Genomic DNA, 196,058 nt, shown 5'->3' with positions numbered 1-196,058 from the left:
GGTATCGGCCGTCCCGTCGGCTGGGGTGGCGTAGGCTGGCGCGGCAACTACTGGCGCGGTGGCGCATTCGGTATCGGCCGTCCCGTCGGCTGGGGCGGCGTAGGCTGGCGCGGCAGCTACTGGCCGGGCGGCTTCCGCGGCTTTGGTGGCAGCGGTGCCATCCACAGCTTTGGTGGCGGCGGTGGTTTCTATGGCATGGGCGGCGGCAACTACTCCGGGTTCGGAAACGGATGGTAACAACTGGGGCGGCGGCTTCTTTGGCTTTGGCCGGCCGCGCGTCGGTTGGGGGTCGGCCTGGTGAGGCAGCTTTACAACTGACGCCCGAGCGAAAAATTATGGCCGGCAGTTGAGCCGGCCATAAGGGCACTGGCCGAATCCCGGCGCGAGGCCAGAGATTGGATCGCAGCGGAAGGCGGCGAGTAACCTCGGCGCAATTGGCCACGTGCGCCTATCAGAATTGGCCGAAAAAAGCCCGCCTCGGTCTCCGGGGCGGGCGCTTTTCTTTCGCCGTTTCTACCGACGGTCAGGCGGGAACGATAGTTCTGACGCTGCGGTGGATGCTGTACGCTTTGCCTCCCAAGCGTTGCGCATCGGACCTGCGGTCGTCTCACTCAGGACGACGGACTTTCTTTCCTGACCAATGGAACATCAAAGGTCATTACGAGTTTGATGTGATTCCTGCTACGGTTCTGGCGTCCTACTCCTTCTCCTTCGACGCCAGGGAGCGCCCGTCACCTGTTCGAGGCGGCGGGCTCTTTTTTGCATTTCGAGTTGCGCCTCGGCATTCCTGATCGGAACCTGCGCGATGTGGATCGAGGACACCGCGTTCGAAATGGTCGCGCGCCGGCTCAGGACACAACCGCCCACATGATCTCAACAATGGAAACGCCCGCAGCAATCCTGCGAAGCGGGCGTTTCAGTGCCGAAAGGGGCCTAGTGTGCGGATGGATGATGATGATGGTGATGATGGTGATGATGGGGGTGCTTATGATGCCCGGGTTCCCCAGCGTTGCCGGCGCCAGTGGCGCCGCCGGTGCCCGAAGGACTGCCGATATCAGCGCCGCCGCCTGCAGTGCCACCGCTGCTGGTGCCCATCTCGTCGGTCGTGCCGCCTGCGGCACCGCCACCGACCCCGGCAGCCAGCGCCGAGGTCATCAGAGCTATCGTCAGGGCGAACGCGGTCATAACTCTCATAATCATCTGGAAGATCCTTCTTCGCTGTGATCCGTCGCGTGGATGCGACCCCAAGCAAACCCGCGGTCAGCACCGTAGTTCCCGGGCTGCGGATCAATTCGCGAGGGTGCGGTGACCTGATCGGCGTCCTGGGCAAATGAGAACGCGCTTAATCTTCTCGAGGTCTGGCGTGGACAAGTATTGCTCACCGGTGGGCATGGTTTCCTCTCGGGATTGGTTCTTTGGCGGAGCGAGAGAGGCCAGCGCGACAAGTGTCATTGCTGAGGGACATCGAGCTTCTCCTTTGCCGCTACCGGGGGCAAGCCATGTCGTTGTGGCACTGGCCACATCGGTCAGAACGCGCTTTTCACAACGCCGCCGTCGGCCCGCAGCGCTGCCCCATTGGTGGCTGAGGACAAAGGGCTTGCGACATAGGCAACCATAGCTGCGACCTCCTCGGGCCGCATGAAGCGTCTGATCAGTGATGTTGGCCGGACTTGCTCGAAGAACTCGGTCTCGAGTTGCGGGAAGGATTTCCCTTCCGATTCTGCCAGCGCCTCGACAAAATCGACGACGCCACGCGACCTCGTCGGACCCGGCAATACGCTGTTGACGGTGATCGCAGTGCCGGCAACGGATTCGGCGATGCCGCGCGCCACGGCGATCTGCGCTGCCTTGGTCATGCCGTAATGCACCATCTCGGGCGGGATTTGCAGCCCGCTTTCGCTTGAGATGAAGATGATGCGGCCCCAGTTGCGCTGCCGCATCGACGGGAGGTACAGGCGCGCGAGACGAACGCCGGAGAGGACGTTGACGTCGAAGAAGTACTGCCAGTCTGCATCCGAGATCTCTTCGAACGGCTTGGGCTCGAAGATGCCGAGATTGTTGACTAAGATCTCGACGTTCGGGAAGCGTTTCGCGACCGTTTCGGCAGCATCGGCGGTTCCGAGATCTCCGGCAAATCCTTCAGCGCTGCCGCTGCCAATCGTAGCAAGTTCGGCGACCGCACGGTCGACCGCGTCCTTGGTCCGGCCGTTGACGACGACGTGGGCGCCTTCGCGAACGAGAGTCGCCGCGATTGCGTGGCCGATGCCGGCGGTGCTGCCGGTGACGAGAGCCAGTTTGCCATTGAGCTCGAGGTTCATGATGGAACTCCTGATCTTTGCGAGTTGGCCGCTTTCAAGGCTTGCTCATGCCTTCGTCGGCGATGGCTTCCGTGCAGACGATGAACGCCGATTCAGGCGAGGCGAGATGCAGCACGGTGGCGGCATTCTCGGCTTGCCGAAGCGGCCTTGTTGTTGAAAGCGCCGGTAGGTAATCGGAACTTGCCTAAGTTCGGCGTTTCGACCGGGCGCGGGCTCACCACATTGACACGCAAGACTTGGCACACCAGTTCGCCAGAAGGCGTCCAGGCGAGCGAGATGGACACCCCCCTTGGCCAGGCCTTGTGGGTCGGAGCGCAATGCTGGCCGACAAGCTTTGCCGCGGCCATAACCTTCTGCCCGGCGGGCGCATCCACGACCTTGTCGCATGAGACCTGGTTGCATGAACGGCTTCCGTAGATCTATTGCCCCCACTCAAAATGCTTAACCGCGTCTCATAGGCAGGTGTCGCCCCGCTACGATTACCGACACCGCCGTCTTGCCAACGATTTTGCTGCAACGCCGGATTAACTAGCCAGTTCCAAAGGACCTCGATGACGCGGCGAATGCCCCAAGAACGTCCAGGTCTAGGGAACTTTCCTATTCGTGAGACGTTCGCTCGCAACGTCCGATTGAATAGGAGGATGACCATGTCATCTGTCAAAAATCCAACTCGGCGAGAAGTTCTGGCCACTGCCGCGGCGATTGGCGCAGCCAGCGTGATGCCAGGGCAAGCGGCCGCCGCCGCGGATAACAATGTCATTCGGCCTTTCCAGATCTCCTTCTCAGACGAAGACCTGGCCGACCTTCGCCGCCGCGTGCAGGCGACCAAATGGCCCGACAGGGAGCAGGTGGCGGACACGACGCAAGGTGTCCAGCTCGCGACCATGCAGCAGCTCGCACAGTACTGGGCGACGGAGCACGACTGGCGCAAGTGCGAAGCCAGATTGAATGCCGTGCCCAATTTCACCACCGAGATTGACGGTCTCGACATCCACTTCATTCACGTGCGTTCCAAGCACGAAAACGCGCTGCCAATGATCGTCACGCATGGCTGGCCGGGCTCGATCATCGAGCAGATGAAGATCATCGCGCCGCTCACCGATCCCACGGCACATGGCGGAAGTGAAACGGATGCCTTCCATCTCGTGATCCCGTCGCTGCCCGGCTACGGCTTCTCCGGCAAGCCAACCGAGCCCGGGTGGAATCCGCCCCGCATCGCGAAAGCCTGGGCCGAACTGATGCAGCGCCTCGGCTACTCGAAATACGTGGCCCAGGGCGGCGACTGGGGGAACGCCGTTACTGAGGACATGGCCTTGCAGCAGCCGCCCGGGCTGCTCGGCATCCACACCAACATGCCGGCCACGGTTTCGGCCGAGATCAATCAGTCGCTCGCCGCGGGCAAGCCGCCGGCCGGCCTCGCGCCGGACGAGCGCAACGCCTGGGACCAGATCGACTTCTTCAACAAGAATGGCCTGGGCTATGCGATCGAGATGAACAACCGCCCGCAGACGCTCTACGGGATCGTCGATTCCCCCGTTGGCCTGGCGGCATGGATGATCGATCACGACGACCGAAGCCAGAAGATGATCGCCCGCGTCTTCGCCGGCCAGAACGAGGGCTTGTCGAAGGACGACGTGCTCGACAATGTCACGCTCTACTGGCTGACGAACACCGCGATTTCCTCGGCGCGGCTCTACTGGGACAACGCGCACCATCCGACGGGCGGTTTCTTTGACATCAGGGGCATTACAATCCCGGTGGCCGTGACCGCCTTCCCGGACGAGATCTACACCGCGCCGCGGAGCTGGGCCGAGAAGGCGTATCCGAAGCTGATTCACTACAACAAGGCACCGAAGGGCGGCCACTTCGCGGCCTGGGAGCAGCCCGAGTTCTTCGTGGCGGAGATGCGCGAATCGTTCAGGCCGCTGCGCAATTCGAAGTGAAAGAAGACGGTGTGCGCCCTAAGGGGCGCGCCGTGCTCGTTCCCCGAGACCGCAAGGCTCGGATGCCGCCGATGAATACGCTGCGTTCGTTAGCGAGTGTCGGATTCTCAGTGATCGAAAGGAGGAAGTTGCCATGAAAATACTTACGGCTGTCCTAGCATTGGCTGGCTTACTGCTGACAGGTTCTGTCGCAATGGCACAGTCGGCCAAGCCGACCATCGTGCTTGTGCACGGCGCCTTCGCCGACTCTTCCAGTTGGTACGGTGTCATAGGCCTACTGGAGAAGGCCGGCTACCCCGTCGTCGCCGTCGCAAATCCGCTGCGCAGCGTGAAGGGCGACGCCGACGCGGCCCGTAATTTGCTTGCCACCATCAAGACTCCTATCGTGCTCGTCGGACATTCCTACGGCGGCATGGTGATCAGCGCAGCGGCGAATGGTGAGGCGAACGTCAAAGCGCTCGTCTATGTCGCGGCCTTTGCGCCGGAGGCGGGAGAGAGCGCCGGCGGCCTCAATGCCAAGTTTCCTGGTAGCCTGATCGGCCCCGACACGCTGGAGAAGCCGGTGGCCCTGGCAGGTGGCGGCAACGATCTCTATGTCCGACAAGACAAGTTCCACGAAGCCTTTGCGCCCGACCTGCCCGTGGCGGCCGCGAAATTGGCCGCGGCGGCGCAACGGCCGGTCACCGACACTGCCTTCGGCGAAGCGGCAGGCGAGCCCGCCTGGAAGACCATCCCGTCTTGGTTCGTCTACGGTGACCACGACACCGCGATACCGCCGAAACTGCATGCGTGGATGGCCGACCGTGCCCATCCGCGCGAAACGGTGGTCGTCAAGGGCGCCTCGCATGTCGTGATGATTTCGCACCCCGAGGCTGTGGCGAAAGTCATCGAAGACGCGGCAAGCGCACCGTAGACAAGCCGCCAATGCAAAATGCCGGGCTTTTCCCTTTTGATGGCCGCCGTTTTCCCCGGCCTGACCCGCGATACAGTCGGAGCTAAATTGGATTCACCGCCTGGGAGAGCCGGACCATTTTCGCCAAGGGGGAACTGCCCGCTTGATCTCCGGGGCGGGCATCAACGCGTGAAGTGTCTGGCGAAATGAGCGGCTTCCACCGGACGCCAGACGCGCCCGTCGTCTCACCAGAGGCGGCGGGCTCGCTGTATTCATGGTCGCAATGAGGTGTGAAGCGAAAGCTCGGACCCAATGCCTACGGGCATGGCGTTTGTAATCCTCCCTGGGAAAAGGAGTATCTGGGATGTCAGGGAAGAATTGGGACAGAGTGCCAATCGACGTGCAGAGCATCGACGCGCCGCTGTCGCGAGCAGCCGTCTTTCTTGTGGTCACCGTCGCGAATGAACAGACTGCTCTCGCAAAGGTCTTCTCGACGCTCGATGGGCTTGACGATCTCGTCAAAACTGTTGGGTTCCGCGATCTTTCAGCCCGGCTGTCGTGCATCGCCGGAATCGGTGTCGATCTCTGGGATCATCTTCACTTCGACAAGCGACCGCGGGAACTGAGACCGTTTGCGCAGATTGAGGGAGCGGTCCATGTGGCGCCATCAACACCAGGCGATCTTCTCTTCCATATCCGATCTGAACGCCCCGATCTGTGCTTTGAATTTGAACGCATTCTGCTCGACAGTCTTGGTACTAGCGTGACTGTCGTCGATGAGGTTTCCGGCTTTCGCTATTTCGACGCGCGTGACCTTCTGGGCTTTGTCGACGGCACAGCTAACCCGACCGGCCTTGATTTGCCCGCCTCGGCAATTGTCGGTGATGAAGATGCTGACTTCGTTGGAGGCAGCTACGTCATCGTTCAGAAGTATCTACACGATCTCAGAGCCTGGGCAGAGGTTCCAACGCCTCTCCAGGAGGGGATCATCGGTCGCACAAAATTAGACAATATTGAAATCGATGATGACGATGCGCCGCGCAAATCACACAAGTCACTGGCCACGATCGTAGATGCCGGCGGCATCGAATACGATATACTGCGCGACAACATGCCGTTTGGTCGTCCGGGGCAGGGGGAGTTCGGCACCTATTTTATCGGCTATTCTCGATATCTTTGGGTAATCGAGAAAATGCTTCAGCGAATGTATATCGGCGATCCGCGCGGAGCTTACGACCGGATATTGGATTTCTCAACGCCGCACACTGGCACAACGTTCTTCGCCCCTGCTCGCCCGATCCTGCAAGCACTTGCTCGGGCGGCGGCCGCTTAATGTTGCTAGCCCATATGCAAGATGGCGGGCCTTTCCCGTTTCAGGCCGCCGTTTTCCCTGACCTGACCTGCAATTCAGTCATGCAGGGGCGGCCTCGGCTGTGACGCCTTAAGATTTAGGCTTTCTACGCCAAGGGCGACTGTCGGCTTCCGGCCGATTTCGTTGAAAAACTCGACGGTGAGTTCGTTCACAGCGCTGAGGCCGCCGAGGCGTCCTGGAATCTTACCGAACTGGCGATCGCTCGCGGCGGCGGCGGGAGTTCGACGCGCTCCTCACAGGGCTGCTGCCGCGGCCAAGCGGCACGGCGGCCTGAGCTTTGCCAGTCTCCTGAGGTTTTGGGCGGTTGCGGCCCATAGCCGCCATTCAGGCAGTTCAGCATTTGAGAACAAGACTGGGCTCATTCCTTGGTGAGAAGAAACCGCGGCCCGCCGATATTGACACGACAGACACGCGCGATTCAGGCATTGAGCTTCGAAATGGGAGACGGCCCGGGCGATGCCGCTGGTCGGACAGATTGGCTCCGTCGATGGCTGGCCCCAGCCAGCCATGAATGCCTTGTATCCGGTCAGGGCAAACTTGATCCCCATCGCTATCACGATCAAGCCGGGGAGCTCGAGTTCGTCCCCATCCGAAAGCAATCAGTCGGGGCTGCACAAGGTTTCTTCAATCGCACGTTTTCCTTCCGGGATGGTTGCCAGGAGGAGAAATACGATGGGCTCACAGTATGATCCCGCGGAGCGGGCCTGACGGGCTTGGAATGAGCGCAAGATTGGACGTCATCTCCCGAAGCCGGCTGAAATGAATGGACGGAAATACCTTGCGTTGGAATTCTGTTCACGTCGACAAAGGACGGGTGGAGGCATTCAGCTCCCTTGGTGCGACAGGCATTGCCTGAGGGCCATGGATTTATGCAAATCCATCATAAATCGCATGTTCATATCTCGTTTGCGGCAACTGCGCTCACGTGGTTACGCTTCAACGTCAAAAATAAGAACGAGGCCCGTGGAGCTTCGGGGGAACCATCACCATGCGCAATGTCGCAAGCGCCAGTTCGACACCTTTCATCATCGTGCCGCGACGCAAAACCGGTACGAAAATTCTGGGCGTTGTCGTCATCGTGCTGCTTGCTCTGCTCGTCAGGGCTTTCTGGGTCGGTGACATCGCCTGGAGCTATGTTGGCGACAATTTCTTTGCGCCGAGCGTCGTCAAAGGCGTCGTCAACTCGATCATCATGACCTTTTGCGCCATGGTGCTGGGCATCGTGCTGGGTGTTATCGCTGCTATCATGCGCATGTCGGATAACACGGTGCTGAGGAATGTCTCGGTCGGCTATGTCTGGCTTTTCCGTGGTACGCCGGCGCTTCTGCAGCTGCTGCTCTGGTTCAATCTGGCGCTGATCTTTCCCACGATCGGAATTCCGGGCCTTTTTTCGTTCAGAACCGTAGATGTCATGACACCCTTCGTCGCAGCTCTCCTCGGGCTGGGCATCCAGCAAGGCGCCTATACCGCCGAGGTCGTGCGCGCCGGTATCCTCTCAATTGACAAGGGTCAGACCGAGGCCGGGCTTTCAATCGGCATGACACCATTGCGCGCGACGCTGAAGATCGTCCTGCCGCAGGCCATGCGCGTGATCGTTCCGCCGATCGGCAACGAAACCATCGGCATGGTCAAGCTCACCTCGCTGGCCAGTGTGATCCAATATTCCGAACTGCTGAGAAGCGTTGAGGATGTCTATTACGTCAACTCACGCGTCATCGAACTGCTGATCGTAGCCGCGATCTGGTACATGGTCGTCGTCACCGTGCTTTCCGTCGGCCAGATTTTCGTCGAGCGCCACTTCTCGAAGGGCTGGGGTGGCCATCGCCCGGACCAGCCCGCCCAACAAACTCTCGTCGAGGAGGCGGCGTGATGGACGCGCTGATCACAGCTGTCGGGCTGCAGAAATATTTCGGCTCCTTCCACGTCCTGCAAGATATCAACTTTGCGATCGCTAAGGGTGAAGTCGTCTGCATCATAGGCCCGTCCGGTTCGGGCAAGAGCACTTTTCTGCGCTGCATCAATCAGCTTGAAAAGATCAACTCGGGATATGTCACGATCGGCGGCGAAATAGTGGGTTACCGCCGCGACGGGGACAAGCTCTATCCGCTGAGCGATCGCGAAATAGCCCGCCAACGCCAGGCGGTCGGCATGGTGTTCCAGCGTTTCCATCTCTTCCCCCACAAGACGGTGCTGCAAAACATCATCGAAGGGCCCATGGGAGTGCAGAAGCGCGCGAGGACTGACTGCGTCGAGGAGGCGAGGGCTCTGCTCAAGCGCGTGGGGCTTGCCCATAAGGCGGAAGCCTACCCCGGCGAACTGTCGGGCGGTCAGCAGCAGCGCGTCGCGATCGCCCGCGCACTGGCGATGAAGCCCAAGGCGATGCTGTTTGACGAGCCCACCTCCGCGCTCGATCCGGAACTGGTCGGCGAGGTCTTGAGCGTGATGAAGGAGCTTGCAGCCTCCGGAACCACCATGATCGTCGTCACGCACGAACTCGGCTTCTGTCGCGAAGTGGCCGACAGGGTGGTGTTTATGGACGCGGGCCGCATCGTCGAAAGCGGAACACCCGCCGAGCTTCTCGAAAACCCACGAAATCCCAGAGTGAAGAACTTCATTTCTGCGGTGCTTTGAAAAACAACTATCAGGAGGAGAATGCCATGAAATTCCTACGCATTGCCGTATCGGCAATCGCCCTTGTCGCGGCGGGCGCGGCATCCGCGGAGACAAAGCTCAACCTCGTCAACCAGGGCGAACTGCGCGTTCTGACCAACCCGATCTACCCGCCCATGGAATTCGTGAATCCCGATGAGGGCACGCTCGATGGTTTCGACGTCGATCTGATCAATGCCATCGCCAAGAAGCTCAATCTCAATGTGCTCTTCGTCACGTCGGCGTTTCAGGAGCTGCAGAGCGGACTTCAGACCGGGCGCGGCGACATGATCATCTCCGGCATGAGCGACAACGTGAAGCGTCAGGCCAGCATGGACTTCGTCGACTATCTGACGAGCGGCCCGATCCTGTTCACGACGAAGGCCAATGCCGCCCAGTACAAGCAGACGACGGATTTTTGCGGCAAAACCGTTGCCGGCAGCCGCTCGACCTCGTTCGGCGAAAACGTCACCAACTGGAGCGAGGCCAACTGCGTGGGCAAGGGCAAGCCGGCGATCAAGTTCGAGGGAACCGCCGATTCCAACGCCGCCCGTCTTGGCATGAAGCAAGGTCGTTACGACGCTGTAGTGCAGGGTATCGAAACGATTGCCTACCAGATCCGCCTCGAGCCTGACACCTATCAGCTCGTCGGCGAACCGCTGCTCAGCGACGATACATTCGGCATGGGTTTCAAGAAGGACAATACCGGCCTTCGCGATGCCGTCGCCGGCGCGCTCGAAGAACTGATCAAGGACGGTTCGTACGATGGCATGCTGAAGAAGTGGGGCTTGGTGCACAATGCCGTGCCAAAAGCCGTCATCAACGGCGTGAAATAGCGTCAGGACACCTACGCCTCTCCGAAATTCACGATTTTCGACCGGCCATCCGGCCGGAACGGAGAGTTTTTGTCTCTGAGAGCCCGCGCCCGGTTCCGCCTGGCGCGGGGAATCCCGAAACAGAATGACCAAACCTATGTCACAGCCCGCTCTTTCCATCGGTTCGGTCTGGCCGGCCGGAAAACAATCCGCGGTCGGCCTTGCTTTCGATCTCGACGGGCCGACGGGCGATGCAATGCTCGACGGGTCGCTGCTCCACAATCCGCGCTACTTCTCCCAGGGTGCCTACGGTCCGTGGCGCGCGCTGCCGAGATTGCTCGATCTGCTGGCGGCCTACGATCTCAAAGCCACCTTTTTTATTCCAACTTGGGTGGTGCAGCACTGGACCGAACGTTGCGAGCGTATTGTCACCGAAGGCCATGAGATTGGTTATCACGGTCATCGCCATGAGGTTTTCATCGACCTCAGCGCGGAGCAGCAATTGGACGTCATGGAGCGATCGCGCCGGATTTTTCGCGAACTGCTCGGCGTCACGCCCATCGGCTTCAGGACGCCGTCCGGTGACTGGAGCCATGAGACGGCAGCGCTGCTCAGGCAGTTCGGCGTTATTTATTCCAGTTCCATGCGCGGCGACGACCGCCCTTATTTCCACCCGACCGATAAAGGTGTCGGGCTCGTTGAAATCCCCGCGCGCTGGGACATCGACGACTACACGGCCCTTGCTTACACCGAGGCGCCGGATTTTCCGATCGGGCTTGACCGCATCTCGGACTATCGCGCCGTCGAGCGCAACTGGCGCGCGGAATTTGAAGGCTATCACCGCGAAAGGCTCTGCTGGACGACGATCCTGCATCCGAAGGTCTGCGTGAAACCAGGGCGCCTTTCCATCCTCGAGGGCTTGTTCAAGGCCATCGTGAGCAAGGGCGATGCCGTCTGGAAAGCACGCCTCGGCGACATCGCCCACTGGTGGATCGAACGCCATTCCCAAACTGATGAACGAAAGCCGACGGCATGACAGCGCAGCCGACAATCTGGCCTCAGGGTAAAAGCTGCGCCGTGATGGTGGCGGTACTGTTCGACGATGGGGCGGATGCGATTGCCGCAGCTCCGGATCTTGCGAACAGATCGAAGAGCCTTTCAGTCTGGCAATTCGGCGCGAACCGCGGCGTTGAGCGCCTTTGCCGGACATTTGGAACATCCAACGTCAAGACAAGCTGGTTTCTGAGCGCAGAAACGGCCAACCGCCACCGTGACTTGCTGCGCGGGATAATCGGCGCTGGCCATGAACTGGCAAGTTCTGGCTTTTCCTTCGAACGGCATGACACGCTCACGTCGGACCAGTCGCTTGAAGTGCTCAGACGCTCCAGAGACGCGCTGAACTCGCTGACAGGGAAGGAGACAAGCGGTTTCCGTTTGCCGCAGGGCAACTGGCCCGTAGGCTTCGACCGGCTTCTGCTGGAAGCGGGCTATGGCTGGTCGGCCAGCCTCAATGGCGACGACATTCCCTACACTCATCCCTCCGGCCTTGTCGAAATTCCGGTTCACGTCGAGTTGGAGGACCGGCCCTATTTCCAGTTCAACTTCACGCCGGCCTTTCCGAAGGGGCAAAGCCGGATACCCGACTATGAGGGGGTCTTGCACAACTGGATCGCCGAGTTCGATGCCTATCGCCGCTTCGGACTATGTTACGTCATCCAGCTTCGGCCGGAATGGACTGGGACACCAGGGCGCATCTCGCTTATCGAGGATTTGCTGGGTCACATCCTGAGCTTCGACGACGTGTGGGTTGCGACCGGCGCCGAGATCGCCGAACGCCAAAGAGCGCTCGGACCTGCAATTCCGAATAATCACCCGATCCGGGTCTTCGAGACCTATCGCATGGAGCAGCGCTCCGATGGCTGAGACCGTGCTGACTGCGCTTGCGGCCAACATCGCGGCGACGGACTTTTCCCATTTTCCCGAAAGCACGATCCGAAAGGCGAAGCTCCACATTCTGGATACGCTTGGCGTTTCGCTGGCGGGCGCGACATCCGTCGAGACGAAGCTCGTGATCACTGCTCTTGGGACAACCGGGGCGAGGGGAGAGGCGAGCGCCTGGGGGCTGCCACTCAAAACAGACGCTCGTACCGCCGCCTTCATCAACGGCGTGTCCGCACACGCCTTCGAGCTGGACGATTCCGGCGGCTGCGATCACTCCGGCGCTGTTGTCTTGCCTGCAGTGGTTGCGGCACTCGAAGCGATGGGGGAGCCCATCGACGGTCGCCTGTTCCTCAAATCCGTGCTGCTCGGCTATGAAGTGGGACGCCGCATTCTGGAGGCTTCCGGCGGCTATGAAATTCACAACGGCAACGGCTGGCATTCCACCGGCACCTGCGGAACCTTCGGCGCGGCAGCGGCCGTGGCCACGCTGATGGGGCTGGACAGGGAAGGCATCGCCTCAGCGCTCGGCTGCGCGCTCTCCTACTCGGGGGGCACCTGGGCGTTCATCCATGACGGCGGTCCAGCAAAAAAACTTCATGCGGGCCGGGCGGCGGAGGGCGGCTACCTTGCGGCGCGGCTTGCCGGCGCCGGCTTCCAGGGGCCGCTTTCGGCTTTCGACGACAAGGTATGGGGTGGCTTCTTCCAGACGTTTGGCGACGAGCGGGCGGTTCCAGAGGAACTCTGCCGCGATTTCGGCCAAAGCTGGCGGCTCAACCGCTGCTCGATCAAGCCACACGCAACATGCCGCGGCACGCATTCAGCCATCGACGCCATTGATCTCATGCTGGAGGACAACGAGCTGAAGAGCACGGACATCGCCGGGGTCGCCGTCGGCATGAGTGGCTTCCAGTTCGGTATGTGTGGCCACAAGACCGTGACCTCGCGTGCGCAGGCGCAGATGAGCCTGCCTTATGCCGTCGCGGCTCGCCTTCACTATGGCAAAGTCTCCCTCGCCGAACTTGAGGAGCGCGCCTGGCGCGACCCTGCGATCGGCAAATGGCTCGACCGGCTGACGGTTCGGATCGACGACAGGATGCGCGACGAGGACGAGCCGTCCGTGGAGATCCAGACCCGTGATGGCCGGATATTCGAGGCGACGATCGAACATCCGCTGGGGGGACCTTTCAACCCGCTGAGCGACGAACGCATCATCGCCAAGTACAGCGACCTTGCTCGGATCGTTCTGCCTGAAACCCGCGCAGCCGCGCTCCGAGACGTGGTCCTCGACATCGACGCCATCGCCGACATGCGCCCGCTTATCGATCTGCTCAAACCGTGAGATGACAATGTCCGCACCCTCGAACACAACATGGTCGCCCCTCTTCAAGGAGGCCGTTTCGACGGACTTTCGCGACTTCCATGAATGCCTCGACCAGGACAAGCGCATCGCAATTTATGACGTTGCAGCCTCCAAGGTTCACGCTCGGATGCTCGCCCAGGCCGGCGTGCTGACGTCCCAAGACAATAGTGCCATCCAAACCGGCCTCGACACGATCGCTGAGGAAATCCGTACAGGCATCTTCGAGTGGAAGAAGGAGCTCGAAGACGTCCATATGAATGTCGAAAGCCGTTTGACCGCACTGATCGGCGAGGCCGGCAAGAGGCTGCACACTGCCCGTTCGCGCAATGATCAGGTTGCAACCGATATCCGCCTTTACGCCCGTGCGGAGCTCGATGCACTCAGTCTCGAGCTCAAGACCCTGATCCTCGCCTTCATCGATCTTGCGGAGGGCCATGCGGATACGATCATGCCGGGCTTCACCCATCTTCAGGTTGCGCAGCCCGTGACGTTCGGCCATCACATGATGGCATATGCCGAGATGTTTTTCCGCGATCTCGAGCGCGTCAGCCAGGCGCGCGAGCGCCTCAACGTCTCTCCACTCGGCGCGGCAGCGCTTGCCGGAACGAGCTATCCGATCGATCCCGACTTCAGTGCTCGGGAGCTTGGCTTTTCCCGCGCTTTCCGCAATTCGCTCGATGCCGTCTCGGATCGCGACTACGTGGTTGATATCTGCGCGGCCGGTTCCGTCGTCATGGGGCACCTGTCGCGCCTAGCGGAAGAAATAATCCTATGGTGCACTCCCATGGTCGACTTCATCGAGATTGGCGACCAATTTTGCACGGGCTCGTCGATCATGCCGCAGAAGCGCAATCCGGATCTCGCTGAGCTTGTGCGGGGCAAGGCTGCGCGGGTGATTGGCAACCTGACGACGTCAGCGGCACTGATGAAGGCTCAACCCTTAGCCTTCAACAAGGACCAGCAGGAATCGAAGCCACCACTGACCGACACGCTGGAGAATGTGCGAGGCGCGGTAGCGGTCACCGCGCAGATGCTGCCCACGATCAGGGTCAAGGCGGAAAACATGCGCGCCGCGGCCGAACAAGGCTATTCGACCGCGACGGACCTTGCCGACTACCTGGTGCGCGCCGGCCTACCTTTCCGGGATGCCCACCATGCGGTCGCTGCGATCGTGGGCGCGGCGCGAGACCAGGGCTATGCCACACTTGCCGAAATCCCGCTCGCGACCATGCAAGCTTTCGCGCCAGTTGTCGCGGCGGATGTTGCGGAAGTCTTGACGACGGAAGGCTCCGTTGCCTGTCGCAATCATCGCGGTGGCACAGCGCCGGAGCAGGTTCGCCGTGCAGCAGCCGAGCTACGAGCTCTGCTGGGTTAACATTGAAACGCTATTTACCTCCGCAGCGGTGCCTGTTTAGTGCATGACCCCGAAAAGCGGAATCGCTTTTCGAAAAGGATCATGCACAAATTCAAAGTGTTGCAGCGTCCTTTGCGCGTCCAAAGGATGCGCGGCGCTGCAATGACAGGCCTTCGCGGAGAGAGACCTTGAGACCGGCAATTCAGCAGAATCGGCTTCCGCCCCTGCAGACACTGCAAACCTTTTCCGTTGTCGCAGAAACCGGAAGCTTCACCCGGGCAGCCTCCGAACTCAATCTCAGCCAGAGCGCCATCAGCCGTCAAATACAGCAATTGGAACATTATTTCGGCTGTAGCCTCTTTCAGCGCCACACTCGCAAGGTGGTTCTGACTGAGCAAGGAGACGCGATCGTTCCGATCGTCAACGGATTGCTCATCTCGCTTCGCAACTCCTTCGAGGCGACCAGGACCAAAGGGCGCTCCCTGACCGTGCGCATGCCGCCCACCTTTGCCCGACGCTGGCTTCTCCCTCGACTAACGGATCTGCATGGCTGCCACCCGGACCTGAACATCACGATCGACACCGCCTGGTTCGCTCGGCCGACATTTGGCCCCGGCGACATCGATCTGCTGATCCTCTATGGCAACGGCCATTGGCCCGGCATGCATGTCGAATTGCTTCTGCCTGAAAAACTCACACCAATGTGCTCGCCCTCATTTGCCGGTTCGCTTGGCGACCCGGCGCGAGTAGAAAGTCTGGCCAATTGCGTACTGCTGCACTCCAACGCGCGCCAAAGCGATTGGACGCTCTGGCTTCAGGCCGAGGGCGCTTATGACCTGACAGCGGCGCGCAACCAGATATTCGATACCCAGGATTTTGCAATGACCGCCGCAGCGAGCGGTTATGGTGTGACGATGGGCGACATGCACCTTGCACGACAGGACCTGGAAAGTGGCCTGCTTGTCACTCCCTTCCCGCGCGTCATTGAAAGCGGCTACGGCTATTATGCCATCTGCCCGGCTCGAGAAGATGCCAAGGCGCTGGTGTCCGATCTTCTCGATTGGTTGGGAAAGGAGCGCCCGGTTTAGATGTCTCAACGGGAATTAGCACAACCCAGCGATTGCCTGTGAATGAGCACCGAAGAGTGCGTCTGCCACTGCTGCCTAAAACCTCGAATTGCATCGGCAACGCGCCCATGTCGGTCGTTGGGATCAGCTTCGCTGCTTCCTGAAACCGGACATCATGGGGAGCCACGCTCTGCCTGCTGCGGTTTCCGGAGCGGACCATTTTCTTCATGCAATACACTGGCGAGGCACCGTGACCCCTCCCGACCACCGAGCCTCTGGATGCCCCCCAGTTCACTCGCCGAACAGCACTCGAACCCGTGCCCCTGCACGACCTCGGCCGAGCGCAGCATTGGCGTCGGTCATTCCACCGACCATCGTGGATCATTTGTTTCGCGCTGACGCTGCTGCCTTGTCACCAGGACGAGACCGAACGAATACCGTCTATCCAGGTCCCTCAATCATGGAGCCATCTAGCTTCAATATACGTTCCAGCCAGGTTTCTCGGGCAGCCAAGCAGGCCCGGGAGACCGCGGCCTCGGGGACGATGTCATAGAAGCCGTGAAATGCGCCGCCCCAAACGTGTAGTTCGCAATCGCCGCCGGAGGCCATAATGCCCCTTGCGTAAGCGATGGCCTCATCCCGGAACACCTCGGCCGCGCCGACATCTATGAAGGTGGGCGGGAGGCCATCGAAGCTGGGTGTACGGGCGGGAGCGGAGTAGTGGCAGACATTGGCCGAGCCGCAGCGATCGCCCAGTACCGCGCGCCAAGCGGTCTTGTTGCTCGTAGTGTCCCAAACACCGAAACCATCGAATTCGAGCGCCGAGGGCGTACTATTGCGGTCATCGATCATCGGACACTGCAATAACTGTCCGATCAGGGTGAATTCCTTGCGGTCACGGACGATAAGAGTTGTGCCCGCGGCTAGGCCACCGCCGCCGCTTCCGCCGAAGATGACGACTCGCGCGGGATCAAACTTGAGTTCCTTGGCGTGAGCCATCATCCACTTCAGCGCAGCGTAGCAGTCCTCGACTGGCGTGGGTGCGGGGTGCTCAGGGGCGAGCCGGTACTCCGGCGTCACGCAGACGGCGTCGTATTTGAGAGCCCATTCGATGAGAGGCCGGGCGCCTGAGAAACGACTACCCATCACCATGCCGCCGCCGTGCAGAAAAAAGATGCCGGGGCCTGGGGTGTGGTGGTCATGCCGCGTGACGACGGACACTTCGATGTTCGTGCCATCGGCGGTCGGCGCAGTGTGTTCGACGCAGCTAACGACGCTGTCTTGCAGAAACTCCTCACGCGTCACACTGCTGATGGCGCGAAAGTGAGGAAGTTGCTCAAGAGTCATCTTCACCGGCACATTTCCGACGAGCCAGGGCAATATGGCTGCCAGTTGAGGATCATACGGGTTATTCTTCGTCATAGGCAGAATCTCTATTCAGGCGTCATCCGCGGGCAGTATTCGTCGTCGAATGGCGATCAGCCTAAACTCCACCAGAAACTGCACGGAACAGTGTCGTTATCGAATTCAAGGACAAAACGCAACCGGCTCGTGCCGTTAGCGCGCTGGTTCGATCGTTGATCGTGGGGCAGGCTGAATGGCTCCGTCGTAACCTCGAAGTTGAGATGCGTGGAAGGTCCGGTCCTGATGTCACTGTGCGAGAATGTCGAACTGCGGTGCTGGTGACGGCGTTGGATTGTAGGCGCACCTCGCCTGTCCGTGGCGCATCATGTGCACCATCGCTGCCTGAAAGTCGTCGAAGCCGGCGTCGTCACGCGGTCACCTGCCCTCCGCCGGATACTCAACAACATGATCGGCCAACTTCGCGCGCACCATGGAGGTCTACGTTCAACATGCACCCGGCGATGGAATCCGCATCAGTGTGCTCGATCGAGGCCCTGGAGCTCCCGAAGACCAGCTCGACACTGTGCTTCAGCCCTTCTTGCGGCTGGGGCATTCGCAGAGTCGTTATGCAGGTGGTACGGGCCTTGGCCTGGCCATTGCCCAACAACTCGTTGGTGTGTTGAGTGAGTGCTCCGACTTCACAATAGATCTGGAGGGAGATTGTGCGCGAAAACCACTTTAGCGGCGAACGGCGCCGCTTCTTCTCCGGTTCGTATCCCTTAGACAAGGTAGCGCCACCCATCGACGCATCCCGCGGACGGCGCAAATGTCGACTTTGATTACCTGTCTGGCAGGTTACTGCCGGCTTGCGGTATGTGAACTCCCACCACCACGAAGCTGATGATTACGTGCTCGGTCTTCGGGTTGGTATTGCGCAAAACCTGACCGCAGGCCGCGTCGATATCGTTTCCGAATGATGCACGATTTGACGTCGTCTGGAATGGCTTTCGCCTGCCTTGGGCGAAAGAGGCTTGGAATAATGCACTCTGATGACCCGCTCAAATGCATATACATTTGACGGCGACTTGCCATCCAGAATCTGTCCAAGGTTTACTATCAGCAGATAGCCGCAACAACTGCTTATGCGTCGGCACACGCACGATTACTTCCTGCGCTCTGCCTCAGCCCGAGTTTCGCTCACTCGTTCCGATCGAACTGCATCTGGTGCCTCCTCCAAGGCGTCCTTGCACATTGCCGAAACGAAGACGGACCACCTGTCGGCAAAGAGTTCTTCTGGATGCAGGGGGGCACCGCTGGTGTCGTCGTGTAACCGGACACGGTTGTTGGCTCCCTCCAGCAAGTCCACGAGGATCTCACAGATGACTGAGGGATCTCCATTGCGAACAAGACCCGCGGCCTGCGCGGCTCGGATCGTCTGCTTCAGCGGCTCCAGGGAGGCCTTGGACCAGATGGCGAGTTGGCGGCGCAACGCGCCGGAAAGGGCAGCCTCTGCGCTGACCGAGAGATAGAAGGCGGCATAGTCGCGCGACGACCCGATCTCGAAATAACGCCGGGCGGTCATCTTGACGGCTTCAAGAGGAGCCATCTCGCCGCCGGACGCCGATAGCAGCGCGTCCTTGAACTGGCTGATATCACGTTCGACCACGGCCTCTAGCAAAGCCCCTTTGTTGGGATAGCGGCGATAGATCGTGTGCTTGGAAACACCGAGTTGGAGGGCGATCTCGTCCACCGATGTGTTGGCGACCCCTTTTCGGCAGAAGGCGGCACGCGCACCGTCGAGGACCCGATCATCCATTGCGGCCGCCTGCTCCCTGGTCGGTCGGCCACCCGGTTTGCGCCCACTCAATGCCATTCGCCTGCGTGATCCGTTACGCGCCATAACGGCACGAGAAGGTTGCGTTATCTTCCCTTATTTGATAACAGCACCATATCGTGCAGTTAAGCAAAGTTCAAGAGAGGTCCTACGTGCATGTCGTCGATCACCTTATCCCAACTCGCCTGGTCGACACAGGACGCCGGCTCTGTATTCTCGGATCTCAAGCTGTGCTTCAGTTCCGCACGAGGCGGCCTGGTCGCACGCTTAGGCCAATATTGATCGAGCTACCTCTGTAGATGGAGAACAACATGAAGATCGGCGAAAACAGTAACCTCTTCCGGGGCAGTGACCTTACAGGGTCAAGAGTCGGCCACGCCGATCCGCAGGCGTCGACGTTCAAACTTGGAGCGATGCCGTCAATCCAATCAGACCGAGGTGCAGTGGAACCCAGCAGATCGCTCAACGCGCTTTCGCGAACTCTGTCGGCAGTCCCGTTCGACTCGGTTGAAAAAGACTTCATGAAATGGGCCAATATGAATCCGATCGAGAGGCTACGGGCAGCTATTCTCGAATCGAAGGGTCTGGACGAAAACAGCCTCAACGTACTGCCGGCCGAGGAACGTGAGGCGATCGAAAAGGAGATCCGCGAGGCCATCAAGGAAAAGTTCGGCGTCAACGACAAAGATGCGAAGGTTGCAGTCTCCGAAAATGCCGGTTCGACTGACGCTGCTTAGAATCACTTTGTTTGACCCGCCAATCCAGAGCCAACTACCGATCCGTAGAAAGTCAGCTATCTCGTTTGCCACGCCGAAAGCCGACTGTCTGCTAGCGGCCCAACGCTGCCGGTCAGCATTGCGCACATATCGGCCGTTGAGAGAAGCTCTACCGTTTCCTGAAAGCTGACATTGCGCGCGAGAGGGCGCGCTTGCGCCGCAAGCAGATATCGCCGCCCAGCCAACGTTCAATTGTGGCGGGCTTCAGGGAATGGAACGTCGATAATTCCCGCCCATTCCGAAAACCATGGCTCCCCCGACCATTCCAGCTCCTGCGGCGGCGAGAAGCAGACGTTCGCCAGGGGCAAAAGGACGCTCCCTGTTGGCTAACGAGAGAGAAAGAGGGATCGTCGCCGCCGAGGAATTCCCGAACTCATCGATCGTCCGGACCGCCTTGTGGCGGGGAACACCAAGCTGATCGCAGACCGCGTCTATGATGCGCGAATTGGCCTGATGCGGGACGAACCGATGTATGTCCTGCACCGCAAGCCCTGCCTGTTCCATGGCCCGTACCGCGGACTGGCCCATCATCCGGACGGCCTGCGCGAACACGGCCTTGCCGTCCCGCATGGTCATTTGCAGTTCGCTAGGGTCCATGCCTCCAAGAAACGGGCATGCGCTGCCGCCGGCGGGAATCGAGATCAGGCCGTAGTCCTTGCCATCGGACACCAGGTCGACGCCGAGAGTACCGCAATCGGGATCAGCGGATGGGACGAGCACGACCGCTCCCGCGGCATCGGCGAAAACAACCGCGCTGCCCCGCTCGTCCATATTGATGCGCCGGCTCAATATGTTGGCGGCAACGACAAGCACCGGCTTGCCCTGCGCCTTTACGAAACTGTCGGCAAGCACAAGGGCATAGAGGAAGCCCGAGCAGGCTCCGGCGAGATCGACCGCTCCCGACGCCGGAAGACCAAGCTTGTGAGCTAGCAGCGGAGCCGATGGCGGCAGAAGATGGTCGGGCGTCGATGTCGCAAGAAGCGTCAGCGCGACCGCGCCGCGGTCGATACCTGCACCGTCGAGTGCCATTGCCGCAGCGTTCGTCGCCAGATCCGTCAGTGTCTCGTCCGGTGCGGCCCAGCGCCGCTCCCTGATGCCCGTTCTACGCTCGATCCATCCGGCATCCAGCCCTAGGCGCGCTTCGATCTCCGCGTTTTCGACGCGCCGGGCGGGAACATAGTGCCCGAAACCGGCAATATGGCTCGAGCAGGTCATAACGCGCCTGTCTCGATCAGATCGGCGGCCTCGAGAATGGCTTCATAGGCGCGATCGAGATCGCTGGCCGTCACGCAATAGGGGGGCATCAGATAGATTACGTTCCCTAGCGGACGGAGAAGGATGTCTCTCTGGCGAAAGAAGGTCCTCAATTTCGGGCCGACCTCCGAGAGATAGCCCTTCGTCCCGGCCATAATATCGAGCGCCGCAATGGTGCCCTGTTGCCGGACATTGACGAAGCGCGGATCGGATCGGAACGGGGCCAGCCTCTCGCGGTGCATCTCCGCCAATGCCTGGATGCGCCCGACCACCGGCTCGTCCCGCCAGACATCCAGATTGGCCAGCGCCGCTGCGCAGGCGATTGGGTTGGCTGTGTAGGAGCTGGAATGGAAGAACGTCCGGCTGCGATCTTCGGACAGGTGGGCGTCGAAGATTTCCGGCGTGCATAGCGTCGCCGCCAGCGGCAGCGCGCCGCCGGTGATCCCCTTGGACGTGCACAGGATATCTGCCGTCACGCCGGATTGCTCGCACGCGAAAAGTGTTCCCGTCCGCCCCCAGCCGGTCATCACCTCGTCGGCGATCAGCAGGGTTCCATAGCGTTCGGTGATCCGCTGGAATTCCGCCAGCAGATGCGGCGCATACATCTTCATGCCACCGGCACCGAGAACCAGCGGCTCGATCAGAAGGGCCGCCACCTTGCCTTCGCGGCAGAAACGCTCCAGCGCGTCGAGCGTGTCCTGCTCCCGGCCGGGGGCGGGAAATGGAAGGGTATCGACGTCGAACAGCAGTGGCTCATAGGCCGCGTTGAAGATGCCGCGCGCGCCGGCCGACATGGTGCCGATGGTATCGCCATGATAGCTGTGCTCCATGACGACGATGCGTGAGCGCGGGGCTCCGCCATTGTGAAAGAAGCCCAGCGCCATCTTCAGGGCGACCTCGACCGAAGTCGATCCGCTGTCGGAGAAAAAGACATGGGCCAGACCGGGTGGGGCCAACAGGATCAGGCCTTTTGCCAACTCCTCCGCCGGTTCATGGCTGTATTCGGCGAAGATGATCTGATCGAAGCGCTCAAGCGCCGTTCCGATCGCTTCGATGATGGTCGGATGACGATGCTGGTGGGTGATCACCCACCAGGAAGAGATCGCGTCGAGAACTGGTCGTTCGTCCTCATCGATCAGATAGGCACCCTCCGTCCGGATGATCTTCTTCAACACCGGATCGAGACGGTGCTGAGTGAAGGGATGCCATACAGGTGACGTCCTGTAAGAGCCGATCATGCCGAGGCTTCCTGAAATACTCGGAGATCGAAGTGATCATGGAAAGCACGGAGCAGTTCGTCCGGCGTCAACGGATCGAGGCGCGGCAGGCGACCGAGGCTTGGAACCCCGCCCATCTCTATGATGATTTGCGTCGTATCGGGATGGTCGTCGCCAATGAAGGCGATGCCGAGGATGGGGATCTGCCGCCGCCGCATGACCTCCAGCGACAGCAGCGTGTGGTTGATGGTTCCAAGTTCGGTCCGCGCGCAAAGGACGACAGGGTGGCGCCAGCGCGCGAAGACGTCGGCAAATGTGCGCTGCGGGGTCAACGGCACGAGCAAGCCACCCGCGCCCTCGATCACCAGAGGCAAGGATGTGCGGGGTGGCGCAAGCGTTTCGGGATCGATCGCAACGCCGTCGATCCGGGCCGACAGATGCGGTGAAGCAGGTGTTTTAAGACGCCATGCTTCGGGCCAGATCCGCTCTGGCGTTAGCCGGCCAAGCCGCGCTACCGTTTCGCTATCGGTCTCCCCGTCCAGGCCCGACTGAACCGGCTTCCAGTAGCAGGCGCCCAGGGCATCGGTGAGCGCGGCCGAAAACACCGTCTTGCCGACCCCGGTGTCCGTTCCGGTGACAATAAGGCACTTGCTCATGGTGTCTCCTCCGCCATCGCCACCGCGAGCTGGTCGATCATTCGGGTGATGGTCGGCGCGTCGACGTTCAGCGTGATTGTGATGCGCAGTCGGGCGGTTCCGGCAGGGACCGTGGGGGGACGAATGGCTCGAATGTCGAACCCCTCCGACTGCATACGCTCGGCCATGCGGATGGTCCGGCCGTTGTCGCCGATGATGACGGGCAGGATTTGCGTACCGCTTCCGGCCCTGCCGAAACGCTCGGCAAATCGCTCGTTTGCGAAATCGACAAGCGCGTGAAGTCTGGCTCGCCGTTCGGGTTCTTCCGAGAGAATGGCCAACGCCTGACGGACGCTGGCCGCCTGTAACGGCGAGGGCGCGGTGGCGTAAATGAAAGGTCGGGCCCGGTTGACGAGAAAGTCGCAGATCACTCTGCTTGCCCCAACAAGCGCTCCTGAGGAGCCGAGGGCTTTACCGCAGGTGTGGAGCACGATGACGTTGTCCCGGCCTTCGAGGTTGGCCGCATAGCCGCGTCCATCGATGCCATGCACACCTGTTGCATGCGCCTCGTCGATGTAGAGGAAGCCGTTGTGGCGATCCGCGATCTCGATCAGATCGAACATCGGCGCCCGGTTGCCATCCATCGAATAGAGGCTTTCGACGACGATCCAGGGGCATCCGGTGCCGCCGGCAGCGCGCCAGGAGCGAATGGCGTCCTCCACCGCGCCGGCGTCGTTGTGCGGCACCGGCACGACCTCGGCGCGTCCCGCTCGCATGCCTTCATACGCGCTTGCATGGACAAGCGCGTCATGGACCACGAGGTCACCACGTTGGGGGAGCGTCGAAAGAACGGCCACATTCGCCGCATAGCCGCTGCCGAAATAGAGCATGCGCTCGGAGCGAAAGAAGATTGCCGCTGCTTCCTCAAGCGCCTCATGCTCGGCGTGATTGCCGCGCAGCAAGCGCGATCCGCCCGCACCGGCTGGAACACCGCGTTCGAGCGCGGCGACTAGGGCAGCCCGCATACGGGGCGATGCAGCAAGGCCGAGATAGTCGTTCGAGGTGAAATCGGCGCCAGCATCCGTGCCGAGCACGCGCAGGCGGCCTTTCTGGTGGAACTGCTTCAGCTTTGTATCGTAGCGGGCAAGTGGGCCGGAGATCATTCAGCCTGCTCCAGTGTTTCCGGAATGAGGCCGAGCCGGTTGAGGAGGCTTGCATCGCGGTCGTCGCCGGGATTTGCCGCTGTCAGCAACGTGTCGCCTATGAAGATCGAGTTGGCACCGGCGAAGAAGCATAGCGCCTGCATCTCATCGCTCATTGCCGTCCGCCCGGCAGTAAGGCGCACATGGGACAGCGGCATCATCAAGCGGGCAAGGGCGATGATGCGGACGAAGGCGATCGGATCGGGCGGCGAAGCTTTTTCCAGCCGGGAGCCCGGCATCGGGATCAGCATGTTGATCGGCACGCTTTCGGGTGGGGTCGGCAAGTTCGCGAGCGTGACGAGCATATCGATACGGTCGTCGACGGTCTCGCCCAGTCCCAATATCCCACCGCTGCAAACCTTGATGCCGGCCTCGCGGACATGGGCCAGCGTTTCCAGGCGCTCGTCGAAGGTCCGCGTGGTCGCGACCTCGGGGTAAAAGCGCTCCGAGGTGTCGATGTTGTGGTTGTAGTAGTCGAGGCCTGCATCGGCGAACGTCTGGGCCTGTTCCTGCGACAGCATTCCGAGCGTTATGCAGGTTTCCAGACCGAGGGATTTCACCCCTTTCACCATCGCGACGATTGCCGCCTCGTCGCGCGGTTTAGGGCTGCGCCAGGCAGCGCCAAGGCAATAGCGGGTCGCTCCGCCTTCCTTGGCCTTGCGCGCCTCTTCAATCACCGCTTGCGGTTCCATGAGCTTCGAGGCCTTTACGCCGGACGCATGGTGGGCAGACTGGCTGCAATAGCCGCAATCCTCCGGACAGCCGCCTGTCTTGATATTGAGCAGCTTGCTGAGCTGGACCTGGTTGGGATTGAAATGCGTTCGATGGGCGGTGTGCGCCTTGAACAGCAGGTCATTGAACGGCAGGTCGTAAAGCTGACGCGCCGAACTCGGCGTCCAGCGCGCGGGCATGCGGCTCCCTTTGACCTGTACGGCCGCCTCTCTTTCCAACATGAGCATTCTCCTGGCGCGAGGCCCCGCGGTGCAGCATCAGGCCGCGCTTGTAGAATAGATAATCTATGATTATGCTGACTGGGTCTCAGGCTATGGCCCCAACGAGGGTCAGGCAATCGAAAATATCATAGATAATCTATGGAGTGGGGATGGCAGAAACAGTCGCCGAGCGAATTGCACAAGTGATCGGAGAGAGAATTGTTTCGGGAGAACTCGCTCCCGGGACGCCGCTTCGGCAGGATCGGATCGCAGAGGAGTTCGGTGCAAGCCACGTACCGGCTCGCGAAGCCTTTCAGCTGCTCCGGGCTCAAGGCCTGGTCATCAACGAACCGCGTCGAGGCATGCGCGTTTCACCCCTGGACCCTGCGTCGATCCAGGAAATCGTCGAAATCCGCGCTGCCCTGGAGACGCTCGCTCTAAAGCTGGCCGCACCCAGAATGAACGCTGCCTCATTCGAAAAAATAGAGCAGGCACTCGCGGCAGGAGATCAGGCAAAGTCCATAGCGGAATGGGAGGGGGCCAATCGCTCCTTTCACCGAGCGCTTGTGGCTCCCTGCAAGATGCCAAGACTACTGACCATGCTGGACGATCTCCAGCTTGCAAACTCGCGCGTCATCTTTGCCGCAACACGCTCCGCAGGCTGGCGGCCCGGTTCAAATCACGCTCATCGGCAGATCGTGAATGCCCTGAAAAACCGCGACACCGGAAAAGCTGCGGCGCTGCTTGATGCTCACATTCGAGGGCTTGAGCGCACGGCGGGCGATGGCGCGCACGATGTGCGGCGCACCGATGGCCGAGGCAATCTCGATATCAGTATCGACCGGGAATCGTCTCACAATCTGGGCAAAGGCAGATACTGAACGGCCTTCAACCGCTGCCGGGAAACCTTGGGCAACGTCACCGAATGTCCGCTTCAGTTAAATGCCGCCGTAAAGCAGACAGTCCGCCTCCGGCCCGAAGCAGCCTCTCACAGGCAGGGGGCTGTACGTGTCGGCTTTGGGCCCCATCCAATTAGGTCGCCGCAGCGGTTCACCAAAGGCTGACGTTGCCAGAGGACACCTTGCACGTTGCGTTTGCGCCGCCAGAAGCGATCACGACCAATAAATAGTTAAAGGGTGGTCGACAAGATCAGGTCGTACGACTGCCGAATTGGATTGACGCACATGGAAGTTGCCGCAATAGCGTTACAGCCTGCTAGAACATTAGCCGTGATTGCCTTGTTCTCCGCCATGGTCATCGCGCTCCTTGTCGTTCCGTCCGTATTTTGAGGGCCCAAGTTCCGCCAGTGAAAGTCTCTCACCGTCGAAGACGCCATTGATAGCGAAACCCATCTTGCCTCGCCGGTCACTCCCAACGAAGCCTGTTACGTTCGAAGCCTTATTCCTTCCGGATCGAATGGCGGCCGCTCCAGAATTATGGCTTCGTGTGGGCGGCCAAGGATAGCGACGCTGACTTTGTCTCCGGGCTTTGCCATGTCTGTCTTGATATAACATAGGGCGAGCGACAGGCCCACATTGTAACCGTAAGCGCCGGACGAAACCTGGCCGATCGGGGTGCCGTCGGCTAGGAAGATCGGCTCGCCCCCCGTGGCGTCGGCATCCATGGCGTCGATCGACACCATCGCAAGTTTTTGCCTTGGACGTTCCTCGGCAATCTTCTGATAGGCCTCCCTATTGAGGAAGAGACGCTTGTCGCTCTTGATCAGATGATCGAGCCCGCATTCCTGCGGCCAATATTCCGGCGAGTATTCCCGGCTCCAACTGCCGTAGCCCTTTTCGATGCGTAGAGAGGTGAGCGCGCGTGAGCCGACAGGGCCTGCATCGAGTTCCTTGCCCGCTTCTAGCAGGGCTTCGTAAAGCGTCACCTGCTGATCCGCGTCGCAATAGAGCTCCCAGCCGAGATCGCCGGTAAAGGATACACGCAGCGCGATAACATCGACGCCGGCGACGCTCATTTTGCGCGATCGCATGAATGGGAAACTCTCGTTGGAAAGGTCCTCGTTCGTCAGGCGCGTCAACAATTCGCGTGATTGCGGCCCTGCGACATTGAAGGCACTGAGGCGCTCGGTCATCGAAGTGAAGGTGGTGCCTTCTGGAAGCGGGATAGCCTTGAAGAAGCGCTGATGGTAACGCTCCGCCATGCCGGAGCCAAAGATCATGAACTCGTCCTCGCCGAGCTTCGTGACGGTGAAATCGCCCGCGATACCGCCCCGCTTGCCGATGAGCGGCGTCAGACAAGAGCGGCCAAGCTGCGTCGGCATGCGATTGGCGAAGATTGTGTTTAACCAGGCGGTGGCACCAAGGCCTTTCACCGAATATTTGGCGAAGTTCGAAATGTCGATGATGCCGGCCTTCTCGCGCAGCATGCGCGCCTCACGACCGACGGGCGCCCACCAGTTCTGGCGGGTGAAGCCGATCGTCTCCTCCTTCGGCTCTCCATCGGCGGAGAACCAGAGCGGGTGTTCCCAACCGAAGTTGAGGCCGAAGACGGCGCCCATTGCCTTCTGCATTTCATAAGCTGGACGAGTTCGAACGGGACGACCCGCCGTGCGCTCCTCGTTGGGAAAGTGGATCTTGAAGCGGTGGCTGTACTGGTCCTGTACGCGCGCCTTGGTGAAGGCCTTGCCTGCCCAGTGGCCGAAGCGGGCCATGTCCCAGCCGAACATGTCGAGTGAGGGTTCGCCCTCGATCATCCATTCCGCGGCTAGCTTGCCCATGCCACCGGACTGTGAGAAGCCGGGGATGATGCCGTTGCAGCAGAAATAGTTGCTGAGCTCCGGGACCGGGCCGAACAGCGCCGCGCTGTCCGGCGACCAGATCATCGGCCCGTTGATCACGCGCTTGATGCCTGCCGCGCCAACGACCGGGACGCGATCGATCGCGCGCATCATGTTCTCCTCGATACGTTCGAGGTCGTCCGGGAAGAGTTCGTGGCCGAAACCGAGCGGGGTGCCGTCCTCCGCCCAGAACCGCATATCCCTTTCATAGGCACCGATCAGAAGACCGAGGCCTTCCTGCCGGAGGTAATACTCGCCGTCTCGGTCGGCGACAGAAGGAAGCCGGCGGTCGAGTGCGGCGATCTCCGGTAGGGTCTCCGTCACGAAATACTGGTGCTCGGTTGGGATCAGCGGAAGTTCCAGTCCTGCCATTGCCGCCACCTCGCGCCCCCACAGTCCAGCGGCGTTTACGACCCATTGAGTGCGGATATCGCCCTTCGGCGTGCGCACGATCCAACTGCCGTCCGGCTGCGCCTCGGTGCCCGTGACGGGCGTAAAACGATGAATCTCGGCGCCGCGCTGCCGGGCACCCGCAGCATAGGCCATGGTCACGCCTGACGGGTCGACATTGCCACCGTCGGGCTCATACATGATGCAGCGGATGCCATCGAAGTTGACGAGAGGATGGAGGCGTTCGGCCTCGTCGCGGCCGATTTCGTGGAAGCTCATCTTGTAGCGCCGGGCCTTGGCCTCTTGGAGGCGGAGTTGGTGCTCACGCGCCTCGGTCTGCGCGAGATACAGGGAACCTGGCTGGAAGATGCCGCAGCCCTGGCCGGTTTCCACCTCCAGTTCCTTGTAAAGCGCCATCGTGTAGTGTTGCAGCAGGCTGATGTTGGTGGAGTCGTGTAGGCCGTGGATGTTGGCCGCCGCATGCCAGGTTGAACCCGACGTTAGTTCGCTGCGCTCAAGAAGCACCACATCGGACCAGCCGAGCTTGGTGAGGTGGTAGAGAATAGAACATCCGATGAGACCGCCGCCAATGACGACCGCTTGAGCGTGGGAGCGCATGAATTTCCAGCCTTGAACCTATGACTTCTGCGGCCGACGAGCCTGTGCCGGTAGGTCCAAGTCTAGGGATGGCCGGCTTCTTCCAAAAGCCGGCGAGATAGGGAAATCAGCTCTTTTCGACGTCAGATGAGCAAATAAAACAGGGTCATTGAGCCCGCAATTTTCGTTTGTTGCCAAGGGGGCTTTCGCTAGCCTGGAATTGGCCCTTACTGGCCTCGTAGGTTAGTCGGCGACCTTTTGCGCTTCCGCAATAATCCAGTCGCGTACCTTCGCGACTGTCGCTCCTTTGGAAGCCTGCGCTTCAGAGAGATAGTAGTTCCATGCGCTTTTGGTCCGGGTCTTGAACGGCTCGACGAGCAGGCCACGGTCCACATAGATTCGCGCGAGCGACTGTGGGGTCACGATGCAACCGGCGCCGTTTGCCGCCATTTCGAGAGCGATGTTGGTAGAGTTGGTGGAGAGCCGCTTGTCGTTTGCGGATGCGTCGATGCCGAGCGCGTCCGCCATGTCCTGCCAGAATTCCTGCCGGCCGTGTACGGCAATCCAGTTTGAATTCAGGACGTCCCCCGGCGTCTTGATCGCATTCTGGCCATGCATGAGTTGCGGCGCGCACAGCAGCGCGAGCCGGTCGTTCCACAATTGCATCCCATTTGCCGGCACGTTGTCGAAGCGACGGATAGAAATAAGGATATCGGCGATCTGTTCCGTCGAATCCTCCCATATGGTGCCGTGCAGGAGAATCTCCACGTCGGGATGTTTCCGGCTAAAGCCGGCGACGCATCGCGCCAGCCAGTTTTCGGCAAGGCTCGTCGGGCAGGAGATGACGACAGTCTTATTGCGCGCCGATGCCAGTACGGTTTCCGTGGCGAAATCGATCTGGTTTAGCGCTTGTCGCAAAGTGGGCAGGAAGGCCTCGCCCATCTCCGTCAGCTTGAGGCTGCGCGGATAGCGGATGAAGAGCTGGCGGCCGAGATACTGTTCAAGCGCGCGCACGTGACTGCTGATGGCGGCCTGGGTGTAACCGAGCTCGTTGGCCGCCTCGGTGAAGCTGAGATGCCGGGCGGAACATTCGAAGGATCGGATGTAGTTCAATGGCGGGGATGGTTTCACTACAGGTTTTCCTCTTTGCCGGAGGCTAGTCTGGCTCGGGCGCGACGTGCAAGATGCAAGCGCGCCATGACCCCGTTTTTCTTGGTCATTGCCTCCGAACTTATCGTGTGAAGACCAGCGCGCTATTGGACATAGTTTCAGCGAGGCGGAACACGAAAAGTCGCATGCATTTCCCGTTGGGCTGGTTAATGCCCCGGACGGGATGCAATCGCTCGAAAGGCAGTTTTCGATGAGTGACAGACGCGGCGGCGGACGGCGATCGCGGGCAGGTCGGGGAGGCGGCGGCATATCGCAGTTGCCGTGGCGGGAGGTCGTCAACATCTATTCGCCGATGCAATTGCTTGACGAGGAGCGGCTGGACGCCCTGCACCGCAATTCGATGCGCATCCTGTCCGAAATCGGCATTCGCGTCATGAGCGAAAAGGCCATGGCTCTTTTTGAAAAGGCTGGTGCCATAGTTGACCGCGAACACCTGACGATCCGCATCGATGAATCCATAGTAAACGCCGCGCTCGCCACCACGCCTTCCTCCTTCACGCTCACCAGCCGCAACCTGGCGAAACGCCTGACAATCGGAGGCAACACGATGGCCTTCGGCCTCGTCGCCGGCCCACCGAACGTCCACGACAGGATCAACGGTCGACGGCAGGGCAATCTTGCCGACTATCAGAACTTTACCAGGCTTGCCCATTACTTCAACGCCATCCATATTCTCGGGAACCAGGTCTGCGCACCTATCGAGCGGCCAGCCAATTCACGCCACCTCGACACCTACAACGCAAACCTCGCGCTCAGCGATCTCTGCTTCCACTGCAGTGCGATCGGCCGCGGTCGTGCAGTCGACGGCATCAAGATGATGGCGATTGCACGCGGTATCGGCGTTGAAGAGATGCGCCAGTCCCCAGGTGTAATCACGATCATTTCGGTCAACTCCCCGCGGCTCTTAGATGACGCTATGGCTGACGGGCTTATCGCCATGGCCGAGCACGGGCAGCCGGTGACCATCACGCCGTTTACGCTTATGGGTGCCATGACTCCAGTGACGCTTGCCGCGGCGCTCTGCCAGCAGAATGCCGAGGCCCTGTTCGGCGTTGTGCTGGCCCAACTCGTCAATCCAGGCACGCCGGTCATGTACGGTGCATTCACATCCAACGTGGACATGCGCTCGGGAGCACCGGCCTTCGGCACACCGGAAAACGCCAAGGCGAACATTGTCGCGGGCCAGCTCGCGCGGCGCTACAAGCTTCCCTATCGGACCTCGAACGCCAACGCGTCGAATGTGGTCGATCTTCAGGCGGCATACGAAACGGAGATGGCGACTTGGGGGGCGGTGCTTGGCGGGGCCAACCTTGTTTATCACGCGGCCGGGTGGCTTGAAGGCGGGTTGACCGCCTCCTACGAGAAGCTCGTGCTCGACGTCGAGATCCTGCAGAACATGATGGGCTTCTTGGAGCCCGTGCCCTTCTCCGAGGACGATCTCGGCTTCGAGGCCATCAAATCGGTACCGGCTGGCGGACATTTTTTCGGTTCCGAGCACACAATGGCGCGCTATGAGACCGCCTTTTACCAGCCGATCCTCTCCAATTGGCAAAACTACGGCAGTTGGCAGGAAGCGGGCGGGCGCGATGCGCTGGAGCGCGCGACCGATATTTGGCAGCAGGCGCTTCGCGAATACGAGGAGCCGGCGCTCGATCCAGCCATCCGTGAGGAGCTGGACGCCTACGTCGCTAAACGGCGCGCGGAGATCGGAGCAGGCGAACCTTGAGAGGAAACGCAGGCGAGGGATAGTTACGAAATCCGCTTTGCGATCTTGATGTTTGGCCTTCAGCTCCATCATTGAGCCCCTTCGAGCAGCCAACACGCCTTCCGGAAAACTCTGCTATTCGTGGATAACCGTAGCCGCCGGCGACATAGTTCGCGCATCGAACGGGTGTTGTCACGGTAACAGCTTGTTCGGCCCCGCTGCGATAGACGCACGCGCATGAACACCTCGCCCAAAAGCGTCCACCCGCGAAGGCGCGCCTGATGTCAGGACTACCGCTCGCGCGGTTGCAGCGGCGTCCGGGCTGGTCTGCGCGGCCAGTTCGTGGCGATACGCTATTGCCGATCGGCCCGGCGCATGTGTGCTCAGCAGAACGCTGAAGGCAATGCCTCCCAAGCTTGGGATCGCGCAAAGGAACTCCGCTAAGGCCAAAAGCAAGCACCGTTTGATCGATGCGGGCTTTGGTCAAACGGTGGTGGATCATCGGTTGAGACGATCAAGTGCATCGTCTCAACCGCAGTCTCGCGCTACGAATGATTGCGTCAGCAATGGGCCGATCCGGTTCATGTGCTGAAGCGCTGGCGGAGCGTGCCCCCGCAAGCGCTTCTTGCGTACCTCGGACGTCGATCGATCACTTGACCGCGGCGTTGCCACCATCGGCGAACAGGGCCGCTCCCGTGACGAAACTGGCCATCGAACTGGCGAGGAAAAGAGCGCTAGAGGCAATCTCCTCGGGTCGAGCGATCCGCTTCATCGCATGCAGGCCTGCGGCCCAGTCCTTCTGGCTCTGATCGCCTGCCATTGCGGTATCCACACCGCCGGGCAAAAGCGCGTTGGCCCTGATGCCCAGTGCGGCGTAGTCGGCGGCTATCCCCTTCACCAAGCCCATCAATCCAGCCTTGGAAGCGCCATAAGCCGCCATGCCGGGAATGCCAACGCTGGTGCCAACAAAGCTGGACGTGAAGACGATCGAGCCTCCGCCGCGCGAAAGCATCGCCGGAATCTGACTGCGCGCTCCGAGAAATGCTGCCGTAAGATTTGTCGTCAGGGTGTGCTGCCACTCCTCCGGCGAAATCTCCGCCAGCGGCCTTGCCGGACCAACCGTGCCAGCATTGTTGATGGCGATGTCGAGGCCTCCGAATTCACTCGTTGCGGCAGCGACGGCCATTTCGTGGGTTTCGGGCAGGCCGACATCGCCGCCGACGGTGATTGCACGCCCTCCCTTGCTTCGGATTGTCTGGGCAACCTCGTCAAGTGGAGTTGTGCGCCGCGCGGTTAGGACCATCGCCGCGCCTTGCTTGGCAAACATCAGCGCAACAGCCCGACCGATTCCGGAAGACGCGCCCGTGACGATGGCGACCTTATGTTTAAGTAGATCCATGTCTCGAACATCTTTCTGCTGTCGTTACGGGCAGCAAGGTATTCAAGCCTCCGTTGGGAACCACCCGATTCCCGCGTTCGAAACAAGACGTGTCGATCGGCGCGTGGTGCGAAATTGGCAGGGGCGAGAAACGGGTGGCTGACGAGCGCCGTCCACCATGTCCCCCCCCTTGACTTGTGTGTTCTTATTTTGTTCTGTTCTGGGGTCACGTTAAGGAGGCCGAAATGGCGACCAGCCACGTACCGCACGAATCTCCGGATGCTGCTGTGTTCTGCCAGGACGACAGCGCTTGGGATTGGCAATTTCATATGGACTATCTCGATGTCCTCCGGGACTTGATCGATGAGGGATTTTTCAACGAGCGGCGGCCAGAGGATCACCTTGCGCAGAGCCTCATGGTTCGTTCTATGAATGACCTCAGCGCAGCAGAGCGGTGTCTCTTCGAGGCACATTTGCAGCCGATCCTTGAGGCTCGGTGCGTTGATCCCGACAAGTTCGCCTCCGAATATGAGCGTCGGCGGTTGGGCCTCTCCCGGGATCGTCACCCCATCAGCCACCAGGCGGGACGACTTGCTGCATGACGCCGGCAACATCCACGATCGAGACGCAAGGCGACGTCTTGGAAGAGGCGGCTGAGGAGGCCATTAAACGCTCATCGCGGCAAATTGTGATCACGGCAGCAGTGCAAGCCGCCGCGGCAGCGCTATCTTCCGACGAACGAAATTCGCGGAGATATCGAGGGGCGGGCAGGGGGCAACGACGAAAGGGCCTGGTGGCTACGGCATTGGCCATCCGTCGACCAGCAACATAGGGAGAGCTGGCATGTATCAGCACATTCTAATAGCAACGGACGGATCGGTGCTTGCACACAAGGGCTTGGAGCACGGCTTGGCACTTGCGCGTGCGCTGGGCAGCAGAGTCACGATCATACACGTGACAGAACAATATCCCCTTGCGATGCCGGGTTTCGGGTGGCCGAGCACTACTGAGGAAATTGAAGCCTACCTGGAGCGCAGCGAGCAGTATGGAGCTTCCGTTCTCTCCGCGGCCAAGGCCATGGCGGAGCAGATGGGCCTGGCTGCGGAAACGGTCTATGTCGATGAGGCCAAACCAGCCGAAGCAATCATTGAAGCGGCACAAGACTTACGGTGTGATGCAATCGTGATGGCATCTAATGGCCGGCGCGGTCTTAGCAAGTTGTTGCTCGGGAGCCAGACCCTTGAGGTATTGACGAAGACGAAGATTCCAGTCGTCGTGATACGATGATAGACGATCATGAAACGTGTTTGCCAAGGCAGTGACAAGACGGTCGGCCGCCTCGGGCAGCCGGCGGCTTTCAGGCCGCACAAGCAAGCACTGGACTTTGCCGACGCCTGGAGCATGGCAGACCAGCATCGAGTGCGGATCTTCTGCATCAAGCTGATCGAATCCTTCGTGGGCGCCCGCAAGACCATCGCGTCTGCACCGTGTGAAGAATCCCGATGGCACCCCGTTCGTGGCCGGCCGGACCGTGACCGCCTTCACCAATGGCGAAGAGGAAGCAGTCGGCCTGACCAAGATCGTCCCATTCCTCGTTGAGTACGAGATGCTGAAGCTCGGCGCCACCTTCTCCGAGGTCAAAATGGGGTGTCTACACCGTGGTCGATGGTCGACTGATCACCGGGCAGAACCCCGCTTCGTCGGGGCCGGCAGCCGTTCTTCTGATCGAGGCGTTGCGCAAGCAAGGCAAGTAGTGTGCCGGAGCCAGCTTCGAACGTTGCCATGAGCGGCGCTTGATCGGCGCAGCGCAAATTGACAGCCATTCGAAGATCAGATCGGAAAGCGTCGGCTCCACAACGCGCCCCTTTGCCGTGCGATCGCGGATGAATTTGCGGCGAAGCTTCAGCCAACGCCGACGGACCGCCCGACGTCGAGATCGGATCAAATCGCAACCTGGCGACCGATCTCAACGACACTCTCGACAGGTATCCGACAGAAGTCCGTGATATGGGCGCTGTTGCGCTCCATCAAGGCAAACAGCCGGCTGCGAATCCTTAACGGCCAACGAGCGCGTTCGCGGCCGACAACCGTCTCGCGGCCGATATAGTAGGTGACATCGTCGAGGTCGATGCCACATCCTCCGGCATGGGCGTGACGCAGGAGGACCGGAATGTCTGGCCGCTCCATGAAACCGTAGCGCGCCGTGACCCGCCAGAAATTCGGGGCTTCCTCCGCCATCGACAGCCGATCCTCGTCCGCCACCCAGGGGATCGATTGCATCTGCACCGTGAGAGCCAGCAGGCGCTTGTGCAACGCCCTGTTGCGCTTGACGTGCCAGGCCATGATCGGCGGCGTGCCGTGGGTGCTCCGGGTCAGGAACACCGCCGTGCCGGGAACGCGTGGCACGCCTGCCGCCACGATTTGCTTCATGAACTGGTCCACGGGCACCAGCGTTGCGTGCAGTTTTCTGGCAACCGCTGCCGCGCCGCTGTGCCATATGAGCATCACCCCGTACACGCAGGCGGCAAGCAGCAGCGGGACATAGCCGCCATCGAGGACCTTCACGACATTCGCCAGGAAGAACGCCGCGTCGATGGTGAAGAAGCAACCCGCGACCGCGCCGCTGGCCAGGAGGCTCCAGCCCCAGACCTCGCGCATGGCGATGAACAACAGCGCCGAGGTCATGAGCATGGTGAGCGAAACGGCGATACCATAGGCGGCGGCCAGGTTGTCCGACTTGCCGAACCCGATCGTCAGACCGACAGTCGCAATCATCAGCATCCAGTTGATGGCGCCCACATAAATCTGGCCATAGCCTTCCGCCGAGGTCTGGACGATCTTGAGGCGGGGCAGCCAGCCGAGCAGGATTGCCTGCCGGGACATCGAGAAGGCCCCGGTGATGATCGACTGGCTCGCGATGATCGTCGCGAGCGTCGCAAGGACCACGAGCGGAATCAGCAAGGGTTCGGGACAGAGGCGATAGAAGATATTGCCTTGAGTCGATCCCCCGTCGAGGATGATCGCCGCCTGTCCGGCGTAGTTCAGAACAAGGCTCGGAAAGACGACCGTCGACCAGGCAAGCCGGATCGGCCAGGCGCCGAAATGTCCCATGTCGGCGTAGAGCGCCTCCGCCCCCGTCACGCACAGGAACACGCCGCCGAGGACAAGGAAGCTGCCTAAACCGTCGGACAGCAGATAGTGGATCCCGTAGCGTGGATCGATGGCGGCGAACACGGCCGGATGCTTTAGCACGCCCCAGATGCCAAGCAGGGCGATCGAACAGAACCACAGCGCCATGATTGGACCGAAAATCCGGCCGATCCACGCGGTGCCGAACGGCTGTATGGCGAAAAGCCCAATCAGGATCGCAACGGCGGCCGGAACGACGAAAGGCTCCATTGCCGGCACGGCAATGTTCAAGCCTTCGAGCGCGGACAGCACCGAGATGGCCGGAGTGATGGCGCCGTCGCCATAGATCAGCGCGGCGCCGAACAAGCCCAGGGCAACAATTGCAGGTCGCTGTTGCCGCTTGATGCCGAGAAGCGCCATCAGCGCGAGAATTCCGCCTTCCCCGTCATTGTCAACGCGCATGGCGAAGGAAACATACTTGACCGACACGATGATGACCAACGTCCAGAGCACCAGCGAAAGGACCCCGAGCGTCACATCGGCAGTAGGGTGCTCGCCGGCGAGTGCGAGCACGGTTTTCAGCGTGTAGAGCGGACTTGTTCCGATATCACCGAACACGACACCGAGCGCCGATAGTCCAAGCATGGCCGACGGGGTCGACGGGACCTGCAATCTGGCGCTTGCGGGCGGCGTTTCCGGCACAGCTTTGCTCCGTGGCGAGACAGCCCAGCCTGCTGAGCTCTAGGGCGGGGATGACGGCGTTGTCTAGGTAGCAGAAGCCGCCGGCCGCGTAGTGTGCTGCGGCGATCATCGAGAGGTTTAAGGCGGATGTCAAACGACTTGCGAATGCAGTGAATGAATGAAGTTTGTATTTGGACGCGTGGTTGCGGAATTCATCGCGCCGCTCAGGAGGGCGGGGTAGAAAGGAGGGCATCGATGCCCTTCTTCAGCGGATCCGCGGCGACGCGCTTCAGCTTTCCTTCTAAGAGCAGATCCAGAGCCTCCTTGAACCTGCAGTTCGCGCGGCGGGCGGCGTCCAAAAGCGATACCAGAGCACCCTTCGGGTATTGGCGCGCCAGTGCGCGGTTTCAGGCTGAGGTTTTCCCCGACATGACTAGCAGAGCAAGCGCGCCATATCACCACTGGATGCCGGCGGCTAACATGCGGACGAGCCGTCAGCGCCTTGCGCGTCGTCTGCGGATGGCGAGCTTTCTTGATTGGGGCGCCCTTCAGCAGGCGCACTTTGCGGAACAACGGCTAAGGAGGTGACGACTATGCGTACGTTGCTTTTCTCGCTCTCCATGGGCCTCTTGGCTCTAACGTCGATGACGGGAGTTGGCAGTGCAACCGGGATGACGGCTCCCACCCACCAGAATGGTCGCACGACACCCAACAAAACCCACCGCCCCCGCCACGCTCACCGGCACGTGCATGCCGCAGATCGTCCCCACGCTCACGGTCGCAATCTCCATTGAGGCTCGGCGGCACCTGCTGGTGGTGCCGCAACTGAATTCGCTTCCCGCCTCAGGATGCCAGCGACACGTCGTCTCATCCGAGGCGGCGGGTCCGCTTGTCGCGTTTCACGTTCCACTTGCCGACCAATGACGCCGGTCGTCTGAACAACTGGAAGCCTGTCGTCTCACCCGAGGCGGCGGGCTTGTTCATGCGCCCCAGCTTTCGCCGGGGTCAAAGGCATCAAGGGAGATGCAGATCAGAACTTGTAGGCGATGCCGATGCGGAAATCGTTGGTTCTGAGGTTAACCTTGTGCTCGAAGGTGCGGGGCGTAGCGTCGAAACTTGCGCTTCCGAAGTCCGAATAGCGGTATTCTCCCCGAAGGAGCAGGTTGCCAGTTACTGCGTATTCGACGCCACCGCCAATGGTCCATCCCGTATAGATGTCTCTGAAGTCATCCTCGTGAGTGGCGCCAAAAAATAGATCATGATGGTAGTCGGCAATCGCGATGCCGCCTGCGATGTACGGCAGGAAGCGATCATATCGATAACCTATGCGGGCGCGGACCGCCGCATTCCAATTGACATCTCCATTCGAAACGAAAATGGGGGATAGCGGGAAAACTCCAGCTCCATCGATTTGCGAGAATGCGAAATCCGCGTCGACGCCTAAGACCAGGCCACTGTCGAGCTGCTTATTATAGCCAATGTAAGCGCCGCCTATGAAACCGTCGGGGTCAGGATCGGCGAATGCACCATTCGCCACTCTATATCCAGATTTACCCCAGCCGTAACCGGCCTGCACACCGAGATATGGGCCTGACCAGTCATAAGCGGCATCCGGCTCCTGAACGACCACGTCAGCAGCCTTCGCGGCAGTGACGCTCGCGGCAAGAAGCGCCGATGCGATGAAGTACTTTCTCAAAGTGATTGCCCCCTCCGTCCTGAGTGGGGGTAATAACATTGGTTCAGCTGCACGCAATTGGCAGTGCGTAACGCCACCACAATGGCAGACTGCTGTTGCATTTGAGGTACATCTTAAACAGCCGCAGCATCACCGCTGCCAAGCCGTGACCCCGTTGTCTGACCCGAGGCCGCGGGTTTTCCCCGTTTCAGGGCGCCGTTTTCCCCGACCTGACCGGCAACTCTGTCGGAGCTACATTCAATCTATGGTCTGGGAGAGACGGACCATCTTCGCCAATGGAATTCTTGCCCGCCCTGGTCCCAGGGCGGGCTATCTTTTTGTCGAGCGAGGCCCGGTGATCGCTAAGAAATCACCGAGCCTCTGGCCGCCCAAAGCGCAGAGGGCCGGGCGCTTATCTCTCGGGCGCGCACGGCGGGCGCTTGTCCTGCTTGCCGCCCTGCATGAGCCGCCAGTCACTCTGGAGTTCGATGAAACGATCGAGCGCCTCGGCCAAGTGGGCACCTTTTGGTCCCTCGATGGCGGGGGCGGGCGCGGCACTTCCATGAGGTGCCCTTAGAAATGACCAATCTCCGGGAATTTTCTCGTTGGCGATGCGTTTGTCTAGGAGGTCCGGTAGAGGCCCAACCCCGACGATCATCGCACCAAGGTCAATCCTCCCCCTGCGATCAGCGGGCATTGGGATCCACGGACGATTTCCCTTGGAGAAGACAATGAAACGCTATCTATCAACTCTCGCGTGCTCGGGATTGCTGAGCATTGGAGCGCTCATAGGCACTCCAGCCTTTGCCGGCAGCATCGCCAGTTCAGCTTCCGCAAAGCCCGCAACAGACGGCCAGACGTGGAATAAGTCCTGCGCCAGGGCTGCCTGCCAGGGCAAATTTGAGGCGGCCATTCTATTACGCAAGTCCTCCGACAGCATGAGCGGCGGCCTGCAGCTTGTCCATGGTGGTGGCGGCGGTCACGGCGGCGGCGCCGGCTTTGGTGGCGGTGGACACGGCTTTGGTGGCATGGGCGGCGGTCACAGCCTCGGTGGCATGGGTGGATTTCATGGCATGGGAGGCTTCCACGACGAAGGCTCCCGTGGCTTCCACGGCTTCCGCGGTGAACGCCATGATGACCGCTTCCACCATAATCGGCACTTCTTCAATCAGGGAGGTGGCGACGTCTACTACTGCAACCCCTATAACTACGGCTCCTATGGCGCCTGCTATCAGGGATATTAGTCGGACGCGCCAGATCAGCCCGGGGGCGTAGGCATGTGCACCTATGACTAAGCCCGCCCCGGAGACCGGGGCGGGCTTCTCTTTTGGGGCGTAACAGGTATGCATCGCTGTCGCTCTAGCTGGTCAAGACTGATGACGGCGCTCGTACGATACCGGATACGTCTTGTTGCGGAACTGAATCATCTCGTCCGCAGGTTCGATGCCGGCAGGCAAGAGCGCCGGCAAGAACATGAGCGCGCGTTCGGTCGCCTCGCTGTCCGCTACCACCGAAGCGACGGTCAGCGTCCCGAGCGCAGTGATCTTATTGGTGCTCGCCCACGCCACCGATGGATCATCAATCTTGTCGCCCGGCGCTGCCAGCTGTAGCACCACCTGGAAGCGGACCGCCCCATGAGCAACGCGCTGGCGAATCTCGTCTTCGAGATAGTTGGCCGCCGCCGTGGCGATCTCGTCCTTCGACAAGAAATGGCGGCCGGCGTCGGGAATGAGCTGATAGCGCCCGATCGTCACGGCGCCCTTTTCGTTGACGAATTTGAAGCTGTTCACGCCGAAGTAGGTGGTCGTCGCGTAGCTCACTGGCGGCGGATCCCGCGTGGTCATGAACGCCTTCGCGGCCGGGTGCGTCTCCTGGAAGGCCTCAACTGGCGTCGGCGACGGGACGCCTGGCTTGCTCCCGGCAAGCGCCAGGAAGAATTGCTGAAACTCCTCGGGGTTCTTCGCCGGAAAGCCGTCGTACGAATGGGTAACGAGATCGGTGTCACTGCCGTCGGGAAGACGAAATCTGATGGCTAGGCCGCGCGGAGCGGCCTGCGGATCCACATCGGCGATCTTGGCCATGCCCGTGTTGGCCGAGAAGCGCACCGTGACCGGCACCTCGTGCTTGAAATGCAACGCCTTGCTCACGCTCGCCGCCTCCGCGCTCGGAACGAACTTGCCGAGCAGGACGACGCCCTTGGCGTGGGCAGACCGCTGCGTCGTTTGCTTGCCGAACGCCGCGTTGAGCGCATCGACGAACGATTCTGGGGTCGTGGCCATCGCTGGCTCCTTCCGTGCGTTCATCGCCGTCCTCTGTTGGAACGATCACTTCCCCGAGCTTCGCGCCCTCGTGCGGCGAACTGGCAATGGCACGCATTACGCCGTCTTGGCCTTCGGCTTCTCTCCCTTTGGCGGCGCGATGCCTTCCGCCTCCATGCTCTTGCGCAGGATGCCTGCCAGATCCTTGACGTTCTCCTTCGGCCGCGGCGCCGGCTTCGGCATCGGTAAGCCGGTGCGTTTGGATTCGATCAGTTGCTTCAACGCTTCCTCGTAATGATCCTCGAACTTGCTCGGATCGAAATGCGTGGTCTTCTTGTCCATGATCAGTGACATGATCTCGGTCATCTCTGGGTCGATCTTGGGAACCTCAATGTCACCGAACGGCTTCGACGCCGGAACGATTTCCTTGGCGTTGTGCAGGATCGCACAGGATTGGAAAACGGGTAGGGGCGTCTATCGTTCCGGCTGGTGCATGCTTGAAGGCGGGATGAGTTCGTTCCGGCCGATCTCCCCAAGACCCAGCCGCGGCCCAAAGGCGCTACCGAGGGACTGGGCGCAGGCGAGCCGATCCCCAGCCTCGTGCTCCTAGCACCTGCTCGATCTCCGGGGCGGTCATCACTCGCGCGAAATGTCTGATGCAACTAGCGGCCTCCATCGGACGCCCGGCGCCTCTTCACCGAGGCGACATTGCCAGGTCCGCTACCGGCCCATAGCCAACCGTTCGACCACGTATCAAAGTCACGGCACTTGCGGCGGCAGCAGATATAGCGTGACGGCAAAGACCGCATAGACGAATATCAGAAGAACGCCAACAAACCAGGCCGAACGCCCGCCACTTGTGATGAACGCCGCAAGAAGCGTGGCAACAAAGACCATTACCACTGCGCCGGGCCAGAATTGCAGATCCATCGGCGTCGGCCCGATGGCATAACTCAGCAGCACAAGCACGGGACCGACGAAGAGCGCGATCTGGGTCGCGCTCCCCAGCGCAATCCCCACACTCAGATCGAGCCGGTTCCTGCGGGCTGCGGAAAACGCCACCGCCATTTCCGCGGTAGCGCCGACGAGTGCCACGACAATAAAACCGACAAACGCCTGGCTCATGCCGTATGTCTCTGCCGCCTTCTGTACCGACTCGACGAAAATCTCGCTCACCAGCGCCACGAAAACCGTTGCTACGGCAAGCGTGACCAGGGCTAGCCCTATCGGCCAGGCAGGTTCGCCAGATTCCACGTGCTCGGCGCCGGAAAAAATTTCGCGATGTGTCTTCAGCGAGAACAGCAAGCCCAATCCATACCCGGCAATCAGCAGGACGGCCAAGGCGAGGCTGAGCTTCTGAGTCACAGCGGCGCCGGGCAGCAAGTCAGCTCGGGCGATCGCCGAAGGACTGATGAGCGCAATCGTAGCTAAAAAGAGCAAACCCGCGTCCAGCCGGGCGGTGGCTCGGTTGAACTCTTGGAGATGGTGCCTAAGGCCTCCGAGAAGAAAGGATGCGCCGAGCATGAAAAGCGTGTTGGTCACGATAGCGCCGGCAATGGAGCCTTTAACCAGCGCATACTCCCCCGCGCGCAGTGCCGCCCCTGCAATGACCAGTTCCGTCAGGTTTCCAAGTGTGGCGTTGAGCAGCCCGCCGGCAGCGTCGCCAGTCTTTTCTGCAACAGATTCGGTAGCATGACTAAGCAAGGCGGCAAGCGGCAAGATCGCGAGCACTGAGAGGACGAACAGCAGCGTGTGCGCGTCGGGCAGCAGTTGCGCAGCGACCAATGCTATCGGCACAAGTACCAGCAGCCACAGCATGGGGTTATGGCGGAGCTCCTGGAGCAGCGGGTCCACGTTTCGCCACCCTCCTCGAATTTTTGATACTGTCGTGCCAATGCTCCCCGCAGAACTTCAAAATTGACCGCAGTCGACCACTGCAGCACATCTTTTGTCGTGGTCATCGGGCCTAGCAGCCGCCAACTCTCCACAGGAACAATGTCGCCGTACCCGTGTATGTGGCTGACGAACGCAAAATAAACGAGATCAGCATCAGCCAGCGCTGTATGAATATTGAGACATAAAAGACCAAACGAAAACTTCAAGCGCGCGCGTGGCCATCAAAACTGAACCGTCAGAACCATGACATGGCGTCGAGGGAGAGGGACGCCAGTACTGTAGCAGGAACGCAAATCAAACTCGTCATACCCGTTGATGTCCCATCGCCCAAAAAAACGTCCGTCGTACCGGGTGAGACGACGGGCGGATGCGATGTCGCGGCAATGCCACTGTTACCGGCAGGCTGTTGCTAGAAACGGCAAAAGAAAACGCTCACCCCCGAAGAACGAGGCGCTTGCTTTCGGCCAGTTCTGATAGGCGCACGCGGATAGGGTCGCGGTTGAGTACGCCGAGTTGCGTTTCCTCTGCGATCCAATCTCTAGCCTCGTGCACGGTAGCCATCGTCACGAAGCGCAGCCGCGCCTTTTGCTTGTCGTCGAGGGTCTTATAGAGCGGCTCCCAGGCATAGGCGTATTGCTTCAGACTGGCGGCCCGCTGCGCCATGTTGGTGGCGCGGTTACGTAGGACATCGAAGAAGTCGGGCTGATCGCTGGTTCAGGTGCGAAGCCTGGTCCAGTCCACTGTCAGTTACAGCGTCATCGTTTCCCGCGTCAGATTATCTCCGCGAGTGCCTCAAAGAGCGCGAGGTTGAAATCCTTGGCATCCTCGACGATGGCCTCTGGCTGCGACGAGAACTTGGCGATGACCATCTCGGCCCGCGGATCGATATAGAGCCATTGGCCGTGGATGCCGAGCGCGAAGAAGGCGCCGGTGCCAGTCTGGTACCATTTGTTGTGATAGCGCCCGTGCGGCAGCCATGACACGGGGGCGCTTTCGGCCCAGGCTTGGCGCGATCCGCCGGTGATGGTGTCGTCCACCCATTCCTGCGAGACGATCCTCCGACCGTTGGCCACGCCGCCCTGCCGCATCATTTCACCGATGCGGGCAAGGTCGCGGGCCGTCATGTTGATGCCGCCGCCCGTGCGTGGCGTGCCGGCCCGGTCGACCGTGATACACGCATCCTGCATGGCGCCGAGCGGCTGGAACAGTCGCTCCGACGCCAGGTCGGGAAAGCGCCGCCCCGATGCGCCCTGGATGACCAGACCCAGGACATCGGAATTGGGCGAGGCATAGTGATACGGCCCACCGTGCCCGCCCTTGCCCTTTTTCAGGCCGGCAATGAACTCGATGACGGTTTCTATCTCGTCTCCGGGCTTGGAAGGGTCAAGCAGCCCGGCGCGCCGGTAGCAGGCATAGGGGCCGTTCGGATCGTGGTAGACCTCCTCGAAGTTCAGGCTCACTCTCATGTCGAGGACATCGCGCACCCGCGCATCGCCATAGGCCGAGGTTTTGAGTTCCGGAACATAGCGCGGCACCAGCTCGTCGAAATCGAGCAGGCCGTCGTCTTGCAAGATGCCGGCGACGATCGAGGTGACCGATTTGCTCACCGAAAACAGGATGTGCCGGCTCTGTAAGGTGAAGTTCGGCGCGTGGAAGTCGGCAACTATGCGGCCGGACTTCATCACGACCATGGCATCCGCGGAGGTTTCGCGGAGAACCTCGGCGACGGTGACACGGTGACCGTTGAGCAGAAACGTCTGACGAAGCAGATCTTCCGCATCGACAACCGGTTCCTCCAGCAGCCCGGGCGTCGCCGCGATGCGAGCCGTCGGAATGAATTCGCTGACGTTGCAAAACGCCCAGACATTCCACGGTGCGGCGCGCCAGTTGCCGAGCCGCACTTCGTCGCGGCTGAAACCATGGGTCGCCTTGAAGGCTGATGCTTTCATCATGAGCGGTACTCCGTCGGTCGCCAGGCCGACAGGGGTGCTGATCCCTGTCATGACCCGACTGGTTGACGATCAAGGCTTTACGGTCGCGTACTCTTCGAGCCGCACGGCGCCACCCAGCCAGCATCCGTTCGGACGTCCGTTCTCAAGACGGAAGCGAACCAGGATTTCCGAGGGGCGTTGCATGGCGCGTCCCTGGCGGACGGTTATCCGGCGTTCCGATGCCACCACCATCCTGTCCGCAAGCAGGCCGAACGCAAGCGCCGATGCCGCGATGCCGGTGGCCGCATCTTCGGGATAGCCGGACGATTTCGGAAACTGACGCGCATCGACGATCTGCGCGTCCTTGTCGAACATGGCATAAGGATAGAGGCCGGTGGAGCCGATGCGGTCGCACAGGTCCTCTATCCTCGTGAAGTCCGGGTTCAGACTGTCGAGGATCGCCACGCTCTTCAGCGGAACGAGTGTCTTGACCCGGCTGGTCGACGCGTTCCTGATCGGCTGCGGGGCAAGGTCGTTAGGCCGGATGCCGAGGATTTCGATGATGTCTGCCCGGTCCCTGTCAGCGTCAGGCAGCGCCTCGACGCGGCCGGCGGGCTGCGAAATCTCTACGGCCGCGCCATTCTTCGTCCGTTCGCGGATCCTGGCTTCGACGCGGCCGCTCTTCGTCCAGATTGCCAGATCGTCGCCAGGCAGTTTGCCCAGCCGATCGAGCAGCCACAGCGCGCCGACCGTTGCATGCCCGCACATCGACATCTCGTGATTGGGCACCCAGAAGCGGAATTCGAAGTCGCAATCCGAAGCCGGCGGCGGCGGAAGAACAAAACCGCTCTCGAGGCCGAAGGAACGCGTGATCTGCTGCATGTCGGCATCGGACATGCCGGCTGCGTCGACCACGATCGGCGCCGGATTGCCTCCATGAGGCCCGGAGGGAAACACACTGACAAGTTGGACGTCCGGACCCATTCTTACCTCGCGCGGAATTCACGGCGCGCAACCTATCGCCGCGGCTGTCCGGCCGCGCGTCCGAACGGGCCTTAGATCTTGATCTGCCGGGCCAGCAGCTTTCGTATATCGGAAGGCGAGCGGCCGTCGGATCGCCGCATCGCATGGGCGAGCGCTGCGCCGCTCTCGAAACCGACCCGGAAAGCGATCTCGCCGACCGGCAGATCGGTTCCGCCCAAAAGTTCGCGGGCCGTCTGGAGGCGGATCCGCATCTGAAACTCGCCCACCGAAAAACCGGTGCCTTCGCGGAACAGGCGTGTGATGTGGCGTCTGGAGATGCCGAAGCGCTCCGCCAAGGCGTCGAGCGGGATTTGTTCGTCGGCGTGCTGCGTCAGATACTCCTTGAGATCCTCGACCAGCGCCATGCCGTGCTCGCCGTGCGTGGCGCTGCCCATGACCTCACCGGCCATCACCTCGGCGATGCACTGGACGAGCAGGGCGGATGTCAGCGAGTGCTTGACCCCGGAATTGCCGTAGGCGCTGCGGCCGTTGCGAAGCGATAACGCCTGCAGCGCCCGCACGGTGGCGGTGCGCCTGACCACGGTCGTGGTGCGCGTGCGTCGGTAAAACTCACTCAACGAGCCGGCTTCTCGGTCGAGCCGGCGAAGGATTGCGCCGGTGACGTAGAGGGCGACGTGACGATGGGCGCCGATCGCCGCCCGCGTCTCATGCGCCCGGTTCGACGGAACCACGGCGAACCGATCCTGCGACAGCCATGTGCCTTCACGCTGGTCTTCGTGCTTGAGTTCGACCGTCCCCTGGCTCGGCAGTATGAACATCAGGCAATCGTGCCAGTGCCACGGCGTGGCGTAGTGGCCGCTGCCAGCCAAGGCCGCATGTTCGTCATCGGCCGCGATGAGCAAGTCGGCCCTCGCTGTGGCGCGCAGTTGCTCGAATGACCGCAGCATTTGGGCCTCCACGTTCGTACAGAGCCCAAAATTACCAGAAGTAGCTGGGCGCGCAATTGAGCTTCCGACGACGAAGTTCAATTCCAAGGCGTTCAGCGTCTTGTCAATTGGCACCTGGGTGCTCGGGGCAGTCGCACCTAATACGGACAGCGGCGCGGCGGCTTTCTAACCGCTTCCGGCATGAAACTGCGTAAGTCTGCTCAGACGCTATGATCGATGAATGTGATGCCGGACAAAGGAGAACACCTCTCTTGCAGGTGTCGTCCGGCCGGCGATTCCGGTTCTAAGGACGCGCTCTAGTGATAAATGCTTGGATCGACGACCGTGACGGACGCCATCATGCCTTTGTCCTCGTGTTCGAGAATATGGCAGTGATAAGAGAAGCGGGCATTTTCCATCTTGCGGCCGCCGGCGTCGAAAGCAGCCAGTTGCGCACCGCCAAAGTCGAGCCTGATGCGGATCATACCGCTGAGATCACCGTTCTCGCCCATGCCCGTGCACTCGTTCGTTTCGGCCGCCGGCTTTAGCTGGAGGTCATTTTCATCGATCCGGTTAATCGCATGCCCGCAAGCGAGATGGTCAGGGCCGCCAGATGGAACGGAGGAGCCGCGTGGAACGATGATCGTGTCATGCAACAGATCGGCCTGTCCGTTCTTGAATAGCAGTGTGTTTGGAATGCCCACGGCGTCGATGGGCGAGGGAGCGCGCATGATCGGCTTTCCATCGTCCGGCCCGCCGATCTGTCGTTCGATGGCGAATTTCAACTGATGAATGTGGAAGTTGTGCACCTCGTTGGAGACATTCACCAGTTCCCAGGTTTCGGGCTCAGGATCCTTGCGGACGCAGAGGTCCGACTTGCCGCCCATGGAGAAGGCTGACAGCCGCACCTTGTGATCGGCAATCGGCCGCCCGAAGACATCCGTCTCGTTGCCATTGTTGTCGATCAGCGTGCTGCCGAGGGCGAATGTATCTTCGACGACCCCGAAATAGATCCGGCGCTTCCAGTCCGCTGGAATGTGGAGATGGTCGTGGAAGAACTGCTTCTGTGGGGCGGTCAGGGTGGGGTCGTCAAAACCGACGCAGAGGTTCGGCAGGTCGGCCGCCAGCCTGGTTTCATCGACCTTCGCAGGTGTGATAGCGGCGAACGCCTGGATCGGCGCCGGCAGCGTCTGCACTGCCGCCACATAGGCTCGCGAGGCCTTGAACCTCACGGTCGCCAACGTGACATGCGGCCATACATCGGCATCACCGATGCTGTAGCCCGCCTGAAAACGATCGTTAACGAGAGCATAAGTTACGTCGCTGGAATTTTCGCGCGGCGACTGGACAAGGAGATCGGCGCGGTTACCTGGCATCAGCAAGATTTCCTGGGTGGTTGGTGCGTCTACGGTTGCCGGCGCGGATGACGGCGCGAGACCGGCGCCGTCCATGTCGAGCACCTGGAACGACGCCTTGCGGGCGATGTTTTGGCCATAGGCCAAGGCCTGCAAGCTCAGCCGATAGGTGATGTTGGCGGAGCCGTTCTGAATGCGCCAGATTTCATAGTGGTCAGGCGCAATCTCCCAATGTGGCGTTTGCTGGCCGTTGATCGTGAAGACCCAGCGTCCGGACTTGACCTTGGGGTCGCCGAGGCTCGTCAGGTCGGCGTCGCATTCGCCGAAATTCCCCGAGTTCAGCTTGTTGACGCCGCAGAAATCCGGATTTTGATCTGTGTAATTGTGATAGACGTCCGGCGCGGGTGGGTCGGACACGTACTTCATCAGCTGCGCGTCTTTCAGGATCATGTGCTTGACGGCCTTGCTCGAGATTTGCACGCAGTGGTTCAGCTGCGTTTTGCCGTCCGGGGACGGTTTGGCGCAAAGCTGTGCGTTCACATCGCCGACGACGATCATGCTGGCCATGCCGCTGGCAAGCTGTTGTTTGGCGATGCCATGGACGTGCGGGTGGATCCAGTCGATGCCCAGCGGGTGCGGCCCGTTCACGCCGATATCGTCCAGCGTCATCTCATAGTGCATGGTTTTGCCGACGACCGCGCCATTTGTCCCTTGGGCGGACGTGCAGCTGAAGCTGTTGTCCCCGAACACGTGACCACTGTTTGACTTGCGCTGGTAAGGCGAGACGAGCAACCCGTGCGTATGCAGGTTGAGCAGGCTGTCGTCGGTTCCGTCCATGACCATGCAATGGTCGGGCGTAGAGCCGCCCTTGCTCTCAAGTGCATTGGTCAGATCGATCGAAAGCTTGTTGCGCGGCGAAAGCTGCAGGACCGCCCCGACATAGGGATCCGCGCAGCGTGGACCCTTCTTGTCGCAGACGACGAGCGACGGATTGTCGACAACCTTGTAGGGACCGATGGTCACCTCTTGCGCAGCGGCGCGCATGTTGACTTCCAACGTACCGTCAGCATCGGGCTGAAATACCGTAACTGTTCCCACTTCGGCCGCGCGGGAAAAGGTTCCTAGCGCACCGGCTGGCAGGGCGCTTGCCAGCAACACAAACACCCTGAAGATCTCTGGCTTCATTGCCGGCATCCCTTGCGACGATACCTATAAGGTCGTGGCGTGGAAGCCTATCGCGCAAGTCAGGGAAACCCCGCGCGCAGCCGCGGGCAGGGAAAGCGAGCCCCGGGCGGCCCAGCTCTGGATGAAATGCCCTCGGGCTGCAGGCCATGCCGTATGTCGGCATCGGGTCACGTCACTAGGATACTCATACCTACCTGAAGGTCCACTATTGAATATCTGCGGTCCGATGCTGCCAATCCGCTAACCGCCCCGAGCTGCAGTTAGCGCCCCATCCCGGTCGTCGGGCGACGCTGCGACTGCCCAAAGGCAGACTTGATCCGCGCTCGGGAATTTGACCTTTGGTCGAGGACGCAACATCTTCGGACATTCCCGCCTCTTCGCGTCCAACCAGAATGCGTCATAGTGGTGCGCATCGCCCGCCACCGGGGCCGCGCGTTCCGCACCCGCGCCCTTCGCCACGAGGAACATCTGATTGCGGTCGGTGCAACGGACCATGTGGCTCAGTCGGCCGGAATTACGAAACGGCTCCCGAAGATCGGGTCGTCGCCGCCGAAGGCATTGAAGGCGGCGAGTTCGGCTTCCGAAGGCGCTTCGCATGAACCCTTGCGGCTTGGAACCCAGCCGCACTGGCGCTTGAGGAGCGCGGCATACTCGGCACGTTTAAGCGCTGCGATTGACGGATCGATGACCGGCACGCCAAGCTCGCGCTCTATCTCCTTGTAAAAGCCGATCTCCATGGTGCAGCCGAGGAGAGAGCGGAGGCGCTCCCAATGCACGGCCATACGCGTATCCGCACGCTCAAGGCCTACACGCGGCACACCTGAGCGAACGCCCTTCACCATTGGCATCGCCGATGCCGACACAACCTACAGCGGTGCGGTTGCGCAGGCGTCAGAGTAGGCATTGAGGTTGCAAGAAGCCTGGCGCCATCGACCAAGCTCCCGAAACCAGACCTCCCGCTACCGAACCTATGCAGTCGAGCAGCAACGCACCAAGACCATTCATTCAAATCTGGCGATTGAACCGTCGCTTTCCAAGCTGCAGATGTACTTTGCGCTCGTCGCCGGGCTTGACCTAATGATGCTGCGAGTTAGTTCAATTGAAATATTTCTGTTCCGGGGGGAGGCATATTCGAGGACGAAGTCGTGTAAGAACGGTGACTTACCGTATGCGCGCCTTGTTCCCGTATAGTTTATTCAATTCATAAGGGGATTCTCGCCATGTCGGATGATCCAAGAGACGTCGGTCGCCGCGATTTCATAATCGCATCCCTCGCCGCAGCCGGCGCGTCGGCTGCCTTTGCGGTTAGCGCTGGGGCAGCGAATGCCCAGGACACCCAGGACGCATTGACACCTTCTGCCGATGCGGGATTGGGAACGGCCTATACCGGCGATGTTGTCCGGGGGAAAAAGGTCGTTAGCGCTCTTAACGTCAACGATCTTGCGCCGGGGCAGAAGCACTTTCTCTATTTTCAGGGTGTGCAGATGCCGACTGGACAACACTGGTACGTGTCCGTGGCGGTCGCCAGGGGGGCAAAGCCAGGCAAGCGCGTCGTTCTGGTAAGCGGTGTGCATGGCGACGAAATGAGTTCGGTGCATACCGTGCAGACCGTGATGAACCAACTCGAGCCGGCAGAGATGTCCGGCACGGTGATGGCGGTCACGGACGTCTCCAGCCCGGCCCTCGAAAGCATGCAGCGGCGATGGCCAAATTCGGGCAGAGGTATCGACCTCATAGATATGAATCGGGAGTGGCCTGGGAACGAGAACGGCGTCACTGCGCCCAGCAGACACGCCGGGCTCCTGTTCAACCGATTGCTGCGGCCTAACGCCGACGTCGCGATCGACTTCCATACCGGGACGACCGGCTTCCATGTCTCGGCATTCAATATTGCCAGCATGGATGTGCCCGAGATCAAGGCGATGGTGGAACTCTACCCCGTTGGCCAGACGTTCGCCAATCATGCCTATCCCGGTGTCTTGCATAACGCGTTTGTCGACGCCGGCATTCCGGCTTTTGCGCCGGAGGTCGGCGCCGCGCGCGTACTGGATCTCGAAATGATCCCACTGTTCGTGGAAGGCACAATGAACGTCCTTAAGCTTCACGGCATTATCGCCGGACCAATGGGACGCACAAGCAAGGACTCGGGTGTCTTTATTGGCAACAGCGCATTGCCGATTCTGGCAATCCAGGGCGGGCTCGTCGAGCACCTCGTCAAGCTCAATGAGAAGGTTGAAGCCGGACAGAAGATCGCCATCCAGCGCAACGGCTTCGGCGAGGTGGTTGCGGAGTATACCAGCAGCGTGGCTGGAGAGGTGGCTGGCCAGCGCAGCGACGCAATGTCCGAACCCGGCAATCCCTTGGCATTCATCCTATTCAACAAAACGACGGCGGGGGACGCTGAGATCTATCCCGAGTAATTCGCCGCGCGAGCAGAGGGCGCTGCTGGCTCGGTTGTTGCATGAGTGAACGAATGTCCGCTTCCTACTGAGTTCGCCCTGAACGCGGCCGACATGGTTAGCTTGAGCAAGTGGCAGGGTCTCACTATATTTTTGAAATGGTCTGCGCAGCGGAACGACGATGCGTGGAGGCAGGCTATGGTGGCCATCAATCTTGGCGCCGAGACGCTGTCCGAACAGGAACATGGCAGGCAGCTTAGGCGTGCCGTGATAGCGAGCACGGTCGGCACCGCAATCGAATGGTATGATTTCTTCCTTTACAGCACGGTGACCGGCCTCGTCTTCGCGCGGCTGTTTTTCCCACACTCTGACCCGCTCGTCGGTACGCTTGAGGCGTTTGCCATCTATGCGGTCGGCTTTCTCGCTCGACCTATCGGCGCAGCGATCTTCGGCCACTATGGCGACCGCATCGGCCGAAAATCGACGCTCATCGCGACGCTTATGACGATGGGTATTGCGACGTTCCTCGTTGGGCTCGTTCCGGCTTACGAAAGCATTGGCATTTGGGGTGCAATCATCTTGACGGTGCTGCGCTTCATTCAGGGCATCGGGGTGGGCGGCGAGTGGGGCGGTTCCGTGCTACTGTCGATGGAGTGGGCGCGGACTTTCAGCCATCGCGGTTTCGTCGCATCCTGGCCACAGCTTGGCGTGCCATGCGGCCTCTTCCTCGCCAATCTCGCGGTCCTCGTGTTAAGTTGGCTATCGGGCGATCAGTTCCTGGCATGGGGCTGGCGTGTTCCGTTTCTCCTGAGCCTCCTGCTCGTCGCCCTCGGCCTCTGGATCAGGCTTGGCATCATGGAGACGCCCGTCTTCAGCAAGCTCGTCGCTGATAACAAAGTCGAACGTGCACCGATGCTGCAGGTCGTGCGTCGCCAACCAAAAGAGATTCTGCTCTGCGCGCTTGTGCGGATGGCGGAGCAAGCGCCTTTCTACATCTTCACGGCTTTTATCTTCGCGTATGGCGTCGGGACGCTGAAGGTATCGCGCGACTTTCTTCTTATTGCCGTGCTGGCGGCGTCGATCGTTTCCTTCGTTTCGATTCCGTTGTTCGGTCACATCTCCGATTTGATCGGACGCAAGCGCATGTACATGATTGGCGCGGCGGCTACCGGCATCTACGGCTTCATCTATTTCGGGCTGCTGAACACGGGCTCCGCTGCGCTGATTTTCGTCGCCATCGTGATCTCGCTGATACCTCACGACATGATGTACGGACCGCAAGCGGCGTTGATCGCGGAATCCTTCACCGGTCGGCTGCGCTACAGCGGCGCATCGCTCGGCTATCAGCTCTCATCTGTGATTGCCGGCGGCCCGGCCCCTCTCATCGCGGCCTGGCTGTTCAGCGCCTATGGAACGGCGTACGCAGTCGCGTTCTACGTGCTAACCTGCTCGGTGCTCAGCTTGATCGCAGCAGCGCTGATGACGGACTACACTGGGAGGGATATCGAGGGCAAATACGAATAGAGCAAGGTCTCTAGTCACGGCGACTAGCCTGACACGTTGAGGTTGCGCCTCATCCCAGCCTTTCCAGAACGGCTGCGGCTTTCCCAAAAGCGGCCACGGCCTGCGCACAAACGGTAGGGAGACGCTCACTTCCCTGTCCTGTGACTTGCGGGCAGTTCGATATTCTCGCAGCCTGAAAACAGGGCTGGAGCCTATCCGCATCTCAACTACGAGGTTGCGAAGGAGCCCGAATTCTCCCGGCCTATGGTTTCGGTACCGAAAAGGCATAAAGCTTGTGGCTATCGCCGGCATAAGGCAGCCCGAGGATCGTGGTGTGATAGCCACTCCCCCAGTACACCGTACCGTCGACGATCGCGGCGCCCGACACGACCGCGCCGCCGCTCTCGAATTGCCACTTGATTTCACCGGTGGCCGCATCAAGCGCGAACATGTTCGAGCCACTGCCGGCGAGCGAGCCGGCATAGACCACGCCATTGCCCTCTGACATCGCAACGGTGACCAGCATCTGCTGCGGATCGGCCGTGCGCCAAAGCACCTTGCCCGTCGCCGCGTCGACCGCTGCCCAAATCCCACCCGTGGTCGTAGTCTGCCCCTTGGGGGAATCGACGGTGATGGGCTCACGCTTGAGGTTGCCGATCGACACGTAAATGCGGTTGCCGTCGGCGGCGGTACCCCACATCATCCCGCCCAGCAGACTGCCGGGGCCGACCTGGGTATGCCAGACGACTTTACCCGTCTTGGGTTCGAGTGCCCAATAGATGCCGCTCTTCTGGCCAGCGCCGAGGAGGGTCTGTTCATGGCCTTCTATCGTCGTTGTGAACAGGTTGGGACCCGCGCCGAAATCGTAATCCGGACCATCCTCGTGGTTGTAGTTTGTCGACATGTCGGCGGGCAACGTGGGGGTGGCCCAGGCGATCTTTCCGTTCTTCAGGTCGAGTGCGAGAATGCTGTCGATATGATTGTCAGCCGCCGCCGGCTCGCAGTTCTTTTGCGTCGGGGACCGGCAGACACCATTGGGGACCGTGAAATTGTTGCCGGTGGTGACATACAGCAGGCCAGTCTGGCGATCGACAACCGGCGTGTTACCCCAGACCGAGCCGCCCGTATAACCTTCGGGCACGATGTACGTTTTCCAACGCAGCTTGCCGGTCGTCGCGTCGAGGGCCACGACGCTGCCGCGGTACTTGGGAACTTCATTGAGCGCCTCGGCGCGCGACGATACGCCGACGTAAACGACACCATCGTCGATGACTGGCGAACTGGTGATGATGGCGGTCGGGTCGGACTCGACCTGGGTGCTCCACAACCGTGCGCCGTCGTCGGCCTTGATGCCAACCACGTAAGCACCGGTCGCGTTGTTGACGAGCTGCGTTCCCTGGCCGATCACCAGCGTACCTTTCCAATAGGCAGGGCTGGTACGCGAAGCGTCATTGGGAATCCCGGTGTAGTCGCTGACCTTTTTGCGCCACTTCACTTGTCCACTTGCGGCATCGACGGCCCACAATGTGCCACCGAAGTCCGGAACATAGACGGCGCCGTCGGCCACAGTCGGTGTGGCCGATACGTTGCCATCCGTATCGAGCGTCCAGCGAGGCGACAGCTTGGCCACGTTGTCCAACCCGATCGCGCGCTCGCCCTGCGCGCTACGGGTGTTATGGAGATTCTGCCCCGCCATCGGCCAATCCCCTGCGCTTTGCGCTGCAGCGGAACCGGCGGCCATGACACCACCCGTCAGCGCGACCGCGGCCACCACTGCGGAATTCCACCCGTGCAGTGACGAAGGCCGACGAGCGCTTTTCCCGTTGAGCTCGTTGTGCATTTACCACCTCTATGAGACGGTCAATCGCATGACCGGCGGCAAACCGGTCGTCTGAAGGAAAAGCTCTGACTGACCGAGCTCTCGATGGATGGCGGATGCCAGACATTCGCCATCCCTGGTTTACGTCGTGATTTCAACGCCTGGACGAATTTCGGCAAAAGCAAACTAGGGCGCAATCGTCGAACTACAAGGATAGCCGATCAATCAGCCACGAGCCCAATCCCAGTGAGAAAATCGCAACTGCTCAGAGCTCGATAAAGATGCTCGGTCGGAGGCTGCCAATGGTTCATACCGGTGGATGCGGGATCGGATTGCCGAAAGCGGCCCCGCGTCCGCTTGGGTTTCGTACTCTGATGGGAGAGGGCTCTGGCAGAATCTGGTTTCGATGGGCGCATCCTGGCGTAATTGGGATGAGACCGACGACAAAAAGGCGACCGCGGAAGTTTTCGCCACCCCCACGCACTGCCGTTGATCGTCTCGCACGGCTGGCCTGGATCGGTCATCGAGCAGCTCAAGATCAACCGCGCGGCAGAACGATACAGGCGAACAGGAGAGCGGCGTAGCGCAAGCGAGCGAGATTGGGCTTACTAGCGAAGAGTTTGCGTTCTCGACCAAACGCCCCGCAAAAGAAGAAGCCCCAGCTTTCGCCGGGGCCAGAGGTCACTGCGGGAGTGCAGATTAGAACTTGTAGGCGATGCCGAGGCGGATGTCGTTGGTTCTCAAATTCATCGAATGGTCCGCACGCGGGGACATTCGCTCAGCAATGCGCAATCGGTCAGGCGTGAATCTATTACATTACTGGCATCTTGTGGCATTTCTGATGCGCTGTTCAACGTTCAGAATTATCAAAATTACAAAGTGACTTTCATGTCGAACAGAGTTAAATCTTTTTTCGCCTGAACAGCAACATATCCAGTACAGCCCGTCTCGTCCCTCCACGAGGCGGGCTATTTTATTGACGCGACAGAAGTTCTCTTTGACTTGGATGCTGTTGTATTACGCAGTCATTTACCTAGACAAATTACGTGGTGGGCTTTCTCGCATCTCCAGCTGGGCTTGATCGTTTCCGCTACCGTCCGTGCGAGATTGGCACTTTTTTTGCCCCAAAGGCCTAAGAACATCGTACTCAAGACCGGATAGGCGTATCATGCCCGATCCGGAGGAGTGCAGCCGTGCGCAAATATCTCTCCCTCCACCCTGATCAAAGCGGCCCTCATTACCCTGAAGAGCTGGAGAAACTCGACGAGTTGGTTCAGCGCGCGATGGAAGCGCTGCGGATAGTCGACCCTGATGAGCGGAATGAGGTCGCTGCAAGGATCTTGTCGCTTTACTCGACCGGTATTCGCGCCGACGAAGAAATTCTGGAGATCACGATCCGCCGGCACAGGCAAGGTGGCGATCTCGGGAGTAGGAAAGCCTAGATCGATCTAAGGACGGTCGTGCCCGCCGAGGCAGCAGGCTCGATTTTGCGTTCAACGCTCCACATGCCGACCAATGACGCCGATCGTGCGGAACTCAAAGGATGCTGGTCGCAATGCGGTCGAGCTTCGACCCCTCTCGATAGGCAATGCGGACGATTGCGGCAAAGATGCCTGTGAGCGCACCGCCGCCGACAATGTCGGAGGCGTAATGCGTGCCAACATAGACGCGCGACCAGCAGACAAGGATCGCCAGGCCACACAAGACGAGCGACCGGAATGGCAATCTCTGCATGGCGAAAGCCGCCGCGATGGCAGCCGTGAGCGCATCGGGCACGAGAATTCCTCTCGCCCGCGCAAAGGCCACAAGTGCAATGCGCGCGGCTGCTATGTCGCCATCTTTGGTAAAAACTTGTAGTTGACGCCTATGCGAAGGATTTGGCCCGTATTCTTGGCAGTTCCTGTCAGCGTTGAGGGCCGGCTACTATAGCCGTACCTGGCCGTCGATGATCTCTTCCCGAGATCGTAGTAAAGATACTCGCTTTTCACACCGGCCCAGGCCCAGGAGTCCGGTAACGCATGATCTCATACATTCGGCGACCGTACAGACTGCCCGCCTGCCCATAAGCCTCCTCGATGAAGTGGCGGAGCGCCAGCATGATGCCTCATACGATGCTGGGTCGCCACGGCTCGTGCGCGTGGGCGAGCCAGACCCACTCGGGGTCGAGCGCGCGCACCCGCAGTTGGCCTTCGGTGTGCGGCTTGTCGAGCTCGCCAAACCAAACCGCCACGTCGCCGCCAACGACGACTGGGCGCCCGCCGGTCTCGACGACGACGACCTGCATGCCGGCTGTGTGGCCACGCGCCGGGACGAGCCGGAGCCCGGGAAGCAGTTCGAGTTCGCCGTCGACCGGCACATACCGCACGCCGGGCGCGTCGACCCACTCGCGAATGTAGTCGTCCTCGCTGCGCGCTTCGTCGAGCTCCCGACGCTGGACGTAGATCGGCTTGTCGGCGAAGAGGTGATTGCCGCCGCAATGGTCGGCGTGCAGGTGTGTGTTGACGACGATGTCGATGCCGGCGAGGTCGAAGTCCTGCTTGCTCAGTGGATAGAGGCGGGGATTGAGGTCGGCCAGCGCCGGGTGCAACTCCGTCATGCCGGTGTCGACCAGTATGCGCGCATCGGGATGGTCGATGACGTGCACATAGACTGGCATCCGCTCGCCCTCTACATGCAGGTCGGCAACGAGGATTGGCGTGATGGTGATCGAGGCGGGGGCATTCATCTTTTCAGCTCCAACATTTTTGCACGCTGCCGGCCAGGCCACGCATGTCCCCGATGAAGTGGCGGAAGAGCGTGAGGCTTGGCTCAAACGCCATATGATCGAAGTAGCCGTCCAGGGATTGGTTCATTCCGAACCTGAGCTTGGCCAGGCCACTTCTTGTCCTCACGCGGCGCATCCGCAATTCTGATTGCGTTATGCAACCAGTTCAAGTTAGGCCGACTGATCTTATCTTGCAACCGGTTTTTCTTGCGAACGCTCCTCCAGTGAGCAAGATGAGGTCGGTTGCGGAACGACAGCGATTCAAGGCTTTTCACTGGAACCGGACCGACCGCTTTCGGCCCTTGTCAGACATGCTGACGGCTTCAGTGAAGATCTGAGGCAATCTCGTAAATCTTGGGCACCAATCGCCCGTGGATGATCTGGACCATTGCCAAGGTGATGGGCAACCTGAACCTGCGCGGGCCTGCACTGCCGGGGTTGAGATAAATAACGTCATCGCGACTCTCGATACTGGCACGATGAGAATGACCAGAAATCACGAGATTGATGCCCATCATGGCTGGAGCAAACGTCATATCCTTTCGGTCGTGGATCACGAATAACTTCTGCCCGAACAGCGTCACTTGAAGGGTATCTGGAAACATAGACGCCCACGGCTCGACATCGACATTGCCGCGAATTGCCGAGACTGGGGCAATACGTTCCAATCCCTCGATGATGGCGGGGTTTCCAATGTCGCCCGCATGGACGATGTGGTCGACGCCCTGGAGAAGCGCAACAGCGTCCTCACGCAGAAGGCCGTGAGTGTCTGAGATCACACCGATAATGTTCATAGAGCTCAGAATCATCAGTCCTCGCTTGCACTGGCGAGAATGCTGACTTCGGAGTCGTTGGTCTGCGCCTGGAGATCCAGAACGAGGCTACGTCAAGAGTACGCCAATTAGAATCAGACCCTCGGCCGCTCGCTTCCTTCTAGATATGGAATGGCGCTACGGCGTTTCGACCCAACAGCCCCTCTCAAATTGTTGGCCCGCGTCCCGCGGCATCCCTATTTAGCTGGTAACCTGAACAAGCCCCGAGATGTCATGCGCAGTCCCCGGTTCCAACACACTTATGCCGCCGACCTCCCCGAACGGCTTTACGCCCGTCCGGATCCATCCTCGGTTTCGACACCGCGACTGCTTGAACTGAATGAAACACTGGCGACGGAACTAGGCCTCGACATCGGCTGGTTGCGTAGTCCTGACGGTATCGAAATGCTGGCCGGAAACCGCTTCCCCGCTGACGTGCGCCCCATCGCCCAGGCCTATGCGGGTCACCAGTTCGGCAACTTCGTGCCGCAGCTTGGCGACGGTCGTGCCGTCCTCGTCGGAGAGTTGCTCGATACCAGCGGCCAATTGCGCGACGTTCAGTTGAAGGGCTCCGGTCCGACCCGGTTTTCCCGCAATGGCGATGGGCGCGCAGCGCTCGGACCGATGATGCGCGAGTACATCGTCAGCGAGGCGATGCACGCACTCGGGATCCCAACCACGCGAACCCTATCGCTGGTTGCCACTGGCGAGCACGTCTACCGCGAGACCAGGCTTCCCGGAGCGCTGATAGCGCGCGTTGCCGCCAGCCACATCCGCGTCGGCACGTTCCAGTACCTTGCCGTACGGGACGACATCGACGGCCTGAGGGCGTTGGCGGACTACGCAATTGGGCGGCACTATCCGCATCTCGCCGAAGTTCCCCGTCGCTACCTTGGGTTCCTCAACGCCGTTGTCGCGGCGCAGGCGAAGCTGGTGGCACAATGGATGCTGGTCGGCTTTATCCATGGCGTCCTCAATACCGACAACGTCGCAGTTTCTGGCGAAACGATCGATTATGGTCCATGTGCGTTCATGGACGCCTATCATCCGGCGACTGTGTTCAGTTCCATCGACCATCAAGGCCGCTATGCGTTTGCAAACCAGCCCCGCATCACCGTCTGGAACCTGGCGCGATTGGCCGAAGCGCTGCTGCCCATTCTGGGAAACGAAGCAGGCGGAGACGATGAAGGCTTTGAGCAGGCGAAAGCGGCGATCGGATCGTTCCAGGCACGCTACGAGGCTGCGTTTCATGAAGGCATCCGCCACAAGATCGGGCTGTTTACCGAACAGCCGGGCGACCTTGATCTTGCCGCCGAACTGCTTGACCTGATGGCGCGCAACGGGGCGGATTTCACCCTTACATTTCGCGATCTCGCTCATGAGGTCGACGGCTCCGGCCGAGTACGCAACCACTTCATCGACCCTACTGCTTTCGATGGCTGGGCTTCGCGCTGGCGTGAACGGCTGGCTCGCGAGCCGGAGAATGCAGCCGACCGGACTGCTCGGATGCGCACGGTGAACCCGAAGTACATAGCACGCAATCACCGTGTCGAAGCTGCCATCGCCGCCACCACCGATGAAGGCGACTTTGGCCCTTTCCAGAGCTTGCTCGCTGTCCTGGCGCGTCCGTTCGACGAGCAGCCCGAGATGGAGGAATACGCGCAGCCGCCAGCAGACGAAGAGCGCGTCCTGCAGACATTCTGCGGTACGTAATTGCGAACGCTCCTCCAGTGAGCAAGATGAGGTCGGTTGCGGAACGACAGCTACTCAACGCTTTTCACTGGAACCGGACCGACCGCTTTCGGCCCCAAGCTGCCCGGCGGCCTTGCAATATCCACTACGGCACTCATCGGGGGCGGTAATGTGCGGCAGAAGCACGTCTGGCGCGCCGAGATCATTTTTCGGAGCGGCGACGGCGTCGGCACTGTCGACATCAAGCGGGAAACCGGCAAATCCAGGACCTGCGTGTGGCGCTGATTAGTGCGATTTGCCGAGGAGGGCTTTGAGGGGCTGCTGCGCGATAAGACGCGGCCCTCGCGCATTCCCTCATTCCTGTACTTGGCAGGGGCCAGCGAATGTTTCCAAAGTTGGAATGGCTGCCGTCGAGGCACCGGCGCTCACACACTGCTCAACATCAGGCTGGTTTCGCTGTTCGACACGCCGTCGATCATGCGGACCTCACGCAGCACGCGATCGAAGTCGGACAGGCTGCCGGCACGGATATTGGCTATCAGGTCCCAGTTTCCATTGGTTGTGTGCAGCGTCGCAATCTCCGGAATGCCGCGCAGCTTGCGGATAACCTGCTTGCGCGGAGCCGAAGCGCTTCCTTCTCGACGGCTTCCAGCATCATGTCACGGCCAGCCTCGTCGCCAGGCGTATTGTGTGCGACTGAGGAATGGATCATAGTTTGGATCGCTGAGCCTCGGTCTGATGGCCAGGGAGCGAAACGATGATGGGGAAATTCGTGGCCATCGTTGTTGGTGTCGTCTGCGCGACAGGCAGCGCCATGGCCGCGTCCACGTCGGCTCTCAAGCCTATTGACCTGGTTGCGCTCCAGGCCACCGTCGAGGGTTTGGCCAAGGAACTCATGCTGCCCGGCGCCATGGTTCTGCTCACGACCCCACGAGGCAACGTCGTCTTCGGCTACGGCACGACTGAACTGGGCGCCACGAACCCGCCGCGCGCCGATACCCACTTCCGCGCGGCCTCGAACACCAAGACGATGACCGCCGCCGTCATCGTGCAACTGGTCCAGGAAGCGAAACTGAGCTTCGACGATCCGATCTCGGAATACGTCCAGGGCGTTCCCAACGGCGACGAGATCACCATTCGGCAGCTCATGACAATGCGGAGCGGCCTCTATAACTTCACCAATGCGCCGGAACTTGCCGAAAGCCTCGACAAGGATCCTGACAGGGTGTGGATCGCTGACGAAGTGCTCGGCATGGCGTTCAGACGGCCGCCGGACTTCGCGCCGGGCGCCGAATTCGAGTACAACAACACTAACTACTACCTGCTCGGCCTTGTCGCCGAGAAGATCGACGGCAAACCGCTCTCGACCATCTTCCGGGACCGCCTGTTCGGGCCGCTCGGCATGAAGAATACGGCGTTGCCGCCGAGCACGTCGAACGCCATCCCCGAGCCATACTCACACGGCTATCTCTACGGCAGCACCTCCCATGCGCTGGTCGATGCGCCCTATCCAGCCGATCTCCAGGCTGCAGCCAGGGCGGGAACGCTCAAGCCCAGTGACGACACGTGGCAGAACCCGTCCGCCTACTTCGCGGCCGGCGGCGTCATCTCGACTGCGGATGACCTCGCGACCTGGATGCGTGCGCTGGTCGGGGGTAAGCTCTTCAATGCCGACTTCCAGCAGCAGTGGCTCGCGAGCCCTGAAGCGCCGGAGCCGGGCGAGCCTGCGATGCAAAAATACGGCTATGGCATCCTGACACTTACCTTCGGGCCCAACGAAATCTATTATCACGAAGGCGAAATGCCCGGTTACCAGTCCTTCATGGGCTACGATCCGGCTAACGACGTCACCCTGGTCATCTGGACTAACCTGACTCTCGCGCTCGACGGCCAGGCGACGGCCAACACCTTGATGGTGAAGATACTGGACGAGATCTACACGGTGTCGCCGGGACGAAACGGCCCTCATGGATGAAGCCGACGATGGAAAGCCCTGCTGATATGACTATGCAGAGGGGGCGAAGATTGACCTGAACTTTTCTAAACCCTCGCAGGTGAAGGTCACCACACGTCCGGCGTCGCGCCGGGCCTATCCCTTCTCGGGCAGTCGTCACAGGATCGCGAGCGCCTCAGGAAAGATCCCCTGGGGCGGTCCAATTACCAATTCGCCAAACGGGACCAGTTCATCCGCCGCGAAACTCGTCGAACCCGAAATCAGAGAGTAAAACGCCCGCGGATTTAGTCGAGAGGCTACGATCCATGATCGCGGGCCAAATTCCCAAAGCCGCATGCCCGCATCCGCGATTTCACGACAGGAAAATCCCCTCATGAACAGTAGGAAAATTGAATCTGATGTCAGGCTGTCGGAAAGCGACCTTATGGCGCTGACGACAGACTTTCTGCTTTCACACGGTCTAAATATTCCGCAGGCTCATTCCTTAGCGCGAATCCTGGTAGTTGCACAGCGCGATGGAAGCTGGTCTCACGGTCTGCAACGATTGCCGGGAACGCTGGACACGATGAGCCATCCCCGGTTCAACAAGGCGGCAGATCCGGCTCCCGAAAGCGTTTCTGCCGCTGCTGTGCGGATCGATGCACAATACGGCTTTTCGTGTCTGGCGGCCGAGCGAGGCATCGACGCAATGGTTGAAAAAACCAAGCAGATCGGCATAGGTCTACTTGCCGTCAAAAATGGTTTTCATTCGACCGCCTTGTGGCCGCTGATCGAGCGCATTGCCGAGGCCGGACTTGTCGGCCTCTCAATGAATCCCACCCATGCCTGGGTCGCGCCCGCAGGCGGGACAAAAGGATTGCTGGGCACCAATCCACTCGCCTTCGCCTGGCCACGAAAAGACAAGCCGCCCTATGTTTTCGACTTTGCGACCTCTGCCGCCTCCCGTGCCGATATCGCCATGCATCGCAACTCCGGCGAGGAAATTCCAGATAACTGGGGCGTGAATGCGCAAGGCGAGCGCACGACGGATCCGGCCGAAGTTCTGGCAGGTGCGATGCTTCCGTTCGGCGGTCACAAAGGCTCAGCCATCGCGACCTTGATTGAACTGATGGCCGGTCCTCTGATCGGAGATCGTACAAGCCGGCTATCGCAGGACTTCGATCAGGGTGCCAATGCCGCTCCGTGTCATGGTGAACTGCTGCTAGCCTTTTCGCCCGACATCATCGGCGGTGCGCATGCCAGCGATGACGCCGAATCCGTATTCGCCGGATTCTCCGATCAGGGTGTGCGCCTACCGGGTGACCGGCGCTACCGGATGCGGGAGGTGAGCGCCCGGGAGGGTATTGCGGTTTCGAGCGCGTTATTAGATCGTATTCGTTCATTGGTCCGATAAGAAGGTGTTCCGGCGTTAAGTCTTGTGGTGCGTGGATAACCTTTTCTCTGGCAGGTGCCTTGTCATCCAGATGATCTGCAAGTAGGTGCGCCTCATATGCGGTCCGATGCATGCGATAGTCCGCCGGTATCGCTGCAAAGTCGCACTTAACCCGCCCGTCAATATGGACTGCGGACCGGCGATGTAGAAATGTCGCTGGCTCTGTAAAATGGAGCTGTCGCGCAATGCTTCTCAAAGGGCAGGACGCGGCAGTATAGAAATGCGACAGTCTCGCTCGAGCCGCTAGTCGGGTTGTTCTTGGCTTTCCAAGACGGTGACGCCCGCTCAGAGCGCAAAGCGGCCAACCCGGTGCCGCAGTCGCGCGGTTGCTTCGGGACACCGGTTGCAGGGGCGGAAGCCGAATGGCCGCTTTATCCGCCTTCAATGCCAGGACCGGACGGTCCGCTGTCGGCCCTAAACTGCCTGTCCCCAACGCGCCCATGTCGGCCGTAGAGACCGGCTTTGCCATCTTCTGAAAGCAGTCATTGCCGGCGATCAAGCTTGAGGTCGCAGTGACGCCACTTGCTGACCTGGCCGCCTCTTCCTGCGGATTGCGACCCGAACCCGACCTTCGCTCTACTACCCAAAGCGTGCGCGCTAACACGCCTATCTCACGCTGCCGACCGTCCCCTATTTCAAGGCGGTCGGTTGGCCACTGCCTGGTGACTGGCGATGCTCGCTTCCGCATTTCTGATCGGCGCCTGCGCCATGTGGATCTCGGACATCATATTCGAACTGGTCGCGCATCGCCTTTGGCCGCAGCCGCCGCAGCAATCGCAAAATTGATGCGAGACGCCGCACAACACCAATGTTTGATGGGCTCGGTTCATGGAGTCGGCGGCGAACAACGCTTACTTAACAGCGGTCAGTTGATGCCACTTCGAAAGGCATGCAGACATGTCTTCTATCCGAAAGACCAAATACATTGTGTCGATCGCGCTGCTGGCGTTGGTGGCGCTCGGCGGATCGCAGGCTCTTGCTCGCGGAGGCCACTCGATGGGTAGCCCCACGCTTCCCGCTACCCACCCGATGGGTCGCCACACGTACCCAGGTGCCCATACGACTACGCATCCACAGTCCAATTCCCGCATGATCCAACAGGACGAACCGAACTTTCGGCCAGACGAGCAGATGCGTCAGAATTACCAGCGGCAGCAACAGTTGTATCGGGACCAGGATCGCCAGAATATGACGCCCAAGTACTGAGACGCCCAACGTAGAAACGCTGTTCCTTACCCCTGACACGGCCATTTGGTCGGCCAGATCGGGTTTCTCGGCTTCGTTGTCCCTCCGCTGAGGCTGCTCGGCCTTGCTGAACCTCAGACTATCGCAGGAATTCGCGCATGTGGAAGCAGGCGCGCGAAGCCAGCTATCGTTGTTGAGGGGCGGGACATCGCGTGTGACCGTCGGATCCAATTTGGAAGTCAACCTCCGCTTCGCGCCCCATGTCGGCCGTTCATGGTGCCTTTGCCACTGTCCAAAAGCAGTCGTCATCTACGGCAAGGTATTGTCAGATCTGACGCTCGAGAGGTTGATCATGAGAGAGACCTCGCGAAACTAACAAGCTCCCCGCGATCGCTGTCGCGCCGATCATGAGAAGGCGAAGTTCTCGGTCTCGGAGCGCTTTGTCTGCAAAGTTCTCGGGCCACCGTCGCCCAAAGGTAAGGAGAATTTCCGGAAACAGATACTAAAGTAGTAACGTACGGCGATGCGCGCTCAAAAAGGACAACTTTCAATATCCGGTGCCAAGGTGCAGAACCAGCATCTTTAGTATTGGAGAATTACCCTTCAACGTAGCAGTGCGATGGGGTTGAGATGCGGATAGCCTTCGTACATGAGTGGCTGGTGACCTATGCCGGCTCCGAGAAAGTGCTATCCGAGATGCTCAAGGATTTCCCGGACGCGGATTTGTTCTGCCTGGTCGATTTCAGCGACGGACGATTCAAGCCCCACTTCATAGGAAAGACCTTTCAGACTAGCTTCCTACAAAGGTTCAAAGCATTCTCCGGCATATACAGATACTTCTTTCCATTGATGTCCATTGCGGTCGAGCAATTCGACTTGTCCGGCTACGACATTATAGTCTCGAACAGCCATGCTGTTGCCAAAGGAGTAATCACCGGCCCGGATCAACTGCATATATGCTACTGCTATACCCCGATGCGTTATGCTTGGGATCTGCAACATCAATACCTCAGGGAACAGCGTTTCGACGGCAGGCCTCGAGGTGTTGTAGCCAGGGCGGTATTGCATAGAGCCCGCATCTGGGACACCCGGACGGCAAATGGCGTTGATCATTTCATTGCCTGTTCGGAATACATCGGACGCCGTATCTGGAAGGCCTACCGGCGGAACTCGGACGTTATTTATCCCGGCGTGGATACGAACTATTTCCAGATCGGCGGAGCGAAGGGCGATTACTATTTCACCTCATCGCGCATGGTCCCCTACAAGAAGATTCCGTTGATCATCGAGGCCTTCCGGCGGATGCCGGACAAGAAGCTGGTCGTGATCGGCGACGGCCCGCAATACAGGGACGCCTTGAGTAAGGCCGGCCCCAATGTCTCCGTCCTCGGCTACCAGCCGGACGATGTTCTTCTGAAGCATATGCAGGAGGCCAAGGCCTTCATTTTCATGGCGGAAGAAGATTTCGGCATCACCCCGCTGGAAGCGCAAGCCTGTGGCACACCTGTACTCGCCTTCGGGCGCGGGGGGGCTTCGGAGACGGTCATCGATGGCGTTACGGGCTTTCATTTCTGGGAGCAAAGCACACAGGCCGTCTGCGACGTGGTCGCGAAGTTTGAAAATTCCACCATCACATTCGATCCGGCGACCATTCGTCAGCACGCCGAGCGATTTTCCATTGCTCGCTTCCGGACCGAATTCAAGGATCTGGTCATGGCCAAGTGGCAGGCACATAGCCGAGCCAACGCGGGCGTGAAGGAAAGGGGGAAGAATGAAGCGGGCCTTCGTGACAGGGATAACGGGACAGGACGGTGCCTACCTCACCAGGCACCTGCTTGATAAGGGCTACCGGGTCTTCGGCGGACACCGCAGAACGAGCACGCAGAATTTTTGGCGTCTTTTCGAACTCAAGGTAGTCGAAGACGAAAATTTCTCGCTCGTCGAACACGATCTGACCGATCCCGGCTCGAACATCCGCGCGCTGACGACCACCGAACCTGACGAAGTCTACAATCTGGCAGGCCAGAGCCACGTCGGCGTATCCTTCAAGGAACCAACGCTGACGTCGCAGATATCCGGTGTCGGGGCCTTGCAGCTCCTGGAGGCGGTGCGCGCCGTCAATCCGAAGATCCGGGTCTACCAGGCCTCGTCGGCCGAAATGTTCGGCAAGGTCCAGGCGATCCCTCAAACCGAGGAGACCCCCTTCTACCCCAGGAGTCCCTACGCCGTGTCCAAGCTGTTCGGGCACTGGTCGGCGGTGAATTACCGGGAGTCCTACGGGATTTTTGCAAGCTCCGGCATCCTGTTCAATCACGAGTCGCCCTTGCGTGGGCCGGAATTCGTGACGCGAAAGATCAGCATCGGCGCAGCCCGCATTCGCCTTGGCCTGCAGTCCAGCCTGACGCTGGGCAATCTCGACGCCAAGCGCGATTGGGGATTTGCGGGCGAGTTCGTCGACGGCATGTGGCGCATGCTCCAGGTCGACGAGCCCAACACTTTTGTCCTTGCAACCGGTGTTGCCACCACCGTCCGGGATTTCGCCACGCAATCCTTCGCGGCAGCAGGGATCGATCTTGAGTGGATCGGCACCGGGGACAACGAAGTTGGCCGCTGTTCCGAGACCAGGCGCCATCTCGTCCATATCGATCCGGCATTCCGCCGGCCTTCCGAGGTCGATCTCTTGCTTGGCAGCCCTGCAAAGGCAGGGCGGATCCTGGACTGGAAGCCCGCCACCACGGTAGCGCAACTGTCGCAGATGATGGTGGCGGCCGACCTAGCTCGTGAAAAGGCGCGGGCCTAGTTTGTCCATTGAGGAATGGAACCACGTTCGCTTGCTCCGGCTGTAAGATGCGGCAGCTTATTCAGATATCTTCCTGAAAACGGACGGACGGCTTCCGGCCCTAAACTGCCAGTCAGCAACGCGCCCAACTCGGTCATTCGGGCTGAATATCTGCCGTCCTGAAAGCAGCCATCAAATCTGTTGAGATGACGAACGGTCGATCCGCAGTGCTGGCCGATCGATTTCCATCCTCTATTGAAAGAGGTCGCGCCATCCGATGCTGGCCTCCTCTCCAGCCAGCATCTTGAATCACAATTCGAGCCTCAACGATCCCGACAGCGATTCAGCCAGGGACTGAACCGCTCTAGAACCGGCTGTTGACCCCGGCTCTTGCGCCAATGGATTTTTGCCCGTCGCCTTCGATGTTGAACAAAAGCGCGCCTTCGACGGACCAGTTTTGCACGGTTTGCAACCTCAGGCCGGCCGAGACCGAGCCGAAGGCACCGGAACCGTCGAGGCCGGAGAATCCGCCGGTCACGCCGAGCCTGGGCGTCAGCGCCATGCCGTTCTCCATCGTGAAGGATCGAGATATCTCGGCCCCGAGGCTGACACGGAACTGCTCTTCGTCGAAGCCGTCGATCGATATCGTGTTGCCGCCACCATTCTCGACGGCATAGTCATCGATCGTCTCCGAGAAGTACACCGCCCTGAGCTTCGGTGTCAGCGTCGTCACTTCATCCAGATTCCACTGACCCGTGATCGACGTGTCGAGCATCCAGCGTGTTGTGTCGAAGGTTCCGTTCCAGAACGTCGTACCGATATCGTTCACCGAACCGCCATAGAGCAGGCTCGTATCCCAGAACACGCCCTTGCCTATCTCCAGAGAAGCATAGGGACCAGCAAGCCAGCCATTGCCTGTCAGCTTGGCATCCTCCTTGGTCGGATCGGTCGTCCGGTCATAATGGAGGGACATGCCGATCAACGCCTTCTCCGACACCAGGTAGTCGGCACCGGCCGAGATCATGCCGAAGCTGCCCCATTTGTTGCCGTTGTCTTCGCGATTGTGCGCCATAAGCGTGCCGTCGACCCAGGCATTGAACGGCGACAGTTCCGCATCGACCACGTCAACGGCATCGTTCCGTGTCGCTGCCAGTTGTGCCAGGCTCGTGGCGAAACCAAGTGTAATCCCGTCTTGCGCGGGCATTATTCGGGCGGTGACAGGGTCAGCGGAAGTTGCCATTCGGCGGCGGTCCAGCAGGCCCGGCAGCTTGATCGTGGACGCGATCAGGCTCTGGCGAGTCTGCACGAAGCCGCGCACGAGCTTGTCGATGTCCTCCTCCACCTTCGCGGCGCTATAGCCGAGCGTATAGGAGACGACGCCGGTATTGGACACGCCGAGCGTGCTTGTCAGCCTGAAGCCGACTTTCGCCGTGCCGGAATAGGCCGGATTGGGGATGAACTTCAGATACCAGCCAAGCGGTGTCGGGCCGACGGCGGCGAATTCGCCGCGCACGATGCTGGCCGTGCCGGCATTGGACGGCTCGACAAAGGTGATGTCGGCCCTGCTGAACGGACCGCCGGTCGCGTCCTCTTCCAGATTGACATTGGTGGACGTTGTGCCGGTCTGGTTGATAACGCTGACGACACGCTCCTTGACCTCGAGCGTATAGCTTGCCGTTGCGGTCGCCCCCGAGCCATCGCGCACTTCGATGCTGAAGGAATAGACTTTCACTTGCGCTGTCGCATCAAGCGGACCGGTGAGTTCGCCGGTGGAAACATTGAGGATCACGCCATCCGGCAGTGAGCCGGAAGCAAGCCCGTAGGTCTTCGTCCCCGTTCCGCCGGTCGCGGCAATCGGTTGGCGATAATCCTCCCCGGCCATGGCTTGCTTCAACACCGAGCCATCGGCCGGCGCAAAAACGAAGGTCACTGCCGGCCTGACGGTAACAGTAACGGCGGCAGAGGTCGCGGTCGCGTTGTTGGTGTCGCCCGCGTAGACGGCGGTGATGGAATGCGCGCCGAGGCCCAGCGCCGAGGTGGTGAAGGTGGCCGTCGTGCCGGAGACAGTGGCGGTTCCAAGCGCGGTGGCGCCGTCGTTGAAGGTAACGGTGCCCGTGGGCGACGAGCCGCCGACCAGCGTTGCGGTGAAGGTCACCGAGGAGCCAAGGGAAGGATTGCCGTCGGAGGCCGAGAAGGTGATCGTCGGAGCGGCCTGGCCGACCGTCACGGTAACGGCGGTATAGGTTGCGGTCGCGTTGTTGGTGTCGCCCGCGTAGATGGCGGAAATGGAATGCACGCCGGGGCCCAGCGCCGAGGTGGTGAAGGTGGCCGTCGTGCCGGAGACAATGGCGGTTCCAAGCACGGTGGCGCCGTCGTTGAAGGTAACGGTGCCCGTGGGCGACGAGCCGCCGGACAGCGTTGCGGTGAAGGTAACCGATGTACCAGGAGAAGGATTGCTGTCGGAGGCGGAGAGAATGATCGCCGGGACAGCCTTGCCAACGGCGACGGAAACCGCGGCGGAAGCGGCAGCGGCGTTATTCGTATCGCCGGTATATACGGCGGTGATGGAGTGAGCGCCGACCGCCAGGGCCGAGGTGGTGAAGGTCACCGTCGTGCCGGAGACAGTGGCGGTTCCAAGCGTGGTTGTGCCGTCCTTGAAGGTGACGGAGCCTGTTGGCGACGAGCCGCCGGCCAGCGTTGCGGTAAAAGTCACCGATGCACCAAAGGAAGGATTGCTGTTGGAGGCGGAAACGGAGACGGTCGGCGAGGCCGGGCTTACGGCGTGCGTCGTGCCGCTGGTGAAAGCTGCCTGCATCGCATTGCCTGCCGCATCTACGATGTTGTTGTTGCTTCGAATGTCGAGCCGGATTGTGCCTGTCCCGGAGATGCCGCTTACCGTCACATTGATCGACGAGCCGCTGGATGCCGAAACGGCTGACGTCGTTCCGCTGGCACTTCCAGTGGCGGTGAGGATGAAGTCATTCGTGCTTACATTGGAAACGGCCTTGGAAAAGGCCACGGTAAACATGACGCTTGCATCCGTGGACTGGGCTCCGGCGTCGGCGATGATGGAGCTTACGACCGGCCGGACGCCATCGACCAGAACGCCTGCCGTCGATTCCACACCGTTCAGGATGAGATTGGCATCGGTGCCCGAGGCCTGGATTGTCCCGCCATTGAGCGTCACCGCCGACGCAAGGGAAATCCCGTCAGCATCCAGGTCGCCTTCGGCAATCGTGTAGCAGAAGGTGAGCATCGTGCTCCCGCTGCCGGAAACATAGTTGGCGTTTCGAGACGATGACGACATCGTCAGGCCGAGTTGGGGCGTCCCCGTGACCGTAACGGCGCTGCTGAAGGTCACGCTGAAATTCAGGGTTCCACCGATTGAATATGTGGCATTGGCCGGAACGGCGACGCTGGTGACAGTCGGGGCGGCCTGTCCGACGGTGACTGTGATGGCGGACGAGGTTGCCGCGGCATTGTTGGTGTCGCCGTCATATTCGGCGGTGATGGAGTGCGCGCCGACGGCCAAGGTCGAGACAGCGTAGCTGGCCGTCGCATCTGCGGAAACCACGCCGGCTCCGAGCGTGGTGGTGCCGGCCTTGAAAGTCACGGTGCCCGTCGGCGACGAGCCGCCCGATAGGGTGGCGGTCAAGACGATGGATTCGCCGAGCGCCGGGTTGGCGTTCGAGGTGAAGACCGTGACGGTGGGTGACGGCGACGAGGCAGCATGGACTTGGCCTGTACCGAGCAAGAGAGACACCGAGGTGAGGAGCGGGAGAAGCAAATAGAGAGCAAGTGCTGCCCTGCAATTCGTCAGGGCCTTGAAACCAGATAAAAAAATCATCGACTGCCCATATATTCCCGGGTCGAGCGCACTGCCGAATATATTGGCAGCTCAACCTATGCACTGCTATCTGCTTGCCGATCGCGTCGCCACCCCACCAAGCGAACAAGCCGGACGGATTGTGGAAGCAATTTGACTTCACAAACCTATCGCGAGGCTGGACGCCAAGTCCATGAAATTTGATATCTGAAGTTAGAGTGTTTGCCGCATGTTTGCGTGCGCGATGGACGAGGATGGCGCAGCGGCCCAATCCGCATGTGATTGCAGCCGGAGATTGAGTTCTTCGTTGCGGCTTGCGGCGCCATCTTGCCTGCACCAGTCACCCCCGCGGCGCCCTTCCGCAACGGCACGCCATGAATGATTCGGCTTGCGCCGACGAGGGCTGTCCAGATGGGGGCGCAGTTTTGAACGGAAATGGCACGCCTCACGAGATTCGAACGATTGATGAGACTGCTGCACAGCATCTGCAATGACTGCTTCCTCGTGCTTGCATTTTACTAGCCGACGGTCCGGTTTCGGCCATCATCCTGCCGGAACGAACCGTTTCCGACCAAGCCGACGGTAGGGCTGTTTTGGGGCGCTTCTCCGCTGGCCTTCACCGCTGGATCTCTGCTAGATCGGCCTTCTAATTTTCAACGTTGATCCGAAAGAACCAGCACGGCAGCGACCGTGACAGGCTTTCATTCTTGCGACCAAGGTAGCGAAGATGAACAAGCCTTTTGTTTCGTTGCGTCCAGAAATCACTCGGACACACGCACTGATCCTGATGGACTGGTTAGAAGATGAACGCGTCACTCGCTACCTGAGCGATTCCTGCAGTGTGTCTCGATTCATCTCACAGGCCGTCGACCGAGCTCAGATGCCGATCCTGACACATCTGTTCAATCAGGGCGGCCGCTTCTTTATGGCTTACGACCGAAACGATATCCCGGTCGGCTTCGTGCGTCTGGTCAAGACAGGCGCTGAGTGTGAAATAGTCTTGGTCGTCGGAGACCATGACAATTGGGGGCGCGGACTTGGCGCCAGCACCATCCGCGAAGGTTTGAAGCTCGCCTTCCTCGACATGCGAGCCGAGAGCGTCATCGCCAAAATTCACCCGAACAATACGCGCTCGCTGAAGGGTTTTGAACGCTGCGGTTTTTTTCTCAAACTCGAAACATCAAAGCTCAATTCCCTGTCCATGACCTCTGGCCGGTATCTCCAACTCCTGCGCGAAGGCGTCATGGCGCAATCTGCCGACATCTACGTCACGGAGATCGACAAAGCACGCCTCCAGAGCCTGATTGAGTTCGAGCAAGGGGCGGCAATTGTCGAGCTTGAACACGAGATTGAGAGAGCCATTGTCGTCGATTCTCAGCACGTCGCGCGCGACGTCGTGACAATGAATTCCAGGGTCGTGCTGCAGCTTGACGATGAACAAAGGGAAGTGGCTCTTGTCTATCCGCAAGACGCCGACGAACGCTCTGGTAAACTATCGGTCCTCTCCGACGTCGGCGCCGCGATCCTGGGCTATCAGGAAGGCGATGCCATTGACTGGAGGGTTACTGATCGTACACGACGTATCCTGATCGAAAGGGTGATCTACCAACCGGAATCGTTCGGTGATTTTCATCTCTAGTTGCACTGTGGCAAACCTGCTTGTCGAGTTCGTCAGCAGCCTGACAAGCCGGAGAGACGGGCGGGGCTCCCGGTTGCGCTGCCTTTTTTCTGCCCGCTAGACGGAAGACCCAGTATCGTCAGGCCGACGATGTTGTTTCTGCCAGCCAAAATCAGACAGGACTGCGGCTCGAGTCTTGCGTTGGTAGCCTTAGCGGTCTTGCAGAAAACGTTACCAATTTTGCAGATGTGGCAACTTTTGATAGTTGCGCCGCAGAAGCGCGTGAACATCGAATCTCATATTGATATCGAGAGGGAGGCATGCGGCGGCGCCTTGGTCACCGGTAATTCCAGTATGTTGAGGGAAAATTGATGCGCAGTGCATGGGCTGTATCCGCCACGGTATTGGGGATCTGCACGGTCTCATCCGCCCATGCGGATGACATCTTCGCCAAGCGATGGGGAGCATGGTTCGAAGGCGGCGCGCAGGTCAGTAAGAACCGTTCGCTCGGCCAAGCGGACCTGTTCGCCCCGCTCTACCAAAACAGCGATACGCTGCTTTTCGCCGATCTGCGCGGCATGTTCGACGACAGGGACGCTGTCGAGGGCAATTTCGGCCTTGGCCTGCGCCAAATGCTGCCGTCCGGCTGGAACCTCGGCGCCTACGGCTACTACGACGTCCGCCGCTCATCGCTCGACAATACGTTCCATCAGAACACGCTCGGTGTCGAGGCGCTGAGCGAATATCTGGACTTCCGCGCCAATGCCTATCTACCGCTCGGCAACCACGAGAAGCGCATGCGCGCCGGTTCGTGGTCGAGCGTCACGTCAACCGGCCCGGAAGCTGTCTTGATGGGAACTTCGCTCGGCATACAAACACAGACGATCACCACGCTTGGCACGAGCTTTCTGATCGAAAGGGCGATGGCCGGCTTTGACGCAGAAGTTGGCGTTCGGCTTCCAGTGTTCCCGGACGATTTGAAGCTCGATTTGCGTGCCTTCGGCGGCGGCTATCACTTCCAAGCCGCGGGCATGGAAAGCATTTCGGGTCCTCGTGCACGCTTGGAATTGATGGCCAGGGATTTCGCCGGTTTGCCGGGCGTGAAGCTGACGGGTGACTTGACCTGGCAGAACGACATGGTGCGCGGCGACCAGTTGATTGCCGCGGTGCGCCTGCGCGTTCCCTTCAACGCGTCGGTCACGCGGGATAGACCGCTCACCTATATGGAAGAACGGATGTTGGACAGGGTGGTGCGCGACGTCGATGTCGTGTCGAACACCGGCAATGAGACAACCTCGAAGAGCGTTACGGTCACGACTACCGAAGATGCGATCAACACTTGGAACGGCGAGACCGTCACCTCGCTCGTCCAGGTGGATGCGACGACGCAGGATCACGCCGCCCTCCAGGCTGCCCTCGATAGCGTCGGCGCAGACGGGATCGTGCTGCTGAACGGCAACATTGGTGCGCCAGGCGGAATTACCCTCAATGACAAGCAGACGCTTCTTGGCGGCGGGACCGTGCTGAAGCTCAAGGGGGCGACCAGCGGCGCCGAGGTCGATTTCACGGCGCCCGGTGCTTCGGGCGGAATTTCCGGGGCCGCTGGCACCGCGGTCACGATGGCCACGGACAGCAGCCTGCGCGGCCTTTCGGTGGAGAACATCTCGTCGAACGCCAACTCCTTCGCCGTCGTCGGAGCCAGCGGCGCCGGCCTGCACGACGTCACCATCGTTTCAGCGGCAAACGGGGTGAAGGTGAACAACATCACGAACTTCACCCTGCAAGGCGGCAGCATCACCGCCGCGCAGGGCAGCGCCGTCAACATTGCTGGCAGCACGGGGCTCAGCATCAGCGGCGCCACCATCGTGCAGAACGGCGCCAGCGGCATGGGGATCGTGGCCGACAACGCGTCGGGCACCATCTACGGCAACACCATCACCACCAATGGCAATGGCAACGGCTTTGATGATACCGACCCTGACGCGCGGCCGTCACACGGCCTGTCGGTCAGCAACAGCGGCGGCCTGACCATTGCCAACAACACCATTACCACCAACGGCACCCAGGCCAACGGCATCCATGTCACGAACAGCGCCGGCATTCAGATTTCCGGCAACACGGTGACCACCAACAACTACATGAGCCGCGGCATCCATCTGCTCGACAGCAACGGTGCCACCATTTCCGGCAACACCATCGTCACCAACACACAGAACGACTCGAATTGGTCGTCCCTGACGATTGCGTTCGGCATCATCACCGAAAGAAGCAGCAACCTGACCATCCGCGACAACACGATCTCAACCAGCATGCGGGGTGGTCACGGCGTCTACATGCGCTATGGCGCGAACAACACCATTTCTGGCAACACCGTGACCACCAGCGGCGAGGCCGCCTCGGCCATCTCCATGGTACGCTCGACCTCCAATACCGTCAGCGGCAACATCCTGACCACCACGGGTCCTGGCAGTTCCATTGGCGTGCTTTTCGGCCTTCTCAGCGACAACGGGGTGGCGGAGAACAACACGGTGACCACTTGGAGCGCCCCCGGCGTCGTCGTCAATTACGCCTCCGGCGTGACCGTGCGCAACAACCGCCTGGCGCGGGGGGATGATGGCGTCTTTACGACGGAAGATGACACCGTCATTACGGGAAATACACCATAAGGGGCGCCTTGCCGCCGCCCTCCGCGATCTGCATCACCCTATGACTTTAGGCCCCGGCGAAAGCTGGGGCTCTTTCTTTGGGAGGCAAGGACAGGAAACAGGCCAGAAAGACGAACAGCAAAAGAACTGGTTGGCGGCTTAGATCTACCTTGGGCGAGGTACCAGCCATTCTCGGAATGGCTTTTCCCCTTACTGCCGATCGAAGGGCCGTGCCGCTTCCAAGCGGCTGTTCCAGTTATCCAGGAAGGCTTTGGATACGTTCGGGGACTCGGTGAAGGTGACGTTCTCGGCATTCCGCTTCGCAGCGTTGGCCGTGTAATTGTAAGAGCCGCCGATCGTCAGATGACCATCGATGATGACCTTGTTGTGCGCGATAGCTGGCCGATAGTCGATCCAGACCGGGACAACGTAAGCCTGCAGCAAGGTCTATGCCGAGAATTTCTTGTCGTTGCTCTTGTCCAGGATGGCCTTGATCTCGACGCCGCGCTTAGATGCCCGCTGTAACAGGCTTCCCTTTTTGCTTCGCGGGCGTCGGATTAGGTCGTAGGACAAGGCCTAAAACACGTTTTAGGTCGCGGATGGATGATCATAAGATCATGATCGCCTCATCCGACTCACACCGTTTTCGTATTCGGCCCTATGCCCTTCATCCCGCTTTCCTTTGTTGTAGCGCTTCTGCTCCTTATCCTGTTCGTCGCGGTCATAAAGACCGCTGACGATCCTGACCCGACTGGGAACCCACGGAACGCCCCCTTCCTTGCGCTGATCCTGCTAAGTGCTTTCCAGGCCTTCCTCTCGGGGCTGCGCTGGGGGTATGGAATAGAGGACGTGATGTATGTCGCGCCGATAGGCGCAGCGCTCGTACCGCCGCTGGTCTACTGCGGTGTCGCCAAGCTGGTCCGGAAAAGCAGATTATCCCGACATTTGCGCCTCGGCCTGCATGCAATTCCCGCCGTCGTTATCATCTTGCTGATGGCAGTATGGCGAAGCGCGATTGATGTTGTGCTGCCGGCGATCTTCATAGGCTATGCTGGGGCGATCCTGCATCTCATGCGGTCGGGGCCCGACGCCCTGCGAAGAACGCCGTTCGAAAGCGCAGCCCCGGTCTATCGTGCGCTCGTCTTTGCTGCGTTGGCGTTGTTGCTGTCGGCGGCGCTTGATCTGTTTGTGTTCCTCGACTTTTCATGGACGCAGGGCAGGCATGCGCCGGGCATGGTGGCGATCGGCAACCTCATTGCGTTGATCGTCCTGTCAATCGCGGCTGCTGTGGCGGTCGAGGGTAGAGGGCCTTCCGAGGCCGACACTGCTGCACAGCACCTCGACGACTTAGGGGATAAGGAGACACTCGCCGCTATCCGGTTGCTCATGGAGACAAAGCGCTCCTACCGCGACCCGGACCTCAACCTTGATCGTCTGGCGCGCAGGGCCGTAATTCCAGCGCGACAGATTTCCGCAGCAATCAACCGGGCAACCGGCAAAAACGTCTCGCAATACGTAAATGAGTTCCGTGTCGCGGAAGCATGCCGGTTGCTGACGGATACAAAAAAATCAGTGACCGAAATCATGCTCGAAGTGGGTTTCCAGACCAAATCCAATTTCAATCGCGAGTTCCGTCGCGTCACGGACATAACGCCTGTTCAGTGGCGACAGAGCCGGGAAAATTCAGCCTGAGCCGGTCTTTCTGACGTACAAGATCGCGATTCAGCACGATCAGAACGTGTTCGAGGTCGAGTTCAGGACATGAGCCTGTCCATGTTGTCGGCATGAACACACTCACCGAACAAGATCGCAAACTCGCCGAAACGCTCAAGTCTCTTTCTCTGGAGCCGCTGGCAGACGCGTCAGGACCAAACTGGAAGATCATCCGCTGGATTGCCGGCCTTGTACTTGTCGCCACTCCTATCAGTGCTGTTCTGATCTGGCCGAGCTCGTTGAATGACATAAAGACAGCACTTTTAGGTCAGTCGGAACCGGCCAAACCGGAATCCCAGGCAAACCCGGCAACGGCGCTTCGCGCGATCACAGGGCGTGACAATCCATCGCCGAATCCCAACACGCCTGAAGCAGTCACCCGCGAGATTACCGGCTCGGGCTACGTCATCGCGCCACGCTCGACGACAGTCTTTTCGAAGTATGAAGGCAGGATCGCCGGAATCGCCGTCGAAGTGGGTGATCAGGTTCAAGCTGGTCAGATACTCGTCACCCTGGAAGACGCCAGCGCCAGTTTGGCACTTGAGCAAGCAAGGGCGGCGAAGGTTTCAACCGATCTGGTGCTCGCCTCCAGGGAAATCGCTTTAACGCAGGCTACCGCCTCGTTTCGACGTACCCAAGCGCTGGTGCAACGTGATGCAACATCCAAAAAAGACCTAGAAAACGCTGAAACCGCCTGGAAAAGTGCCCTGAACAGTGTCGAGCAAGCCCGCCAGGATGTCATCCGGGCTGATCTGACAATCGGTGTCGCTAGGGAGCAGGTGGACGAACTGGTCGTTCGCGCGCCCTTTGCTGGGACTGTGGCGCAGCTCAACGCTCATATTGGCGACACCGTTCTGGCTCGCGCAGACAGCGTTCGGGAAAGCCAAAGCCTTTTGGCGCTCACTGATACCACCAGCATGGTGATCGACGCAGACATAGCCGAAACAAATGTCTCCCTGCTCCGATCCGGCTTACGTGGCGAGGCGGCACTCGACGGCTTTCCCGATCGGCCTTTTGGCATCGAACTCCGACGTGTAGCGCCGATTGCGTCGGCCGAGAAAGGCACGATTGGGCTTCGGCTCTCTCTTATCAACCCGCCTGCCGGCATACGGCCCAACATGGCGGCGCGCATCCGCATCACCGCCCCCGAAATTCAAAGTCAAATCGGAGAAGTCCAACCATGACCGACCGTCACGCGAAAGAGCCATACATCATTTTGAGAGACGTGCGTAAGGGATACAGGATCGGAGGCGAAGCCATCCCGATCTTCGCCAATCTCGATCTGGAAATTCCTCGTGGTGATTTCGTCGCCATCATGGGGCCATCCGGATCAGGCAAATCGACACTGCTCAACATGCTGGCTGGCGTTGAAAGCCCCGATGCGGGCGAGATCAAGATTGGCAGCGCGAGGCTCGATCGGATGGGGGAGACGGCACGATCGGCATGGCGAGCGCATAACATGGGCATCGTCTTCCAATTCTACAATCTGTTGCCGATGCTCAGCGCAGCGGAGAATGTCGAGCTACCGCTCCTGCTCAAGCCGATTCCCGCTAAAGAGCGGCGGATTCGCGTTGGCAAGGTTCTCGATCTGGTGGGTCTGGCCGGGCGTGAGAAACAATATCCGACACTGATGTCCGGCGGTCAGCAGCAGCGTGTCGGCATAGCGCGCGCAATTGTGGCCGACCCCGATCTCTTGCTCTGCGACGAGCCGACCGGCGATCTCGACCGGAATTCTGCAGACGATGTTCTCGATATGCTGCGTCTTCTCAATCGGGAACTGGGCAAGTCGATCGTGATGGTGACTCACGATCCGCAGGCGGCACTTTATGCCCGCCGGACGCTGCATCTCGACAAGGGACGATTCGTTGAAAAGAAGAGGGCCGCCTGATGCGCTTCCTCCATCTTGTCAGAAGAAACGCTTGGCGAAAACCGCTGCGCACCGTCCTGCTGATTTCCTGTGTGACGGTCGCCTTTTTGATCTTCGGACTGACCGCGAGCTTCATCAATGGAGCACAAGGTTCAGCCGGCGCTAGCAATGACCTCCTCGCGGTGATGAACGCGGCAGGGCGCACGCAACCCCTGCCGATGGCTTATATGACGCGCATTGCGTCGGAGCCGGGTGTGGCCTCGGTTGCCTACATGACGCGGCTGCGGGGTTACGTGAATGTTGAGAAAAACGTGGTGGCCGTGAGCGCGGCTGAGCCCAAGCTCATAGCCGGGGTCAATGGCAAGGAGCTTGGGCTCACGCCGGAACTGGTTTCCGCCCTCGGCGAGACGCGAGACCGGGTGCTGGTCGGCCAAGCGCTGGCGGAAGCGCAAGGGTGGTCGGTCGGACAGCGCATCACGGTAACGGCGTTCCAGACAGCGCGGAAAGATGGGAGCCGCGATTGGCGATTCGAGATCGCTGGTATTTTCGACGGCGAAAACGCCAATACCGACACCTATTTCATGCTCGCCAGCTATGATTATATCAACACCGCCCGGGCGCGGGGCGCAGATACGGTAGATGCTTTTATCGTGCGTCCGGCAGCCGGTGTGTCTCCCGGCATCCTTGCGGCGCGCATCGATGCCCTGTTTGCCAACTCGGCAACCCCGACACGCACACAATCAGAAAAGCAATTTCTTGAAGCTTTTCTGCGCCAATACGCCGATGTCGGTCTGATCATCAACCTTGTTGTCGGCGCGGCCTTCGTCACTTTGCTGATGATCGTCGTCAACACCATGGTCTTTGCCGTGCGCGAACGCACCTTCGAGATCGGCGTCCTCAAAACGCTGGGGTTCTCGTCAGGGCGAATCCTGATGCTCGTTCTAGGTGAGACACTGCTCATTTTCGCTGTGGGCGGCACTCTCGGTCTTATCCTGGCAAAGGTTGCCACCGTTCTTGCCGGGCCGGCACTCGGCCTGGTTCTCTCCACGGTCGTGCTTGCCAAAGCGGTTTCCATCATTGTGGTGCTAGGTCTCAGCACAGGCCTAATACCGGCAGTCAACGCCATGCGGACCCCCATCACCGCAGCCTTCAGAGCGAGGTAAACAGATGTCGTCCACACTCAAACAAACGCTCGTGATGACTAGAGCGAACCTCCTGAGCCTGCCGCGACGCTTTGCGATCGCGGCCTCCATGGCCCTTTCCGTGGCTCTTGTCGTCTGTGTGCTCGCAGGCTTCCTGTCTATGGCTGCCGGATTTGAGAAGGCGTTGAAGAGCGCGGGCTCTTCAACCGTCGCAGTGATCCTGGGTGGCGGCACGAACCAGGAGAACGGCTCCGATGTACCGGCCGATGTCATCCGCACTATCGAGGCCAGGCGAGGCGATATCGGCGCGGTGCGCGATACGGCGGGCAACCTCGTCTCGTCACGGGAAATCGTCGTTCCTGTCGAGATGGCGGACGATCAGGCCGGCGTCGAAAAAATTCTGGCTCTGCGAGGCATGGACCCAATCGGTCCTTCTCTGCGGGATGGAGTCACCTTGACAGCCGGACGCTTTACCAAGCCGGGCGCGCGTGAAGTCGTGGTTGGCGAACGCATTGCAACGGAATTTCCTTCCCTTGCGGTCGGAAAGCAGGTGCGGCTTGGCTCGGTGAATTGGAGAGTGGTCGGGCATTTTTCCTCGGCCGGCAGTGCGTTCGAGTCGGAACTGTGGGCCGATCTTGACGCTGTTCATTCCGCCTTCGATCAATTGGGCGAAGTCCAGAGTGTTCGGCTAAGGCTTGATGGGACCGGGGCGATCGAACGGCTGAAGACAGCGCTTGGCGGCATCACGACCACCCCTCTGATCGTCGTAACCGAAGCCGATCTTTACGCCGCCCAATCATCCGGCACGGCAAATCTCATTCGCATGTTTGGATGGCCGGTCGCGTTGCTTATGGCACTTGGCGCGACTGCAGGCGCTCTCAACACGATGATGAGTTCGGTTTCCGATCGGACGATCGAGATCGCCACGGTGCGCGCATTGGGTTTCAGCCGCCTGTCTGCCTTCGTTGCAACATGGGCCGAGGCGATGGTGCTCGCCGTGGTCGGCGTGTCGATCGGGCTTGTCGCATCACGGTTTCTGTTCAGCGGATGGCAAGCCAGCACCATTGGTACAAATAACACCAGCATAGCCTTCGAACTCACTCTGAGCGAAGACGTCATGCTGACCGCCGGACTTTTAGGTCTTGCAATTGGCGCGATAGGGGGTGCTCTACCTGCTTTTTCTGCTACGCGCCTGCCTTTGACGGCGGCTCTCCGCGCACGCGGATGACAGGGATTTCACAACGGCTGCAAAGACCGCGGCACACTTCCTTTCGCATAGCCTAATCGATTATGCCGATTGCCTGATCGCCGATGGCAGGTATGACCTAGCCCCAGCCTTCGGCGGAGTCTTAGCTGGGCCGGAAATTGATGGCACACGGGATGACGTGCCCGGTTTGGTCAAGACTGTTCCAACACTGGCAACGCCCAACATCGAAGTTCGCTCTTGGAGCGACTGTGTTGCTGAACCATTCGTTCTTCCGTGCAGCCAACTCAAGCCGTTGTGCGAGCCATGGAAGCGGTCGTTGACGGCATGATCCGAAGGGCATAGATGCCACATATCTGCAGAAGGAGATTTATGCGCAGAGGCTTCGATTGAACCGCGTGTAGCGGCATCGCTCGGCACCATGAAGGTGCTGATCCTCTTTGCATGACTTATTCTGCGGAGTTCTCATGAAGAACCAGAATGTGGTGATCCGGCCCTTTGAAGCGGCGACGGACACCGAAAAGCTGTCGGGCATCTGGCTCGACGCTTCCCTTATGGCTCATCCTTTCATCGGCGAGCGGCGGCTCATCGAGCAGCGGCAGTTGATTGAGGAGAAATACCTGCCCAATGCCGAGACCTGGGTGGCCTGCCGCATGGATGAACCTGTTGGCTTCATCAGCTTACTGGACACGTTCATCGGGGCGATTTTTGTCGCCCCGGGCCAGCAAGGGCAGGGAATCGGACGCAAGCTGATTGCCCACGCAATGGTCCGGAAGGGTGAGCTTTCACTGGAGGTCTACACCCGGAACCAACAAGCCGTCCGGTTCTACACGGCGCTTGGTTTCCGCGAGGTGTCGCGAAGATCGGCCGACGATGAAGGCTTGCCGTTCGAGAATGCGCATTTGCGGTTGAATGGCTGAAGAAGCGGCCGGGCAACGTCATTCGCTGTCCGGCCATACCACGCCACAATGTCCGCTTTGCCTCGGTTAGCTTCCCTTGCGCAAACGAACAGGCAATGGCGGCTTTCGGCTCCGGCACGCCATTGCACAAGAAAACCCGGGTGACTGGAAAGGGCCGATCGCAGCGTCGCTGTCATGCGCGTCCTTCCATGGAAGTCGCCGACTGCTGTCCAATCCTGGATGTCGCCATCGCTACAAGCAACGCAACGGCACTGAAAGCCGCTCCCAACCAACACACGTACGGCCAGCCCCCGCACGCATATGCCAGCGTCGCACCAATCGCGCCTATGGCGCTTCCGATGGAATAGAAGACCATATAGCCTCCCACGAGACGGCTGCGCGCTGCAGGATACAAAGCGAAGATGATGCTTTGATTGGTGACATGGATCGCCTGAACTGCGAGGTCCAGCAGAATGACGCCGGTAACAAGCGCGGGAACGGAAATCGGCAGCAGTGCGATCAGTCCCCACGATGCCAGCAGAAGCAGAAGCGCCAGTCCAGTTGTCCAACGGGCAAAGCCGCGGTCGGCCAATTTGCCGGCGGCCGTTGCGGCAATCGCTCCAGCCGCGCCGACAAGACCGAACAACCCGATCTGCGTATGGGAATACGAATAGGGCGGTGCGCTTAACGGCAAGACCAGCGCCGTCCAAAAGGTGCTGAACGCGGCGAAGACAAGAAGGGCAAGAGCGCCTCGAACCAGCAGTATCCGTTCACGCAGGAAGAGAGCCGGGATGGATCGAAGCGTTGAGAGATAACTGTCCTTACTTCGAGCGGAGTGTTGCGGCGGCAGGACACGCATGAGCAATCCGACCATTGCCAGTGTCAGCGTCGCTGAAATCAAGTAAACCGATCGCCAGCCACCTAGATCGGCAAGCACTCCGGCGACAAAACGGGCGGCCAGAATACCAATCACCACGCCGCTCGTTACCATCCCCACCGCCTTGCCGCGCTCGGTCGCGGCGGCCAGCGTCGCTGCGAAGGCCACCAGCACCTGCACCACGACCGCCAGCAGGCCCATCGCCGCCATTGCGATAAATAGAACGGTTTCGGATTTGGCTGTAGCGACAGCAACAAGCGCCACCACCGACAACAAACCCTGGCCGATGATAAGGCGACGGCGATCGACAAGATCGCCAAGCGGCACGATGAAGACGAGCCCCAAGCCATAGCCAACCTGCGTCAAGGTCACGACCAATCCGATGACGGAGGGCGATATCCCAAAATCCTGCGCAATCGAGCCGAGCAAGGGTTGAGCGTAATAGACGCTGGCGACACTGAGGCCGGCAGCGACGGCAAAGATGAGGATCGTAAGCCTCGACAAACCGCCGGTCGCATCCTGCGGTCGTTGGGCCTCTTTCTCGTGCTGCATCGCGATTCTCCGCTCGAAACGTTTCTGGTCTCATATTGAGATCTCTTGCTCTGCTGTAATTCCAGTTCTATTTTAGAACCAGAATGCGTAGAATGGGGTTTACAAGATGGCCAAGCGGGTCAGTTTATGGAATGCCGGATGCCCGGTGGCGCGGGCGTTGGATGTAATCGGCGACTGGTGGTCGTTGCTGATTATTCGCGACGCTTTCGATGGAGTTCGGCGCTTCAACGAGTTCCAGAGCGGTCTCGGCATCGCCAAAGGTATGTTAGCGACCCGTCTGCGCGACCTTACTGAGAGAGGCATTCTGGAAACGGCACCGGCCTCGGACGGCTCCGCATATCGCGAGTATGTTTTGACAGAGAAAGGACGCGGCCTCTTTCTCGTCATTGTGGCCCTCAGACAATGGGCGGAAGAGCACCTTTATCGCCCAGACGAACATCGCTCATTGCTGGTTGACGGCAAGTCAGGCGCTCCGATCGCACGACTGGAACTACGTTCCGGCGAGGGTCGCACCCTCGAGTGGAGCGATACGCGCGTAAATAAGGGTGTCTTTGATGCAATGTGAAATTCTCTGGAGGCGTATGGCCGCTCGTTCGGCGGGCCGCTTTCACGGCGATTTTCTTTTGGCCTCGCAATGACACTATTTGGTTTTTGACTCACGGCCAACGTCTTTGGCCCTGGCAAAAGCTTGGCCCTGGCTTTGGATCGCGACAAGGCCGGAAATCCAAAGCGTTTCCAGCTAGAAATAAATCCATCCGGAATTCGATCCCTGGCTGTCGTCCGGCTCGGTTGAACGTGTGCACCGTGAGCTTCAGGCTTCCATCCGCCTGGCGCTTGGCGCGTTGCTGACCGGTAGTTAAGGGTGGAAGCCGGACCAATCGTTCGATAGGAAGGGGCGATGGTCCAGGATGAACAAAACCGTGCCGTGTCGATCACCAATGAATTGGTTGGTCGACTGATCGCCAAACAATTTCCGGAATGGTCCGGCTGGCCGATCGCGGCTGTGGTGCCAGGCGGATGGGACAATCGCACCTTTCGGCTTGGGGATGAGATGTCCAGCGCCGCTGCCTATGTCGCGCAGGTGGAGAAGGAACAATACTGGCTACCGAAACTTGCCCCAAATCTGCCATTACCGATATCCGTTCCGGTGGCAAAGGGCGCACCGGGCGAGGGCTATCCGTGGCAGTGGTCGGTCTATCGTTGGCTGGAAGGCGAACCGGCGACGGCGGGCGGGATTGCTGACCTGACCGCATTTGCCCGCGCTCTCGCCGGCTTTCTGGCGGCATTGCACCGTATCGATGCGACTGGCGGGCCGCCTGCAGGCGAGGACAATTTCCATCGTGGTGGCAGGCTTGCCGTTTACGATGCGCAGATCCGCACGGCACTGTCGGCACTTGCTGATCGCATCGATACGGCTGCTGCGGCGGAGATTTGGGCTGCGGCTCTGGCGTCCGAGTGGCTTGATACGCCGCTATGGGTTCATGGCGATATCGCCGCCGGCAACTTGCTGGTGCGGGACGGCGCGCTATGTGCGGTGATCGATTTCGGCTGTCTGGCCGTGGGCGATCCAGCCTGCGATCTTGTGATCGCCTGGGCCCTGTTTTCCGGCGACAGCCGTCAGGCATTTCGCCAAGCACTTGCTTTTGACGAAGACACTTGGCGGCGCGCTCGTGGCTGGGCCTTGTGGAAGGCGGCAATCACCGCCGCGGGTCACGACAAGAATCAACGAGAAGCAGAGCAGTCATTGCGGATCTTGGCCGATGTAGTAGCTGAATATCGCAGTAGGTCTCTGGTGTAGCACCCGCATGGGGGGAAGGAAACACGAGCTGTCCAGTCTCCGATGTCGCATGTGCGGACCAGGGTTAGTGGTGCAGCGCCGCGAATTCCGCTCGATCGTCTACAGAGTCAGCTACGTCGCCGCTCGTCGGCCTGGTGAAGTTCCTGATGGAGGACTGCTGCCTCGGCCATCCAGCGGTGCGCGCGCCCTTGGGTGCAGCCGACCCATGCTGTCCGTCTTCGACTGCTTCGGCGCAGGGCGGAAACGCCTGAAATGAAGCATGGCATCCCTGTGGGGGTCGTCGCCGCGCTCGGCCTCACCCAGATCATCGGCTACGGCACGCTCTACTACAGCTTCAGCATCCTCGCCCCGGCAATGGCCGGCGATTTCGACCTGACCGTAGAGCAGGTGTTCGGCGTCTTCTCCGCCTCGCTGTTCGTCGGCGGACTGTCGGCCCCATTTGTCGGCAAGTGGATGGACCGTTTCGGCGCGGCGATGGTCATGACCTTCGGCTCCGCCATCTCCGCCCTGACCCTGTTGCTTTGTGCCTGGTCACCATCCACCGTCGTATTTGCGCTGGCCATAGCCCTGCTGGAGGTCGCATCCGGCATGGTGCTGTATCAGGCCGCATTCGCGGCACTCGTGGAGAGTCGTCCGCAGGCCGCTTCACGCAGCATCACCTATCTCACACTGATCGCCGGCTTTGCCTCGACGATCTTCTGGCCGATCACTGCCAGCCTCCACGAGCATTTTTCCTGGCGCGAGATCTACGTCGCCTTCGCGGGGCTGAACCTACTTGCCTGTCTGCCGCTGCACTATCGGATCGCCCGCTCCAGGAAGTCCGAGGCGGCCTTATCCGTCCATCACGCCCGGGAGGCGGTTGTTGGTGCGCTTCCAGGCGATCTCCGACGGCGGGGCATGATCATGGTCTCGCTGGCGTTCGCCCTCCAGGGCTTTGCGCTGTCGGCCATCCTGACGCACATGGTGCCGATGCTGGGAACGATGGGCTTCGGGGCGGCAGCCGTAGTGATCGGCTCGCTGTTCGGGCCGTCCCAGGTTCTGAGCCGATTGATCAACATGGCGTTCGGCAAGAACATGTCGCCGCCCATGCTTGCGACATTGTCCGGCGTCCTCATCGTTGCGGGCGTCGTCATCCTCGGTGTGTCGGGGACCTGGCTGCCGGGGGCTGTCGCCTTCGCCGTGTGCGTTGGCCTCGGTTCGGGCATCAACAGCATCGCTCAGGGCTCGCTGCCGCTTTGGCTGTTCGGCTCGGCTGGCTACGGCGCAATAACGGGCCGCATGGCCGCCACGCGGCTTGCCGCGGCGGCTTTGGCCCCGTTCGTTTTCTCGGTGCTGATGGAGAGATTCGGTGTCAACGTTGCGCTGATGGTCAACGCGTTGCTCGGGGCCGTGGGCATCGCGGCGTTCGTCGCAGTGGTTTCGGCAACGCGACGCACGGCCACCGCAACGCCATGAGCACCGGTGGTAGATGGACCTCAATGACACCCGCGCCTCCAGTTTGGTGGCCTCTTCCTTTCGCTCGCTGTAGCGATCCGTCAGATATGCGGAGGCGTCGCAGGTGAGCAGCGTGAACTTGACCAGCTCCCCGTTCGCTTCGCGCGGCAGCCGTCTTGCCAACGATTTCACCGCAACGCCGGGCGAGCTAGCCAGTTCCACCGGAAATCGATCAATGCTCTCGTCCAGCCCTGAGGACCACCTCAGAGAACCGTCATCAATGGTGGCAAATTGGGTAAATCAGACGTCAATCAGACCGAGGCAGAGTGAATTTGCGCGCAGGCCGGTTATGGCTCGACTTTATGGGCTGAGTACGCGTCCATCACGCGTGCCGAATAAATAAGCGCCGCACCGGCATTCACTGCTACAGCCACCCCGAGCGCTTCGGCGATCTCTTCGCGCGTGGCGCCATGCTTAATGGCCGCGTCTGTGTGGACAGCAATGCACCCGTCGCACTGCCGCGTGACTGCGACCGCGAGCGAGATCAATTCACGTATCTTCGGGTCGAGTAAGCCGGTCTTGGAGCCTGCATCACCGAGTGCTCGATAGCCACGGATTGTTTCGGGGCTAATTCGTCCAATCTCGGCGATCCTGACCCCAACCTGTTTGCGATAGTCATTCCAGTCGAACATCATTTGCTTGATCCTCCTGGTGGTAGATCAGGATGACATGCATGCCGGCTGCGGAAAAGCGCCCTTCTTTGGTTGAACGTTCTCAACCTGGCGTTACGGTAGGTGTTCACGGTCTAATTGATTTTGGCGCAATGACTATCTCCGAAAACCATCAATTAGGTTTTAGCGAGAATCTCGTCGATGAAGCATCTCTTAAGTTTACTGAGGACATGATTGCTTTGCCGGATGAGCAAACGCAGTGGCGGCGGTTAGATGCGTTGACTGTTTGAGGACACGATGGCCGGCCGGACGGGAAAAGCTCTGCTTGAACCTCCGACTCGCTGGTCGGTCTTGGCAAATTAGCCTCCAACTTTCTCCGCCCAGTTTCGGATGGTCGTGGGTAAAGCGCTACCATGAGCTGTGGCAGTAGCACGAGGGTGAGCTACGAAGCCATTGGCGATGGGTCGTGCCTTCAAGTCGATTGTCCAACGCCCGAGACCCCGGCTTGGGTCGCGAGGGAGTTAGTCGCGTCGCTGCATCAATACCCAGTGCTGTGATTTGCCGACCGTCATGAAATGGCTTTTCAGGTAGTCGCCGTAAATTTCAAGCAAGACAGCGACCGTTTCTTCACAACATCCTCCCCGCGAGAAGTTCACCGGATATATTGCGAAGTTTGCGTTGGCGAATACGACATCTGGCTTGGGATAGACTGAGCGACTGAACGAAATCCCCAGATCCCACCAAAGCGGCGCTCCCTTCGACGGTTCGAGGTTCAGAGCAAATGAAAATGGATCGGTCAATGCCAAGACCAAGAGGTGGCTGTCAGGAGTGATGTGCTGGCGCAACAGCCCAAGTCCCTCATTGATTTGCGCTGGCACGTCTCCGGCTCTTGAATAGGCTGTAGCCCAGTTAGAGTTGCGCGGGATTGTGAAGTTGCTCAGGCGAGTTGCTTCAAATGTGTCGGCAAACTCAGCCTCACCACGCATCGGGCCGGTAACATAGGCATTGATGACGCTCAGGGCATCTCTTCCTGTCACATTGGCTATCAGCAGAAGGATTGTGCCGAAAGCAGCCACCGAGGACACGGAGGCCATCCGGCTTTTGCTGAACGGTGTGAACGTCGACGGGGAACTGCGCTGCGCCTGCACCAGAAGGATAATCACGGCAATCGGTAGAAGGGGGACATTACTTCCCTCCGTGGCATTTCCAACCGTCAAGATCATGGCGGATGCCACGAGACCCCAAAAGATGATGCTGCATTGAACAGCCGGCCCAAACGGGATCTCACCGCGCCGATATCGCACGACAATCAGAGCAAGCCAACAGCCGACGAGAAGGAGAGCGGGCAGTATATTCGCCTTGAGCGACTGCTTGAGCCAAAGAAAACGCAGACTGACCGACTGTGACTTTCCGGCGGCAGAAAGATCTCGCAGGTAGGCCATGGGATCAAGGCCGCTCACAGCCGAGGTGACCAGGCAGAAGACAAGAAAGCTAGCAACGGTCATCCAGAGGCCACGGCGCAAGTCTTGCCTTCCCAGAGAGGCAAGGACGACGGTAGCTCCTCCCATAACGAAGAAGCTGATCTTGCACAGGAAAAGGAGCCCTAAGAGAAGTCCGGCGGAGATGGCGTCAAAAGTTGCACGATTGGACTTGGCCGACTGATCGTGCAGGAAGAGCTGCACGATAAGGATGGAAATCAAAACCCATCCATAGCGATTATAGATCATCGCATATGTGGTGATTGACGGCGAATATCCCAGCGGGCGGACTGCCAGGATGAGCAGCAGAATGAACAGCGTCGACAGGAAAGCCAAAGGGGCAGGCAGCTTGCGAAACAGGACAAGCATTGCCCAAGGCATGACAACGGCAAAGAAAAGCAAAATCCCGACCGATATGCCTTTCAGCGACGTGCCCGCGGCATAGATGCCCAGACCGCTCAGCCAGTAAACCAATGGTCCGATCGGCGTGTAGAAGTCGCTATGCGGCACTTGGCCGTTGATGATCCGCCATCCACCGTCAAGCAGGATGAAGACGTCCCAGGGGGCCATGATGACGGGCGGTGATATGGTGAACGAGACTATCCCGAGGGTCAGAACCAATAGTGCGGCGAGCGTCGGCCAAGCGATGTTGGAGAGACCGACGATCGCGTGTCGCTCTCCGCCTGTTTCGACCGCCGCAAGACGATCATCTGTCATGGTTGTCTTCCTCCTCAAGGAGCAGCACCCAGTCGTGGTCACCACCGGCATTGCTCCTGTTGGGCCGGAATCGCTCCGTGTCGCCGGCAATGAACGGCGACAGTTGGGCTTGGAAACTTTCGCCGCCGACCGGATCCCACCAGACCGCGCGAACTCGCCTTCCAGCAAGAGGGCCCATTTTCAATGTGATCTGGCGATCGTCCGATAGGTAGATCACAGCCATGGAGCCGTCCGCGTTTCGCGCAGCGACGTTGCGCAACTGGTCGTCGGATTGGCCTCTTACGAGAAAGCGGTTGTTTACGTCCGGAACGAGATCTTGCCAGCGCAAACGCCGGAAGAGATCCGTTAGCCTGGCCATGCTGCGGCTGCCTTCGCCGTCGAGTGCTTTTCTCCAGCCCGGCGGCGCATGGAAGAAATCCACGCCGTCGAAGTACCAGATGGGCGAGTTCCCGAAGACTTGGCCGGAAGCGCCGGTGAGAAGCGCCTGGTAGGCCTGCCCCCGCAGTCGCCGCGTCGTGATATCTGGCCCGTTTTCATATTGGCTCTCGATCAGGATGAACGGCATTGTCGGAGCGCGCAGATACTGCTTTCGCGCCTCCGTAAAGACTGGCCCCCATGTATAGACGTTGTTCAGAGTCAACCACGCTGCTTTCGGCCACAAATCCGCCCCTGCCGTTCCGGTGCCGTTGTGCGATGTTTGCAGGGCGTTCGGGTCAGCCTCGTGCAGTCCCTGTGCGATGGCCTGCACGAGATCGCGTTCCGGCGGATTGAGATCACCGTTATCGACCCAGACGATGTTCTGGTAGCGACCAAAGCGCGTTCCAAGGAACCGGCCATATTCTCTGAGCTTCTCGACCCCGTTGGCCTGCATCTCACGATACCAGCCCTCAGCACCGTCGTCAGCGCCGGAGTAGCAGGGGGCCAGAAGCACGAGCATGCCATGCTCGGCGGCTCGCTGGATGACCCATTCCGCATGCTTGAAGTATGCCTCATTCGGGGTTCCAAAATCTCCCTTCCTCAGGAAAGGTTGATCCCCATAGGCATTGGCCGGAGCGTTCTCGGCGAACTTGTTTTCGATGAGATTTACAAGGATAGCGTTGAAACCGCGCGCCTGTCGGTCGTTGAGGTAGAGATCCACATCCTCGCGGGTCAACTGGGCGATCAATGACCAGGCGGCATCGCCTGCAAGGAGAATGGGGTTGTCGGCCGAGTCAATCAAATACCTGTTGTTGGCTGACACTTTGAGGGGAAACTGTACCGGTCTCGTCTGATAGGCTGCACGCAGAGACACTGGTCGGCTTTCAACGACGGAGTGCTCGCTTACTCCGACGGCGAGCGGATTTCCGGCGGCCCTCAACAACGCCAAGCCAGCGACACAGAGAACGCAGGCCAAGACCGCCGCGCCACTTAAAACTCTGCTCTGCAGAAACCAGGATGCCATTTCAGCGAGTTCGCCACGTGAACAACGCGGTAGCGCTATAATTCCAGCCCAAGCCGACAATGATTCCGGCGAGCGCAGACAGCCACCAGGAATAGTTCGACGCGAAGAAGGTGTTTGCGACGCCGACATTGGCGAGCGCGCCGACGCTGCAGACCGCGTAGAACGAGAGAAGCGCGCGCGTCATCGCCCCAAGGCCGCGCACGCGTTTGTCCCTGTAGGTGAATATGTTGTTGAGGAAGAAGTTCGCGGTCATCGCCGTCAAGGTTGCCGCTGCCTGAGCCAATGTGAACGGGAATTGGCCGATACTCAGAAGCATGCCGAGAGTGCCCATATGCACAACTACGCCCAGGGCGCCCACCGCGGCAAACATGAACAGCCTCACCGGCACCCGGCGGCCGATGAACTTGTCGAGGACCAGCGTGAAGAATTCCAGCGACACGAGCGTGTCAAGCTTGCTTTCGCCATGCTCCCTCTGCCGGAAGACATAAGGCAACTCGACGACTTGGAGTTTGCCGGGGGAGGAGGCGACGATATCGAGCAGGATCTTGTATCCTTGGTTCGAGAGATGGCGGACTGTCTCGTCGAACTTCGAGCGCCGAAGCATGAAGAAACCGCTCATCGGATCGGCAAGTTCCGTCTTCGTGACCAACCGCGACAGCATTGTCGCAAAGCGACTGATTCTGTGCCGCGTCTTGTTCCAGGAACCGACACCACCATCGGCGGTGTAGCGAGAGCCAACCACGAGATCGACGTTGTTGCGGGTCAGTATCGCGTACATCTTTGAGAGAAGACGCTCGTCGTGCTGCATGTCAGCGTCAATGACCGCGACATATGGGGTCGACGTGCTCAGTATTCCTTCGATGACTGCCGACGACAGACCCCGCCGGCCAAGTCGCTGAAGAAACCGAACACGCGCATCAGTACGCGCCACCTCCGCTAGAACGTCGATCGTCCGGTCTGGAGAATCGTCATCGACGAAGATGACCTCCCAGGCAATTCCGTCGAGTGCCTGGCGAAGCTTCTCAATTAGCGGGACGACGTTGTCGGCTTCCTTGAAGGTCGGAACGATAATCGCAACGTCCGGTACGTGGGTTTGCCATGGCTGCGGACTTGGAATCGCGATGTTCAGGGCGTCCGACATTGCAGCCTCCCAAGTTTCCGCAACAGGCCGATTTGGATAAGTTCGATTTTGCTGCGGGGCCGACTGCGAACAACTTGGTCAAAACGAGCACTTCTATCGTCCGAATTCGCTGTCTGCAGTGCTTGCGTCGTCGAAAGGCTTAGGCTGGTGCGACTAAGGAGCGGCTACCGAACCGATTGATGAAAATTTGATGCCCGGCAGGCCTACTGCTCGAGGCTGTCGGCGAGGGCGCCAGTCGCCATTCGCGGATCAAAACCTTGCGTTGGCTTTCGATCTCATCCGCTGGGCTCGCATAGATAATGTTGGCATAGTCGCAGCCTACGTGACTGCGACTATGCCGACCTCAATGGCCGCGGCTTGAGATGGCTGAGCAACGCATCGATGAAAACCCGTGTCTTGCGCGGCATAAGCTGCCTGCTCGGAAAGACGGCGCGCACCATCGCGGGAGGTAGACGCCATTCAGGCAGGATGCGGACAAGTTCGCCGCTGGCGAGATAGGGCCGTGCGAAGAGGTCCGGCATCGCGGTGATGCCCGCGCCCGACCGGGCCAGGCGAAAGAGCAGTTCGTAGGAATTCGCCGAAACCCGCCGTCCCGACATGTCGACCGGGACCGACAGGGCATCCCTGTTTAGCACCCAACTCACCGGAAGGCCGTCGGCGAGCAGCACAAGGACGTCATGCTGTCCTAGCGTCTCGGGACTGTCGGGCTCGCCTGCCTGCTCGGTGTAAAGCGGCGACGCGTACAGACCGATGCCGAGGTCGACCAGATGCCGGGTGGTCAAGTGAAGATCCTGGGTTTCGCCACCAATTCGGATGGCCAGATCGAAGCCGTCGCCGATCACGTCGACATAGCGAGGTGACAGGTCGAGTTCCAGCTGGATTTCGCTGTAAGCTTTGCTGAAATCCGCCAGCATGGGAGCGAGCGAGATCGCAGCGAGGTCCCCCGGGACTGACACCCGCAGCCGTCCCGAAGGAGTCACCTGCCGGTGTTCGGCGACCGCCATGACGGCATCGACCTCGTGGATGATCTGTTCGGCCGGGATGAGAATGCGCTGGCCCATCTCAGTCAGGAAGTTGCGACGCGTGGTACGCTGGAGCAAGCGCTCACCAAGCTGACTTTCGAGAACGGAGATGCGTCGGGACACGGTCGACTTTGGCAGGCCAAGTCGTTCGGCGGCGGCGCTGAAGCTTCCCGTCTCGGCAACACGCGCAAAAATCATCAGATCGAATGGGTCGGGAGTGGTCGGCATCACAGGCCTTGAACTGTTTCAAGTATGAAACAATCAAAACCATTCCAGACAATAGCGCAACAACGAGAATGCCGATTAGCTAGTCTCGTGAACTCCATTGATCATCGGGTGCAGACGACATGACCGTTTCAGCCAGAAGCCTTCTAGACAAGGCAGTCGTCTGGGAAAGTGCAGTAGGCTGGACCCCCGAATGCCTTGATGAAGGTCCGGACATGCTTGTCCGCTACCGCGACGCGGGGTTCTCCTTCCTTTCTTTGACAATTGGCGCAGATTGGGACCGGCCGGAGCCCACGCTCCGTCATCTCGCCCAGCAACGGCGATGGTTCGAGCAGCGCGCCCACGACTACCAACTGGTCGAGACCATTGCTGACATTCGCACCGCCAAGCGGTCGGGCAAGATGGCGATCGGCTTCCACCTGCAGGGTGCCGGCCCAGCCGCCCATGAGCCCGCCATGATCGACAGCTGGTACCGGCTCGGCATACGCTGGATGATCGTGGCCTACAACACTCGCAATCCGCTTGGCGACGGCTGCCACGAGCCCTCGGACGCGGGTCTCTCGATGTTGGGCCGTGCCTTCGTGGCCGAAGCTAACCGCGTTGGCATGATGCTCGATGCGAGCCACGCAGGCATCAACACGTCGCTCGACATCATCGAACTGTCGGAAAAGCCGGTGGTGTTCTCCCACTCGAGCGTCCGCGCGCTGAAGAACCACGAGCGCAATATCGACGACGTTCAGATTAAGGCGCTTGCTCGGCGTGGCGGAGTGGTCGGTATCAACTCCATCGGTGCCTTCCTGACCGACGACAACCGTTCGGACGTTTCAGCATTGATGCGCCATATCGATTACGTCGCCCAACTCGTCGGGCCCGAACATGTCGGCCTCGGTCTCGACACCGTCTTCTATCAGCCCTTCATGACCAAGCTGTACGACTCCGGCCCGATGATGGCGTTGCGTGGCTATCCGCGCCCGCCTTGGGCCGATGTCAAGCCGGAGGTTCTGCCCGAACTGGTCGAAGCCCTTGAACGGCACGGCTATCCGGAAGCCGCCATCCTTGGCGTGCTGGGCGAGAATTTTTTGCGGGTCGCCGAACAGAACTGGCGTCCGTCTACCGTGTAAACCCAACCTAAGGAGCGCGTCGTGAAATTGATGAAATGGCTGCTCGCGGCAGTCTTGGTCACCGCAGGGCATGGCCTTGCCCATGCCGACCCCAAACTGGTCGAAATCGCCAGCTTCGGCGAACACCCCGCGCTCAATCAGGTCGCCGAGGGCTTCAAGGCTCGGATGACCGAACTGGGCTACGTCGAAGGTAAGGACGTCACCTACGGCTTCCAGCACGCCAATTTTGATCGCAGCCTCGTTCCGCAGATCCTGCAGCAAGTGGAGGCCAAGCATCCGGCGCTGATCCTCGCCATCACCACTGGGCTCAACCAGGCGGCGGTGCGCGGCATCACCGACAAGTCGATCCCAGTCGTGTTCGGTGCGGTCGTTGACCCTGTTGTGGCGGGTATCGTGCCGGATTGGCAGCATGGTTCGGCATGGAGTTCGGGCGCGTCCATGTTGCCCGATTTCGACGCCTCCTTCGATTACCTCAAGAAGGTTATACCGGGCGTCAAGAAGGTTGGAACCCTGTTCAATCCTGGCGAAGACAACGACACCTCCAATATGGAGCTGATCCGGAAGGCGGCCGCCAAGGCCGGGATCGAGGTCGTCGGCGTGCCGGTTGACAATCCCAACGACCTGCCCCAGCGCGTCCAGACCTTCGCCGGACAGGTGGACGCCATCTTCCTCATCCAGTCTAACGTCGTGCAGACCTCGGTGCCGGTCGTCGCGCAGGTGGCGCAGCGGATCAAGCTACCGCTGTTCAACTCGGTCTACGCCCCCGACCTCAAGGATCAGCTCGCCGGCTTCCACGCCATCTCCTATCGCAAGAACGGCGAGCATGCGGCCGATATCGCCGACCGGATACTCAAGGGCGAGAAGCCGGCCAACATCGCGCCCTATGTCCCTAAGGGTGCAGACTTCGATGCCTATGTCAGCCCCAAGGGCCTCGCAGCAGTCGGCCTGGCGGTTCCGGAAGCGCTCAAGGATAGCTCATGGCTCCTCAAGTAACAGCGGTGGGTATGCCTCTGCTTGTCTGCGCGGGCTTACGCAAAACCTTCAATGCGGGTCTCGCCGGCGCGCGACCCGCGCTCGACGGGGTGGACCTTGCGCTCAATCGCGGCGACTTCGTCGTGATCATAGGCTCCAATGGCGCCGGTAAATCGACGCTGCTCAACACCATCGCGGGCGCGATCGAGCCGGACAGCGGCTCGATCACTCTGGGGGGCCGCGACATCACCCGTCTTCCCGCGCACGGAAGGGCAGGCATGATTTCCCGTGTGTTCCAGGACCCAATGGTGGGTACGGCTGCGGCGATGACGATCGAGGAGAACCTGGCTCTGGCAGAGCAGCGCGGGCAGCGCAGGGGTTTTGCGCGCCATCTCGACGGCGCCAGGCGTGACCGCTACAAGGCGTTGCTCGCCGGCCTGTCCCTCGGTATGGAGGCTCGCCTATCGACGCCCGTGGCCCAGCTCTCGGGTGGCCAACGCCAGGCTCTGTCGCTTATTATGGCGTCGCTTTCGCGCCCCTCGCTGCTCTTGCTCGACGAACACACAGCAGCACTGGATCCCCGTACCGCCGATCTGGTTATGGAGATGACCCTGCGGATCGTCGCCGAACAGTCGCTCACCACATTGATGGTGACTCACAACATGCGCCAGGCGATAGAGACGGGCAACCGGCTGGTGATGATGGACGCCGGCCGCGTCCGCGACGACATTGGCGGCACCGAAAAGGCGGCGCTCACGCCCGCCGATCTAGTCGAAAAGTTCAGAATAGATAACGACCGCATGCTGCTGGGAACCTGACTAATGGAAGTGATCCAGGCCTATCTCAATCTCGTGCCGGTGACGCTGTCGCAAAGCCTCATCTATTCGTTTCTCGTGCTCGGCATCATGGTTCCGTTCCGGCTGCTGAGCTTTCCTGACTTGACCAGCGAAGGTGCCTTCCCGCTCGGGGGCTGCGTGTGTGCGACGCTGTTGATGGCAGGGTATCCACCGCTGCTTGCAACGGTTGTGGCCATGCTGGCTGGCGTTGGAGCCGGCGCGGCAACCGCACTTGTCCACCTGCGTTTCCGGATTAATTCGCTCTTGGCCGGCATCCTGGTTTTCACGGCGCTCTACAGCCTCAATATGCGTATCCTCGGCCGCTCCAACGTCGCATTGTTCGGCGCCGACAACATCTTTATGCACATCAACCCGGCCATCCTGACGGACGTCCGGTTGCAAGTCGGCACATTCGCCGTACTGATCGTCACGGTCCTGATCGCGTTGCGCTGGTTCCTGGCCACGCAGGCTGGGGCGGCAATGCGTGTCATCGGCATCAACCCCGATCTCGCGCCGTCGCTTGGCATCAGCATCTGGACCTACACGGTTGTTGGACTGGGCATTGCTTCGGGCCTCACCGCCCTCGGAGGCGCGTTGATCGTACAATTGCAAGGTTATGCCGATGTCGGCATGGGCGCGGGCATCCTGATCAACGGTCTTGCTTCGCTGGTCATTGGCGAAACGATCACCGGGCGGCAGACCGTGACCCGGCAATTGCTGGCGCCAGTGGTCGGCGCGGCGGTCTACTACCAGCTCGTGTCGCTGGCGCTGTCGCTTGGGCTGCAACCGAGCGACTTGAAGGTCGTGACGGCCGCCTTCGTACTGGTGACGTTGGGACTTCCCATGCTACGCGGTCGCAGCACTCTGCGGGAAACCATGCGCGCCTAGTTTGATGACGATCACCTGCTTCGGCAGCATCTGAATGCTAGTAGGCGCCGACTGATGGGTTTGTGGCATGTACAACTAAGAAATGGACAGGATCTCGAGTTCGCGCTGCCCTAGCTGGACAATGTCGCCAACGGTTTTCCCAATCAGTGCGATGGCAACCGGTGAACCATGCGATATGGAAGCTTGAGACGGGTTGGCTTCGTCCTCACCGACGATGCGGAAGGTCTGAGTGCGGCCATCATCGCGTTCAAAGGTAACGGTGTGACCGAAGGCGATCACTTCATTGGACGTGGGCGCCGGCATAAGCTGGGCCGTACGGACTCGCTCGGCATAATAGCGCATATCTCGAAGCGGAACTGCCGACTGCCGTCGCCTCTCGTTGACATCTTCCAGCACGTTAGCGGCCTCGAGAGCCTGCTGAGCGCGGGCCATTTCATCTTGCAGCAGCTTGAGACCCACCTCCGTGACGAGGTTGACCCGATCGGAGATAGGGCGAGCCGGCAGAATGGTTTCCGATGCTGCCTCTGCGCTTTCCTCCTTTGCAAATGCTACGCTCAATGGTCGGGACTCCGTGTTGAACACTGCTAGTAGTCGGATAGCCTCCATCCGACAATAAAGCAGCAGCTGTTTTGCTGCTGGCTTCTGCCACACAAAGCAGGTGCGGACGAATGATCACAATCTGCTTTCCAGCATCGGAGTCTCGTCGCGGCGCAGGGTCAAGACATCGACGCCAGTTCTTGTGACCGCTACCGTATGCTCGAACTGGGCAGAGAGCTTTCGATCGTGGGTGACAACCGTCCATCCGTCGCTCTCGGTCGAGACCTTGCGGGTACCCTGGTTGACCATCGGCTCAATGGTGAACACCATGCCCTCGCGCAGCTTCAGGCCCATTCCCGGCCGTCCGAAATTGAGCACCTGCGGGTCCTCGTGCATCTCGCGGCCGATGCCATGCCCGCAATATTCGCGCACAATCGAATAGCCGTGCCTTTTTACATGCCGTTCGATCGCAAAGCCGATGTCTCCCAGATAGGCTCCGGGCCGGACCTGTTTGATACCTTTCCACATCGCCTCCTGGGCGACCCGCACGAGCCTTCTTGCGGCAGGCGGGGCATTGCCGACCAGGTAGGTCTTGCTCGAATCTGCGATGAATCCGTTCTTTTCCAGCGTGATGTCGAGATTGATGATATCGCCGTCACGGATGATCTCGTCCGGATCGGGCACGCCATGGCAGACGACATGATTGATCGAGCAGTTCAGGACATATTTGAAGCCATATTGCCCCTTGCTCGCCGGACGAGCGGCCAGATCCACGGTGATGAAGCGCTCGACCAGATCGTTGACCTGCAATGTCGACATGCCGGCGAGTTCCTGCCCGTCCAGCATCTCGAACACGGACGCCAGCATCCTGCCCGATATGCGCATCAGCGCCAGTTCGTCCGGGGTCTTCACCATGTCAAGCGACCGCTAGATCGGCGAGACGCACATTTGCCGCCGCGAACTGCATCTTCACGATGTCGTTGAAGGACAGGGTCGGATTGGCTTCAGCCAGCATGCCGATCTTCATCCAAAACTCGGCCTGCGCATTGATGGATCGGCACATCACCGTGCTGGCCCGACGGGCTTCCTCATGCAAATCCTCGTCGATTTTCACGATGCCCATGGACAACTCCTAAAGAAAACGAACATACGAACCGTATATGATTCATATATCACCTCGTCAATTGGATGCTGGAAAGACGTGGCGGACCTGCTGAAGCGACCTCCAGATTGGGCCAAGGCCGGAAGCTGAATAAACGGCTGACTTTGAGTGGGGCATCTTGCGATCTAGGGGCCTAATAGGGGGAACGCAGCATGGGATGACGCTGGGCCAGATCCAGGAGGCGCTGGGCGTCCAATGGCAGGATGCAATCGGAGGAGAAGATGAGATCGTTATGGTAGCGCCTCAACTCCCTGTCCTAGCCCGATCGAGGGCCAGTTCCGCGCCATCCAGTCATTGTTGCCGTCATGACTCGATCCGAAGACGTAGGCGACAATCTGCATTTCGAGCTTGAGTTTGCGGATCACGCGGGCTTGTCGGTGAGCGCGTTGCAGGAAATTCGGGCTCAGGCCAGCGTCGCCGGCGACGCGGGGAATGGATGAAGCCAGGCTTCCAGTTCGAGCAGGCCGTCATGCCAGCGTCGGATGTTGGGATAGGCCTCGAGCGGGATGCGGCTGGCTTGCGCATCCGGAAGAGCCGAAGCCAGGGCAAAATCAGCGATGCTCAAGCGATCGCCGACGACATGGCTGCGTCCATCGAGATGGCGATCGAGCAGGGCGGCGGCGGCGTGAAATTCGGTGGTGGCGGCGGCCACCAGTGCCGGATCAGGAGGGCCCATGCCGATGGCCGATTTCACCGTGTGTTCGAACCATAGCGTGCCCGCCGGGCGGGTGAAGTGATGGGTATCCCAGCTCAGCCAGCGCATTACCTCAACCTGGCTTTCATCATGCGGCCACAGATCCGAGTGCGCCAGGTCGGAGAGATGGCACATGATGGCGTTGGCTTCCCAAAGCGCCCAGTCACCGTCCTGCAGCACTGGAACGCGGCCGTTGGGATTGATGGCGAGGAACTCTGGGCGGCGATGCTCGCCCTGGGCGAGGTTCACCCGCACGAATTCGACGGGGGAGGCGAGATAGCGGGCGACAGCGCAGGCTTTGCGCGGGTTCAGGGTCTCGCAATAGAAGAGTTTCATGGCGCAACCTCCGCAAGATAGGATTCGAGCCGGTCGAAGCTCTGGTTCCAACCTTCTCCATGGCCGTCCCGCGAGGCGAGGGACGTGAAGATGGCCTGGTGAAAGCGCATCGATGTCTGGCCGTGCTGTTCCTTGAAGGTGATGGTGACGACGGTCTGCGGTCCCGGATTGCCGTTTTCGTCCTCCCAGGCGTGGGTGAAGACCAGGCGGGTGGGCGGCTCGACCTCGAGATAGGTGCCGCGAACCCAATGATCCGTGCCGTCGGGGGCGTGCAGGCAGGTGCGGTAGAAGCCGCCGGGGCTGCAGTCGAACTTGTCGGAGGTAGCGGTGAAACCTTTCGGGCCGGGCCAGCGGACAAGATGCTGCGGTTCCGTCCAGGCGTTGAACACCAGCTCGCGCGGAGCCTTGAACAGGCGGGTGATGACAAGTTCGTGCTCGGCGGCTGCCGGGGCGGCGTTGGTGGCGCTAGTCATGCTTGTCTTCCTTGGCTTGAAGTTCTGCGAGGTAGTCGTCGAGGCGGTCGAAGCTGTCGTCCCAGAAGCAGCGATAGTGCTGGACCCAGTCGAAGGCCTCTCGCAGCCGGCCGGGTTCCAGCCGGCAGGGGCGCCATTGCGCCGTGCGGCTGCGCGTGATGAGGCCGGCTTTCTCCAAAACCTTGAGATGCTTTGAAATGGCCGGCTGCGTCAGCGTGAAGGGTTCCGACAGCTGCATGACGGTCGCTTCACCCTGGGACAGCCGGGCAAGGATAGCCCGGCGGGTCGGATCGGCTAGGGCCGAGAAGGTTTCGCTGAGACGATCGGGCATCGTATATAGCCATACAGTTAATTAACTGATTGGCTATATATGGTGCTCAAGAATGCGCGTCAAGGCGATTCCCGCCCCTCCCTCTCTAGGCAGTTGCACTGCTTTTCCGGATAAGATCACCGTGCCGCTGGGGTCGGGTGGTGGCCGCCTGGCGTAGGCGCCGAACAGGCCTTGGAGGATCGGGAAATAGGCAAGGAGGCCGGCTGTGATCGCCCTCTCTGCGCTTCATCCCCCGCATGCCAGGCCAATGGCACGGCAGAAAGCTCTTGCCACCTGCCACGTAGCGGCGGCGGGCGCGTACCGCGGAGTCTGGTTAGAAATGCCGCGGGCCTGTCGAGTACGCGTCGGCGCTGTCGAGCCGGAAACGCCGCCACGGCCATGTCGGTTGCTTGTGTGATGGGCATCTCGAGCACCCTCACGGAAAGAGCAATGATGAGCATGTAATAGATGTCAGCGGGCGTCGCTTCGTCTCACGACCTGAATTGGAACCGTAACGGGTCAGACGAATTACTTATAGTTCCACCGCGGGAGCCGTCAGCAGTCAACCGTTTCAGAACGTGGCTCTAAAGCTCCTGCAAGGAACTGCGTGAAGGAGGCAAAAATGCCTGACAACTCATCAAACTGCGCAAGCTGCCGCTTCTACGACGACCACAAGTTGAATGGTGCCGCAACTCAGAACGACCGTGGTCTTTGCCGCTTCAATCCACCTGTCTCCCAGCCTGATCCGCAAGGCCATGGCCTCTGGCCGGTAGTCGCCGCGGACGACTGGTGCGGGCATTTCTCGCCTCAGTATCTGCATGCCGAGTCGAGGCCGTCTCAGACAATGCGGCCAGTGTGAGTTGAACCTGATCCAAATCCGGACAATGCGCCGTTCGCCCAAATGGGCTTGAGGTGAATATCGCGGCCGGCAATTGCGCCCTTGGCGAAACGCGCAGCCCGCCTCGGTCCACCTGGGCGGGCTTTTCGGATGAGCTACTGCGGCGGAAGGGTGCCGAAAAGGCTGACGACGGCGACCACGCAAACACCCAGGGCCAGTTCGAGGAGTGTGGAACGTCGCAGGCTTCGCAAGGCGTTTTCGCTGTTTTTCAGGCTCGGGACCAGCACGTAACGGTTGACGATAGCGAGCCCGACCATCACGGCGACCAGCCCCATCTTCAAAAGCAGGAGTAACTGGTAAGGCGATGACACGTTGGTGGGCCAGCGTCCGAGCACAAGCGCCACATTGATGATGCCGGATGCAATGACCGCCGCGACCGCAAAGTGCCCCAGCCCTGAAAACCGCTGAAGGGCGCGTGAGACGTCGGATCGCAGACCAGTGTCAGCGAACTTTCCAAGACATAACGCCAGCGGGATCAGCGCGCCCAGCCAGAACCCGCCGGCAAGAAGATGAACGACGTGGCTTGCGCGGCTGACCCGGCCCGCCGCGCCTTGCAACATAACCGCGTGACCAACAAAGCCCAGACTACCGAGATAGACGGCGCTCAGAACCGCGACGAACCGCCAATAGCGCCCCCAGCCACTCATCAGAAAACTGACCAGCGCGGCTGCCAACAGCAGATGGATCTGCCACACGCGGCCGAACTCCGTGTCGGTGAGAACTGCATACCAGGTGGATGGGTTCCAGACGTCGCTCCACCCATCTCCCATCTCGCCCGACGCGAGAAGCAGCCACGCAACGGCGCTCAGAAGGCCAATGAATGCCGCAACGGAGACGATGCGCGCCAGTGCGGCATCGAGCGAACACGCCAGATGCTGCGGCGCCAGCCAGCCTTGAAACGCGCTGATCCCGAACAGGAGCAGACCAGAGCCATAGTGCAGCAGGCGGCAAAGGACGAGTGTGTCGTCCATCCAGCCTTACTTCATCGACTCGAACCAATAGGTGCCCTTGGTCTTATGGCCATCCGTCGACAGCGCATGCCAGTCGACAGTGTATTTGCCGTCGGGAAGCGCCGATTTGATCGGCACGATCAGCATCGTGTTGTCGTTCGGATCCAGCGTTGCAGGCCCGGTTTCAATCACATTTTGCTTTGGTCCCACGATCTTGACGCCGGTGAACTTCAGCTCAAGGCCCTCGGAGAATTTGAGCTTGAGCTCGGTCGGCGCAGGCATCGCCATGGATTTGGCAGCCGGAGTTGCCGAGACAAGCTCAGCATGGGCGAAAGCGTCGCTTGCCCAGAGGGCGGATACAAACGAGGACAATACGACAAGCGGCAATGCGGATCTTGAGTGAACCATAGAAAACTCCTTCGCTGCGTCATGCTTGCGGGCGGATGCGGTATCACCAGGCGCGGTTGAAATAGTATCACCACTCAGTGACGCGTGGAGCAAGTCATTGCCGATGCGCAAACGGCAGGGGGACGTCCATTTTCCGCCCTGTCACTTGCAGGGCAGTTCGATATTCTCGCAGAGTGAAAACAGGTCTGGAGCCAACTACGAGTTTGTGAAGGGGCCTGATTTCTTCCGGCTTATGGTTTCGCTACCGAAAAGGCATAAAGCTTGTGGCTATCGCCGGCATAGGGCAGCCCGAGGATCTTGGTGTGATAGCCGCTCCCCCAGTACACCGTACCGTCGACAATCGCAGCGCCCGACAAAACCGCGCCGCCGCTAAAAAGCCCTGACGGGCCGAACCTTTCGATGAATGGCGGATGCCAGACATTCGCCATCCCTGGCTTACGTCGTGATTTCAACGCCTGGACGAATTTCGGCAAAACCAACGTAGGGCGCAATCATCGAACTACAAGGATCGCCAATAAACCAGCCACGAGCCCGTCGCGGCGGCAATGGATTGGAGCCTGGTGTTGCGTCGCGCTGCGCAATGACGCGGGCGCCAGCACAATCTTCCTGCCTTCCCAATGACTTCTCGGCTGGAGACAGTCTAGTGGTTGAGCAGTCGTTGACGCTCTTCATCAGTCATCAGGTGACCGGCCCACCATATTTCACCGGCGGCACAGGCTTCCGGTATCGGCTCTGTCACATTCGTCGGTGTTTTGTCTCGGGCCCCGGTCGCGGGCGGAACCCGGTTCCCTTGCCCGCCGCCCATGGCGATCTCATCACCGACATAGGCGGTATTCCCGCTGTAGCCGTCCGTAATCTTGATGCGGCCGTCGCCGGTTCGTTCGATGCGGCTATCGTGATGCCAGATCACGAAAGGCCCTTGCTCGCCGCCGATACGCAGACATCCGTTCTGGTCGATTGCCAAGCGTCCTTGGGCCAGCGCCTCAAGCTCAACATCGTTTCGCACGCTGTTTCGGACGAAAACCGGCAAGTTCTCCCGTGTGGACCCGGCAGCCACCGATGTGCTCGTATCTACGGTGCAGGCCGGAAGTGTCATAAGCGATACGACTGCGGCAGAAAGCTTCGCGTTCTTCATCTCTTCAACGCCAAATTATTACGCAGTTCAAGCCGACAGGTTTGATCTAGCCTGGTCACATCATGCGCGGCTGGAAATCACCCAGAGCTTGCGCACGAAGGCATCGCTGCGCCAGCCGAGCTTGGCACCGGCGAGGATGATGAAAACGTCGCCAGCTTCGAACCGCTGGCGTTCGCCGGCCTCGGTGTAAATATTCACTGCTCCTTCGAGCAGATACATCAGTTCACTATAGCCGTAGTTGGTCGGCGCGCGTTCGTAGGGGGTGGCCGACCAAAGGCCAAAGGTAAATTCCCCTTCGACCCGAAAGCCGTGACTGGCACATTCAGGGGCGGGGGAGCGCAACAGGGTGGTCGCGGGCCCGGAGGAGGGGGAGAGAGGATGCGAGAGGTTGAGCTCCGCGAGCTCGGGCTTCACCTCGGTACGATAGTCGCAGACCACCACTATCTCAGCTGCCTCGGCCTCCCAGCGCAGTGCCGTTCCCTTGCCTACGGCTGCGGTCTGACCAGCTGCCAGGACAAGCGTGCGGTCTTCACCGTTCAGGGTTAGCGAGCCAGAACGAACCAGCACGACCATTGCAGCCGGCAGTTGGCCTTTTCCAAGCCCATTTGCATTCAGGCAACCGAAACGCAAATCGGCGTCCGCACCTGGGCGCAAGGCAAAAAGCGCAGAGCCGAAAATCTCGTTTCCTGCTGCGACGACGGGCGTCAGGTCCTTGAAATCAATAATATCTTTCATTGCATCCTCGATATTTTGCTGCCGCTGGCGGGATTATTTGGAGGCCAAGCCAAGGCTGTCCTTTAGCCAATACCAGCGAATGCCGAGCCCCATGACAGGGCGGCGTATTGGATGCCAGGGAATGGGTTTGATTGAACTGCGTGGATAGATGGCAGGAATCGAGCGGGCAATCTCTTCGGCCATCATGCGACCGAAGGTCGTGGCAAGAGCTATCCCCCGACCATTGTAGGCAAGCATGCAGTAGAGGTTTGGTTCGGGCTCGTGCAGGTGGGGCAGTCCGTCCATCGAAAGGGCCACGTGACCAGACCAGCGGTGAACGATCTTGACACGTTCAAGGTCGGGAAAAAGGCGCAGCATGCCTCTTTCAAGGGCAGCCATGAGACTTGGGTCCTCGCCATTGCCAACTGCCCCGCGACCACCGATCATGAAGCCGCCCTCAGGCGTCTGGCGCATGTAGAAGGCCAGTTTGCGCGTCTCCGAAAGCACCACGCCGCCGGGCATGACCCTGCGGGCGAGATCAGCCGGCAACGGCTCCGTTGCCAATTGCATGCTCTGGACCGGAAGCACGGTCTGGGCGAGTTTCGGCACCAGGTCGCCTGTATAGCCGTTCGTCGCTACGATGACTTTGCGCGCACGCAGTTTGCCGGCTGCGGTCCCGAGCTGCCATCCGCTGTCTCGCTTGGTAAGCGAGGTGACGCGGCTTTTCTCAAAGACCCGTGCGCCGGCCTTGATTGCGGCACGCGTCAGCCCGCGTAGATAGTCGAGTGGCTGGATAGCTCCAGCGCGCGGATCGCGCCAGCCGCCGAAATAACGGGTCGTGCCGGTGCTGGTGGCGATGCCGTCGCGGTCGAGCACCTCGACTTCCACGCCTTGCTTCCGCCATTCGCCGGCGCGTCTCAATACTGCCTCAAGTGCAATGGGGGAGTGGGCTGCCTGTATCCAGCCCGCTCGCACCGGATTGCAGCGGATGCCGTGTCGCTCGATCAACTCAAAGACGTAGTCCGCCGCCCCGCCCGCCAGTTCGATAAGCCTCTGTCCTTTCTCAGGGCCGTATTTGGCCACGAGGTCGGACGGATCGTACTTGAGACCGGGAATGACCTGGCCGCCATTGCGTCCGGACGCGCCGAAGCCGATGTGGCGCGCTTCAAGGACGGCGACGCTGAGACCGGCCTCGGCCAGGTGCAGCGCCGAGGAGATGCCGGTGATCCCGCCACCAACGATAGCGACGTCGACGTCCAGATCGCCTTCAACGGGCGGCAAATTGCATGCAGGCTCCTTGCTTTCCCCCCACCAGAGCGACCGGGGGAAGCTTTCCAAGCTACTGTTCACGCAGAACTCTCCTGTTGAGTTTTCGACGACGCCTGCGGCCATCAGCTCATACTGTTGACCCAGAACACCACGGCCTCGGCGTCACCGTTATTGAAGAAGCGGTGCCGCAAGGAACTGGGAAATGCGAAGCAATCCCCCTGGTTGAGCAGGAAGGTGCGGCCTTCGATCTGCAGCGAGAAACTGCCTTGCAGAACGAAACCCATCTCTTCGCCATTGTGGGCGTAGCTCTCGTCACCCGAGGAACCGCCAGCCTTGATGGTGACGCGGTAGCCCTTGTAGCGATCCTGTCCGCTTGGTGTCGAAAGAAGCTTGATGACACCGTTGGCATTGAGGACTTCGCGGTGCAGGCTGGCACGGGAAATGTAAGGGCTTTCGGCGCCGGCGGCTTGCGTGCCTTCGGGGTCAATGATCCCCGCAGGCGAGATTTCCAGCACGCTGGCAATTGAATAGACAGTGCGGATCGTCGGCGAGACGATGCCACGCTCGACCTGCGAAAGCGAACCGATGGAAATGCCGGTCTGCTGGGATACCTGGCCAAGGGTCATCCCGCGCGCAACCCGTGCCTCGCGCAAGCGCGTACCGATGGAATCGGCTTGTGCGAGATTGATGGTCTTGGCGCCTTTCCTGCGACGGGAGGCGGTGTCAGTGTCATTCACTGGCATATGCTACTCCGGTAGGCAAAAGAATGCGGGGCGGTCAATACGTCTCATGCCATTACTATCCCAGCCTCGATGATCGGTCCGGTCGTTTCAAACCTGTTCAGAGCGAACGGTTTTAACCGGTGATCTATTTGGCCAGTCTTGATGGCTTGTGCCAAGAGCTTTCCGGCTGCCGGAGCGCCGGCAAAGCCATATGACCAGCCTGCCGAGAACCAGAAGTCTTGCAGTTCGGGGTGCTCGCCCATCAGCGGCGCGAAATCAGAAGAGGCATGAAGCTGACCTGCCCAGTGGCGTAGAATACGCACTTCGCCGAGTTGCGGGAACATCTCCAGATAGATCTTGGCCATGCTTGCCATCACCGGCACATCGGCCTTGAGCGACATACGCGGCCGCTCGGGCACCTCGGTGCCGCCCATGATTTCGCCGCGAGAGGTCTGGTGGAAATAGGCAAGGCTGTCGATGAGCGCGATGGCGGGTTTTATCAACGGGCGCGTCGGCTCCAAGGCCATGGCCTCGATGCGCATGCCGAAACCGTTCAGTTCTACTCCGGCCAGGGCGGCGATATCGGGGTTGTTGGGGCCGGCACAGGCGAGAACGCAATCGGCGTCGATGCGATGGTCGCCGACCATGACTGCGGAAATACGATCGCCCGTGCGCTCGAGCCCGGTCACCTTGGTGCGATAGCGAACGTCGACACCGTTGCGCTTGCAGAAGGCAAGAAGTCCCTTCATCACGGCATGGTGCGGAGCGACGCCGCCGTCGGGCTGGTGCTGTACGGCGTGTACCCGCGACTTGTTGATCGCTGGCAGCAGGTCGTTGATCTCAGCGCGGGTCAGCATGCGGCTGTTGACGCCGAGGCTCCTCTGTACGCGCAGGCCTTCTTCCAGCATCGCCGCGCTCTTTTCCTTCTCGGCTACGACCGAATAGCCGCGCTGGGTGAACATGATGTTCTCGCCCAGGCGTTTCGACCAGGTGCCCCATTCAGCGACGGTGAGCTTGAACAATTCGGTCCAGGCGACAGAGGCGAAGCCGGGGCGGATTAGGGTGCCATTGCGACCAGAGGCGCCGCCTTGCCAGTAGCCCACGTCGAGGACGAGGATATTGCGCTGGCCCAGTTCGGCCAGGTTGAAGGCGCAGGACAGGCCCTGCACCCCGCCGCCGATGATCACTACGGAGGCACGCTTGGGAAGTGGCGCGTTCATGTGTCTGGCTCCACGATGGCGACCAACCCGGCGGCTTGGGCTACGGTGATGGCGCGCCGGGGCGGGCGATGGGTCGGGCGGGCAAATTCGTCGGGCAAGCCATCGACGCGGGCAGCCAGAACAGCCAGCATGCTTTCCCAGCAGGGGAAGCCCTGGCAGGTGCCCATGCCGCAGGAGGTGAGGCGCTTCAAAACCTCGGGGTCGGTCTCGCCGGCATCGACATGGCAATAGAGTTCGCCCGCCGTGACGTCCATGCAAGGGCAGATCAGGGTGTCGTGATGCAGATGTTTCGCGGCCGGAATGGGCTCGCTGCCTTCGGCTGCGATACCGGCAAGCGTTACGGTCTGCGGCAATGGCTCGGCCAAGACCTGATAATGGCCCTCGGCCGAAACCTGGAAGGCAAGGCTCGGATCGGTGCGCCAGGGGCCGGCGTGAACCAGCGCGTCGCAAGCGATATTCTGTTCGGCCAGGATGCCGATTACGCGCTTTCGGCCTCTGATCTCTTTCAGATGTGCAGCCTTGCCCGTGTAGACGACGTTGGCGCCGAGCGCCTTGAGGCGGGCTGCGAGCGCGGTTTCGGCTCCGGTGCCGATCACCGCGATGCGCGCGCCCGGCAACACGCCGTGCGTGTCAACCAGTTCCAGTGCTGCATGGGCGTCGAGGACGCCCGGCAACTGGTTGCCCTTGACCAGCGGCGGCATCGAACGGCGACCGGTGGCCAGCACAGCCGATTTTGGCCAAAAGGCCACCGCACCTGCCCGGTGATCGTGGGGAGCACCCACCATGATGGCGCCGCCTCGGTAGCAGCCAAACAGTTCCGTGCCGGCAAAGAGCTGCACGCGCGGGTCGAGCGCGGGCACAGCAACGCCCATCGACCGTGCGAACCGCGCCAGCTCGTTTCCGCGCGTGACAAGTGCCGCGCTCTGCCCGCCTTGGACACGGGCATTGGCCTCCGCGATCCCAGCCGGTCCGCCTCCGACGACGAGACAATCGACCTCGGCACCGCGACCGGGAATTTCCTGCGGGTTGAGGTCGGCATCGGCCGGGCGAGCGACCCCTGCGAGATTGGCCATGATGCGCTCGGCCACCCGATAGCCAAGACCGGAGGCAGGCATCATCGCACCATGTTCAAAGCCACCATAGACCGCCTTCGCCGGAAGAAGCTGAGCGAGCTTCAGCAAGTCGAACCGAGGCGACGGCCAGGTGTTCTGCATCTCGACCTCGAGCCCGGCACGTGCAGGCGTGAGATCGAGCCTGACATTCGGCCGTCCATCGACACGTGCCAGCACTCCGGTAAGATAGGCGCCACTGTAACCCAGCCTCCGGTGCAGCTTGCGCGAGCGGGCAATTGTAGTGATGCCGGCGCGCCAGAGCGCGGCGGCAACGCTCTCGCCGTCACGGGCAGGAATGTCCCGCCCGTTCCAACGGATGGTGATGTCGGGTGCCTGCGTCATAGGATCAGTCCTTCCAAGGCCGAGGTCGCTCAGGAAAGGGCGAACCAGGTGGTTTTCAGGTCGCTGTACTTGTCGAAGGCGTGGATCGACTTATCGCGCCCAAAGCCCGACTGCTTGAAGCCGCCGAATGGGGTCGTGATGTCGCCCGCCTCATAGGCATTGATCCAGACCACGCCGGCCTTGAGCGCTGCGGAAGCCTTGAAGGCCTTGTTCAGGTCCGAGGTCCAGACGGCGGCGGCAAGGCCGTAGACCGTATCGTTGCCGATCGCGATGGCTTCGTCGAGGTCCTTCACCGTGATGGCTGAGACGACCGGCCCGAAGATCTCCTCGCGGGCTATGGTCATCTGGTTGGTGACGTTCTCGAACATAGTGGGTTCGACAAAGCAGCCCTCCTTGCCTGCGATGCGCTTGCCGCCGAAGCGCAGGGTGGCTCCATCCTGCTTGCCGGTCTCTACATAGGAAAGGACGCGATCCATCTGCTTTGTGTCGACCACCGGACCCATCTGGGTTTCAGGGTCGAGCGGGTCACCGACGCGAATGGTCTTCACGAAACACTCGAACTTTTCGAAGAAGGCATCCTTGATGCTCTCTTCGACCAGGAGCCGCGAGCCAGCCGAGCAGATCTCGCCGGCATTGTAGAAGATGCCCCAGGCCGAAGCCTCGACTGCGCGATCGAGATCCGGACAGTCGGCCAGAACGATGTTGGGCGATTTGCCGCCGCATTCGAGGCTAATGCGCTTGAGGTTCGAGCGCCCGGAATAGGTCATGAAATATTTGCCGACTTCGGTCGAGCCGGTGAAGGCAACAGCATCGACGTCCATGTGCAGGCCGAGGGCCTGACCGGCGGTCTCGCCATAGCCGGGGAGCACGTTCAGGACGCCCTCGGGGATGCCGGCCTCGATGGCAAGCTCCGCGATGCGAATGCCGGTGAGCGGCGACTGCTCAGCAGGCTTCAGGATCACCGAGTTGCCGGCGGCCATGATCGGCGCGATCTTCCAGCAGGTCATCAGCAGCGGGAAGTTCCACGGCACGACGGCGGCGACCACGCCGATCGGTTCACGGCGGATCATGGCTACTGTGCTCGACGCAGTGGGCGCGACCTCGTCATAGACCTTGTCGATCAGTTCGCCGAACCAGCGCAGGCAATTTGCAGAGGCCGGTACATCGTCGTGGTAAGTGTTGGCGATGGGCTTGCCGGCATCGAGGGTCTCCAGAAGGGCCAGCTCATCACGATGCTGAAGGATCAGCTCAGCAAACCGGACAAGGCGCAGCTTGCGTTCCTTGGGTGCCATGCGCGACCAGTGGCCGGCCTCGAAGACGGCACGGGAATTTGCCACGGCGCGGTTGACGTCCTCCAAGTCGCAGGAGGCGATCTCGCCAAGCGAAAGCATGGTGGCCGGATTGATCTTGGCGAAGGTCTTGCCGGAGGCTGCCGGGACATATTTGCCGGCAATGAAGGCGCGACCTTCCGGGCGGATAAGTGCGGCCTTCTCGGTCCATTGCGCTTTGCTTAGGGTCATTTCAGGTCTCTCAATCGATAGGGCGGCCGAAGTTTCGCAGCGTGCAGAAACGTCAGTTCTGCCGCGGGAGGATCACTTTGCGATGATGACGATGTCTTCGGCGTCCCAGCCGACTGTCACGCGGTCACCGGGACGGAGGTCCTCGATCACGGCCACGTCTCGGCTACGCAGGTTTACCTTGGTGCCGTCGGTGAACCTGACCACAAGGCGGTATTCGACGCCGAGGTAGATCTTGTCCTCAACGATGCCTTGGGCCCCATTCGAACGCTCGGCACTGGACTGGGCGAGGGAGATGCGTTCCGGGCGCAGGACAAGGCAGAGACCTTGTCCTGCTGCCAGATGCGCCACGCGCGGATCGGATTTGGGCAGGGCAGCGCGCCAGGCCGCGCCTTCCAAGAGGCAGGTTTCGTGCTCGATACGGGCGCGGCCATGCAACAGGTTCGCTTCACCGATGAAATCGGCGACGAATTCCGAATTCGGGCGTGTGTAGAGTTCCTGAGGCGTACCGATCTGCGCCAGCCTACCGTCCTTGAAGATGGCGATGCGATCGCTCATCACCAGAGCTTCTTCCTGATCATGTGTCACTGAGACGACGGTTGCGCCGACCTGCTTGGCGATGTGCATGATTTCGATCTGCATCTGGCTGCGCAACTTCTTGTCGAGTGCTGCCATGGGCTCGTCGAGCAGAACGATGTCGGGCTTGAAGACCAGTGCACGCGCCAACGCTACGCGTTGTTGCTGGCCGCCTGACATCTGGCGCGGATATCGGCGGGCGCAATGGGCAAGGCCTACGGTCTCGAGCATCTCCATGCTTCGCTTCACGCGTTCGGCGCGCTTGATGCCGCGCGTCTCAAGCGGATAGCCGACATTTTCGAGCACGGTCATGTGCGGGAAAAGCGCGTAATCCTGAAACATCATGCCGATGTTGCGCCTTTGGGGCGGAACACCCGTCATGTCGCGCCCATCGATGAAGAGGCGGCCCTCGCTCGGCTGAATAAAGCCGGCGATCGCCCTGAGCGAAGTGGTCTTCCCCGAGCCCGAAGGCCCGAGCATCGTCAGGAACTCACCCTTCTGCAGTTCGAAGGAGACGTCATCGAGCGCGCGTACCTCTCCGTAGAATTTGGAGACGCGCTCAAGTTTCATTGCCGCCCCGGCGACGTGAGAAGAAGCGGAGGACATTATTTCGACTCCTTGAACTTGTAAGACAGAAGCACCCCGATAGTCGAAAGCAGGATGAGAACTGTCCCGACCGCAGCCGTTGCGGGGTCAAGATTGGCGCGAACCTGATTCCAGATCATGATTGGAACAGTTCGCGTGGACGAATCGGCCAGGAAGATTGCGATTACGACTTCATCCCACGACGTGATGAAGGAGAACACCGCTCCGGAAATTACTCCAGGCAGGATGAGCGGGAGAGTTACTCGACGGAAGGTGAGCCAGTGCCCGGCACCAAGACCCGCGCTGGCCAGGGCGAGCGAAGGGTTAACCATCCTGACGCTCGCCAACACGGAAACGATGACGAACGGGATGGCCAATACGGTGTGCGCAATGATCATCCCGACATGGGTCGCGGCCAAGCCCCAGCGGGCGAAAACCATGTACATGCCGACCGCAAGAACGATGACGGGAGTGACCATTGGGCTCAGAAGGAGGCCGATCACTACGGTCTTGCCCGGAAAATCGTGCGCATGCAGTGTAAGTGCGGCGGCGGTGCCAAGAATTGTGGCCAAGATTGCCGTGGCAACGGCAACGACGAGACTGTTGACCAAGGCAATCTGCCAGTCGGCTGCAGCCAGAATCTTTCCATACCAGTCGAAGGTGAAGCCGACAGGAGGAAATTCGAGGGTCGAGGTGGTGGTGAAAGACATCGGCACGATCACCAATGTCGGCGCCAGCAGGAAGAAGGCCGTCAGGGATACGAAGATCCAAAGAAAAGCCTTGCGCAGCAGATCCGAGCTCATGCCGCCTCCTTCCTGATTTGGCGGCGACGCACCCATTCCCGGATGCCGCCAAAGAGGCCGAAGGCGATGGCAGTGAGGACCATGAGCACGACGGCGAGGGCGGCGCCGAGACCAAAGTTCAGCTGTTCGCTAAACTGCCCGGCAATCATCTGGGCAATCATCATACCGCGGGGACTGCCGAGAAGGGCAGGCGTAATGTAGAAGCCGAGAGAAAGCGTAAAGGTTAGAATGCACGCAGCCAGAACGCCCGGCAGCGAAAGCGGGAAATAGACCCGGGCAAATCCGCGCAACCACGACGCGCCGCAGATGGCCGAGGCTTCCATCAGGCGCAGATCGATTTTCTTCATGACGGTGTATAGGGGCAAGACGGCATAGGGCAGCAGGATATGCACCATGCCGATGACCACGCCTGAGGGCGTGCGGATCAGGCGCAAAGGTTTGTCGATCAGGCCCAAGGACAGCAGGAGACTGTTCACTAGGCCGCTGTTCTGCAGGAGCACGATCCAGGAGAAACTGCGCAGAAGCAGGCTCACCCAGAATGGGATGAGCAGGGCGACCGTCAACACCAGAAGAACACCCTTGCCAGCCTGTGCCATTGCGTAAGCGTAGGGATAGGCCACCAAGACCGTGATGAGCATCACAATGCCCGAGACGCGAAACGTTTCACCGATGACGCGCAGGAATACGGGCGTGGTGAAGATTTGCTCGTAGAATTGAAAGCTGCCGTCCGGCAGGGAGATCGCCACCAGCTTCATCAAAGGAAAGACGAAGAAAAGCGCGAGAAAAAGAACGGCGGGCGCAAGCAGCCAGATGCCGACAGGCACACGCGACAAGAGTGCGGCCTTTCCCCGGCCCGCTGAGGCGGGAGGATCGAAAGTTGCTACGTTCATTCCCGGAATCTTTCGCCATGTCTTACCCGCCCGGGAACCGGGCGGGTAACGGTCAATGAGAAGAGAGAGCCGGCGCTTACTGCAGCAGCCATTCCTGGAAGCGCAGGTCCACCTTGGAGCCATTCTGGGCCCACCAGTTTGCATCCATCAGAACACGGTTTCCGAGGTGATCGGTGGGCAGATTGCCCTTGAACGTGTCGAGCACACCGTCCACTGCATGCTTGTTCGAGGGGCCGTAAGGCATATAGGCGGTGAACGCGATTTGCTGAGCCGGCTCAGTGAAGAAATTGATCGCCTTCATCGCCGCTTCCTTGTTCTTGGTGCCCTTGGGAACGATCCAATATCCGGTCTGCGACGTCCAATTGGTCCAATCGATCTTGATACCCTTTTCCGCACCGCTCAGTGCACGGCTCACCCAGACCAGCCCCATGCTGGCCTCGCCGCTCGAAAGCAGCTGCTCGGATTGTGCGCCGGTTTCCCACCAGACGATCTCGTCCTTGATCGTGTCGAGCTTTTTGAGCGCCCGTTCGACGTCGATCGGATAGAGGTCTTCGGGCTTCACGCCATCGGCAAGCAGAGCTGCCTCGAAGATTCCGGAGGCAGCGTATTTCCAGACGGCGCGCATGCCGGGGAACTTCTTGGTGTCGAAGAAGTCCGCGAAGCCGTTTGGCGCCTGATCGCCATACTCCTTGGCGTTGTAGGCCAGCACGGTGCCCTCGATGTCGGCGGCGACACGGTAGGTGCCGGCCGCGCCCTCGATGAATTTGGAGCGGTCGATGATGCTGTAGTCGATCGGCTCAAGCCATTCGGCATCGCTGTCGAGGCCGAAGCTGTCATCGCTCACCATGACATCCAGCGTGACGGTGCCGGTTTCGACCATGGCCTTGAGCTTGGCATTGCTGGTGGAGCTGTCCTGCACGATCTTGATGTCGGGGTGGGCAGCCATGAACGGATCGAAATAGGCTTTCGTCTGCGCCTCTTGATAGCCGCCGCCATAGCTCGACACGGTGATCGACGAATCTGCGGCCGCAACGCCCCCACTGATAATCGTCAGGCCCACAGCCGCGGACAATAGAGTTCTACGCATTCCAAACCTCCTCCAAATCGGAAAAATCTGGAAGCTGAAGATCATTATCCTCGCAGCGAGTCAATCAGAATTTCATAATTACGAAATTCGAGTGGATGTTGTGCATAATCGTGAAATATTCAGCCCACCCATAACGTCAGGCTTTCAGCACGACAGAATTGGCGCCTGGGCGCTGCCGCACATGCACGATGTCGCCGATGTCGAAGGCGGTCTCCGCGGCCTGGCGTGAGGCGTCGATGATTACAGGCGCGCCGGAGATCAGCTGCGCATGCATTCTCAAAGTCCGGCCATGGAACACGACGCTCTCGATCTTTGCCGGGACGGTGGCGAGGCCGGCCGAAGGGGTTGCAACAAGATCCTCCGGGCGGACTCCGATGGTATGTGCCCGGCCATCGGCCGAAACCTCGTTCTGATCGGCGGAAAGTTCCAGCGGCAGGTCGCCGGACATGTAGCGCAAGGTCGCACCGTCGCGTCCGACAAGGCGGGCTTCGAGAAGGTTCATCGTGCCGATGAAGCCGGCGACGAACTTGGTGGCTGGGCGGTCGTACAACAGCGCCGGTGACGCGACCTGTTCGATGCGCCCCTTGTTCATGACGACGATGCGGTTTGAAATCGATAGCGCCTCTGTCTGGTCATGTGTGACCATGACGAACGTCATGCCGAGGCTCGACTGGAGGCGCTTCAACTCCATCTGCATGTGCTCGCGCAGATGCGCGTCGAGCGCCGATAGCGGTTCGTCGAGCAGCAGGATGCGGGGCTTGCAGACGATGGCGCGGGCCAGTGCCACGCGCTGGCGCTGGCCACCTGAAAGCTCCGCCACGCGTGCCGAGATCTTCTCGCCAAGACCGACCATGTCGAGTGCGGTTGCCACCTGCTTTCTTTGAGCCGCCGCGGGAACTTTTCGCAACGACAGACCAAAGCCGACATTTTCGGCGACATTCATGTGCGGAAACAGCGCGTAGTCCTGGAAAACGGTGTTCACCGGCCGATCGAACGGTCGCAGTGCGGTGATGTCGCGGCCGTCCAGAAAGATTCGCCCAGACGTGGGCGTTTCGAATCCGGCTGTCACCCTCAGGCTCGTCGTCTTGCCGCAACCGGAAGGCCCGAGCAGGCTGAGAAATTCGCCCGGCGCAACCTCGAGGTCCATGGCGTCCAGCCCAACAACCCCGCCCGGAAAACGTTTTGAAACCGCTTCCAACCGAAGCAGCACCTCATTCGGCATTCTCGATCTCCGAAGTTCCTGGACCTCGGCCGCGCCAGCTGCAGCGGCGATGTCCGAAGACGAGCCCTGCCACCCAAATGGCAGCGTCAGTCTGTTGCATCGTCAATTTGGATCTAGGTGGCTTGAAGGGATGCATTGCGCGGCCGGGCGCCGCGCAATGCGCTGAGTGTCAGCCGCCTGCCTTGACGCGCTCGAACATCTTGGCCAGATCGTCGTTCTGCTTCATCGGCGCTGTGAAGACGGTCGTCTTCAGCATTGCGTCGGGGTCGGCCGGCAGCTGGAGCTTGTCCAGTTCCTCTTTCGGCACTGTGGCGAAGGCCGTGCTGGTGGAACTGCCATAGCCGTAGTTCTCTATCAGATATTTGCCGGACTCAGCCTCCAGGCGGCTGTTGATGAAGTCGTAGGCGAGATCGACATTCTTGGCATCCTTCAGGAGCACATAGCCGCAGGACCAGGTGAGCATGCCTTCCTTCGGCTTCATGAACTCGACCGGAACGCCTTGCTTCTTCAGCGTCGTCGCCGACGCATTCCAGGTCATGGCTGCGACGAGCGCACCGCTGGCCAGCGACTGCTCAATCGATGTCATGTCCGTGGTGTAGGCGGAAAGCAGCGGCCGTTGCTCGCGCAGCTTTTCGGCAACCTTGTCCATCTCTTCAGGCGTCATGTCGAACGGATTCACGCCCGCAAGGAGTGCGGCAACCACGGGGGTATCATGAACCGCGTCGATGGTTGCGAGGCGCCCGGCGTAATGCTTGTCCCACAGCAGGTTCCAGCTGGGTTCGGGATTGGATACGAGATCGGTGCGATAGAGGATCGACGTGTTGCCCCAGTCCCACGGAACCATCCAGACCTTGCCGTCTCCGGCCTGAAGATCCGGCAGGTTCTTGAGCACCGGGAAGATCGAGTCCCAGTTCTTGATGCGCTTTGTATCGATCGGCTGCAGCAGCCCTTCCTTGTTCCAGCGGGCGACCTTGTCGTAGCAGGGATGTGCGATATCCGGACGGAAGCCCGCCTTGACCTTGGTGAATGCGTCATCGTCGTCGCCGAACATCGTGAACTCGACGCTGTCAGGATGCTGGGCCAGGAAGCTCTGATTGAATTCCGGTAGTTCGTAGCCGGACCACGTGAAATACTGCAGCTTGTCTCCCGCCGATGCCGGCACGGCAAAGGAGGCAGCAAGCAGTGCCAGGCCGGCAATGCGCGAGGCCCTACCCAAGCGATATCTGGGTGCTCTTTCGGATGTCATGGTGTTCCCCTTCATGTTGCTTGTTATGTGAATGATCCGGCCGACAGCGGCCGTGAGGTTGTCTGGGACAGGCCTCTCCGGCGCAGGAGCTCGGCCAATCCCGCAATTACGATCGATACCGTCAGGATCACTGTGCCCAGCGCCATGACGGTGGGCAGTGATTTCGGAAAGCGAAGCTGGCTCCAGATGTAGAGTGGCAGCGTGGGCTCCGTGCCTGCCAGGAAGAACGCGACGATGAATTCGTCAAAGGATGTCAGGAATGCCAGCATGAAGGCAGAACCGATGGCCGGCAGGCTGAGCGGCAGCATCACGCGCCGGAATGTCAACCAGTCCGAGGCCCCAAGGTCCAGAGCAGCTTCGGCCATGCTCCTGGGGATGGACGCAAAGCGACCGCGCATTACAAGGACCGTGGTGGGAAGCGCCACCAGGACATGACCGAGCACGATCGCCAGCCGAGAGGGCCCTAGTCCCGACAGATTGACCAGGATCAGCAACGATATGCCGACGATCACGCCTGGTATCAAAAACGGCAGCCGAGAAATGGCCGATATGGCCCACGCAAGCGGTGAGCGGCCGTAAATCTCCATATAGGCAATGGTTATGCCGCAGAGGGTCGCGCCCGCTGCTGCCGCTAAGCCGACCATGAGGCTGCTGAGCAGAGCACCCGAAAGCGCTGAGTTGCCGGTGAGCGTTCCGTACCAGCCCAGCGTAAATCCCTGCAGCGGAAAGGCTGCCTGAATGGAGTCGTTGAAGGAAAACAGCGGGATCAGTGCGACCGGCAAATACAGGAAAACGAGATAGGCGACGACATAGGCGCCCAGCCAGCTTCCTCCCGTGTCGGGTCTGTTTGCCACTGTGCTCATGCGCGCCTCCCGAGACGGGTGTCGGAAGTGCGCACGATCAGGACCAGCGTCAGGATGACCAGCATGACCGCCACCGACAAAGCAGCACCAAAGGGCCAGTCATTGGCCTTGCCGAACTGCGCCTGGATCATCGACCCGATCATCGTGCTCGAGGGTCCGCCGACCAGTGCCGGCGTGACATAGTCTCCGACCGTCGGCACGAAGACCACAAGAGCGGCGGCCATCACGCCTGGCATGGCGTTTGGCAGTATGACGCGCCGGAACGTCGTCCATGACTTAGCGCCGAGATCGGCGGCCGCCTCAATCAGCGATTTGGGGATCGTCTCGAGCGCCACATAGATCGGCAGGATGGCGAAGGGCGCGTAGGCATGGGCCAATGTCACCACCACCGCTGCCGGAGTGTTCAGGAACGCCAGCGTCGGCTCCGAAAGAAGCCCGCTGCCGACCAGCGCCGAGTTCAGGACACCGTTGTAGGCGAGCACTACCTTCCAGGCAAAAACGCGCAGCAGATAGCTGGTCCAAAACGGCAGCGTCACCAAGAACAGGATCAGACCGCGACGGCGACCGGCATGAAAGGCGAGATAGTAGGCCACCGGAAACGCGGTAACGACCGTTGCCATCGTAACGAGACCTGCGATGACAAGAGAGCGCAGCATCACGGACCAGTTGAGCTGGTCGAAGATCACGGCCTCGAAATTCCGCAGGGTGAAACCTGCGCCAAGCAGCGATCCATCGTTTGCCCTGAACGCCAGAAAGACAACTAGGGCCAGCGCAAAAAGGATCAGTAGAAAGGTGACGATCACTCCTGGTGCAAGCATCCCGGCTCGAAATGCCAGCGGCGCACGCGTGGGAGGCTTGGCGCCGACTTCAATCATGTGCTCGCCCCTCCACTAAAAAAGAATTTAAGTGATCATTTTTCAATTACATGAAAACGTCAAGGGATCTATTTCAGATTAATGAAGGTAAGACGTCGCGCCGAATTGCCAAGACGAGAACGGCCAGATCGCCGTTGACTAGTACGACGCGCACCTGCGCATGACACTTGTCGCAGGTGCGTAGCAAGTCTGCGAGGTAGCCCGTCTTCGGAGCTCTCAATTGCCGTCACATCTTTCGCACCCCCCCATCGATTGGTCGAAGCGCTATTCGCGCGTGATGCACGAACTACTGCTCAGCTTCGTGAAGGCATCCATTCCTTTCAGGTCATGCGAGTTGGGATCGAGCGCCATCAGGGACATAAACCCCGGCTCTGACTTGCTATCGACGCAAACGGCTATACTCTCGCGGCCCGCTCCCCCGCAGTTTCCATTTGCGGGTTTGCGCAGGAGGTTGGCTTTTTGGATATCCGCAACTTCAACGGTTTTATTGCCGCAGCTGAGTTGATGAACTTCACGCTGGCGGCGCAACGGCTGAATATCACCCAATCGGCACTGTCGCGCCAGATCAAAGGCCTCGAAGACTATCTAGGTGTGGAACTGTTTGAGAAGAGCGGTCGGAATGTGCGCTTGACGGCCCATGGCGACGCTCTCTTGGACAAGATAAATGACGTGGTCGTTGCGGACAAAAGCTTGCGGGTTCTAGCCGACAATTTGGGGAGTGGCGAGAGCGGCGTGCTCAAACTGGGGGCCTGTTCGCAGCTCATTGAGCGCTACTTGCCAACATTTCTGAAGAAATGGACAGGGGAAAATCCCGGCGTCAGCATCCGCATAGAAGATGGCGGCGGCCCCGAACTCGCTGGAAAGTTGCGCGCCGGCTCTGTGCATTTGACGATCAGCGCCCGCCCCATGTCCCCCATAGACCCTTTCGAAACGGTCTCGCTAGGCCGGCTAGGCTTCCTCGCGGTGGCGACCGAGGAATTTCTCTCAAATGAAACGTCTCCCGTGGAGATGGCTGACCTGCTGCATCTGCCAATCCTGACGCTCAATCAGCGTCATGCGTCGCGCGAAGTATTCGACGCCGCCTGCAAGCTGGCGGGAACGGCACCGACCATTGTACTTGAAAGCTATTCGCCGCATACGCTCTTCGCTATGGCTGAAGGCGGGATCGGCGTGGCGGTCGTGCCTTCTTCGGCAGTGAAATTCGGGCCGCCGCTTGTCGGCCGATCTATCACGTTGAAGGGGCAGACGGTTCATTTCGACATCTGTGCCATGTGGAGTTATGCAGCCCCTCTGCCAGATTACGGCGTGCGTTTCGTACAGGCGTTGAAAGACCACATCGTTGCCGAGAACTTGCAAGATGCATTGTGGTGATGCGAGAGGCAGATTCAGGTTCATTCTTGAAACTGCCGCCAGGCCTCGGTCTGTCGCTTCACCGTTAGCGACCACGATACCTATTGCCTCCGTCGTACGGCGTTCATTCTAGCCCCAATGATCCGTTGGAGCATTGTGACGGATATCTATTCCAATATCGCATCGATAATTGGCAAAACTATTCATTGGACGAATTGATTTTGCTGCTGTTACCTTCGACTTTCGAACCGCAAGCGCGAAGATACGCGTAAGGTCGAAGGGGGAGCGAACATGCAGAAATCCGGCTGGGGCTTTCTAAATCAAGAACGGATCATTTTGGCGCTCGCCGCCGCCCTGTTCGTCGCTGCCGCCATTGGCCTGCCGGGGTTCCTGGGGCCGGACAATTTGATCGCCATCGTGCGCTCCGTCTCCGTTCTGGGCATCCTTGCATTGGGCATGGCCATCGTCATCATCGGGCGCGGCATCGATCTGTCGACCGTCGCCGTCATGGCCATGTCGGTCGCCTGGTACTTGCAACTGCTTGGCGAGGGATCTCCGGACGGCACCGCGCTCGCCTTCGTCCTGGCAGGCGTCGTGGGCATCGGCCTTCTCAACGGGTTCCTGGTTGCCTATGCGGACGTCCCCGCGATCTTCGTGACGCTGGCGAGCGGGTCGTTCGTGTTCGGCTATGTCCGCTCGCAACTGATCACGCAGGACGCGGTACCTGTTCCTTCAGATCACTGGCTGGAGGTCTTCGGTGGGCTGCGCTATTTCGACATTCCCGTCGAGGTCTTCATCTTTGCGGCCCTGAGCCTCGGGATCTTCGCTTTCCTGCGTTTCACCAAATGGGGCCGTTACGTCTATTACGCTGGCGACAACCCTATTGCGGCGCGCAATTCGGGCATTCCGGTGCGTCCGATGCTGGTCCTGCGCTATGTATTGTCGGCGCTCATTGCCTTTGTCGCGGGACTTCTGACAGCCGCTAGTCTCCATTCCATCAACACGCGCGTCGTCAACTCGACACTTCTATACGACATCGTTCTGGTGGCGGTCATCGGCGGCATCGGCCTGTCCGGCGGCAAGGGGGGAGTGCGCAATGTGTTGGTGGGTGCTGCGCTGATCGGCATCCTGCTTAACGCGATGACCATTCTGGACATCCCGCTACTTTATCAAAACCTCATCAAGTCCAGCATCTTGCTGGCGGCGATCGTCATCGACGGCGTCATCAACCCACGCGACGAACAGACGGCGCAACAGGGCGACATTTAGCCAAATTTCAGAACCGGCCTGCAAAGCGCCGGACGAGAGGAGAAGGGAAATCATGAATTTCTTCAGGAAAATTCTGGCCGCAACGGCCATTCTGTCCACAGCGCTGGTGGCGCAGGTGGCGCACGCCGCCGAGGATCCGGGACCGGCGGCCTACGAAAACGCCCTCAAGGGCAAGCGCGTTCTGCTTGTTCCGATGACAATGGGCTTCGATCTGGCGCAGGGCTGGGCCGCCTATCTCAAGCGCGAGGTCGAAGGTTTCGGCGGCGTTTTCGAGACGCGGGACCCAAATTGGAGCGCCGAAGCCGGGGCACAGGCGATCACCGAAGCGATCTCTTCCGACACCAAGCCGGACGTGCTGGTCGTGCAGTCGCCGGACATGAATTCCTACGCCAAACTGTTCAAGAAGGCGCAGGCGGCGGGTATCTACGTGATCACCATCGACAATCCGGTTAACTACGCGACTGACGCCTTTATCGGTTCGGACTGGGATCGTCTCGGACAGCTTGAGGCCGAGGCGGTGATCAAGGGCTGCGGTCCGAATTCGTCGAAAAAGATCGCGCTCATTCAAGGTGATCAAGTCAACGCGTCGAGCCTCTATCAATATGCGGGCGTGATGAAGGTTCTGGAAAAGAACCCGGATTTCCAGGTCGTGGCCAAGCCCGATTCCAACTGGGACGCCACCACGGCGCGCAACGCCGCCACGACGATCCTGCAGCAGCATCCTGACATTTGCGGCATCGTCGATTTCTGGGACGGAGATGCGACCGGGACGGCGGCGGCGATCCGCGACGCCAAGCTCCAGGACAAGGTGCATCTGGTCACCACCGGGGGTGGCGAAAAGACTGCGGATTGCGACCGACTCGAAGACGGAACCTATGGCGCGGTGGTAATGACGGATCTCGCCCGGCAGTCTGGCGACATCAACGCGATCATCAAGTTCCTGCTGCAGAGCGGCCAGCCGGCTGGAACCTCGCACACCTATATCTACACGCTCGAAAAGGCGACCACCAAGGCAGACCTGACGCCGGCGAGCTGCTGGGACGTGAAGGCCCTACAGGCGCAGGCCCAGTAAGCCACGCTCCCGCCCCTGAGCAAGTGACCGCGCGGCTCGCGGTCACTTGTCGCATTTGTTTTCGGAAAGCTTCATGTCGTTACGCGAACGTATCCATGCCTGGCGTTACAATGCGGTCCCCGATCACCTGATCGGCGAAGTCCTGACCAAGCGATGGACGGACAACGCCATTCCCTTCGCCGTGCTAATGGCGACGATCGCGATTTTCGGCTCCGCCGTCTCGGGCTTCTTCAAGGTGTCGTCCCTTCAGGAATCCACGCGGCAACTGGGCGAGTTCTCGCTGGTGGTCACGGGGCTGACAGTGGTGATGCTGGGCGGCGGCATTGACCTTTCGGTCGGGTCGATCTTTGCGCTCTCCGCCTTTTCCGCCGTGGCGACGTTCTTCATCTTTGAACAGCCGGTCTGGTTGGCCTTACTCGCATCCATCGCCACGGGCATGTTCTGTGGCGCGATCAACGGCTATCTGATCGGCTATCTGCGTCTGCGTGCCTTCATCACCACGCTGGTGACCTTCATCATCGGGCGGGCGATCTATGACATTCTGGTGGTGAATTTCGCCGCTCAGGTACAGACGTCGGCCGCATCCTCCGATGTTTGGGATTTCATTGGAGACGAGACGGTTTTCGGCCTTTCCGTTTCCGTCCTGGCGGCGATCTTGGTCGCGATCGTCACGCATGTCGCCCTGACACGCTCCCGTCCTGGCTGGCACGTTCTTGCCGTGGGCGGTTCGCGGCGCTCCGCCCACAACGCCGGCATAAGGGTGCGCCGGACGGTCTTTTTCACCTATGTTTTCTCCGGCCTCTGTTCGTCCATCGCGGGCTTCCTGATCGCCTGCCGTCTGAGCGGCGTCGGTCCCGGTACGGGCCTCAACCTTGAAATTCTGGCGCTTACTGCAGCGGTCGTTGGCGGCAACAGCCTCGGCGGCGGTCGTGGCTCGGTGGTCAAGGGTGTGATGGGGGCCATCATCGTTCTCGTCATGACCAACGGATTGATCCGGCTCGGCTACGGCACGGGCACCACGCAGCTTGTTCTGGGCGTCATGCTTGCGGTGGCCGTCACCGTTGACATTCGCTGGCTAAAGAACCGGCATAAGGTTCTCAACGAAGTCTATGTCGCGCCGGTCTATCTCAAGATGGGCGAGACGCAGTCCGCTGCGCCGGGGTCCGGCACACCCTACGAACTCGACGATCGCCTGTCCGAAACCGATCATATCGGGCTCGGCGAGTTGGAAGGGCCGGAGGACGTCATCCTCGATCGCGACGACAACCTCTATTGCGGAACGCGCCACGGTGAAATCGTTCGCTTCTTCGCGCCCGACTACAAACGTTCAGAGGTTTTCGCGCATGTCGGCGGCTTCCCCCTGGGGCTTGCCTTCGACCGCGACGGCAATCTGATCTCCTGCGTGGGCGCGATGGGGCTCTATTCCATTTCGCCGCAGCGCGAGGTCAAAAAGCTCTCTGCCGAAACGGCGCGCTCGTGGACTTCCATTGTCGACGACGCGCGTCTGCGTGACCCCAATGACTGCGACATCGCGCCAGACGGGCGCATCTATTTCACGGATTCCACCAAGCGTTACGACGCTCACGACTGGGCGCTGGATTCCATCGAAAACCGTCCGACCGGACGCCTGCTTGTCTACGATCCGAAGGACGGATCAACCAAAACGCTGCTTGACGGCTATCGCTATACCAACGGCGTCTGCATGGCGCATGACGGCAAGTCGCTGTTTTTCGCCGAAAGCTGGGCTTGCCGAGTGCATCGCTATTGGCTGGAGGGCCCGAAGGCGGGAACAGCCGAATGCGTCATAAAGGACATGCCCGGCTACCCAGACAATATCAACCGCGCCTCCGACGGCACGTATTGGATGGCGTGGCTTGGCATGCGTACGCCGAGCTTCGACCTTTCGCTGCGTCACCCGGACATGCGCAAGCGCATGACGCGCCGTCTGCCGCAGGACGAATGGCTGTTCCCCAACATCAATACGGGGGGCGTAGTGAAGTTCGATGAGAACGGCAGGATCATCGACACGCTGGGCGATCTTTGCGGCGTGTCGCATCCCATGGTGACCTCGATGCGAGAGCACAAGGGCCATCTCTTCGTGGGCGGGATCCTCAATAACCGCATCGGCCGCTACAAGATCGCGGGAGCGGATCCGGACTGGACTAGCCCTGTCTCCTATTGGGGGGAAAAGCGATGATCTTCGATCCAATCCTCGATCTCTTCCGCAGCAAGGCCGTCACCATACCGCCGCTCGACGGCGCGTTCCGGCCAAACACGCTGCTGGACGACGCCGGCGTCTTTGCCGATCTGGGCGAAGCCGACAATCTGGTGGCTTTCGGCGGAAAGCTTATCGCCAGCAGCGGCAATGCGATTTACAGCTTCGCGGCGGGGCGCGAGCAGGAGATGGTTGCGCGTTTTCCCGCGCCCGTGACGGCACTGGCGCTGGATCCGGCGGGCAAACTGGCCGTGGCGCTCGAAACGGGAAAGCTATTCGTTGACGGCGTGGAGCAAACCTTGCCTGTCGGGGTGGGCTGCATCAGCGCGCTGGCCTTCGCGGCCGACGGGACACTGTGGCTCGCTAACGGGTCCGCCGATTATTCCATGGCGAACTGGTCCTCCGACCTGATGCGGCATGGCGCGTCGGGCTCGATCTGGAAGCGCCCCCCCGGCGGAGCGCAGTTCTCGCAGGCCGCTTCCGGACTGGCCTTTCCCTATGGATTGCTGCCGGTGGATGGCGGCGTCATCTTCAGCGAAAGCTGGAAGCATCGTTTGGTCCGTCTCGACGGCGCAAACGGCGCGCGACGGATCGTTGCTGACAAGCTTCCGGGCTATCCAGCGCGGCTTTCGCCCGCTCCTGGCGGCGGCGCATGGCTGGCGTTCTTTGCGCCGCGCAATCGCCTGATCGAGCTTGTTTTGCAGGAAACCCATTATCGTATTGATATGATCGAGCAGGTGCCGCGTGAATTCTGGATCGCGCCTGCTCTTTCCTCGAGCCGCAGTTTTCTGGAGCCGTTGCAATGCGGCGGCATCAAGACGATGGGTGTGCACAAGCCCTGGTCGCCCAGCCGCTCCTATGGGCTGGCGGTGCGGTTGGACGAGAATCTCCAGCCCCTTTTCAGCTATCACAGTCGGGCGAATGGCCATCGGCACGGCACCTGCAGCGCCGTCGAGCTGAACGGCCGGCTGCTGGTCGCCAGCAGGGGCGGCGATTGCATCGTCGACGCAGGGTCCGCCGACATCGCGCAGCAAAAGGTGCATTGATGGTTCAAGCTGACGACGTCATTGTCGAAATGAGTGGCGTCACAAAGGAATATCGTGGCGTGCCGGCGGTCAGGAACGTGGATTTCCGTCTTGGGCGCGGAGAAATCCATTCCCTGCTCGGCGAGAACGGGGCTGGCAAGTCGACGCTGACGAAAATGATCGCGGGCGTGGTCGAGCCCACCGCCGGATCCATCACCCATAAGGGAAAAAGCGTCCGTTTTTCCTCGCCGAACGAGGCGCTGGAAGCTGGCATCGCGATGGTTTTTCAGGAAACCAGCCTCGTGCCGTCCATGACGGTCGCGCAGAACCTCTATCTTGGGTCGGAGAAATTTCTCAACCGGTTGCGGGGAACCTATATTTCCGCGCAGCAATTCTTGCAGTCGTTGAACTTTTCCGTCGATCCGACGGCGATGGTGGAGACGCTGGGTGCTGCGAAGAAGCAGATGGTCGAGATCGCGCGCGCCGTGCATCACAACGCCGAAGTTATCATCTTCGACGAGCCCACGGCGACGCTCACGCCCGAAGAAAAGCGCCATTTCTTTGCGCTGGTCCGGCGTTTGAAGGCGAGGGGCGTCTCTATCGTGTTCATCAGCCACGCGCTTGAGGAAGCGCTGACGATATCAGACAGGATCACGATCCTGCGGGACGGCGAGTTGGTAGCCAGCGGCCCTGTAGCGGATTTCGACCGCGAAAAAATCGTCGCGGCGATGGTCGGGCGCTCCCTTTCGGCGGAGCTTTATCGTGAGCGCGATCCGTCGCGCCTGCGCAAGCCCGGCAAGAAGATCTTGTCCGTGCAGGACATTTCCATGGGGAATATGGTCCGCAACAATTCCTTCTCTATCTTTGAAGGACAGATCACGGGCGTGTTCGGGTTGATCGGCTCGGGCCGCACCGAGACGTTCAAGGTTGTTTCCGGCATCTACAAACGGGATTTCCTGCGCGGCGGAACGATTGAACTCGACGACAAGCCGGTGCGCTACTACGTGCCGCGCGAGGCGGTGAAATCCGGCATCATCTACATCACCGAAGACCGGAAGAGCGAAGGGTTCTTCGAAACCATGTCGATTGCTGAAAATCTGTTTTCAGGGCTTCTGGCTGCGGACAGGGAGAAATCCAGCATCGTCAGCATGAAGGAGATGCACGATCTTTCAGCCGAGTGGATCAAGCGGCTGAACATCCGCGCCATCAACAACAACGCCCGCGTTGTGGAGCTTTCGGGCGGCAATCAACAGAAGGTGGTCATCGGCAAGGGGCTGGTGCAGAAACCGCGCATTGTCATTTTCGACGAACCGACGCGAGGCGTCGACGTCGGCGCCATTGCAGAAATCCACCAGCTTATCAATCAGCTGGCGGACGCCGGTCTGGCGGTGGTGGTGATCTCCTCCTACCTGCCGGAGATCATGAACCTCTCCGACCGGATCCTGGTGAGCCGGCAGGGACGCATAGTCGAGGAGTTCTCGCCCGCCGAGGCGACGGAAGAAAAAATCATGTATGCGGCGGTGCACTGAAAACGTGCATGGCCGGAAGTAAAGAAAGGTAGAGAAGTGGCCGACAAGGGACAGATCTGGACATACTACAAGGGCGAATGGCGCGAGGGTGACGTGCGCATTCTGGGCGCGGCCTCGCATGCGACCTGGCTTGGGTCCCTGGTCTTCGACGGTGCGCGCCTGTTCGAAGGCGTCACCCCCGATCTCGACCTGCATTCGGCGCGTGCAAACGCATCCGCCCGCGCCCTTGGTCTGGAGCCAATCCTGTCCGCCGGCGACATCGAGGCGCTGGCGCGCGAGGGCTTGAAGAAATTCGCTCCCGGAACCGACGTCTATATCCGCCCGATGTACTGGGCCGAGGACGGCGATACCAGCACCGTTGCGCCGCTAGCGTCTTCCACCGACTTCGCGCTGTGCCTCGAAGCCATCCCCATGGTCGAGCCCAAGGGCTTTACCATCACCACAACCTCCTTCCGTCGGCCTTACCTCGAGGTGATGCCCGTCAACGCCAAGGCAGCCTGCCTTTATCCGAATAATGCCCGCATGCTGCGCGAGGCCAAGGCCAAGGGCTTTCACAACGCGCTCGTCACCGACGTGCTCGGCAATGTGGCCGAAACCGCGACCTCGAATATCTTCATGGTTCGCGGTGGTGAGGTGCTGACGCCCGTTCCAAATGGCAGTTTCCTCAACGGGATCACGCGCCAGCGTGTCATCAAGCTTCTGCGCGCAGCTGGCGTCACGGTCCACGAAACGACGCTGACGGTGGAGGATTTCCGTGAGGCTGACGAAATCTTCTCAACGGGGAATATGAGCAAGGTCGTTCCGGTGATCGGCTTTGACGATGGGGCGCTCGAATACGGTCCGTTCACGCGCCGTGCCCGCGCGCTCTACTGGGAATGGGCGCACGCCTAAAGGAGGGAATGCCATGGCTACTGTGAAACTCTGGAGCGACGCTGACGTCGAGACCAACCCGGCGGTGAAGGCGGTGTTCGACGACATCCGCGCGACCCGGAAGTCGGATTTCGTCAATAATTTCTGGCGCGGTCTGGCCAATGATCCCGTCAATCTGAAGCGCGTCTGGGAACAGCTCAAGGCGGTGATGGTCGCCCCCGGAGCGCTTGATCCGCTGGTGCGGGAGATGATCTACATCGCCGTTTCGACGGCCAATGGCTGCCAGTATTGCGTTCACTCGCATACGGCCGCTGCTCGCGCCAAGGGCATGAGCGATGCGCAACATGCTGAGCTTCTGGCGGTAATCGGACTGGCGGCGCAGACGAACCATATCGTCACCGCCTTGCAGATTCCGGTCGATCCGGAATTCGATGTCAATAGCTGAGTAAACGTCATGAGCAAAGCGTTCGTTGCCAGCCAACCGGGCGGGCCGGAGACACTCGTCTGGACGGACATCGACACGCCGCCTCCAGCGCCGGGCGAGGTGCGGGTGAGGCACACGGCCATAGGCGTCAATTTCATCGACGTGTATTTCCGCAGCGGGCTCTATCCCTGGCCTGAATCGACGATGATCCCGGGGGCGGAAGCCGCCGGCGTCGTCGAGGCGCTCGGCGAGGGGGTAAGTAATTTCGCCTCGGGCGACCGCGTGGCCTACGTCATGCGACACGGTGCCTACCGGGATGAGCGCAATGTTCCCGCATCGCAGCTCGTCCGCATTCCGGAGGCCCTCAGTGACGCGGTGGCGGCAAGCGTCATGCTGAAAGGCCTCACCACCCAATATCTCGTGACGTCGTCCTATGCGGTGAAGCCCGGCGATACGGTGCTGGTTCATGCGGCGGCGGGCGGGGTCGGGCTGCTGCTGGGCCAGTGGCTGAAGGCTTTGGGCGCGGTCGCGATCGGAACCGCCGGTTCGGCCGAAAAAGTCGCTCTCGCGCTGCAACACGGCTACAGTCAGGTCATCAACTATCGCGAACAGGATTTCGTGGCCGAGGTGCGGGCACTGACGCAAGGCGAGGGCTGCGCCGTCGTCTACGACAGCGTCGGAAACGACACCTGGCGCGGTTCGCTTCAATGTCTCCAGCGCTTTGGCATGTTCGTGAATTTCGGCCAATCGTCCGGCCCGATACAGGGTTTTGCGCTGTCCGATCTTGCGAAGGGTTCCCTATCGGCGAACAGACCGATGCTGTTCGACTACATCGCTACGCGCGGCGATCTTGAGAGGCGTTCGGCGGAGCTGTTCCAGCGTATACTGGCTGGGGACGTTCGCACGGACCGCATCACCCAGCGTCCTCTTGCCGATGTTGCTGACGTTCACCGCGATCTGGAAGCGCGCAAGACGACCGGCTCGATCGTCTTGGTTCCCTGAACAGTCCTCATGGCCTAATGCCCAAGCATCGAACATGCGGGGAACCCCGCATGTTCGGTGCTTGCTTCAGGGCCGACGCGTGGGCCCGGTTTTGCGTAGAATGTTACCAATTTTGCAGATGGAGCAACTTTTGACAGGGTCGATTTAGGAAAGCGTGATTTTCAACGCGCACGTTGATATTGCGGAACTTGGATGCCTTGCACCGAGCAAGAACCGGGAGGCTATGGTGACGGCATGAAGGGAAAAGCGGCGTATCGTGAGGGTGATTGCGCCGCAGCAGTTCCGGCCAGAGCGGGTCTAAAGCGAAGGCAGTAGATGGTCAGGCTCAGTATGGGCGCGGGCCCCAAGCAAGCCATTCGGTCGTCTCGACGCTGCTCTTCTCTACGGCTCTGACCTCGGGTCTCACCGCTCCGTCCCGAGGCGGGGACGCTGACTATGAATGAATATTGATACGTGACGTCATTGGAATTGGGCGGAGACGGCTCGTTGGAGCCAGCCGCCATGCGGGCACAGGGGCACGTTCACATTGTTGTTGTTTGTGGCGGGGATTTTTCGCCGGATCTCGGGTCAGCATTCCAGGTATCTTGTGGTCGAGACCGCTAGCGCCGGTTCGAGGTGGCTCGAGGCGGCGTGTGGTCTCATGCGGCTTGGCCTTTTCGTCGCCGGTTTGCTGCTCGGCATGGCCGCCACGGCGAATGCCTGTGACGTCACCACCGGGTCAAACAGCGCAACGGTTACATTATCGGGCGTCCACGATACGGTCAGGCTTTGCGTCAGCAACCCTTTTGTTAAGTGGGGGCTTTACGGCGTAAACGGGGCTAACGCCCTGAACCTTCCAATGTCCGGTTATTATTCGACCCGGACCGAGCCCTATTTCGCGCAGACGTCGGCGGCCTCCTATAAGATCACGCCGATAGAGACTGACGATTGGAGCATCGACGGGTTCCCGGAATACGAGATCGAGCTCACCTCGATGTATATGTCGCCGGGCACTGACACGATCCCGCTCTGGTACGCGAATTGTGCGGTTCTTGGCGACTGTAGTCCCGGAACAACCGCCAACAAGCCCTTCACCATCACCGTCAATCTGCCTGTCCCGACGGTGACGTCGATCTCACCGACTTCCGGGCCGGCGGCGGGCGGAACCTCCGTGACGATCACCGGCACGAACCTGCTGGGCGCCACGGCCGTGAAATTCGGTGCGACGAATGCGACCAGCTATACCGTCAGTTCGGCCACTTCGATCACGGCGACCGCGCCGGCTGGCGTAGGCACGGTGGACGTTACCGTGGCCAACGGCTCCCAGATCTCGGCAACTTCCGCGGCCGATCAATTCACCTATATTCCGGCTCCGACCGTAGCATCGATTTCGCCGACATCGGGCCCAACCGCAGGCGGGACCTCGGTAACGATCGCCGGCACGAATTTCACCGGCGCCACCTCAGTGAAGTTCGGAGCGACGAATGCGACCAGCTTTACCGTCGACTCGGCAACATCGATCACGGCGACCGCGCCGGCGAGCGCGGCAGGCACGGTGGATGTGATGGTCACCACCGCAGGCGGCACGTCGTCGACGGTGACTGCGGACCAGTTCACCTATATAGCCACGCCGACCGCGACGACGGCGATCGCGTCCACATCGCTCACGCTGGGGCGCGCCGCCACATCCTTCAAGCCTGTCACGGGATTGGGTGGCACGGCGCCTTTGAGCTATAGCGTCTCGCCGGCCTTGCCGAATGGCCTGAGCATGGACGCCAACGGCTTCATCACGGGAACGCCGACCGTTGTCCGGACGGCGTCCAGTTTCACCGTGACAGTGACCGACGCCAACTCCTTCACCGCGAGTGCATCTTCCAACTTGACGGTCAATCCGGCGGTCACGGCGGGACAAGCAATCGCTTCGATCACGCTGACACAGAACAAGGCGATGACGCCGCTTACGCCGGTTACCGGTGGCGGGGGCACGGGGGCGTTGACCTATTCCATCTCGCCGTCGCTGCCGACTGGCATGAGCTTCAATACGGCCAACGGAACGGTTTCCGGCACGCCGGCCGCAGCCAACGTCGCGGCGGTCTACACCGTCACGGTGACCGATACGAACGGCGCCAGCGCGAGCAACAGTTTCACGCTTGCGGTCAACCCAGCCGTGACGGCGACCCAATCTGTCGCCTCGGTCGCGCTGACGCAGAACAAGGAAGCGACGCCGTTTACGCCGGCCACTGGCAGCGGCGGCACGGGGGCGCTGGCCTATTCCATCTCGCCGTCGCTGCCGACCGGCATGAGCTTCGATACGGCCAACGGCACCGTCACAGGTACGCCGAGTATTGCCTCCGTCGCGGCGATTTACACGGTTAGGGTGACTGACGCCAACAGCGCGACGGCGGCGGCCACATTCAGCCTGACTGTGAACGCTGCCGTCACAGCGACCCAATCCGTGTCGTCGGCTACCCTGACAGCCAACCACACGGCGCAGGCCTTCACGCCGGTAACGGGGGCGGGCGGTACGAGCGCGCTGTCCTATGCGGTGTCGCCGTCACTACCGGCTGGCCTGAATTTCAACACGGTGAACGGAACGGTATCGGGCACGCCGAACGCAAGTACCGGCGCGAGTGTCTTCACCGTGACCATTTCCGACGTCAACGGCGCCAGCGCGAGCAACGGTTTCACGCTCGCGGTCAATCCCGCTGTGACAGCGGCTCAAACTGTCGCCGCGGTTACGCTAACGCAGAACAAGGCGGCAACCTCGTTTACACCGGTCACCGGCGGCGGTGGAACTGCGCCGCTTTCATACAGCGTGTCGCCGTCGCTGCCGACCGGCATGAGCTTCGATACGGCCAACGGAACGGTTTCGGGCACGCCGACCGCTACATTGTCGGCGACGTCGTTCACGGTCACAGTGACTGACGCCAACAGCGCGACGGCGGCGGCCACATTCAGCCTGACTGTGAGCGGCGCCGTCACGGCGACCCAATCCGTGGCGTCGGCTACCCTGACAGCCAACCACACGGCGCAGGCCTTCACGCCGGTAACGGGGGCGGGCGGCACAGGCGCGCTGTCCTATGCCGTTTCGCCGTCACTACCGGCTGGTCTGAATTTCAACACGGTGAACGGAACGGTATCGGGCACGCCGATTGCGAGCATTGGCGCGAGTGTCTTCACCGTGACCATTTCCGACGCCAACGGTGCCAGCGCCACGGCGACCTTCAATCTTGCGGTCAACGGGTCTCTCGCCGCGACCCAGGCCGTGACTTCGACAGCGTTGACAGTCGACCACGCGGCGACGCCGTTTATACCGGTCACCGGCGGCGGCGGAACTGCGCCGCTTTCACACAGCGTGTCGCCGTCGCTGCCGGCCGGTATGAGCTTCGATAGTGCCAACGGGAGGGTTTCGGGCACGCCGACCGCTACGCTGCCGGCGACGCCTTTCACGGTCACAGTGACCGACGCCAACGGCGCGACTGCGACAGCCACTTTCAGCCTGACGGTGAATGGCGCCGTCACCGCGACCACGGCGATTCCGTCCACGATATTGACGGCCAACCATGCGGTAACTGCTTTCGCGCCGGTCGCGGGCTCCGGCGGCACAGGAGCGCTGTCATACAGCGTTTCGCCGTCGCTTCCTGCCGGGCTGTCGTTCAATACGGCGACCGGCCAGATCACTGGTACGCCGACCGCCACACTGGCGGCAACGACCTTCACCGTGACGGTAACCGACGTCAACGGCGCCTCCGCCAGCACAAGTTTCGCCCTGGCCGTGAACGGAGCGCTGACCGCGACCCAGAGCGTGGCCTCCACGACGTTGACGGCCGACCATGTCCCCGTGGCTTTCACGCCGGTTACAGGCGGAGGTGGGACGGGAACGCTCTCCTACGGCATAGCACCGGCGCTGCCTGCGGGACTATCATTCAGCGTGGCCACGGGCGAAGTCTCCGGCTTGCCGACAGCGCAGCTGCCAGCCACTACCTTCACGGTTACGGTAACGGACATCAACGACGCCACAGCTAGCGCAACCTTCAGCCTGACGGTCAATGGAGCCGTAAGCGCCGCGCAGACCGCCTCCTCGGCCACGCTGACGCTCGGCCATGCTGCCCCCGCCTTCACGCCGGTTACAGGCGGGGGCGGGACGGGTTCGCTCTCCTACGGTATCGCACCGGCGCTGCCCGCGGGACTGTCATTCAATGCGGCCACGGGCGAAGTATCCGGCTTGCCGACAGCGCAGCTTCCAGCCACCAGCTTCACGGTTACGGTAACGGACATCAACGGCGCCACAGCGAGCGCAACCTTCAGCCTGACGGTCAATGGAGCGGTAGGCGCTACACAGACCGCCTCCTCGACCACGCTGACGCTCGGCCATGCCGCCACCGCTTTCGCGCCGGTCGCCGGTTCTGGTGGCACGGGACCCTTGACCTATAGTATCTCGCCGTCGCTTCCCGCCGGGCTATCGTTCGATACCTCGACCGGCCAGGTCACGGGGACCCCGACCGCCACACTGGCGGCAACGCCCTTCACCGTGACGGTAACCGACGTCAATAATGCCAGCGCCAGCAACGGCTTCATGCTGACGGTTGTTCTGCCGACACTGAGCTTCATGCCGGCTAGCCTTCCCAACGCCACTGCGGGCGTTGCCTACAGCCAGATGGTTGTCGCAGCAGAGGGAACGGCGCCATACAGCTATGCCCTTACCGGCGCGCTTCCGGATGGACTGTCCTTCGATGCATTGACTGGCAAGCTCAGTGGTACGCCCAAGGCTGTGGAATCGAGCAACTTTACGATTACAGCCACGGACGTTAATTCCGCGACGGGTTCGATCACCTACAGTCTGACGGTTTCCGGTCCGGTCATCACCGTCGTTTCCACCAGCGACACCGTCGTTACGGGTACCTCGGCGACAGTCGATCTGACGCAAGGCGCCACAGGTGGTCCGTTCACCCGGGCTCAGCTGATTTCGCTGTCTCCATCTTCAGCGGGCGTCGCCTCCATTACGCTGGGCGAAACGGCCGCGGCGTCGGAAATGGTCGTCGCCGAAATCGTTGAGGCAGGCCACTACAAGCTGAAATTCACAGCTGCTCCCGACTTTGCGGGAACTGCGGTAGCGACTTTTACGCTCAGCAGTGCTTATGGCACCTCACCAGCCGGGACGGTGACATTCATCGTGACGCCCCGCAAGGACCCCTCCCAGGATCCGGACGTGATCGGGCTGGTGAACGCCCAGACCGAAGCAGCCAAGCGATTTGCAACGACGCAGATTTCCAACTTCAACGATCATCTGGAGCAGCTTCACGGAGGAGACTGCCTGCAAAACCAGTGGGGATTGACGATCAGCGACAGCCGAGGCGCGTCCCAGAGCCGGCAGGACGACACCGCGCAGCAGAATTCCGGCCTTGCAAGCAGGAATTCGGAACCGCACATGGGGGGAGCCAAGTCGGACCCGACAGCCAAAGCCGATGACAACAGCACTGACCGGTGCTCACCTCTCGGGGGCGGTGCCGTTGCGGTCTGGACCGGAGGCTTTGTCAATTTCGGATCGATGGATCTCGGGGCATCGGGTCAAAAGTTCAACTACACCACGGTGGGTGTCAGCGCAGGCATCGACTACCGCTTCAGTCAGTCCTTCACCGCCGGCGTAGGCTTCGGCTATGGCAGCGATCGAAGCCGGATTGGCGATAGCGGAACGCAGAGCGATGGCAGCGCATACAGCGTCGCGCTCTATGGCAGCTATCACCCGACGCCACAGATTTTCATCGATGGCCTGGCTGGATACGGTAAACTGAACTTCGATTCCCGACGTTTTGCGACCGACACCGAGAGCTTCGCCCTTGGATCACGTGACGGTCATCAGTATTTCAGCTCGCTGACAGCTGGTTACGAATACACCAAGGATGGCTTGCTGATATCGCCTTACGGGCGTCTCACCGTCTCGCGATCAGTGCTGGATCCTTTTACCGAAAATGGTGCGGATTGGGCTGATCTGCACTACGGCTCACAATCGATCGATACGTTCACGGGCTTCCTCGGTCTGCGACTTGCCTACAAGATCGATACGGGCTGGGGGAGCTTGGAACCTCGCGCCCGCGTTGAATACGGTCACGACTTTGCTGGGAATAGCGCGGCCACGCTGGGCTATGCGGACATTCCTGCGACTAGCTACGAACTGAAGGCACTTGGTACTGGAAATGACTTTGCAACCTTCAGTCTGGGGACGGACATCAAAGTCGGCCAAGATCTTACGGTAGGGACTGAATACGGGACATCAGTCGGCCAAAACGGGACACAGCCGCATCAAATTCGTCTCAGGATCAGCGAACGCTTTTAGGTGCCCAGGGCAATCGCGCCCGACCACTTTCTTCACGTCTCGGGACGAACCGGCAAGGCGTCACTGCACCAGACCGGCGCGGCGATCTGCGCGGCCAGACGCACTAGCTCCACCTGTCGCGACACTCCTGTCTTGGCGAAGATGTTGCCAAGATGCGTCTTTGCCGTGGCGAACGCGATGCCCAGTTCGGCCGCGCTTTGGACTAACGTGCGGCCAGCCAACAACGAGGTCAGCACGCGCGTTTCCATTCGGGTGAGGTCGAAGGCGATCGACATGGCCTCGGCGCCATTCGCATCGTTGCCGACCGGATTGACAAACACGGCCGCCACCGCCAGCGGCTCCAGCCGCTGCCGCACGACACCCGGCCGTATCGGCAGAACACTGGCCAGTACCGGCGCATGCCCCGGATTGGTCAGTCGCACTGCAAGCCCCGTCTTGCCGAACTCGGCCTCATTGCGTGTGGCAAGTTCGATGGCGGCGTGAAGCTCAGCCGTGGCGGAGGTCAGGTTGGTCAGTATGGTACCGGCAGCACTGCGGATCGGCTTGCCTGCCCGCAGCATAGCTTCGGCCGCGGCATTGACATGCAGGATGCGCGCCTTGCTGTCGGTTAGCACCACGCCCACCCGCAGTGTATCGAACACCGCCTTGGCTGCCTCCGCCTCAATCGAACGGACGTCCAAAATGTTGCTGATCGTCACCGCACGACGAACATGGGGGGCGAGAAGCCGCCCAAGTTCCACCTCCCGGTCAGAAATGCAACCGGCCGACACATGCCGCCCCATGCCCATGTGAGCGTGCCGGGAAGGGTTGCGCATGAGGACAAGCCCGATACTGTCGACTAAACCTTGCGGCGCCACCCATTCGGACAGATAGCGCGAGCTTTGCCGCAGTTCCGGTGGCAGGTGCCGCGACATAACCTGCGGCTCGTCGAGCGGCAGGATCATGGCCAGCGGCAGGCGCTCCCAGTCGGCAACTTCCGAGGCATACTCCAACTGCCTCTCCAGCCAGTAAGGAGCTACCCCCACGCTTTTCATCAGTTTTACGCCCCGCTGTTCGAGGTCGTACATCAGCAACTGAGCGTTTTGGGATCGAAACAGCGCCCTGATCCCTTCGAGCGCGAGATCCCATTGCTTGGGGTTGATCGCGCAGTCGTAGATGAGGCCAATGATTTCCGAGATTGTTCTAGTAGAGGGAAGATCATCCATCGTTTTTACCAGCTAGGCTGAGTGTAGTGGTCGCTCGGACGATAGTGTAGAACTCAGATATTGTCTCTCTGCATCTGATTGCGTTCTTGGTTCGGCGTAGATCGCCTGATCGTGTCGCAAGTTTTTAGTGGGGCAAGGAGGCTGCTGAGCGCGCAGGGTTCTCATCCACGTGTCATTTCTGGCTGACGCGTCGTTTGCAAGGCGCGAAGCACTTAAGCAGTTCGAGCCAGTAACGGATACCCCATCTGTAGAGAGCCTGCGACGGATCCGGCCGGGGGTGGCCGTTTATTGAGGCGCCGACAGTTCAACCCTCCGCTCAGCGCCGATGTTTGTGAGGAACGTTTCGTCATGGCTGACGACGAGCAGCGCTCCGTCATAGCCGGCGAGGCCAGCTTCGATCGACTGTATGGAGTCGATATCAAGATGATTGGTCGGCTCATCAAGAATAAGTAGCGGTGGCGGATTGCGACCACCCAAAACGCAGGCAAGACCGGCGCGAAGCACCTGGCCACCGCTGAGCGTGCCGACGCGTTGAAGCGCGGCATCCGCGCGGAACAGAAAGCCGGCAAGCGCGGACCGGCAGGCATTTTCGGTTGCGCCCGGATTGAGGCGCAGGAAATTCTCGGCGATCGATGCCCCAGGGTCGAGGACGCTCACGCGCTGATCGAGCAACGCAAAGTCGACAGCGACCGAGACCTTTCCCTCAAGCGGCTGCATCTGGCCAGTAATCGCCCTGACTAAAGTAGTCTTGCCAGAACCATTCGGACCCACAATCGCCACTCGTTCCGGACCAACCACGGAAAGCGAAAGGTTGCTGACAAGCGGATGGGCCGGATCGTAGCCGGCCGTCACCTTCTCCAGCGTCAGGACCGTCCGGGTTGGGGCCAGTCCCGTTGGCGGAAGGACGATTGCCATTTGCTGGAGCGTCTCGATCCTGGCGCGCGCTGCGGCCGCTGCCTCCTGCGCTTGTTGCTTCTGGCGCTCGGCCAGCCGCGCGCTTTCGCCTCCGCTAGCCTCAGCGTTGTCCTTCCGGGCACCCAGTAGAATACGCGGGAGATCGCCCCGGGCGCTCTTGCGCGCACCAGCTGCGTCACGACGATCCTTCCGCTCGGCGGCGAGTTGGGTTTTCCGATTGACCTGCGCGATCCTTTTTTCTGCGTGGGCGAGATCGTGTTCCGCCGCCTGCAGCTCAACAGCCTTTCGTTCGCGATATTGGCTCCAGTTGCCGCCATGGCGAGCAGCGCCAAGCGATGTTAGCTCGACAATTGCATCCATATGCTCGAGAAGCTCGCGGTCGTGGCTGACAATGATGGCGCCCGCCCGCCAACTGGCGAGCAGGCCGATGACAGCATCCCTCCCGGCGCGGTCAAGATTGTTGGTGGGCTCGTCCAGCAGCAGGAAGTCAGGCTCTGCGAAGATTGCGGCGGCCAGGCTGGCTCTGGTTCTCTGGCCACCGGACATGTCCGAAAGAGGCGTGCTCGTGTCTCCGTCGAGCCCCACTTTTGCAAGCGCCGCCGCGATGCGTTCCTCCACAGTCCAGTCGGCTTCGGCCAGCTCCTCGATGCTGGCTTCGCCGGCTTCGGCTCGCCGGAGCACGGCGATGGAATCGGCGACGCCGAACAGGCTCGCGATCGTTTCGTGTGGGCCAACCTGTACCGTCTGCTTCAGCAGGCCTAGGGTTCCGTTGACGGAAACGCTACCCGAGAGCGGTTGCAATCCGCCGGCTATGATTTTGAGGAGAGTGGTCTTGCCGACGCCATTGCGCCCGACGAGCCCGACCCGTTCGGAACCGAAGTTCAGGTCAAGACCCGAGAATACAGGGCGGGCGTCCGGCGTCGCCCAGGCGAGCTGGGATAAGGTGATCGACGACATGTACGCAGGACCTCGCTTGAACTGTGCTTAACGGCACGATATGGTGCTGTTACCAAGCGACGGAAGATAACGCAACCTTCTCGTGCCGTTTTGGCGCGCAACGGATAACGCAGGCGAATGGCATTGAGTGAGCGCAAACCGGGTGGCCGACCGACCAGGGAGCAGGCGGCCGCAATGGATGATCGGGTCCTCGACGGTGCGCGTACTGCCTTCTGCCGAAAAGGGGTCGCCAACACATCGGTGGACGAGATCGCCCTCCAACTCGGTGTTTCCAAGCACACGATCTATCGCCGCTATCCCAACAAAGGGGCTTTGCTAGAGGCCGTGGTCGAACGTGATATCAGCCAGTTCAAGGACGCGCTGCTATCGGCGTCCGGCGGCGAGATGGCTCCTCTTGAAGCCGTCAAGATGACCGCCCGGCGCTATTTCGAGATCGGGTCGTCGCGCGACTATGCCGCCTTCTATCTCTCGGTCAGCGCAGAGGCTGCCCTTTCCGGCGCGTTGCGCCGCCAACTCGCCATCTGGTCCAAGGCCTCCCTGGAGCCGCTGAAGCAGACGATCCGCGCCGCGCAGGCTGCGGGTCTTGTTCGCAATGGAGATCCCTCAGTCATCTGTGAGATCCTCGTGGACTTGCTGGAGGGAGCCAACAACCGTGTCCGGTTACACGACGACACCAGCGGTGCCCCCCTGCATCCAGAAGAACTCTTTGCCGACAGGTGGTCCGTCTTCGTTTCGGCAATGTGCAAGGACGCCTTGGAGGAGGCACCAGATGCAGTTCGATCGGGACGAGCGAGCGAAACGAGGGCAGAGGCAAAACGGAGGAAGTAACATGGTGCATGTGCCGACGCATGAGGGTGCGGCAACAACCGCGTAATTGTTGCCGGTAGCCGCCTTGGTCAAGGCGCGGTCTAGGGCGAGGTAACTGCTGGACGTCTGTCTCATACTCGATAACGAGGCCGCGGCGGGGCCGCGGTCCTATTGACGCTCGGGTGCCGTAAACGTGCGGTCTTTTTTCGACGTATTCGAGTTCGTTGGGGTGAAGGCCACATTACGGGCCTCATTCGGAAACGGCATCGACAAGGCGTGTGTTAGTTGATTGCCCAACATCAGCTTGGCGACCGAAATCGCTAATCATCGGCCTACGGAGATCAACAAGGCCGTCGATCATATCTGGTTCAGAGGCTCCATGTGCAGGCACTGTCGCGGCGCTATTTTTGGCCATCCGAACAATCACAATGCCTCGGCCTTGCTCGACGTTTCACCGTGAAATGCAGAGCGGCGGGACAAGCCCGCCGCTTTGAAGGTTAGGCATCGGACCGATCAACGGCCGAACAAGTTGCGGTCGCTGCCGCGGGCCTCAAGCTTCTGGACAGCCACGTCGGACTTTTTTATCGAGGCGGTGACGGTGCTGTCGACGTTGGCGGCAGCCGACTGGCTTACATTGGCCGGAGCGGGGTCGTGATCGGCGAAAGCGGTGCCCATGCTGATGAGGACGGCGGCTGCGGTGAGAGTGATCTTGGTCATTTCAAATACTCCTGCTTTCGAGGGTTGGTTGTTTCGGAGGTCGACGTTTGCGGCTGTCTCCGTGTTTGCAACCCATATATGACGCCGATTGATGCATCGGCATAGGCTATATTGTTAGATGATATCTATCTGACAAATCGATACACATAGGCTGTCATTCCCGTGGAAGCAGCGATGGACGCGGGCAGCGTCGCAACAGTGGGCCAAGATATCTGGGACCACCGTGTTCCGATCGCGTCAGGCGCGGTACCGGCAAATTGAGCAGGAGGAGGCGGTGTTGAGTGCAACGGGTCTCAAGCCGCGAGCGTCACAGCCTTCCAGTCAGCCATTGCAGTGGGGCGATGAGATCGGATTTGGTGGGAGAGCGAACTGTGCCGAAGGGGACAAAGAGATTTCGTAAGGTCGCGTAGATCGACACAAACCGTTACAGGCTCCCGGCGAGCGGAAGCCTTGCGTCGATCGCACGTGATTTCGTAGCGGCTCGTGCGCATTCTCTGGCCGGTTGTTCAGGCCCTTTTGCCGGCGATTGCCGCACCAATCAATGCGGCCAGCGGAATGAGCCACGGCGCGTGGTTGAGAATGCCGAGGTCGCCGGTCAGCGTATCGTAGTTGGCGAGCACAAGTACAGCCGCAGAGGTCAGGCCCGCAGTTGCAAGAACAGCGATGACGAGATTGATAAGCCTGGCGCCCGTGTGGCCTTTGCTTCGCGACATGAAGAAGATGACCGAAAGCGAAGTGACGGCCTGAAGCAGGATAATGCCGAGAGCCGCCAGGCCGAACGTGCTGGACAGGACGGTCAGCAGCGGATCTGCACCGCAGGCGGCGAAGAGGGCCGTGGCAACGAGCGTTATGCAGCTGACAGCGAGGCTCGCGACATGGGGAGATTGGAACCGCGCATGCAGCCTGCCAAGCCCTGCCGGTAGCATGCCTTCGCGCCCAAGCGCAAAGAGGTAGCGCGAGCCGGCGTTGTGCAGGGCGACCGTTGCAGCCAAGGCGCTGGTTGCCATCAGAAATTCGGCTGCGACAAGCAAAGCGGGATGCGTGTACTGCGCGAACGCCCGGAACACCAGCGTTCCCGGATTTTCGGCTGCGGCAGCCACCACCTTGTCGGCGCCGAAGGCGCAGACCACACACCACATTGCCAGCGCGTAAAAGACGCTGATGAAGACGACTGCGGCAACCAGTGCCCGCCCTACGGTGACATGTCCATCACGCGCTTCGTCACTGTAGATTGCCGCCGATTCAAACCCCAGGAAGGAGACGAACGCAAACATCAGACCGATGCCGAGCGAGCCGCTGAAAATGTTCGGAGCCACGAAAGAATCCAAACTGACAGGCGCCGAAGATGAGGGCGAAAACACCGCTATCATCAGCGCGACCAGTATCATCACCTCCAGGACGAGGAGGACCGACAGGAGCCGCGCTCCAAGGGCAACCTCCCGATAGCCGAGAACGGCGACGATCAGGATCACCACACCTGCCCACAGCCACCAAGGCAAATCGATGCCGAGATTCTCCGTCGCGAAGAGCCCGGCGAAGAAGCCGAATCCGGCAGCACTTCCGATAACCATCGCAAGATAGACGACAATCGCCACGAACGCGGCAGCGGCACCAAGATATCGTCCCAGGCCATGACGGATGTAGGCGTAGAATGCGCCTCCACCCTGGACGTGGGGGCTCATCCGTACGAAGCCTACGGCAAAGAGGATAAGCACGAGCCCGGCGATAAGGTAGGAACTCGGCATGCCGGCTCCGTTGCCGAGCAGCACCCCGAGAGCGCCGTTACCGACGACTGCGGCAAGCGGTGCGGCGGCCGCAACAACCATGAAGAAGACGTCGTGGGTTCTGAGACTGCGTATGGGCGCAAGGTCGGAGTATGCCATGATGTTTCGTGTCCGATGTTGTGGTGTCGGTTAGTGTTTCCTGGCAGGAAGGCGGACGCTTCGCCGTATTACTGGTCGTCCCAAGGAGCCCACATCGCTTTCGCGGCGGCCCAGTCGTCATTGCCTTCCGAAGGTGCGGGCGTATAGCGCGCACCGGGAACCTCGCGCGAAGGGAGGGTCCAGGTTCCGCGCTCGACCAGTCTGCGGATGTTGTCGCGGTAGATCTCATCGACCATCATGTGGCGCTCTGGCTCACGCTCAAGCCACAGATTGCGTGGATGGATCGGCTTCTCGTACATCTTGGCGAACAGCTCGGTGCGCAGATCCTTCATCCAGTTCGAATTGAGATTCATCGCGCGGAACTGGCGCAGTGCCTCAATGTCGATGATGCTCGCCACCATCGTGTTGGCGCCGCTGGCCGAATAGGAGGTCACGTTGCCGCGATAGTCGACGATGTGGCCGTTGCCGCCGGCAATGTCGATGGGAAAACGCGAACTCGGCGACAGATAGACCGGGCCCACATTCGGGCAGAGCATGTAGAGGCTGTTGAACTCGGCGTGGGCCCGGTTCTGAATCATCCAGCTGCCGCCGCCCGGATAGGACGAGCCGGTCATGGGCATCGCTTCCGAGGGGCGGTAGACGACCTCGGCGCCGCCGAAGGCAAGAGCACGGACCGCCTCCGGATATTCGCCGTCCGAGCAGCAGATCGTGCCGATGTTGCCGATATCGTCGGTACGCAGCACGGGATAGAATGCTTCTATGCCGTCGCCGAAGCGTTCGACCCAGCGGTCATAAATATCATGCGGCGTGCAGCTCCGCTCGCGGCACCAGATGTGGTTCTTCGCGGCCCGGTGGACCACCTCGCCCTTACGGTCGATGACGAACAGAGTGTTGAAGAAGCGATCTTCCATCACGTCGGGCCAGCGGGCCTTGCATTGACCGATGATGTAGGTGTCGTAGTGCCGGGCCAGCTTGCCGAGCGCCTCGGTTTCCTCACCCGGAAGATCGATGAACAGCTCCCGCGCGGCCGTTACGTGCGGAACATCGAAAATCTCATCAGTGAATCCGGTCAGGGCACCTTCAGCCAAACAGACGATGCGTATGGGCGCATTGATGCCGCAAATCGACACCGAAGCGTGGATAGCTTCCTCGACCACCTCCAAATTGTGCCGGATGTGCCTCCGCTCAGCGATGCCCGTGGCGATTGTCGACAGGCCGATGGCCAGATACGGAGGAACATATTCCGGACGTTTATTCATAGTGCTGATCCCCAAGCGCGACTGCTTTCGCAAGCGAACCTTTCTGAAGGAAAGCACTGCGTTAGCCATGACGGGCAAGGGGCAGGCGATAGGCCAGAGCTTACCGCAGACACGCCGCAGCTTTCTTCGCACGGTTCGATTTTCCCGTAAGGAGTAGCTGCTGCCGCCCACGGCAACCATCATCCCGAAGTATGATGGTCCCTCTAAGGGGTTCAAATGTCTGGGCAGCGTCGAGCTAGCGTGACGCCCGGCAATCTTGAGCGTTCGTGGCGCGAAGTCAGTTGGGCCGCTGGTCGTGCATCTTGCGGATGAATTCGGCCCTGCTTCGCACACCCGCCTTGGCAAGGATCCGGCTGACATGCGTCTTCACGGTCGGCAATTGGATGTCCAGTCGCCGGCAGATTTCCTTGTTGCAGACAGCCGCGGCCATGAGGTTGGCTATGTCCCGCTCGCGGGGCGTCAGGCTCCACCTATCATGGGGCGACGCCTCGACGTCTTGGCATCCGACCGAGCCATCCGCGAACTCGACAAGCCGTTCGAGGAAGGCAAGATTCTCACGTGTGAAGGCACCAATCGCGTCGTTGCGCAGCAAGGACGCGCCGGCAATGATGCGATTGCCACGCCGGAAATACAATTCGGTCTGGTGCGTGGTCCCCTGAGGTAGCAGGAACTGTTCGAAATAGTCCCTGGCGTCCGTGCTTTCGCCGGCGGAGCTCCTGGTCAGACTAAGCAACGGCACGCTGCGATTACACACCTTGCTTGGGTGAAGTGGATCGAGCCGCCAGAAGTGATGATAGTAGCTGTTCAGCCAGTAGCTCGACAGGCGAAACAACTGGTGGTCAATGACGTATTGCCCGTCCTCCACCCGATAGAAACAGCAGCCAGCGAGCGGCATTGACGCCGCAATCAGTGACAGCAGGCGATTGCCGAAGTCAGTTTCAATAGGACGCATCCACCCTCCCGCAAATGCTTTCGGAGCGACACGCGTCGAATGCACCGGTTCCTCCCGCGCATCCGCCGATCTCGGACATCCGCTTCCAGTGGCAACCTTAGGACTATTTCCCTCCGAGTTGAAGCATGCGCCCGGCTTGGGAGCAGCGGTTGCGGCGTCGATCCAGCTGGCGACGAACTGCGCATAGCTGGTCGCAGCGGCTTCGTTTGCCTCGATCAGACGACGCTTCCACAGTCAAAGCTTCTTGCCGAGAAGGAAGCCGGACCCACCGCCCAATCCTGCGCCCGGATGGGTCGAGGCGCCGATGTGATAGAGCCCCTTGATATCCGTTTCGTGGTTGCGGCTTGCCTTGAAGGGACGCCAAAGGAAAGCTTGGTCGATGGTCGACGAACCGCCATACGGGTCGCCACCCACGAGATTGATGTTCATGGCTTCCAGATCGGCTGGCGAATAGGCCCTGCGGGCCAGGACAGTTTTGCGGAATCCCTTGATATGTGCCGTGAGGATCGCCTCGACGCGATCAGCGTAGGCTTCCCGCAATTCCGGTGTCCAGTTCCCGTCGGCCGGGACATTCAGCTCGCCGGCCGCATCGCCCTTGAGCGAGCGTGGCGCCTCCGGCAATTGAAGCCAAAGGATGGCCTTGCCCTCCGGGCAGCGCGACGGATCGAGCGCATGCGGTTGGCCGACGCAGATGGTGGGCGTCTCGGGCAGCATGCCGCGCGCGGCTTCGTTGCAGGCCTTGGACACGCCATCCAGGCCGGGCGTCAGATGCAGCAGTGCCACCTTGCCAAGTTCGGCGTTTTCCCATTCAGGCGGCCGGTCGAGCGCATAGTGCATCTGAAAATTGCCCTTGCCGTATCGGTATTTGGCTACCGCGTCGGGATCGCCCTTTGGCTTTTCCCCTCCAAGCAGGCGCTCGTAAAGCTGGGTCGGCGTGACCGAACAAATGACGCTTTTGCTGGCCGAGATCTCTTCGCCCGAGGCGAGGCGAACACCGGTGGCCCGACCGGACGACTGGAGGATCTCAGTGACATCTGCTCCTGTCCGGATCGTTCCGCCGCGCTCCTTGATCAATGCTTCGAAGGCGGACAGCGCATTCTGCGCGCCACCTTTGACGATCGGGGCGCCAGCAGCTTCGAGGGCGAAGCCGATGACTTTGCCGATCTGGGCCGAAAAGGCGTCTTCGGGGCCAAGTCCGGCATGCAGCACCCACGGCGCCCACAACGCGCGCATGGTCTCGGATCGATAACCGCTTTCCAGCCAGCTCCGCGCCGGGGTCAGCATTTCGCCAAGGAAGGCGGCGAGCCCGCGCGGACCCTTCCGCCAGGCCTCGCCCAGCAACAGCTTCAGCGTCGACCATGTCCAGAGCTCGCTGCCAAGCAGGCTGAAGAGCGTGCCCGCATTGGCTTCGACGCTGACGACATCCTTGCCATATTGCGAACCGTCGCCTGCGGCGAGGGCATTGAAGGCCTCTATGTTGGCCCTGCGATCGTTGCGCAGGATCGCGTGGCTTCCGTCAGGCCTCAACACGGCGGTCGGCAACGAGGTGTTGCAGAATTCAAGCCCGTGACGACCGAGATCGGCAGCCAGGGACGCATAGGCCGGCGAAGTGATGAACAGGACGAAAGTCGTGGCCATGACATCGTGGATGAAGCCCGGCTCGGTGATCTCTTCGGTTCGAATGCAGCCGCCGATGCGGTCGTTACGTTCAAGCACCAGGACCTTCGCGCCTTTGCCGCTGAGAACGGCAGCGCAGACCAGGGCGTTGATGCCGCTGCCGACGATGATGTGATCGGGCGTGCTCATCGAGCTTGTTCCTCCAGCGTCCGGCCGGTCCCTTGGCCACGATGAACCCTTGATACCATGAAATCCTCCCTCAACTCTCTCGCGGAACATCGAGCCGCGCCCTCACGAGTCATGCCGGCAAATAACAGGTCGTTTGCCGGCATGGTAGTAAAGCCTGTTCAGGCCGCAAGCTGCTGGAGATAGCGATCGGCCTCTTCGGGGACGGCAAACCAGGGGAACAGGTCGGGCGGATTGTCGAAGGCATTGGCGATGCGGCGCGACAGTGTGGGTACGGCCTGGGCCGAACCCATGATGTTCAGGACATGCGGGGGAGGCGGCTGCAGCATGGCGTTTGTCCAGCCGACCACAAACTGCGCATAGTCCCAATATTTGTCGAAGGTCGCCTGCATGAAGGCCTCATCGAACGGCCGATCGCCATGGCCGATGATGGCATCCATATAGACGCGAGCCGCCTTTGAAGCGTTGTTCGAACCTTGCCCGGTGATCGGATCGTTGAGGCAGACCGCATCGGCGAGGCCAAGCACCGCTTTTCCCGACGGCAGCCGGCCGATGGGCTTGCGCACAGTCGGAGGAAACGCACCGGACAGGATGCCATTGGCGTCGGTCAGCTCGACATTGCGGCAACGATCGGCTTCCCACGGCAAAAACGTCGACAGGATCTCTTTCGAACGGGCGAGATGTTCCTGCGGGGTCGCCACGTCTTTCCAGCAGTCCATCGGACCGCCGGGAATGCCTTCGAACACCATGATCTCGCAGGCGCCGCTATTGGTCAGCGCCGGGAAGACGAAATATTCGCCTACGCCCGGGATCAGGTTGAAGTTCACGGCCGAGTGGTCGGGCCGTGGCGTCATGCCATGGACATAGGTCAAGGCAAGCGCGCGCTGCGGCCTGTCGAACGGCGATTTTTCGGCATCGCGTTCGAACATCTTGGCAATGTCGCCCTTACCGGCAGCGACGATGGTCAGGTCGGATGTCGCCGCATAGGTTTCGAGATCGGCGATCCCGGCATCCTTGATCTCGAGACTGCCGCCGCGTCGCTCGAATTCCTTCAGCCAAACCGGGATCTTGGTGCGCTGGTCGACGCTCTGCGCCGGTCGGTCGAGCAGGCCGTTCCAATCGATGGCCTTGCCGCCGTCGGGGGCAGGCACGACGAAATTGATCGAGTCGACTGTGGGACATTCCTTGCCCCAAAAATCGAGACCGATCTCGCGCTCGTTCTGCAGCGCGGTGTGGAACATGCACTGGCTGGACATCACCTTGCCGGTGCGGACGTCGTCTGCGGTGCGGTTCTGGACGACCTTTACGTCATATCCCTTCTGCAGCAGTCCGCAGGCGAGCTGGAGCCCGGCCTGGCCTCCGCCCAGTATCGTGATCTTGCGATTGCTCATTTTATTCCCCTTGTTTGTTTCGGTCGCATCGCTTGCAAGTCCGTGTGGCTGGTCGCCTACTCCATCAGCAGCGGGATCGCCGGATCGACCCGCTCGGGGCCGATTGCGGTGTAGCCGCCGTCGACCCGAACATCAGTGCCCGTGATGAAGCTTGCTGCGTCCGAAAGCAGGAAGGCGATAGTCTCGCCGACTTCCTCGGGATCACCGGCGCGGCGCAGGAGATGGAAGGGGGCGGCGACCCCATCGGTCTTCTTGCGATCGTCACCGCTCAGCTGCTTCATGATGTTGCTCCATGTCCAGCCGGGGGAAACGGCATTGACCCTGATGCCGTCGGGCGCGAGGTCGAGCGCCTGGTTGCGGGTGAGTTGCAGGATCGCTGCCTTCGAGACTGGATAGACCCAGCGTCCAACCTGGGCGACGCGCGCCGAAATCGAGCCGAAATTGACGATGGCCCCCTTGTTCTTGGCGAGATGCGGGCGAGCCGCTTGCATCAACATCACCGAACTGACGATGTTGACGTCGAGCGCCTTCAGCCAGTCGGTGCGCGAGGTGTCGGCGCCATTGTCGAGATAGGTGCAGGCGACATTGACCAGGAAGTCGAGACGGCCATGCCGTGCGACCGTCGCGGCGACCAGAGCCGCGATATCGGCGTCGCTGGTGATGTCGGTTCTGACAAAGCTTGCCTTTGCACCAATGTTCGCGGCAGCCGTGTTGCCGTCGGCTTCGTTGATGTCGGCAATCACTACGTTGACGCCGTAGCCTGCGAGCACCGCCGCACAGCGTTCGCCGAGCAGCGTCGCGCCTCCCGAAATGATCGCGGTCTTGCCGTCCAAACCTTTCATTGAAAACCTCCCGTTTTGATGGTTGTGCGCAAAGGCGTAGCTTCAGGCGGCCGAAAGCGGCCGCGGGACGGAAGAGAAGCTTCCGTCGAGATAGACGAGCGAGTGGCCATCCCCCAGCACGGTCTCGACGACCTGGCCGATCAGGATGACATGCGTGGTGTGATCGATGATCTTCTCGAGTTTGCACTCGAAGGAAGCCAATGCGCCCTTGGCGATTGGCACGCCTGTCGTCTTCGTTTCCCACTCGCCGACTGAAAACCTGTCGCTAGCCGCCAGCGCGGTCTGCCCAGCGAAGGTGCGGGCGATCGCCTCCTGCTCGTGTGACAGCACATTGACGGCGAATACGCCCGAATCCGGGACGAACTGGGCGACCCAGGTCTTGCGGTTGATGCAGGCGATGAGGGAGGGCGGCTCGGCCGACAGAGAGCAGACCGATGTCGCCGTCAGCCCGCGATGGTCACCGTCGTTGCTGATGGTCGTGATGACGCTGACGGCGCCGGCGACCTTGCGCATTCCAGCAAGGAATAGGTCTGAAGACATCTTGCTCCTCCGATGTCGTTCCCGGGCGAACACGATGCCCAGCACGGCGGGGCTCGCGTTTCGTTTAAACTTCAATTACGTTGAGAGTGGAGTGGAGGAGTATAAGCGGCAATCCGGATCGCGCAGCGATTATCCGGATCGCGCAGCTCAAGTGGCCAATTGCGACCGTGGGAGAGGTTGCTCGCATGGACCTCGTCGCAGCGGAACAATCTATCGTACGTCGAACGCTGGTGGACACACGGTCGCCTGAGGAGGCGCGGCAGGAGATCGGCCGGATATTCTGTCCGCATTTCCTGGCGCCAAATGGGCGGCACGCCAACGGCTTTCACGCCGTTCATCGTTCCTCGCGGCAACGCGACTATTCGCTGAACGTGGTGAGTTATGGCTCCCAGGTCGACATCGACCCCGGCGAGCTCTCCAATTTTTTCCTGCTCCAGATACCGGTTACCGGGTCGGCGATGGTTCGCTGCGGCAAGGATAGCGTATTTGCCGAAGCAGGGCGTTCGGCCTCGCTGCTGTCTCCGACGCTTCCGACCAGGATGCGCTGGTCCGATGGTTGCGAGAAACTGATTGTGCTGATTGCCCGGGAGGCAATGCAGCGGCAGTGTGAACAGATTGCGGGGCGCCCAGTCGACAAGGTCGAGTTCGCCACCGGCATCGACACGACCCGCGACGCAGGCCGCCAACTGCTCGGTCATGTCAGGCTGATGCGGGAAGCAACCGAGATCGAAAGCGGTATGTTTGGCGACTATCTCGCGCGTCTCGGCGAAAGCCTAAGCATGCTGCTGCTCATGTCGTTATCCCATTCGCAGCGCCCGGCACTCGAAGCTATCGCAGCACCTGCTGGCTCTGTGGTCGTTGCCAGCGCCGAGGCATGGATATCCGCCAACATCGAACGCTCGTTTTCCGTTGCCGATATTGCGGAGGCGGCCGGCACAAGCCTGCGCTCGTTGCAGGAGGGCGTTCGTCGTCAGCGGGGGACTACGCTTACGCAGATGATCGAGACTGTTCGCCTCGAACGCTTCAGGGTAGCGCTTCAGAATCCGAGCAATTGCAGTTCGGTTACCGAGATTGCGTGTCTGGTTGGGCTTGGGCATCTCGGACGGGCGGCCGCCGCCTACAGAAGGCGTTACGGCGAAAGCCCATCGGATACGCTGCGGCGGACACGTCGAAGGTAGTGCCGGCGGTATGCGCCATGCCTCTTCACGGAGCCGGTTGCGATGGAATTTGAGGCTACAGCGAAGCCATCAGATGAGGTTCGAACCATCAAGAATGGCCTGGTTCGATCCTGTCATGCCCTACCTTGAAATGACTAAGCGGAGGCAAAACATGCCGCCCTCTAGGTTCAATGAACGTGCCCGCAAAGACCCCTCAACCTCGCCACACCATTGACCTCCGCACATTTTTGCGCGCCCATATTCCCGAATATGGGAGGGAAGCATGCACAGCGAACTTGTCGTCTATCACATTCCCGTCTGCCCCTTTTCGCAGCGGCTGGAAATTCTGCTCGAACTAAAGGGAAAGCGCGATACGGTGCGCTTCTCGGTCGTCGATATCACGCGACCACGCGATCCGGCACTGCTGGAGCTGTCTCGCGGGTCAACGGCACTGCCTATCATGAAGACAGCACAGGGCGTCCTCAAGGAAAGCCTGGTCATTCTGCGCTATCTCGACGAACTGTTCCGTGAAACGCCGGTCGCGCGTGCCGCTCCCTATGAGCGGGCGGTCGAATCGATGTTGATCGCCATGGAAGGCGATTTCACCGGGGCAGGATACCGCTTCGTCATGAACCAGGACCGTGACCGACGTAGCGCCTGTTGCGAAGCGATGATCGCGCAATATCGCAGGCTGAACGACTTCCTTGAATGGCAAAATCCGACCGGAACCTACCTGTTCGACCGCTTCGGCCTGGCGGAGACCGTGTTCACGCCGCTTTTCATGCGCTTCTGGTTCCTCGACTACTACGAGGATTTCGACGTCGCCGCGCTCGGCTTGGAACGGGTAGCCCGCTGGCGCGATGCGTGCCTGACCCATCCCGCCGCCCAGCAGGTCAGCAAGGAAGAGATCGTCAAGCTTTATTACGACTATGCCATGGGCGCGGGAAACGGAGCGCTGCTTCCTGGCCGCAAGATTTCCAGCTTCACCTTCGAGCCGCGCTGGCAGGGTCGGCCTTGGCCGCCGCGCGCGAAATACGGCTTGGCGGCTACGGATTCGGAACTCGGCCTCGCATCGTCCTAAGCCATGCGAGGCAGCAGAACGCCACTACACCGACTATCCCGTGCTTGCCACGGCTATCCGACGCGCGCGAGACTATCCGTCCAAGCCGCGTTGATCCTTAAGCTGCTCCCCGCTTTCGGAGGCGGAGAGACCGCATTGCGGCGGTCTCTCCCATTTGGACCCCGATCAGCCGTTGCGGTTAGCTCTTCCCAACCGTGCTTGCCGCCTTACGGATCACGTCAAGTACGAAGCTCGGCTTGGAAAGCATTGGCACGTGGCTGCTTGCAACTTCGAAAGTGGTGGCTCCCATTCGCTTCGCCACGAAACGGTGCAGATCGGGATGGACGGTATGGTCGTTGGTGGCCACGATGTACCAGCACGGCTTTGTCTTCCATGCCGTGCCTTCGACCTTCTGGTTGAACAGGTCCGCCACTGGCACCCCTTGCGTTGCGTAGACGAGCCTCTGCTCCTCCTCAGGCAGGTCTCCGGCGAAGGAGGGAACGCCGCTGGGTTTGAGCCATACGCGTCCGTCCGTGACCTCGATGTGCGCGAACACATCGGTCACCGGGAACTTCGCCTGTAGGCTCTGCGAGGTCTCGTCGGCGTCCGGTGCCAAGGCGGCGATATAGACGAGCCCGGCAACGCGTGGATCAGCCCCGGCATGCGTGATGATCGTGCCGCCATAGGAATGCCCGACGAGGATCGCCGGGCTACTGACCCGACCCAGGCAAGCCTTCACAGCGGCGACGTCGGTCGCGAGCGAGTCAAGGCCGTGTTGTGATGCCATCACTTCGTGACCCTCAGCCTGCAAAGTCGGAATCAATTTGCTGAAGCACGAGCCGTCGGCCCACAGGCCATGAGCGAAAACGATACTTGGTTTGGCCACTGTCGTCTCCTCTGATTGGTGGGAACTGCTTGTGATGTGATGATCTGCGACCTGTCTTGCTTCTCGGAGGCTAATTCAGATGCTGAGCCAGCCCGCGCCAAACGCATTTTCCGAGCCGAGATTCATCCGCAGCGCCCAGAGATGGGTTGTTCCGCCGTCTCCGGTTTCGGCTGATTTTCGATCATGGGGCTGTTGGCGAGAGCCTCGTAGCGGCTCTTTGGGGCCTTGGGTGGAGTAGGAGGCGCCGAATGCGGTAAGAAAGATGAGGCAGGACGCCACTGGCGTAGCTGACGATGGCATGACCGGCCTCAGACCTGGTTCCTGGCCCCACTCAACTGCTTATCTGCGTCTCATAGGCAGGTGTGTCGTCGCCGCTACGATACCGACACTACTGTCTTGCCAACGAACTACCGCAACGCGGGATAAGCTAACCGGTTCCAGCGGAAGTCGATCAATGCTCTCGCGCGGCCTCATAAGCGCTTCAGCAAATTGCCATCAATGGCTAAAACCTTCAGCCGCGCCGTGCTGCCTCGATCGCGGCGACGTCGATTTTCCTCATGTCCATCATCGCAACAAATGCGCGTTTTGCTTCCTCGCCGCCAGCAGCCAGCGCCTCGGTCAGCACGCGCGGTGTGATTTGCCAGGAGATACCCCATTTGTCCTTGCACCAGCCGCAGGCACTTTCCTGGCCGCCATTGCCGACGATGGCGTTCCAGTAGCGGTCGGTCTCTTCCTGATCGTCGGTGGCGATCTGGAACGAGAAAGCTTCGCTGTGTTTGAATGCGGGCCCGCCATTGAGGCCGAGACAGGGGATGCCGGCGACTATGAAGTCTACCGTCAACACGTCACCCGCCTTGCCGGACGGATAGTCGCTGGGGGCACGGTGGACGGCGGCCACCGAGCTGTTCGGAAATGTCTCGGCGTAGAAGCGGGCTGCAGCTTCGGCATCCTTGTCGTACCAAAGGCAGATCGTGTTCTTGGCAATTGCCATGGCTTTTCCTTTCGCTTTCGAAGTCAATCCCGCCTCGAATTCCGGGGAAATCGAAGGCAGTTCATAGTCAACTTCAACGGTGCACCATGAACATAGACCGCGCTCGCGTCATTCCGCCAGCAATTCTGACCAAAGTCTTCTGTTGCGTTGCCGTTTTTCCTGACCTGACTGGCCGTACAGGTGAAGCTAAACTGCGGCTGCAATGAGCCATTTTCGCCCACCTGAACGTCCGCCTCGATCTCCGGGGCGGGGGCCACGCTCATGAAGCGTCTCAGGAACGTCCAGTTCCGGGGAACTATTCCGTTCGCGATGCGTTCGCTTGGAACGTCCGATTAAGGGGCCAGCCCTCACGGTTATCGCGTAGAGGCCCATCTCCCCACGATCATCGCAGGCCTTGGCCGAGCGGACGATTTTCCGTTGGAGAAGGACAATGAGACGCTATCTCTCAACACTTGCATGTTCGGGGATGCTGACCATTGGCGCGCTGTCGGGATTTTCAGCGTCGGCAATGGCCGCTCCAGCCTTCATTCCAAACATTGCGCCAAAGGTCGCTGCGGGCGACGAGGCGCGTACGCTTCCAATGCAACCGATGACCGATGGCACCATTTGGAATCTTGCTTGCACCGCTGCAAGTTGCGACCAGGGTGGTTTGCAGTCGGCCGTTCTGTTGGGCAAGCCCGGTGATTTTCGCGGTGGCGTGCAGCTTATCCGCGATCGCGGCGATCGTGCCCACTACATAGGTGGCGGTCGCCGGTACGGTATCGGCGGAGCCGGCTGGCGCGGCGGCCGGTATGGTATGGGCGGCGTCGGCTGGCGTGGTGGCCGGTATGGCATCGGTGGTGTTGGCTGGCGCGGTAACTATTGGCGCGGCGGCCGCTACGGTATCGGTGGTGTCGGCTGGCGCGGTAACTATTGGCGCGGCGGCTGGCACGGTATCGGCCGCGTTGGCTGGCGCGGCGCGTACTGGCGCGGCGGTCGGTACGGTATCGGTGGTTGGCGCGGTGTCGGCTGGCGTCCCGTCGGTTGGCGTGGCGTAGGCTGGCGTGGCAACTACTGGCGCGGTCGCGCGTTCGGTATCGGTACCGGCTGGCGTCCCCTCGGCTGGCGTGGCGTAGGCTGGCGCGGCAACTACTGGCGTGGTGGCTTCCACGGCTTTGGTGGCAGCGGCGCCATCCACAGCTTTGGTGGCGGCGGTGGCTTCTACGGCATGGGCGGCCCCAACTACACTGGCTCCTACGGAATTGGTACCGGTTGGGGCAACAACTGGAACAACAACTGGGGCAGTGGCTTCTTTGGCTTTGGACTGCCGCTCTTCGGCGCCACCACCACCTATGCGGCGGCCCCGGTTGCGACAGCCCCAGTGTTGACGACTGCGCATGTCGCCTGGTGCTTTGGTCGCTATCGGACCTATACCGCTATCGACAACACGTTCCAGCCCAGGTTTGGACCGCGCGTTCAGTGCATTTCGCCCCTTTAATCTACGGGCTTAATGGTTCAACGGTATAAAGGCGGCGCCGCTTGCGGCGCCGCTTTCATTAAGGTCGGTATGGACTAGCCGGATTTTAACCCCGCAGAAGGCTCGCTTGTAGCCACTTTGGATGCACTCAACAGGTCAGCCTCGTCATTGAAAATGGCCTATGATGTCGCCCCACATGTTCGTGTCGAATGCCGGTAGAATTAGCGGCTCAACATGCCCATCACGTCTGGCAGTCAAGACGTATCGCATCATGGCCTCGTTATCCGGCATCTCGAACACTTGTACAAAGTCGTAGGCTCCCATGACGGCGTAGAATGCAAGCGAACGGCCTCCTACTGCCGCTACGCGCGCCTCGCTGACCTCCCGCCGCTTCGCACTGTCGCCCAACTCCAAAAGCCCCTTCTCTGTGAGCTTCATTAGCGAGACGTATTTCTGATTGACCATGGTTTCTGACTTTTCCGTCATGGCTTTCATAGTTCCGACAGCGCCTTGATCACGGCTGAGGAATCGGAAAGCGCGCCGAAGATGCCGTTCTCGACGGTCACCATGTGCAAGGCAGCCTCATGGGCGTATTGGTCGCCGCTCGCACAGGCATCGGCGATCGTCAAACACTGGAAATTTCGGTCGCAAGCCTCGCGCAGCGTCGTGTGGACGCAAACATCCGTCGTACATCCAGTAAACAGGAGATGCGTGATGCCCTGTGCACGAAGGATATGTTCGAAGTCGGTATGGGTGAATGCGCTATTGCACGTCTTGTCGACGATGATGTCTTCCGAGCGCACGTCGATCTCGGGAACGATCTCGAACCCGGGGCTCCCACGCACCAGAACATTGGTGCCATCCATGCCGGATTGCTTACGACGCCATTTTTCATAGGGCGTCATGTCCGCCAGGTCAGCGCGATAACCCTGCCTTGTGTGGATCACCCGGACGCCAGCAGCGCGGCAGGCTGAGATCAGCTGCGACACCGTCGGCAGTATCGCCCGCAGCGGCGACGGATCGTAGCCCTGCTTGGCGAAGTATCCATCCTTCGAGAGGAAATCGTGCTGCAGGTCGATGACGATCAGTGCCGTCGCACGGGGATCAAGGTTTCCGTCGTAGGGAAAGTCGAATGGTTTGGCTTTAATCATCTTGTCCGTCCTTTCCGCTTGGTCGTAACATTCGACCTGTGGCGGAAAAATCGATTTGTTTTGCGCTCGATTGTTTCATCGATTTGAACGATCACACACGGGACACGCATGGCGCGAACATTGACGTTTCTTCACTACCTTCCCGCCTTCGAGGCAGTGGCGCGCTTGAAAAGCGTACGGGGAGCGGCGCAAGAACTCAATCTCAGTCCAGGTGCCGTCTCGTTCCAGATGAAGAAGCTTGCCGATGCGACAGGCATCACTCTCTTCGAAAAGGATGGGAGGAACGTCGCTCTTACAGCTGCAGGAGCGGACTTCGCGCAGGCAGTTCTGGTTTCGCTAGGGCATCTGGAATCCGCTACACGCAGCGCAAGGGCTTGGGATAGCTCTGGAAGGCCGATGTCGTTGACGGTGTCCGTTCCCACCGCCCTCGGCATTGCCTGGTTGACCAGCACGATCGTTGAATTCGCGGAGAGCAATAACATACCAAACCTCACGATCAACGAGGCCATCAGTGCCGATGAGGTCACTTGGGAAGCCACCGACCTTGCGGTCGTCTATGACAATCCCCCTTTCGCCGGGCTTCACTGGCGCTCGCTTAGCGAAGTCCGTCTGAACACGGTCTGTTCGCCCATGTTGTTTCCGCGGCTGGACCTGCAGCATCGAGAGCGGAAACTCAACGGGGTTACCCTGCTTCACGAGGATGAAGGCGAGGAATGGGCAAAATGGGCAATCGCGGCCCGTGTCAGTCTTGAGGGAAGCGGTCGCGTACGGGTCGATTCAGTGGCGCAGGCAGTCGCGTCCGCCGTACAGGGCAAAGGGCTCGCGCTGGTATCCGATGTGTTGACCCGCAGCTACCTCGTGGAGGGGCGCTTGATCCAGCCGTTTTCGACGTCCATCAACGCGGGCCGAGGATATCACATCCTATGTCAGGAGGCCCGCGCCAAGGAACCGCTCATAGAGGCCTTGATCGACCGAATAATCGACTATCTCCGCCGCAATCCAGCATGACCGACGTCGACCGGTCAGATAGAGATGCGGACGCCATAGCTTGGGAAACTCAACGTGCGACGTTGTCCCGATGGGGAGCGGACGTCACCGAAGCTTCGGCGATGAGCCAGTCTATGAAGTAGCTTATGTCCGGCCGTTCGCGTTTCGACTCGGCACACAGGCAGTAATAATTGTGAATGGCTGGGACGGCGAGCGGAAGCGGCTGAACGAGTCTGCCCTCATCCAGGTCGCGTGCAGAGATGATTTCGTCACTCAAGGCGACACCATATCCATCGCGCGCTGCCTGAAGGACGATGCCGAAATCATCGAAATACACGTCCGAATATCCCATATAGGTCCCTCCGGCTGCAGCGTAGTATCTGCGCCATTGAGACCCGTCGTCTTCATGCAGAAGCCGATGATTGGCCAAATCGCTCAACTGTCGGATCGCGTTCGGACCGCGCAGCAGCTGGGGACTGCAGACGGCGGTCATGCGGATGCCGTGCAGCAAGCGCCACCAGAAGCCCGGCCAGGGGGGGACGCCATAAACCACCGCGACATCGACCTTGCGCCAGTCCACGGCGCTGAACTGTCCCGCGGTCACGACATTCAGGGTGAAGTTCCTGTTGTCCCCCATGAACTGGAACAGACGCGTTGCTAGCCATGCAACGCCGTGAACCTGGGGCATCGAGATCGTCAGAACACTCTTGCTGATGTCAGCGGATTTTTGGTTCGCGACCTCGCGGATACCCCCAGTGAGGGCGTCCATGGCCTTGCGAACCGAGCGCTGAAGAACCGAGCCCTGCTCGGTCAGGACAAGCTGACGGCCGCGCTTTTCGAAGAGTTCGACGCCCAATGAGAGCTGAAGGGAGCGAATCTGGTGGCTGACCGCACCCGGCGTCACGTGCAGTTCCGCTGCGGCTGCGCCCATGTGACCCAGTCTGGCCACGGCTTCGAAGACCCGGAGAGCATTGAGAGGCGGCAACTGCATGGTCTTTCCGATGTCGTCTGCACCGAACGATCGCGGGGCCCGTTGATCGTTTAGTTTTATTGCGGATTTTCGCCTAAATCTTTTAGCTTGTTTGCACAAGTTCACCCTGTACGAATGTGCGGCCTACGACAAGGCCGACAAATAAAGGGGACACACAGTGGACAACCAATCGAACAAGCTGGCCGGGCTTCTTTGCGGAACCGTCATTGCATTGGCGCTAGGCAGCCAGGCTTCCGCAGCCGCTTCGGACAAGCCCGAGTTTGCCTCAGGCGGAACGCTGAAAGTTTGCACTGCGGGCGATTTTCCGCCGATGCAGTATTACAAAAACCCCGGAGACGCGGACCTCGTCGGCTTTGAAGTCGACGTCATCGACGCGATAGCCAAGCAGTGGGGAGCGAAAACCGAATTCGTCGTCGGAGACTTCAAGGGGCTTCTGCCGTCACTCGATTCCCAGCGCTGCGACCTTGTCGCGAGCGGCATCATGATCACGCCCGCACGCCTCGAGAAGTACGATGGTGTTCCGTATTTCGGTTCCCATGTCGTGCTGCTCGTGCCTTCGACGGACGAAGAGACCAAAAAGCCCGAAGACATGAGCGGCAAGCTCATGGCGATCGAAGCAGGCACCACGTACGAGGGGACCGTGGCTGACCTCAATGCCAAGCTCGCGTCTGCCGGAAAGGACCCGGTCGAGATGCAGACCTATCCGTCGGCATCCGGAGTGATCGAGCAGATTCTCGTCGGCCGGGCAGCTTCCACCATAACGCAGGATACGACAGCCGCGTTTCGCATGATGCAGATGCCCGACAGGCTCAAGATCGCCTACACCTATGATGAAAGCGAGACCTACGGCATCTACATGCGGAAGAATTCTGAAGACCGCAAGATGGTGAAGGAAGCCATTGAAGCCCTCCAGCAGAGCGGCGAGATGAAGGCTCTGCTCGCGAAATGGAGCCTGCCGGCCACGTCCACCGACGTCGCGCACGACTGACGGAAGCGGGACGGATGTTCGACTTCAATCTGTTCGCCACCGCGCTTTTCGGCTGGCCCCTTGCGAAAGGGGCCCTGCTTACCTTGGTGCTTTCGTTGTCGGTGATGGCTCTTTCTCTGGTCATCGCGACATTCTTTGGACTTGCGGCCGGGTCCCGGAAGAAGCCGGTGCGCTGGCTGATCGGCTCCTATGTTTGGCTGTTTCGAGGCGCACCGGCACTGTTGATCCTTCTTTTCGTGTGGAACGGGCTTCCCCAGCTCTCCCCCGTTTTTAGAGCGACATGGTTCACGCCCTTTGTGGCCGCGTTCCTGGCGCTTATGCTCATCCAGATCGCCTATCTGACGGAGATTCTACGCAGCGCATTCGCGGCGGTCGGCAAGGGCCAGCGCGAGGGTGCGGCCGCTTTGGGACTTCACCGCTGGCACACATTCTTGTTGATCACGCTTCCCCAGGCTTTGAGGATCGCCGTGCCGGCGCTGGTCAACGAATTCATCTCGCTATTGAAGGCGACGTCGCTCGCCACCGTCATCTCTCTTAAGGAACTCATGACGGTTACGCAGTTCGCCATCGCGACGAGCTTCCGGTTCCTAGAATGGTATGGAGCCGCGCTGGTCTACTACATGCTGATGGTTTCGGTTCTGACATTCGCGCAGTCCCGGATCGAGCGCCTGCTCTCACGCGGCCATCGCTGATCGCCAGCCTCTTATCTCATCCCTGGAAAGAAAATCAGGATGCTTCTTGAACGGTCATCGGCCGCTGCGGCCGACATCATGCCCGAAGTGGCGGCCATTCGGCTCGTCAACGTCAACAAGTGGTACGGCAGCTTTCAGGTACTGCATGACGTGTCCCTCACTGTGGAGCGGGGCTCGCGGGTCGTCATATGCGGCCCATCCGGATCAGGCAAGTCGACGCTGATCCGGTGCATCAACCGGCTTGAGGCCCACGAGCGGGGAGACATCATCGTCAACAGTGTTGAGCTTACCAACCAGATCAGCAAGATCGACCAGGTCCGCAGCGAAGTCGGAATGGTGTTTCAGCACTTCAATCTCTTCCCGCACCTTACCGTGCTTGAAAACTGCACCTTGGCGCAGCGCTGGGTGCGCAAGCGCTCCAGAAAGGAAGCGGACGAGATCGCCATGGCTTTCCTGGAGCGAGTCCGGATTCCCGAGAAGGCCCAATCTTACCCCGGCAATCTTTCCGGCGGACAGCAGCAGCGGGTCGCCATCGCGCGCGCCCTATGCATGAATCCAAGCATCATGTTGTTCGACGAACCGACCTCGGCGCTCGATCCGGAGATGGTGAAGGAAGTCCTGGACACGATGGTCCGGCTTGCGGAGGACGGGATGACGATGGTCTGCGTGACGCACGAGATGGGATTCGCGCGCCAGGTCGCAAACGAGGTGGTTTTCATGGATGGCGGAAAAGTCATCGAGAGGAACACGCCCGAGGCAATCTTCTCCGCGCCGTCACAAGAGCGGACGAAGCGCTTTCTCAGCAACCTGCTTCACTAAAGGGGCATCGCATGAGCCCGCAGCATGATTGGTTCGAGACGGAGCAATATTCCGGCGGGATCACCCGCATTTGGGAACCGCACGTACATTCGTTTTTCCGGGCCAACCTCTATCATGTGGCCGGACGGGATGCCGATCTCGTCATCGATTTCGGCATGGGGCTTCGATCGCTGCGCCAGTTCTTGGGTGTGAAGCATGGCAGACCCGTGATCGCCGTGGCGACACACGTGCACGTCGATCATGTCGGCTCATTCCATGAGTTCGATTGTCGGCTGGGACATTCCGCAGAGGCGAGCGCGTTCTCGACAATGTTGGACACGAGCACATTGGCCGACTTCTTCCGAAAGCAACCGGATGGCGTCTCACAGGCTCCTGATACGAAATGGACGCCAGACCGTTACCGGATCATGCCTGCGCCCCTTTCGGACGTCCTGGAGGAAGGTGCGCAGATCGATCTTGGTGACAGACGCTACCGCGTGCTGCATCTGCCGGGGCACTCTTCGGGTTCCATCGGGTTGCTGGACGAAATGAATGGCGTTCTGTTCAGCGGAGACGCCATCTACGATGGAACGCTGGTGGACGATCTGCCTGGCTGCGACAAAAGCGAGTACCGCAAGACAATGGAGAGAATTTGCGATCTGGATGTCTCCATCGCATTTGGCGGACACGGGGCTCCAATGTCGCGTAAGCGCATGCAAACGGTAGCAGCGAACTATTTGGCCAAAAGCACCACTTGATCGGATAGGCGGCGAGATCACGCCCAGTATTCGCAATGGCTTGGGAACCAAAATGAAAGTTGATTTGTCGACCGACTGCGCTGTGCGCGATCGCTTGGCAGTCACAGAGGGCCAGCAGGCGGTCGCCTATCAAACGTTGCTACCATTGCTCCCGCCGCAGCCACCGCTAGGACGATTGGTATGCCGATAAATGGCAGCAGGCCGAGGGTTAGTGCTCCGGCGGTCCATTTGCCTTCCAACAACGCGTGTTGTGCATTTTGGTAACCGTTGAAATAAAAGTAAAGAAGGGTCGTTGTGGCTACAACGAATATCACGAGAGTACTTCGGGTGCGTGCTCGCCTTTGAAAGACCGCGCATATTAGGGCAGTGGCGAAGAACGGAGCTGCCAGCATTATTGTGCTGGTAAAATCTGGCCATGTCCAATGCAGGGCCTCGTTCAGCGCCTGCGCAACCGTTTTTTCTGCAATGGATGTCCGTGCAAAAATATCGGAACCGATGGTTCCAGCAATGAATGCGATTGAAGCGGAGAACAGGTAGATCACGAACTTCATCAATAAAACATACTTCATAAATGCTAAGATTCATACAGGTTACTCTGGCCGGCTGGAAGCATAACCGAACGTCCGCCTACAGTCGGCCCGCCAAGCATCGTAGCCGACAGATTTGTCCGACAAAGACGCCACGAGGTATAACGCAAGAGAGGCAAAATGCGCGTGAAGCATCGGTATCGTTCGGCGAGAAGGCGCTCATAGCGCCACACCCAATTCCACTTCATGGTTCTGGACGGGGCTCGGCTACCGCAGGAGCATGAGCCCGAGCAGTCCCGCAACGGACTGCCCCCGTTCGTAGAGGACGGCGGTATCGAGCGAGCAGGCCGGGAAGGTTGTGGACGAGCACATGGAGCATCCGGGCAAGCCGACCGTCGCTGCTCATCCGTAGGCGCAGCGATTCACTATGGGCCGCCGCGCCAACGCGCATAAATGATCGCTATCACGGCGAAGCTGCTATGAAGGACATTTCCATGATTCTCCGTGCTGCCGCCGATGACCGCCACCGCCCTCGAAATCCTCAAGACCGTTTATGGCTATGATGCGTTCCGGGGACCGCAGGGGCGCATCGTCGAGCATGTGATTGCCGGCAATAACGCCTTCGTGCTGATGCCGACGGGCGGCGGCAAGTCGCTCTGCTACCAGATTCCCGCCATCGTCCGCTCCGGCATGGGTCTCGTCGTTTCGCCACTGCTGGCGCTGATGGCCGATCAGGTGACGGCGCTGCGGCAGGCAGGGGTGCGGGCGGCCGCGCTGAACTCCGACCTTTCGCCCGACGAACGCCGCATCCTGTGGCGCGATATCCGCGTCGGCGCGCTCGACCTCCTCTATGTCGCACCCGAAACACTGCTGCGGCCGGACGTGCTGGAGCTGCTCGATGGTGTAAAGCTGTCGCTGATCGCCATCGACGAGGCGCACTGCCTGTCGCAATGGGGGCACGATTTCCGTCCTTCCTATCGTCAGCTCGACGCGGTCGTGGCTCGCTTTGCCGGCACCCCGCGCATGGCGCTGACGGCTACGGCCGACGAGCCGACGCGCGCCGAAATCCTGTCGCATCTCACAATTGCCGAGACCGACGCCTTCATCGCCGGTTTCGACCGGCCCAACATTCGCTACGCCATCGAGGAAAAGGACAATCCGCGCGCACAGCTCAAGGAATTCCTCAAGCGCTACGAGGGCGAGAGCGGTATCGTCTACTGCCTGTCGAAGCGCAGGACCGAGGAAACCGCCACCTGGCTTCAGGACCTCGGCTATGATGCGCTTGCCTATCACGCCGGCATGGACAAGGCGGCGCGCGAGGCCAACCAGATGCACTTCCAGCATGGCGAGGCGGTCATCATGGTCGCCACCGTCGCCTTCGGCATGGGCATCGACAAACCGGACGTGCGCTTCGTCGCCCATATCGACCTGCCGGGCAGCATCGAGGCCTATTATCAGGAGACCGGTCGCGCTGGGCGCGACGGCCTGTCGTCCGATACCCTGATGCTCTACGGCTACGAGGATATCGCTTTGCGCAGCCGCTTCATCGAGGAGTCGGAGGCGCCGGACCAGCGCAAGCGCATGGAGCGGCACAAACTCGATGCGCTGCTCGGACTGGCCGAGACGGCGGGCTGCCGGCGACAGGTTTTGCTATCCTATTTCGGCGACCATTGTGAACCGTGCGGCAACTGTGACACCTGCGCGGAGCCGCCAAAATTGTTCGACGGTGCTATTGCGGCGCAAAAGGCACTTTCGTGCATCTACCGCACCGGCGAGCGTTTCGGGCAAGCCTATATTGTCGATGTGCTACTAGGCGTGGAAAACGAGCGCATCGCCCAGTTTGGCCATGACCGGATCTCAACCTTTGGCATCGGCACCGAGCACGACAACCGCACATGGCGGGCGATCTTGCGCCAGCTGATCGCGCTACGCCTCATCGACGTTGACCTCACCGGCCATGGCGGTCTCTCGATCGCACCAGCCGGCCGCGACTTCTTGCGCGACAAGCCGACGCTGATGCTGCGCGTGCCGGCGCCGGCGCGCGCCAAACGTGGCAAGGTAGCGCGCAGCGCGGCGCAGCCTGCCGTCACCGATGCGGACCATGACCTGTTCCAGGCGCTGCGGCGCAAGCGCACGGACATCGCGCGCACGCAGAACGTGCCACCCTACGTGATCTTCCACGACAAGACCCTGATCGAGCTGGCGGCGGCGCGACCGGCGTCGCGCGCCGAGATGGCGAACGTGCCCGGTGTTGGCGAAGCCAAGCTCGACCGCTACGGCCCCGCCTTCCTCTCGGTGATCGCCGAGCACGCATGACGAGATGGCGGCGAGATGGACGAGGCGTTAGGCGGCCGGCGATGTTCTGCTGCAGCAAACGGAGACCGCCCCTGGATGTCGCTCGTGCGCTGCCGAAAAGGCACATGTCCGGTTCGCACGATCAGTTGCGTGGCGCGCAGCGCGAGCGGCTACGGATTCGACGCCGCCACCGCACGCCCGCGCTGGCTCTGCAGCAACACACGAAACATCAATCCGTGCGTTATGAACAACAGCGGAACGATCGCTGTGGGAATGAAATAGGCGGCGCCGAGCTGACCTGGCGATAGTCCGGCTGCGTTGGCCTGATAGAACGCGTTGAGCAGATCGAAGCTGCCCCAGAGGTTGAACGCCCATGCCAGCGCAATCCCCACGCCACTCCGCAGCGTGGCCAAGGTGGCCAAAGCCAAGATCGCCGCGACGATGTCGCCATAGGCAGCATCGCGCGCGAACGTGATCGGCAGATCGGGCGACACCACGCCGGGAACCAGGAACGCCAGCCCGATAAAGCGAAATGCGTGCAGGACGAGCAGCGGCCGCAGCGCGTCGCTGCGAGATCGGGTGCGCAACTGTGGCCAGATATAGAGGGTGGCGACGACCGCCCAGGCGATGAAGCCAAAGGCGACGCTCGTTCCGAACAGCAATTGCACGGTCATGAGGCCACCCGCGATGTCTGGCCGGCCCGCGGCTGTCTAGCCATCAGTTGGCTGTGCTCGTCCCGCCACGTTTCGTCGGCGAGCGAGAACGTTGGTTTCTGCGGCTCTGGAAAACCCAATTTCCGCTCGAGACGCGGGAGGTCATAGCCCGGCAACAACGGCGCGGCAGTGAATTTGACCAAGGCCTTGATCCGATTGCCTAGAGATGGCCGCGCGAAAGGTAGCGCAGCGTAGCGCCGCGCCGTCGTCTCGAAACTCTCGGCCGGCGTCCCCGTCAGCGCCTCGACCGTCTCGGTGACGCCGCCTTCAAACGCGAAGGCGCCGTTCCTCACGTCCTCGACATAGTGCCGAAGCGCACTGACCAAAAACGGACCGACGCCCTGCCCCCAGCGCGCGTTCTTGCTGAACAGCCAGAACGGCACTTCGACGGGCCGGACCCGATGACCGACGACCTTGGCGACACGCTCCGCCATCTCTCGGCCCGACAGCAGCTGCGGCCCGGTCGGCCGATAGGTTTTTCCGTCGTGACGTTCGGGCGCCATCAGCACGGCGACCGCGGTCCGCGCGATGTCCTCGTTGGCGACCGGCGCCACTTTGCCGACACCGGCGAGCACAGGAAAAACGCCGAGCAGCACCGCGAAATCGATGGTGCGCAGGAAATCGTCGGCAAACAGGCCAGGATTGAGGATGATGTGCGCGATGCCGCGGAACTCCGCGAACATCTTGTCCATCAGCCAAGTCTGGCGGGTCATGAGCGCGGGATGGCTGCGGTGTGACAGCCACTGCCCGAGCTGGACGATCGCCTCGAGCTTCGCCTCGCGTGCCGCGACCGCGAAGGTCACGGCGCTCTGGATCACATAGGGGTGGTAGGGCGGAACGTAATAGGCGCGCTGTACGCCGCGCATCGCCGCGAGCAGCTGGTCGGGGTCGAAGATATCGGCAACGACGACCTCCGCGCCGCGCGCTTGCAACGCCGCGCTGCGTGCGTCGCGGGTACGGACCATCGCGCGCACCGGGACGCCGCGGTGTAGAAGTTCGGAAACGACCGCGCCGCCGGTATTGCCGGTGGCGCCTGTGACCAGAATCGTTGGCTGAGTCATGGTTGCTCTCCTCATATGCCAGTTTATGCGTTAGCCAGTGAGAGTGCGCTCAATTGGCGCCTGTCCCTATTGTGCTAGGGGTTGGCCACGAGCAGGCGGAGTGGCATGAGCGGACCGACTGCGATGTACTCATGGTCCATGACATTTTCCTCGGCCAGCGGAAGGCCCTCCATGATCGCGTGCGCCTCGGCGACGTCGCTGGTATCCAGCAGGAAGACGACCCCGCGACCATCGCCGCGTGAATACCATTCACGAATCCTCCCATTGAGATAGAGCTGCACGGTCTCCCGGATTTCAGCTGGCATGACAGCCATGACCTGTTCGCGTGTGACGCCTGCCTTCGCGGTAAGGATGACGATCACGCCAGTGGTTGTGGGCGAGGAGGCCTGGGCGTGGGCAACGGATGAATTGGCCATAGAAGTAGCTCCTATGAGGGGTAAGGTGAGCGCGACGACGACGTTACGCAGTGCTTTCATCGTTCTCGCTTCTGCGATTGCGGCGGGTTCCTTTGTTCATCGGCAGTGCTCCTGAATTTAGACCGCTTCTCGCGAGCGACTATCCGCGATAACATCGACAGGTTATGAAGCAGAACTTCACGGTCAGGCAGGGTGCGCTCGACGGCGTGGAGGCCTTCCTGAGCGTTGCCCAGCACCGCAATTTCCGCCGCGCAGCCGCGGAGCTCGGGGTGACGCCATCGGCGATCAGTCAGGCGATACGCGCACTCGAGGCGCGCGTCGGTGCACTGCTCTTCATCCGCACGACCCGCAGTGTCGGCCTGACCGAAGCCGGCGAGCGATTCCTTTCACGCGCAAAGCCCGCCTTCGAGGAGCTCATCGCCGCAAGCGACGTCGCGCGTGAACTCGGACAGCGGCCGGCCGGCCTGTTGCGCCTCTCGGTGCCGCGCGCGGTGGTGCCGATCCTACTCGAGCCGCTGATCGCATCGTTCTGCCAGGCCTATCCCGCGGTCGAGGTGGAGATCGCCGCAAGCGAGGAACTGGTCGACCTCGCAGCCAAAGGGTTCGACGCCGGCATCCGGCTGGGTCAGTTCATCGCCGCCGACATGGTCGCGGTGCGGCTGACCAAGCCGTTCCGCTTCATCATCGTCGGCAGCCCCGCCTACCTCGCCCGCCACGGCCGACCCGAGCGCCCGGACGATTTGCGTCAACACGCATGCTTGAGATTGCGACGATCCAACGGCGCGCTTGCGTTATGGTCGCTTAACGACAACGGCCGCGCGATCGAGATTGCCGTATCGGGCCCTCTCATCGCCAACGACTTTCCCACTATGCTTGGCGCAGCCGTCGAAGGGCTGGGTCTTGCGCAAGTGCCCGAGCCGCTCGCTACCAGCGCCGTGAAAGCCGGAAAACTCGTGCGCGTGTTGGCGCCGTTCGTCCCGATGGCGCCGGGTGTGTTTCTCTACTATCCCGGCCACCGGCAAATAATGCCGAAGCTGCGGGCCTTCATTGATCACGTGAAGAGCCGTTCGAAACTCGCAGATAAAATCCGCGTTGCCTCGGGCGACGCGCCGCCGAACGGAGCCAGCTAGACCCCTTCCTCGCTTTCCTGATGTCGCCGGGCCGCTGTCACGCCTGAGGCCGTTCCGGTGATCACCAGATAGCGGTCTTACCCTCGCGGCGCTGCAATTCGGGCGGTCAGGGGCAACTCCGGAAGCGGGTGGGCGAGGCGAGCGCAATCCAGGCTTGGTCAGCCTCCGCGCCGGAAGATATGGGTCGCTCACGAGGTGGCCTGATCAGCCAAGATTCACGCGGTGGCGGACACCAATGGCCTGCCGGTCAGGACGCAATCAGGGGAGCGCCAGGTGGTAACGGCTGAGCATGCCTGCCCCGCGCTCAAGAGATGTTAGAACTTCCAGTTGAAATCCGCCCTGACGGACTGGTCGGAGAGACCCGAGGCGAACTGGCCATTGTAGGAGATGCCGAGCGTGGCGTTGGGCGCGATGGCGAAGTCGAGACCTGCCTCGACCACGGCTGCATCGCGCTTGATTGGCGCACCCGCGATCGTGAACGGTGCACCGCCTGCAAAGGCCATGGCGGCGAGTGGCGTCACGTCGCCGAAGGCATGCTTCCAGCCGAGCCCGCCCCTCGCGGTGGCGCTGGTGCCGCCGAGGTCGAACGTCGTCGAGGCGCGCAGGCCGAATGTCGAGAAGGTTGCATCGGTCGTGCCACTCGATCCCAGCAGGGCCGCAGCGCCGCCTTTCTCGGTGAAGCCGTCCGTATGCAGGCTCACATAGGCGAGGTTGGCGAAGGGCTCGAAGCCGACATTGCTCGCGCGGACGCCATAGGCCAGTTCACCGAACACCTGCGCTGTGCCGGCGTGGTAGCTGGCCTCCAGGTTGTCGGCGAAGCCTGGGAAGGCGATGGAGCGGCCAGTGGAGATGTCGTGCCACGTGTAGGCCGCGCCGCCGCGGAAGGCGAGATTACTCCACTCGGTGCCGCCGTAGAGACCGAGGTGATAGTTGTCGCTCGTCCCCGAGGAATGGCGGTCGCGGACGTCAAAATCGTTGCGGCTGTAACCGGCAAGCAGGCCGAGGCGCCACGTGTCGAAGACAGGTCCGTCGCCGCCTGCGAAGAAGCCGCCTGTCGAACGGTTGAACCGGGCGGCATTGTCGTCCCCGTCGGTATGCCCCCACGATCCGAAGGCACGGCCCCAGAGGGCGAAGCGCTCGGTGGCGGCGGGCGCATATTCCGGCCCGCCGGACGCATAGCTCATGGCCGGGGTCTCCATTGCGCCGACCGCATCGAAGGCCGCGCGCAGGCGATCGATCGCCGCATCCCGGACGAAGCGGCTGTCTTCAATCAACGCCGTTTTCGCCGAGGCGTGCACCTCGCCCGAGAGCTGGTCGAAATTCGACCGCGCCGACGACACGTCGAGCTGCGCCATGGCGGCGACGAGCGGGCTCGTGAGCGGCGCGCTGTCCAAACCGCCGCCGGTTGCAATCTGGTTCGTAGTCTCGCCGACCGAGGCGAAGGTCAGGCCGCTGCGCTCCACATTGAGATAGGCCGCGTGCGCGTCGTAGCTCAGTCCGAAGGAGAGGAAGGGCGTCGAGAGCGGTACTGCCTGCGTCATGCTGGCGAAGGTGCCGGTCAGCCCGCTGGCGGCCGTCACGATGGCGTAGTGGCTGCCGAGCGCATAGGCGCCGGGGGCATTCAGCACCTGGACGGTGCCGCCGTCGATCGTCGCCTTGCCGGTCGCAGCGATCCGGTCGAACTGGTCCGCCGCGTTCACCTCGACCTCGTAGGTCGAGCCAGCATTGAAGGTGATGTTGCCGGCGACATTGAGCGTGCCGATCGAGTTGCCCGGCGCGATCGCGCCCGAGACGGTGGTGTTGCTGACCGTGCCGGTGCCCTGCAGGCGGCCAGCGGCCAGAACGTCGAGCGCGCCGCCAAGCGTGCCATTGACGGCGAGCGTGCCGCCCTTGACCGTGGTCGTGCCCGTGAAGCCGCCGGAGTCTCCGGTCAGGATCGTCGTGCCGGCATCGACCGTCACCGTCCCCGCGCCCGAGATGGCCGGGGCAAAGAAATAGTTCGAGGCGGTGTGGTTGAAGACGATCTTGCCGGCTCCGGCCCCGAACATAACCGAGGCGGCGTTCAGCGTGCCCGCCGCAACTGCAGCCTGGCCGGAGGCGCCGCCGATGTTCAGCGTTCCCGTGGACCCTGAAAGCTTGGCAATGGTCACGGACCCGCCACCGTTCACAGCGCCACCGTTCTGGATCGCCAGTGTGCCGTTGCCGGCATCGCCGACATCGAGATAGCCGGAAGTGGTCCAGGTCGAGTCCTTGCCAGTGACGATCACGGTCCCGGTCGAGCCGGCAAATTGCCCGACGTACCCGCTGAGGGTACTGACCGCGCCGCCATCCTCAATTGTCAGCGTGCCAGTGCCGACTTCGCCGACAGAGAGGAAGCCGGAATTGGCCCAGGACGAGTCCTTGCCAGTAACCGTCACGGTGCCGGTCGCGACGTCGCTGAAGCCAATCCAGCTAGCACCGCTGCTAACCTTGCCGCCGTTCTGGACCATCAGCGTGCCGGTGCCGAACCCGCCGACCAGGAGAGCCCCGGAACTGATCCAGGATGAGCCTTCGCCAGTAACCGTCACAGCACCGGTCGAGCCAGTAGATAGGCCGATGATGCCGGTGGTGTTGCTGACCGTGCCGCGGTCCTGGATGGTCAGCGTGCCGATGCCGGCGCTGCCAACATGAAGATCGCCGGAATTGACCCAGGTCGCGTTGGTGCCAGCGACAGTCGCCGCGCCGGTCGAGCCGGCAGCGTTGCCGATAATGCCACCCGCCGTCGTCAGCGAGCCACCGGTGTCCACAGCGACACTGCCCTCGTTGGTTAGCAGACCCGCGAGCGTGTAGTTGCCGCTTTCGCCTATTGTGAGCGTCGCGCCGGCAGCGTTGTCGAACGTGCCGTCGCTGGTCACGCCGCCGCCGACGTTGAAGCTGCCGCCGACGTTGTTGCTGATCGCGCCATTGAGCGCGCCGCCATTGGCGTTGACAGTGCCGTAGTTGATCACGCCGCCTGAGACGCTGCCGGCCGTTTGGGTGAAGGTGGCGCCGGTATTGTTGGTCACGCTGCCTGTGACCGTACCGGCGTTCTCGAACGTGGCGGTGTTGGTGACGTCCGACGTGATGCCGCCCGTCGAGGCGATCGCCAGCGTGCCGGCGTTGACGGTCGTCGTGCCGGTGTAGGTGTTCTGGGCCGATAAGGTCAGCGTGCCGTCGCCGTTCTTGGTCAGGCTCTTGCCGTCCCAGCCGGTCGTCGCATTGGCCGCCTGGTCGGTCAGCGCCAAAGCGACATCGAAAGCCTCATTGGCATTCGTCAGCGTGAAGACACCGTTGGAGTTGCCCGTGGTGTCCAGCCAAGTCAGGCCGAGGCCGACATTGTAGCTATCGCTGTCGGCGCTTTTGCCCGTGATGACCGTCAGATAATCGACCGGGCTCGTCGATCCGCCAACGCTGACGCTGAAATCCGACCCGAGGGTGATACCGTTGGTACTGGTCTGGATCACCGTGAACTGCGTGGCAGGTAGTCCATTGGTTGACGCAGGTGGAGTTGTGGGCCCCGAGTAGCCCGCGATGTTCAGCGTCCCGTCAAGCGTTGCGTTGTCCGCTGTGATGATCGGCTCGTTCGAGCCCACGATGACGTTCAGCGTCGAACCCGAGGCTTGCGAAAGGATACCGCCGACGGTGAGTTGTGCGGTCGCGCCGATGGTCGCGGTTGCCCCGGCGTCCAGGGTAAGGTTACCGTCGACGACGAGTGTGCCATTGGCCGGGGTCAGCGCGCCGCCGTTTTTGATCGTTACGGTGTTGCCGGATGTCACGGCCACAGTGCCGTTGCCGGTGAGCAGGCTGCCCGCGTTCACAACGATGCTGTCCGCCTCGACCGTGCCGCCGTTCTCAATTTTCAGCGTGCCGGTGCCGAAGAAGCCGACATTGAGGTCGCCGGAATTGGACCAGGACGAATCCTTGCCATCGACTGTCACGGTGCTCCCGGTCGAGACGGGGAGGTAGCCGATATATCCGCTGCCATTACTGACCTTTCCGCCGTTTTGGATCGTCAGTGTCCCGGCATCAGACCAGCCGACAAAGAGATCGTTGGAATTGGTCCAGGCGGAGCCCGCCCCATCGACCGTTACGGTGCCGCCGTTGATGACGCCGCTGAAGCTGATTGGGCCGTAGGCTCCGTCGCCGCTGCTGACCTTGCCTCCGTTCTGGATCGTCAGCCTGCCGCCGTAGCTGACACCGAGATCGCCGGAATTGGTCCAGGACGAGCCCACCCCATCGACCGTTACGGTGCTGCTGTAGATGGACCCGCGGTCGTTGCTTACCGCGCCGCCGTCCTGGATCGTCAGCGTGCCGGTGCCCCCGAAGCCGACATAGAGGTCGCCGGAATTCGTCCAGGAGGAGTCCGTGCCATCGACCGTCACGGCACCGGCCGAGCCGATGGAGCCGATATACCCGGTGGCGTTGCTGATCGCGCCGCGGTTCCGGATGGTGAGCGTGCCGGTGCCCCCGATGCCGACATGGAGATCACCGGAATTGGTCCAGGACGAGTCTTTGCCATCGACCGTCACGATACCCGTCGAGAGGGGGGTCATGCCTATGAGGCCGTCGACGCTACTGACCGCGCCGCCATTCTGGATCGTCAGCGTGCCGTCGCCCATCATGCCGAGAAAGAGATTGCCGGAATTGGTCCAGGACGAGCCCGCGCCATCGACCGTCACGGTGCTGGTCGAGTCGAGACCGATGCCTATGATGCCGTCGACGCTGCTGACCGCGCCGCCATTCTGGATCGTCAGCGTCCCGGTGCCGCCCACATTGACCTTGTGGGCGTATGCGCCAGCTTTGTCGACCACCACTGCGTTGTTTACGTCCGTGACGATAGTCGCATCGACATTGCTGTCCGGTATGCCGTTCGTCCAGTTTCCGGCGGTGAACCAGTCGGACGATTGGGTGCCGGTCCAGTCGGTGGCGAACGATGGACTTGCCGACAGCGCTAGGCCAAGCGTCACGATCGAGGTCGTGCCGAGGAGACGCCCTTTGAGTGCGGAGGTCGGGTAAAGCAATCGCACCCAGCCACGCCGCGAGCGCCCCCCGCGCCCGCAAAGGCACTGGACAGAAATGGCGCTGGTCAGGTCACTCTTCATCGGATCCCCCCGATTTCGGCCATCGCCGGAAACGCTCTGGTGAAAAAAAGATGAGAGCCAGTATATAGTTGTTAGCGAACAGCGCTTGGCGCATTCATTTCTGTCAAATGCTGTTAAATCCTGTCAAAGCGAAAGAGACGATTGCGCTGTGCCGGTTTATTTGCCCCTTCATCCCCCACACATAACCGCGCCGTATCTCCTCGCCGTTGTGGAAGACAACACCGATCTGCTCACCGACTTGGTGGAGTTTCTCGGGTTGCGGGGGTTTGTCGCACAGGGCTTCACCGCCGCAGAAGCCTTCTTCGGTGTCTGGCCAGCAACGCATTTCGATTTGCTATTGCTGGATGTGGCCCTGCCCGGCGCCAGCGGGCTGGAAATTGCCCAGCAGGTTCGCGCGCAAAGCGCGTCCGCCGGCAAAACGGTCCCTGGGATGGTGATGCTGACCGCGCTGGATAGCAATCATGACTACGTGCTGGGGCTGAATGCAGGCGCGGACATGTATCTTTCCAAGCGCAGTTCGCTGGAAGTGATCGAAGCCGCCTGCCATAGCGTGCTGCGCCGACTGGATCAGGCTAAGCCTGCCGCCAGCGACGCCTGGCGCCTGCAAGCCAGGCTGTGGCAACTGCAGACGCCCAATGGAGCCGTGCTGGACCTGACGCATGCGGAAGTCCTGCTGCTCTCTTCATTATTCGAAAAGCCGGGACAGGCCGTCATGCGCAAAGAGCTGCTGACGCGCATGGACAAGGCGGAAACCCTCTCCAGCATTCGCAATCTGGACAACACGGCCAGCCGCCTGCGGCGCAAGGTACAGGCCGCCTGCGGCATAGAGCTTCCCGTGCGTCCCAGCTACGGCAAGGGCTATACCTTTACCGGGCACTGCAAGATGGAAGCTTGATGCAGCCGCGCGGGTTTTTCTCCCAGTATCAATGGGCCATGATGCTGTGCGCGCTGCTGTTCTGGTTGCCGGGCACAGCTTGCGCTATTGAGCTGAACGCCGATACGCCTCGACTCTCGCTGGAGGGCCGGCTGGCGCATTTTGTCGATACCAGCAATGCGCTGTCTTTCGAGGATATATCTCGGCCCGGCTTCGCCCAGCAGAATTTCACTCGCTTGCCCGATTTCCGCAGCCTGGGTTACGACGCCTATGCGCACTGGTTCCATGTAGAGCTGAACCCGGCGCCCAATACCCCGCCGCATTGGATTCTGGCCATCGGTTCGCCAGAGCTCGAGTCCGTGGATGTCTGGGTGGAGAAGCCGCGCGGCGGCTTTCAACGATATGCCATGGGCTATCACCGGCCGTATTCCAATCGTCCGGTGCAAACGCGCCTGTTCACGCTGCCCGTTGATGTCTTTCCCGGCGCCCAGGTTTATTTTCGGGTGCGCACCACCAACGCCATCAACGTCTATGCCAATCTTTGGCAGGGGGATGCCTTCGCTGCCAGCGAAACCCGCAGCAACTTCTATCGTGGCCTGTATTTCGGCATCCTGCTCATTGCCGTGGCGCTCTACACCCTTCTCGGCGCACGGCTGCGCGATGTGGTGATGGCCGCCTATGCCGGCTATATCGCCTCGCAGCTTCTGTTCAACTTGGGCACCAATGGATATCTGCCGGTCCTGCTGACCCGGTATTCGGGGTGGCTCACCGATACGCTGCCGCGCATCGGCTGGCTGGGCGGCGCTGCCGCCATCGTGCTCATGTGGGACAGGCTGTTGGATCTGAAGCGCACGCATCGCCGCATCTATCACCTCTACCGGTTCACCCTACTCCTCAATCTCGCGCTACTGCCCTTTGCGTTGCTGCCATTCTTGGTCAGGCCATGGCTGCTGGTTTTCGTGGAGTTGGTGAACATCCTCAACAACCTCAATCTCGCCATCAGCATGGTGCTGTTGCTCATGCACTGGCGGCGCAGCCGCCAGCGCGAATTGATGATCTATTTCGCGGCCTTCGTGATCCCGGTAGCGGGCTCGGCGGTCAACACTGCCATGAACCTCGGCCTGCTCCCACAGAATGCGGTGACAGGCAACCTCTACCAGATAGCCACACTGGTGCATATTCTGGTGATGAGCTACGGTCTGACGCTTCGCCTGCGCCAATTGCAGTATGACAAGGTAGCCGCCGTAAATGAGGCCACCATCGCTAGGCAGCGCTCCGAAGAACAACGGCGCTTTGTTGCCATGCTGTCGCATGAATTCGGCAATCCGCTCGCTGCCATCGATCGCGCAGCGCAAATGATTCAGCTCAAAACACCGGAACTGGCGCCTGCGGAAATGCAGCGCCTGAGCCACATCCGCGGCAATGCCGCCACGCTCTCCCGGTTCGTCGATAACTTCCTGATGACTGAAGCCCTGGGTCATGGTGCCCTTGCCCTGTCGCGCGGGCCCTACAACATACGCTCGCTGCTGGATGACACCATTCGCCTCAAGGACGAGGCCGTCGGAACGCGCATACAGATAAACGAATGCCCCGCCGATGCCAGCTTCAACCTGGACCCCACGCTGATGAGCGTCGCCATACGCAACCTGCTGGCCAATGCGCTACGCTATTCACCGCCAGAAAGCCCGGTAATCGTCAGCGTCGTCCTCGATGATGAAGGTTTGCGCATCCGCATCGCGGATCAAGGCCCCGGCATGAGCGATGCCGAGTTGGAACAACTGGGCACCCCCTATTTCCGGGCTAGGTCCTCGCTGGGCAAGCAGGGCAGCGGCCTCGGCTATCACTTCACGCGGTGCATCGTAGAAACTCATGGCGGCACCCTGGTTGCCCGCTCCGCAGGTCCCGGACTGGAAGTGGAAATATTCCTGCCATAGGACATGTTCTTCAAGTCTGGGAGATTGCGCGCAGACTGCAACCTCGCTTTGTAAAATCTCCGTTCCAGACCCGGCACACCCTCGCGCTGCAGCGGCTTCTGACCGCAACCACGACGCAGGAAATCCTTTACGTCGCCCTATGCGCTTCGAGGTAGTTCGTAATCGCTGTTTCCCAGGCACCTTCGGGGATCGGTGCGCGGGGTGACGGCATTCGCCGGATGTCTGCTATCGCAGGAGTTCGCCTAAAAGCGGTCGGACAGCTTCCGGCCCTGAACTGCCAGTCAGCAACGAGCATCCTTGACGGCGTGGCAGATCTTTTTTGGATCGCTTCGGTAAACGATAAATGAAGTTCGTATTTTGCCAAACAGGTACCTGCCTCCCTGCTAGCTTTCCGTATGGGAATGCATCACGGAGGAGTAACAAGAATGCATCTGATCAGAGCTACCTTGATGGCAAGCTGCGTATGCCTGGCCGGGACCGCGTGTGCCCATGACCGAATTGATCTCACGTTCTCAGACCTGATTTCGGACACACAGCCATCGAAGCTGGTTGGGAATTTAGTTTTCCTGCCGGGGGACGGCGCACGGAAAGCCCACGAGCCTTTCGCCGGAACCATAACGTTGTCAGAAACGACGATGGCAACCGAGCCTGCCAAGTTCAAGGCTGACAAGGTTCTCGGGAAAAACCCGACCATTTTCCCGGCGGCGATACTGTCATTCGTTACCCATGAGGGCGATCTCGTCCCGATCACACAGGATATCCAGCGGTACGGATCGACAACCAAAGGCAACAGCTATTGGGACATCCTAGTGCAGCCTGGGAAGGTTTGGTCCGAACCCGGTGATGATGGCTGGTCAAGAGCTTCGTTCCCGTTTGCATTGATGCATTCGATCGAGGGCGAGACGCACAACGGGGTTGCTACGTTCCTGTACAAGGGCGACAAGATTTCCGCCCTCCAGTTCCAGATTCTCACGCAAACCTCACCTTTTTACATCGAGGACTATTTCACCGCTGTAGGCAAGGCGAGTGCCACGTTGACTTCCAGAAAAGTTGAGAACGAAGCCGAAGTGAAGTCCACGTATGCCAAATCAGTTGTCGATTCAGAGAAGCTGGGCTCCTGGACTGATCTCGAAGCCAAAGTAGGGAAGGACAACATAAAAAACTTCGACAGCGATATCGATGCTGCTGAAATTGTTGTTGATGGCATCGGAATTGACGGCACGTTCTATCTGAAGTCTTGTCCAACGCCTGCGGGCGAACTTCCCTACTGCGACCGCCAGCGCTTTGGCGTCTGGTCGGTGACCAAGGCGGCGGCGAATGCAGTGGCCATGCTGAGGCTGGCCCAGAAGTTCGGCCCCGAGGTCTTTGAGGAAAAGCTCACCGACTACATCACCGAAGCCAAGGACGTGCCTGGTTGGGAAAAAGTCACCTTCGGCGACATGCTGAACATGGCAAGCGGTATGGGTTACGGATCCATAGAGGAGAAGCCGTATCACATCACAGATCCGTTCCCGGAGGCCTACTACGCCTGGTATGAGGCTCCAGCGGTCGAGGCGAAAGTGGCAGCTCTTCTGAAAGGAGCGAAACCGTATCCTTGGGGGCCCGGCAAGGTGGCACGATACCGCGATGAGGACATGTTCCTTATTGGCGAGGCCATGACCCGTTATATCAAGAAGAGGGGCGAGCCATACGCCACAATCTGGGATTTGGTGACCGAAGAAGTCTATAAGCCAATTGGCATTCATTATGCCCCAATCAATCGGACTATTGAGACCGATCCGAAAGACGATCAACCGCTGATGGCCTTTGGCTACTACCCGACCATCAGCGACCTCGTGAAAATCGTTAAGCTTTACCAAAACGGGGGCAAATTCGGTGACAAGCAGATCCTCAGCGCCGAGATGCTTGCCGACATCATGCCTGCTGAAAAGCCAGTTGGGCTACACACCGGCGATCCTCAGCGGCCCTTTTACCGGAAAGCGTTCTGGCGCGGTCACATCGATTCGAAGAACGGCTGCAGCTTCTATTATCCAACGATGGTAGGTTGGGGGTCCAACTTCGTACCCGTTTTTTCAAAGGATGTTTTTGCAATCAGGCTGGCAAAGAATTGGGATGCCAACGCTGGGGCCAAGCGAATGGACAGCCTGGCGGCTACTGCGGACAATGTTGGCAATCTCTGTCAGTAAGCCTGAGCCGCCTAGACGATCAAGGAACCCGAAGCCCGCCCCGGAGAGACCGGGGCGGGTTAACTCTTGAAAGGGCTTCCAGACAGTCTAGGTCAATGTCCGCTTGAGCACCTCGACGGCCGGAAGCTGCGGTCCGCAAGCGGCCAGGCCTGCCAGTTAGCAACGCGCCGCATGTCGGCCGTAGAGGTGGACTTTGTCACTGCGCGAAAACCGACATCAACTGGCGGAACACGCGGCTAGAGGATAAGACTTCCGACGTCGGCATGGATACCCGCACGCCCCTGACGTTGGTGGAGTATCGTTACGATGTTCCGTTCAAGTTCACCGGCAAGATCGACGAGCTCATTCTCAGATTACAGTGATCCGGCCCCTGTGGCTTCATCGGGTAGGTTGCGCGGCCGGGCTAGAACAGGGCTATCGCTCGCATGAGCAAGGCACTGATTTGGGCCGTCGAAGTCGAAGCCGCCACCGGCTTGGCGTTGCTCGTTGTCCCGTCGATCGTGGGTCGACTATTACTGGGGCAGGAACTCGTCGGCATCGCGATACCGGTCGCGCGTGTCGCCGGGATCGCCCTGATTGGGTTGGCGGTCGCGTGCTACACGCTAGCTATGTGCTGCGAGCTTCCTGATGAAATCCTGCATGATGGCATTGCGATTTATCGATCCGACATAGCGCATCAAATGGCGCGAGCGGTCGGTGCTATACCGCATCTCATTGGTGAGCACAGGTGTCGGCATCAGCACGCTGGGTGCCCAGTCGGGATCCAGCGCCCAAGCCACGGCGCCCATGTCCCAAATCTCCTTCGCCCAGCCAATGTGGTCGTCGGAGTAGCCCTTGAAGCGCATAGCGAGGAACTTGCCGATTTCCCCGAACGGTTCGACATAGCGTTCGATCTCCGGCACCGTGCTGTGAAGGATGGACGTGACGCCCTCGCACGGAACCAGCACCAGAGGCACGCCGCAATCAAATAGGACCTGTGTTCCGCCCACATCCTGCTGGAGGTTGAATTCCACCTGATGCTGCCAGTCGATCGCATGCCCACCCAACCAGACGACGACAACGCGATCGACGATATCCGGCGCCGCCAGCAGCGCGGACGCAACGTTGCTTATGGCACCGATGGCGATGACATAAAGCGGGTTGTCCGGCGAACCTTTGCGCGCCCGCGCGACGAGATCGTCGATGGCGGGGGCCTTCACGGCGACCTTGTCAGGCCCAACATAGTTCGTGGCACCCCTATGAACGAGGCCGTGATGCGAAATGCCCAGGCGCTCGAGAAGCGCGAGTATTTCCTGGTAGCTGAGTTCCATGCCGCGACCGGGTTCGGAGCAGGTTTCGTTCATAAAGGGGGCGGCATAGAGTGCCTCCACCTCCATCCGCTCCGGTGACAGGAGCGCGTGGACGAGCGCGAACTGGTCGTCGATCTCATTGTAGGTATCGGTATCGATCACCACTCGAAGCTTGCCCTTGCGCGGTGTCAGCAATGCCAGCCGGTCGCATTCGGATAGGTGCATTTTGCATTCCCTCTTTTTCTTTGTCAGGCGTTGCGCAGCCGCTCGGCGGCGGCGCGCAGCATGCGGTCGAGATTGATGGCGGTGAGGCAGAAGACGATCCCAGCGGTGATGCCCAGGCCCGCATCGGCCTTGCCAAGCGAGATGTAGATCTGCTGGCCAAGCTCGGCCGTGCCGACGGTAGCTGCGATTGGCAGCATGGTGATCGCAGCCATCACGGTCTGGTTTAGACCCAAAAGCAGCGCCGGGCGCGCCAGTGGAACTTGCACGAGCAGGTTGCTTTGCACCGGCGTGCAGCCAAGTTGCCTTGCGGTTTCCAGAATAGTCGCGGGAACGGCCCTGAGGCCGGCCTCGGTGTAGCGGATGGCCGGCACGATCGCATAAAGTGATATGGCGATCAGGCCTGCGAATTCGCCAACCTTGAAGAACATGAGCGCCGGAATCAGAAAGACGAATTGCGGCATGGTCTGGAGGGCGTCGTTGATCGGCCGCAGGCCGGCGGAGAGCCAGTTGTTGTGTGCGGCGAGCATGCCCAGAAGGCCACCGACCAGAGCGCAGAGCGTGACCGAAACGCCGACGAGATAGAGCGACTTCACGAACGGTATCCAAAGTCCGCTCAAGAGCACAAATGCAAGGCTTGCACTGGTAAAGAACGCGAATTTCGGACCGGAAACACGCCAGGCACACCACATCACGAGCAGGATGGCCGCAGGCCACGGAAATCCAACTAGGCCAATGTAGAGCAATATTGCCAGCGACAGCGTGCCGGCCGCCGCGCCCGGCTTGCCTTTCGCCCACTGGCGGATTGCCAGCAGCAGCGCCACGGCGGCATAGAAAGCACTCACCGGCGGCGTCATCGCAAAACCCCAGGTGGTGGGCAGCACCGCACCTGATAGCCCCAGCCGCAAAGGCAGCACGAGGTAGTAGAGGATGCCGCTTTTGATCGCATCCAGCTTGTCGCTGTAACGGGCGACGAAGCCGAGCACAGCGCTGTTTACGACGCTGAGGTCGATCACACCACGTGTCTCATTCAGGCCTTGCACGAGGTCCGGAACGACCCATCGCGAAAGCGCGCCGAGGCCGACAATGGCTGCCGCGGCAATCAGAACCGAGGCTCTTCCGAGGTGTACACGCCAATCGTTCCGGGCGCGCTGGCCTGCGAAAATTCCAGAGGTAATGCGGTCCGTGATGATCGAAATCAGCACGATCACGAGGCCGGAGAGCAGGCTCTTGCCCAAGTCGGCCTGACGAAGCCCGCTGAGGACCGCCCAGCCAATGTCATCGAAGCCGCCGATGATCGAGGCAGTGATGACCATGCTGAGTGCGGCCATCGTGGTCTGGTTGATGCCGACCATCATCATCGGCTTTGCGCTGGGCAATTCGACCCACAGCAGACGCTGCAAGGGGGTGCATCCGGTCATCTCGCCCACTTCGACGAGTTCCCGTGGAACCTGAGTGAGGCCGCTTAGGATGCAGCGCGCCATCGGCGGAATGGCATAGATGGCGGTGGCAACCAGGCCCGCTATGGGCCCGAAGCCGAACAGCAAAAGGAGCGGGATCAGATAGGCGAAGGCCGGGAAGGTTTGCATGAAATCGAACAGCACCTCGACCGGGCGCCGGACACGCGGCAGCAGAAAGGCGCTGAGGCCGAGTAGGAAGCCACCCAGAACCGAAATCGGCACTGCAAGAATGACCAGCGAGAGGGTCGCCATGCTTTGGCGCCAAAAGCCGGCAAGCACGATGTAGGAGACGGCGCAAAGGCAAAGAACGAGCAAACGTAGCCCGCCGGCCTTGAACCCGATCAACATGACGGTGAGCGCCACGGCGGGCCATGGCAGGAATTGGAGGGTCGCGACCAATGCCGCGAGCACGGTGCCGAGCGCCTGGCTGACCGTGGATGTCAACGGCAGGACATTGGGAATGATCCAGTTCAGGATCAGGTTGATTCCGGCCGCGACAGGCAGCGTCCAGTCGTCCGGAAACTGCGCAATCCAGTTCCATCTGGCGCCGGCAACAACGCAAAGAAGGAGCGCGCCAGGAACTGCAAGCGCGCGAACGGCGGCTGGCGAAAACAAAATTGCGATATGAGACTTCATGACCGCCTAGTCCCGACCGTGTCTGGCAAATCCGGCGATCTCCGCGGCGGTAATCTGGCCGACTATCGCGCCGGCTTCGTCCTGCACACCAACCAAGGGAGCGCCGTCCAGGACAAGCGGAACAATTTCCTCAAGCACCGTGGTGCCGGAAACGACGTGGGCCGGCGACGTGTCCGCCGCCAGTGGCCGCATCACGTCGGCCGCCTTGATGACCCTCAAGGTGGGAATGTCGCGCAGGAATTCGGCGATGTAACCATTTGCCGGAGCGAGCGCGATCTCAGCCGGCGTTCCCATCTGGACAATCGACCCATCGCGCATGATTGCGATGCGATCGGCCAGCCTGAATGCCTCCTGGACATCGTGCGTGACGAAGACGATGGTCTTGCGCAGCATTTTCTGCAGGCGGATGAACTCGTCCTGCATCTGCCTGCGGATCAGTGGATCGAGGGCCGAAAACGGCTCGTCAAGGAACCAGATTTGCGGGCCGACTGCCAGGGATCTGGCAATGCCCACGCGCTGCTGTTGTCCGCCGGAGAGCTGGCTTGGAATATGTCCCTCCAGCCCTCTCAAGCCGACGAGCTCGATCATTTCCCGCGCCCGGGCGTAGCGCTTGCTCGCTTCGATGCCCTGTACCCGAAGGGGAAAGGCAACATTGTCAAGTACGGAGAGGTGCGGCAGCAGTCCGAAGTTTTGAAACACCATGCCCATGGCGTGACGGCGAAGCTCGACCATGCGTTGCCGGCTTGCGGCAAGCAAGTCCTCGCCGTCCAGCAAGACCTTGCCGCTGGTCGGCTCGATGAGCCGCGTAAGGCATCGCAGCAGCGTCGACTTTCCGGAGCCGGACAGCCCCATGAGCACGAAGATCTCCGCCTCGTGAACCTCCAAGCTGGCGCCGGCAACCGCCGCGACGTGTCCGTTCCCCGTGAGTTCGGACCGCAGTCGATCCTTGTCCTCTACAAGGGGCATGACCGCAGCCATCGCATCCCGGGGACGCGCCCCATAGAGTTTCCATAAATCTTGGCACGCGAGTTTGACTTGCCGCGGCGACGCGGGCGAGGGCGCTGAACTCATCGGAATTTCCCATCACAGATCGGCAATTGAAGAAGGCTTATTTCTTCGCGTCCTCGATCCAGGGGCTCCATCTTGCAGCATTGTCCGCCACCCACTGGCTGACCACGCCGTCGAGTTCTTTGTGGTTCTGGTCGACCTCCATCATCATCACTTGCTGATCTTCCGCGCTAAGCTGGTATTGCTTCATGAAGGCGTAGGCGGCCGGCCATTTGTCGCCGAAGCCCGCGCGCACGACCTTGATGACGGGCGAAGGTAGAATGCAGCGCGCGCCGTCATTCGGATCGCAGGGGGGCATTTCGACCCAATTGAGCTTCGCTTTCGCAAGCAGCCAGTGCGGTGCCCAGAAGCGCAGAAGGAGCGGCTTCTCGGCTACGATGGCAGACTGCAACTCCGCCACCAAGGCTCCTTCCGACCCGGCCGGCACGGCAGTGAGCGGCAGTTTGAAATCCTCGATCTCATTGGCGGAAGCAGTTCCCCAATCGGCCGGGTAGTCGACAAGGCGACCATTCGGCAGCGTCTCGGCCGTTGCCAGGCCTGCAGCGCAGGACGGCTCCAGAAGCGCCTTCCAGTCGGGAAGGCCGGGGCAGATGGCAAGGGTTGCGTCGGTGTAGCCCCAGCCATCGCGGGCGTTGAGCCCGAGGTCGCCCACTGGCTCGACCTTCTTCTCTGCCAGAAGCTTCGGATAGATGTCGCCGAGATTGTTGGTCCACAGTTCCGGCGTCATGTCGAGCGAGCCGTCTTCCATCCCGATCCACTGGGGGAAACTGCCCGCCGTCACGTATTGAACCCGGTAGCCGAGCTTCTCGAGAAGCTGGCCCGCGACGTGAGCAGTGATGTTCTGCCCGGTCCATTCATTGAGTGCGATCTTGATCGGCTCTGAACTGTCCCCCAGCGGAGCCGACAAGGCGGCCGCACAAGGCCAGCCGAGCAATGCGGTGACGCTCAAGCTTGCGGCCAGGTAGATCGTTCGGACACAGCGCATGTCATTCTCCTCCTATGACTTCTGCCCAGTTGGTGGTGAGCTATATTCCAAACCGTCCAGCCGGTCTATAACAAAAACCGTCCGGCCGGTCGGAAACTTGTTGCAATCCTGGGTTTTTCGGAGAAGGGTTGGGTAGAGGCGGAGTCGTATGAATCAATGATGGCCGAAAAGCCGGTACGTAAAAGAAGAAAGAGCGGCGACGAGATCAGGACGGCGATCGTCAATGCCGCAACCCGGATCGTAATGGAGCAGGGCGCTGCGCGTATGACGCTTGCCGACGTCGCCAAGGCTGCGGGTATCAGCAAAGGCGGGCTGTTGCACTATTTCGCCTCGAAGGATGCGTTGATCCGTTCAATGATTACGGCCGGCCTCGATTCATTCGAGGAGAAGACCACGGCAATGGTTGCGAGCGATCCGACGCCAGGTTCCTATCTTCGCGCCTATATCACCACCAGCTTTCCCGCCGAGCGCGCCGATGACATAGCCGCAGCGATGATCGCCGGGATCGCTACCGATCCCGACCTTCTGGCCGACTATGCTGTCGAAAGCACGAAGTGGTCCGATCGATTGAGAGACGACGGATTGGACTATCTGCATGCCGAAGTCATCAGGCTTGCCGTCGATGGACTCTATTTCAACGAGGCGATCGGCCTGCCGCCACTCAGCCTCCCCGATCGCGCAGAGTTTTTGAAGCGGCTCATCGCGATGACCCGTGTTTCTGGGGCAGTCCAGGGCTAGGTCGACCCTCTGGTCACCCGAGCGGCCGGTCCGGCCGGGCTCTGCTGAATTGAGCGGGGGTCCGCGCGGCACCGCCTAGCATCGCGCCACTCCGTCGAGCTTGACGCGTAGGTCGTGGCGTTGGCCGTGGTGTGGTGCTTGTGGACGGCGAAGCGATTGCCGCCCCCTTTCTGTTCGTCCTCCGCCGAAGGCCGTTTGCCCCGATTTGCTGATTGGCCTTAAGCTGATGTAGCGCCAGCCGGGCTCGAGGTTCTCTTCGGGGTCGATTGCTAGGATCATCGCATGTTTCCGTTCGAACAGCGGGCATTGTCTCGGAGAACCCGTGATTCAGATCCGGAGGCGCGGCGGACGAAAGCATGACGCCGTGACCGTCGGCCTTCTACCCAAGGCAGGCAGTCAGCGGCCGTCGGAGGCCCGAACGGATGATCGATCCAGCCATCTCATATTCGGAAAGCTGATTTCCAGCTCTGTCCGTCAATGGGCAAATCAGCGATCGGATAAGCCGGTTTCGTCGCTCTCGGCCCGCAGACGATATGTCGAACCACCTGTACGGTATCGTACGTGCAAGTCCGCTTTCACGGCCTCACGCTCCAGAAGCGGCCAGTCTCCTCCCGGCCCAAGCCGGATGCCGCCGACGAATAGCGCAAGGGCCAAGATTTGGTGGAAACCCGCCTGTCCGCTTTCAGGCTGCCTTAGGGGAAAGCGGACTGGTGGTTGGAATGTCAGGGTCGTGTTTGCCGGAGGCAATCAGGAACTCGAACGCGCATTCCAATTCGCCCACTTGATTTTTTGGCGAGACCTAGTCCCGCTCAGGTGCTCCTAATGGGAAAAAGGGCCGATAAGGCCGAGCCTCCTCAACTACGCGCGCTACAGACGGGCGGGACAGGAGTCGTGCCCGGTAGGCGGCAAGTGCTGTGCAACGTGCAGGAATTGGATGCACCCAATCACCATAGAAAAGCGCTGGTGCAGCGGCACAATCAGCAATTGTGAACCCGCCGCAGGTCGCCCATTCCTGACCATGCAAACGTGGCTCCATCCAATCGTAGCAGCGCTCCATCAAAATATGCGCATCGGCAACGCCCCGCGGATCACGCTCATCCTCGCCACGCAGAGCATCACCAACGATCCGCTGCGTCTGAGCATGGATATAATCATCAAACACATCCGCGATCATACGGGCGTCAAGCGCTTCACGGGCATTCTCAGGCACCATCGGCGGAGCGTCGCCGTGAAATAGGTCGAGATATTCGATAATGCTGTTGCTTTGGGTGACTTTTCTGTCGCCATCGACCAGGGCGGGAAATTGCCCCGTGGGGGAGAGCTCAGCCATGCGCCTAGCATTCTGCGGGTGGTCGGAGTCGACCATTCGGAAGTCGAAGGTCAGGCCGCGCTCGTATAGAGCGATCAATGGTTTCCAGACAAAGGAGGCGAACGGATGGCCATAGAGCGCAAGGCTCATTTCAATACTCCCAAGGATTGAAGGGTAGTTTCGATCATGTCGAATTGAATTCCCGTGCCGTGACGGCGATCAGCTGTGCCGTCCTTGCCATCGAGAAACACAATCTGTTCGGTGTAAGAGACGCGGGTTTTGCCCGCCTCCTCATCAAGCTCCAGGCTCGACAGCGTCACTGAGTGAAAGCGACCGGAATGATGCAGGTCATAGGCATAGACCAGACGCTCGGCCGGCTCGATCACATGAAAACGCGCTTCAAAGAGTGTCTCAAGACCGCTCTCGTTGAAGCGCCCGTGCAGTATTTCCTGTCCACCCACACAAAAATCCATCGAGCGGCGCATAAGGGTCCATTTTTCTGCCGGACCCGTGAACCACTGCGCCTTGATCTGCGGGTCGCACCACGCGCCGAACACGCGGGCGGGCGATGCCGCCCACAGGCGCTTCAGCGTAAATGTACCGTGGAATAAGGGTGTTCCTGTCATGCCTTGTCTCCTTGGTCTGACTGGCTCGTACCGTCAGCCTTATCAAAAGTTTCTTTGCCTTCGAGCAATTCTCCCAGCCGGTCAAAGTGGCCCTCCCAATGCTGGCGACGTTCGTTCAACCAATTTTCGACACGCAAGACCGCCTCGCTTGAAATTCGGCATCCGCGGACTCGTCCGCGTTTCTCTGTGATAACCAGTCCGCTTGCCTCAAGCACTTGCACATGCTGATGGATCGCGGAGAGGGATGTGTCGAAGGGCTTTGCCAGATCACTTACCGAGGCTGGTCCACGTGAAAGGTGTTCGAGAATCCGCCGCCGAGTTGCATCAGCGAGCGCGTGGAACGCCCTATCAAGTTGTTCTGAATACTCAAGCATGTACTTAAGTTACAGCTTGCCTGATGAAAGTCAAGCGGACACTTAAGTGTCCGTGCATTGCACCTGGTTTAGTGGTTTGAGAATGGCGCCATCCAGCCGTGATAAGCACAGCGACGGCAAGACCGTGCTGACCATGCGCCAGCTTCACCCAAGCCGAGAGCGTCGCCAGTTGGTCGTTGGTTTCGGCGCGGTGGAGCATGGGCTGCAGACGCTGGAACTCCTCGCCGCTTGACTGGACGATTGAACGGTGATCATCCGGAGGAGGGCAGTCGCCGTCATAGTGCCTTGATCGATCGCTCTCAGGACTTTATGGCCCCACCTCGAACGACGGGAATGCGGTCGATAGCTGCCGGGTCGTCGATCGGAGCTCCTGAACGTCACGAGTTGGTGGTTGGCGGGACAGCAGCTTCTAAACGCCAGCACGGCGGAACCTGCCATTTGCGGCGAAGCGATGCCTATCGACCGTGGAGAACAGCGCGTGCAAGTATCTCCGGCATGAGCAAACGCGAAGAGCACCCTCCCGCATGGTACAGCGGCATCTGTCGTGCAAACGGCATAAACATTCATTACCGCCGAACAGGCGGGGACAAGCCTCCGCTTGTTGCCCTGCACGGGCTGATCGGAAGCGGCGCCTGTTTGTTGCCCCTGGCGCACGCGCTCGAAGATGCCTTCGATGTGGTCCTGCCCGATGCCCGGGGACATGGCGGCTCCAGCGCCCCTGAGAACGGCTATCTGTATAGCGATCTGGCCGATGATGTTCTTGGGCTCATCGAGGAGTTGGAGCTAAACGCTCCGACATTGGTTGGACACTCGATGGGTGGGATGACCGCTGCGCTTGTTGCCAGCGAGCTTGGATCGGCCACGAAGGCCGTCGTCCTTATCGACCCTACTTTTATCAGTCCAGAGTGGCAGCGCGAGGTTTACGAAAGTAACGTCGCAGCAGAGCATCAGCAATTGCTCCAGTCGACAAGGGATGACCTGCTCACCCAGGCGCGCCTTAGAAGCCCGAATCGGTCGGCAGAGATGATTGAATATATGGTCGATGCGAGGCTTCACACCAGCTTGAGCGCTTTCGAAGTTCTCACGCCACCTAACCCGGACTGGCGCAAGCTGATGCAGAACATAGGTGCTCCGATACTGCTTCTGATTGGTGATCGCGGCATCGTCTCGCTTGAGACTGCCTGCGAGTTACAGGGCATTAATCCACCACTGCGCTATGAGCTGATCCCTGATGCCGGGCACGGCCTACCATATGACGAGCCAGAGAAGTTGGGCGCTGCTGTGTCAGCATTCTTGGCGGAAGTGGCTGCAATCGGGAGCGGCACGAAATCCATGGAATGACTGCTAAGGGGTCGGAAGCTGCCACCGGCCTGAAGCTGGACGAACGGCAGCTATCGCTCCTTCCCAATCCAAGAGCAGTCAGACCGCACTCGGCCCGAAGCGGCCAACCGGCATTACTCTCGGGTGCGAGATGAGACCACTCGGGGTAGGCTCAAGCAGGCGTGGTGGGCATGCTACAATTGCGAACTCGGCATATTGTTCCGCCGCGTTCACCGTGGCGGCCCGAACTGGTTTGGCGCCGCTTCCTGCAGAAGCGACAAGCGCGGCTGACTAAGCGGCGCATCAGGCGAAATAGTCCGCACGGGCTGTTGGCCATGCCGCGCGGAGTTTCGATTCCGTGGTATAATTTCGTTGCGAGCGGAGAGCGCAGTGGGGCAGGCGGGAGCAGCGCGCAAGGCGCGTTGCGTCGATCCATGGAGAAAACCATGCGCAGATATATCGACTGCCGCGAGTTCCCGAGCGAAATGAAATGCACTGTCGCGATTGTGGCAGACAGCGAGGAAGAGCTGGTCAACGCCGCGGTGCAGCATGCCGTCGCCGTTCATGGCGAGCACGACACGCCGGAATTCCGCTCTGAGATCAAGAAGGCCATTCATGAGGGCTCGCCGCACGCCTGACGGTGGCGGCGCGCCGCCTCGGCAAAGCGTTGATGCAGGCGGCTATTGGCGAGGCTGCTTGGGTCGCCCAGGAATGGCGGTGACGATCACGGAAACCGGGTCGCTGCCGGGAAAGGTGTCTTCAAGGCCTTCTTGAAGCTGTTCCTCGAGGGTTGCCCGATCTTCCGCGCGGCCTTCCGTGCGCCGTTTGGCGGTGCGAGTTTGCTTGGCCTCGAGGGCCGGATGTTGCGCTGCGGTCATCCTGGTCTCCTGCCCCAGCGCGTTTTTCAACAGTATCGGCCCGATCCGGTCGGACAGCAGGCGCCGCAATCTCGGCCGTAACAATCCGCTTTGGTGCTGCCTGAAAGCAGATGAGGTTGATGGCTCCCGCTCCCGGCATCCGAGTGCCACAGTCAGGCAACCCGAGCAAAGGAGCCATCCGCCATGAATGCTACCACCGTGGGCCTTGATCTGGCCAAGCGCATTTTTCAGGTTCATGCCGTCGACGCGTTGTCGTGCGCAAGGCAGTGCGGCGATCGCAAGTGCTGCCGTTCTTCACCAAGTTGCCGCATTGTCTGGTCGGTATGGAGGCCTGCGGGACATTTCCTGACAGCGCTCGGCCATGAGGTCCGCTTAATGCCGCCGGCCTACGCGAAGCCCTATGTGAAACGCGGCAAGAACGATGCGGTGGACGCGGAAGCGATCTGCGAAGCGGGTAATGAAGTCGGCCGAGCAACAGGCAGCCCTGTCGCTTCACCGCACGCGCAACCTTCTGGTCAAGCAGCGCACGCAGTTGGTGAACATGATCCGTCGCCTATTGGCGGAGTTCGGCATAGACATTCCGGAAGGTTTGGAGCGGGTGCTTAGCCTAGCATGCAAGATCGCCGCGAAGGAAGCTGAACCAGACGTGCCGGCGGTGGCAATGCAGATTCTTGGCCTGCTGAGCAGTCAGGTACTCGACACCCATCTCCGATCGCCTCGCACGATCATGCGCTTGTCCGCGCACGCGCCGTTGCTGTCTATCGTGCACGATCGTGACTATCACGCCCGCTCATTTGGACGCTCGATCGCGCGCTTTGAAGCACGCACGCTTGGCCGCGGGTCGGTAAGGGTCACAGCCATTCGGCGCACGACACAACCTCGGCTCCCCGGCTTGGAAATATTTTGTCCATGAAGAAGTCGTGGACGGTGGGATCGCTATCCGCGCATCCATCACGAAGCACTGTTGTCCGGTAGCCGCGATCAGCAGCGTCGTAAAAGGTCGCGGCGACCATCGCGCTGGTTGCCACTCCAGCGATGGTGATTGCGTCAACGGCATGGGCACGCAGCACGAGGTCGAGGTCTGTCCCGGCGAAGGCGCTTGCCCGGCGCTTCAGCACAACGACGTCCTCACGCTCCACCGGCAGATCAATCATGGTACCAGGCGCCCCCTCGTGGAAGCTGTCCCCGGCGTCGAAGAAGGCGGAGAAGAGGTTGCCCGGTGGCAGATCCGCTCGGTTCGCCCGGAACGCGATGCGCACGAACACGATGAGGGTACCAGCGGCTCGCGCGCGATGGAGAAGGTCCGTCAGCGGAGGCACGACCTGCCGTGCGAACGGATAAGCGCCCGTGATACCGCGCTGGATGTCACCGACTATGAGTGCGGTTGCCATGATGTCTGCGAGTTCCTCGCTGGATAGAGGTGAACAACTGCCATGTTCCGCGTCCGGTTGCGGCTTGAGCTTGCCTATGGCGCGGGTGCGCAACTTGTCGCCTCGGCACGCCTGATCACCCACACGGGCATGGAGTCGCTTTGAAGGCTGGAACTCCACTCTATTTCCTTCGTTCCACGCGTCAAGCTGCTCAATCGGATAGAGGACGGCTTTACCGATCTGCACGAACGTACCTGACGCCGACGCTTCACAATCCGACCACGGCGACGATGGGGATCGCGCGTCGACAGGCGATGGTCGCGATATGCGGTAGAGCTGGCGCCCACGCCTTCGCGTCGACAGCCTTGCCGCCGCTAGCGGCCCTGGCGCCCGACATCACTCTGCACGTCAACGGGCTGTCGAAATCGCTCGGGCCGGGACTGAGGATCGGGGTGTTGGCGCTTCCGGCGGGAATGATGGATGCGGCTGAAGGAATTGTACGGGATAGGCCGATGGAGCCATCTCCGCTTTCGTGCGCTGTCGTAGAAGAGTGGTTGGCGAGTGGCGTCATCGCATCGGTTCAAAAGGATCTTGGTCATGAAACGCGACGCCGATCGCGTCTGGCCAGCTCACTTCTCGGCATGAGCGGACTCGTCATCCATCCTGCCGCCTGCCAGGTCTGGTTGCCGGCACCGCGCGGCATTGCTGGTCGCCTCGTCTTGGCCGCCACCGCCGTGGGCATCAAGGTGACGCAACCAGAATCCGTGATGGCGGAGCGCGAGGATCGGATAACCGGCATTCGCCTTTGCCTCGGTGGTCCGACCTTCGAGGAACTGACCGAAGCTTTGAGCGTGTTCGCTGAGTTGTTGAAGAGCGCTCGCAGCACTGCCGTCGAGCATCAGTAGTCGTGATGACTCACAGGCTGGATCCAAGGCGGCCATACTGGTGCGTCTGGAGTTGGGATAATGGGGCTGCCAGAACCGTCTGTGGCGCGTTTCCTGCCCGTCCAGCGAGGCCTATGACGAAGGGTGGGAAACCATGTCGCCAAGCAGCCCAGATAGCTAGTAAACTCACGCCGCCGCGCCTGGGGATAGTGAACACCCAACCGGATATAGCGATGCCGCGGCCGGCAAGCGAACGCAGCATGCCAGCCTGAATGGCGCCAAAACTGCCGCCGCCGGCAAGAACAAAAGCGGTTTTGGGTGATGCAACCTCGCTGATCACGGACGCGACTCCCAAACTGCAGGACCGCAGCGGTCGAGCCGCGATCCTGCGGTCCTGCTTGACGGCTACGGCGCCGATACGGTGATGCGGCCCATCATGTTGGGGTGAAAGCGGCAGTAATAGTCGACCGAACCCGCCGCTCTCACGACCATGCTGGCCGACTTTTTGGGCGGGATCACCACGTCCCAGCCGCCCTTCGCCGTGGCGGTGTGAGCCAGGATATCGTTGTTGACCCATTCGATCGTGTCACCGACCTTCACATCGATCTGTGCCGGCGAAAACTCCATCTTGTCGATCGTGACCTGAATGGTTTCCGCGCGGAGCGGAGCGGTGCCCAGGCACAGCGCCAGGACCATGCTGCAGGCCCAAAGAAGCTGTTTCGACAACATCGCCCAGACCTCACTTGAGCTCAGCGGCGACGTGCTCCGCATGCTGCTCGTGACCCTGGAATATCTTCAGCCCAGTCTTGAGCAGGCTCTTGAGTTCGGCGTTGCTCGCCGACGGAATCAGCAAGGTTTCGAGCGCGCCATTGACCTGCTTGTGGTAGGCCACCTCGTTTTCGACATAGGCCCTGTCAAAGGCCGCCCCGTCCAGCTTGGCGAGCTTGTCGCGTTCTGCGGCGGCGGCCTGGATCAACGCCCTACTGGTGTCATTGTCTTCGGGCGTGACCTTGAGCTTCTTGAGCAGGTCAAGCGCCTGCACGTTCACCGCTTCGTGGTCGCGCACCATGTCCTGCGCAAAAGCCACGACGTCCTTGTTCTTGGATTTCGCGATGGCCTGCTTGCCCGCCTCGACGTCAATGACGCCCGCGGTATAGGCGATGTGGGCGATCTGCGGATCGCTGGGCTTGTCGGCGGCCTGGGCCAAAGGCGCGACGCCGAGCAGACAAAGCGCGGCCAAAGCCGCAATCGGACGGGTAAGCATGAGGACCTCCTTCACCCGGGCGCGGAACGGCACCGGTAAGATTCAGTTGACGGCCATTGGATGCGGCGTGGCGGAAAACGTTCCCGGAAAAGTCAAAGCTTGAAGCCGAGCCGCATCATCACCGCCGCGGTCAGGCGTTCGCAGCGTCGGCCAGCAAACGGGAACGCGTCCAGCAGCACGGGGCCGATCTGCGCGTCCAAGTCCTTGCGCACGAGCGCGCGGGCGCGATGCAGCCGCGTCTTGACGGTCTCGGGTCGTACATTGAGCAAGTCCGCCGTCTCGTCGATGCTCAGGCCCTCGATCACCCGGGCGACAAAGACCGCCCGATACAGATCGGGGAGATTGTCGATCGCACGTTCGACAAGTTGCAGGATCTGCCGTTGCGCCATCGTCCGCTCCGGATCGTCGAAGCCTGTGTTGAGAGGGAATTGGATGATTTTGGCCTCGACCGCGCGACCGCTGGACTCTGCGAACTCCGCGGCGCGCCGTCTCTTGCGCAGGCGTCCGAGTGCCTCGTTGATTACGATACGGGAAAGCCATGTCGCGAGCGTGGACTCGCCGCGAAAGCTCTCCAGATTTGCAAAGGCGCGGACATATGCTTCCTGAACAATGTCCTCGGCGTCGCTATTGTTGGGAAACACACCTCGGGCGATGCGGTAGAGCCTTTGATTGTATTTCTGCATGATCATGCGAAATGCATGGCCATCGCGGGCAAGCGCCCGACGCGTCAAATCCAAATCATCGGCGGCGGCGACGATCTTGACCGCGTCTCTTCCAGCTTCCGACATGAGCCTTCTCCCGACGCTTCATTAGATGGAGCTCAACCAAAAAAGTTCCCGGAGCTTGTCACAGATCGATCGCGGCCAGAAATTCGCGTCATACGGGGGGCACTTCACCAACGCCGGAAACGAACTCAAAACCGGATACAATCTGGGGGGCAACATCATTCGCCATATCTCGTGCCCCGCGTCGGCAGGGCTGTTTTTGGCAGACGCTCGGGGAAGAGCAACGCCGTCTGGGCCCACCGCAGTCAAGGCCATTGGCCATCAACGGTTCTGCTGCCGCTCCGGCATGCCCTACGCTCTCGCGGCCGCGCAATGCCGAATGAGAAACCGCGCCATTGTAGAGATGCAGGTGAAACAAGTAGTATCGAAGGCGTCTGTAATCCACGATCCGATGTAAGAAGTCGTATCCCATGCACTGTTTGTGAAGCATCCATAATTGGTATGCATCTCATCTGCGGCATCGAGAGCTCGCTCAGCGAGAGACCTTGCCGATATCGTTGCGCGCTATATATCGCGGCTCTATCGACCATTGCGACGCAGCGATGGCATCCCCGCATCCGACTACCTACGATCATTATCGGCGATGACATGCCGCCTCGCAGCGACAGCGCCAGCAACACCGCCTCCGGCGGTTGGCATCTCTGTTATCCCACAGGAGAAATCAATGAGCACTGACGAAGGAACAGCGATAAAACTCTCCCTTCGCGCGAAAGCGTCGCAGCGCGACAAGGCCGCTGCCGAGGGGGTTCGGTCCACGGCGGAAGAGGCCGCGGCGGCCAGTAAGCAAGGCATCGAAGCCGGAGCTGAAATCATTCAGCTTTCCACTCAAGCGGTCCAGCGCTCGATGGAGCAGCTCGCGACCATATTCGGCCTTGCCGGTGAGGGCGAGCAGGCACAGGGTGTTGCGAACAGTACGACGCGCAACCTCGATGCAATCATGCAGTGCAACACGGTGCTCGTGGATGGCGGGCATGATCTTGCCCATATCTGGACGGACTCGTTTTGCTCGGCCGTTCTACGCAATGTCGAAAACACCGAGCGCCTGCTGCGATGCCGCACGCTGACCGAACTCGGCTCGGTGCAGAGCGACATCATGCGGCAATCGATCGAGTCTGTGATCCAGAACACCCTCCGACTTTCGGAGAGCTCGGTTCAGATTGCGCGTGGTGCAGCAGAGCGTTGCCGCGTCGCACAACTCTGAGCCCGCTCACATCCTGGATGGGGAGGCGCCAGACGTGGCGAGATCATCATTCGCAATCGTGAAGGCCTGATCACACGGACGAACAGTAGCTACGACGTGCCCGCGGCCGAATATCGGCGACTGATCCGACACCTGCCCACGCGGAAAAACAACGTTCTATATCGAACCAATCGGACGGTGAAACGACAGCAACGCCGTCCCTTGCCACACTTGGCGTATTGCTTTCGGCATCGCTCAATGAAAATGGAGGCAGTCAATGACGTTTTGCGGTTCCATTTCCGAGCGGTCAACACACGAACTGGTCCAAGCTTACGTCCTGTCCAGGAGCAAAGCCAAATGCCTCTCCACCCACTTGGCAATCCGTGCCATCCGCACGCTGTCGCCCGCCTGCGCGGCCTCTGACCGGGAGCTGGAGGAGATGATCGAGACCGCCGCCATCGAACATGGTGTCAGCGTCTCGTTCCTGTACAGCGACTGGAAACCTGATTGCTCACGAGCCGTCTCTGGCGAAACCTCGTAGCAGCGGAAGCCACCCATGATGACCGACAGATAGAACGGGTTGGTTACGTCCGAGATGGGTCGTCTGCGGAATGTCCACTTCAGCCAAATGTGTTCCGAAAGCGGATGAGGTGGATGGCTCCTTTGCTCGGGTTGCCTGACAGCATACCCACTGTGGCACTCAGATGCCGGGAGCGGGAGCCATCCACAGAGGACTGACGCTCCTGCTTGTCGGGTGTATTTGGGCTTGTCTCCCCGTGGCATGGATCTTCTACTCTCGCCAATTGGTTCTTGGGTGTTTCTGGGGGGCAACTCCATGCGTTAACTATGGTTCCGAAAGAGGACGCTAGGTTCAAAACGGTTCCAAGTGGCTGGAGTTTGTTCTCGGCATCGCCTCTCCGTTTCATTTCCCTCCGATGGGAGTCAGAACGCTCCTGCAAGGAGCACAATCGCGCCGATCAGGATTAGCAGAAAGCCAATCCAGTTTTGAACACGGCCTAGGAAACGCAGTCTGCGGTGAGGAGGCTCTAACGTTTGACCCGCCACAGGATCAGTGTGACTTTCGCTTAGTCGGCCTCGGTTGATCATCGACCACGCCAGAACCACAACGCCGCATAGGACCAGTAAGGCGCCGAACCACATGGCTGCATGCTCCGCCCAAATGAGCGCAAGGCGCTGCGAGCCGGACGGGATAGGTGCTCGTCTGCCATTTCGTCGGCCAGGAAGAGAAACCGGGAAAAAGACTTTCCTGTTCACCGTACCGTCGGGCCCGATTGACACGCCCGCAGCTATCGGATCAACGCGTCACTGTTCCACGAGTTGCAACAGCGTAGCGAAGCGATCATCCCGCCTGGTTCATACCAGGAGACCGCCGGCTCAAGTCCGGCCGCTGCAACCAGTCCTCATGTCGCAGGGGCGTGACATGGCATTTCAAAAGCGAGCGGTTAGATTGTGGGGAAAGAAGAAGGGATCGAGCCTTATGATCAAAGTCGTCCGAAAAAGGCCTGTGTTGGCGTTCATAGCCGCTGTAGCATTGGCTACAGTGGTGGCAGTCGGCGCCGCTATCGGGGTTATTCAAACAATCACCATCCTCGCGACAATTGCCACTGCGGTAGTCATGGGCTGTCTGGTCATGATATCGATCAGGGGGTAGGTCTTCAGACACGCGTGACGGCGGCGCGATCTTCCGCGCAAGTGGTAGCTTCACCTTAGCCTCAAACAAATGAACGTGCCGGCTTATCCCCCGCGACCTCGTTGCGCCGATCAGCATCTTTCGGCAATGCGGCATGGTCTGGGATTACAGTGA

At 60.5% G+C, this 196,058-nt stretch carries 164 protein-coding genes and 11 pseudogenes; 80 read left to right on the top strand and 95 right to left on the bottom strand.

Annotated features, from left to right (window positions below):
• Together M2281_RS19560 and M2281_RS19555 are read left to right on the top strand one after the other, a co-directional pair.
• Positions 1-237 (top strand): annotated as a pseudogene (locus M2281_RS19560) (hypothetical protein); the annotation flags it as partial.
• 522 nt (positions 238-759) lie between these two features.
• Positions 760-1,224, top strand: a complete 465-nt coding sequence (locus M2281_RS19555; protein WP_280822838.1) for a hypothetical protein — start codon at positions 760-762, stop codon at positions 1,222-1,224.
• A 302-nt stretch (positions 1,225-1,526) separates the two neighbouring features.
• Here M2281_RS19555 and M2281_RS19550 read toward each other — a convergent pair whose 3' ends face one another.
• Entirely contained in the window at positions 1,527-2,318 is a 792-nt protein-coding gene (locus tag M2281_RS19550; protein ID WP_280822837.1) for an SDR family NAD(P)-dependent oxidoreductase, read from the bottom strand.
• A gap of 647 nt (positions 2,319-2,965) precedes the next feature.
• Here M2281_RS19550 and M2281_RS19545 point away from each other — a divergent pair.
• From M2281_RS19545 to M2281_RS19495, 11 genes are all read left to right on the top strand, one after another.
• A complete protein-coding gene (locus M2281_RS19545) occupies positions 2,966-4,261 on the top strand; it encodes an epoxide hydrolase family protein (RefSeq protein ID WP_425537753.1) in 1,296 nt (431 codons plus the stop codon).
• A gap of 193 nt (positions 4,262-4,454) precedes the next feature.
• Positions 4,455-5,174 (top strand): alpha/beta fold hydrolase, encoded by a 720-nt coding sequence (locus tag M2281_RS19540; protein WP_280822835.1) that lies wholly within the window; start codon positions 4,455-4,457, stop codon positions 5,172-5,174.
• A 343-nt stretch (positions 5,175-5,517) separates the two neighbouring features.
• The gene (locus M2281_RS19535) at positions 5,518-6,486 is read left to right on the top strand and encodes a Dyp-type peroxidase (RefSeq protein WP_280822834.1); all 969 of its coding nucleotides are present in this window, start codon (positions 5,518-5,520) and stop codon (positions 6,484-6,486) included.
• A 1,027-nt stretch (positions 6,487-7,513) separates the two neighbouring features.
• The gene (locus tag M2281_RS19530; protein ID WP_280822833.1) at positions 7,514-8,395 is read left to right on the top strand and encodes an amino acid ABC transporter permease; all 882 of its coding nucleotides are present in this window, start codon (positions 7,514-7,516) and stop codon (positions 8,393-8,395) included.
• Complete coding sequence (locus tag M2281_RS19525; RefSeq protein WP_280822832.1) at positions 8,395-9,156, top strand: amino acid ABC transporter ATP-binding protein; 762 nt, start codon at positions 8,395-8,397, stop codon at positions 9,154-9,156. The genes M2281_RS19530 and M2281_RS19525 overlap by 1 nt, the downstream gene beginning before the upstream one ends.
• A 26-nt stretch (positions 9,157-9,182) precedes the next feature.
• Positions 9,183-10,010: an ABC transporter substrate-binding protein gene (locus M2281_RS19520; RefSeq protein ID WP_280822831.1), complete on the top strand. Its 828-nt coding sequence runs from the start codon at positions 9,183-9,185 to the stop codon at positions 10,008-10,010.
• Between the two features lie 124 nt (positions 10,011-10,134).
• The gene (locus M2281_RS19515) at positions 10,135-11,025 is read left to right on the top strand and encodes a polysaccharide deacetylase family protein (RefSeq protein ID WP_280822830.1); all 891 of its coding nucleotides are present in this window, start codon (positions 10,135-10,137) and stop codon (positions 11,023-11,025) included.
• The gene (locus tag M2281_RS19510) at positions 11,022-11,912 is read left to right on the top strand and encodes a polysaccharide deacetylase family protein (RefSeq protein WP_280822829.1); all 891 of its coding nucleotides are present in this window, start codon (positions 11,022-11,024) and stop codon (positions 11,910-11,912) included. The genes M2281_RS19515 and M2281_RS19510 overlap by 4 nt, the downstream gene beginning before the upstream one ends.
• Positions 11,905-13,269, top strand: a complete 1,365-nt coding sequence (locus M2281_RS19505; protein ID WP_280822828.1) for an MmgE/PrpD family protein — start codon at positions 11,905-11,907, stop codon at positions 13,267-13,269. Before M2281_RS19510 ends, M2281_RS19505 begins: the two co-directional genes overlap by 8 nt.
• A 7-nt stretch (positions 13,270-13,276) precedes the next feature.
• Entirely contained in the window at positions 13,277-14,665 is a 1,389-nt protein-coding gene (argH, locus tag M2281_RS19500) for an argininosuccinate lyase (RefSeq protein WP_280822827.1), read from the top strand.
• Between the two features lie 167 nt (positions 14,666-14,832).
• A complete protein-coding gene (locus tag M2281_RS19495; protein WP_280822826.1) occupies positions 14,833-15,732 on the top strand; it encodes a LysR substrate-binding domain-containing protein in 900 nt (299 codons plus the stop codon).
• Positions 15,733-16,152: 420 nt separating this feature from the next.
• On the opposite strand, the gene M2281_RS19490 is transcribed toward M2281_RS19495, so the two are convergent.
• Entirely contained in the window at positions 16,153-17,133 is a 981-nt protein-coding gene (locus M2281_RS19490) for an alpha/beta hydrolase (protein WP_280822825.1), read from the bottom strand.
• Between the two features lie 412 nt (positions 17,134-17,545).
• Here M2281_RS19490 and M2281_RS29245 point away from each other — a divergent pair, with 412 nt between their 5' ends.
• Positions 17,546-17,797, top strand: coding sequence for an ATP-binding protein (locus M2281_RS29245; protein WP_425537752.1), 252 nt, complete (start codon positions 17,546-17,548; stop codon positions 17,795-17,797).
• A 420-nt stretch (positions 17,798-18,217) separates the two neighbouring features.
• Here the strand turns inward: M2281_RS29245 and M2281_RS19480 are convergent, their stop codons facing one another.
• Positions 18,218-18,928 (bottom strand): TetR/AcrR family transcriptional regulator, encoded by a 711-nt coding sequence (locus tag M2281_RS19480; RefSeq protein ID WP_425537759.1) that lies wholly within the window; start codon positions 18,926-18,928, stop codon positions 18,218-18,220.
• 272 nt (positions 18,929-19,200) lie between these two features.
• Between M2281_RS19480 and M2281_RS19475 the strand changes: the two genes are divergently transcribed.
• Positions 19,201-19,626 carry a hypothetical protein gene (locus tag M2281_RS19475; RefSeq protein WP_280822823.1) on the top strand — a complete coding sequence of 142 codons (426 nt, stop codon included), beginning with the start codon at positions 19,201-19,203 and terminating at the stop codon, positions 19,624-19,626.
• A 243-nt stretch (positions 19,627-19,869) separates the two neighbouring features.
• On the opposite strand, the gene M2281_RS19470 is transcribed toward M2281_RS19475, so the two are convergent.
• The 5 genes from M2281_RS19470 to bioB are packed head-to-tail and all read right to left on the bottom strand — an operon-like array spanning position 19,870 to position 24,926.
• A complete protein-coding gene (locus M2281_RS19470; protein ID WP_280822822.1) occupies positions 19,870-20,880 on the bottom strand; it encodes a beta-ketoacyl-ACP synthase III in 1,011 nt (336 codons plus the stop codon).
• Positions 20,877-22,157 (bottom strand): adenosylmethionine--8-amino-7-oxononanoate transaminase, encoded by a 1,281-nt coding sequence (locus M2281_RS19465; protein ID WP_280822821.1) that lies wholly within the window; start codon positions 22,155-22,157, stop codon positions 20,877-20,879. Before M2281_RS19465 ends, M2281_RS19470 begins: the two co-directional genes overlap by 4 nt.
• Positions 22,154-22,792 (bottom strand): dethiobiotin synthase, encoded by a 639-nt coding sequence (gene bioD / locus M2281_RS19460; RefSeq protein ID WP_280822820.1) that lies wholly within the window; start codon positions 22,790-22,792, stop codon positions 22,154-22,156. Before bioD ends, M2281_RS19465 begins: the two co-directional genes overlap by 4 nt.
• Positions 22,789-23,934, bottom strand: a complete 1,146-nt coding sequence (locus M2281_RS19455; protein WP_280822819.1) for an 8-amino-7-oxononanoate synthase — start codon at positions 23,932-23,934, stop codon at positions 22,789-22,791. Before M2281_RS19455 ends, bioD begins: the two co-directional genes overlap by 4 nt.
• Positions 23,931-24,926 (bottom strand): biotin synthase BioB, encoded by a 996-nt coding sequence (gene bioB, locus M2281_RS19450; RefSeq protein WP_425537751.1) that lies wholly within the window; start codon positions 24,924-24,926, stop codon positions 23,931-23,933. The genes M2281_RS19455 and bioB overlap by 4 nt, the downstream gene beginning before the upstream one ends.
• Before the next feature lie 149 nt (positions 24,927-25,075).
• Between bioB and M2281_RS19445 the strand changes: the two genes are divergently transcribed.
• Positions 25,076-25,786, top strand: a complete 711-nt coding sequence (locus M2281_RS19445) for a GntR family transcriptional regulator (protein ID WP_280822818.1) — start codon at positions 25,076-25,078, stop codon at positions 25,784-25,786.
• Between the two features lie 503 nt (positions 25,787-26,289).
• Here M2281_RS19445 and M2281_RS19440 read toward each other — a convergent pair.
• Positions 26,290-28,710, bottom strand: coding sequence for a GcvT family protein (locus tag M2281_RS19440; protein WP_280822817.1), 2,421 nt, complete (start codon positions 28,708-28,710; stop codon positions 26,290-26,292).
• Between the two features lie 222 nt (positions 28,711-28,932).
• Complete coding sequence (locus tag M2281_RS19435) at positions 28,933-29,820, bottom strand: LysR substrate-binding domain-containing protein (protein WP_280822816.1); 888 nt, start codon at positions 29,818-29,820, stop codon at positions 28,933-28,935.
• 229 nt (positions 29,821-30,049) lie between these two features.
• On the opposite strand from M2281_RS19435, the gene M2281_RS19430 reads away from it, so the two are divergent.
• Complete coding sequence (locus M2281_RS19430; protein WP_280822815.1) at positions 30,050-31,585, top strand: trimethylamine methyltransferase family protein; 1,536 nt, start codon at positions 30,050-30,052, stop codon at positions 31,583-31,585.
• A 628-nt stretch (positions 31,586-32,213) separates the two neighbouring features.
• On the opposite strand, the gene M2281_RS19420 is transcribed toward M2281_RS19430, so the two are convergent.
• On the bottom strand, positions 32,214-32,963 hold the full coding sequence (locus M2281_RS19420; RefSeq protein WP_280822814.1) for an SDR family oxidoreductase: 750 nt from the start codon (positions 32,961-32,963) through the stop codon (positions 32,214-32,216).
• Positions 32,964-33,187: 224 nt separating this feature from the next.
• On the opposite strand from M2281_RS19420, the gene M2281_RS19415 reads away from it, so the two are divergent.
• From M2281_RS19415 to M2281_RS19405, 3 genes and pseudogenes are all read left to right on the top strand, one after another.
• Positions 33,188-33,544 (top strand): hypothetical protein, encoded by a 357-nt coding sequence (locus M2281_RS19415; RefSeq protein WP_280822813.1) that lies wholly within the window; start codon positions 33,188-33,190, stop codon positions 33,542-33,544.
• Between the two features lie 241 nt (positions 33,545-33,785).
• Positions 33,786-34,229, top strand: a complete 444-nt coding sequence (locus M2281_RS19410) for a universal stress protein (protein ID WP_280822812.1) — start codon at positions 33,786-33,788, stop codon at positions 34,227-34,229.
• 144 nt (positions 34,230-34,373) lie between these two features.
• A pseudogene (locus M2281_RS19405) lies at positions 34,374-34,696 on the top strand (type 1 glutamine amidotransferase domain-containing protein); the annotation flags it as partial.
• A gap of 187 nt (positions 34,697-34,883) precedes the next feature.
• On the opposite strand, the gene M2281_RS19400 reads toward M2281_RS19405, so the two are convergent.
• Positions 34,884-36,716, bottom strand: a complete 1,833-nt coding sequence (locus M2281_RS19400) for a potassium transporter Kup (RefSeq protein ID WP_280822856.1) — start codon at positions 36,714-36,716, stop codon at positions 34,884-34,886.
• A 1,066-nt stretch (positions 36,717-37,782) separates the two neighbouring features.
• Positions 37,783-38,448, bottom strand: a complete 666-nt coding sequence (locus tag M2281_RS19395; RefSeq protein WP_280822811.1) for an outer membrane protein — start codon at positions 38,446-38,448, stop codon at positions 37,783-37,785.
• A gap of 710 nt (positions 38,449-39,158) precedes the next feature.
• Between M2281_RS19395 and M2281_RS19390 the strand changes: the two genes are divergently transcribed.
• Positions 39,159-39,671, top strand: coding sequence for a hypothetical protein (locus M2281_RS19390; RefSeq protein WP_280822810.1), 513 nt, complete (start codon positions 39,159-39,161; stop codon positions 39,669-39,671).
• Between the two features lie 123 nt (positions 39,672-39,794).
• On the opposite strand, the gene M2281_RS19385 is transcribed toward M2281_RS19390, so the two are convergent.
• The 9 genes from M2281_RS19385 to M2281_RS19345 all read right to left on the bottom strand — a co-directional run bounded on the left by M2281_RS19385 (position 39,795) and on the right by M2281_RS19345 (position 49,804).
• On the bottom strand, positions 39,795-40,706 hold the full coding sequence (locus tag M2281_RS19385) for a catalase family peroxidase (RefSeq protein WP_280822809.1): 912 nt from the start codon (positions 40,704-40,706) through the stop codon (positions 39,795-39,797).
• A gap of 96 nt (positions 40,707-40,802) precedes the next feature.
• Entirely contained in the window at positions 40,803-41,051 is a 249-nt protein-coding gene (locus M2281_RS19380) for a hypothetical protein (protein ID WP_280822808.1), read from the bottom strand.
• A 393-nt stretch (positions 41,052-41,444) separates the two neighbouring features.
• Positions 41,445-42,539, bottom strand: a complete 1,095-nt coding sequence (gene cax, locus M2281_RS19375; protein WP_280822807.1) for a calcium/proton exchanger — start codon at positions 42,537-42,539, stop codon at positions 41,445-41,447.
• A gap of 474 nt (positions 42,540-43,013) precedes the next feature.
• Positions 43,014-43,244 (bottom strand): hypothetical protein, encoded by a 231-nt coding sequence (locus M2281_RS19370; RefSeq protein WP_280822806.1) that lies wholly within the window; start codon positions 43,242-43,244, stop codon positions 43,014-43,016.
• Between the two features lie 107 nt (positions 43,245-43,351).
• Positions 43,352-44,533 (bottom strand): serine hydrolase domain-containing protein, encoded by a 1,182-nt coding sequence (locus tag M2281_RS19365; RefSeq protein WP_280822805.1) that lies wholly within the window; start codon positions 44,531-44,533, stop codon positions 43,352-43,354.
• Between the two features lie 69 nt (positions 44,534-44,602).
• Positions 44,603-45,496, bottom strand: a complete 894-nt coding sequence (locus M2281_RS19360; RefSeq protein WP_280822804.1) for a PhzF family phenazine biosynthesis protein — start codon at positions 45,494-45,496, stop codon at positions 44,603-44,605.
• A gap of 71 nt (positions 45,497-45,567) precedes the next feature.
• The gene (locus M2281_RS19355) at positions 45,568-46,443 is read right to left on the bottom strand and encodes an AraC family transcriptional regulator (protein ID WP_280822803.1); all 876 of its coding nucleotides are present in this window, start codon (positions 46,441-46,443) and stop codon (positions 45,568-45,570) included.
• 296 nt (positions 46,444-46,739) lie between these two features.
• Positions 46,740-48,614 (bottom strand): multicopper oxidase domain-containing protein, encoded by a 1,875-nt coding sequence (locus M2281_RS19350; protein WP_280822802.1) that lies wholly within the window; start codon positions 48,612-48,614, stop codon positions 46,740-46,742.
• An 848-nt stretch (positions 48,615-49,462) separates the two neighbouring features.
• Entirely contained in the window at positions 49,463-49,804 is a 342-nt protein-coding gene (locus tag M2281_RS19345; protein WP_280822801.1) for a hypothetical protein, read from the bottom strand.
• A gap of 378 nt (positions 49,805-50,182) precedes the next feature.
• On the opposite strand from M2281_RS19345, the gene M2281_RS19340 reads away from it, so the two are divergent.
• Both M2281_RS19340 and M2281_RS19335 read left to right on the top strand, forming a co-directional pair.
• A complete protein-coding gene (locus M2281_RS19340; RefSeq protein ID WP_280822800.1) occupies positions 50,183-51,382 on the top strand; it encodes a M14 family metallopeptidase in 1,200 nt (399 codons plus the stop codon).
• A gap of 177 nt (positions 51,383-51,559) precedes the next feature.
• Entirely contained in the window at positions 51,560-52,885 is a 1,326-nt protein-coding gene (locus M2281_RS19335) for an MFS transporter (RefSeq protein WP_280822799.1), read from the top strand.
• A 241-nt stretch (positions 52,886-53,126) separates the two neighbouring features.
• Here the strand turns inward: M2281_RS19335 and M2281_RS19330 are convergent, their stop codons facing one another.
• The gene (locus M2281_RS19330) at positions 53,127-54,704 is read right to left on the bottom strand and encodes a PQQ-binding-like beta-propeller repeat protein (protein WP_280822798.1); all 1,578 of its coding nucleotides are present in this window, start codon (positions 54,702-54,704) and stop codon (positions 53,127-53,129) included.
• A gap of 450 nt (positions 54,705-55,154) precedes the next feature.
• On the opposite strand from M2281_RS19330, the pseudogene M2281_RS19325 reads away from it, so the two are divergent.
• Positions 55,155-55,295 (top strand): annotated as a pseudogene (locus tag M2281_RS19325) (hypothetical protein); the annotation flags it as partial.
• Between the two features lie 581 nt (positions 55,296-55,876).
• Entirely contained in the window at positions 55,877-56,125 is a 249-nt protein-coding gene (locus M2281_RS19320) for a hypothetical protein (protein ID WP_280822797.1), read from the top strand.
• A gap of 94 nt (positions 56,126-56,219) precedes the next feature.
• Here M2281_RS19320 and M2281_RS19315 read toward each other — a convergent pair whose 3' ends face one another.
• The 5 genes and pseudogenes from M2281_RS19315 to M2281_RS19295 form a co-directional block, all read right to left on the bottom strand.
• The gene (locus M2281_RS19315) at positions 56,220-56,459 is read right to left on the bottom strand and encodes a phosphatase PAP2 family protein (RefSeq protein ID WP_280822796.1); all 240 of its coding nucleotides are present in this window, start codon (positions 56,457-56,459) and stop codon (positions 56,220-56,222) included.
• 235 nt (positions 56,460-56,694) lie between these two features.
• A pseudogene (locus M2281_RS19310) lies at positions 56,695-56,769 on the bottom strand (dihydrofolate reductase family protein); the annotation flags it as partial.
• An 18-nt stretch (positions 56,770-56,787) separates the two neighbouring features.
• Complete coding sequence (locus M2281_RS19305; protein WP_280822795.1) at positions 56,788-57,408, bottom strand: MBL fold metallo-hydrolase; 621 nt, start codon at positions 57,406-57,408, stop codon at positions 56,788-56,790.
• A 22-nt stretch (positions 57,409-57,430) separates the two neighbouring features.
• A pseudogene (locus M2281_RS19300) lies at positions 57,431-57,556 on the bottom strand (dihydrofolate reductase family protein); the annotation flags it as partial.
• A 214-nt stretch (positions 57,557-57,770) separates the two neighbouring features.
• Positions 57,771-58,241 carry a metallophosphoesterase family protein gene (locus M2281_RS19295; protein WP_280822794.1) on the bottom strand — a complete coding sequence of 157 codons (471 nt, stop codon included), beginning with the start codon at positions 58,239-58,241 and terminating at the stop codon, positions 57,771-57,773.
• Positions 58,242-58,493: 252 nt separating this feature from the next.
• Between M2281_RS19295 and M2281_RS19290 the strand changes: the two genes are divergently transcribed.
• Positions 58,494-59,972 (top strand): protein adenylyltransferase SelO, encoded by a 1,479-nt coding sequence (locus M2281_RS19290; RefSeq protein WP_280822855.1) that lies wholly within the window; start codon positions 58,494-58,496, stop codon positions 59,970-59,972.
• A 99-nt stretch (positions 59,973-60,071) separates the two neighbouring features.
• Positions 60,072-60,233, top strand: a pseudogene (locus M2281_RS19285) (IS630 family transposase); the annotation flags it as partial.
• A 143-nt stretch (positions 60,234-60,376) separates the two neighbouring features.
• Here the strand turns inward: M2281_RS19285 and M2281_RS19280 are convergent.
• A pseudogene (locus M2281_RS19280) lies at positions 60,377-60,562 on the bottom strand (Lrp/AsnC ligand binding domain-containing protein); the annotation flags it as partial.
• A 146-nt stretch (positions 60,563-60,708) separates the two neighbouring features.
• Between M2281_RS19280 and M2281_RS19275 the strand changes: the two are divergent.
• The 4 genes from M2281_RS19275 to gmd all read left to right on the top strand — a co-directional run bounded on the left by M2281_RS19275 (position 60,709) and on the right by gmd (position 67,322).
• A complete protein-coding gene (locus tag M2281_RS19275) occupies positions 60,709-61,926 on the top strand; it encodes a serine hydrolase domain-containing protein (protein ID WP_280822793.1) in 1,218 nt (405 codons plus the stop codon).
• A gap of 352 nt (positions 61,927-62,278) precedes the next feature.
• Entirely contained in the window at positions 62,279-63,298 is a 1,020-nt protein-coding gene (locus tag M2281_RS19270; protein WP_280822792.1) for an Ldh family oxidoreductase, read from the top strand.
• Positions 63,299-65,182: 1,884 nt separating this feature from the next.
• Positions 65,183-66,361 carry a glycosyltransferase gene (locus M2281_RS19260; protein WP_280822791.1) on the top strand — a complete coding sequence of 393 codons (1,179 nt, stop codon included), beginning with the start codon at positions 65,183-65,185 and terminating at the stop codon, positions 66,359-66,361.
• On the top strand, positions 66,294-67,322 hold the full coding sequence (gene gmd, locus M2281_RS19255) for a GDP-mannose 4,6-dehydratase (RefSeq protein ID WP_280822790.1): 1,029 nt from the start codon (positions 66,294-66,296) through the stop codon (positions 67,320-67,322). Before M2281_RS19260 ends, gmd begins: the two co-directional genes overlap by 68 nt.
• A gap of 343 nt (positions 67,323-67,665) precedes the next feature.
• On the opposite strand, the gene M2281_RS19250 is transcribed toward gmd, so the two are convergent.
• On the bottom strand, positions 67,666-71,055 hold the full coding sequence (locus M2281_RS19250; RefSeq protein WP_280822789.1) for an Ig-like domain repeat protein: 3,390 nt from the start codon (positions 71,053-71,055) through the stop codon (positions 67,666-67,668).
• A gap of 799 nt (positions 71,056-71,854) precedes the next feature.
• On the opposite strand from M2281_RS19250, the gene M2281_RS19245 reads away from it, so the two are divergent.
• Together M2281_RS19245 and M2281_RS19240 are read left to right on the top strand one after the other, a co-directional pair.
• The gene (locus M2281_RS19245) at positions 71,855-72,766 is read left to right on the top strand and encodes a bifunctional GNAT family N-acetyltransferase/nucleoside diphosphate kinase regulator (protein ID WP_280822788.1); all 912 of its coding nucleotides are present in this window, start codon (positions 71,855-71,857) and stop codon (positions 72,764-72,766) included.
• Between the two features lie 350 nt (positions 72,767-73,116).
• A complete protein-coding gene (locus M2281_RS19240) occupies positions 73,117-75,411 on the top strand; it encodes a right-handed parallel beta-helix repeat-containing protein (RefSeq protein WP_280822787.1) in 2,295 nt (764 codons plus the stop codon).
• Positions 75,412-75,600: 189 nt separating this feature from the next.
• Here M2281_RS19240 and M2281_RS19235 read toward each other — a convergent pair whose 3' ends face one another.
• Entirely contained in the window at positions 75,601-75,834 is a 234-nt protein-coding gene (locus M2281_RS19235) for a phospholipase D-like domain-containing protein (RefSeq protein ID WP_280822786.1), read from the bottom strand.
• A gap of 216 nt (positions 75,835-76,050) precedes the next feature.
• Between M2281_RS19235 and M2281_RS19230 the strand changes: the two genes are divergently transcribed.
• The 6 genes from M2281_RS19230 (at position 76,051) to M2281_RS19205 (ending at position 82,236) form a co-directional block, all read left to right on the top strand.
• Positions 76,051-77,082 carry a helix-turn-helix domain-containing protein gene (locus M2281_RS19230; protein ID WP_280822785.1) on the top strand — a complete coding sequence of 344 codons (1,032 nt, stop codon included), beginning with the start codon at positions 76,051-76,053 and terminating at the stop codon, positions 77,080-77,082.
• 92 nt (positions 77,083-77,174) lie between these two features.
• Positions 77,175-78,287: an efflux RND transporter periplasmic adaptor subunit gene (locus M2281_RS19225; protein WP_280822784.1), complete on the top strand. Its 1,113-nt coding sequence runs from the start codon at positions 77,175-77,177 to the stop codon at positions 78,285-78,287.
• Positions 78,284-78,991: an ABC transporter ATP-binding protein gene (locus M2281_RS19220; protein ID WP_280822783.1), complete on the top strand. Its 708-nt coding sequence runs from the start codon at positions 78,284-78,286 to the stop codon at positions 78,989-78,991. The genes M2281_RS19225 and M2281_RS19220 overlap by 4 nt, the downstream gene beginning before the upstream one ends.
• Positions 78,991-80,133: an ABC transporter permease gene (locus tag M2281_RS19215; protein WP_280822782.1), complete on the top strand. Its 1,143-nt coding sequence runs from the start codon at positions 78,991-78,993 to the stop codon at positions 80,131-80,133. The genes M2281_RS19220 and M2281_RS19215 overlap by 1 nt, the downstream gene beginning before the upstream one ends.
• Positions 80,134-80,137: 4 nt before the next feature.
• Complete coding sequence (locus tag M2281_RS19210) at positions 80,138-81,340, top strand: ABC transporter permease (RefSeq protein WP_280822781.1); 1,203 nt, start codon at positions 80,138-80,140, stop codon at positions 81,338-81,340.
• 443 nt (positions 81,341-81,783) lie between these two features.
• Positions 81,784-82,236, top strand: coding sequence for a GNAT family N-acetyltransferase (locus tag M2281_RS19205; RefSeq protein ID WP_280822780.1), 453 nt, complete (start codon positions 81,784-81,786; stop codon positions 82,234-82,236).
• 172 nt (positions 82,237-82,408) lie between these two features.
• Here M2281_RS19205 and M2281_RS19200 read toward each other — a convergent pair whose 3' ends face one another.
• On the bottom strand, positions 82,409-83,644 hold the full coding sequence (locus M2281_RS19200) for an MFS transporter (RefSeq protein ID WP_280822779.1): 1,236 nt from the start codon (positions 83,642-83,644) through the stop codon (positions 82,409-82,411).
• A gap of 106 nt (positions 83,645-83,750) precedes the next feature.
• On the opposite strand from M2281_RS19200, the gene M2281_RS19195 reads away from it, so the two are divergent.
• The 3 genes from M2281_RS19195 to arsK all read left to right on the top strand — a co-directional run bounded on the left by M2281_RS19195 (position 83,751) and on the right by arsK (position 86,897).
• Positions 83,751-84,209, top strand: a complete 459-nt coding sequence (locus M2281_RS19195; RefSeq protein ID WP_280822778.1) for a winged helix-turn-helix transcriptional regulator — start codon at positions 83,751-83,753, stop codon at positions 84,207-84,209.
• 333 nt (positions 84,210-84,542) lie between these two features.
• On the top strand, positions 84,543-85,442 hold the full coding sequence (locus tag M2281_RS19190; RefSeq protein ID WP_280822777.1) for an aminoglycoside phosphotransferase family protein: 900 nt from the start codon (positions 84,543-84,545) through the stop codon (positions 85,440-85,442).
• Positions 85,443-85,694: 252 nt separating this feature from the next.
• Positions 85,695-86,897 (top strand): arsenite efflux MFS transporter ArsK, encoded by a 1,203-nt coding sequence (gene arsK, locus M2281_RS19180; RefSeq protein ID WP_280822776.1) that lies wholly within the window; start codon positions 85,695-85,697, stop codon positions 86,895-86,897.
• 12 nt (positions 86,898-86,909) lie between these two features.
• Here arsK and M2281_RS19175 read toward each other — a convergent pair.
• Together M2281_RS19175 and M2281_RS19170 are read right to left on the bottom strand one after the other, a co-directional pair.
• A pseudogene (locus tag M2281_RS19175) lies at positions 86,910-87,026 on the bottom strand (arsenical resistance protein ArsH); the annotation flags it as partial.
• A gap of 197 nt (positions 87,027-87,223) precedes the next feature.
• Entirely contained in the window at positions 87,224-87,568 is a 345-nt protein-coding gene (locus M2281_RS19170; protein WP_280822854.1) for a carboxymuconolactone decarboxylase family protein, read from the bottom strand.
• Positions 87,569-87,609: 41 nt separating this feature from the next.
• Here M2281_RS19170 and M2281_RS19165 point away from each other — a divergent pair, with 41 nt between their 5' ends.
• Positions 87,610-87,837 carry a hypothetical protein gene (locus M2281_RS19165; protein WP_280822775.1) on the top strand — a complete coding sequence of 76 codons (228 nt, stop codon included), beginning with the start codon at positions 87,610-87,612 and terminating at the stop codon, positions 87,835-87,837.
• 231 nt (positions 87,838-88,068) lie between these two features.
• On the opposite strand, the gene M2281_RS19160 is transcribed toward M2281_RS19165, so the two are convergent.
• The 5 genes and pseudogenes from M2281_RS19160 to M2281_RS19140 all read right to left on the bottom strand — a co-directional run.
• Positions 88,069-89,742 (bottom strand): hypothetical protein, encoded by a 1,674-nt coding sequence (locus M2281_RS19160; RefSeq protein ID WP_280822774.1) that lies wholly within the window; start codon positions 89,740-89,742, stop codon positions 88,069-88,071.
• Complete coding sequence (locus tag M2281_RS19155; RefSeq protein ID WP_280822772.1) at positions 89,732-91,033, bottom strand: DUF4038 domain-containing protein; 1,302 nt, start codon at positions 91,031-91,033, stop codon at positions 89,732-89,734. The genes M2281_RS19160 and M2281_RS19155 overlap by 11 nt, the downstream gene beginning before the upstream one ends.
• Positions 91,034-91,184: 151 nt before the next feature.
• Positions 91,185-92,324, bottom strand: coding sequence for a glycosyltransferase family 2 protein (locus M2281_RS19150; protein WP_280822771.1), 1,140 nt, complete (start codon positions 92,322-92,324; stop codon positions 91,185-91,187).
• A 332-nt stretch (positions 92,325-92,656) separates the two neighbouring features.
• A complete protein-coding gene (locus tag M2281_RS19145) occupies positions 92,657-93,328 on the bottom strand; it encodes a substrate binding domain-containing protein (RefSeq protein ID WP_280822852.1) in 672 nt (223 codons plus the stop codon).
• A gap of 108 nt (positions 93,329-93,436) precedes the next feature.
• Positions 93,437-93,544: pseudogene (locus M2281_RS19140) on the bottom strand (helix-turn-helix domain-containing protein); the annotation flags it as partial.
• A gap of 149 nt (positions 93,545-93,693) precedes the next feature.
• On the opposite strand from M2281_RS19140, the gene M2281_RS19135 reads away from it, so the two are divergent.
• From M2281_RS19135 to M2281_RS19120, 4 genes are read left to right on the top strand one after another with little or no spacing between them, the layout of a single operon-like run.
• Entirely contained in the window at positions 93,694-94,692 is a 999-nt protein-coding gene (locus M2281_RS19135; protein ID WP_280822770.1) for a dipeptidase, read from the top strand.
• 30 nt (positions 94,693-94,722) lie between these two features.
• Entirely contained in the window at positions 94,723-95,685 is a 963-nt protein-coding gene (locus tag M2281_RS19130) for an ABC transporter substrate-binding protein (RefSeq protein WP_280822850.1), read from the top strand.
• 17 nt (positions 95,686-95,702) lie between these two features.
• Positions 95,703-96,482 (top strand): ABC transporter ATP-binding protein, encoded by a 780-nt coding sequence (locus M2281_RS19125; RefSeq protein ID WP_425537758.1) that lies wholly within the window; start codon positions 95,703-95,705, stop codon positions 96,480-96,482.
• A 3-nt stretch (positions 96,483-96,485) separates the two neighbouring features.
• Positions 96,486-97,388, top strand: coding sequence for an ABC transporter permease (locus M2281_RS19120; protein WP_280822769.1), 903 nt, complete (start codon positions 96,486-96,488; stop codon positions 97,386-97,388).
• A gap of 75 nt (positions 97,389-97,463) precedes the next feature.
• On the opposite strand, the gene greA is transcribed toward M2281_RS19120, so the two are convergent.
• From greA to M2281_RS19090, 6 genes are all read right to left on the bottom strand, one after another.
• Positions 97,464-97,946 carry a transcription elongation factor GreA gene (greA, locus tag M2281_RS19115; RefSeq protein WP_280822768.1) on the bottom strand — a complete coding sequence of 161 codons (483 nt, stop codon included), beginning with the start codon at positions 97,944-97,946 and terminating at the stop codon, positions 97,464-97,466.
• 114 nt (positions 97,947-98,060) lie between these two features.
• Positions 98,061-98,840 (bottom strand): type I methionyl aminopeptidase, encoded by a 780-nt coding sequence (gene map / locus M2281_RS19110; RefSeq protein ID WP_280822767.1) that lies wholly within the window; start codon positions 98,838-98,840, stop codon positions 98,061-98,063.
• A 1-nt stretch (position 98,841) separates the two neighbouring features.
• Entirely contained in the window at positions 98,842-99,048 is a 207-nt protein-coding gene (locus tag M2281_RS19105; RefSeq protein WP_280822766.1) for a ParD-like family protein, read from the bottom strand.
• A 442-nt stretch (positions 99,049-99,490) separates the two neighbouring features.
• The gene (locus M2281_RS19100) at positions 99,491-100,117 is read right to left on the bottom strand and encodes a glutathione S-transferase family protein (protein ID WP_280822765.1); all 627 of its coding nucleotides are present in this window, start codon (positions 100,115-100,117) and stop codon (positions 99,491-99,493) included.
• A complete protein-coding gene (locus tag M2281_RS19095; protein ID WP_280822764.1) occupies positions 100,114-100,590 on the bottom strand; it encodes an SRPBCC family protein in 477 nt (158 codons plus the stop codon). The genes M2281_RS19100 and M2281_RS19095 overlap by 4 nt, the downstream gene beginning before the upstream one ends.
• Positions 100,583-100,921, bottom strand: coding sequence for an ArsR/SmtB family transcription factor (locus M2281_RS19090; protein WP_280822763.1), 339 nt, complete (start codon positions 100,919-100,921; stop codon positions 100,583-100,585). The genes M2281_RS19095 and M2281_RS19090 overlap by 8 nt, the downstream gene beginning before the upstream one ends.
• 601 nt (positions 100,922-101,522) lie before the next feature.
• Here M2281_RS19090 and M2281_RS19085 point away from each other — a divergent pair.
• The gene (locus M2281_RS19085) at positions 101,523-101,759 is read left to right on the top strand and encodes a hypothetical protein (protein ID WP_280822762.1); all 237 of its coding nucleotides are present in this window, start codon (positions 101,523-101,525) and stop codon (positions 101,757-101,759) included.
• 134 nt (positions 101,760-101,893) lie between these two features.
• Here the strand turns inward: M2281_RS19085 and copD are convergent, their stop codons facing one another.
• From copD to M2281_RS18995, 18 genes are all read right to left on the bottom strand, one after another.
• On the bottom strand, positions 101,894-102,769 hold the full coding sequence (copD, locus tag M2281_RS19080) for a copper homeostasis membrane protein CopD (protein ID WP_280822761.1): 876 nt from the start codon (positions 102,767-102,769) through the stop codon (positions 101,894-101,896).
• Between the two features lie 6 nt (positions 102,770-102,775).
• Positions 102,776-103,267 (bottom strand): copper homeostasis periplasmic binding protein CopC, encoded by a 492-nt coding sequence (gene copC, locus M2281_RS19075; RefSeq protein ID WP_280822760.1) that lies wholly within the window; start codon positions 103,265-103,267, stop codon positions 102,776-102,778.
• 119 nt (positions 103,268-103,386) lie between these two features.
• The gene (locus M2281_RS19070; RefSeq protein ID WP_280822759.1) at positions 103,387-103,635 is read right to left on the bottom strand and encodes a hypothetical protein; all 249 of its coding nucleotides are present in this window, start codon (positions 103,633-103,635) and stop codon (positions 103,387-103,389) included.
• A gap of 161 nt (positions 103,636-103,796) precedes the next feature.
• On the bottom strand, positions 103,797-104,291 hold the full coding sequence (locus M2281_RS19065; RefSeq protein ID WP_280822758.1) for a hypothetical protein: 495 nt from the start codon (positions 104,289-104,291) through the stop codon (positions 103,797-103,799).
• A 60-nt stretch (positions 104,292-104,351) separates the two neighbouring features.
• The gene (locus M2281_RS19060; RefSeq protein ID WP_280822757.1) at positions 104,352-105,026 is read right to left on the bottom strand and encodes a cupin domain-containing protein; all 675 of its coding nucleotides are present in this window, start codon (positions 105,024-105,026) and stop codon (positions 104,352-104,354) included.
• 33 nt (positions 105,027-105,059) lie between these two features.
• Positions 105,060-106,397, bottom strand: coding sequence for an NAD(P)/FAD-dependent oxidoreductase (locus tag M2281_RS19055; RefSeq protein ID WP_280822756.1), 1,338 nt, complete (start codon positions 106,395-106,397; stop codon positions 105,060-105,062).
• Complete coding sequence (locus M2281_RS19050; RefSeq protein ID WP_280822755.1) at positions 106,397-107,017, bottom strand: helix-turn-helix domain-containing protein; 621 nt, start codon at positions 107,015-107,017, stop codon at positions 106,397-106,399. Before M2281_RS19050 ends, M2281_RS19055 begins: the two co-directional genes overlap by 1 nt.
• A gap of 44 nt (positions 107,018-107,061) precedes the next feature.
• Positions 107,062-108,216, bottom strand: a complete 1,155-nt coding sequence (locus M2281_RS19045) for an NAD(P)/FAD-dependent oxidoreductase (RefSeq protein WP_280822754.1) — start codon at positions 108,214-108,216, stop codon at positions 107,062-107,064.
• A complete protein-coding gene (locus tag M2281_RS19040; protein ID WP_280822753.1) occupies positions 108,213-109,670 on the bottom strand; it encodes a 2Fe-2S iron-sulfur cluster-binding protein in 1,458 nt (485 codons plus the stop codon). The genes M2281_RS19045 and M2281_RS19040 overlap by 4 nt, the downstream gene beginning before the upstream one ends.
• 29 nt (positions 109,671-109,699) lie before the next feature.
• A complete protein-coding gene (locus M2281_RS19035; RefSeq protein WP_280822752.1) occupies positions 109,700-111,190 on the bottom strand; it encodes an aldehyde dehydrogenase in 1,491 nt (496 codons plus the stop codon).
• Between the two features lie 72 nt (positions 111,191-111,262).
• A complete protein-coding gene (locus M2281_RS19030) occupies positions 111,263-112,369 on the bottom strand; it encodes an ABC transporter ATP-binding protein (RefSeq protein WP_280822751.1) in 1,107 nt (368 codons plus the stop codon).
• Positions 112,369-113,187, bottom strand: a complete 819-nt coding sequence (locus M2281_RS19025) for an ABC transporter permease (protein WP_280822750.1) — start codon at positions 113,185-113,187, stop codon at positions 112,369-112,371. The genes M2281_RS19030 and M2281_RS19025 overlap by 1 nt, the downstream gene beginning before the upstream one ends.
• Entirely contained in the window at positions 113,148-114,164 is a 1,017-nt protein-coding gene (locus M2281_RS19020; protein ID WP_280822749.1) for an ABC transporter permease, read from the bottom strand. The genes M2281_RS19025 and M2281_RS19020 overlap by 40 nt, the downstream gene beginning before the upstream one ends.
• Complete coding sequence (locus tag M2281_RS19015) at positions 114,118-115,128, bottom strand: ABC transporter substrate-binding protein (protein WP_280822748.1); 1,011 nt, start codon at positions 115,126-115,128, stop codon at positions 114,118-114,120. Before M2281_RS19015 ends, M2281_RS19020 begins: the two co-directional genes overlap by 47 nt.
• A gap of 136 nt (positions 115,129-115,264) precedes the next feature.
• Positions 115,265-116,350, bottom strand: a complete 1,086-nt coding sequence (locus M2281_RS19010; RefSeq protein ID WP_280822747.1) for an ABC transporter ATP-binding protein — start codon at positions 116,348-116,350, stop codon at positions 115,265-115,267.
• A gap of 169 nt (positions 116,351-116,519) precedes the next feature.
• Positions 116,520-117,596: an ABC transporter substrate-binding protein gene (locus M2281_RS19005; protein WP_280822746.1), complete on the bottom strand. Its 1,077-nt coding sequence runs from the start codon at positions 117,594-117,596 to the stop codon at positions 116,520-116,522.
• Between the two features lie 23 nt (positions 117,597-117,619).
• Complete coding sequence (locus tag M2281_RS19000) at positions 117,620-118,459, bottom strand: ABC transporter permease (protein WP_280822745.1); 840 nt, start codon at positions 118,457-118,459, stop codon at positions 117,620-117,622.
• Positions 118,456-119,334 (bottom strand): ABC transporter permease, encoded by an 879-nt coding sequence (locus M2281_RS18995; protein WP_280822744.1) that lies wholly within the window; start codon positions 119,332-119,334, stop codon positions 118,456-118,458. The genes M2281_RS19000 and M2281_RS18995 overlap by 4 nt, the downstream gene beginning before the upstream one ends.
• Before the next feature lie 459 nt (positions 119,335-119,793).
• Between M2281_RS18995 and M2281_RS18990 the strand changes: the two genes are divergently transcribed.
• The 10 genes from M2281_RS18990 to M2281_RS18945 all read left to right on the top strand — a co-directional run bounded on the left by M2281_RS18990 (position 119,794) and on the right by M2281_RS18945 (position 136,403).
• The gene (locus tag M2281_RS18990; RefSeq protein WP_280822743.1) at positions 119,794-120,705 is read left to right on the top strand and encodes a LysR family transcriptional regulator; all 912 of its coding nucleotides are present in this window, start codon (positions 119,794-119,796) and stop codon (positions 120,703-120,705) included.
• Positions 120,706-120,975: 270 nt separating this feature from the next.
• A complete protein-coding gene (locus M2281_RS18985) occupies positions 120,976-121,953 on the top strand; it encodes an ABC transporter permease (RefSeq protein ID WP_280822742.1) in 978 nt (325 codons plus the stop codon).
• Between the two features lie 52 nt (positions 121,954-122,005).
• On the top strand, positions 122,006-123,025 hold the full coding sequence (locus tag M2281_RS18980) for a sugar ABC transporter substrate-binding protein (protein WP_280822741.1): 1,020 nt from the start codon (positions 122,006-122,008) through the stop codon (positions 123,023-123,025).
• Between the two features lie 73 nt (positions 123,026-123,098).
• Entirely contained in the window at positions 123,099-125,222 is a 2,124-nt protein-coding gene (locus M2281_RS18975; protein ID WP_280822740.1) for an ABC transporter permease, read from the top strand.
• Positions 125,219-126,286 (top strand): hypothetical protein, encoded by a 1,068-nt coding sequence (locus tag M2281_RS18970; RefSeq protein WP_280822739.1) that lies wholly within the window; start codon positions 125,219-125,221, stop codon positions 126,284-126,286. Before M2281_RS18975 ends, M2281_RS18970 begins: the two co-directional genes overlap by 4 nt.
• Positions 126,286-127,794, top strand: coding sequence for a sugar ABC transporter ATP-binding protein (locus M2281_RS18965; RefSeq protein ID WP_280822848.1), 1,509 nt, complete (start codon positions 126,286-126,288; stop codon positions 127,792-127,794). The genes M2281_RS18970 and M2281_RS18965 overlap by 1 nt, the downstream gene beginning before the upstream one ends.
• 36 nt (positions 127,795-127,830) lie before the next feature.
• Positions 127,831-128,685, top strand: coding sequence for a branched-chain amino acid aminotransferase (locus tag M2281_RS18960; protein ID WP_425537750.1), 855 nt, complete (start codon positions 127,831-127,833; stop codon positions 128,683-128,685).
• A gap of 13 nt (positions 128,686-128,698) precedes the next feature.
• A complete protein-coding gene (locus tag M2281_RS18955; protein ID WP_280822738.1) occupies positions 128,699-129,109 on the top strand; it encodes a carboxymuconolactone decarboxylase family protein in 411 nt (136 codons plus the stop codon).
• Positions 129,110-129,118: 9 nt separating this feature from the next.
• Entirely contained in the window at positions 129,119-130,090 is a 972-nt protein-coding gene (locus tag M2281_RS18950) for a quinone oxidoreductase family protein (protein WP_280822737.1), read from the top strand.
• 838 nt (positions 130,091-130,928) lie between these two features.
• A complete protein-coding gene (locus M2281_RS18945; RefSeq protein WP_280822736.1) occupies positions 130,929-136,403 on the top strand; it encodes a putative Ig domain-containing protein in 5,475 nt (1,824 codons plus the stop codon).
• A gap of 32 nt (positions 136,404-136,435) precedes the next feature.
• On the opposite strand, the gene M2281_RS18940 is transcribed toward M2281_RS18945, so the two are convergent.
• Together M2281_RS18940 and M2281_RS18935 are read right to left on the bottom strand one after the other, a co-directional pair.
• Complete coding sequence (locus M2281_RS18940; RefSeq protein ID WP_280822735.1) at positions 136,436-137,608, bottom strand: helix-turn-helix transcriptional regulator; 1,173 nt, start codon at positions 137,606-137,608, stop codon at positions 136,436-136,438.
• Between the two features lie 285 nt (positions 137,609-137,893).
• Positions 137,894-139,480: an ABC-F family ATP-binding cassette domain-containing protein gene (locus tag M2281_RS18935; RefSeq protein WP_280822734.1), complete on the bottom strand. Its 1,587-nt coding sequence runs from the start codon at positions 139,478-139,480 to the stop codon at positions 137,894-137,896.
• 117 nt (positions 139,481-139,597) lie between these two features.
• Between M2281_RS18935 and M2281_RS18930 the strand changes: the two genes are divergently transcribed.
• Entirely contained in the window at positions 139,598-140,308 is a 711-nt protein-coding gene (locus M2281_RS18930; protein WP_280822733.1) for a TetR/AcrR family transcriptional regulator, read from the top strand.
• A 492-nt stretch (positions 140,309-140,800) separates the two neighbouring features.
• On the opposite strand, the gene M2281_RS18925 is transcribed toward M2281_RS18930, so the two are convergent.
• The 8 genes from M2281_RS18925 to M2281_RS18890 form a co-directional block, all read right to left on the bottom strand.
• Positions 140,801-141,004, bottom strand: coding sequence for a DUF680 domain-containing protein (locus tag M2281_RS18925; protein ID WP_280822732.1), 204 nt, complete (start codon positions 141,002-141,004; stop codon positions 140,801-140,803).
• Positions 141,005-141,510: 506 nt separating this feature from the next.
• Entirely contained in the window at positions 141,511-142,887 is a 1,377-nt protein-coding gene (locus M2281_RS18920) for an APC family permease (RefSeq protein ID WP_280822731.1), read from the bottom strand.
• 68 nt (positions 142,888-142,955) lie between these two features.
• Positions 142,956-144,317: a nitrilase-related carbon-nitrogen hydrolase gene (locus M2281_RS18915; RefSeq protein ID WP_280822730.1), complete on the bottom strand. Its 1,362-nt coding sequence runs from the start codon at positions 144,315-144,317 to the stop codon at positions 142,956-142,958.
• A gap of 106 nt (positions 144,318-144,423) precedes the next feature.
• Complete coding sequence (locus M2281_RS18910) at positions 144,424-145,143, bottom strand: helix-turn-helix transcriptional regulator (RefSeq protein ID WP_280822729.1); 720 nt, start codon at positions 145,141-145,143, stop codon at positions 144,424-144,426.
• Between the two features lie 189 nt (positions 145,144-145,332).
• Positions 145,333-146,904, bottom strand: a complete 1,572-nt coding sequence (locus M2281_RS18905; protein ID WP_280822728.1) for a phytoene desaturase family protein — start codon at positions 146,902-146,904, stop codon at positions 145,333-145,335.
• Between the two features lie 158 nt (positions 146,905-147,062).
• The gene (locus M2281_RS18900; protein WP_280822727.1) at positions 147,063-148,292 is read right to left on the bottom strand and encodes a styrene monooxygenase/indole monooxygenase family protein; all 1,230 of its coding nucleotides are present in this window, start codon (positions 148,290-148,292) and stop codon (positions 147,063-147,065) included.
• A 56-nt stretch (positions 148,293-148,348) separates the two neighbouring features.
• Entirely contained in the window at positions 148,349-149,134 is a 786-nt protein-coding gene (locus M2281_RS18895; protein WP_280822726.1) for an SDR family oxidoreductase, read from the bottom strand.
• Positions 149,135-149,176: 42 nt separating this feature from the next.
• Positions 149,177-149,674 carry a flavin reductase family protein gene (locus M2281_RS18890; protein WP_280822725.1) on the bottom strand — a complete coding sequence of 166 codons (498 nt, stop codon included), beginning with the start codon at positions 149,672-149,674 and terminating at the stop codon, positions 149,177-149,179.
• Between the two features lie 185 nt (positions 149,675-149,859).
• On the opposite strand from M2281_RS18890, the gene M2281_RS18885 reads away from it, so the two are divergent.
• A complete protein-coding gene (locus M2281_RS18885; RefSeq protein ID WP_280822724.1) occupies positions 149,860-150,852 on the top strand; it encodes an AraC family transcriptional regulator in 993 nt (330 codons plus the stop codon).
• Positions 150,853-151,114: 262 nt separating this feature from the next.
• Positions 151,115-151,912 (top strand): glutathione S-transferase family protein, encoded by a 798-nt coding sequence (locus M2281_RS18880; RefSeq protein WP_280822723.1) that lies wholly within the window; start codon positions 151,115-151,117, stop codon positions 151,910-151,912.
• A gap of 178 nt (positions 151,913-152,090) precedes the next feature.
• Here M2281_RS18880 and M2281_RS18875 read toward each other — a convergent pair whose 3' ends face one another.
• Both M2281_RS18875 and M2281_RS18870 read right to left on the bottom strand, forming a co-directional pair.
• Positions 152,091-152,777 (bottom strand): alpha/beta fold hydrolase, encoded by a 687-nt coding sequence (locus M2281_RS18875; protein ID WP_280822722.1) that lies wholly within the window; start codon positions 152,775-152,777, stop codon positions 152,091-152,093.
• Between the two features lie 511 nt (positions 152,778-153,288).
• Positions 153,289-153,768 carry a VOC family protein gene (locus tag M2281_RS18870; protein ID WP_280822721.1) on the bottom strand — a complete coding sequence of 160 codons (480 nt, stop codon included), beginning with the start codon at positions 153,766-153,768 and terminating at the stop codon, positions 153,289-153,291.
• Positions 153,769-154,198: 430 nt separating this feature from the next.
• Here M2281_RS18870 and M2281_RS18865 point away from each other — a divergent pair, with 430 nt between their 5' ends.
• The gene (locus tag M2281_RS18865; protein ID WP_280822720.1) at positions 154,199-155,245 is read left to right on the top strand and encodes a BA14K family protein; all 1,047 of its coding nucleotides are present in this window, start codon (positions 154,199-154,201) and stop codon (positions 155,243-155,245) included.
• A gap of 144 nt (positions 155,246-155,389) precedes the next feature.
• Here M2281_RS18865 and M2281_RS18860 read toward each other — a convergent pair whose 3' ends face one another.
• A complete protein-coding gene (locus tag M2281_RS18860; protein WP_280822719.1) occupies positions 155,390-155,719 on the bottom strand; it encodes a GYD domain-containing protein in 330 nt (109 codons plus the stop codon).
• A complete protein-coding gene (locus M2281_RS18855) occupies positions 155,716-156,375 on the bottom strand; it encodes a cysteine hydrolase family protein (RefSeq protein ID WP_280822718.1) in 660 nt (219 codons plus the stop codon). The genes M2281_RS18860 and M2281_RS18855 overlap by 4 nt, the downstream gene beginning before the upstream one ends.
• Before the next feature lie 108 nt (positions 156,376-156,483).
• On the opposite strand from M2281_RS18855, the gene M2281_RS18850 reads away from it, so the two are divergent.
• Positions 156,484-157,383, top strand: a complete 900-nt coding sequence (locus tag M2281_RS18850) for a LysR family transcriptional regulator (protein ID WP_280822717.1) — start codon at positions 156,484-156,486, stop codon at positions 157,381-157,383.
• 49 nt (positions 157,384-157,432) lie between these two features.
• Here the strand turns inward: M2281_RS18850 and M2281_RS18845 are convergent, their stop codons facing one another.
• Positions 157,433-158,353, bottom strand: coding sequence for a LysR substrate-binding domain-containing protein (locus tag M2281_RS18845; protein ID WP_280822716.1), 921 nt, complete (start codon positions 158,351-158,353; stop codon positions 157,433-157,435).
• 157 nt (positions 158,354-158,510) lie between these two features.
• Between M2281_RS18845 and M2281_RS18840 the strand changes: the two genes are divergently transcribed.
• From M2281_RS18840 to M2281_RS18825, 4 genes are all read left to right on the top strand, one after another.
• Complete coding sequence (locus M2281_RS18840; RefSeq protein WP_280822715.1) at positions 158,511-159,341, top strand: transporter substrate-binding domain-containing protein; 831 nt, start codon at positions 158,511-158,513, stop codon at positions 159,339-159,341.
• Positions 159,342-159,355: 14 nt separating this feature from the next.
• Positions 159,356-160,033 (top strand): amino acid ABC transporter permease, encoded by a 678-nt coding sequence (locus tag M2281_RS18835; protein ID WP_280822714.1) that lies wholly within the window; start codon positions 159,356-159,358, stop codon positions 160,031-160,033.
• Between the two features lie 78 nt (positions 160,034-160,111).
• Positions 160,112-160,852: an amino acid ABC transporter ATP-binding protein gene (locus M2281_RS18830; RefSeq protein WP_280822713.1), complete on the top strand. Its 741-nt coding sequence runs from the start codon at positions 160,112-160,114 to the stop codon at positions 160,850-160,852.
• Positions 160,853-160,863: 11 nt separating this feature from the next.
• Positions 160,864-161,589: an MBL fold metallo-hydrolase gene (locus M2281_RS18825; RefSeq protein WP_280822712.1), complete on the top strand. Its 726-nt coding sequence runs from the start codon at positions 160,864-160,866 to the stop codon at positions 161,587-161,589.
• 101 nt (positions 161,590-161,690) lie between these two features.
• On the opposite strand, the gene M2281_RS18820 is transcribed toward M2281_RS18825, so the two are convergent.
• Positions 161,691-162,140, bottom strand: a complete 450-nt coding sequence (locus M2281_RS18820) for a hypothetical protein (protein ID WP_280822711.1) — start codon at positions 162,138-162,140, stop codon at positions 161,691-161,693.
• Positions 162,141-162,632: 492 nt separating this feature from the next.
• Here M2281_RS18820 and recQ point away from each other — a divergent pair, with 492 nt between their 5' ends.
• Positions 162,633-164,432, top strand: coding sequence for a DNA helicase RecQ (gene recQ, locus M2281_RS18815; RefSeq protein ID WP_280822710.1), 1,800 nt, complete (start codon positions 162,633-162,635; stop codon positions 164,430-164,432).
• A gap of 149 nt (positions 164,433-164,581) precedes the next feature.
• Here recQ and M2281_RS18810 read toward each other — a convergent pair whose 3' ends face one another.
• The 3 genes from M2281_RS18810 to M2281_RS18800 all read right to left on the bottom strand — a co-directional run bounded on the left by M2281_RS18810 (position 164,582) and on the right by M2281_RS18800 (position 166,601).
• Positions 164,582-165,085 (bottom strand): hypothetical protein, encoded by a 504-nt coding sequence (locus M2281_RS18810; protein ID WP_280822709.1) that lies wholly within the window; start codon positions 165,083-165,085, stop codon positions 164,582-164,584.
• On the bottom strand, positions 165,082-166,185 hold the full coding sequence (locus tag M2281_RS18805; RefSeq protein WP_280822708.1) for an NmrA family NAD(P)-binding protein: 1,104 nt from the start codon (positions 166,183-166,185) through the stop codon (positions 165,082-165,084). Before M2281_RS18805 ends, M2281_RS18810 begins: the two co-directional genes overlap by 4 nt.
• Positions 166,186-166,259: 74 nt before the next feature.
• Positions 166,260-166,601, bottom strand: coding sequence for a hypothetical protein (locus tag M2281_RS18800; protein ID WP_280822707.1), 342 nt, complete (start codon positions 166,599-166,601; stop codon positions 166,260-166,262).
• Between the two features lie 164 nt (positions 166,602-166,765).
• Between M2281_RS18800 and M2281_RS18795 the strand changes: the two genes are divergently transcribed.
• Complete coding sequence (locus M2281_RS18795; protein ID WP_280822706.1) at positions 166,766-167,731, top strand: LysR family transcriptional regulator; 966 nt, start codon at positions 166,766-166,768, stop codon at positions 167,729-167,731.
• A 314-nt stretch (positions 167,732-168,045) separates the two neighbouring features.
• On the opposite strand, the gene M2281_RS18790 is transcribed toward M2281_RS18795, so the two are convergent.
• Positions 168,046-172,851 carry an autotransporter domain-containing protein gene (locus tag M2281_RS18790; protein ID WP_280822705.1) on the bottom strand — a complete coding sequence of 1,602 codons (4,806 nt, stop codon included), beginning with the start codon at positions 172,849-172,851 and terminating at the stop codon, positions 168,046-168,048.
• 148 nt (positions 172,852-172,999) lie between these two features.
• On the opposite strand from M2281_RS18790, the gene M2281_RS18785 reads away from it, so the two are divergent.
• From M2281_RS18785 to M2281_RS18775, 3 genes are all read left to right on the top strand, one after another.
• Positions 173,000-173,746: a response regulator transcription factor gene (locus tag M2281_RS18785; RefSeq protein ID WP_280822704.1), complete on the top strand. Its 747-nt coding sequence runs from the start codon at positions 173,000-173,002 to the stop codon at positions 173,744-173,746.
• Complete coding sequence (locus tag M2281_RS18780) at positions 173,746-175,659, top strand: sensor histidine kinase (protein ID WP_280822703.1); 1,914 nt, start codon at positions 173,746-173,748, stop codon at positions 175,657-175,659. Before M2281_RS18785 ends, M2281_RS18780 begins: the two co-directional genes overlap by 1 nt.
• 425 nt (positions 175,660-176,084) lie before the next feature.
• Positions 176,085-177,845 carry a serine hydrolase domain-containing protein gene (locus M2281_RS18775; protein WP_280822702.1) on the top strand — a complete coding sequence of 587 codons (1,761 nt, stop codon included), beginning with the start codon at positions 176,085-176,087 and terminating at the stop codon, positions 177,843-177,845.
• A 602-nt stretch (positions 177,846-178,447) separates the two neighbouring features.
• On the opposite strand, the gene M2281_RS18770 is transcribed toward M2281_RS18775, so the two are convergent.
• From M2281_RS18770 to M2281_RS18755, 4 genes are read right to left on the bottom strand one after another with little or no spacing between them, the layout of a single operon-like run.
• Positions 178,448-179,359, bottom strand: a complete 912-nt coding sequence (locus M2281_RS18770; protein ID WP_280822701.1) for a nucleoside hydrolase — start codon at positions 179,357-179,359, stop codon at positions 178,448-178,450.
• A gap of 23 nt (positions 179,360-179,382) precedes the next feature.
• Complete coding sequence (locus M2281_RS18765; RefSeq protein WP_280822700.1) at positions 179,383-181,452, bottom strand: ABC transporter permease; 2,070 nt, start codon at positions 181,450-181,452, stop codon at positions 179,383-179,385.
• Positions 181,453-181,458: 6 nt separating this feature from the next.
• On the bottom strand, positions 181,459-182,523 hold the full coding sequence (locus M2281_RS18760; protein WP_280822699.1) for a quaternary amine ABC transporter ATP-binding protein: 1,065 nt from the start codon (positions 182,521-182,523) through the stop codon (positions 181,459-181,461).
• A gap of 37 nt (positions 182,524-182,560) precedes the next feature.
• Complete coding sequence (locus tag M2281_RS18755; protein WP_280822698.1) at positions 182,561-183,505, bottom strand: ABC transporter substrate-binding protein; 945 nt, start codon at positions 183,503-183,505, stop codon at positions 182,561-182,563.
• A 159-nt stretch (positions 183,506-183,664) separates the two neighbouring features.
• Between M2281_RS18755 and M2281_RS18750 the strand changes: the two genes are divergently transcribed.
• On the top strand, positions 183,665-184,243 hold the full coding sequence (locus M2281_RS18750; protein ID WP_280822697.1) for a TetR/AcrR family transcriptional regulator: 579 nt from the start codon (positions 183,665-183,667) through the stop codon (positions 184,241-184,243).
• A 799-nt stretch (positions 184,244-185,042) separates the two neighbouring features.
• Here M2281_RS18750 and M2281_RS18745 read toward each other — a convergent pair.
• From M2281_RS18745 to M2281_RS18735, 3 genes are read right to left on the bottom strand one after another with little or no spacing between them, the layout of a single operon-like run.
• Positions 185,043-185,702 carry a glutathione S-transferase family protein gene (locus M2281_RS18745; protein ID WP_106726405.1) on the bottom strand — a complete coding sequence of 220 codons (660 nt, stop codon included), beginning with the start codon at positions 185,700-185,702 and terminating at the stop codon, positions 185,043-185,045.
• Positions 185,699-186,178 carry an SRPBCC family protein gene (locus M2281_RS18740; protein ID WP_106726404.1) on the bottom strand — a complete coding sequence of 160 codons (480 nt, stop codon included), beginning with the start codon at positions 186,176-186,178 and terminating at the stop codon, positions 185,699-185,701. Before M2281_RS18740 ends, M2281_RS18745 begins: the two co-directional genes overlap by 4 nt.
• Positions 186,175-186,552, bottom strand: a complete 378-nt coding sequence (locus M2281_RS18735) for an ArsR/SmtB family transcription factor (protein WP_280822696.1) — start codon at positions 186,550-186,552, stop codon at positions 186,175-186,177. The genes M2281_RS18740 and M2281_RS18735 overlap by 4 nt, the downstream gene beginning before the upstream one ends.
• A 100-nt stretch (positions 186,553-186,652) precedes the next feature.
• Between M2281_RS18735 and M2281_RS18730 the strand changes: the two are divergent.
• The 3 genes and pseudogenes from M2281_RS18730 to M2281_RS18720 form a co-directional block, all read left to right on the top strand.
• Positions 186,653-186,784, top strand: a pseudogene (locus tag M2281_RS18730) (ATPase); the annotation flags it as partial.
• A gap of 263 nt (positions 186,785-187,047) precedes the next feature.
• Positions 187,048-187,893: an alpha/beta fold hydrolase gene (locus tag M2281_RS18725; RefSeq protein ID WP_280822695.1), complete on the top strand. Its 846-nt coding sequence runs from the start codon at positions 187,048-187,050 to the stop codon at positions 187,891-187,893.
• Positions 187,894-188,318: 425 nt separating this feature from the next.
• Complete coding sequence (locus tag M2281_RS18720) at positions 188,319-188,510, top strand: DUF1059 domain-containing protein (RefSeq protein ID WP_280822694.1); 192 nt, start codon at positions 188,319-188,321, stop codon at positions 188,508-188,510.
• A gap of 42 nt (positions 188,511-188,552) precedes the next feature.
• Here M2281_RS18720 and M2281_RS18715 read toward each other — a convergent pair whose 3' ends face one another.
• Positions 188,553-188,987, bottom strand: coding sequence for a hypothetical protein (locus M2281_RS18715; RefSeq protein ID WP_280822858.1), 435 nt, complete (start codon positions 188,985-188,987; stop codon positions 188,553-188,555).
• On the opposite strand from M2281_RS18715, the pseudogene M2281_RS18710 reads away from it, so the two are divergent.
• Positions 188,934-189,444, top strand: a pseudogene (locus tag M2281_RS18710) (IS110 family transposase); the annotation flags it as partial. The gene M2281_RS18715 and the pseudogene M2281_RS18710 overlap by 54 nt on opposite strands.
• A 157-nt stretch (positions 189,445-189,601) precedes the next feature.
• On the opposite strand, the gene M2281_RS18705 reads toward M2281_RS18710, so the two are convergent.
• Positions 189,602-190,366: a cysteine hydrolase family protein gene (locus M2281_RS18705; protein WP_280822693.1), complete on the bottom strand. Its 765-nt coding sequence runs from the start codon at positions 190,364-190,366 to the stop codon at positions 189,602-189,604.
• A gap of 209 nt (positions 190,367-190,575) precedes the next feature.
• On the opposite strand from M2281_RS18705, the gene M2281_RS18700 reads away from it, so the two are divergent.
• On the top strand, positions 190,576-191,025 hold the full coding sequence (locus tag M2281_RS18700; protein WP_280822692.1) for a hypothetical protein: 450 nt from the start codon (positions 190,576-190,578) through the stop codon (positions 191,023-191,025).
• A gap of 384 nt (positions 191,026-191,409) precedes the next feature.
• On the opposite strand, the gene M2281_RS18695 is transcribed toward M2281_RS18700, so the two are convergent.
• The 3 genes from M2281_RS18695 to M2281_RS18685 form a co-directional block, all read right to left on the bottom strand.
• Positions 191,410-191,733 (bottom strand): cupredoxin domain-containing protein, encoded by a 324-nt coding sequence (locus M2281_RS18695; protein ID WP_280822691.1) that lies wholly within the window; start codon positions 191,731-191,733, stop codon positions 191,410-191,412.
• 10 nt (positions 191,734-191,743) lie between these two features.
• A complete protein-coding gene (locus M2281_RS18690) occupies positions 191,744-192,268 on the bottom strand; it encodes a DUF4142 domain-containing protein (RefSeq protein WP_280822690.1) in 525 nt (174 codons plus the stop codon).
• Positions 192,269-192,360: 92 nt separating this feature from the next.
• Positions 192,361-193,056 (bottom strand): RNA polymerase sigma factor, encoded by a 696-nt coding sequence (locus M2281_RS18685; protein ID WP_280822689.1) that lies wholly within the window; start codon positions 193,054-193,056, stop codon positions 192,361-192,363.
• 661 nt (positions 193,057-193,717) lie between these two features.
• On the opposite strand from M2281_RS18685, the gene M2281_RS18680 reads away from it, so the two are divergent.
• Positions 193,718-194,254, top strand: a complete 537-nt coding sequence (locus M2281_RS18680) for a phasin family protein (RefSeq protein ID WP_280822688.1) — start codon at positions 193,718-193,720, stop codon at positions 194,252-194,254.
• Positions 194,255-194,510: 256 nt separating this feature from the next.
• Positions 194,511-194,774: a hypothetical protein gene (locus M2281_RS18675; protein WP_280822687.1), complete on the top strand. Its 264-nt coding sequence runs from the start codon at positions 194,511-194,513 to the stop codon at positions 194,772-194,774.
• Positions 194,775-196,058 lie beyond the last annotated feature (1,284 nt).

The organism is Pseudaminobacter soli (ex Li et al. 2025) (genome assembly GCF_029892515.1).
In the GTDB taxonomy this organism is placed as follows: Bacteria; Pseudomonadota; Alphaproteobacteria; order Rhizobiales; family Rhizobiaceae; genus Pseudaminobacter; species Pseudaminobacter soli_A.
The sequence above is the reverse complement of the archived record's forward strand: the minus strand, read 5'-3'. Positions and strand labels throughout refer to the sequence as shown.

Excerpts from the sequence above, each read along its gene's own strand:
- M2281_RS19345 (WP_280822801.1), bottom strand. The coding sequence starts at position 49,804 with ATGGTGAAGGGCGTTCGCTCAGGTGTGCCGCGTGTAGGCCTTGAGCGT.
- M2281_RS19430 (WP_280822815.1), top strand. The coding sequence starts at position 30,050 with ATGAGTGACAGACGCGGCGGCGGACGGCGATCGCGGGCAGGTCGGGGA.
- M2281_RS18830 (WP_280822713.1), top strand. The coding sequence starts at position 160,112 with ATGCCCGAAGTGGCGGCCATTCGGCTCGTCAACGTCAACAAGTGGTAC.
- M2281_RS18800 (WP_280822707.1), bottom strand. The coding sequence starts at position 166,601 with ATGGCCAATTCATCCGTTGCCCACGCCCAGGCCTCCTCGCCCACAACC.
- M2281_RS19340 (WP_280822800.1), top strand. The coding sequence starts at position 50,183 with ATGTCGGATGATCCAAGAGACGTCGGTCGCCGCGATTTCATAATCGCA.
- M2281_RS18680 (WP_280822688.1), top strand. The coding sequence starts at position 193,718 with ATGAGCACTGACGAAGGAACAGCGATAAAACTCTCCCTTCGCGCGAAA.
- M2281_RS18795 (WP_280822706.1), top strand. The coding sequence starts at position 166,766 with ATGAAGCAGAACTTCACGGTCAGGCAGGGTGCGCTCGACGGCGTGGAG.
- M2281_RS19350 (WP_280822802.1), bottom strand. The coding sequence starts at position 48,614 with ATGGACGGAACCGACGACAGCCTGCTCAACCTGCATACGCACGGGTTG.
- map (WP_280822767.1), bottom strand. The coding sequence starts at position 98,840 with ATGGTGAAGACCCCGGACGAACTGGCGCTGATGCGCATATCGGGCAGG.
- M2281_RS18905 (WP_280822728.1), bottom strand. The coding sequence starts at position 146,904 with ATGAGCACGCCCGATCACATCATCGTCGGCAGCGGCATCAACGCCCTG.
- M2281_RS19040 (WP_280822753.1), bottom strand. The coding sequence starts at position 109,670 with ATGACGCAGGCACCCGACATCACCATCCGTTGGAACGGGCGGGACATT.
- M2281_RS19000 (WP_280822745.1), bottom strand. The coding sequence starts at position 118,459 with ATGAGCACAGTGGCAAACAGACCCGACACGGGAGGAAGCTGGCTGGGC.
- M2281_RS19085 (WP_280822762.1), top strand. The coding sequence starts at position 101,523 with ATGCCTGACAACTCATCAAACTGCGCAAGCTGCCGCTTCTACGACGAC.
- M2281_RS19200 (WP_280822779.1), bottom strand. The coding sequence starts at position 83,644 with ATGCAGCACGAGAAAGAGGCCCAACGACCGCAGGATGCGACCGGCGGT.
- M2281_RS18825 (WP_280822712.1), top strand. The coding sequence starts at position 160,864 with ATGAGCCCGCAGCATGATTGGTTCGAGACGGAGCAATATTCCGGCGGG.
- M2281_RS29245 (WP_425537752.1), top strand. The coding sequence starts at position 17,546 with ATGGAGGTCTACGTTCAACATGCACCCGGCGATGGAATCCGCATCAGT.
- M2281_RS19415 (WP_280822813.1), top strand. The coding sequence starts at position 33,188 with ATGGCGACCAGCCACGTACCGCACGAATCTCCGGATGCTGCTGTGTTC.
- M2281_RS19455 (WP_280822819.1), bottom strand. The coding sequence starts at position 23,934 with ATGATCTCCGGCCCACTTGCCCGCTACGATACAAAGCTGAAGCAGTTC.
- M2281_RS19445 (WP_280822818.1), top strand. The coding sequence starts at position 25,076 with ATGGCAGAAACAGTCGCCGAGCGAATTGCACAAGTGATCGGAGAGAGA.
- M2281_RS18885 (WP_280822724.1), top strand. The coding sequence starts at position 149,860 with ATGGACCTCGTCGCAGCGGAACAATCTATCGTACGTCGAACGCTGGTG.
- M2281_RS18970 (WP_280822739.1), top strand. The coding sequence starts at position 125,219 with ATGATCTTCGATCCAATCCTCGATCTCTTCCGCAGCAAGGCCGTCACC.
- M2281_RS18775 (WP_280822702.1), top strand. The coding sequence starts at position 176,085 with ATGCATCTGATCAGAGCTACCTTGATGGCAAGCTGCGTATGCCTGGCC.
- M2281_RS19015 (WP_280822748.1), bottom strand. The coding sequence starts at position 115,128 with ATGCGTAGAACTCTATTGTCCGCGGCTGTGGGCCTGACGATTATCAGT.
- M2281_RS19305 (WP_280822795.1), bottom strand. The coding sequence starts at position 57,408 with ATGAATGCCCCCGCCTCGATCACCATCACGCCAATCCTCGTTGCCGAC.
- M2281_RS19245 (WP_280822788.1), top strand. The coding sequence starts at position 71,855 with ATGAACAAGCCTTTTGTTTCGTTGCGTCCAGAAATCACTCGGACACAC.
- M2281_RS19385 (WP_280822809.1), bottom strand. The coding sequence starts at position 40,706 with ATGGCCACGACCCCAGAATCGTTCGTCGATGCGCTCAACGCGGCGTTC.
- bioB (WP_425537751.1), bottom strand. The coding sequence starts at position 24,926 with ATGTTGGAAAGAGAGGCGGCCGTACAGGTCAAAGGGAGCCGCATGCCC.
- M2281_RS18735 (WP_280822696.1), bottom strand. The coding sequence starts at position 186,552 with ATGCTTGAGTATTCAGAACAACTTGATAGGGCGTTCCACGCGCTCGCT.
- M2281_RS19060 (WP_280822757.1), bottom strand. The coding sequence starts at position 105,026 with ATGAAAGATATTATTGATTTCAAGGACCTGACGCCCGTCGTCGCAGCA.
- M2281_RS18925 (WP_280822732.1), bottom strand. The coding sequence starts at position 141,004 with ATGACCAAGATCACTCTCACCGCAGCCGCCGTCCTCATCAGCATGGGC.
- M2281_RS19335 (WP_280822799.1), top strand. The coding sequence starts at position 51,560 with ATGGTGGCCATCAATCTTGGCGCCGAGACGCTGTCCGAACAGGAACAT.
- M2281_RS18940 (WP_280822735.1), bottom strand. The coding sequence starts at position 137,608 with ATGGATGATCTTCCCTCTACTAGAACAATCTCGGAAATCATTGGCCTC.
- M2281_RS18755 (WP_280822698.1), bottom strand. The coding sequence starts at position 183,505 with ATGCGCTGTGTCCGAACGATCTACCTGGCCGCAAGCTTGAGCGTCACC.
- M2281_RS18890 (WP_280822725.1), bottom strand. The coding sequence starts at position 149,674 with ATGTCTTCAGACCTATTCCTTGCTGGAATGCGCAAGGTCGCCGGCGCC.
- M2281_RS19120 (WP_280822769.1), top strand. The coding sequence starts at position 96,486 with ATGGAAGTGATCCAGGCCTATCTCAATCTCGTGCCGGTGACGCTGTCG.
- M2281_RS19145 (WP_280822852.1), bottom strand. The coding sequence starts at position 93,328 with ATGGCGGTCGCCGAACACCGGCAGGTGACTCCTTCGGGACGGCTGCGG.
- M2281_RS18930 (WP_280822733.1), top strand. The coding sequence starts at position 139,598 with ATGGCATTGAGTGAGCGCAAACCGGGTGGCCGACCGACCAGGGAGCAG.
- arsK (WP_280822776.1), top strand. The coding sequence starts at position 85,695 with ATGAAGCATGGCATCCCTGTGGGGGTCGTCGCCGCGCTCGGCCTCACC.
- M2281_RS18870 (WP_280822721.1), bottom strand. The coding sequence starts at position 153,768 with ATGGCAATTGCCAAGAACACGATCTGCCTTTGGTACGACAAGGATGCC.
- M2281_RS19550 (WP_280822837.1), bottom strand. The coding sequence starts at position 2,318 with ATGAACCTCGAGCTCAATGGCAAACTGGCTCTCGTCACCGGCAGCACC.
- M2281_RS19520 (WP_280822831.1), top strand. The coding sequence starts at position 9,183 with ATGAAATTCCTACGCATTGCCGTATCGGCAATCGCCCTTGTCGCGGCG.
- M2281_RS19225 (WP_280822784.1), top strand. The coding sequence starts at position 77,175 with ATGAACACACTCACCGAACAAGATCGCAAACTCGCCGAAACGCTCAAG.
- M2281_RS19535 (WP_280822834.1), top strand. The coding sequence starts at position 5,518 with ATGTCAGGGAAGAATTGGGACAGAGTGCCAATCGACGTGCAGAGCATC.
- M2281_RS18860 (WP_280822719.1), bottom strand. The coding sequence starts at position 155,719 with ATGAAAGCCATGACGGAAAAGTCAGAAACCATGGTCAATCAGAAATAC.
- M2281_RS19440 (WP_280822817.1), bottom strand. The coding sequence starts at position 28,710 with ATGCGCTCCCACGCTCAAGCGGTCGTCATTGGCGGCGGTCTCATCGGA.
- M2281_RS18975 (WP_280822740.1), top strand. The coding sequence starts at position 123,099 with ATGTCGTTACGCGAACGTATCCATGCCTGGCGTTACAATGCGGTCCCC.
- M2281_RS19020 (WP_280822749.1), bottom strand. The coding sequence starts at position 114,164 with ATGGCTCCAAGGTGGACCTGCGCTTCCAGGAATGGCTGCTGCAGTAAG.
- M2281_RS19390 (WP_280822810.1), top strand. The coding sequence starts at position 39,159 with ATGAAACGCTATCTATCAACTCTCGCGTGCTCGGGATTGCTGAGCATT.
- M2281_RS18745 (WP_106726405.1), bottom strand. The coding sequence starts at position 185,702 with ATGAGCCTTGCGCTCTATGGCCATCCGTTCGCCTCCTTTGTCTGGAAA.
- M2281_RS19470 (WP_280822822.1), bottom strand. The coding sequence starts at position 20,880 with ATGACCTGCTCGAGCCATATTGCCGGTTTCGGGCACTATGTTCCCGCC.
- M2281_RS19475 (WP_280822823.1), top strand. The coding sequence starts at position 19,201 with ATGAAGATCGGCGAAAACAGTAACCTCTTCCGGGGCAGTGACCTTACA.
- M2281_RS19270 (WP_280822792.1), top strand. The coding sequence starts at position 62,279 with ATGAACAGTAGGAAAATTGAATCTGATGTCAGGCTGTCGGAAAGCGAC.
- M2281_RS19360 (WP_280822804.1), bottom strand. The coding sequence starts at position 45,496 with ATGGGTCCGGACGTCCAACTTGTCAGTGTGTTTCCCTCCGGGCCTCAT.
- M2281_RS19290 (WP_280822855.1), top strand. The coding sequence starts at position 58,494 with ATGCGCAGTCCCCGGTTCCAACACACTTATGCCGCCGACCTCCCCGAA.
- M2281_RS19055 (WP_280822756.1), bottom strand. The coding sequence starts at position 106,397 with ATGGCCGCAGGCGTCGTCGAAAACTCAACAGGAGAGTTCTGCGTGAAC.
- M2281_RS19190 (WP_280822777.1), top strand. The coding sequence starts at position 84,543 with ATGGTCCAGGATGAACAAAACCGTGCCGTGTCGATCACCAATGAATTG.
- M2281_RS18780 (WP_280822703.1), top strand. The coding sequence starts at position 173,746 with ATGCAGCCGCGCGGGTTTTTCTCCCAGTATCAATGGGCCATGATGCTG.
- M2281_RS18820 (WP_280822711.1), bottom strand. The coding sequence starts at position 162,140 with ATGAAGTTCGTGATCTACCTGTTCTCCGCTTCAATCGCATTCATTGCT.
- M2281_RS19330 (WP_280822798.1), bottom strand. The coding sequence starts at position 54,704 with ATGCACAACGAGCTCAACGGGAAAAGCGCTCGTCGGCCTTCGTCACTG.
- M2281_RS19030 (WP_280822751.1), bottom strand. The coding sequence starts at position 112,369 with ATGTCCTCCGCTTCTTCTCACGTCGCCGGGGCGGCAATGAAACTTGAG.
- M2281_RS19130 (WP_280822850.1), top strand. The coding sequence starts at position 94,723 with ATGAAATGGCTGCTCGCGGCAGTCTTGGTCACCGCAGGGCATGGCCTT.
- M2281_RS19160 (WP_280822774.1), bottom strand. The coding sequence starts at position 89,742 with ATGACAGATGATCGTCTTGCGGCGGTCGAAACAGGCGGAGAGCGACAC.
- M2281_RS18935 (WP_280822734.1), bottom strand. The coding sequence starts at position 139,480 with ATGTCGTCGATCACCTTATCCCAGCTCGCCTGGGCGACGCCGGACGCC.
- M2281_RS19170 (WP_280822854.1), bottom strand. The coding sequence starts at position 87,568 with ATGTTCGACTGGAATGACTATCGCAAACAGGTTGGGGTCAGGATCGCC.
- M2281_RS19205 (WP_280822780.1), top strand. The coding sequence starts at position 81,784 with ATGAAGAACCAGAATGTGGTGATCCGGCCCTTTGAAGCGGCGACGGAC.
- M2281_RS18770 (WP_280822701.1), bottom strand. The coding sequence starts at position 179,359 with ATGCACCTATCCGAATGCGACCGGCTGGCATTGCTGACACCGCGCAAG.
- M2281_RS18845 (WP_280822716.1), bottom strand. The coding sequence starts at position 158,353 with ATGCAGTTGCCGCCTCTCAATGCTCTCCGGGTCTTCGAAGCCGTGGCC.
- M2281_RS19215 (WP_280822782.1), top strand. The coding sequence starts at position 78,991 with ATGCGCTTCCTCCATCTTGTCAGAAGAAACGCTTGGCGAAAACCGCTG.
- M2281_RS18740 (WP_106726404.1), bottom strand. The coding sequence starts at position 186,178 with ATGACAGGAACACCCTTATTCCACGGTACATTTACGCTGAAGCGCCTG.
- M2281_RS19465 (WP_280822821.1), bottom strand. The coding sequence starts at position 22,157 with ATGATCGGCTCTTACAGGACGTCACCTGTATGGCATCCCTTCACTCAG.
- M2281_RS19050 (WP_280822755.1), bottom strand. The coding sequence starts at position 107,017 with ATGCCAGTGAATGACACTGACACCGCCTCCCGTCGCAGGAAAGGCGCC.
- M2281_RS18715 (WP_280822858.1), bottom strand. The coding sequence starts at position 188,987 with ATGAACCTGAAAAATGCGCTTGGCCAGATCAAGGCCCACGGTGGTAGC.
- M2281_RS19420 (WP_280822814.1), bottom strand. The coding sequence starts at position 32,963 with ATGGATCTACTTAAACATAAGGTCGCCATCGTCACGGGCGCGTCTTCC.
- M2281_RS19530 (WP_280822833.1), top strand. The coding sequence starts at position 7,514 with ATGCGCAATGTCGCAAGCGCCAGTTCGACACCTTTCATCATCGTGCCG.
- M2281_RS19210 (WP_280822781.1), top strand. The coding sequence starts at position 80,138 with ATGTCGTCCACACTCAAACAAACGCTCGTGATGACTAGAGCGAACCTC.
- M2281_RS19355 (WP_280822803.1), bottom strand. The coding sequence starts at position 46,443 with ATGCTGCGGTCATTCGAGCAACTGCGCGCCACAGCGAGGGCCGACTTG.
- M2281_RS18750 (WP_280822697.1), top strand. The coding sequence starts at position 183,665 with ATGGCCGAAAAGCCGGTACGTAAAAGAAGAAAGAGCGGCGACGAGATC.
- bioD (WP_280822820.1), bottom strand. The coding sequence starts at position 22,792 with ATGAGCAAGTGCCTTATTGTCACCGGAACGGACACCGGGGTCGGCAAG.
- M2281_RS19195 (WP_280822778.1), top strand. The coding sequence starts at position 83,751 with ATGGCCAAGCGGGTCAGTTTATGGAATGCCGGATGCCCGGTGGCGCGG.
- M2281_RS19410 (WP_280822812.1), top strand. The coding sequence starts at position 33,786 with ATGTATCAGCACATTCTAATAGCAACGGACGGATCGGTGCTTGCACAC.
- M2281_RS18950 (WP_280822737.1), top strand. The coding sequence starts at position 129,119 with ATGAGCAAAGCGTTCGTTGCCAGCCAACCGGGCGGGCCGGAGACACTC.
- M2281_RS19095 (WP_280822764.1), bottom strand. The coding sequence starts at position 100,590 with ATGACTAGCGCCACCAACGCCGCCCCGGCAGCCGCCGAGCACGAACTT.
- M2281_RS19230 (WP_280822785.1), top strand. The coding sequence starts at position 76,051 with ATGCCCTTCATCCCGCTTTCCTTTGTTGTAGCGCTTCTGCTCCTTATC.
- M2281_RS18945 (WP_280822736.1), top strand. The coding sequence starts at position 130,929 with ATGTCCGGTTATTATTCGACCCGGACCGAGCCCTATTTCGCGCAGACG.
- M2281_RS19505 (WP_280822828.1), top strand. The coding sequence starts at position 11,905 with ATGGCTGAGACCGTGCTGACTGCGCTTGCGGCCAACATCGCGGCGACG.
- M2281_RS19480 (WP_425537759.1), bottom strand. The coding sequence starts at position 18,928 with ATGGCATTGAGTGGGCGCAAACCGGGTGGCCGACCGACCAGGGAGCAG.
- M2281_RS19540 (WP_280822835.1), top strand. The coding sequence starts at position 4,455 with ATGGCACAGTCGGCCAAGCCGACCATCGTGCTTGTGCACGGCGCCTTC.
- M2281_RS19045 (WP_280822754.1), bottom strand. The coding sequence starts at position 108,216 with ATGAACGCGCCACTTCCCAAGCGTGCCTCCGTAGTGATCATCGGCGGC.
- M2281_RS18835 (WP_280822714.1), top strand. The coding sequence starts at position 159,356 with ATGTTCGACTTCAATCTGTTCGCCACCGCGCTTTTCGGCTGGCCCCTT.
- M2281_RS18695 (WP_280822691.1), bottom strand. The coding sequence starts at position 191,733 with ATGTTGTCGAAACAGCTTCTTTGGGCCTGCAGCATGGTCCTGGCGCTG.
- M2281_RS19025 (WP_280822750.1), bottom strand. The coding sequence starts at position 113,187 with ATGGGTGCGTCGCCGCCAAATCAGGAAGGAGGCGGCATGAGCTCGGAT.
- M2281_RS19370 (WP_280822806.1), bottom strand. The coding sequence starts at position 43,244 with ATGGCGCAGCGGGCCGCCAGTCTGAAGCAATACGCCTATGCCTGGGAG.
- M2281_RS18880 (WP_280822723.1), top strand. The coding sequence starts at position 151,115 with ATGCACAGCGAACTTGTCGTCTATCACATTCCCGTCTGCCCCTTTTCG.
- M2281_RS18690 (WP_280822690.1), bottom strand. The coding sequence starts at position 192,268 with ATGCTTACCCGTCCGATTGCGGCTTTGGCCGCGCTTTGTCTGCTCGGC.
- M2281_RS18765 (WP_280822700.1), bottom strand. The coding sequence starts at position 181,452 with ATGAAGTCTCATATCGCAATTTTGTTTTCGCCAGCCGCCGTTCGCGCG.
- M2281_RS18865 (WP_280822720.1), top strand. The coding sequence starts at position 154,199 with ATGAGACGCTATCTCTCAACACTTGCATGTTCGGGGATGCTGACCATT.
- M2281_RS19365 (WP_280822805.1), bottom strand. The coding sequence starts at position 44,533 with ATGATGAAAGCATCAGCCTTCAAGGCGACCCATGGTTTCAGCCGCGAC.
- M2281_RS18810 (WP_280822709.1), bottom strand. The coding sequence starts at position 165,085 with ATGACCGTGCAATTGCTGTTCGGAACGAGCGTCGCCTTTGGCTTCATC.
- M2281_RS18965 (WP_280822848.1), top strand. The coding sequence starts at position 126,286 with ATGGTTCAAGCTGACGACGTCATTGTCGAAATGAGTGGCGTCACAAAG.
- M2281_RS19105 (WP_280822766.1), bottom strand. The coding sequence starts at position 99,048 with ATGGGCATCGTGAAAATCGACGAGGATTTGCATGAGGAAGCCCGTCGG.
- M2281_RS18895 (WP_280822726.1), bottom strand. The coding sequence starts at position 149,134 with ATGAAAGGTTTGGACGGCAAGACCGCGATCATTTCGGGAGGCGCGACG.
- M2281_RS19490 (WP_280822825.1), bottom strand. The coding sequence starts at position 17,133 with ATGACGAAGAATAACCCGTATGATCCTCAACTGGCAGCCATATTGCCC.
- M2281_RS18685 (WP_280822689.1), bottom strand. The coding sequence starts at position 193,056 with ATGTCGGAAGCTGGAAGAGACGCGGTCAAGATCGTCGCCGCCGCCGAT.
- recQ (WP_280822710.1), top strand. The coding sequence starts at position 162,633 with ATGACCGCCACCGCCCTCGAAATCCTCAAGACCGTTTATGGCTATGAT.
- M2281_RS18920 (WP_280822731.1), bottom strand. The coding sequence starts at position 142,887 with ATGGCATACTCCGACCTTGCGCCCATACGCAGTCTCAGAACCCACGAC.
- M2281_RS18855 (WP_280822718.1), bottom strand. The coding sequence starts at position 156,375 with ATGATTAAAGCCAAACCATTCGACTTTCCCTACGACGGAAACCTTGAT.
- argH (WP_280822827.1), top strand. The coding sequence starts at position 13,277 with ATGTCCGCACCCTCGAACACAACATGGTCGCCCCTCTTCAAGGAGGCC.
- M2281_RS18995 (WP_280822744.1), bottom strand. The coding sequence starts at position 119,334 with ATGATTGAAGTCGGCGCCAAGCCTCCCACGCGTGCGCCGCTGGCATTT.
- M2281_RS19275 (WP_280822793.1), top strand. The coding sequence starts at position 60,709 with ATGATGGGGAAATTCGTGGCCATCGTTGTTGGTGTCGTCTGCGCGACA.
- M2281_RS19165 (WP_280822775.1), top strand. The coding sequence starts at position 87,610 with ATGCCGGCTGCGGAAAAGCGCCCTTCTTTGGTTGAACGTTCTCAACCT.
- M2281_RS19090 (WP_280822763.1), bottom strand. The coding sequence starts at position 100,921 with ATGCCCGATCGTCTCAGCGAAACCTTCTCGGCCCTAGCCGATCCGACC.
- M2281_RS19240 (WP_280822787.1), top strand. The coding sequence starts at position 73,117 with ATGCGCAGTGCATGGGCTGTATCCGCCACGGTATTGGGGATCTGCACG.
- M2281_RS19525 (WP_280822832.1), top strand. The coding sequence starts at position 8,395 with ATGGACGCGCTGATCACAGCTGTCGGGCTGCAGAAATATTTCGGCTCC.
- copD (WP_280822761.1), bottom strand. The coding sequence starts at position 102,769 with ATGGACGACACACTCGTCCTTTGCCGCCTGCTGCACTATGGCTCTGGT.
- M2281_RS18760 (WP_280822699.1), bottom strand. The coding sequence starts at position 182,523 with ATGAGTTCAGCGCCCTCGCCCGCGTCGCCGCGGCAAGTCAAACTCGCG.
- M2281_RS18850 (WP_280822717.1), top strand. The coding sequence starts at position 156,484 with ATGGCGCGAACATTGACGTTTCTTCACTACCTTCCCGCCTTCGAGGCA.
- M2281_RS19035 (WP_280822752.1), bottom strand. The coding sequence starts at position 111,190 with ATGACCCTAAGCAAAGCGCAATGGACCGAGAAGGCCGCACTTATCCGC.
- M2281_RS19400 (WP_280822856.1), bottom strand. The coding sequence starts at position 36,716 with ATGCTTGGACTATCGGCGCTCGGTGTCGTGTTCGGTGATATCGGAACA.
- M2281_RS18720 (WP_280822694.1), top strand. The coding sequence starts at position 188,319 with ATGCGCAGATATATCGACTGCCGCGAGTTCCCGAGCGAAATGAAATGC.
- M2281_RS19380 (WP_280822808.1), bottom strand. The coding sequence starts at position 41,051 with ATGACCGAGATCATGTCACTGATCATGGACAAGAAGACCACGCATTTC.
- M2281_RS19100 (WP_280822765.1), bottom strand. The coding sequence starts at position 100,117 with ATGAAACTCTTCTATTGCGAGACCCTGAACCCGCGCAAAGCCTGCGCT.
- gmd (WP_280822790.1), top strand. The coding sequence starts at position 66,294 with ATGAAGCGGGCCTTCGTGACAGGGATAACGGGACAGGACGGTGCCTAC.
- M2281_RS19295 (WP_280822794.1), bottom strand. The coding sequence starts at position 58,241 with ATGAACATTATCGGTGTGATCTCAGACACTCACGGCCTTCTGCGTGAG.
- M2281_RS19545 (WP_425537753.1), top strand. The coding sequence starts at position 2,966 with ATGTCATCTGTCAAAAATCCAACTCGGCGAGAAGTTCTGGCCACTGCC.
- M2281_RS19135 (WP_280822770.1), top strand. The coding sequence starts at position 93,694 with ATGACCGTTTCAGCCAGAAGCCTTCTAGACAAGGCAGTCGTCTGGGAA.
- M2281_RS19005 (WP_280822746.1), bottom strand. The coding sequence starts at position 117,596 with ATGACATCCGAAAGAGCACCCAGATATCGCTTGGGTAGGGCCTCGCGC.
- M2281_RS18980 (WP_280822741.1), top strand. The coding sequence starts at position 122,006 with ATGAATTTCTTCAGGAAAATTCTGGCCGCAACGGCCATTCTGTCCACA.
- M2281_RS18955 (WP_280822738.1), top strand. The coding sequence starts at position 128,699 with ATGGCTACTGTGAAACTCTGGAGCGACGCTGACGTCGAGACCAACCCG.
- M2281_RS19065 (WP_280822758.1), bottom strand. The coding sequence starts at position 104,291 with ATGAAGAACGCGAAGCTTTCTGCCGCAGTCGTATCGCTTATGACACTT.
- M2281_RS18725 (WP_280822695.1), top strand. The coding sequence starts at position 187,048 with ATGAGCAAACGCGAAGAGCACCCTCCCGCATGGTACAGCGGCATCTGT.
- M2281_RS18985 (WP_280822742.1), top strand. The coding sequence starts at position 120,976 with ATGCAGAAATCCGGCTGGGGCTTTCTAAATCAAGAACGGATCATTTTG.
- M2281_RS18805 (WP_280822708.1), bottom strand. The coding sequence starts at position 166,185 with ATGACTCAGCCAACGATTCTGGTCACAGGCGCCACCGGCAATACCGGC.
- M2281_RS19515 (WP_280822830.1), top strand. The coding sequence starts at position 10,135 with ATGACCAAACCTATGTCACAGCCCGCTCTTTCCATCGGTTCGGTCTGG.
- M2281_RS19150 (WP_280822771.1), bottom strand. The coding sequence starts at position 92,324 with ATGTCGGACGCCCTGAACATCGCGATTCCAAGTCCGCAGCCATGGCAA.
- M2281_RS18675 (WP_280822687.1), top strand. The coding sequence starts at position 194,511 with ATGACGTTTTGCGGTTCCATTTCCGAGCGGTCAACACACGAACTGGTC.
- M2281_RS19510 (WP_280822829.1), top strand. The coding sequence starts at position 11,022 with ATGACAGCGCAGCCGACAATCTGGCCTCAGGGTAAAAGCTGCGCCGTG.
- M2281_RS18790 (WP_280822705.1), bottom strand. The coding sequence starts at position 172,851 with ATGAAGAGTGACCTGACCAGCGCCATTTCTGTCCAGTGCCTTTGCGGG.
- M2281_RS19220 (WP_280822783.1), top strand. The coding sequence starts at position 78,284 with ATGACCGACCGTCACGCGAAAGAGCCATACATCATTTTGAGAGACGTG.
- M2281_RS19010 (WP_280822747.1), bottom strand. The coding sequence starts at position 116,350 with ATGCCGAATGAGGTGCTGCTTCGGTTGGAAGCGGTTTCAAAACGTTTT.
- M2281_RS18900 (WP_280822727.1), bottom strand. The coding sequence starts at position 148,292 with ATGAGCAATCGCAAGATCACGATACTGGGCGGAGGCCAGGCCGGGCTC.